The 230,686-nt window shown below is 73.5% G+C and carries 196 protein-coding genes and 4 pseudogenes (2 of these 200 cut by a window edge); 103 read left to right on the forward strand and 97 right to left on the reverse strand.

The features are described 5' to 3' along the window. The 7 genes from AB0N63_RS00845 to AB0N63_RS00875 all read right to left on the reverse strand — a co-directional run. Nucleotides 1–135, reverse strand: partial view of a phosphoadenylyl-sulfate reductase gene (locus AB0N63_RS00845; protein ID WP_365522203.1) — the start only. 576 nt of this gene lie to the left of the window's left edge; 135 of the gene's 711 nt are visible here — the first part of the coding sequence; it begins with the start codon at nt 133–135; its stop codon lies off the left edge, out of view. Beyond that, complete coding sequence (locus AB0N63_RS00850; protein ID WP_365522206.1) at nt 132–314, reverse strand: hypothetical protein; 183 nt, start codon at nt 312–314, stop codon at nt 132–134. The genes AB0N63_RS00845 and AB0N63_RS00850 overlap by 4 nt, the downstream gene beginning before the upstream one ends. Further along, nucleotides 311–2,008 carry a nitrite/sulfite reductase gene (locus tag AB0N63_RS00855; RefSeq protein WP_365522209.1) on the reverse strand — a complete coding sequence of 566 codons (1,698 nt, stop codon included), beginning with the start codon at nt 2,006–2,008 and terminating at the stop codon, nt 311–313. Before AB0N63_RS00855 ends, AB0N63_RS00850 begins: the two co-directional genes overlap by 4 nt. A gap of 363 nt (nt 2,009–2,371) precedes the next feature. Beyond that, a complete protein-coding gene (locus AB0N63_RS00860) occupies nt 2,372–2,944 on the reverse strand; it encodes a GNAT family N-acetyltransferase (RefSeq protein ID WP_365522212.1) in 573 nt (190 codons plus the stop codon). A gap of 192 nt (nt 2,945–3,136) precedes the next feature. Then, entirely contained in the window at nt 3,137–4,540 is a 1,404-nt protein-coding gene (locus tag AB0N63_RS00865; RefSeq protein ID WP_365522214.1) for a hypothetical protein, read from the reverse strand. A 318-nt stretch (nt 4,541–4,858) separates the two neighbouring features. Continuing rightward, nucleotides 4,859–6,166, reverse strand: coding sequence for a GAF domain-containing protein (locus AB0N63_RS00870; protein WP_365522217.1), 1,308 nt, complete (start codon nt 6,164–6,166; stop codon nt 4,859–4,861). 426 nt (nt 6,167–6,592) lie between these two features. Further along, a complete protein-coding gene (locus AB0N63_RS00875; protein ID WP_365522219.1) occupies nt 6,593–8,227 on the reverse strand; it encodes an acyl-CoA dehydrogenase family protein in 1,635 nt (544 codons plus the stop codon). A gap of 192 nt (nt 8,228–8,419) precedes the next feature. Between AB0N63_RS00875 and AB0N63_RS00880 the strand changes: the two genes are divergently transcribed. The 4 genes from AB0N63_RS00880 (at nt 8,420) to AB0N63_RS00895 (ending at nt 13,265) form a co-directional block, all read left to right on the forward strand. Beyond that, the gene (locus AB0N63_RS00880; protein ID WP_365522222.1) at nt 8,420–9,595 is read left to right on the forward strand and encodes a YihY/virulence factor BrkB family protein; all 1,176 of its coding nucleotides are present in this window, start codon (nt 8,420–8,422) and stop codon (nt 9,593–9,595) included. Nucleotides 9,596–10,041: 446 nt separating this feature from the next. Beyond that, nucleotides 10,042–10,905: an isocitrate lyase/PEP mutase family protein gene (locus tag AB0N63_RS00885; RefSeq protein WP_365522225.1), complete on the forward strand. Its 864-nt coding sequence runs from the start codon at nt 10,042–10,044 to the stop codon at nt 10,903–10,905. Then, nucleotides 10,902–11,192 carry a hypothetical protein gene (locus AB0N63_RS00890; protein ID WP_365522228.1) on the forward strand — a complete coding sequence of 97 codons (291 nt, stop codon included), beginning with the start codon at nt 10,902–10,904 and terminating at the stop codon, nt 11,190–11,192. The genes AB0N63_RS00885 and AB0N63_RS00890 overlap by 4 nt, the downstream gene beginning before the upstream one ends. 471 nt (nt 11,193–11,663) lie before the next feature. Beyond that, on the forward strand, nt 11,664–13,265 hold the full coding sequence (locus AB0N63_RS00895; protein WP_365522231.1) for a carboxylesterase family protein: 1,602 nt from the start codon (nt 11,664–11,666) through the stop codon (nt 13,263–13,265). A 386-nt stretch (nt 13,266–13,651) separates the two neighbouring features. Here the strand turns inward: AB0N63_RS00895 and mmuM are convergent, their stop codons facing one another. Next, the gene (mmuM, locus tag AB0N63_RS00900; RefSeq protein WP_365522234.1) at nt 13,652–14,581 is read right to left on the reverse strand and encodes a homocysteine S-methyltransferase; all 930 of its coding nucleotides are present in this window, start codon (nt 14,579–14,581) and stop codon (nt 13,652–13,654) included. A gap of 270 nt (nt 14,582–14,851) precedes the next feature. On the opposite strand from mmuM, the gene AB0N63_RS00905 reads away from it, so the two are divergent. Next, nucleotides 14,852–15,310 (forward strand): TIGR03618 family F420-dependent PPOX class oxidoreductase, encoded by a 459-nt coding sequence (locus AB0N63_RS00905; protein WP_365522237.1) that lies wholly within the window; start codon nt 14,852–14,854, stop codon nt 15,308–15,310. Between the two features lie 307 nt (nt 15,311–15,617). After that, nucleotides 15,618–15,986, forward strand: a complete 369-nt coding sequence (locus tag AB0N63_RS00910) for a VOC family protein (RefSeq protein WP_365522239.1) — start codon at nt 15,618–15,620, stop codon at nt 15,984–15,986. Between the two features lie 82 nt (nt 15,987–16,068). Here the strand turns inward: AB0N63_RS00910 and AB0N63_RS00915 are convergent, their stop codons facing one another. From AB0N63_RS00915 to AB0N63_RS00925, 3 genes are all read right to left on the reverse strand, one after another. After that, nucleotides 16,069–16,872: an alpha/beta hydrolase gene (locus tag AB0N63_RS00915; protein WP_365522242.1), complete on the reverse strand. Its 804-nt coding sequence runs from the start codon at nt 16,870–16,872 to the stop codon at nt 16,069–16,071. Then, complete coding sequence (locus tag AB0N63_RS00920; RefSeq protein WP_365522892.1) at nt 16,869–17,507, reverse strand: TetR-like C-terminal domain-containing protein; 639 nt, start codon at nt 17,505–17,507, stop codon at nt 16,869–16,871. The genes AB0N63_RS00915 and AB0N63_RS00920 overlap by 4 nt, the downstream gene beginning before the upstream one ends. Before the next feature lie 96 nt (nt 17,508–17,603). Then, nucleotides 17,604–18,848 (reverse strand): FAD-binding protein, encoded by a 1,245-nt coding sequence (locus tag AB0N63_RS00925; protein ID WP_365522245.1) that lies wholly within the window; start codon nt 18,846–18,848, stop codon nt 17,604–17,606. 192 nt (nt 18,849–19,040) lie between these two features. On the opposite strand from AB0N63_RS00925, the gene AB0N63_RS00930 reads away from it, so the two are divergent. The 4 genes from AB0N63_RS00930 to AB0N63_RS00945 all read left to right on the forward strand — a co-directional run bounded on the left by AB0N63_RS00930 (nt 19,041) and on the right by AB0N63_RS00945 (nt 25,949). Then, the gene (locus AB0N63_RS00930) at nt 19,041–20,393 is read left to right on the forward strand and encodes a radical SAM protein (protein ID WP_365522247.1); all 1,353 of its coding nucleotides are present in this window, start codon (nt 19,041–19,043) and stop codon (nt 20,391–20,393) included. Nucleotides 20,394–20,752: 359 nt separating this feature from the next. Continuing rightward, nucleotides 20,753–22,255, forward strand: a complete 1,503-nt coding sequence (locus AB0N63_RS00935) for a cellulose-binding domain-containing protein (protein WP_365522250.1) — start codon at nt 20,753–20,755, stop codon at nt 22,253–22,255. Nucleotides 22,256–22,531: 276 nt separating this feature from the next. Beyond that, entirely contained in the window at nt 22,532–24,916 is a 2,385-nt protein-coding gene (locus tag AB0N63_RS00940; RefSeq protein WP_365522252.1) for a phosphoketolase family protein, read from the forward strand. A gap of 97 nt (nt 24,917–25,013) precedes the next feature. After that, entirely contained in the window at nt 25,014–25,949 is a 936-nt protein-coding gene (locus AB0N63_RS00945) for a pyridoxamine 5'-phosphate oxidase family protein (RefSeq protein WP_365522255.1), read from the forward strand. A 170-nt stretch (nt 25,950–26,119) separates the two neighbouring features. Here AB0N63_RS00945 and AB0N63_RS00950 read toward each other — a convergent pair whose 3' ends face one another. Continuing rightward, a complete protein-coding gene (locus AB0N63_RS00950) occupies nt 26,120–26,407 on the reverse strand; it encodes a metal-sensitive transcriptional regulator (protein WP_009191323.1) in 288 nt (95 codons plus the stop codon). Between the two features lie 395 nt (nt 26,408–26,802). Between AB0N63_RS00950 and rsgA the strand changes: the two genes are divergently transcribed. The 3 genes from rsgA (at nt 26,803) to AB0N63_RS00965 (ending at nt 30,146) form a co-directional block, all read left to right on the forward strand. Further along, on the forward strand, nt 26,803–27,924 hold the full coding sequence (rsgA, locus tag AB0N63_RS00955) for a ribosome small subunit-dependent GTPase A (protein WP_365522895.1): 1,122 nt from the start codon (nt 26,803–26,805) through the stop codon (nt 27,922–27,924). A gap of 255 nt (nt 27,925–28,179) precedes the next feature. After that, complete coding sequence (locus tag AB0N63_RS00960) at nt 28,180–29,577, forward strand: AlkA N-terminal domain-containing protein (RefSeq protein WP_365522898.1); 1,398 nt, start codon at nt 28,180–28,182, stop codon at nt 29,575–29,577. Then, nucleotides 29,574–30,146: a methylated-DNA--[protein]-cysteine S-methyltransferase gene (locus AB0N63_RS00965; protein ID WP_365522258.1), complete on the forward strand. Its 573-nt coding sequence runs from the start codon at nt 29,574–29,576 to the stop codon at nt 30,144–30,146. The genes AB0N63_RS00960 and AB0N63_RS00965 overlap by 4 nt, the downstream gene beginning before the upstream one ends. A gap of 26 nt (nt 30,147–30,172) precedes the next feature. Here AB0N63_RS00965 and AB0N63_RS00970 read toward each other — a convergent pair whose 3' ends face one another. After that, nucleotides 30,173–31,162, reverse strand: a complete 990-nt coding sequence (locus AB0N63_RS00970) for a helix-turn-helix domain-containing protein (RefSeq protein ID WP_365522260.1) — start codon at nt 31,160–31,162, stop codon at nt 30,173–30,175. A gap of 397 nt (nt 31,163–31,559) precedes the next feature. Between AB0N63_RS00970 and AB0N63_RS00975 the strand changes: the two genes are divergently transcribed. From AB0N63_RS00975 to AB0N63_RS00985, 3 genes are all read left to right on the forward strand, one after another. Continuing rightward, entirely contained in the window at nt 31,560–33,608 is a 2,049-nt protein-coding gene (locus AB0N63_RS00975) for a protein phosphatase 2C domain-containing protein (RefSeq protein WP_365522262.1), read from the forward strand. A gap of 76 nt (nt 33,609–33,684) precedes the next feature. Further along, on the forward strand, nt 33,685–35,427 hold the full coding sequence (locus AB0N63_RS00980; RefSeq protein ID WP_365522265.1) for a pyruvate dehydrogenase: 1,743 nt from the start codon (nt 33,685–33,687) through the stop codon (nt 35,425–35,427). 299 nt (nt 35,428–35,726) lie between these two features. Then, entirely contained in the window at nt 35,727–36,131 is a 405-nt protein-coding gene (locus AB0N63_RS00985; protein ID WP_365522267.1) for an ATP-binding protein, read from the forward strand. Nucleotides 36,132–36,215: 84 nt separating this feature from the next. Here the strand turns inward: AB0N63_RS00985 and AB0N63_RS00990 are convergent, their stop codons facing one another. Continuing rightward, nucleotides 36,216–37,250, reverse strand: coding sequence for a DUF2637 domain-containing protein (locus AB0N63_RS00990; protein ID WP_365522269.1), 1,035 nt, complete (start codon nt 37,248–37,250; stop codon nt 36,216–36,218). Nucleotides 37,251–37,574: 324 nt separating this feature from the next. Further along, nucleotides 37,575–38,408, reverse strand: coding sequence for a (2Fe-2S)-binding protein (locus AB0N63_RS00995; RefSeq protein ID WP_365522272.1), 834 nt, complete (start codon nt 38,406–38,408; stop codon nt 37,575–37,577). Nucleotides 38,409–38,573: 165 nt separating this feature from the next. Between AB0N63_RS00995 and AB0N63_RS01000 the strand changes: the two genes are divergently transcribed. Next, nucleotides 38,574–39,476 (forward strand): GntR family transcriptional regulator, encoded by a 903-nt coding sequence (locus AB0N63_RS01000; protein WP_365522275.1) that lies wholly within the window; start codon nt 38,574–38,576, stop codon nt 39,474–39,476. Nucleotides 39,477–39,495: 19 nt separating this feature from the next. On the opposite strand, the gene AB0N63_RS01005 is transcribed toward AB0N63_RS01000, so the two are convergent. Together AB0N63_RS01005 and AB0N63_RS01010 are read right to left on the reverse strand one after the other, a co-directional pair. Then, on the reverse strand, nt 39,496–40,263 hold the full coding sequence (locus AB0N63_RS01005; protein WP_365522277.1) for a hypothetical protein: 768 nt from the start codon (nt 40,261–40,263) through the stop codon (nt 39,496–39,498). 165 nt (nt 40,264–40,428) lie between these two features. Beyond that, complete coding sequence (locus AB0N63_RS01010; protein WP_365522280.1) at nt 40,429–42,219, reverse strand: PucR family transcriptional regulator ligand-binding domain-containing protein; 1,791 nt, start codon at nt 42,217–42,219, stop codon at nt 40,429–40,431. Nucleotides 42,220–42,554: 335 nt separating this feature from the next. On the opposite strand from AB0N63_RS01010, the gene AB0N63_RS01015 reads away from it, so the two are divergent. The 5 genes from AB0N63_RS01015 (at nt 42,555) to AB0N63_RS01035 (ending at nt 49,299) form a co-directional block, all read left to right on the forward strand. Then, complete coding sequence (locus AB0N63_RS01015; protein ID WP_365522283.1) at nt 42,555–43,445, forward strand: xanthine dehydrogenase family protein subunit M; 891 nt, start codon at nt 42,555–42,557, stop codon at nt 43,443–43,445. Further along, entirely contained in the window at nt 43,445–44,035 is a 591-nt protein-coding gene (locus AB0N63_RS01020; RefSeq protein WP_365522285.1) for a (2Fe-2S)-binding protein, read from the forward strand. The genes AB0N63_RS01015 and AB0N63_RS01020 overlap by 1 nt, the downstream gene beginning before the upstream one ends. Nucleotides 44,036–44,037: 2 nt before the next feature. Next, nucleotides 44,038–46,425: a molybdopterin cofactor-binding domain-containing protein gene (locus AB0N63_RS01025; RefSeq protein WP_365522288.1), complete on the forward strand. Its 2,388-nt coding sequence runs from the start codon at nt 44,038–44,040 to the stop codon at nt 46,423–46,425. 205 nt (nt 46,426–46,630) lie between these two features. Continuing rightward, nucleotides 46,631–48,097 carry an NCS2 family permease gene (locus tag AB0N63_RS01030; protein WP_365522290.1) on the forward strand — a complete coding sequence of 489 codons (1,467 nt, stop codon included), beginning with the start codon at nt 46,631–46,633 and terminating at the stop codon, nt 48,095–48,097. A gap of 50 nt (nt 48,098–48,147) precedes the next feature. Beyond that, the gene (locus AB0N63_RS01035; protein WP_365522292.1) at nt 48,148–49,299 is read left to right on the forward strand and encodes an XdhC/CoxI family protein; all 1,152 of its coding nucleotides are present in this window, start codon (nt 48,148–48,150) and stop codon (nt 49,297–49,299) included. Nucleotides 49,300–49,491: 192 nt separating this feature from the next. Here the strand turns inward: AB0N63_RS01035 and AB0N63_RS01040 are convergent, their stop codons facing one another. After that, a complete protein-coding gene (locus AB0N63_RS01040; protein WP_365522295.1) occupies nt 49,492–49,803 on the reverse strand; it encodes a YciI family protein in 312 nt (103 codons plus the stop codon). A 71-nt stretch (nt 49,804–49,874) separates the two neighbouring features. Here AB0N63_RS01040 and AB0N63_RS01045 point away from each other — a divergent pair, with 71 nt between their 5' ends. Continuing rightward, entirely contained in the window at nt 49,875–50,795 is a 921-nt protein-coding gene (locus AB0N63_RS01045; protein WP_365522297.1) for a LysR family transcriptional regulator, read from the forward strand. A gap of 7 nt (nt 50,796–50,802) precedes the next feature. On the opposite strand, the gene AB0N63_RS01050 is transcribed toward AB0N63_RS01045, so the two are convergent. Both AB0N63_RS01050 and AB0N63_RS01055 read right to left on the reverse strand, forming a co-directional pair. Further along, nucleotides 50,803–51,243, reverse strand: a complete 441-nt coding sequence (locus AB0N63_RS01050) for an SRPBCC family protein (RefSeq protein ID WP_365522300.1) — start codon at nt 51,241–51,243, stop codon at nt 50,803–50,805. A gap of 119 nt (nt 51,244–51,362) precedes the next feature. Then, nucleotides 51,363–52,148: a polysaccharide deacetylase family protein gene (locus AB0N63_RS01055; protein WP_365522900.1), complete on the reverse strand. Its 786-nt coding sequence runs from the start codon at nt 52,146–52,148 to the stop codon at nt 51,363–51,365. Nucleotides 52,149–52,348: 200 nt separating this feature from the next. Here AB0N63_RS01055 and AB0N63_RS01060 point away from each other — a divergent pair, with 200 nt between their 5' ends. The 12 genes from AB0N63_RS01060 to AB0N63_RS01115 all read left to right on the forward strand — a co-directional run bounded on the left by AB0N63_RS01060 (nt 52,349) and on the right by AB0N63_RS01115 (nt 65,532). Next, on the forward strand, nt 52,349–53,311 hold the full coding sequence (locus AB0N63_RS01060) for an NAD-dependent epimerase/dehydratase family protein (protein WP_365522302.1): 963 nt from the start codon (nt 52,349–52,351) through the stop codon (nt 53,309–53,311). 326 nt (nt 53,312–53,637) lie between these two features. Beyond that, complete coding sequence (locus AB0N63_RS01065) at nt 53,638–55,275, forward strand: carbamoyltransferase C-terminal domain-containing protein (protein ID WP_365522305.1); 1,638 nt, start codon at nt 53,638–53,640, stop codon at nt 55,273–55,275. After that, entirely contained in the window at nt 55,272–56,333 is a 1,062-nt protein-coding gene (locus AB0N63_RS01070; protein WP_365522308.1) for a glycosyltransferase, read from the forward strand. Before AB0N63_RS01065 ends, AB0N63_RS01070 begins: the two co-directional genes overlap by 4 nt. Next, nucleotides 56,330–57,031: an HAD family hydrolase gene (locus tag AB0N63_RS01075; RefSeq protein ID WP_365522311.1), complete on the forward strand. Its 702-nt coding sequence runs from the start codon at nt 56,330–56,332 to the stop codon at nt 57,029–57,031. Before AB0N63_RS01070 ends, AB0N63_RS01075 begins: the two co-directional genes overlap by 4 nt. Beyond that, nucleotides 57,028–58,014, forward strand: coding sequence for a glycosyltransferase family 9 protein (locus AB0N63_RS01080; RefSeq protein WP_365522314.1), 987 nt, complete (start codon nt 57,028–57,030; stop codon nt 58,012–58,014). Before AB0N63_RS01075 ends, AB0N63_RS01080 begins: the two co-directional genes overlap by 4 nt. Then, nucleotides 58,011–58,964 carry a glycosyltransferase gene (locus AB0N63_RS01085; RefSeq protein ID WP_365522317.1) on the forward strand — a complete coding sequence of 318 codons (954 nt, stop codon included), beginning with the start codon at nt 58,011–58,013 and terminating at the stop codon, nt 58,962–58,964. Before AB0N63_RS01080 ends, AB0N63_RS01085 begins: the two co-directional genes overlap by 4 nt. Then, on the forward strand, nt 58,961–60,181 hold the full coding sequence (locus tag AB0N63_RS01090) for a glycosyltransferase (protein WP_365522319.1): 1,221 nt from the start codon (nt 58,961–58,963) through the stop codon (nt 60,179–60,181). The genes AB0N63_RS01085 and AB0N63_RS01090 overlap by 4 nt, the downstream gene beginning before the upstream one ends. A 61-nt stretch (nt 60,182–60,242) precedes the next feature. Continuing rightward, the gene (locus AB0N63_RS01095; protein WP_365522321.1) at nt 60,243–60,827 is read left to right on the forward strand and encodes an SIS domain-containing protein; all 585 of its coding nucleotides are present in this window, start codon (nt 60,243–60,245) and stop codon (nt 60,825–60,827) included. A 1-nt stretch (nt 60,828) separates the two neighbouring features. Further along, on the forward strand, nt 60,829–62,232 hold the full coding sequence (rfaE2, locus tag AB0N63_RS01100; RefSeq protein ID WP_365522323.1) for a D-glycero-beta-D-manno-heptose 1-phosphate adenylyltransferase: 1,404 nt from the start codon (nt 60,829–60,831) through the stop codon (nt 62,230–62,232). A 458-nt stretch (nt 62,233–62,690) separates the two neighbouring features. Continuing rightward, nucleotides 62,691–63,665 carry a glycosyltransferase family 9 protein gene (locus AB0N63_RS01105; protein WP_365522903.1) on the forward strand — a complete coding sequence of 325 codons (975 nt, stop codon included), beginning with the start codon at nt 62,691–62,693 and terminating at the stop codon, nt 63,663–63,665. Further along, nucleotides 63,647–64,639 carry a glycosyltransferase gene (locus AB0N63_RS01110; RefSeq protein WP_365522325.1) on the forward strand — a complete coding sequence of 331 codons (993 nt, stop codon included), beginning with the start codon at nt 63,647–63,649 and terminating at the stop codon, nt 64,637–64,639. The genes AB0N63_RS01105 and AB0N63_RS01110 overlap by 19 nt, the downstream gene beginning before the upstream one ends. Further along, nucleotides 64,636–65,532 carry a glycosyltransferase family 2 protein gene (locus AB0N63_RS01115; protein WP_365522328.1) on the forward strand — a complete coding sequence of 299 codons (897 nt, stop codon included), beginning with the start codon at nt 64,636–64,638 and terminating at the stop codon, nt 65,530–65,532. Before AB0N63_RS01110 ends, AB0N63_RS01115 begins: the two co-directional genes overlap by 4 nt. Nucleotides 65,533–65,624: 92 nt before the next feature. On the opposite strand, the gene AB0N63_RS01120 is transcribed toward AB0N63_RS01115, so the two are convergent. From AB0N63_RS01120 to AB0N63_RS01130, 3 genes are all read right to left on the reverse strand, one after another. Next, nucleotides 65,625–65,939, reverse strand: coding sequence for a DUF3040 domain-containing protein (locus tag AB0N63_RS01120; protein WP_365522331.1), 315 nt, complete (start codon nt 65,937–65,939; stop codon nt 65,625–65,627). Nucleotides 65,940–66,006: 67 nt separating this feature from the next. Continuing rightward, nucleotides 66,007–66,945 (reverse strand): polysaccharide pyruvyl transferase family protein, encoded by a 939-nt coding sequence (locus AB0N63_RS01125; RefSeq protein WP_365522334.1) that lies wholly within the window; start codon nt 66,943–66,945, stop codon nt 66,007–66,009. 103 nt (nt 66,946–67,048) lie between these two features. After that, nucleotides 67,049–67,789, reverse strand: coding sequence for an MgtC/SapB family protein (locus AB0N63_RS01130; protein WP_365522336.1), 741 nt, complete (start codon nt 67,787–67,789; stop codon nt 67,049–67,051). A gap of 132 nt (nt 67,790–67,921) precedes the next feature. Here AB0N63_RS01130 and AB0N63_RS01135 point away from each other — a divergent pair, with 132 nt between their 5' ends. The 3 genes and pseudogenes from AB0N63_RS01135 to AB0N63_RS01145 all read left to right on the forward strand — a co-directional run bounded on the left by AB0N63_RS01135 (nt 67,922) and on the right by AB0N63_RS01145 (nt 69,253). Further along, nucleotides 67,922–68,410: a TIGR03668 family PPOX class F420-dependent oxidoreductase gene (locus AB0N63_RS01135; RefSeq protein WP_365522339.1), complete on the forward strand. Its 489-nt coding sequence runs from the start codon at nt 67,922–67,924 to the stop codon at nt 68,408–68,410. A gap of 81 nt (nt 68,411–68,491) precedes the next feature. Then, a pseudogene (locus tag AB0N63_RS01140) lies at nt 68,492–68,916 on the forward strand (CBS domain-containing protein). Nucleotides 68,917–68,980: 64 nt separating this feature from the next. Then, complete coding sequence (locus tag AB0N63_RS01145) at nt 68,981–69,253, forward strand: DUF6343 family protein (RefSeq protein ID WP_365522341.1); 273 nt, start codon at nt 68,981–68,983, stop codon at nt 69,251–69,253. A 456-nt stretch (nt 69,254–69,709) separates the two neighbouring features. On the opposite strand, the gene AB0N63_RS01150 is transcribed toward AB0N63_RS01145, so the two are convergent. The 3 genes from AB0N63_RS01150 to AB0N63_RS01160 all read right to left on the reverse strand — a co-directional run bounded on the left by AB0N63_RS01150 (nt 69,710) and on the right by AB0N63_RS01160 (nt 75,631). Further along, the gene (locus tag AB0N63_RS01150) at nt 69,710–70,534 is read right to left on the reverse strand and encodes a serine protease (RefSeq protein ID WP_365522343.1); all 825 of its coding nucleotides are present in this window, start codon (nt 70,532–70,534) and stop codon (nt 69,710–69,712) included. Nucleotides 70,535–71,197: 663 nt separating this feature from the next. Next, nucleotides 71,198–74,128 (reverse strand): AAA family ATPase, encoded by a 2,931-nt coding sequence (locus AB0N63_RS01155; protein ID WP_365522346.1) that lies wholly within the window; start codon nt 74,126–74,128, stop codon nt 71,198–71,200. 654 nt (nt 74,129–74,782) lie between these two features. Beyond that, the gene (locus tag AB0N63_RS01160) at nt 74,783–75,631 is read right to left on the reverse strand and encodes a helix-turn-helix transcriptional regulator (RefSeq protein ID WP_365522349.1); all 849 of its coding nucleotides are present in this window, start codon (nt 75,629–75,631) and stop codon (nt 74,783–74,785) included. A gap of 135 nt (nt 75,632–75,766) precedes the next feature. Here AB0N63_RS01160 and AB0N63_RS01165 point away from each other — a divergent pair, with 135 nt between their 5' ends. From AB0N63_RS01165 to gcl, 3 genes are all read left to right on the forward strand, one after another. Then, nucleotides 75,767–77,440, forward strand: coding sequence for an AMP-binding protein (locus AB0N63_RS01165; RefSeq protein WP_365522353.1), 1,674 nt, complete (start codon nt 75,767–75,769; stop codon nt 77,438–77,440). Further along, a complete protein-coding gene (locus tag AB0N63_RS01170; RefSeq protein WP_365522356.1) occupies nt 77,437–79,074 on the forward strand; it encodes an AMP-binding protein in 1,638 nt (545 codons plus the stop codon). Before AB0N63_RS01165 ends, AB0N63_RS01170 begins: the two co-directional genes overlap by 4 nt. A 383-nt stretch (nt 79,075–79,457) precedes the next feature. Further along, nucleotides 79,458–81,242 (forward strand): glyoxylate carboligase, encoded by a 1,785-nt coding sequence (gcl, locus tag AB0N63_RS01175; RefSeq protein WP_365522359.1) that lies wholly within the window; start codon nt 79,458–79,460, stop codon nt 81,240–81,242. Between the two features lie 437 nt (nt 81,243–81,679). Here gcl and AB0N63_RS01180 read toward each other — a convergent pair whose 3' ends face one another. The 4 genes from AB0N63_RS01180 to AB0N63_RS01195 form a co-directional block, all read right to left on the reverse strand. Continuing rightward, nucleotides 81,680–81,916, reverse strand: coding sequence for a hypothetical protein (locus AB0N63_RS01180; protein WP_365522361.1), 237 nt, complete (start codon nt 81,914–81,916; stop codon nt 81,680–81,682). A 511-nt stretch (nt 81,917–82,427) separates the two neighbouring features. Further along, nucleotides 82,428–83,891, reverse strand: coding sequence for a catalase (locus AB0N63_RS01185; protein ID WP_365522365.1), 1,464 nt, complete (start codon nt 83,889–83,891; stop codon nt 82,428–82,430). 262 nt (nt 83,892–84,153) lie between these two features. Further along, complete coding sequence (locus AB0N63_RS01190; RefSeq protein ID WP_365522367.1) at nt 84,154–85,044, reverse strand: 2-hydroxy-3-oxopropionate reductase; 891 nt, start codon at nt 85,042–85,044, stop codon at nt 84,154–84,156. A gap of 105 nt (nt 85,045–85,149) precedes the next feature. Beyond that, a complete protein-coding gene (locus AB0N63_RS01195; RefSeq protein ID WP_365522369.1) occupies nt 85,150–85,989 on the reverse strand; it encodes a TIM barrel protein in 840 nt (279 codons plus the stop codon). Between the two features lie 169 nt (nt 85,990–86,158). Here AB0N63_RS01195 and AB0N63_RS01200 point away from each other — a divergent pair, with 169 nt between their 5' ends. The 8 genes from AB0N63_RS01200 (at nt 86,159) to AB0N63_RS01235 (ending at nt 93,402) form a co-directional block, all read left to right on the forward strand. After that, nucleotides 86,159–86,410, forward strand: a complete 252-nt coding sequence (locus AB0N63_RS01200) for a hypothetical protein (protein WP_365522372.1) — start codon at nt 86,159–86,161, stop codon at nt 86,408–86,410. Next, nucleotides 86,407–86,769, forward strand: coding sequence for a helix-turn-helix domain-containing protein (locus AB0N63_RS01205; protein WP_009191361.1), 363 nt, complete (start codon nt 86,407–86,409; stop codon nt 86,767–86,769). The genes AB0N63_RS01200 and AB0N63_RS01205 overlap by 4 nt, the downstream gene beginning before the upstream one ends. 165 nt (nt 86,770–86,934) lie before the next feature. Beyond that, the gene (gene uraD / locus AB0N63_RS01210) at nt 86,935–87,444 is read left to right on the forward strand and encodes a 2-oxo-4-hydroxy-4-carboxy-5-ureidoimidazoline decarboxylase (RefSeq protein ID WP_365522375.1); all 510 of its coding nucleotides are present in this window, start codon (nt 86,935–86,937) and stop codon (nt 87,442–87,444) included. A 31-nt stretch (nt 87,445–87,475) separates the two neighbouring features. Then, nucleotides 87,476–87,877 (forward strand): hydroxyisourate hydrolase, encoded by a 402-nt coding sequence (gene uraH, locus AB0N63_RS01215; RefSeq protein WP_365522378.1) that lies wholly within the window; start codon nt 87,476–87,478, stop codon nt 87,875–87,877. Between the two features lie 7 nt (nt 87,878–87,884). Continuing rightward, nucleotides 87,885–88,820, forward strand: a complete 936-nt coding sequence (gene pucL, locus AB0N63_RS01220) for a factor-independent urate hydroxylase (RefSeq protein WP_365522380.1) — start codon at nt 87,885–87,887, stop codon at nt 88,818–88,820. A gap of 64 nt (nt 88,821–88,884) precedes the next feature. Further along, nucleotides 88,885–90,297: a nucleobase:cation symporter-2 family protein gene (locus AB0N63_RS01225; RefSeq protein ID WP_365522382.1), complete on the forward strand. Its 1,413-nt coding sequence runs from the start codon at nt 88,885–88,887 to the stop codon at nt 90,295–90,297. 66 nt (nt 90,298–90,363) lie between these two features. Then, nucleotides 90,364–91,749 (forward strand): 8-oxoguanine deaminase, encoded by a 1,386-nt coding sequence (locus AB0N63_RS01230; RefSeq protein WP_365522385.1) that lies wholly within the window; start codon nt 90,364–90,366, stop codon nt 91,747–91,749. Between the two features lie 237 nt (nt 91,750–91,986). After that, nucleotides 91,987–93,402 carry a nucleobase:cation symporter-2 family protein gene (locus tag AB0N63_RS01235; protein ID WP_365522387.1) on the forward strand — a complete coding sequence of 472 codons (1,416 nt, stop codon included), beginning with the start codon at nt 91,987–91,989 and terminating at the stop codon, nt 93,400–93,402. 78 nt (nt 93,403–93,480) lie between these two features. Here the strand turns inward: AB0N63_RS01235 and AB0N63_RS01240 are convergent, their stop codons facing one another. The 6 genes from AB0N63_RS01240 to AB0N63_RS01265 form a co-directional block, all read right to left on the reverse strand. After that, nucleotides 93,481–93,903 (reverse strand): acyl-CoA thioesterase, encoded by a 423-nt coding sequence (locus AB0N63_RS01240; RefSeq protein WP_365522390.1) that lies wholly within the window; start codon nt 93,901–93,903, stop codon nt 93,481–93,483. A gap of 70 nt (nt 93,904–93,973) precedes the next feature. Then, the gene (locus AB0N63_RS01245) at nt 93,974–94,633 is read right to left on the reverse strand and encodes a hypothetical protein (protein WP_365522393.1); all 660 of its coding nucleotides are present in this window, start codon (nt 94,631–94,633) and stop codon (nt 93,974–93,976) included. A gap of 110 nt (nt 94,634–94,743) precedes the next feature. Continuing rightward, nucleotides 94,744–95,361 carry a histidine phosphatase family protein gene (locus AB0N63_RS01250; RefSeq protein WP_365522395.1) on the reverse strand — a complete coding sequence of 206 codons (618 nt, stop codon included), beginning with the start codon at nt 95,359–95,361 and terminating at the stop codon, nt 94,744–94,746. Nucleotides 95,362–95,458: 97 nt separating this feature from the next. Next, nucleotides 95,459–95,659, reverse strand: coding sequence for a DUF397 domain-containing protein (locus tag AB0N63_RS01255; protein WP_365522397.1), 201 nt, complete (start codon nt 95,657–95,659; stop codon nt 95,459–95,461). Beyond that, nucleotides 95,656–95,868: a DUF397 domain-containing protein gene (locus AB0N63_RS01260; protein WP_365522399.1), complete on the reverse strand. Its 213-nt coding sequence runs from the start codon at nt 95,866–95,868 to the stop codon at nt 95,656–95,658. The genes AB0N63_RS01255 and AB0N63_RS01260 overlap by 4 nt, the downstream gene beginning before the upstream one ends. After that, a complete protein-coding gene (locus AB0N63_RS01265; RefSeq protein ID WP_365522402.1) occupies nt 95,868–96,728 on the reverse strand; it encodes a helix-turn-helix transcriptional regulator in 861 nt (286 codons plus the stop codon). The genes AB0N63_RS01260 and AB0N63_RS01265 overlap by 1 nt, the downstream gene beginning before the upstream one ends. Nucleotides 96,729–96,880: 152 nt before the next feature. On the opposite strand from AB0N63_RS01265, the gene AB0N63_RS01270 reads away from it, so the two are divergent. Both AB0N63_RS01270 and thrS read left to right on the forward strand, forming a co-directional pair. After that, entirely contained in the window at nt 96,881–97,345 is a 465-nt protein-coding gene (locus AB0N63_RS01270) for an ATP-binding protein (RefSeq protein WP_365522404.1), read from the forward strand. A gap of 217 nt (nt 97,346–97,562) precedes the next feature. Continuing rightward, a pseudogene (gene thrS / locus AB0N63_RS01275) lies at nt 97,563–98,790 on the forward strand (threonine--tRNA ligase). Between the two features lie 53 nt (nt 98,791–98,843). Here the strand turns inward: thrS and AB0N63_RS01280 are convergent. The 3 genes from AB0N63_RS01280 to AB0N63_RS01290 all read right to left on the reverse strand — a co-directional run bounded on the left by AB0N63_RS01280 (nt 98,844) and on the right by AB0N63_RS01290 (nt 101,321). Beyond that, the gene (locus tag AB0N63_RS01280) at nt 98,844–99,200 is read right to left on the reverse strand and encodes a hypothetical protein (protein WP_365522406.1); all 357 of its coding nucleotides are present in this window, start codon (nt 99,198–99,200) and stop codon (nt 98,844–98,846) included. 200 nt (nt 99,201–99,400) lie between these two features. After that, the gene (locus AB0N63_RS01285) at nt 99,401–100,840 is read right to left on the reverse strand and encodes a hypothetical protein (RefSeq protein WP_365522409.1); all 1,440 of its coding nucleotides are present in this window, start codon (nt 100,838–100,840) and stop codon (nt 99,401–99,403) included. Between the two features lie 16 nt (nt 100,841–100,856). Then, nucleotides 100,857–101,321: a hypothetical protein gene (locus AB0N63_RS01290; RefSeq protein WP_365522411.1), complete on the reverse strand. Its 465-nt coding sequence runs from the start codon at nt 101,319–101,321 to the stop codon at nt 100,857–100,859. Nucleotides 101,322–101,459: 138 nt separating this feature from the next. Here AB0N63_RS01290 and AB0N63_RS01295 point away from each other — a divergent pair, with 138 nt between their 5' ends. Next, nucleotides 101,460–101,729 carry a hypothetical protein gene (locus AB0N63_RS01295; protein ID WP_365522413.1) on the forward strand — a complete coding sequence of 90 codons (270 nt, stop codon included), beginning with the start codon at nt 101,460–101,462 and terminating at the stop codon, nt 101,727–101,729. A 451-nt stretch (nt 101,730–102,180) separates the two neighbouring features. On the opposite strand, the gene AB0N63_RS01300 is transcribed toward AB0N63_RS01295, so the two are convergent. The 3 genes from AB0N63_RS01300 to AB0N63_RS01310 form a co-directional block, all read right to left on the reverse strand. Next, complete coding sequence (locus tag AB0N63_RS01300) at nt 102,181–102,594, reverse strand: hypothetical protein (protein WP_365522416.1); 414 nt, start codon at nt 102,592–102,594, stop codon at nt 102,181–102,183. Between the two features lie 59 nt (nt 102,595–102,653). Next, the gene (locus AB0N63_RS01305; protein WP_365522418.1) at nt 102,654–104,267 is read right to left on the reverse strand and encodes a serine/threonine-protein kinase; all 1,614 of its coding nucleotides are present in this window, start codon (nt 104,265–104,267) and stop codon (nt 102,654–102,656) included. Between the two features lie 111 nt (nt 104,268–104,378). After that, nucleotides 104,379–105,587 carry a pyridoxal phosphate-dependent aminotransferase gene (locus AB0N63_RS01310; RefSeq protein WP_365522421.1) on the reverse strand — a complete coding sequence of 403 codons (1,209 nt, stop codon included), beginning with the start codon at nt 105,585–105,587 and terminating at the stop codon, nt 104,379–104,381. A gap of 81 nt (nt 105,588–105,668) precedes the next feature. On the opposite strand from AB0N63_RS01310, the gene AB0N63_RS01315 reads away from it, so the two are divergent. Further along, on the forward strand, nt 105,669–106,295 hold the full coding sequence (locus AB0N63_RS01315) for a helix-turn-helix domain-containing protein (RefSeq protein ID WP_365522423.1): 627 nt from the start codon (nt 105,669–105,671) through the stop codon (nt 106,293–106,295). Nucleotides 106,296–106,355: 60 nt separating this feature from the next. Here AB0N63_RS01315 and AB0N63_RS01320 read toward each other — a convergent pair whose 3' ends face one another. The 5 genes from AB0N63_RS01320 to AB0N63_RS01340 form a co-directional block, all read right to left on the reverse strand. Continuing rightward, entirely contained in the window at nt 106,356–107,171 is an 816-nt protein-coding gene (locus tag AB0N63_RS01320) for a hypothetical protein (RefSeq protein ID WP_365522425.1), read from the reverse strand. Further along, nucleotides 107,171–108,436, reverse strand: a complete 1,266-nt coding sequence (locus AB0N63_RS01325; protein ID WP_365522427.1) for a VWA domain-containing protein — start codon at nt 108,434–108,436, stop codon at nt 107,171–107,173. Before AB0N63_RS01325 ends, AB0N63_RS01320 begins: the two co-directional genes overlap by 1 nt. A 74-nt stretch (nt 108,437–108,510) precedes the next feature. Further along, nucleotides 108,511–109,251, reverse strand: coding sequence for an NUDIX hydrolase (locus tag AB0N63_RS01330; RefSeq protein WP_365522430.1), 741 nt, complete (start codon nt 109,249–109,251; stop codon nt 108,511–108,513). Nucleotides 109,252–109,287: 36 nt separating this feature from the next. After that, nucleotides 109,288–110,826 carry a hypothetical protein gene (locus tag AB0N63_RS01335; RefSeq protein ID WP_365522432.1) on the reverse strand — a complete coding sequence of 513 codons (1,539 nt, stop codon included), beginning with the start codon at nt 110,824–110,826 and terminating at the stop codon, nt 109,288–109,290. 119 nt (nt 110,827–110,945) lie between these two features. Next, a complete protein-coding gene (locus AB0N63_RS01340; protein ID WP_365522435.1) occupies nt 110,946–112,484 on the reverse strand; it encodes an IucA/IucC family protein in 1,539 nt (512 codons plus the stop codon). Between the two features lie 91 nt (nt 112,485–112,575). Here AB0N63_RS01340 and AB0N63_RS01345 point away from each other — a divergent pair, with 91 nt between their 5' ends. After that, on the forward strand, nt 112,576–114,078 hold the full coding sequence (locus AB0N63_RS01345) for an IucA/IucC family protein (RefSeq protein WP_365522905.1): 1,503 nt from the start codon (nt 112,576–112,578) through the stop codon (nt 114,076–114,078). A 355-nt stretch (nt 114,079–114,433) separates the two neighbouring features. Then, the gene (locus tag AB0N63_RS01350) at nt 114,434–115,348 is read left to right on the forward strand and encodes a HipA family kinase (protein WP_365522438.1); all 915 of its coding nucleotides are present in this window, start codon (nt 114,434–114,436) and stop codon (nt 115,346–115,348) included. A 131-nt stretch (nt 115,349–115,479) separates the two neighbouring features. Here the strand turns inward: AB0N63_RS01350 and aceB are convergent, their stop codons facing one another. Further along, nucleotides 115,480–117,105, reverse strand: a complete 1,626-nt coding sequence (gene aceB / locus AB0N63_RS01355; protein WP_365522440.1) for a malate synthase A — start codon at nt 117,103–117,105, stop codon at nt 115,480–115,482. A gap of 287 nt (nt 117,106–117,392) precedes the next feature. After that, nucleotides 117,393–118,028: a nucleotidyltransferase family protein gene (locus tag AB0N63_RS01360; protein WP_365522442.1), complete on the reverse strand. Its 636-nt coding sequence runs from the start codon at nt 118,026–118,028 to the stop codon at nt 117,393–117,395. 143 nt (nt 118,029–118,171) lie between these two features. Between AB0N63_RS01360 and AB0N63_RS01365 the strand changes: the two genes are divergently transcribed. Continuing rightward, nucleotides 118,172–118,486: a DUF5955 family protein gene (locus tag AB0N63_RS01365; RefSeq protein WP_365522445.1), complete on the forward strand. Its 315-nt coding sequence runs from the start codon at nt 118,172–118,174 to the stop codon at nt 118,484–118,486. Between the two features lie 194 nt (nt 118,487–118,680). On the opposite strand, the gene AB0N63_RS01370 is transcribed toward AB0N63_RS01365, so the two are convergent. Further along, nucleotides 118,681–119,481: an IclR family transcriptional regulator gene (locus tag AB0N63_RS01370; protein WP_365522447.1), complete on the reverse strand. Its 801-nt coding sequence runs from the start codon at nt 119,479–119,481 to the stop codon at nt 118,681–118,683. Between the two features lie 227 nt (nt 119,482–119,708). On the opposite strand from AB0N63_RS01370, the gene allB reads away from it, so the two are divergent. The 3 genes and pseudogenes from allB to AB0N63_RS01385 form a co-directional block, all read left to right on the forward strand. Further along, nucleotides 119,709–121,061, forward strand: a complete 1,353-nt coding sequence (allB, locus tag AB0N63_RS01375; protein ID WP_365522449.1) for an allantoinase AllB — start codon at nt 119,709–119,711, stop codon at nt 121,059–121,061. 93 nt (nt 121,062–121,154) lie between these two features. Further along, complete coding sequence (gene alc, locus AB0N63_RS01380) at nt 121,155–122,270, forward strand: allantoicase (protein ID WP_365522452.1); 1,116 nt, start codon at nt 121,155–121,157, stop codon at nt 122,268–122,270. A 251-nt stretch (nt 122,271–122,521) separates the two neighbouring features. Next, nucleotides 122,522–122,713: pseudogene (locus AB0N63_RS01385) on the forward strand (FAD-dependent monooxygenase); the annotation flags it as partial. Nucleotides 122,714–122,759: 46 nt separating this feature from the next. Here AB0N63_RS01385 and AB0N63_RS01390 read toward each other — a convergent pair. After that, complete coding sequence (locus AB0N63_RS01390) at nt 122,760–123,554, reverse strand: SDR family oxidoreductase (RefSeq protein ID WP_365522454.1); 795 nt, start codon at nt 123,552–123,554, stop codon at nt 122,760–122,762. A 494-nt stretch (nt 123,555–124,048) separates the two neighbouring features. Beyond that, nucleotides 124,049–125,014, reverse strand: coding sequence for an NADPH:quinone reductase (locus tag AB0N63_RS01395; protein WP_365522457.1), 966 nt, complete (start codon nt 125,012–125,014; stop codon nt 124,049–124,051). An 89-nt stretch (nt 125,015–125,103) separates the two neighbouring features. Here AB0N63_RS01395 and AB0N63_RS01400 point away from each other — a divergent pair. Continuing rightward, a pseudogene (locus AB0N63_RS01400) lies at nt 125,104–125,546 on the forward strand (response regulator transcription factor); the annotation flags it as partial. 72 nt (nt 125,547–125,618) lie between these two features. Here AB0N63_RS01400 and AB0N63_RS01405 read toward each other — a convergent pair. After that, on the reverse strand, nt 125,619–126,671 hold the full coding sequence (locus AB0N63_RS01405) for a Gfo/Idh/MocA family oxidoreductase (protein ID WP_365522459.1): 1,053 nt from the start codon (nt 126,669–126,671) through the stop codon (nt 125,619–125,621). 103 nt (nt 126,672–126,774) lie between these two features. Here AB0N63_RS01405 and AB0N63_RS01410 point away from each other — a divergent pair, with 103 nt between their 5' ends. The 8 genes from AB0N63_RS01410 to AB0N63_RS01445 all read left to right on the forward strand — a co-directional run bounded on the left by AB0N63_RS01410 (nt 126,775) and on the right by AB0N63_RS01445 (nt 138,831). Beyond that, the gene (locus AB0N63_RS01410) at nt 126,775–127,539 is read left to right on the forward strand and encodes a GntR family transcriptional regulator (protein ID WP_365522461.1); all 765 of its coding nucleotides are present in this window, start codon (nt 126,775–126,777) and stop codon (nt 127,537–127,539) included. Between the two features lie 257 nt (nt 127,540–127,796). Then, nucleotides 127,797–128,801 carry a sugar ABC transporter substrate-binding protein gene (locus AB0N63_RS01415; RefSeq protein ID WP_365522463.1) on the forward strand — a complete coding sequence of 335 codons (1,005 nt, stop codon included), beginning with the start codon at nt 127,797–127,799 and terminating at the stop codon, nt 128,799–128,801. Then, nucleotides 128,798–129,847: an ABC transporter permease gene (locus AB0N63_RS01420; protein WP_365522466.1), complete on the forward strand. Its 1,050-nt coding sequence runs from the start codon at nt 128,798–128,800 to the stop codon at nt 129,845–129,847. Before AB0N63_RS01415 ends, AB0N63_RS01420 begins: the two co-directional genes overlap by 4 nt. After that, nucleotides 129,844–130,635, forward strand: coding sequence for an ATP-binding cassette domain-containing protein (locus AB0N63_RS01425; RefSeq protein WP_365522469.1), 792 nt, complete (start codon nt 129,844–129,846; stop codon nt 130,633–130,635). The genes AB0N63_RS01420 and AB0N63_RS01425 overlap by 4 nt, the downstream gene beginning before the upstream one ends. A gap of 318 nt (nt 130,636–130,953) precedes the next feature. Then, nucleotides 130,954–132,102 (forward strand): ROK family glucokinase, encoded by a 1,149-nt coding sequence (locus AB0N63_RS01430; protein ID WP_365522471.1) that lies wholly within the window; start codon nt 130,954–130,956, stop codon nt 132,100–132,102. Beyond that, nucleotides 132,099–132,683 (forward strand): sugar kinase, encoded by a 585-nt coding sequence (locus AB0N63_RS01435; RefSeq protein ID WP_365522474.1) that lies wholly within the window; start codon nt 132,099–132,101, stop codon nt 132,681–132,683. The genes AB0N63_RS01430 and AB0N63_RS01435 overlap by 4 nt, the downstream gene beginning before the upstream one ends. A gap of 146 nt (nt 132,684–132,829) precedes the next feature. Then, the gene (locus AB0N63_RS01440) at nt 132,830–136,033 is read left to right on the forward strand and encodes an SNF2-related protein (protein ID WP_365522476.1); all 3,204 of its coding nucleotides are present in this window, start codon (nt 132,830–132,832) and stop codon (nt 136,031–136,033) included. Between the two features lie 668 nt (nt 136,034–136,701). Next, complete coding sequence (locus AB0N63_RS01445; protein WP_365522907.1) at nt 136,702–138,831, forward strand: SWIM zinc finger family protein; 2,130 nt, start codon at nt 136,702–136,704, stop codon at nt 138,829–138,831. Between the two features lie 257 nt (nt 138,832–139,088). Here the strand turns inward: AB0N63_RS01445 and AB0N63_RS01450 are convergent, their stop codons facing one another. Continuing rightward, nucleotides 139,089–139,838, reverse strand: a complete 750-nt coding sequence (locus tag AB0N63_RS01450; protein ID WP_365522479.1) for an SDR family oxidoreductase — start codon at nt 139,836–139,838, stop codon at nt 139,089–139,091. A 16-nt stretch (nt 139,839–139,854) separates the two neighbouring features. Next, the gene (locus AB0N63_RS01455) at nt 139,855–140,604 is read right to left on the reverse strand and encodes an SDR family oxidoreductase (RefSeq protein WP_365522482.1); all 750 of its coding nucleotides are present in this window, start codon (nt 140,602–140,604) and stop codon (nt 139,855–139,857) included. A 118-nt stretch (nt 140,605–140,722) separates the two neighbouring features. Between AB0N63_RS01455 and AB0N63_RS01460 the strand changes: the two genes are divergently transcribed. After that, nucleotides 140,723–141,322: a TetR/AcrR family transcriptional regulator gene (locus AB0N63_RS01460; RefSeq protein WP_365522485.1), complete on the forward strand. Its 600-nt coding sequence runs from the start codon at nt 140,723–140,725 to the stop codon at nt 141,320–141,322. On the opposite strand, the gene AB0N63_RS01465 is transcribed toward AB0N63_RS01460, so the two are convergent. Next, a complete protein-coding gene (locus tag AB0N63_RS01465) occupies nt 141,223–141,792 on the reverse strand; it encodes a hypothetical protein (protein WP_365522488.1) in 570 nt (189 codons plus the stop codon). The genes AB0N63_RS01460 and AB0N63_RS01465 overlap by 100 nt on opposite strands. Nucleotides 141,793–141,949: 157 nt before the next feature. Then, a complete protein-coding gene (locus AB0N63_RS01470) occupies nt 141,950–142,567 on the reverse strand; it encodes a TetR/AcrR family transcriptional regulator (protein ID WP_365522490.1) in 618 nt (205 codons plus the stop codon). A 251-nt stretch (nt 142,568–142,818) separates the two neighbouring features. Here AB0N63_RS01470 and AB0N63_RS01475 point away from each other — a divergent pair, with 251 nt between their 5' ends. After that, a complete protein-coding gene (locus AB0N63_RS01475; RefSeq protein WP_365522493.1) occupies nt 142,819–143,682 on the forward strand; it encodes a chlorophyllase in 864 nt (287 codons plus the stop codon). Nucleotides 143,683–143,955: 273 nt separating this feature from the next. Here the strand turns inward: AB0N63_RS01475 and AB0N63_RS01480 are convergent, their stop codons facing one another. The 9 genes from AB0N63_RS01480 to AB0N63_RS01520 all read right to left on the reverse strand — a co-directional run bounded on the left by AB0N63_RS01480 (nt 143,956) and on the right by AB0N63_RS01520 (nt 152,731). Continuing rightward, nucleotides 143,956–144,723, reverse strand: coding sequence for a class I SAM-dependent methyltransferase (locus AB0N63_RS01480; protein ID WP_365522495.1), 768 nt, complete (start codon nt 144,721–144,723; stop codon nt 143,956–143,958). 43 nt (nt 144,724–144,766) lie between these two features. Next, the gene (locus tag AB0N63_RS01485; protein ID WP_365522497.1) at nt 144,767–145,729 is read right to left on the reverse strand and encodes an LLM class flavin-dependent oxidoreductase; all 963 of its coding nucleotides are present in this window, start codon (nt 145,727–145,729) and stop codon (nt 144,767–144,769) included. Then, nucleotides 145,716–146,042 carry a phosphopantetheine-binding protein gene (locus AB0N63_RS01490; RefSeq protein ID WP_365522500.1) on the reverse strand — a complete coding sequence of 109 codons (327 nt, stop codon included), beginning with the start codon at nt 146,040–146,042 and terminating at the stop codon, nt 145,716–145,718. Before AB0N63_RS01490 ends, AB0N63_RS01485 begins: the two co-directional genes overlap by 14 nt. A gap of 40 nt (nt 146,043–146,082) precedes the next feature. Continuing rightward, a complete protein-coding gene (locus AB0N63_RS01495; RefSeq protein WP_365522503.1) occupies nt 146,083–147,447 on the reverse strand; it encodes an aldehyde dehydrogenase family protein in 1,365 nt (454 codons plus the stop codon). A 37-nt stretch (nt 147,448–147,484) separates the two neighbouring features. Next, on the reverse strand, nt 147,485–148,186 hold the full coding sequence (locus AB0N63_RS01500) for a cupin domain-containing protein (RefSeq protein ID WP_365522506.1): 702 nt from the start codon (nt 148,184–148,186) through the stop codon (nt 147,485–147,487). 93 nt (nt 148,187–148,279) lie between these two features. Beyond that, on the reverse strand, nt 148,280–149,383 hold the full coding sequence (locus AB0N63_RS01505; protein ID WP_365522509.1) for an SIS domain-containing protein: 1,104 nt from the start codon (nt 149,381–149,383) through the stop codon (nt 148,280–148,282). After that, entirely contained in the window at nt 149,380–150,189 is an 810-nt protein-coding gene (locus AB0N63_RS01510) for a BtpA/SgcQ family protein (RefSeq protein WP_365522512.1), read from the reverse strand. Before AB0N63_RS01510 ends, AB0N63_RS01505 begins: the two co-directional genes overlap by 4 nt. Further along, nucleotides 150,186–151,751, reverse strand: coding sequence for a pyridoxal phosphate-dependent aminotransferase (locus AB0N63_RS01515; RefSeq protein WP_365522515.1), 1,566 nt, complete (start codon nt 151,749–151,751; stop codon nt 150,186–150,188). Before AB0N63_RS01515 ends, AB0N63_RS01510 begins: the two co-directional genes overlap by 4 nt. A 68-nt stretch (nt 151,752–151,819) precedes the next feature. Continuing rightward, nucleotides 151,820–152,731 (reverse strand): TauD/TfdA family dioxygenase, encoded by a 912-nt coding sequence (locus tag AB0N63_RS01520; RefSeq protein ID WP_365522519.1) that lies wholly within the window; start codon nt 152,729–152,731, stop codon nt 151,820–151,822. A gap of 259 nt (nt 152,732–152,990) precedes the next feature. Here AB0N63_RS01520 and AB0N63_RS01525 point away from each other — a divergent pair, with 259 nt between their 5' ends. Continuing rightward, nucleotides 152,991–153,659 (forward strand): NUDIX domain-containing protein, encoded by a 669-nt coding sequence (locus AB0N63_RS01525; RefSeq protein ID WP_365522522.1) that lies wholly within the window; start codon nt 152,991–152,993, stop codon nt 153,657–153,659. On the opposite strand, the gene AB0N63_RS01530 is transcribed toward AB0N63_RS01525, so the two are convergent. Beyond that, nucleotides 153,614–154,036, reverse strand: a complete 423-nt coding sequence (locus tag AB0N63_RS01530) for a nuclear transport factor 2 family protein (protein WP_365522525.1) — start codon at nt 154,034–154,036, stop codon at nt 153,614–153,616. The genes AB0N63_RS01525 and AB0N63_RS01530 overlap by 46 nt on opposite strands. A 289-nt stretch (nt 154,037–154,325) precedes the next feature. Here AB0N63_RS01530 and AB0N63_RS01535 point away from each other — a divergent pair, with 289 nt between their 5' ends. Further along, complete coding sequence (locus tag AB0N63_RS01535; RefSeq protein WP_365522528.1) at nt 154,326–157,394, forward strand: BTAD domain-containing putative transcriptional regulator; 3,069 nt, start codon at nt 154,326–154,328, stop codon at nt 157,392–157,394. Between the two features lie 35 nt (nt 157,395–157,429). Here AB0N63_RS01535 and AB0N63_RS01540 read toward each other — a convergent pair whose 3' ends face one another. From AB0N63_RS01540 to gltX, 4 genes are all read right to left on the reverse strand, one after another. After that, nucleotides 157,430–159,019 (reverse strand): fatty acid--CoA ligase family protein, encoded by a 1,590-nt coding sequence (locus AB0N63_RS01540; RefSeq protein ID WP_365522531.1) that lies wholly within the window; start codon nt 159,017–159,019, stop codon nt 157,430–157,432. 64 nt (nt 159,020–159,083) lie between these two features. Then, nucleotides 159,084–160,310 (reverse strand): MFS transporter, encoded by a 1,227-nt coding sequence (locus AB0N63_RS01545; protein ID WP_365522533.1) that lies wholly within the window; start codon nt 160,308–160,310, stop codon nt 159,084–159,086. 40 nt (nt 160,311–160,350) lie between these two features. Then, complete coding sequence (gene asnB / locus AB0N63_RS01550; RefSeq protein ID WP_365522535.1) at nt 160,351–162,201, reverse strand: asparagine synthase (glutamine-hydrolyzing); 1,851 nt, start codon at nt 162,199–162,201, stop codon at nt 160,351–160,353. Between the two features lie 67 nt (nt 162,202–162,268). Then, nucleotides 162,269–163,714 (reverse strand): glutamate--tRNA ligase, encoded by a 1,446-nt coding sequence (gene gltX / locus AB0N63_RS01555; RefSeq protein WP_365522538.1) that lies wholly within the window; start codon nt 163,712–163,714, stop codon nt 162,269–162,271. Between the two features lie 279 nt (nt 163,715–163,993). Between gltX and AB0N63_RS01560 the strand changes: the two genes are divergently transcribed. Further along, nucleotides 163,994–164,497 (forward strand): hypothetical protein, encoded by a 504-nt coding sequence (locus AB0N63_RS01560; RefSeq protein ID WP_365522542.1) that lies wholly within the window; start codon nt 163,994–163,996, stop codon nt 164,495–164,497. A 4-nt stretch (nt 164,498–164,501) separates the two neighbouring features. On the opposite strand, the gene AB0N63_RS01565 is transcribed toward AB0N63_RS01560, so the two are convergent. After that, on the reverse strand, nt 164,502–165,518 hold the full coding sequence (locus tag AB0N63_RS01565) for an aldose epimerase family protein (protein ID WP_365522545.1): 1,017 nt from the start codon (nt 165,516–165,518) through the stop codon (nt 164,502–164,504). Nucleotides 165,519–165,831: 313 nt separating this feature from the next. Between AB0N63_RS01565 and AB0N63_RS01570 the strand changes: the two genes are divergently transcribed. The 5 genes from AB0N63_RS01570 to AB0N63_RS01590 all read left to right on the forward strand — a co-directional run bounded on the left by AB0N63_RS01570 (nt 165,832) and on the right by AB0N63_RS01590 (nt 170,881). Further along, a complete protein-coding gene (locus tag AB0N63_RS01570) occupies nt 165,832–166,098 on the forward strand; it encodes an acyl carrier protein (protein ID WP_365522548.1) in 267 nt (88 codons plus the stop codon). Between the two features lies 1 nt (nt 166,099). Beyond that, the gene (locus AB0N63_RS01575) at nt 166,100–167,164 is read left to right on the forward strand and encodes a hypothetical protein (protein ID WP_365522551.1); all 1,065 of its coding nucleotides are present in this window, start codon (nt 166,100–166,102) and stop codon (nt 167,162–167,164) included. Nucleotides 167,165–167,386: 222 nt separating this feature from the next. After that, nucleotides 167,387–168,973, forward strand: a complete 1,587-nt coding sequence (locus AB0N63_RS01580) for an amino acid adenylation domain-containing protein (RefSeq protein ID WP_365522554.1) — start codon at nt 167,387–167,389, stop codon at nt 168,971–168,973. 49 nt (nt 168,974–169,022) lie between these two features. After that, on the forward strand, nt 169,023–169,490 hold the full coding sequence (locus AB0N63_RS01585) for a cobalamin-dependent protein (RefSeq protein WP_365522557.1): 468 nt from the start codon (nt 169,023–169,025) through the stop codon (nt 169,488–169,490). Continuing rightward, a complete protein-coding gene (locus AB0N63_RS01590; protein ID WP_365522560.1) occupies nt 169,487–170,881 on the forward strand; it encodes a methylaspartate mutase in 1,395 nt (464 codons plus the stop codon). The genes AB0N63_RS01585 and AB0N63_RS01590 overlap by 4 nt, the downstream gene beginning before the upstream one ends. Here AB0N63_RS01590 and AB0N63_RS01595 read toward each other — a convergent pair. The 5 genes from AB0N63_RS01595 to AB0N63_RS01615 all read right to left on the reverse strand — a co-directional run bounded on the left by AB0N63_RS01595 (nt 170,841) and on the right by AB0N63_RS01615 (nt 176,648). Beyond that, a complete protein-coding gene (locus AB0N63_RS01595) occupies nt 170,841–172,346 on the reverse strand; it encodes a BTAD domain-containing putative transcriptional regulator (RefSeq protein WP_365522563.1) in 1,506 nt (501 codons plus the stop codon). The two genes, AB0N63_RS01590 and AB0N63_RS01595, sit on opposite strands and share 41 nt — an antisense overlap. A gap of 141 nt (nt 172,347–172,487) precedes the next feature. After that, nucleotides 172,488–172,667 (reverse strand): hypothetical protein, encoded by a 180-nt coding sequence (locus AB0N63_RS01600; RefSeq protein WP_365522565.1) that lies wholly within the window; start codon nt 172,665–172,667, stop codon nt 172,488–172,490. An 852-nt stretch (nt 172,668–173,519) separates the two neighbouring features. Further along, nucleotides 173,520–174,962, reverse strand: coding sequence for an aldehyde dehydrogenase (NADP(+)) (locus AB0N63_RS01605; protein WP_365522568.1), 1,443 nt, complete (start codon nt 174,960–174,962; stop codon nt 173,520–173,522). Nucleotides 174,963–174,982: 20 nt separating this feature from the next. Then, nucleotides 174,983–175,681, reverse strand: coding sequence for a GntR family transcriptional regulator (locus AB0N63_RS01610; protein ID WP_365522571.1), 699 nt, complete (start codon nt 175,679–175,681; stop codon nt 174,983–174,985). Nucleotides 175,682–175,763: 82 nt separating this feature from the next. Then, nucleotides 175,764–176,648 (reverse strand): dihydrodipicolinate synthase family protein, encoded by an 885-nt coding sequence (locus AB0N63_RS01615; RefSeq protein WP_365522574.1) that lies wholly within the window; start codon nt 176,646–176,648, stop codon nt 175,764–175,766. A 173-nt stretch (nt 176,649–176,821) separates the two neighbouring features. Here AB0N63_RS01615 and AB0N63_RS01620 point away from each other — a divergent pair, with 173 nt between their 5' ends. The 8 genes from AB0N63_RS01620 to AB0N63_RS01655 all read left to right on the forward strand — a co-directional run bounded on the left by AB0N63_RS01620 (nt 176,822) and on the right by AB0N63_RS01655 (nt 183,946). Beyond that, a complete protein-coding gene (locus AB0N63_RS01620) occupies nt 176,822–178,174 on the forward strand; it encodes an MFS transporter (protein WP_365522577.1) in 1,353 nt (450 codons plus the stop codon). Continuing rightward, nucleotides 178,171–179,178, forward strand: a complete 1,008-nt coding sequence (locus AB0N63_RS01625) for a dihydroxyacetone kinase subunit DhaK (protein ID WP_365522580.1) — start codon at nt 178,171–178,173, stop codon at nt 179,176–179,178. Before AB0N63_RS01620 ends, AB0N63_RS01625 begins: the two co-directional genes overlap by 4 nt. Beyond that, complete coding sequence (locus tag AB0N63_RS01630) at nt 179,175–179,819, forward strand: DAK2 domain-containing protein (RefSeq protein WP_365522583.1); 645 nt, start codon at nt 179,175–179,177, stop codon at nt 179,817–179,819. The genes AB0N63_RS01625 and AB0N63_RS01630 overlap by 4 nt, the downstream gene beginning before the upstream one ends. 298 nt (nt 179,820–180,117) lie before the next feature. Further along, complete coding sequence (locus tag AB0N63_RS01635; protein WP_365522584.1) at nt 180,118–180,399, forward strand: hypothetical protein; 282 nt, start codon at nt 180,118–180,120, stop codon at nt 180,397–180,399. 29 nt (nt 180,400–180,428) lie between these two features. Continuing rightward, complete coding sequence (locus AB0N63_RS01640; RefSeq protein ID WP_365522587.1) at nt 180,429–181,733, forward strand: alpha/beta fold hydrolase; 1,305 nt, start codon at nt 180,429–180,431, stop codon at nt 181,731–181,733. A 141-nt stretch (nt 181,734–181,874) separates the two neighbouring features. After that, nucleotides 181,875–182,510: an MBL fold metallo-hydrolase gene (locus tag AB0N63_RS01645; protein WP_365522590.1), complete on the forward strand. Its 636-nt coding sequence runs from the start codon at nt 181,875–181,877 to the stop codon at nt 182,508–182,510. A 151-nt stretch (nt 182,511–182,661) separates the two neighbouring features. After that, nucleotides 182,662–183,441 (forward strand): exodeoxyribonuclease III, encoded by a 780-nt coding sequence (locus AB0N63_RS01650; RefSeq protein WP_365522593.1) that lies wholly within the window; start codon nt 182,662–182,664, stop codon nt 183,439–183,441. Between the two features lie 58 nt (nt 183,442–183,499). Continuing rightward, the gene (locus AB0N63_RS01655; RefSeq protein ID WP_365522596.1) at nt 183,500–183,946 is read left to right on the forward strand and encodes a DUF6278 family protein; all 447 of its coding nucleotides are present in this window, start codon (nt 183,500–183,502) and stop codon (nt 183,944–183,946) included. Between the two features lie 179 nt (nt 183,947–184,125). Here AB0N63_RS01655 and AB0N63_RS01660 read toward each other — a convergent pair whose 3' ends face one another. Beyond that, complete coding sequence (locus AB0N63_RS01660; protein WP_365522599.1) at nt 184,126–184,905, reverse strand: hypothetical protein; 780 nt, start codon at nt 184,903–184,905, stop codon at nt 184,126–184,128. A 186-nt stretch (nt 184,906–185,091) separates the two neighbouring features. Here AB0N63_RS01660 and ggt point away from each other — a divergent pair, with 186 nt between their 5' ends. Continuing rightward, nucleotides 185,092–186,903: a gamma-glutamyltransferase gene (gene ggt / locus AB0N63_RS01665; protein WP_365522602.1), complete on the forward strand. Its 1,812-nt coding sequence runs from the start codon at nt 185,092–185,094 to the stop codon at nt 186,901–186,903. Between the two features lie 153 nt (nt 186,904–187,056). Here ggt and AB0N63_RS01670 read toward each other — a convergent pair whose 3' ends face one another. Both AB0N63_RS01670 and AB0N63_RS01675 read right to left on the reverse strand, forming a co-directional pair. Further along, nucleotides 187,057–189,627, reverse strand: coding sequence for an ATP-dependent Clp protease ATP-binding subunit (locus AB0N63_RS01670; protein WP_365522604.1), 2,571 nt, complete (start codon nt 189,625–189,627; stop codon nt 187,057–187,059). 400 nt (nt 189,628–190,027) lie between these two features. Further along, the gene (locus AB0N63_RS01675) at nt 190,028–190,855 is read right to left on the reverse strand and encodes an HAD family phosphatase (protein ID WP_365522606.1); all 828 of its coding nucleotides are present in this window, start codon (nt 190,853–190,855) and stop codon (nt 190,028–190,030) included. 820 nt (nt 190,856–191,675) lie between these two features. Here AB0N63_RS01675 and AB0N63_RS01680 point away from each other — a divergent pair. The 7 genes from AB0N63_RS01680 to AB0N63_RS01710 all read left to right on the forward strand — a co-directional run bounded on the left by AB0N63_RS01680 (nt 191,676) and on the right by AB0N63_RS01710 (nt 200,605). Further along, entirely contained in the window at nt 191,676–192,518 is an 843-nt protein-coding gene (locus AB0N63_RS01680) for a nitrilase-related carbon-nitrogen hydrolase (RefSeq protein WP_365522608.1), read from the forward strand. Next, nucleotides 192,515–193,798 (forward strand): aspartate aminotransferase family protein, encoded by a 1,284-nt coding sequence (locus tag AB0N63_RS01685; protein ID WP_365522611.1) that lies wholly within the window; start codon nt 192,515–192,517, stop codon nt 193,796–193,798. The genes AB0N63_RS01680 and AB0N63_RS01685 overlap by 4 nt, the downstream gene beginning before the upstream one ends. A 145-nt stretch (nt 193,799–193,943) precedes the next feature. After that, nucleotides 193,944–195,551 (forward strand): PucR family transcriptional regulator, encoded by a 1,608-nt coding sequence (locus AB0N63_RS01690; RefSeq protein ID WP_365522613.1) that lies wholly within the window; start codon nt 193,944–193,946, stop codon nt 195,549–195,551. Nucleotides 195,552–195,710: 159 nt separating this feature from the next. Further along, on the forward strand, nt 195,711–196,553 hold the full coding sequence (locus AB0N63_RS01695; RefSeq protein WP_365522615.1) for a nitrilase-related carbon-nitrogen hydrolase: 843 nt from the start codon (nt 195,711–195,713) through the stop codon (nt 196,551–196,553). Between the two features lie 51 nt (nt 196,554–196,604). Then, nucleotides 196,605–198,008 carry a dihydropyrimidinase gene (gene hydA, locus AB0N63_RS01700; RefSeq protein WP_365522618.1) on the forward strand — a complete coding sequence of 468 codons (1,404 nt, stop codon included), beginning with the start codon at nt 196,605–196,607 and terminating at the stop codon, nt 198,006–198,008. 11 nt (nt 198,009–198,019) lie between these two features. Further along, complete coding sequence (locus AB0N63_RS01705) at nt 198,020–199,042, forward strand: TIGR03842 family LLM class F420-dependent oxidoreductase (protein WP_365522620.1); 1,023 nt, start codon at nt 198,020–198,022, stop codon at nt 199,040–199,042. 30 nt (nt 199,043–199,072) lie between these two features. After that, the gene (locus tag AB0N63_RS01710) at nt 199,073–200,605 is read left to right on the forward strand and encodes an NCS1 family nucleobase:cation symporter-1 (protein ID WP_365522623.1); all 1,533 of its coding nucleotides are present in this window, start codon (nt 199,073–199,075) and stop codon (nt 200,603–200,605) included. 153 nt (nt 200,606–200,758) lie between these two features. On the opposite strand, the gene AB0N63_RS01715 is transcribed toward AB0N63_RS01710, so the two are convergent. Next, complete coding sequence (locus tag AB0N63_RS01715) at nt 200,759–201,448, reverse strand: hypothetical protein (protein ID WP_365522625.1); 690 nt, start codon at nt 201,446–201,448, stop codon at nt 200,759–200,761. Between the two features lie 272 nt (nt 201,449–201,720). Continuing rightward, nucleotides 201,721–202,785, reverse strand: a complete 1,065-nt coding sequence (locus AB0N63_RS01720; protein WP_365522628.1) for a biotin/lipoate A/B protein ligase family protein — start codon at nt 202,783–202,785, stop codon at nt 201,721–201,723. 168 nt (nt 202,786–202,953) lie between these two features. Between AB0N63_RS01720 and AB0N63_RS01725 the strand changes: the two genes are divergently transcribed. The 4 genes from AB0N63_RS01725 to AB0N63_RS01740 all read left to right on the forward strand — a co-directional run bounded on the left by AB0N63_RS01725 (nt 202,954) and on the right by AB0N63_RS01740 (nt 208,020). Then, on the forward strand, nt 202,954–204,783 hold the full coding sequence (locus AB0N63_RS01725) for a gamma-glutamyltransferase (RefSeq protein WP_365522630.1): 1,830 nt from the start codon (nt 202,954–202,956) through the stop codon (nt 204,781–204,783). A 210-nt stretch (nt 204,784–204,993) separates the two neighbouring features. Beyond that, nucleotides 204,994–205,866: an inositol monophosphatase family protein gene (locus AB0N63_RS01730; RefSeq protein ID WP_365522633.1), complete on the forward strand. Its 873-nt coding sequence runs from the start codon at nt 204,994–204,996 to the stop codon at nt 205,864–205,866. Nucleotides 205,867–206,101: 235 nt separating this feature from the next. Beyond that, a complete protein-coding gene (locus AB0N63_RS01735) occupies nt 206,102–207,511 on the forward strand; it encodes an NAD(P)/FAD-dependent oxidoreductase (protein WP_365522636.1) in 1,410 nt (469 codons plus the stop codon). Beyond that, on the forward strand, nt 207,508–208,020 hold the full coding sequence (locus AB0N63_RS01740; protein WP_365522638.1) for an O-acetyl-ADP-ribose deacetylase: 513 nt from the start codon (nt 207,508–207,510) through the stop codon (nt 208,018–208,020). Before AB0N63_RS01735 ends, AB0N63_RS01740 begins: the two co-directional genes overlap by 4 nt. 150 nt (nt 208,021–208,170) lie before the next feature. Here AB0N63_RS01740 and AB0N63_RS01745 read toward each other — a convergent pair whose 3' ends face one another. After that, on the reverse strand, nt 208,171–209,232 hold the full coding sequence (locus AB0N63_RS01745) for an alpha/beta hydrolase-fold protein (RefSeq protein WP_365522640.1): 1,062 nt from the start codon (nt 209,230–209,232) through the stop codon (nt 208,171–208,173). A 277-nt stretch (nt 209,233–209,509) separates the two neighbouring features. Here AB0N63_RS01745 and AB0N63_RS01750 point away from each other — a divergent pair, with 277 nt between their 5' ends. Together AB0N63_RS01750 and AB0N63_RS01755 are read left to right on the forward strand one after the other, a co-directional pair. After that, entirely contained in the window at nt 209,510–211,051 is a 1,542-nt protein-coding gene (locus AB0N63_RS01750; RefSeq protein ID WP_365522643.1) for an AlkA N-terminal domain-containing protein, read from the forward strand. Nucleotides 211,052–211,060: 9 nt separating this feature from the next. Next, on the forward strand, nt 211,061–211,546 hold the full coding sequence (locus AB0N63_RS01755; RefSeq protein ID WP_365522645.1) for a methylated-DNA--[protein]-cysteine S-methyltransferase: 486 nt from the start codon (nt 211,061–211,063) through the stop codon (nt 211,544–211,546). A gap of 27 nt (nt 211,547–211,573) precedes the next feature. Here AB0N63_RS01755 and AB0N63_RS01760 read toward each other — a convergent pair whose 3' ends face one another. Both AB0N63_RS01760 and AB0N63_RS01765 read right to left on the reverse strand, forming a co-directional pair. Continuing rightward, nucleotides 211,574–212,008: a hypothetical protein gene (locus AB0N63_RS01760; RefSeq protein ID WP_365522648.1), complete on the reverse strand. Its 435-nt coding sequence runs from the start codon at nt 212,006–212,008 to the stop codon at nt 211,574–211,576. A gap of 380 nt (nt 212,009–212,388) precedes the next feature. Then, the gene (locus AB0N63_RS01765; protein ID WP_365522650.1) at nt 212,389–212,889 is read right to left on the reverse strand and encodes an NUDIX hydrolase; all 501 of its coding nucleotides are present in this window, start codon (nt 212,887–212,889) and stop codon (nt 212,389–212,391) included. Nucleotides 212,890–213,095: 206 nt separating this feature from the next. On the opposite strand from AB0N63_RS01765, the gene AB0N63_RS01770 reads away from it, so the two are divergent. Beyond that, a complete protein-coding gene (locus tag AB0N63_RS01770; RefSeq protein WP_365522909.1) occupies nt 213,096–214,214 on the forward strand; it encodes a glycerate kinase in 1,119 nt (372 codons plus the stop codon). Nucleotides 214,215–214,555: 341 nt separating this feature from the next. Here the strand turns inward: AB0N63_RS01770 and pssA are convergent, their stop codons facing one another. The 9 genes from pssA to AB0N63_RS01815 form a co-directional block, all read right to left on the reverse strand. Next, nucleotides 214,556–215,374: a CDP-diacylglycerol--serine O-phosphatidyltransferase gene (pssA, locus tag AB0N63_RS01775; protein ID WP_365522912.1), complete on the reverse strand. Its 819-nt coding sequence runs from the start codon at nt 215,372–215,374 to the stop codon at nt 214,556–214,558. 22 nt (nt 215,375–215,396) lie between these two features. Beyond that, nucleotides 215,397–216,053, reverse strand: coding sequence for a phosphatidylserine decarboxylase (locus tag AB0N63_RS01780; RefSeq protein ID WP_365522653.1), 657 nt, complete (start codon nt 216,051–216,053; stop codon nt 215,397–215,399). 171 nt (nt 216,054–216,224) lie between these two features. After that, complete coding sequence (locus AB0N63_RS01785) at nt 216,225–217,430, reverse strand: acyl-CoA dehydrogenase family protein (RefSeq protein WP_365522655.1); 1,206 nt, start codon at nt 217,428–217,430, stop codon at nt 216,225–216,227. Nucleotides 217,431–217,432: 2 nt separating this feature from the next. Further along, entirely contained in the window at nt 217,433–217,945 is a 513-nt protein-coding gene (locus AB0N63_RS01790; RefSeq protein WP_365522658.1) for a MaoC family dehydratase, read from the reverse strand. 5 nt (nt 217,946–217,950) lie between these two features. Continuing rightward, nucleotides 217,951–218,970: a CoA ester lyase gene (locus AB0N63_RS01795; RefSeq protein ID WP_365522661.1), complete on the reverse strand. Its 1,020-nt coding sequence runs from the start codon at nt 218,968–218,970 to the stop codon at nt 217,951–217,953. Further along, nucleotides 218,967–221,015, reverse strand: a complete 2,049-nt coding sequence (locus tag AB0N63_RS01800) for a protein meaA (RefSeq protein ID WP_365522664.1) — start codon at nt 221,013–221,015, stop codon at nt 218,967–218,969. The genes AB0N63_RS01795 and AB0N63_RS01800 overlap by 4 nt, the downstream gene beginning before the upstream one ends. 16 nt (nt 221,016–221,031) lie before the next feature. Next, a complete protein-coding gene (ccrA, locus tag AB0N63_RS01805; protein WP_365522915.1) occupies nt 221,032–222,369 on the reverse strand; it encodes a crotonyl-CoA carboxylase/reductase in 1,338 nt (445 codons plus the stop codon). A gap of 555 nt (nt 222,370–222,924) precedes the next feature. After that, nucleotides 222,925–223,752, reverse strand: a complete 828-nt coding sequence (locus AB0N63_RS01810) for a TetR family transcriptional regulator (protein WP_365522666.1) — start codon at nt 223,750–223,752, stop codon at nt 222,925–222,927. A 136-nt stretch (nt 223,753–223,888) separates the two neighbouring features. Then, entirely contained in the window at nt 223,889–225,694 is a 1,806-nt protein-coding gene (locus tag AB0N63_RS01815; protein ID WP_365522669.1) for a 3-hydroxybutyryl-CoA dehydrogenase, read from the reverse strand. 459 nt (nt 225,695–226,153) lie between these two features. Here AB0N63_RS01815 and AB0N63_RS01820 point away from each other — a divergent pair, with 459 nt between their 5' ends. After that, on the forward strand, nt 226,154–226,729 hold the full coding sequence (locus tag AB0N63_RS01820) for an adenylosuccinate lyase (RefSeq protein ID WP_365522672.1): 576 nt from the start codon (nt 226,154–226,156) through the stop codon (nt 226,727–226,729). 56 nt (nt 226,730–226,785) lie between these two features. On the opposite strand, the gene AB0N63_RS01825 is transcribed toward AB0N63_RS01820, so the two are convergent. The 3 genes from AB0N63_RS01825 to AB0N63_RS01835 all read right to left on the reverse strand — a co-directional run bounded on the left by AB0N63_RS01825 (nt 226,786) and on the right by AB0N63_RS01835 (nt 230,457). Further along, nucleotides 226,786–228,393 carry an alpha/beta hydrolase gene (locus AB0N63_RS01825; RefSeq protein WP_365522675.1) on the reverse strand — a complete coding sequence of 536 codons (1,608 nt, stop codon included), beginning with the start codon at nt 228,391–228,393 and terminating at the stop codon, nt 226,786–226,788. Nucleotides 228,394–228,591: 198 nt separating this feature from the next. Further along, entirely contained in the window at nt 228,592–229,113 is a 522-nt protein-coding gene (locus tag AB0N63_RS01830; protein WP_365522677.1) for a DUF3761 domain-containing protein, read from the reverse strand. A 222-nt stretch (nt 229,114–229,335) separates the two neighbouring features. Next, nucleotides 229,336–230,457: an Rv2578c family radical SAM protein gene (locus AB0N63_RS01835; protein ID WP_365522679.1), complete on the reverse strand. Its 1,122-nt coding sequence runs from the start codon at nt 230,455–230,457 to the stop codon at nt 229,336–229,338. Nucleotides 230,458–230,658: 201 nt separating this feature from the next. On the opposite strand from AB0N63_RS01835, the gene AB0N63_RS01840 reads away from it, so the two are divergent. Beyond that, nucleotides 230,659–230,686, forward strand: the beginning of a protein-coding gene (locus AB0N63_RS01840) for an SRPBCC family protein (RefSeq protein ID WP_365522682.1). It continues 416 nt past the right edge of the window; the window shows 28 of its 444 coding nt (coding positions 1–28); its start codon is at nt 230,659–230,661; its stop codon lies beyond the right edge, outside the window.

The raw sequence follows: 230,686 nt of genomic DNA on the forward strand, positions 1-230,686 counted from the left end.
GCAGAACCGCTTGCCGAAGGCGCCGGCCGCCCACTGGAGGATCTCCAGCGCGGTGGCGTCCTCGAGGTCGCGCCCTGCCTGTTCGGCCAGCGCCTTCAACTCGTCTTCGGTGCGTTCTTCCTGAGCCGTCGTCATGATCGGTCGTCCCCTCCGTCGTCGGCCCGCTGGAATCCCCGGGCCAGCAGCCCGAGGAACTTCAGCCGGAAAACCCGGTTGCACGCCGCGCACTCCCAGGCGCCGTGCCCCTCCTCGCTCGGCCGCAGATCCTCCTCACCGCAGTACGGGCAGTAGAACGGCGCGGCGCGCTCGCTCACGACAGAGCCTCCTCGGAGGCGCGCGCGGCCCAGGTGGCGAACCGCTCGCCGTCCTCGCGCTCCGCCTCGAAGCGCTTGAGGACCCGCTCGATGTAGTCGGGCAGTTCGGCGGAGGTCACCTTGAGGCCGCGCACCTTGCGGCCGAAGGCCGGCTCCAGGCCGAGCGCGCCGCCCAGGTGGACCTGGTAGCCCTCGACCTGCTCGCCCCGCTCGTCCAGCACCAGCTGGCCCTTGAGACCGATGTCCGCGACCTGGATGCGGGCGCAGGCGTTGGGGCAGCCGTTGAGGTTGATGGTGATCGGCTCGTCGAAGTCCGGCAGGCGGCGCTCCAGTTCGTCGATGAGCGCGGCGCCGCGGGCCTTGGTCTCGACGATGGCGAGCTTGCAGAACTCGATGCCGGTGCAGGCCATGGTGCCGCGCCGGAAGGAGGACGGGCGGGCGGTGAGGTCCAGCGCCTCCAGGCCCTCCACCAGCGAGTCGACCTGGCCCTCCTCGACGTCGAGGATGATCATCTTCTGCTCGACGGTGGTGCGCACCCGGCCGGAGCCGTGCGCCTCGGCCAGCTCTGCGATCTTCGTCAGGGTGGCGCCGTCGACGCGGCCGACCCGGGGGGCGAAGCCGACGTAGTAGCGGCCGTCGTTCTGGCGGTGCACGCCGACGTGGTCGCGCCACTGCTGCACGGGCTGCTCGGGGGCGGGGCCGTCCAGCAGCTTGCGCCCGAGGTACTCGTCCTCCAGCACCTGGCGGAACTTCTCCGCGCCCCAGTCGGCGACGAGGAACTTCAGCCGGGCGCGGTTGCGCAGCCGCCGGTAGCCGTAGTCGCGGAAGATGGAGATGACGCCCTCGTAGACGTCCGGGACGTCCTCGAGCGGCACCCAGGCGCCCAGCCGCACGCCGAGCTTGGGGTTGGTGGACAGGCCGCCGCCGACCCACAGGTCGAAGCCCGCCCCGTGCTCGGGGTGGCGCACGCCGACGAAGGCCACGTCGTTGATCTCATGGACCACGTCCAGCAGGGGCGAGCCCGAGATGGCCGTCTTGAACTTCCGCGGGAGGTTCGAGTACGCCTTGTTGCCGAGGACGCGGCGCTGGATCTCCTCCAGGGCCGGGGTGCCGTCGATGATCTCGTCCTCGGCGATGCCGGCCACGGGCGAGCCGATCATCACGCGCGGGGTGTCGCCGCAGGCCGTGACCGTGGAGAGGCCGACGCCCTCCAGCCGCTCCCAGATCTCGGGCACGTCCTCGATCCGGATCCAGTGGTACTGGACGTTCTGCCGGTCGGTGATGTCGGCGGTGCCGCGCGCGAACTGCTGGGAGATCTCGCCGATCACCCGCAGCTGCTGCGTGGTGAGCCGCCCGCCGTCGATGCGCACCCGCAGCATGAAGTAGCGGTCGTCCAGCTCCTCCGGCTCCAGGATCGCGGTCTTGCCGCCGTCGATGCCGGGCTTGCGCTGGGTGTACAGGCCCCACCAACGCATCCGGCCGCGCAGGTCGCTCGGGTCGATGGAGTCGAAACCGCGCTTGGAGTAGATCGTCTCAATGCGTGTCCGCACATTGAGACCGTCGTCGTCCTTCTTGACCTGCTCGTTGCCGTTGAGCGGAGTGAAGTGACCCGCGGCCCACTGACCCTCGCCGCGGTGACGGCTCACCTTGCGGCGGGGGCTCGCGGCAGCAGCGTTCTGCGGGGTGGCGGCCATGGTTGGTACGTCCTTCGGGACAGGCGGGAAAGCGGCTCGGACCTGCGCGTTCAGGCGCGAAGGGCAGGAGTGCGCGTCCTTGCGCGGAAGGCGAGGGAAAGCGGGGGTGATCGCGGCGTGGCTGGTGGATCAGCTCGCCGGACAGATGGCGCTGGACATACGGCCGTGGTCGACGTGCCGTCGGCTCACCAAGGCGATTCCAGTTCCAGACATGACGGAAGCGTGGCACGGCGATCTGGACACAGTCCAGCTTCATCCAGAATGCGGACACCCTTGTCCCGGATCATGGGACAAGGGTGTCGTTGATCACACGCCCGCACGACGGCCGGTCCCGTGCGGGGGCAGGGGTGTGCCGGGGCCGGTTCAGGCCGGGAACGCGCCCGGCCAGGGACCCGGGGTGACAACCTCCGGCTCCTCCTCGACCTTGGTGTCGAAGAGCTTGAAGCCGCGCCGCAGGTAGTTGTCCATCGCGTGCTCGCCGTCCTTGCTGCACGTGTGCAGCCACACCCGCTTCGTCGTGGCCAGCCCCGGCCAGCGGTCCGCCAGGTCCCAGGCGCGGGCGGCCCCGTACGACAGCAGATGGCCGCCGATGCGGCGGCCGCGGAAAGCCGGGACCAGCCCGAAGTAGACGATCTCCACCGCCCCGTCGTCCTGCGCCTCCAACTCGACGTACCCGGCCGGCGTGCCCCGGTCGTACGCCACCCACGTCTCGACCCCCGGACGCTCCAGGTGCTCCCGCCACCGCGCGTACGTCCAGCCGAGCCGGTCGGTCCAGCGGATGTCGCCGCCGACCGACGCGTACAGGAACCGGCTGAACTCGGGCGAGGGCACCTCGGAGCGGACGATCCGGACGCCGCCCTCGGGCGCGGTGGCCGGGAGGAGGTCGGTCGGGGCGGTCTGCTCCAGGGACCAGGTGGTCACGGCGATGTTCGTCATGCCGGTCAGGGAATCATCCGGCTCCGCCCCCTGTCGAACGAGAGCCCCAGGTCGTGCGCCCGCGCGCCCCTCCCGCGACGCGCCCGGCGCCCCGGGGCGGACGCCCGCGCCCCTCCCGCGACGCGCCCGGCGCCCCGAGGCGGGCGACCCGCCGGCGTTGAGCCCGCGCCCTCCCGCGGCCCGGCGCCGCGCCTACCGCAGCGCCCGCTCGACCGAGGGGCGGGGGACCGCGAACAGGGTCCGCCCCGAGAGCGACCACACCTCGTCGGTCTGCGGCCAGTAGGACAGGGAGCCGGTGCCGTCGCCCCAGCAGCGGTGGGTGTCGTAGGAGGAGCCGCACTCCGTCGTCCCCGCGCCCCGCAGGTCCTGCCGCCACAGCGTGCCGTGCGCGCTGTCGGGCCCGGCGGCCCGGGACAGGTACCAGGAGGTGCGGCCGTAGGGGCCGGTGCGCCGGGACAGCACGCCCCGCACGCCGTCCACCTTCGTCTCGTACGCCTCCTGCGCGGTCACCGTGCCGGCGGAGTCGGCGGCCAGCAGCCCGGCGCGGGCGGGGTCGGTGCTGAAGGAGTAGCGCCACAGCCGGGTGGGCCGCTCGCTGCCCCGCGGCGCGGCCTCCCCGGCGACCAGACTGCCGGGGACGGAACTCCGGTCCACGGAGAGGCTGTTCGGACAGGGGGCGGTGTCCGTGTCGGCGGCGGAGGCGAAGTCGGCGGATTCGCCGGGACCTTCCGAACCGGTCGCTGCCGTCGATTCGTCCGCCGGGGCGCAACTGCCCTGAGCGGGACGGTAGGAGGCGACCGCGGGCAGCACCCAGCGGTAGCCGTGCGCCGACCAGCCGCCCGGCACCCGGCCGACTGCGTCGCCGGCCACGGTCGCGCGCTGGATACGGCGCAGGTCGTAGACGTACAGCGCGTCCCGCTCGCCGCCGGACGCGGTGACCAGCAGCTTGTCCCCGTACCAGACCATCCCCGACACGTGCGAGGCCAGGCCCCGGTAGTCGCGGCCGCCGTCGACCGGGACGGCGAGCAGCGCCCAGGTGTAGGTGAGGCGGGTGGGGTCGTCGGCATTGACGAAGGCGACCCGGGCCAGGTCACGGCCGGCGCCGTCGCCGTGCCGGCTCCAGCCGGAGAGGATCACCCGGTGGTTCCCCCACAGGCCGTCGGCGGCGGCGTCCCCGGAGGTCGTCACCGACTCCGGACGCCACTCGCGGGTCGCGGAGTCGACCGCGTTCCAGCAGTACGCGCGCGTGGCCGCCGGTTCGACCGGCAGCGCCTTCCTCTCGTCGGCGGTGCAGCCGGCCGCGTCGCGCAGCGTCCGGTCGGTGCTGCCTAGCACCGCGCCCGCGTCGACCGGGTGGCCCATCGCCGCGGCGAGCCGGTCCAGGGACCGCGCGGGCACCGGCTGTTCCGTCAGCCGCAGTCCGTCGAGACGGGCGGCGGCCGCGAGCGGCTCCAGCGCGCCGGGGTCGTCGGTGACCGTGGCCTGCGAGGTGCTGATCAGGGTCGCGGCGGCGGTCAGCGCGAGTCCGGCCCCGGCCAGCGCCGCGCGCAGCGCACGGCCCCGCGCGCGTCTGCGGTGTCTGCCGCGTTGCCTCATCCAACCCCCCTGTCCAGGGCTCGGTCCGCCGCGGGACGCCCGCCGGCCGTGACGTCAACTGCGTCGCACTGGTCGAGTGTTGACCGGGGTGCCGAGGGACGACCCGGAAGGGATGCTACGGCAGTCCGGCGCGCCACAGGACGAAGACCCCGCAAATATGCGGAAGATGCCACGGCGGGACCAGCCGGACCACTCCGTGTGCCTGCCCCGGCACGGCTCGCGCGCCGCGGGGCGGTCCTCCGCGCCCAAGCCACCGTGGGGCGCGTCCCGGCACACTCCTCACCGCGGCGCGCGCCCCTCGCGGCACGGCACGCCGGCTCACGACCCGGGAGGCGCGCCCCGCCCCCGCAGCACCGTGGGCGCCGTGGAATGCGGCAGCAGATCGCGCGGGTCGTCCGGAATCAGCACCCGCACCTCCGTGTCCTCGCCGAAGCGGTACGGCCGGTGATCGAGGAACGCGCCCAGATAGCGCCGTATCCGGGACATCTCGGCCCGTACGGTCACGGTACGCGCGGGGTCGCCGAACACCTCGCCGGCCAGTTCCGCGGCGGTGCGCCCACCGGGCGCGGCGGACAGGAGGTAGAGCAGTTCGGCGTGGCGCGGGCTCAGTTCATGGGTCCACGAGCCGGCGCTCCCCGTGACGGTGACCGTCCAGCGGCGCGGCCCGGTCAGGTCCAGCACGATCCGCGCACCGGCGTCCGGCGCCGCCATCCCGCCCGCCCGCACCAGCCAGCCGTCCGCCACCGGCTCCAGCGTGCACACACCGACCGCGGGCAGCCAACCGGGTCCCGGCGCAGGCGACTTGGGCAGCGCGATCCGCGGCGTGTACGGCATCCCGGTCACCGCGGCGGTCCAGCCGTCCCGGTCCACCACCGCCGCCCGGCCGTCCAGCCGGGCCACCATCGGCGCCGCCACCGCCCGCAGCCGCTCCAGTGAGGCCAGGTGCAGCTCCCGCAGCCGCGCCTCGGCCAGTTTGGCCACGGAGTCCACCCAGGCCAGCGTCGCCGGATGCATGGTCCGCAACGGCCCGCTCACGTCCACCACGCCGAGCAGCCTGCCGTCCCGGGGGTCGGTGACCGGGGCGCCGGTGCAGGTCCAGGTGGTGTGCGAGCGGACGAAGTGCTCGGCGGCGAAGACCTGGACGGGCCGGCGCACCACGGCGGGCGTGCCGACGCCGTTGGTGCCGACCACGTCCTCGCGCCAGTCGGCGCCGAGTTCGAAGCCGAGCCCGTCGGCCCTGCGGAGCACCGACGGATGCCCCTCGCGCCACAGCACCCGGCCGTCCGCGTCGGCGACCACCATGATGTGGTGGGCGACGTCCGCGACGGACAGCAGCCCCTCGCGCAGCACCGGCAGGACATGCCGCAGCGGGGACGCCGCCCGCCGCCGCTCCAGCTCCTCCCGGGTCAGCAGCCCGGCGCGCACGTCGTGTTCGGGATCGACGCCGCTGCGCCGCACCCGCTCCCAGGACTGCCCGATCACCGGGCGCGGGGTCAGCCGCGCGCGCCGGCCGGCGAGGGTCGCCGAGCGCACCTCGTCGAGCAGCCGCGCCGCGCGCGCCGCGTCCACGGCGGCGAGCCGCGTCACGTCCACCGGCGCCTTCACCACTGGTCCTCCCGCAGACATGGGGCCCGGCGACCGGCTCCCCGAAGTGTTCCGGCCACGCTCCGGCGCCTCGGCGACTGTCCGGTTCGCGGCTCTTGCCGTCGTGGGGTTCATAGTGCCGTCCGGCGGCGCGGCGGGAGCGCGGGTCGGCCGTGGTCGCCGCCGGTTGCAACCTGGTGCAACCCTGGTGAACAGGGGAGCGCTCGATCGACACTTGTCCGGCGCCGCCCGTGCGGCGTGTCTGGCCCGTGACGGCCGTGGCGGGGGTGGTGCCGTGTCGGCGCGGCACCACCCCCGCGTCACCTCCGGAAACGATCACCCGTACGCGCCGCTGCTTCCGGCCGTTCCCGGCGGACTCCGCGAGCCGTCGGCCGCGTCAGACCCACCAGCCCCGGCCGCGGCGGACTCCGTGCACCCCGCCCCGGTACGCTCCGCGAGCCCCGGTCCTCACGCCACCGGCCGCGCCCGTTCCACCACCGACGCCAGATCCAGCGTGTGGGGCAGCGTGCCGAAGGACGCTCCCCGGTCGCCGCCCAGCCGGGAGGCGCAGAACGCGTCCGCGACCTCGGGCGGCGCGTACCGCACCAGCAGCGACCCCTGGAGCACCAGCGCCAGCCGCTCCACCAGCCGCCGGGCGCGCGCCTCCACACCGGCCAGGTCGGCGAGTTCGGTGAGCAGGTCCTTGATCGAGGCGTCCAGCCGGTGGTCGGCGCCGCGTGCCAGGCCCACCTCGCGCAGATACGCGTCGAACGTCCCGGGCTCCCGCCGCAGCGCCCGCAGCACGTCGAGCGCCTGCACATTGCCTGCGCCCTCCCAGATCGAGTTGAGCGGCGACTCGCGCACCAGCCGGGGCAGCCCCGACTCCTCGACGTACCCGTTGCCGCCCAGACACTCGGACGCCTCCACGGCGAGCGGCGCGCACCGCTTGGTCACCCAGTACTTGGCGGTCGGCACCGCGATCCGCAGCAGGGCCCGCTCCTGCTCGCCCCCGTCGTCGTACGCCGCGGCGAGCCGCAGCGCCAGCGTGGTCGCGGCCTCCGACTCCAGCGCCAGATCGGCCAGGACGTTGCGCATCAGCGGCTTGTCGACGAGCCGGCCGCCGAACGCCTCCCGGTAGGCGCAGTGGTGCACCGCCTGCGCCACCGCCTGCCGCATCAGCCCGGCCGAGCCCAGCACGCAGTCCAACCGGGTGGCCGCCACCATCTCGATGATGGTGCGCACCCCGCGCCCCTCCTCGCCCACCCGGCGCGCCCAGGTCCCGTCGAACTCCACCTCGGCGGAGGCGTTCGACCGGTTGCCGAGCTTGTCCTTCAGCCGCTGGAGGCGGAACACGTTGCGGGCGCCGTCCGGCAGGACGCGTGGCACCAGGAAACACGTCAGCCCGGCCGGGGCCTGCGCGAGCACCAGGAACGCGTCCGACATCGGAGCCGAGCAGAACCACTTGTGCCCGGTCAGCTCGTACGCGCCGGGCTCGGCGAGCGGCCGTGCCGCGGTGGTGTTGGCCCGGACGTCGCTGCCGCCCTGCTTCTCGGTCATGCCCATCCCGAACAGCGCCCCGGGCTTCAGGTGCGCGGGCCGCAGCGCGCGGTCGTACACCGGGGAGGTCAGCCGGGGCTCCCACTCGGCGGCCAGTTCCGGGTCGGCGCGCAGCGCGGGCACCGCCGCGTGGGTCATCGACAGCGGGCAGCAGTTGCCCGCCTCGACCTGCGTCCACACCAGGAACGCCGCCGCGCGCCGCACGTGCCCGGCCGGGCGGTTCCAGGCGGCCGTCAGGCCCGCCGAGACGCCCTTGCCCAGCAGCCGGTGCCAGGCCGGATGGAAGTCCACCTCGTCGATCCGGTGGCCGTAGCGGTCGTGGGTGCGCAGCCGGGGCGGGTTCTCGTTCGCCTGCGCGCCCCACTCCTGGAGCTGCGCGGAGCCCGCCGCCCGGCCGAGGCCCGCCAGCTCGCCGCGCACCTCGTCCAGCAGCCCGGCCCCGACGTGCCGGTCCACCGCCTCGGCGAGGGCCCGGTCGGCGGTGAAGACGTCGTAGCCGGACAGCGGCGGCGGCTGGTTGGTCACGGTGTGGGTGCTGGCTGCCATGGCACGGAACCTACCCGCGCCGCGCCGACGCTCACCACCCGGCCGCGGTCCCGCCCGCAGGCGGGGACACCGGCCCGCGGGGGAGGCGCCGCGGGGGCGCCGTGCCCCGGTCGTCCACCGGCGCCATGTCCCGTCCGGGATCGGTTTCCCGCGGATGAGTGGGAGGGGCACGGACAGGGATACCTTTAGGTCGTGCAGCAAGCCAGTGAAACCCCCGACAGGCCGACCGGCCGCTTCCACCGGGCCAGAGCCCTCTACCGGAACGTCTCCAAACGCAGGACCGCCTGGCTGCTGCTCAAGGACACCGTCAACTCCTGCATGGAGTACCGCATCCTCGGCCTGGCCGCCGAGGCGGCGTTCTTCACCCTGCTGTCGGTGCCGCCGCTGCTGCTCAGCCTGATCGCGCTGCTCTTCTACGTCGACTCCTGGACCGGCGCGCACACCATCGCCAGCCTGGAGCGCAACATCCTCGACGCCTCCCGCACGGTCCTGTCCGACCAGGGCGTCAAGGAGATCACCCAGCCGATCCTGAAGGACGTGATGCAGGGCGGCAGACCCGACATCATCTCCATCGGGTTCGTGTTCGCCCTGTGGTCGGGCTCGCGCGCGGTGAACGTCTTCATCGACACCATCACCGTGATGTACGGCCTCGACGGCGTGCGCGGCATCGTCAAGACCCGGCTGATGGCGTTCGCGCTGTTCGTGGTGGGCCTGCTGATCGGCTCGGTCGCGCTGCCGCTGATGGTGGCGGGACCGGACGCGGTGGTGCGGATCGTGCCCTGGTCCACGACGGTCGTGCAGGTCCTGTACTGGCCCGTCGTGATCGTCCTGTCCATCGCCTTCCTGACCACGCTGTACCACGTGTCCGTGCCGGTGCGCTCGCCGTGGATCGAGGACGTGCCCGGCGCGCTGGTCGCGCTCGCCATGTGGGTGGTGTGCAGCTTCCTGCTCCGCATCTACCTCACCAGCACCGTCGAGGGCCCCACCATCTACGGCTCGCTGGCGGCGCCGGTCGCCGTGCTGCTGTGGATCGGCGTGTCCGCGTTCGCCGTGCTCGTCGGGGCCGCGGTCAACGCCGCCATCGACCGGGTGTGGCCGGCCGCCGCGACGGCCGCGGCCCGCGCCGCCAACGAGCGGGTGCGCGAGGCGCAGATCGCCGAGTACGTCGCCTGGGCCGCCGCCGTCCGCGAGAACGACCCCGACGACCCGGAGGACGCCGACATGCCCTCCGAGTTCCCCGAGCGCTGGTCGCGCTTCCTGCCGCCCGAGGACGTCACCGCCCGGCTGCGGACCCACGCCAGGAGCACCCAGGCGCGCGGCCCGCACAAGGAGCAGGACAACAGCAACGGCGCGGCGCCGGGCAGATGAACCGCCTGAGACACCGGACGGCCTCCGTCCCCGGCGACTGACCCGGCGTACGTGGCTGCGGAGAGGTCCGCGCGGGCGGTGGGAGGCGGGACGACCCGGCAGGCGGCGCGGTGCGGAGGTCCGGGCCCGTCGCGGCCGCCGGGTGCGCCGCCTGCGTCCGGGCCGATTCCGGCCTCTGCCACCCCCTCTCGCAGGCGTCGACCGGGCGTCGCGACACGTCGGCCAGTGACGTTTCTCCGGTGAAGGCGTTACTCCGTCGGAGTGAGTAAAGGGCGCCCCATAGTGAAGTCTGGTGTGATTCAAGCAATCCTTTTGTCTTGGCAAAGGGGGCCTTGCCGCGGACGGCCGCCACCGGCGGGTCCTCCCGGCGTCCCCCGTCCCCCGGGCGCCCCGCGGCCGAGCCGCACCCCAGCGCCCGCACCCCCCCACCTCGGAGGAGTCACGCCTTGACGTACGGAAAGAAGCTGCGCGAGCAGATCGCCGGGCCGGGCACCACCCCGCTCATCGGCGTCTACGACATGTACTCGGCCTCCATCGCCGCCACACACTACGACGGGATGTTCGTCTCCGGGTTCGGCTTCGCCGCCTCCTACTACGGCCTGCCGGACATCGGCTTCATCGCCTGGCCGGACATGGTGGCGTTCGTCCAGCGGCTGCGCGGCGCCTTCCCCGCGCACCACCTGCTGGTCGACATCGACGACGGCTACGTCGACCCGGAGGTCGCCTGCCACGTGGTGGAGCAGATGGAGCGCATCGGGGCCTCCGGGGTAATCCTGGAGGACCAGAAGCGGCCCCGCCGGTGCGGGCACGCCGACGGCAAGCAGGTGCTCCCGCTGGATGAGTACCTCGCCAAACTGGAGCAGGTCCTGGCGACCCGGCAGGACCTGGTCGTCGTGGCCCGCACCGACGCCACGGACGAGACCGACATCCTGCACCGGGCCAAGGCGCTCGCGGCCACCGCGGCCGATGTGATCCTGGTCGACGGCATCCGCAGCGTGGAGTGGATCCGCCGGGTCCGCGACGTGGTCGGCGACAAGCCGCTGCTGTTCAACCAGATCGCCGGCGGCAAGTCCCCGCGCCTGTCGCTGGGCGAGCTGTCGGAACTCGGCGTGGACGTCGCGATCTACAGCACCCCCTGCCTGTTCGCCGCGCACGAGGCGGTGGACAGCGCCCTCGCCGAACTGCGGCGCGCCGACGGGCGGTTGCCCGTGGTGGACCCCGCGCAGGGCATCGGCGTGCAGGCCTCGACCAGTCTGCTGGAGCGCAACATGGCGCACCGGCGGCCCGAGCGGGCGGGCGTGGGCGCGTGAGCGGAACCTCACCCCGGCTGCGCACGGCGGTCGTCCTGGCGGCCGCGCTGCTGGGCGGCGCGGCGCACCAGGCGGCGGCGGACGACAGCTCCGGCACCACCGTGGGGAACAGCGGCCTGATCACCGTCATCGACAACTCGCACGCGGACTCCATCCTGGAGGTCGACCGCACGGGCAACCTCCAGACCGGCAGCGGAACCGCCGGCAGTGACCATGACGGCAGTGCGGTGGACATGATGGAGGCGCTGGTGGGCGCGGCCCACGACGAGGAGGAGGACGGCGCCTGACCCACTGCGGACGGCCGGGCCGCGCCCGGCCGTCCGCCCTCTCCGCCGTCCCGCCCGGCACGGATCCTCCGGCCGTCGGACCGGCACGGAGCCTTCGGCGTTCGGCGGGCGGTGCGTCACCGTCCCCCGCGCCTACGGCTTGCGGCGGCCGGGTGCGGGGCATGATCCTCCTGGGACACCACCGTGGGGGACGACCGGCCGGGCGGCGCGTCGGGCCTCCGGCGCGAGGGCGGGTGTGAGGGGGCGTTCGAGCCACTGGGCGGTCGAGCGACCGGACGGCGGCCCTGCGAACCGTCCGGCGTAGCGGCCGTGGCCCGCGTGGGCGGCCGGCGGACCGTTCTCCGGGCCGGCGGGTACGCCGAACGGCCCCCCGCCGGACCCGCGCGACGGAATACCGGGCGCCGTTGTGGTGCTCTGGTGTCACCGGTGCGCGAGCGCGGTGGAGCGGGGCGGCGAAGGGCTGGTGGGCGTATGGCGGCAGCGGCAGACCGGACGGGCCCCGTGGTCGGAACGCCTCACGGGGCGGTGCGCGGCAGGTACGAACACGGGGTGGCCGTGTTCCGGGGCATCCCGTACGCGGCGCCCCCCTTCGGCCCCCGCCGGTTCCGGCCGCCGGTGCCGCCCGAGCCGTGGGACGGGGTGCGCGACGCGGGCGCCTACGGGCCGACCGCGCCCAAGCCGCCGTACTCGGAGGCCTTCGCGCAGTACCTGTCCGACCCGGCCGTGGCCGGCGACGACTGCCTCAACCTCAACGTCTGGACGCCCGAGCCCGGCCCCGGCGCCCGGCTGCCCGTGCTGGTCTGGCTGCACGGCGGCGCCTTCACCCGCGGCTCCTCCGCGGTCCCCGTCTACGAGGGGCACGCCTTCGCCCGCGACGGCGTCGTCCTCGTCTCCGTCAACTACCGACTGGGTGTGGAGGGTTACGGACTGTTCCCGGACGCCCCGGCCAACCCCGGGCTGCGCGACCAGCTCGCCGCGCTGGAGTGGGTCCACGAGTCGATCGCGGCCTTCGGCGGCGACCCCGACCGGATCACCCTGGCCGGCCAGTCGGCCGGTGCGATCAGCGTCGGCGCGCTGATCGCCGCCCCGCAGGCGCAGGGGCTGTTCCGGCGCGCCGTCCTGCAGAGCGGGCCGCCGGAGGCGTCCGACCGGGACAAGGTGCGGCGCATGGTGCGGCGGATGGCGACCCGGCTGAAGGTGCCCGCCACCGCCGAGGCGTTCGCCGCCGTCGACCGCGACCTGCTGCTGCGCACCCAGGCGGAGATCGGCCGGATGAGCAGCCCGGTCCTCGGCGGTCCCGCCTTCGGGATCGTCGTGGACGGCGACCTCGTGCCCCGCAACCCTCTGGAGGCGCTGCTGGCCGGGGAGGCGGCGCGCGGCGCCGACCTGCTGATGGGCTGGACGCGCGACGAGTACCGGCTGTGGCTGGTGCCCGGCGGTCTGCTGGAGCGCGTCGACCGGCTCGGCGCGGTCGCCCTGGCCGGCGCCATGGCCCGCTGCCACTGCGGTCACGAGGTCGTCCGCGGCTACCGTGCGCTGCGCCCCGGGGCCGGCGCCGCCGAGATCGTCGGCCAGCTGGTCACCGACCACCTCCTGCGCCGCCCGCTCCAGCGCCTGGCCGACGCCCGCCCCGGGAGCGCGTACCTCTACGAGTTCGCGTGGCCCTCGCGCCTGCCCGGCCTCGGCTCCTGCCACGCGCTGGAGCTGGGGTTCGTCTTCGACACCGGCGATGTGCCGGACTCCCGCCGGCTCGCGGGCGAGGGCGCCCCGCAGGAGCTGGCCGACGCGATGCACGCGGCATGGGTACGGTTCGCCGCCGACGGCGACCCGGGCTGGCCCGCCTGGGACCCGGCCCATCCGGTACGGATCTTCGGCGACGGCCCTCCGCGCACCGGGCACGGCCCCCGGGACGCGGAACTCGCCCTGTGGACGACGGCCACCGCGGCCCGCCCGGCGCCTCCCGCCCAGACTCCGCCGCCCCCGCCGGAGACCTCGCCCGCCCGGGCCGCTGAGCTCCGCGCGGTGATACGCCGCCTGCGCCGCTCCGGCTCCGGCGGAGTCCGCGGCGCCTGACCCCGCCCCGGGTCCGCCCGAGCGGCCCGGGGACCGGGCCCGGGAAGGCCGGGGACCGGACCCGAGCGCCGGGGGGGGGGGACCGCACGGGAGACCAGATCCGGGGAGGCGCGGGACCGGCCCGGGAAGGGGGCCGAGCCCGGGAGGAGCGGGTGCCGGCCGGGGCCTTTCTGTGGATCAGGCCGGATCAGGGAGCGGGGTCCGGTGAGGGGGGCGCCTCCCGCGCCGTTCAGGTGCTGGGGGAGCATCGCGAGGCGGAGGAGGGCGGCACGGCGGAGCCATGGCAAGGGCGACCGACGACAACGCGGCGTGGGGCCCCTGCTCGAAGAACTCGGGGGGGAGCGGTGCCAGGGCACGCTAGCCCGTCGTGATCCGGACGAGAAGCACTACTGGAGGTCCGACAGGGTCCGGGCGATCTCCGTGATCGTCTCCGGGCCCACGCGGCAGCAGCCGCCGATCAGACGGGCGCCACAGGCACGCCAGCGCGTCACCCGGTCCGGGTGGAAGGACGGGCGGCCGGACCAGGCCCGCGCCCCCGCGTCCCAGGCCTCGCCGCTGTTGGGGTAGACGACGACCGGCTTGCCGGTCACCCGCGCGGCCGTCGCCACGGCGGCGTCCGCGTCCTCGGGGTCGCAGCAGTTCACGCCCACCGCGATCACCTCGTCCGCCTCGGCGGCCGGTGCGAACGCCTCCTCCAGCGGCTGGCCGGCCCGGGTGCGCGGGCCGGCCACGGTGTACGACAGCCAGGCCGGCACACCCAGCCCGCGCACCGCCCGCAGCAGGGCCCGCGCCTCGTCGGCGTCCGGCACCGTCTCCAGGGCCAGCACGTCCGGCCGGGCGGCGGCCAGCACCTCCAGCCGGGGCCGGTGGAAGCGCTCCAGCTCGCCGGCCGTGAGGCCGTAGCGGCCCCGGTACTCCGAGCCGTCCGCGAGCATCGCGCCGTAGGGACCGGCCGAGGCGGCCACCCACAGCGGCCGTACGACACCCCGGGCGCGCGCCCGCCGTACCGCGTCCCGGGCGAGGTCCACGCTGGACGCGATGAGCGCGGCCGCCCGCCTCCGGCCGATCCCGCGCCGTGCGAAGCCCTCGAAGGTGGCCTGGTAGCTCGCCGTGATCAGCACGTCGGCGCCCGCGGTGACGTAGGCGAGGTGCGCCTCGGTGACGGCCTCGGGCCGTTCGGCCAGCAGCCGCGCCGACCACAGGGCGTCGCCCAGATCGTGCCCGGCCGTCTCCAGCTGGTTGGACAGGCCGCCGTCGAGCACCAGCGTTCCGGCGGTGAGCGCGGCGGCCAGGTCAGGGGTGGTCTCGCTGGTCATGCCACGACGGTAGTGCGCTGCGGCGCACGGGACCGCCCCGGCGGGCGGGGTATCCGGCGGGCCGCCGAGCCCCTGCGGGACGAGAGCCCGCCCCGGCGGACCCGGGACCGGCCGTACGGTCCCGTTCGGGGCAGGAGCGCGCCGCCCGGCCTCGCGTCGGTGCTCCTCAGGGCCATCCGGGGCCGACTTGGGGAGCCGGGGTCCGTCGTGCAGGTGGTCTTGGGCCCGCGCCCGTGAAATGGCCGAGAGGGCAAGGACGTTGAGCACGTCATGACTCAAGGACCAGCACCCCGCCCACTGTCCGACGAAGCCCTCTCCAGCCTGCTCGGCAAGGGGCGGTTCGGCACGCTCGCCACCGTCAAGCGCAGCGGCCACCCCCACCTGACCACCATGGTGTACACGTGGGACCCCGAAGCCCGCATGGTGCGGTTCTCGACGACGGCCGACCGGGTCAAGGTCGGGCATCTGCGGCGCGACCCGCGTGCTTCGCTTCATGTCCAGGGCGGCGACGTGTGGTCGTTCGCCGTCGCTGAAGGCGAGGCGGAGGTCTCCCCGAGCACGACCGTTCCCGGTGACGCCGTCGGGCGGGAACTCCTCGGGATGATCCCGCAGGCTGCGAGGCCGCAGGACGAAGGCGCGTTCCTGGAGCAGCTGGTTGCCGAGCGCCGGATGGTCATCCGGTTGAAGGTGGACCGCCTGTACGGCACGGCGCTCGACATCGACGGCTAGGGCACCTCGTTCGGATCTCGCCGGGCTCGCGGGCTCTGGTGCCGTTCCCCCAAGCTCTTCGAGCAGGGGGCTCCGCCACTGCCTGGACGGCGTGGGAGGTGCCCCCGTCGCCGGTCCCCGCTCCCTGATCCGGCCTGATCCCAACGAAGGACCCCAGGACATCTCAGGTCCGTGCCGGTCCCGGACACTCGCCGGGGACCGTGACCGGCACGGTCCTCGCCCGCGGGACGGTGACGGGGGCGCCCGGGGGCCCGGGGCCCGTCACAACGCGCATGACGCCCTCGGAAGCGCCTGTCACAATCCCCGCATGACTTCAGCGATCCACCATGTGACGATCGACAGCGCCGACGCCTACACCCTGGCCGGCTTCTGGTCGCGGGTCCTCGACCTCCCCGTCCACGAGGGCAACGCACCGGGCGACGGGGAGGTGCTGATCGAGGACGCCGGGCTCCTCTTCATCACCGTGCCGGACGCCAAGACGGTCAAGAACCGGGTGCACCTCGACCTCCAGCCGCAGGACCGCACCCGCGACGAGGAGGTCGAACGGCTCCTCGCCTTCGGCGCCACCCTGGTCGACGACCGCCGCACCCCGGACGGCAGGGGCTGGGCGGTGCTCGCCGACCCGGAGGGCAACGAGTTCTGCGTGGAGCGCAGCGCGAAGGAACGCCAGGGCTGAGCGGGCCGGCGTCCTCGGCGTCGGCGCGCGGACGCCTGCGGCCTCACCGTCCGGGCGTCTGCGCCGTGCCGCGCGCGGCAGTTCAGCGGGTCGGGGCGCCGAGCACCTCGGTCAGCCGGTCCGCGTACGCCCCGGGCTGTTCGACGGCGCCGATGTGCCCGCCGGGGAACTCGGCGAACACCCCGCCGCACCGCTCGGCCAGCACCGCGGCGGTCCGGTGCAGCAGCTGACCTGCCGAGTCCGCCCCGGCGGCCACGGTCAGCGGCGCCTCGACGGGCCGCGCGGGCGGCGCGTACGCGGTGAAGGGCCGCAGCACATGGGCCAGGAACAGGGCCATGGGGGAGGCCGACTCCTCGGCGGGGGAGAGGGGTTGCCCGTCCAGCGGGGCCTTTGCCGTCGCCGTGCCGGTCGCCTCCGTCTCCGTCAGCACGGCGCCCATCAGGGCTCCGGCCGCCTGCGGGCCCGCCGCCCGGTAGGTGTCGTACACCCGGGCGAACAGGGCGCGTTGACGTTCCCCGTCCGGCAGCACCGTCACGCACGGGGGCTCGTGCGCGACCACGTGCCGCAGCCGCCCGGGGTGCCGGACCGCCAGGTCCAGGGCCACGACGCCGCCCGCGCTGGTACCGAGGACGTACGCCGGCTCGCCCGCCGGCAGCACCGCGTCGAGCACCCGGCGCGCCCCCTCGCTCCACTCCTCGACCCGCTGGTCGGCGACGGGCTGCCCGAGCCGTCCGTGGGCGAGGCCGAGCGGGTCGTACGTGACGACCGTGAAGCGTTCGGAGAGCCGGTCGGTCAGCGGTTCGAGGCCCATGGGGTGCCCCGCCCCGCCGGGCAGGATCAGCAGCACCGGTCCGGTGCCGCACACGTCGTAATACAGGTCGGTCATGGTGCGGTCCCCTCCTCGGGAGCCCCGGAAGCCCTGGACGCCTTGTGCGCTCCGGATGCCTCGTGTGTCTCGCGCGGCCAGTGGGTGAGCGCCGTGTGCAGCGCGTCCACGGCCTTGTCCCACGACGCCTGGACGTCCCTGGCCGCGTGGAAACCGCCGGTGGCCTCCAGCGCGCAGTAGCCGTGGAAGGTGCTGCGCAAGAGGCGCACGGCGTCGGTGAGATCGGGTTCCGCCAGACCGTAGCCGCGCAGCATGCCGTAGGTGATCTCGGCGGTGCGGCGCATGGCGGGGGAGTCGGCGGCCAGGGCGGGATCGACGCGCGTCTGGGTGGCCGCGTACCGCCCCGGATGCGCCAGCGCGTAGGCGCGGTAAGCGCCCGCGAACGCCCGCAGCGCGTCCTTCCCGGCCCGCCCGGCCACGTCGGCGGCGATCCGGTCGATCATCTCCCCGCCGGCCAGCAGCGCGACCCGGGCGCGCAGTTCCTGGAGGTTGCGCACGTGCGAGTAGAGACTCGCGTCCTTCACCCCGAACCGCCGGGCCAGCGCCGACAGGCTGACATGGTCGAACCCGGCCTCGTCGGCGAGGTCGGCGGCGGCCGCGACCAGCCGCTCCACGCTCAGCCCGACACGGACCACCACGGACCACCTCCCCGAGCCCTCCCAACCTAGGGCCTCTAGGCAGGAGCCTAGCCCAGGGAGCCGGCCGGTGTCCGGGCGGTGCGCGCGCGGCGGTCAGTCGTCCAGCAGCCCCGCCACGAACGCGTTGGCGAACTTCCCCGCAGGGTCCAACTCCTTCGCCAGTGCCCGGAAGTCGGCCAGCCGCGGATACCGTCCGCGCAGCGCGGCGGTCGGTGTCGTGAACACCTTGCCCCAGTGGGGGCGCGGATCGAACGGCTCCAGGGCCGCCTCCACCCGCCGTACCGCCGGGAGTACGGCCGCCGTGTCCTCGATCCAGGTGAAGTGCAGCGCCACCGTGTCCCGGCCGTGGCTCGGGCTCAGCCACTGCGCGTCGGCGGCGACGGTGCGCACCTCGCAGATCTGGAGCACGGGCGCCACGGCCGCGCGGATCTCGTCCACCGCGTGCAGCGCGGCGAGGGCGTGGGTACGCGGCAGCAGGTACTCCGACTGGAGTTCGGCGCCGCTGCTCGGGGTGAACTCCGGCCGGAAGTGCGGCAGTCGCTCGTGCCACGGGCCGGGCACGCCGAACTGCTCGGTGCAGTTGCCGGCCGGCATCCCGGGCACCGGATGCAGGGCGACCTTCGCGGGCACCGCCCACGGGAAGGCGGGCAGCGGATCGTCCGTGCGCCGTTTGAGCCACACCTGCCGGAAGCCCGGGTCGCGCCAGTCGGTGAACAGGCTCACGCTGTACGCCGCACCCGCCACCGCCTCGAAGTCCAGCCCTACCAGGGGAAGTTCGGTGAACAGGTGCTGCTCCACCCCGAAGGCCGGCACCAGGTCGAGGGTGAGTGCGGTGACGACGCCGAGCGCGCCCAGGGAGGTGACGGCCCCGTCGAACCGGGCGTCCCCGCGGGCGATCGTCACGCTCGTCCCGTCGGCCGTGACCAGCTCCACCTCGCGCACCGCCGAGGCGAGCGGCCCGTTGGCCACGCCCGAGCCGTGGGTGCCGGTGGCGACCGAGCCGGCCACCGAGATGTGCGGCAGGGAGGCCATGTTCGGCAGCGCGAGACCGTGCGCGTGCACCCGCCGGGCCAGCTCCGCGTAACGGACCCCGCCGCCCACCCGGACCGTGCGGGCCGCCGTGTCGACGTCCGTCTCGGCGGGCAGCGCGGCCAGCGACAGCAGGACGCCGTCGGGGCCGGGGTCGGCGATCTCGTTGAAGGAGTGCCCGCTGCCCAGGACGCGCACCTTCGTGCCGCCGGCGACCAGCGCCCGCAGCGCACCGGCCGACTCCGGCCGGTGCACCTCCTCGGCGGTGTAGGCGACGTTGCCCGCCCAGTTGGTCACGGTCCCGGTCATCCTGGCGTCCTTCCCACGGCCCTGCGGCCCGCTGCGGACCCGCGTCCCCGACAGTGCCACGTCATTTGTAAAGTGACAATACTAATTAGTCCCGGGCCATGGCGCGCCCCACTGGGGGGACCCGGCACGGCCCGCCCGCGGGCGGGGGCATACCGTGAGGAGTCGTACGTACGAGCCAGGAGGAGAGACCGGATGGGCAGCCGTACCGCGCTGGTCGAGGATCTGATGGAGCGCTTCCCGCACGTACCGCGGGAAGCCGTCTTCAAGGAGGACCTGCTGCGGGGTGGGGTGGCCTTCGACCCCTCCGCGCTCAGCGACAACGAGAACGGCGAGGTGAAGCCGAAGTCGTACTTCATCTTCTCCTTCGACCACGGCACCCTGCCCGAGCTGGGCGAGGCCGCGCTGCGCCGCCCGCCGGAGGAGATCATCCTCACCGGCGGCCCGTACGACCTGCGGCGCACCGTCGTCTCCGTACGGGTCAACCCCGCCTCGCCCTACCGGGTGGCCGCCGACGAGGACGGTGTGCTCGGCCTCTACCTCGACGGCAGGCGGATCGCCGACGTGGGCGTGCCGCCGATGCCCGAGTACTACCGGCACACCCTCTCCAACGGGAAGTCCGTGATGGAGGTGGCCCCCACCATCCAGTGGGGCTACCTGATCTACCTCACCGTCTTCCGCGTCTGCCAGTACTTCGGCGCCAAGGAGGAGTGCCAGTACTGCGACATCAACCACAACTGGCGTCAGCACAAGGCGGCCGGCCGCCCCTACACGGGCGTGAAGGACGTCGAGGAGGTGCTGGAGGCCCTGGAGATCATCGACCGCTACGACACGCAGAAGGCGTCCACCGCCTACACCCTCACCGGCGGCGCCATCACCAAGACCGTCTCCGGCCGTGACGAGGCCGACTTCTACGGCCACTACGCCAAGGCCATCGAGGAGCGCTTCCCCGGCCGCTGGATCGGCAAGGTCGTCGCGCAGGCGCTGCCCAAGGCCGACGTGCAGCGCTTCAAGGACTACGGCGTGCAGATCTACCACCCCAACTTCGAGGTGTGGGACGAGTACCTGTTCAAGATGTACTGCCCCGGCAAGGAGCGGTATGTCGGCCGCGACGAGTGGCACAAGCGCATCCTGGACTCCGCCGACGTGTTCGGCGCGCGCAACGTGATCCCCAACTTCGTTGCGGGCGTGGAGATGGCCGAGCCGTTCGGCTTCAAGACCGTCGACGAGGCCATCGCGTCCACCACCGAGGGGCTGCGCTTCTTCATGTCGCACGGCATCACGCCCCGCTTCACCACCTGGTGCCCCGAGCCCACCACCCCGCTCGGCAAGGCCAACCCGCAGGGTGCGCCGCTGGAGTACCACATCCGGCTGCTCCAGGCCTACCGCCAGACCATGGAGGACTTCGGCCTCTCCTCGCCCCCCGGCTACGGTCCGCCCGGACCCGGCCGCGCGGTCTTCTCGGTCAGCTCCTTCATGGACAGCCTCCCGGCGGCCGACTCCGCCGGCGACGAGGGCGTCAGGGAGACGGCGGGCGAAGGCGCCTAGCGCAGCGGGAGACGGCGGGCGAGGGCGCTCGGAGCGCGGGTACGTGGCCGAGGAGCCCGCGGCCGGGGGGCCGCCGGGGGCGCGCGGAAAAGACGTCACGAGGGGGCGGCGTCCCGGCGGGTGGCGGTGTAGCTTTTCGGACACCGCCGGACACGCGCCGGGCGCCTCCCCCGGCACGGGCGGAGCAGGTCGGCGGTGACGGTGCGCGGTCACGCGACGCGGTGTGCGTGACGGCATCCGGATGATCGGCTTGTCAGTTGTGCAGGAGCCGTGAAAGGCTCTTGCTCCGCTGCGAGGCGAACCCAACTGCTATTCCCCGAGGGTCGGTTGACTCTCGCATCCGTGGACGCAGGAGAGCCATGCCAGACCGGCCGAGCCCCAAGGACGCGACCGAGGCCGCGCTCTTCGACGAGTGCTGGGACGCCGTCCTCTCCTACGCCGACCTGTGCACCGCCGGCTCCGCCGCCGCGCACGATCTGGCCATGGAGGCGTTCGCGCTCGGGGTGCGGGAGGTGCGCGCCGCCGACGCCGGCGCGTCCCGGGGCCGCCGCACGCCCCGGTTGCCCGCGATCCCGCTGATGCTGACCGCGGTGCGCACCACCGCCGCCGCCTGGGAGGCCGAAGGCCTCGGCCACCGGCTGGACCCCGATCTGCGGCTGTGGCTCAACTCCCCGCAGGCCGCCCGTTATCCGGGCCCGCCGCTGCACCGCCCGCTCGCCCTGCGCGCCCTTCGGGACCTCCAGGAGGCGGACGCCGCGCTGCTGTGGCTCACCGAGGTGGAGGCCCTGCCACTGGTCGTGGTGGCCCGCCGGCTCGGCCTGGACCCGGCGGCCGTGTCGGGCGAACTGGACCAGGTGCGGGCCCTGTTCCGGGACCGCTGCCGCCGCGACCACCTCGACACGCCGATGGACGCGGAGTGCCGCAGCTACGCCCGGCTGCTGGACGCGGTCACCCGCCCGGCGGCGGCCGCCGCCGAGGCCCCCGAGGACCTCTCCCGGCACCTCGCCACCTGCGTGGGCTGCGCCGAGGCCGCCGCCTGTCTGCGCCCGCACGGCGGCGCGCTGCCCGCCGCGCTGGCCGGCGGCGTCATCGGCTGGGGCGGCCTCGCCTACCTGGAGCGCCGCCGCCGCGCCGCCGAGGTACGGCTGGGACCCCGTCCCCCCGTGGCGGCGAGCGGCGAGGCCGGGGACGGCGGCGGCCGGGCCCGGGTGGTGCGCGGCAGCCTGCTCGCCGCCGCCGTCGCGCTGTCGGCGCTGGCCCTGACCGTGTCGCTGATGCCGTTCGACGGCAAGGCGAACGACGGCGCGCGCGGCGACGGCGGCCGGCAGTCGGTGGCCGACCCCGGCGTCCTCCCGCTCCCCACCGGCCCCTCGACCGGCGCGACCCCGGCCGCCCCGCCCTCCTCGCCGGCCCCCTCCGCCGGGCGGCCGACCGCGACCGGCACGGCGAGCGCACCCGCCCACGACAACCCCGACCCCGAACCCCAGGGCACCGCCTCGCCCACCGCCGGCGAGGACGCGCCCGCCCCGGCGAGCAGCGAGCCGGCCGCGGCCTGCCGGGTCCGCTACCAGGTCGTCAACGAGTGGGCCGACGGCTTCCAGGCCACCGTCACCGTCACCACCGCCCACCCCCTCGACGCCTGGCGCGTCGCCTGGACCTTCCGCGACGGCCAGCGCGTCGGCCAGATGTGGGACGCCGAGGCCGCCCAGAGCGGCCCCCGGGTCACCGCCACCGCCACCGAGTACAACCGCTCGGTCGCCGCGGGCGGCACCTTCGCCTTCGGCTTCGTCGCCGACCGCCACGGCGCGAACTCCACGCCGTACGGCTTCCGTCTCAACGGCCGGGACTGCGCGGTCGCCTGACGCGGGTACGGCGGCGTCGGCCGGGCCGCGGCACCGCCCGGCGGTGACCGCGTCGGCACCCCGCACCCGGCACGGGCCACGGCCGTACGGCACGGGCCGACCGGCCGTGATCCGTCCCCGCCCCGACGGATCCCACCGCGCCCGGACCGCCCGCCCTTCGAGTGTGACCCGAACGGCCCTGTCGGGTACCCGGGCGGCCCCGGAGGGTGGAGGGTGTGCCACGTGGCATGTCGCGCGCAGCACGCCCACCGCCGCAGTCCCCAGGAAGGAATCCCGATGTCCGTCGAGACGCAGCAGGCGCCCGCCGCACTCACGGACGAGGAGCTAGCGGAACTGGACGCCCACTGGCGTGCCGCGAACTACCTCGCCGTCGGCCAGATCTACCTGATGGCCAACCCCCTGCTGACCGAGCCGCTGCGCCCCGAGCACGTCAAGCCGCGGCTGCTCGGCCACTGGGGCACCTCGCCCGGCCTCAACCTCGTGCACACCCACCTCAACCGCCTGATCAAGAAGCGCGACCTGGACACCGTGTGCATCTGGGGGCCGGGCCACGGCGGGCCGGCCGTGCTCGCCAACTCCTGGCTGGAGGGCTCCTACACCGAGACCTACCCGGACGTGACGCGGGACGCGGCCGGCATGGCGCGGCTGTTCAAGCAGTTCTCCTTCCCCGGCGGAGTGCCGAGTCACGTCGCCCCCGAGACGCCCGGCTCCCTCCACGAGGGCGGCGAACTCGGCTACGCCCTCTCCCACGCCTACGGCGCCGCCCTCGACAACCCGGACCTGCTGGTCGCCTGCGTCATCGGCGACGGCGAGGCGGAGACCGGACCGCTGGCCGCCTCCTGGCACTCCAACAAGTTCCTCGACCCGGTGGACGACGGCGCGGTCCTGCCGATCCTGCACCTCAACGGCTACAAGATCGCCAACCCGACCGTCCTGGCCCGGCTCCCCGAGGCCGAACTGGACGAACTGCTGCGCGGCTACGGCCACGACCCGCTGCACGTCACCGGCGACGACCCGGCCACCGTGCACCGCGCCCTGGCCGCCGCCCTGGACACCGCCGCCGACCGCATCGCCGCCGTCCAGCGCGCCGCCCGTGAGGACGGCGTCACCGAGCGACCCCGCTGGCCGGTGATCGTGCTGCGCACCCCCAAGGGCTGGACCGGCCCCGCCGAGGTGGACGGCCTGCCCGTCGAGGGCACCTGGCGCGCCCACCAGGTCCCCCTCGCCGCCGTCCGCGACAACCCCGAACACCTGCGGCAACTCGAAGCCTGGCTGCGCTCCTACCGGCCCGGGGAACTCTTCGACGAACACGGCGCCCCGCGCCCGGCCGTCCTGGCCGGCATCCCGCACGGCGAGCGCCGCCTCGGTGCCACTCCGCACGCCAACGGCGGCCGCCTGCTGCGCGAACTGCCCATGCCCCCGCTGGAGAAGCACGCCGTCGCCGTCGACAAGCCCGGCGCGAGCATGCACGAACCCACACGCGTCCTCGGCGAGTTGCTGGAGGACGTCATGCGGGCGACCGCCGAACGGCGTGACTTCCGCCTGGTCGGGCCCGACGAGACCGCCTCCAACCGCCTCCAGGCCGTCTACGGGGCCAGCGGCAAGGCCTGGCAGGCCGAGACCCTCGACGTGGACGAACACCTCGACCGGCACGGCCGGGTGATGGAGATCCTCTCCGAACACACCTGCCAGGGCTGGCTGGAGGGCTACCTCCTCACCGGCCGGCACGGCCTGTTCTCCTGCTACGAGGCCTTCGTGCACATCGTGGACTCCATGGTCAACCAGCACATCAAGTGGCTGCGCACCACCCGCCGGCTGGGCTGGCGCGCCCCCATCGCCTCCCTGAACTACCTGCTCACCTCACACGTGTGGCGCCAGGACCACAACGGCTTCTCCCACCAGGACCCCGGCTTCGTCGACCACATCCTCAACAAGAGCCCCGAAGCGGTCCGCGTGTACTTCCCGCCGGACGCCAACACCCTGCTGTCCGTCGCCGACCACGCCCTGCGCAGCCGCGACTACGTCAACGTGGTCGTCGCCGGCAAGCAGCCCTCCTTCGACTGGCTCTCCATGGACCAGGCCGCCGTGCACTGCGCGCGCGGCGCGGGCGTCTGGGACTGGGCCGGCACCGAGGACGGCAGCCGCGAACCCGACGTCGTCCTCGGCTGCGCCGGCGACGTGCCCACCCTGGAGGTGCTGGCCGCCGCGCAACTGCTGCGCCGCGAACTGCCCGAACTGGCGGTGCGGGTGGTCAACGTCGTGGACATCGCCCGCTTGATGCCGAGCGGGGAGCACCCGCACGGCATGTCCGACTTCGAGTACGACGGGCTGTTCACCGCCGACAAGCCGGTGATCTTCGCCTACCACGGCTACCCGTGGCTGATCCACCGGCTGGCCTACCGGCGCCACGGCCACAGCCACCTCCATGTGCGCGGCTACAAGGAGATCGGCACCACCACCACGCCGTTCGACATGGTCGTCAGCAACGACCTCGACCGCTACCGCCTGGTCATGGACGTCATCGACCGCGTCCCCGGCCTCGCGGTGCGCGCCGCGGCCGTACGCCAGCGCATGGAGGACGCCCGGCTGCGCCACCACGCCTACATCCGCGAGCACGGGGTGGACCTGCCCGAGGTGGCGGACTGGTCCTGGGACGGCTGAGACGACGCGGGAGGACCCGCGCCCCGGAGGCCGCCCGTTGGTGCTGGACACGGCGGCGGGCGATCCTGGGAAGCGGATCCCTGAGGGAGGCATGGTCATGCACGCTCAGCTAGGCGATCGGCTCGTGGTGGAAAGTCCGGTCACCGGCGTCACCCGGCGCGACGGCGAGATCGTCGGCCTGCACCACGACGACGGCACCCCGCCGTACGACGTGCGCTGGTCGGACACGGGCGAGATCACCCTCGTCTTCCCCGGCGCGGACGCCCACGTCCACCCGGTGGGCCACGGCGAGCAGGCGGCCCGCGCCGAGCCGGTGACCCGCGGGCAGGAGCCCTCGGCGCCGGCCCCGGCACCCGAGGGGACGGCCTCCGGTGCCGGGGCGCGGGCGGGGCGGCCAGGGGACATCGGGCGGCGGCTGACGGCCGCCCGGGAGCGGCAGGGGTTCAGCGTCGCGGAGGCGGCCGCCCGGGCCCGGATGTCGCCGCAGTACCTGGCCTATCTGGAGGAACACCCGTCGGACCCCAGCCCGGCGACGCTGCTGCGGCTGGCCGACGCGCTCGGCACCACGCTCGACGCGCTGCGCGGCGGCGGCCAGGACCTGCCGCCCGGCCAGGGCCACGCGCTGCTGCGCCCGCTGCTGACGGACCTCGGCGAGGACGAGAGCAGGGAACTGCTGTCCACGCACGGGGTGGGCCGGGTCGGGCTCACCACCGCGGACGGCCCGGCCGTCGTGCCGGTCAACTACGACGTGATCGACGGCGACGTCGTCTTCCGCACCGCGACCGACGCGGCCCCGGCCGCCGCCGTGGGCACGGAGACCGCCTTCGAGGTCGATCACGTGGACGACGCGCTCAGCCGGGGCTGGAGCGTGCTCGTGGTCGGCCCCGCGGAGGCGGTCACCGACCCGGAGCAGGTGCGCCGGCTGGAGGAGCGGGCGCACTCCGCTCCGTGGGCGGGCGGCCGGCGCACGCTGTGGGTGCGCATCCGCCCCGCCCGTGTCACGGGCCGCCGCATCACACCGGCCGAACCCTAGGGGAGGAGCCGGAGGGGAGGCGCGGTCACCTGGTTCCGGGGGGAAGGCCGTTCGGCCCGGGCGGCGACAGGAGCGGGAGCGTCGTTCTCGTGGCGCCGCGCTTCCCCGCGACCAGGAGCCCGGCGTCGTCGTGCGCGCCGCGCGAGGAGACGGAGTGCGCCCGCCCCCGGTCACGCCAGGGACAGGAACAGCTTCTCCATGCGGGCCCGCATCGCGGCGGCGTCCTCGCCGTTCCTGCGGCCGGACTCGATGTCGGCCACGCACTTCTGCAGACCGGTGGCGATGATGGCGAACCCGGCCCGGTCCAGGGCGCGCGAGGCGGCGGCGAGCTGCGTGACGACCTCCTCGCAGTCCCGGCCCTCCTCGATCATCCGGATGACCCCGGAGATCTGGCCCTGCGCGCGGCGCAGCCGGTTCAGTACGGCCTTGAGGTCGGTGCCGTCCAGCTCCAGTTCCACGATCACTCCTAGTGATATACCCCTGGGGGTACTGTACGTCCCGTTTCGGGCCGCCGTCGAACACCCCACTGTCCCGGAAGGACGGTAACCGCGCGGAAAAACCCGTGGCGGCCGGATGCGTGCCCTTCTAGAGTGGGCGTCGCTTCACGCGGTGGCCGTCGGCCGCCGCCGACGAGGTCGTGCGACAGGAGGTGTGACCGATGGCTGTCTTCGCGAAGGGCGCTGCCCGCGTTCAGAGGATCGTCCACTCCACCTCCGTGGCCTCCGGCTGACCCACCACTTCTCCCGCGCCAGGCGGCGCGGGCGGCCGGGGCCGCCCTTGTGAAGGGTTTCCCTTGTCTTCCTCCGCTTCCGGTTCCCCCGAGGCCTCCTTCTCCAAGACGTCCTTCTCCGGGATCTCCCCGGCCGCGACCTCCAGCGCGGGGTCCGTCTCCGCCTCCTCGCCGCACCCGCTCTCCGGCTACGGCTGGGACGAGGGCTGGGCGGCCGCGTTCGCCCCGCACGCCGACCAGGGGCTCCTGCCCGGCCGGGTCGTCCGCGTCGACCGCGGCCGGTGCGACGTGATCACCGCGGGCGGCGTGCTGCGCGCCGACACCGCCTTCGTCACCCCGCACGATCCGCTGCGGGTCGTGTGCACCGGCGACTGGGTCGCCGTCGAACCCGGCGGCAACCCGCGCTACGTACGGTCGTACCTGCCGCGCCGCACCGCCTTCGTCCGGGCCACCTCCTCCAAGCGGTCCGAGGGGCAGGTCCTCGCCGCCAACGTCGACCGCGCGATCGTCGCCGTCTCCCTCGCCGTCGAGCTCGACCTCGCCCGCATCGAGCGGTTCCTCGCCCTGGCGTGGGAGTCCGGGGCGCAGCCGCTTGTCGTGCTGACCAAGGCCGACCTCGTGCCGGACCCGGTGGGGCTGTCGTACCTCGTCCGGGACGTGGAGACGACGGCGCCCGGGGTGCCGGTGCTGGCGGTCAGCGCGCTGACCGGGGACGGGCTCGACGTGCTCGCCGCCGCGGTCGCCGACGGGACCTCCGTCCTGCTCGGGCAGTCCGGCGCCGGCAAGTCCTCCCTGGCCAACGCGCTCCTCGGCGAGGACGTGATGGACGTCCAGCACACCCGGGACGTGGACGGCAAGGGCCGGCACACGACCACCACCCGCAACCTGCTCGTCCTGCCCGGCGGCGGCGTCCTGATCGACACGCCGGGGCTGCGCGGCGTCGGCCTGTGGGACGCCGAGAGCGGGGTCGGGCAGGTGTTCGCCGAGATCGAGGAGCTGGCCGCGCGGTGCCGGTTCCACGACTGCGCCCACGACAGCGAGCCCGGCTGTGCCGTCCTCGCCGCCGTCGACTCCGGCGCCCTGCCGGAACGCCGCCTGGACAGCTACCGCAAGCTCATCCGCGAGAACCAGTGGATCACCGCCAAGACCGACGCGCGGTTGCGCGCGGAGATCCGCCGCGACTGGAAGCGGAAGGGCGCGGAGGGCCGCGCGGCGGCGGCGGCGAAGCGGGGGCGACGGGAGTAGGTCCCGCGGCCCCCGGGCTTCGCGGCCCCCGGGCCGCGGGAGCCCGCCAGGGCCGTGGGCCGCTCTGCCCGCCCGGGCGGCCCGAGGCCCTGGCGGGCAGGGCGGCCTCCCGGCCGGCCCTCCCTCGCCTCCCCGCCCGGAGGACGGGCGCGGCGCGCCTCGCACCAGCGGGCGCCGCGCCCCGTGACGTCCCCTACCGTGATGTCCGATTCCCGCCAGTCCCGGGGGCGCCGAGGGCGGACACTGGACAGCGTGATGGATGAGGACAGCAGGTACGAGGCGGTACGCAGCCGGGACGGGCGGTTCGACGGCGAGTTCTTCTTCGCCGTCGAGACGACCGGGATCTACTGCCGTCCCAGCTGCCCGGCGGTGACGCCCAAGCGGGACAACGTGCGGTACTTCGCCACGGCCGCCGCCGCCCAGGGCGCGGGCTTCCGCGCCTGCCGGCGGTGCCGGCCGGACGCGGTGCCCGGCTCCGCCGACTGGAACGTCCGCGCCGACGTCGTCGGCCGGGCGATGCGCATGATCGGCGACGGCGTGATCGACCGGGAGGGCGTCGCCGGGCTCGCCGCCCGGCTCGGCTACAGCGCCCGGCAGGTGCAGCGTCAGCTCACCGCCGAACTCGGCGCCGGACCCGTCGCCCTCGCCCGCGCCCAGCGCGCCCACACCGCGCGCGTCCTGCTCCAGACCACCGACCTGCCGGTCACCCAGATCGCCTTCGCGGCCGGCTTCGCGAGCGTACGGCAGTTCAACGACACCATCCGCGCCGTCTACGCCACGACCCCCGGCGAACTGCGCGCCGCCGCGCCCCGCACCCGGCGCCGCACCACTGCGACGCCCACCGCCGGGATTCCGCTGCGCCTCGCGCACCGCGGCCCCTACCAGGCCGGTCCCGTCTTCGACCTGCTCCAGTGCGAGGCCGTGCCCGGCGTGGAGGAGGTGAGCGGGCGACCGGGGGCGCGGACGTACCGGCGCACCCTGCGCCTGCCCCACGGCGCCGGGATCGCCGCCGTCGCCGAACGCACCGGCACGCCCAAGGCCGCCTCCGGCGCCCGGCCGGGCGGCTGGCTGGAGGGCCGGCTGCACCTGACCGACCCGCGCGACCTGACCACGGCCGTACAGCGGCTGCGCCGGCTGTTCGACCTCGACGCCGACCCGTACGCCGTGGACGAACGGCTCGGCGCGGACCCCCGGCTGGCCCCGCTGGTCGCGGCCCGCCCCGGCCTGCGCTCGCCCGGCGCCGCCGACCCGGAGGAGGCCGCGGTCCGCGCGCTGGTGGGGCCCGCGGCCGCCGCCGAGCTGGTACTCCGGTACGGCAAGACGCTGGACGCCCCCTGCGGCAGTCTCACCCACCTGTTCCCCGAACCGTCCGTCCTCGCCGAGGCAGAACCGTACGGCCCCCTGGGCGCCCTGACCGCCGCCCTCGCCGACGGCGACGTCCGGCTGGACCCCGGCGCCGACCGTGAGGAGGCGCACCGGGCGCTGCTCGCCCTGCCCGGCCTGGACGCCGCCACGGTCGCCGCGATCCGCACCCGCGCGCTCGGCGACCCCGACGCGGCCCCGCCCGACGCGCACGCCCCCGACAGCTGGCGCCCCTGGCGCTCCTACGCCCTCAACCATCTGCGCACAGCAGGGAAGCCGGAGATCCGATGACGACCAACGGCCAGGACCCCACCCACGACGCCACGGCGATCGCCGCCTCCGCGACGGCCCCCACGGCACCGCCCGACCCGGCCACCACGTACTGGACGCGGCTCGACAGCCCCCTCGGTCCGCTGCTCCTCACCGCAGACCCGGCCGGCGCCCTGACCTCGCTGTCCGTGCCCGGCCAGAAGGGCGGGCGCACGGTCCAGCCGGACTGGCGGCACGACGCCGGGCCCTTCCACGCGGCCGACGAACAGCTGCACGCCTACTTCGCCGGCGAACTCAAGGAGTTCACACTGCCGTTGCACAGCTCCGGCACCGCCTTCCGGGAACGCGTGTGGGCCGCCCTGGACACCGTCCCGTACGGCGCGACCACCACGTACGGCGAGATCGCGGCCCGGATCGGGGCCTCCCGGGCGGCGGTTCGCGCCGTCGGCGGGGCGATCGGCGCCAACCCCCTGCTGGTGGTGCGCCCTTGCCACCGGGTGATCGGCGCGGACGGCTCCCTCACCGGGTACGCGGGCGGCCTGGAGCGCAAGACGCGGCTGCTCGCCCTGGAGGGATCCCTCGCCGCCTGAGCCCCGAGCTGCCCGAACCCCCCCGGTCAGCACTGCCGTTCCCGGGCCACCCAGCCGCGTTCGTAGGCGTGCCAGCCCAGTTGCAGCCGGGTGGTCACCCCGGCCAGCTCCATCAGCCGTTTCACCCGGCGCTGCACGGTCCTCAGGCCCAGGTCGAGCTGCTTGGCCACGCTCGCGTCGGTCAGCCCGGCCAGCAGCAGCGACAGCACCTCCAGATCGGTGGCGTCCGGGCCGTCCGGGTCCTGCTCGGTGACGCCGGACGCGCCCAGGCGCAACGGCAGCCCGGTGCGCCACACCGACTCGAACAGCCCCGACAGCAGCTCCAGCAGACCGCTGGCGTGCACGACGAGCGCGGCCGGCTCCGCCGAGCGCGCCGTCAACGGCACCATCGCCAGCGACCGGTCGGCCACCACCAGCTTGGTCGGCACCTCGTCCACCACCCGCACCTGCTCGTCCCGGCCCAGCGCGGCCGTCAGCTCCGTGACGCCCTGCGGCTGGTGGAGCACCGCGCGCTCGACCACCACCCGGTAGCGCACACCGCGCCCGGCCGCCTGCTCCTCGGCGTCGTTCTCGCTGCCGGAGACGGCGACCGGGTTGTCGGTCACCAGCGCGCACACCTCCTCGTTCGCGCCCAGCTGGAGCTGGAGGAAGCGCTGCGCGACGGCGGGCGCGCCGGTGACCACCTCCACCAGATCGTGCACCGCCGGTTCGCCCGCCGCCGCCCGGTACTCCTCCGCGAGCAGCGCGGCGGCCAGCTCCGCCTTCTCCAGCTCGTGCCGCTGCTGGGTGAGCAGCGCGCCCAGCGCCACACCGGGGGGCGCGGCGACCCAGCGGCCGGGCCGCGCGGAGGACTGCGCCGCGAGCCCGTGCCGCTCCAGGCGGCGCAGCGCGCGCTCGGTGTCCCGCTCGCCGAGCATCAGCCGCCGCGCGAGGTCGGGCACCTCGGCGGCGCCCACGGACACCAGTGCCCGGTACGCCGACTCGTGCCGCTCGTCCAGACCTATCGCTGCCAGCATCGGCTGCCGTCCCTCCCCGTTCGGGCGCTCTGCCACGGTGATCGAGGCGGGCCGCCGGTGGCGGAAAACGGCCACGGCGCAAACCCGCCTTCCAACATCATCGCGGTACCGGTGGTCCTCCTGACAAGGTGGCATCACCGAAGCATCGATGTGCCGCCCCGGAGGCCGTGGCCTGCGTGGACGCCGGCTGCGTGCGGCGGCCGTCCAGTCGTGACCCGGCGCCGGGTCGCCCAGGTGTCGCCGGGCGGTTCTCCCGTGGGGGGTGGGACCGCCCGGCGGCTTCGTTTCGTACGCGAGTTCCATCCATCACCCGAGGGGTCCGTTCGCGGGGCGGGTGCGCGCCGGATTTTCCCGTTGCCCCGTTTTCCCGAGCCCCCCGCGGTGGATTATTGAGGGCATGAGCCAGCAGGGGGGAAGGCCCACCGGTCACGAGGACGACTGGTGGAGGCAGTTGTACGACGACTCCACCGACGACACGGGTCCGACGGCCGCGGCCGATTCCCTGGACGACCGCTTCGCCTCGGCCGCCGACACGTTGGACGGGACCGAAGGCCCCGGAGCGCCGGGCACCGGCGCTGACGGTGACGGTCCCGCGGGGGACGGGCGGGGCCGGGACGAGGAGTGGTTCTCGTTCGGGGACGGTCCGCAGTCGTCGGCGCCGGGTACGGCCGTGCCCGCACCGCGCGCCACCGGCCCGGCCGCGGCGGCGCCGTCCCGGCCGGCGGGAGGCACCCCCTCCGGGGCGCCTGGTGAGACACCGTACGAGCCGGCTGGTGGGGCACCGTCCGGGTCGGCTGCGCCGCCGCCCGAGAAGCCCGGCGGGCCGCCTCCCGGCCCGACCGCCGAGCCGTCGGGCGAGTCACCGCGGGGGGTGGACCGCGCACCCGGCTTCGGCCCCGCCCCCGGCCGTCCCTGGACGACCGCGGGTGCCGGCGAGGCGCCGGAGGCCGACCGCGCTCCCGCCCATGGCGTCCCGCCGTCGGACCCCGGCCCGGACTGGTGGCGCCGCGCGCCGCAGGACACCGTGTCGACCACCGCCCGCCGCCCGGCGCCCTTCACCCCCGGCCCGCCGCCTCCGCCCGAGCCGCGCACCCCGCCCGCGCCCGGGCCCGCGTCAGCGGCTCCGCCCGTACCCCCGCCCGCGCCTCCTGCCGCGCCCGCGCCGGGCGACCCCATCGGGGGCGCGTACGCCGGTGCACGCGCCCCGGCGGACACCACTCCGCCGGACACCGGCCTTGCGGCGGACACCGCCCTGACGGCGGACAGCGCCCCTGGGCAACCGCGCGCTGCCGCGCCCGCGCGCCCCGGCTCGCCCCCACGGCCCTCCGCGCCTCCGCCCCCTTCTTCCCCACCACCGCCGGCCCCGAGGCCCTCACACCCCCGCGCCGCCCCCACGCCCGCCCCCGGAGAAGCGGCCCCCGAAGGCCCCGCCCCCGTCCCCGAACAGCAGCCCCCCACCGTCGCCCACGTAGGCTCCGGTCCGCCCACCTACGACGCCGAGCCGACGGCCCTGCCCGGGGCCGACCCCGACGAGACGGACGATCTGGTGCCGGACACGGTGCTGGACGGGGCCAGGTACGGGGCCTGCACCCTGCGCGCCGTGTCCCTGCGCGGCGACTCCCCGCGCTACCGGGGCGAACCGCGCCGGGACGCGCTCCTCACCGCCCGGTTCGGCAGCGGCGAGCAGGCGCTCGTGCTCGTCGCGATGGCGACCGGCGCCCGCACCGCCCCGCAGGCGCACCGCGCCGCGGCGGAGGCGTGCCGGTGGATCGCGCGGGCCGTGGGCCGCAGCCATGTCCGGCTGGTGCAGGACATCCGCGCCGGGCGGCGCGGCGAGCTGAAGGCGGGCCTGCACCGTCTCACCGACCGCTCCCTCGGCAGACTCCGCGCCACCGCCGTCGAACGCGGAATCGACCCGGCGGAGTACACGGCGGACCTGCGCTGTCTGCTGCTGCCCGCCGACCCCGAGTGCCGCGTGCGGGTCTTCTTCGGCGTCGGCGCGGGCGGGCTGTTCCGCCTGCGCGGCGGCGCATGGCAGGACATCGAGCCCGACGTGCCGGCACCGGCAGGACCCGGCACGAACGCACGCCCCGGCACGGATGCCGGACCGACGGCGGGAGGCGCCCCCGCCCCCGAGGGCGACCGTCTCACCCTGGACCTCGGCCTCCCGGCCCCGCCGGACCCGTACGTCCCCGCCTCCCCGCCCGAGCCGCCCCGCGCGCCCTTCCGGTTCCGGGCGTCCCTGGCCCGGTCGGGTGATGTGCTGCTGATGTGCACGGACGGTCTGGCCGACCCGCTGCGCGGCGAGCCGGAGCTGGCCGCTCGGCTGGCCGGACGGTGGTCCGACGCCGCCGTGCCGGGCCTCGCCGCGTTCCTCGCGGACGCCCAGACGCGGGTCAAGGGGTACGCGGACGACCGTACGGCCGTCGCCGTCTGGGAGGCGTGAGCGCGGCGGCTGTGAATTCATGGACCCAGAGGAATCCGCACCGGGACCGCAGGAGACCGAAGGGCGCCCAGCAGCCATGGCCAAGCAGAACGTCGCAGAGCAGTTCGTCGACACCCTCGTCCGCGCCGGGGTCAAACGCCTCTACGGCGTCGTCGGGGACAGTCTGAACCCGGTCGTCGACGCGGTGCGCCGCAACGCCGCCATCGACTGGATCCACGTCCGGCACGAGGAGACCGCCGCCTTCGCGGCCGGCGCCGAGGCGCAGATCACCGGGAGGCTGGCGGCCTGCGCCGGCTCCTGCGGCCCCGGCAACCTGCACCTCATCAACGGTCTGTACGACGCCCACCGCTCCATGGCCCCGGTGCTCGCCCTCGCCTCGCACATCCCCTCCAGCGAGATCGGCCTCGGCTACTTCCAGGAGACCCACCCGGACCGGCTGTTCCAGGAGTGCAGCCACTACAGCGAGCTGATCTCCAGCCCCAAGCAGATGCCCCGGCTGCTGGACACCGCCATCCAGAACGCGGTCGGCCGCAGCGGCGTCAGTGTGGTCACCCTGCCGGGCGACATCGCCGCCGAACCCGCCCCCGAGAAGGCCGCCGAGACCGCGATCGTCACCTCCCGGCCCACCGTGCGGCCCGGCGACGCGGAGATCGACGAGCTGGTGCGGATGATCGACAGGGCCGACAAGGTCACCCTGTTCTGCGGCAGCGGCACGGCGGGCGCGCACGCCGAGGTGATGGAGTTCGCCGGGAAGATCAAGTCACCGGTCGGACACGCCCTGCGCGGCAAGGAGTTCATCCAGTACGACAACCCCTACGACGTCGGGATGAGCGGGCTGCTCGGCTACGGCGCCGCCTACGAGGCCACCCACGAGTGCGATCTGCTGATCCTGCTCGGCACGGACTTCCCGTACAACGCGTTCCTGCCCGACGACGTGCAGATCGCGCAGATCGACGTCCGGCCCGAGCACCTCGGCCGCCGCTCCCGGCTCGACCTGGCCGTGTGGGGCGATGTGCGCGAGACGCTGCGCTGTCTGATCCCGCGGGTGAAGGAGAAGAGGAACCGGCGCTTCCTCGACCGGATGCTCAAGAAGCACGCCGACGCGCTGGAGGGGGTCGTCAAGGCGTACACCAGGAAGGTCGACCGGCACGTCCCGATCCATCCCGAGTACGTGGCCGCCGTGCTGGACGAACTGGCCGCCGACGACGCCGTGTTCACCATCGACACCGGGATGTGCAACGTCTGGGGCGCCCGCTACATCTCTCCCAACGGCCGCCGCCGGATCATCGGTTCGTTTTCGCACGGCTCGATGGCCAACGCGCTGCCCATGGCGATCGGCGCGCAGTTCACCGACCGGCGCCGGCAGGTCGTCTCCATGTCCGGGGACGGCGGCTTCGCCATGCTGATGGGCGACTTCCTCACCCTGGTGCAGTACGAACTGCCGGTGAAGGTCGTGCTGTTCAACAACTCCGCGCTCAGTATGGTCGAGTTGGAGATGCTGGTTGCCGGACTGCCCTCCTACGGTACCGCCAACAAGAACCCGGACTTCGCCGCCGTGGCCCGCGCCTGCGGCGCCCACGGCGTACGGGTGGAGAAGCCCAAGGAGCTGGCCGGGGCACTCAAGGAGGCGTTCCGGTACAAGGGGCCGGCCCTCGTGGACGTCGTGACCGACCCCAACGCCCTGTCCATCCCGCCGAAGATCAGTGCCGAGATGGTGACCGGGTTCGCCCTGTCCGCCTCGAAGATGGTGCTGGACGGCGGCGTCGGCCGGATGGTGCAGATGGCCCGCTCCAACCTCCGCAACGTACCGCGCCCTTGAACCGCCCGGCGCTCACGCCTCCGTCGGCGGGCCTGGCCTCGCGCCCTGGCGGACACGGCGCCGGGCCCCGGCGGGCGCGGAAAGCGTCGTACTCCGGCCAACCTGGCCGGCCGCTCGGTCGTTGACGATTCCACATGACTGCCGTGGGTCCGGCTGGGCATGGATCTCCGTGAACGTGTTCGAGCTGGAGGGGATCCGAGATCGGCACGCGGGCGGGGGAGATGGAGAGTCAGGCAAGAGGAGGCGGTCCCGCTGCGGCGGCGGCCTTTCCGGCGGAAGCGGCGGACGGGAACGGGGACATGCCGCGGCGGCCACCGGCGCCCCAGTTGCGGCGCCGGCTGCCGCGGGCGGATCTGCGGGCGGTCCCCGAGGCGCGCCGGGCGCTGCGCGAGCTGCTGCGCCACTGGGAACGGCCGGACGGCACCGACGTGGCCGAACTGCTCACCAGCGAACTGGTCACCAACGCACTCGTGCACACCGACGACGACGCGATCCTGACCGCCACCGTCTCGCCGCGCGGACTGCGCGTGGAGGTGCGGGACTTCGTGGCGCGGCGGCCCCGGCCGCGGGTGCCGGAGGCCGCCTCCGACACCAACGGCAGGGGACTGGTCCTGGTCGAGTCCCTGGCGGACGCCTGGGGCGTGTGCGCGCACGAGGTCGGCAAGTCGGTGTGGTTCGAACTGACGGCGGCGCGGGCGGCCTGAGCGGGAAGGGGGGCGGGGCGCGGTCCGTCCGGACCGCGCCCCGCCCCCCTCCGTGCCCCTACGGCACCGTGGTGTCCTCATGGCTCAGCCGAACTGCTGCTCCAGGTCCTTCAGCTTGCGCTCCAGCGAGTCCAGCCGCGGCAGGGCCTGTGTGTCGTCCTCCGCGGTGAGGTCGACCGTGATGGCGTCACCGCCCTTGCGGACGGGCTGGAGCGAGGGACGCGAACGCACCGGCAGCGGCTCCGAGGGCGCTATGGCAGGCTCCGCGGAGGCCTGCCCGGAGCCCCGTTCCAGGGCCTGCGCCTCGCCCTGCCGGCCGCGGCCGGCGAAGCCGCGGTGGCCCCGGCTGATCGCCTTGAGCTGGGCGCGCTCCACCCGCTCCTGCTCGCGCCTGAGCCGGCGCCGCTCCTCCTTCTGGCGCTTGTCGTCGCGCACCTCCTCGACCGCCTCGTCCAGGCTGCGCACGCCCTCCAGGAGCATCAGCGACCAGGCGCGGTACGTCTCGCGGGGAGCGCGCACCCAGCGGACGATGCGGATCTGCGGCAGCGGGCGCGGAACCAGGCCCTGTTCGCGCAGCGCGGCCCGGCGGGTCTGCTTCAGCGCGCGGTCGAAGAGGACCGCCGCCGACAGCGACATGCCGGCGAAGAACTGCGGCGCGCCCGCGTGGTCGACGCCCCGCGGCGCGTGCACCCAGTTGAACCAGGCCGCGGCGGCGGCGAACAGCCACACCAGCAGCCGGGAGCCGAGGGCCGCGTCACCGTGGCTGGCCTCGCGCACCGCGAGCACGGAGCAGAACATCGCCGCGCCGTCCAGGCCGAACGGCACCAGGTACTGCCAGCCGTCGGACAGGCCGAGGTTCTGCTCGCCGAAGCCGACCAGGCCGTGGAAGGAGAGGGCTGCGGCCACCGCCGCACAGCAGAACAGGAGCACATAGGAAGCGGTGCCGTAGACGGCCTCCTTGCGCCTGCGGCGCTCCTCGCTGCGCTCCCACGAGTCCTCGGTACTCGTGTTCCCCTTGGACCGCTTGCCGCGCGCGAGCACCGCCACCGCCGCCAGCACGCCCAGGAGCAGCACGGCGCCCGGAAGCAACCAGTTCAGCGATATGTCGGTCAGTCTCATCTAGGGTCCCTTGCATTGGGATAGGGCGTGACGCCCGCCATAGTGGCCCAATCCCGGCGGCCCTCAGGGGGTTTCGGGGCAAGAGGCCGCCAAGGAGGTGCAAGGGGATGCCCGGGGACGGCGTTCTGCTCGAACTGCCGCTTGAGGGGCGGGAGTTGAGTTCGAATAAGACTACCCGTACGGGCGGTTCCGCGGAAAGTTCCCGCGACGGGTGAGGGAGTTGTGAACTCCTCGCGCCCGTATGGGGTCCCAGTCGTGGACGATCTTACGGGACGCGCAGCGGCCCGTCGTACCTTCCGGTGGACCGTCAGGTCATCGCAGGCGTCAAGCGGCCACGGCGGCCGTGGTCCTGACGGCGCGTCCGCCCGGGCAGGTGCGCGGGCAGTTGGCGCAGGTGTCCTCGGGGCGCAGGGTGTAGAACATGCAGCAGCTGATCCGGTCGCGGGTGGACCGTGACTCGCCCTTCGGGCCGGTCAGTTCGCGGAACGCGGCCGAGCCGACGTAGGGCCGGGTCGCGCCCGGCAGCAGCAGCTCCAGCTCGCGCAGCGCGCGGTCCTCCTCGCCGAGGAGGCCGGCGATGTACCACAGGCTCTCTGCGATCTCGTCGGTCGCCATGCCCCACAGCGCGCGTCCGCGCCGCCGCATGCGCGGGCCGAAGGAGGCGAGGAGCGGTTCGAGGTGCTCGGCGACGGCGGCCCGTACCTCGGCGCGCAGCGCCTCCTCGTCGGGCACCACGCGGGCGCCGGGCAGGGCGGCCGCGGGGTCGCCGGGCAGGCAGGCGAAGGAGGCGGGGCGCACGGCCATGCGGCCGCCCTCGCGGTCGTAGGCGACGTGGGCGGCGGGCAGGCGCGGGACGCGGCGGTGCAGGAACCAGGGGACGGTGAACAGCAGGCAGGCGGGCCAGGCGTAGCGGTGCAGGGCGAAACTCGCCACCACGTCCGGGCGGGCCCGGGTGCCGTAGTCGCGCAGCACCTGCGCGTCGTCCCAGGCCAGGAAGGCCTCCAGCGCGGGGCCGCCCGCGGCCAGGGCGTCGGCGGCGACCCACCCGCCGCCCCGCGGCAGCGGCTCGCCGGGAGCCGGCTCGGTCACCGTCAGGCCGGGGAAGACCTCGGTGAGGCGCGCGTACGCGGCCGCAACTGCCGAAGGGGGCACAGGCATGCCGGAACCACCGATTCACGGGCGTCGGGGACGGTTGGAGGTAAGCCTTACCTTACTTCACTTCGGCGGAATGTGAACCCTTGGCCACATGTGTCTAAGGTGCTTGACGCAAGAGCGGCAACCGGCCGTAATGGCCCCAAGCACCCCCAAGCCCGGAGGAGAACCGTGAAGCAGGGCGCGCAGGACTCCGCCGGCCCGGCGGGGACCGCCCCGGGCGCGCCGCGGCTCCCCCGGCAGGCGGCGCGGGCGCGGCACGCCTCGGCGGCGGAGGACGCCCGCGGCGAGCACACGCACGGCGACGGCATACGGGGCCCCGCCCACGGCGAAGCTTCCCGCCCCGCGCCCGGCGCAGCCGCCTATGGTGAGGACGCGCAGGACCTTCCCGCGTCCGGCGGGCATCCCCTCGGGGAGTGGCCGGCCGGCGGGCGGCCGGCCGCACAGGCGGCCGCCCCGTCCGGACCGGTGGTGCGGCGGTCCTCCGTGCGCGGCCAGGTGCTCGCCGCGCTGCGCACCGCGCTGGCCACCGGCGAGCTGCGCCCCGGCCAGGTCTACTCGGGGCCGGTGCTGGGCGAGCGGTTCGGCGTGTCCGCGACGCCGGTCCGGGAGGCGATGCAGCAGCTGGCGCTGGAGGGCGCCGTCGAGGTCGTGCCCAACCGGGGCTTCCGGGTCGTCGAGCGCGGCGCCCGCGAGCTGGCCGAGCTGGCCGAGGTGAGGGCGCTGCTCGAGGTGCCGGTGCTGCTGCGGCTGGCCGGGACGGTGCCCGTCGAGCGGTGGGCGGCCCTGCGGCCCCTGGCCGAGGCGACCGTACGGGCCGCGTCCTCCGGCTGCCCGGCGGCCTACGCCGAGACCGACCGCGCCTTCCACCGCGCGCTGCTGTCCCTGTCGGGCAACGAGCAACTGGTCCGGATCGCCGCCGACCTGCACCGTCGCACCCAGCGCCCCCCGGCCGCCGCCCCCGCCCTCCTGGCGGACGCCACGGACCACACGGCTCTCCTGGACGCGTTGATCGCCCGGGACCTGGACACGGTCCGCGTCCTGCTCCACGGCCACGTCACGGGCTCGCGCTGAACCCCTGTCACGACCCCCGTCACGCCGTGGCCGCCCCCGGTGACGGCGGGGTCAGGTGGGCGGCCAGCCAGGTGGGGACGCCGCCCAGGAGGCGGAAGAGGCGGCGGGCCTCCTCGCGGAGGCGGGAGGCCTCCGGTTCCGTCTCCGTCTCGGCCAGGGAGACCAGCGCCGGGGCCGTGCCGACGAGGTAGCCCAGCTCCTCGCGGATCCGCAGCGACTCCGCGAAGCCGTGCCGGGCGTCGGCCAGCTCGCCCTCGCGCAGCGCCAGCCCGGCCAGGTGCCGCCAGGTGAAGGACAGCAGCAGCGGGTCCTGGTGCGCGGTGGCGCCCGCGTGGGCGCGGCGGTAGGCGGCCCGCGCGGCCTGCGGCGAGCGGGTCAGGTTCTCCGCGATCAGCCCGCGCCGGAAGTCCAGCAGCGCCCGCCCCGGCGAGCCCGGCGGGATCAGCGCCGCCGCCCGCCCCAGCGCGGAGCGCGCCTCGTCGGCCCGGTCCCGTACGCCGTGCAGCGTGGCCGAGTAGGCCAGGTACCCGCGTTCACAAGCGGCCGCGCCCCGCTCCTCGTCGGTGTGGGCCAGCGCCTCGGCGGCGCGCAGCGCGTCCTCCGCGTCCTGCCACCCGGCCTCGGTGTACAGGCACCGCTCCACCAGCAGCGCGGTGCGCTGGAGGGCCGCGGCGGGGGTGCCCGACCGCAGCAGCGCCGCCGCGTCGGCCCAGCACGCGCGCGAACGCAGCCGCCATACCGCGGTCTGGAGTGGATCGTCACCTGCGGTCGTTCCGTTACCAGACATGGCGGTATGCGCCACGTTGCCCTCCCCAGCACGTCTTCGAGCTTCGAGTGGTGGCGGAATCTCAGCACGAATCCCGGCACCCGGCCAAGGGGGTGGGTGAAGGATTTCACAAAGTCGGGGGAACCTGGCCGGTGGCGGGTGTGGGCGCCGGCCACCGGCTTCGCGTCAGCTCATCCGCAGCGCCAGGAAGAAGTCCAGCTTGTCCTCCAGGCGCGACAGGTCACGCCCCGTCAACTGCTCGATCCTCCCGACCCGGTAGCGCAGTGTGTTGACGTGCAGGTGAAGCCGGGTCGCGCACCGCGTCCAGGAGCCGTCGCAGTCGAGGAACGCCTCCAGCGTCGGGATCAGCTCGGCGCGGTGCCGGCGGTCGTAGTCCCGCAGCGGGTCCAGCAGCCGGGCGGTGAACGCGCGCCGCACGTCGTCCGGGACGAAGGGGAGCAGCAGCACGTGCGAGGCGAGTTCCTGGTGCCCGGCGGCGCAGACGCCGCCGGGCCGGGCCGCCGCGACGCGCCGGGCGTGCCGAGCCTCCTCCAGCGCCCCGCGCAGCCCCTCGGCCGAGTGCACGGCCGCGCTGACGCCGAGCGTGAGCCGCCCGTCGTCGCCAAGCCCGGCCGACAGCGGGCCGCGCACGGACGCCAGGAGCGCGTCGGCGAGGACGCCGCTCTCGGTGCCGTCGTGCTCGGCGGCGACGGCCGGCAGCGGCACCAGGGCGATGGCCTCGCCGCCGGTGTGCGCGACCGCGATCCGGTCGGACGCCTCGGGGCCGGGGTGCGGGAGGCCGGGGGAGGGCTCGGCGAGGATCTCCTCCAGCAGCGCCTGGGCGACCGGCCCGCTCTCGGCGGGCGCGCCGTCCCACTCCACGCGGGCCACCACCACCTGCCAGTGCGGGGCCGCGCCGAGCCCGGGCAGCAGCACCGGCGCGGCGACCCGCAGCCGGGCGGCGATCTCGGCGGGCGGGGCGCCGGTCTGCACCAGCTCCAGCACCTCCTGCGCGAGCCGTCTGCGCACCGTGCGCGCGGCGTCGCGCCGGTCCCGCTCGACGGCGATCAGCTGGGTGACGCCCTGGAGCAGGTCCAGGCGCTCCTCGGGCCAGTCCCCGGCGTCGGCCTCGACGGCCAGCACCCACTCCGACAGCACCGTCTCGCGCACGTCGCGGCCGCTCTGCGCGGGCCGCCCGGCGGCGACCGCGGGGCGCTGCGCGCCGGCGCGGATCGGGAAGAGGGAGTACGTCGTGCCCTCCAGCGTGACCCGGTGGGGTCCTCGGCGGCCCGACCGGGCGGCCGCCAGGTGCTCGGCGGCCAGCAAGGCGCAGGTGACGGCGGGCAGCCCCGGGCCTGCGGCGCCCGCCCGGCCCGCCGCGCCGCCCGCACCGGCTCCGGCGCCCGGTCCGGCCGACGTACCCCCAGGGCCCGGCCCGCCCGCACCCGGTCCCGCGATCAGCCGTCCGGTGGGGGACAGCAGCCAGGCCCGCAGGTCCAGGTCGGAGCCGAGCAGGTCCAGGACCACGTCGGGGCCGCCGCCCGCCGGGCCGGCGGTCATCATCCGCCGGTGCCGGTCCACCACGGCCGCCAGGTCGCCGGCCCGCTCGCCGGAGACCTGCCGTACGACGTGCTCGGTGATCGTCGCGAACGCCACCGACTCGTGCACCGCGAACAGCGGCATCCGGTGCCGGGCGCAGGCCCGCACCAGGTCTCCGGGGACGGCGCCCAGCTCGGCCTCGCCGGCGGCCAGCGCGGCCACCCCGGCCTGCGCCAGGATGCGGACGAACGGTTCGGCGTCGGCGGCGTCGCGGCGCCAGGCCAGGCCTGTCAGCACCAGCTCGCCGCCGGAGAGGTAGCGGCTGGGGTCGCGCAGGTCGGTGGTCATGACGCCCCGGACGGTGCGGTCCAGCTCCTCCTCGCCGCCGAGCAGCTTCAGGCCCAGCGCATCGGTGTCCAGCAGTGCGCGCAGCCGCATGTCGTCGCCGCCGTTCTTTGTCTCGAAAACTACGATGGATCCTGTGGTGGGGGCCCGGCCGGGCGGCCGGTCAGCAGCTCCGCCGGGAGGGCGGTGACCTCTGTTCCAGGGGAAACCGGAGATGTCACCGACGACCTCCGTTCATACGAATCTACAAGATGCCCGGCATGGCCAGCCAAACCCTTCATGGTTTCGGTGACTGACCCCGTGGGAGCAGCGGGCGGTGTACTGGCTCCACTCCGCGTGAACAGCACATGAACACGAACGAGCCTGGCCCGCCGCACACGGATTGGCTCAATCTGGACGACCTTTCGAGACGAAGAAGAGAGCCGGTCATGGACTTCCTTCGCCCCGCCAGCTGGGAGGAGGCGCTCGCCGCGAAGGCCGAGCACCCCACCGCTGTGCCGATTGCGGGTGGCACCGACGTGATGGTCGAGATCAACTTCGACCACCGCCGGCCCGAGTACCTGCTCGACCTGAACCGCGTCGGCGACCTCTACGAGTGGGAGGTCGGCGAGGACAGCGTGCGGCTGGGCGCCTCGGTGCCCTACACCAAGATCATGGAGAACCTGCGGACCGAGCTGCCGGGCCTGGCGCTCGCCTCGCACACGGTCGCCTCCCCGCAGATCCGCAACCGCGGCGGCGTCGGCGGCAACCTCGGCACCGCCTCCCCGGCCGGCGACGCCCACCCCGCCCTGCTCGCCGCGGGCGCCGAGGTCGAGGCCGAGTCGGTGCGCGGCACCCGCCGCATCCCGATCGACGAGTTCTACACGGGCGTCAAGCGAAACGCGCTCGCCCCCGACGAGCTGATCCGCGCCGTGCACATCAAGAAGGCCGACGGACCCCAGCAGTTCTCCAAGGTCGGCACCCGCAACGCCATGGTCATCGCCGTGTGCGCCTTCGGGCTGGCCCTGCACCCCGAGACCCGCACGGTGCGCACCGGAATCGGCTCGGCCGCGCCCACCCCCGTCCGCGCCAAGGCCGCCGAGGAGTTCCTCGGCGCCGTCCTGGAGGAGGACGGCTTCTGGGACAACGGCAAGATCATCACCCCGTCGGTCGCCAAGCAGTTCGCCGAGCTGTGCTCGGCCGCCTGCAACCCGATCGACGACGTCCGGGGCACCGCGAGCTACCGCCGCCACGCGGTCGGCGTGATGGCCCGCCGGACACTCACCTGGACCTGGGAGTCGTACCGCGGCACCCGCAACGCCTCGGAGGGAGCTGCGTAATGCGCGTCAACTTCACCGTCAACGGACGTCCGCAGGAAGCCGACGACGTCTGGGAGGGCGAGTCCCTGCTGTACGTCCTGCGCGAGCGCATGGGCCTGCCGGGTTCCAAGAACGCCTGTGAGCAGGGCGAGTGCGGCTCCTGCACGGTACGCCTGGACGGCGTGCCGGTCTGCTCCTGTCTGGTCGCCGCCGGGCAGGTCCAGGGCCGCGAGGTCGTCACCGTCGAGGGCCTGGCCGAGTACGCCAGGGAGCGCGCCGGGGGCGGCTGCGCGAGCGGCGCCTGCGGCACCGCCGGCACCACGCTGGACGAGGCCGAGCGCTGGCAGGCCAAGGGCGCCGACTCGCAGACCGGCGAGGGCGTGGAACTCGCCCCGATCCAGCAGGCGTTCATCGACGCCGGCGCCGTCCAGTGCGGCTTCTGCACCCCGGGACTGCTGGTCGCCGCCGACGAGATGCTGGAGCGCAACCCGAACCCGACCGACGCGGACATCCGCGAGGCGCTGTCGGGCAACCTGTGCCGCTGCACGGGCTACGAGAAGATCATGGATGCGGTCCGCCTCGCGGCCGCCCGGCAGTCCGAGGGGGTCTGAGCATGACGACGGCCAACGGTGCTCCCACCAAGATCACGCAGGGTTCGCAGACCAAGGGCGGCATCGGCGAGTCCACGCTCCGCCCGGACGGCACCCTCAAGGTGACCGGCGAGTTCGCGTACTCGTCCGACATGTGGCACGAGGACATGCTGTGGGGCCAGATCCTGCGCTCCACGGTCGCCCACGCCGAGATCGTCTCCATCGACACCTCCGAGGCGCTCGCCACGGCCGGCGTCTACGCCGTCATGACCTACGACGACCTGCCGGCCGAGGTGAAGCACTACGGTCTGGAGATCCAGGACACCCCCGTCCTCGCCCACGGCAAGGTGCGCCACCACGGCGAGCCGGTCGCCATCGTCGCCGCCGACCACCCCGAGACCGCACGCCGCGCCGCCGCCAAGATCAAGGTGGAGTACAGGGAGCTGCCCGTCATCACCGACGAGGCCTCCGCCACCGCGCCGGACGCGATCCTCGTCCACGAGAACCGCGACGACCACCACATCGGTCACGTCCCGCACCCCAACATCGTCCACCGCCAGCCGATCGTCCGCGGCGACGCCGACGAGGCCGCGAAGAAGGCCGACTTCATCGTCCGGGGCGAGTACTACTTCGGCATGCAGGACCAGGCCTTCCTCGGCCCCGAGTCCGGCCTCGCCGTGCCCGAGGAGGACGGCGGCGTCCACCTCTACATCGCCACCCAGTGGCTGCACAGCGACCTGCGCCAGATCGCGCCCGTGCTCGGCCTGCCCGAGGACAAGGTCCGTATGACCCTGGCCGGCGTCGGCGGCGCGTTCGGCGGCCGCGAGGACCTGTCCATGCAGATCCACGCCTGCCTGCTGGCGCTGCGCACCGGCAAGCCCGTCAAGATCGTCTACAACCGGTTCGAGTCCTTCTTCGGGCACGTCCACCGCCACCCGGCCCGCCTCTTCTACGAGCACGGCGCCACCAAGGACGGCAAGCTCACCCACATGAAGTGCCGGATCGTCCTGGACGGCGGCGCCTACGCCTCCGCCTCCCCGGCGGTCGTCGGCAACGCCTCCTCGCTGTCGGCCGGGCCGTACGTCATCGACGACGTCGACATCGAGGCCATCGCCCTCTACACCAACAACCCGCCGTGCGGCGCGATGCGCGGCTTCGGCGCGGTCCAGGCGTGCTTCGCCTACGAGGCGCAGATGGACAAGCTCGCCGACGAGGTGGGCATGGACCGCGTGGAGTTCCGCCGCCTCAACGCCATGGAGCAGGGCACGATCATGCCCACCGGGCAGCCGGTCGACTCGCCGGCCCCGGTCGCCGAACTCCTGCGCCGGGTCAAGGCGATGCCGCTGCCGCCCGAGCGCCAGTGGGAGTCCAGCGAGGGCGCCGACGTGCGCCAGCTGCCCGGCGGACTGTCCAACACCACCCACGGCGAGGGCGTCGTGCGCGGCGTCGGCTACGCCGTCGGCATCAAGAACGTCGGCTTCTCCGAGGGCTTCGACGACTACTCCACCGCCAAGGTGCGCATGGAGGTCATCGCCGGCGAGCCGGTCGCCACCGTGCACACCGCGATGGCGGAGGTCGGCCAGGGCGGCGTCACCGTGCACGCGCAGATCGCCCGCACCGAGCTGGGCGTCGCGCAGGTCACCATCCACCCCGCCGACACCCAGGTGGGCAGCGCCGGTTCGACCTCCGCCTCCCGGCAGACGTACGTCACCGGCGGCGCCGTCAAGAACTCCTGCGAACTGGTGCGCGAGCGGGTGCTGGAGATCGGCCGGCGCAAGTTCGGCTCCTACCACCCCGCCTGGGCCACCGCCGAACTCCTGCTGGAGGGCGGCAAGGTCGTCACCGACGGCGGTGAGGTCCTCGCCGATCTGGTGGACGTGCTGGAGGACGAGGCCGTCGAGGTCGAGGCGGAGTGGCGCCACCGGCCCACCGAGCCCTTCGATCTGCGCACCGGCCAGGGCAACGGCCATGTGCAGTACTCCTTCGCCGCGCACCGCGCCGTCGTCGAGGTCGACACCGAACTCGGCCTGGTCAAGGTCGTGGAGCTGGCCTGCGCGCAGGACGTCGGCAAGGCGCTCAACCCGCTCTCCGTCATCGGGCAGATCCAGGGCGGCACCACCCAGGGCCTGGGCATCGCCATCATGGAGGAGATCATCGTCGACCCGAAGACGGCGAAGGTCAGGAACCCCTCCTTCACGGACTACCTGCTCCCCACCATCCTCGACACGCCGACCATCCCGGTCGACGTGCTCGAACTCGCCGACGACCACGCCCCCTACGGGCTGCGCGGCATCGGCGAGGCCCCCACCCTGTCGTCCACCCCGGCCGTCCTCGCGGCGATCCGGAACGCGACCGGACTGGAACTGCCCCGCACGCCCGTACGGCCGGAGCACCTCACCGGCAAGGTGTGAGCAGACCCTCCGGGCGGCGCACGGAACGTCACGTCCACGCGCCGCCCGGAGCACTCCCCGTCCTTCTTGCTCCGCTCCGCTCGCGGTCTCGAAGTACCCGCAACGAGGTTCGTCCTGGGCCGTCCCCCCGGGTCGTCCATTCCCAAATCCCGTGCCCCTGAAGGGCTTTGCACGGGTGCCCCTGTGAACCTTGGGAGATGGCCCCATGACCCAGCAGTCACTGGAGCCCAGGACCGCCGCCGAAGAGGCGGGCGCGGGCAGCCGCGTCCCGGCGGGACGGTCCTGGCTCGACCGGTACTTCCACATATCCCAGCGGGGATCCACGGTCGCGCGCGAAGTGCGCGGCGGCGTCACCACCTTCATGGCGATGGCGTACATCCTGCTGCTCAACCCGATCATCCTGTCCGGCAAGGACGTGGCCGGGGACACCCTCGGCCAGAAGGCCCTGATCACCGCGACGGCGCTCGGCGCGGCGTTCACCACCCTGCTCATGGGCTTCGTCGGCAAGGTGCCGCTCGCCCTCGCCGCCGGACTGTCCGTCTCCGGTGTCGTCGCCACCCAGGTCGTACCCCAGATGACCTGGCCGCAGGCGATGGGCATGTGCGTCGCCTACGGCGTCGTGATCATGCTGCTGGTCGTCACCGGCCTGCGCGAGATGATCATGAACGCGATCCCGCTGCCGCTCAAGCACGGCATCACCATGGGCATCGGCCTGTTCATCGCCTTCATCGGCCTGGTCAAGGCCGGCTTCATCGGCCGCAACCCGGCGCCCGGCGGCGGCCCGGTCGTCCTCGGCCCCGGCGGCGAACTGTCCGGCTGGCCGGTGCTCCTGTTCGCCGCCACCCTCCTGGTGGTCTTCGCGCTCCAGGCCCGCAACGTCCCCGGCGCCATCCTCATCGGCATCGTGGCCGGCACCGTCGTCGCCACGGTCCTGAACGCGGCCGGCGTCATCGACGCCAAGCAGTGGGTCAACGGGGCGCCCGAACTGCACGGCAGCCCCGTGTCGATGCCCGACTTCTCGCTCTTCGGGCACGTGTCCTTCGGCGGCTGGGGCGACGTGGGCGTCATGACCATCACGGTCATCGTCTTCACCCTGGTCCTGGCCGGCTTCTTCGACGCCATGGCCACGATCATCGGCGTCGGCACCGAGGCGAACCTCGCCGACGACAAGGGCCGGATGCCCGGCCTGTCCAAGGCGCTGTTCATCGACGGCGCCGGCGGCGTGGTCGGCGGCGTGGCGGGTGGCTCCGGCCAGTCCGTGTTCATCGAGTCGGCCACCGGCGTCGGAGAGGGCGCCCGCACCGGCTTCTCCTCGGTGATCACCGGCCTGTTCTTCGCGGCCTGCCTCTTCTTCACCCCGATCACCGCGATCGTCCCGCAGGAGGTCGCCTCCGCGGCGCTCGTCGTCATCGGCGCCATGATGATGATGAACGCCCGGCACGTCGACTGGTCCGACCGGGCCACCGCGATCCCGGTCTTCCTGACCGTGGTGATCATGCCGTTCACGTACTCCATCACCCCGGGCGTCGCCGCCGGCGTGATCTCGTACACCGTCATCAAGGTCGCCCAGGGCAAGGCGCGTGAGATCGGCGCCTTCATGTGGGGTTTGACGTCCGTCTTCCTCGTCTACTTCGCACTGCATCCCATCGAGGCCTGGCTCGGCGTCCACTAGCCGTACCGCGAAGAGCCCTCCCCACGAACCTTCCGAAGGAGAACCGACAGATGCTGGACATCGCCGAGGAGCTGAACCGGTGGGTCGAGCAGGGCCGTGACTTCGCCGTCGCCACCGTGGTGGCCGTCGGCGGCAGCGCACCCCGCCAGCCGGGCGCGGCCCTCGCCGTCGACAGCGGGGGAACGGCCGTCGGGTCGGTCTCCGGCGGCTGTGTGGAGGGCGCGGTCTACGAGCTGTGCCGGCAGGCGCTGGAGGACGGCGAGACCGTGCTCGAACGCTTCGGCTACAGCGACGAGGACGCCTTCGCGGTCGGCCTGACCTGCGGCGGCGTCATCGACGTCCTGGTCACACCGGTACGGGCCGACTCTCCGGCCCGTCCGGTGCTCGCGACCGCGCTGGCCGCCGCAGCCCGAGGGGAGGCGGCGGCGGTCGCACGGATCGTGACCGGCCCCCGCGAACTGCGCGGCCGCGCCCTGCTGGTGGGCGCCGACGGCGCCTGGGAGGGCGGGTTCGCCGCCCACCCGGAGCTGGACCGCACCGTGGCCGGCGAGGCCGCCGCCTTCCTGGACGCGGGCCGCACCGGCACCCTGGAGATCGGCGAGCAGGGCTCGCGCTGCGGCGCCCCCCTCACCGTCCTCGTGGAGTCCTCGGTGCCCGCGCCCCGGATGATCGTCTTCGGTGCGATCGACTTCGCCTCCGCGCTGGTGCGCACCGGCAAGTTCCTCGGCTACCACGTCACCGTGTGCGACGCCCGCCCCGTCTTCGCCACCCGCACCCGCTTCCCGGACGCCGACGAGATCGTCGTCGAGTGGCCGCACAGGTACCTGGAGAGCACGGAGGTGGACGGCCGTACCGTCCTGTGCGTGCTCACCCACGACGCCCGGTTCGACGTGCCGCTGCTGAAGCTGGCGCTGCGGCTGCCGGTGGCGTACGTCGGCGCGATGGGCTCGCGCCGCACCCATCTGGAGCGCAACGAACGGCTGCGCGAGGTCGGCGTCACCGATCTCGAACTGGCCCGGCTGCGCTCCCCGATCGGCCTCGACCTCGGCGCCCGCACACCGCAGGAGACGGCCCTGTCCATCGCCGCGGAGATCGTCGCCGCCCGGCGCGGCGGCAGCGGTGTCTCCCTGACCGGCGCCCACACCCCGATCCACCACGACCCGGCGTCCCTCCCGCCCCGCCGGATCGGCTCAGTGGCCTGAGCCGCACGACGGCGCCCCCGGGGACGTGAGGCACGTCCCCGGGGGCGCCGGCCGGGGGAGGCACGCGGGGCGGCGCGCGCCCCTCACACGGAACGCCCCCCTCCTGCGGAGCACGCCTCCGGGCACGGGGACCTTCACCGGCCGCCACCCCCGTCACCGGCCGCACCGCCCGCCATCGGCCGCGGTGCCCCCTCACCGGCCGCCCCGCCCCGCCCCGGCCTGTGCGCCCTCCGCGTCGTCCGCCGCGGCGGTGAACACCGGGCGGAAGGCCAGGATCTCCGCCGTCGCCGCGCCGCTGGTGACGAAGGGGTCCGAGGCGACGGCCGCCTCGATCTCCGCCCGCGTCCCCTCCGCCACGACGACCCCGCCCGTACGCGGCTCCAGCGGTCCCGCGACCCTGGCCAGCCCCCGGGCGAACACCCCGTCCGGATTCGCGTAGTGGGCCTCCTTCAGGGAATCGACGGTCTCCAGCGGCGCCTGGTATCTGAACACGATGACGAACATGGCCCCAGCCAACGGCACCTCACCGCCCCACCGCCAGGACCTGTCCCCCGCAGGCCTATAGGCTGGCGCCTATGACCGCTGGTGAGAGGGGACCCGAGGGCGTGGGCACCGCGCCGGACCTGGAGCTGCGGCAGTTGCGCTACTTCGCCGCCGTCGCCGAGGCCGGTACCGTCACCGAGGCCGCCCGCCGCCTGCGGATCGCCCAGCCGAGCCTGAGCCAGCAGATCAGGAAGCTCGAACGGCGCGTCGGCGCGCCCCTGTTCCGGCGACTGCCGCACGGCATGGAACCCACCGAGTCCGGACGGCTGCTGCTGGCCGGCGTCCAGCAGGCGCTGGCGGTGCTCGGCTCGGCGCTCGACGCGGCCCGCGCCGTCCCCGTCACCGCGGCCGTCGGTGTCTGCCGGGGCGTGCCGGGGGACGTACTGGAGCGCGCCGAGCGCCTCCTGACGGCCCCCGGACCCCTGCGCCCGGTCTACGAGCAGGCCGACTCGGCGCACCAGCCCGAGCTGCTGCGCACCGGAGCGCTCGCCTACGGCGTCCTGCGCGCCCCCCTGGCCGACACCGCCGGCCTCGAACTGCGCGTCCTAGGCGACGAACCCCTCGGCGTCGTCCTGCCCGGCCGCCACCCGCTCGCCGGGCGCACGGAACTGACCTGGTCCGACCTGACCGGCCGGCGCCTGCTGTGGTTCCCCGAACGGCGCGCCCCCGGCTACGCGTCCGCCGTCCTCACCCGGCTCGCCGAGCACGGCTGGCGTCCGGCCGCCGTCGTGGAGGACAGCGGCAGCCACACCCTGTTCCGGCACGCCCTCCTCGGCCACGACGACCTCGTGGCGCTGCGGACCCGGTCCGCCGTCGGCGCGGACGCCGGCCTCGTGTGGCGTCCGGTCGGCCCCCGGCCGCCCCGCGAGCGGCTGCTGCTGGCGGCCGCCGCACGCACCCCCTGGTCCCGTCGGCTCGCCGGCGTCCCGGACGGCGGCCCGGGACCGCGCTGAGACCGCGTCACGCCTGCCGCAGCAGCTTGTTGACCGCGCGCCCGAACATCGCGCGCGCCGTGCGCTCCAGCAGCGGATCGAACACGCCCGGCAGGAGCCGCACCCCCAGTTCCTCGCGCCACCGCACCCGGCTGCGTCCGCCGGGCCCGGGTCCGACCTCGATCTCCGCCCACCCGAGCACCACCCGGCCCCGCTTCTCCAGCCGGCACAGCCCCGGCTCACCGTCCGCCGGGGGGCGCCACACGACGACCTCCATACGGTCGTCGAAGCGGAGCGGTCCCAGCGCCGTACGGGCCACGAAGGCCGTTCCCACGCGGGTCGGCCCGTCCGTGGTCACGGTGATCCGGGTCAGCGGGACCACGCCGGCGTGCCGGGGCCACCGCGTGAGCCGCCGCCAGGCCTCCTCGGGCGGGAGGGGCGGCGTGCGTTCGAGGGAGAAGAAGACCACGGGCCGATCGTAGGCAATCCACCCCGTTCCACGGCCCGTTCGCCCCCCGCGTCACCCGCCTGGCCCTGTGTCTCCCCTCGCCCGGAGCGGCCCCGCGACGCCCCCCGGGGCTCGTGTGCCTACGGCCGGTACACCTTCCCCGGGACCGGCTTGCCCGGCGCCAGCAGCTGGGGGACCGTCACGAAGACGTAGCCGCGCTCCTTGAGCGCGTCGATGATGCCGGGGACGGCCGGGACGGTGCCCTTGTAGATGTCGTGCAGCAGGATGATGCCGTCGCGGGACGCCTGGTCGAGGACGCGCCGGGTGATCAGCGCGGAGTCGGTCGTCGTGTAGTCCTTGGCCGTGACGCTCCACAGCACCTCGGACATGCCCATCTCCTTGGAGACGCGCTGCACGGTGTCGTTGGTGCGGCCCTGCGGCGGGCGCATCAGCGTGGGCCGGTGGCCGGTCAGGCGCTCGATCGCGTCGTTGGGGCGCTTCAGTTCCTCGCGTATCTCGTCCTCGGATATCTTCGTGAGGATCTTGTGGTCCCAGGTGTGGCTGGCCACCTCGTGTCCCTCGGCCGCCATCCGCTTGACCAGCTCCGGGTACGTGTCGATGTGCCGCGCGCCCAGCAGGAAGAAGGTCGCCGGGACCTGCTTCTCCTTCAGGACGTCCAGCAGCCGTGCGGAGTTCTCGCTCGGCCCGGCGTCGAAGGTGAGCGCGATGCACTTGGCCTTGCGGCAGTCCACGGTGCCGAACCGGCCCGGCGCGCCCGCGGCGGCCTGGGCGCGGGCGTCGCTGGGCGAGGTCGCGTGGATCTTGGTGCAGCCGCTGAGCGCCACCGTCAGCCCGGCGGCGGCCAGCAGCGCGACGGCCCCCCGGAATCCGGCGATGTCACGGAACCGCTTCCCCGTCTTCTTCATCTTCTTGGTCGCAGAAGGCATGCGCGGACTATATACACCGGGTATAGACGCGGTGTATAGCGGGGCCGAATAAGTGATCGACGGACGTCCGATCGACCTCACCGTCCCGCGTTCGTGCGCGAATTGTCCCGATGTGTGCCCTCTCGTCACCGGGTTACTCGCGCCGACACGCGAGTGAAGGCGAGAGGGAGGAGAGTCCCGTGAGCGGACGCACCTGGCGCCGGGCCCTGGTGACCGGCGGAGCCGGCTTCGTGGGGTCCCATCTGTGCGCCCGGCTGCTCGACGCCGGAACCGGCGTCGTGTGCCTGGACAACCTGTCCACCGGCGCGCACGCCAACGTCGCCGAGCTGGAACGGCGGCGCGGCTTCCGCTTCGTCCACGCCGACGCCACCGACCCCGGCGCCGTGCGCGGCCTGCCCGGCGGCTTCGACCTCGTCCTGCACTTCGCCTGCCCGGCCTCGCCCGCCGACTACCTCCGCCTGCCGCTGGAGACCCTGGAGGTCGGCAGCGCCGGCACCCGCAACGCCCTGGAACGCGCCCGCGCCGACGGCGCCCGCTTCCTGCTCGCCTCCACCTCCGAGGTCTACGGCGACCCCCTGGAGCACCCGCAGCGCGAGAGCTACTGGGGCAACGTCAACCCGGTCGGCCCACGCAGCGTCTACGACGAGTCCAAGCGCTTCGCCGAGGCCCTGGTCACCGCGCACCGTCACGTCCACGGCACCGACACCGCCATCGTGCGCATCTTCAACACCTACGGCCCCCGGATGCGCCTCGGCGACGGCCGTGCCGTCCCCACCTTCATCGCCCAGGCCCTGGACGGCGCCCCGCTCACCGTGGCCGGCGACGGCGGCCAGACCCGGTCGCTGTGCTACGTGGACGACACCGTCGACGGCGTCCTCGCCCTGGCGGCCTCCGGTGAGAGCGGGCCGGTGAACATCGGCGGCGGCGACGAGATCACCGTGCTGGAACTGGCCCGCCGGATCGTCGAGCTCACCGGTTCCCGCTCCCGCATCCGCTTCGTGGACCGCCCGGTCGACGACCCCGGCCGGCGCCGCCCCGACACCCGGCTCGCCCGGGAGGCGCTGGGGTGGCAGCCGCGCGTGGACTGGACCGAGGGCCTGGCCCGCACGATCGGCTGGTTCACCCGAGCGGCGGCGGCCTGACCGCGGCCACGACCCGACGCCGGTCACCGGAGCTGCGGTGACCGGCGCTTTCGCGCCGCCTCCGCCCTCCGCGCGACGGCAACTCGAAGGGCCGTCCCGCACATCCGCCGGACAGTAGACCGCAGTGTCCTGAACCGTACTGCACGCCTCTGACCAGCGCGGGTGACTTTGAGTCACTGAATCACGACATATCCGGGCGAAAACGTCCTCGGCCCAGCCAGTTGGCTTCACGTGTTTGAGACAGCCGCAGCGCGGCACCCAGAAGCCCGAAGTGCCGACGGTCCCCCTACGCCGAACCATCGCCGAACGGGACGGAGTCACCCCCCATGCGCATCCTTGGTATCAACGCCCTGTTCCACGACCCGGCCGCCGCGCTGGTGGTGGACGGCAGGACGGTCGCGGCCGGTGAGGAGGAGCGCTTCAGCCGCCGCAAGCACGGCAAGCGCCCGGTGCCGTTCTCCGCCTGGGAGCTGCCGGAACTCTCCGCCCGCTGGTGCCTGGAACACGCGGGCCTGCGCCCCGAGGACCTGGACGCCGTCACCTACTCCTTCGACCCCGCCCTGGCCCGGCCCGCCGCCGACCTGGGTCTGTTCGACCCCTGGGACCCGCTGCGCCTGGAGTACGCCCGCCGCGCCCCCGAGTTCCTGGCCGAGTCGCTGCCCGGACTCGACCCGGCGAAGGTCGTCTTCGTCCCGCACCACATCGCGCACGCCGCCTCCGCCGGCCCGGCCTCCCCGCACCCCGACAGCGCCGTCCTCGTCCTGGACGGCCGCGGCGAGGCCGCCTCCCACCTCGCGGGCCGCTTCCACGACGGCAAGCTCGACACGCTCGCCGCGCAGGCGCTGCCCGACTCCCTCGGCCTGGTCTACGAGGAACTGACCGAGCACCTGGGCTTCCTGCGCAGCAGCGACGAGTACAAGGTCATGGCGCTCGCCTCCTACGGCACGCCCCGCTTCCTGGACCGGCTGCGCGAGCACGTCCATGCCACCGGCGACGGCGGCTTCCGCGCCCACGGCGTCGACTGGACCTCCCTCACGCCGCCGCGCGGCAAGGACGAGCCCTGGACCCGCGACCACGCCGACCTGGCGGCGAGCTGCCAGGCCGTGCTGGAGGAGGTCCTGCTCGAACTCGCCCACTGGCTGCACCGCGAGGCGGGCGGCGACGCCCTCGCGATGGCCGGCGGCGTCGCCCTCAACTGCGTCGCCAACTCGAAGATCGCCGCGAAGGGACCGTACCGGCACGTGTGGGTGCAGCCCGCCGCGGGCGACGCCGGCACCGCGCTCGGCGGCGCCCTCTACCTGGCGGCCAGCGAGGGAGCCGTCCCCGAGCCGATGACCGGCGCCGACCTCGGGCGCGGCTGGAGCGACGAAGAGCTGCGGCACTGGCTGGAGGAAGCCGCCGTACCGTACGAGCGGCCCGACGACATCGCCGAGGCGGTCGCCGAGGAACTCGCCCGCGACGGCGTCGTCGCCTGGTTCCAGGGCCGCAGCGAGTACGGCCCGCGCGCCCTCGGCCACCGTTCCCTGCTCGCCCACCCCGGCCGCGCCGAGAACCTCGAACGGCTCAACCGGGTCAAGGGCCGCGAGGAGTTCCGGCCGGTGGCGCCCATGGTGCTCGCCGAGCGCGCCCAAGAACTCTTCCACGGGCCGATACCCAGCCCGTACATGCTCTTCGTGCACGACGTCCACCCCGACTGGCGCGAGCGCGTCCCGGCCGTGGTGCACGTGGACGGCACCGCCCGCATCCAGACCGTGGACGAGCACCAGGAACCCCTGGTCGCCCGGATGCTGCGCGGCTTCGAGCGGCGCACCGGGCTGCCCGTCGTCGTCAACACCAGCCTGAACACCGCCGGCCGGCCCATGGTGGACGACCCGCGCGACGCGCTGGAGTGCTTCGGCTCCGCGCCCGTGGACCTGCTCGCCATCGGCCCGTACGCGGTGCGCCGGGGGAGGGCGTGCGTATGAACCGCACCGACGAGGGCCGCCCGGCCGGGACCGGCCATGCCGGCCGCACGCGGCCCGGCGCGCCCCCCTACGCCGTGGTGATCCCCACGCTCGCCCGGGACACGCTGGCCGACTGCCTGGCCGCGCTGGCCGCCGCGCACGGGCCCGGACCGGAGGAGATCGTCCTCGTGGACGACCGGCCCGACCCCGAACCGGGCGCGCTGGAGCACCCGTTGACCGTGCTGGGCGATCTGCGCGCCCGGACCGCCGTCCTCACCAGCGGCGGCCGGGGACCCGCCGCCGCCCGCAACACCGGACTGCGCGCCGTCACCACGCCCTGGGTGGCCTTCCTGGACGACGACGTGCAGGTCGGCCCGCACTGGTGCGACCAGCTCGCACAGGACCTGGCCGAGGCGAGCCCCGACACCGGGGCCGTCCAGGGCGTCATCGCCGTGCCGCTGCCGGGCGAACGCCGCCCCACCGACTGGGAGCGCGGCACCGCCGGGCTCGCGCAGGCGCGCTGGATCACCGCCGACATGGCCTACCGCACCGACGCCCTCGAACAGGTCGCCGGGTTCGACGAGCGCTTCACCCGCGCCTTCCGCGAGGACGCCGACCTGGCGCTGCGCGTCCTGGACGCCGGCTGGCGCATCCGTCAGGGCCGTCGCACCACCCGGCACCCGGTCCGGCCCGCCGACCGCTGGGTGTCGCTGCGCGCGCAGCGCGGCAACGCCGACGACGCGCTGATGCTGCGCCTGCACGGCCCCGACTGGTGGCACAAGGCCGTCGCCCCGCGCGGCCGGATCCGCTCCCACCTCGCCGTCACCGCGGCCGGCGTCGCCGCCTCGGCCCTCGCCGCGGCCGGCCGCCGCCGGGCCGCCGCCGTCGCCGCGCTGGGCTGGGCCGCCGGCACCGCCGAGTTCGCCTGGACGCGGATCGCGCCCGGGCCGCGCACCCGCGACGAGGTCACCACCATGGCCGTCACCAGCGTCCTCATCCCGCCCGCCGCCACCTGGCACTGGCTGAGCGGACTGTGGCGCCACCGGGCGGCCCCCGCCTGGCAGGAGGTGGCCCCGTGACCGCGCCCACCGGCCGGGTGAGGGCCGTGCTGTTCGACCGCGACGGCACGCTCGTCGAGGACGTCCCCTACAACGGCGACCCCGAGCGGGTCCGCCCCGTCGACGGCGCCCGCCAGGCCGTGGCGCTGCTGCGCGCGCACGGGATCGGCGTCGGCGTGATCACCAACCAGTCGGGCGTGGCGCGCGGGCTGCTCTCCACCGCCGATGTGCGCCGCGTCAACGAACGCGTCGAGGTGCTGCTCGGCCCGTTCGACGTGTGGGCGGTGTGCCCGCACGGCCCCGGCGACGGCTGCGCGTGCCGCAAGCCCCGGCCCGGCCTGGTGCTGTCGGCGGCGTCCCGGCTGCGGGTGCGGCCCGAGGAGGTCGTCGTGATCGGCGACATCGGCTCCGACATGTCGGCCGCCCGCGCCGCCGGCGCGCACGGCGTCCTCGTGCCCACCCCGGTCACCCGCACCGAGGAGATCACCGCCGCCGCCCATGTCGCCCCGAATCTGCTGACGGCAGTCCGCGCGGTCCTGACCGGCCCGCCCTGGGGCCGGATCCTGGCCGACGAACTCCCCGTCGAGGCCGCCCGCACGGACGGCCCCCGGTGGCAGGCCACCGCCGAGGCCCCGCGGGACGGCGCGGTCCGGACCGCGCCCCGCACCTACCGCCCGGTGGAGCCGTCGATCCCCGACGATCGCCGGAGGCCCCGATGAAGGCCCTGGTCAGCCGCCTCGACAGCTTCGGTGACGTGCTTCTCGCCGGGCCCGCCGTCCGTGCCGTCGCCGCCCGTGCCGACCACGTCACCCTGCTGTGCGGGCCGCGCGGCGAACCGGCCGCGCGGCTGCTGCCCGGCGTGGACGAGATCGTCGTCTGGGACGCGCCCTGGGCCGGGTTCGAGCCGCCGCCCGTCGACCGCGCCGACATCGAACGCCTCCTCGACCGCGTCGACGCCGACACCGCGCTCGTCCTCACCTCCTTCCACCAGTCCCCGCTGCCCACCGCCCTGCTGCTGCGCCTGGCCGGCGTCCGGCGCATCGCCGCGGACAGCGTCGACTACCCCGGCTCCCTGCTCGACGTACGCCACCGGCGGGCCCCGCACGCCCACGAGGCCGAGGCCGCCCTCGACCTCGCCGGGGCCGCGGGCTTCCCCCGCCCCGACGACGGCCGCCTCGCCGTGCTGCCGCCGCCCGACACCACCGCGCTGACCGGCCCCGGCCCCTACGTCGTGCTGCACCCGGGCGCCAGCGTCCCCGCCCGCGCCTGGAGCGCCGAACGCTGCGCGCAGACCGTCCGCGAACTCACCGCGGCCGGCCACCGGGTCGTCGTCACCGGCGGCCGCGGCGAGAAGGACCTCACCGCCCACGTCGCCGGCGACACGGCCCTCGACCTCGGCGGGCGCACCGGGGCCCCCGAACTGTCCGGCGTGCTCGCCGCCGCCCGCGCGGTCGTCACCGGCAACACCGGCCCCGCGCACCTGGCCGCCGCCGTCGGCACCCCCGTCGTCTCGCTGTTCGCGCCGGTCGTCCCGGCGGAGCGCTGGCGTCCCTGGGGCGTCCCGTACCTGCTGCTCGGCGACCAGGACGCGCCGTGCGCCGGCAGCCGCGCCCGCACCTGCCCGGTGCCCGGCCACCCCTGTCTGGAGTCGGTGACCGCGCACGACGTGCTCGCCGCAGTGGAGAAGGTGATGCAGGCGTGAGGATCCTCATCTGGCACGTGCACGGCTCATGGACGACCGCGTTCGTCCAGGGCCCGCACACCTACGTCGTCCCCGTCACCCCCGACCGCGGGCCCGACGGCCTCGGCCGCGCCCGCACCTTCGACTGGCCCGACTCGGTGGTCGAACTCGCGCCGGAGCGGCTGCGCGAGGCGGACATCGACCTCGTCGTGCTGCAACGCCCGCACGAGTACCACCTCGTACGGCGGTGGCTGGGCCGCACCCCGCCCATGGTGTACCTGGAGCACAACGCCCCCGACGGCGACGTGCCCGACACCCGCCACCCGGTGGCCGACCTGCCCGCCGGCACGCCGCTCGTGCACGTCACCCACTTCAACCGCCTGATGTGGGACGCCGGGAGCGTGGACACCGCCGTGATCGAGCACGGCATCGTGGACCCCGGTGCACACTGGACCGGCGAGCTGCCGCACGCCGCCGTCGTCGTCAACGAGCCGGTCCGGCGCGGCCGTACGACCGGCACCGACCTGCTGCCGGCGTTCGCCGAGGCCGCCCCGCTGGACGTGTTCGGCATGCGGACCGAGGGCCTGGCCGAGCACGTCGGACTGCCGCCCGAGCGCTGCCGCACCCACGAACTGGCCCAGCGGGATCTGCACGTCGAGATGGCCCGGCGCCGCCTCTACCTCCACCCGGTCCGCTGGACCTCCCTCGGCCTGTCCCTGCTGGAGGCGATGCACCTCGGCATGCCCGTGGTCGCCCTCGCCACCACCGAGGTCACCGAGGCGGTACCGCCGGGCGCCGGGGTGGTCTCCAACCGCATCGACGTACTCGCCGACGCCGTACGGGACTTCGTCGCCGACCCGCTGTACGCCCGAACCGTCGGCGAGGCGGCGCGCGCCGCCGCGCTCGCCCGCTACGGGCTGACCCGCTTCCTGGACGACTGGGAGCGGCTGCTGAAGGAGGTCACCCGATGAGGATCGCCATGGTGTCCGAGCACGCGAGCCCGCTGGCCGCGCTCGGCGGGGTCGACGCCGGTGGCCAGAACGTCTACGTCGCCCGCCTCACCGAGGAGTTGGCGCGGCGCGGGCACGACGTCACCGTCTACACCCGCCGGGACTCGGCCGAGTTGCCCGACCGGGTGCCGCTGCCCGGCGGCGCCGTCGTCGAGCACGTTCCGGCAGGACCGCCCGACGTCATCCCCAAGGACGAGATGTTCGCGCACATGCCCGCCTTCGGCGCGCACCTCGCCCGGGTCTGGGGACACGAGCGGCCCGACGTCGTGCACGCCCACTTCTGGATGTCCGGCATGGCCTCCCTGCTCGGCGCGGGACCGCACGGTCTGCCCGTCGTGCAGACGTACCACGCCCTCGGCACCGTCAAGCGCCGCCACCAGGGCCGCGAGGACACCAGCCCGCGCGAACGCGTCGGCATCGAGCGGCAGATCGGCCGCAGCTGCGAACGGGTCCTGGCCACCTGCACCGACGAGGTCCACGAACTCGCCGACATGGGCATCTCGCCCAGCCGCGTCTCCGTGGTGCCCTGCGGTGTGGACGCCGCCCACTTCCACCCCGGCGCCGACCCCGCCACCGCACCCGCGCCCGCCCGCGAACAGCGCCACCGGCTGCTGTCCTGCGGCCGGCTGGTCCGCCGCAAGGGCTACGACCAGGCGATCCGCGCCCTGGCCCGAGTCCCGCACACCGAACTCCTCGTCGCCGGCGGCCCGCCCGCCGCCGACCTGCACGACGAACCCGAGGCGGAGCGGCTGCTGAAGCTGGCCGCCGCTCAGGGCGTCGGCGACCGGGTACGGCTCCTCGGCGCGGTCGGTCCGGCCCGCATGCCCGCCCTGATGCGCAGCGCCGACCTGGTGCTGTGCACCCCCGCCTACGAGCCGTTCGGCATCGTGCCGCTGGAGGCGATGGCGTGCGGGGTGCCGGTGGTCGCCACCGACGTGGGCGGGCACCGCGACTCGGTCGCCGACGGCCGGACCGGACGGCTCGTGCCCGGCGACCCCGCCGCGGTCGCCGCCGCCGTGCGCGATCTGCTCGGCAGCGAACGCGCCCGCCGCCGCTACGGGAGCGCCGGCCGCGAACGCGTCCTGGCCCGCTTCACCTGGCGGCGCGTCGCCGACGGCGTCGAACAGGTCTACCGGCGGGTCACCGCCGGCCGCGAGATCGGCTCGGAGGTGGCGTGATGCGCATCGACCGACCGGACGCGAACACCCCCGACACCACCGGCACTTCGGAGGTGACGCCATGAGCGTCCAGACTCCGGCCGTCGCCGGCCACTGCGACGAACTCCTCGCCGCCCTCGGCCGGTTCCGCGCCTCCGCCCACATCACCCAGCGGTGGGGCGAACGGCTCGCCGCCGTCCTCGGCGGCGGCGGCCGGCTGCTCGCCGCGGGCAACGGCGGCAGTGCCGCCCAGGCCCAGCACCTCACCGCCGAACTCGTCGGCCGCTACCGCGACGACCGGCCGCCGTTCTCCGCGATCGCCCTGCACGCCGACACCTCCAGCACCACCGCCATCGCCAACGACTACGGCGTGGACGAGGTGTTCGCCCGCCAGGTGCGCGCTCACGGCCGCGCCGGGGACGTGCTGATGCTGCTGTCCACCAGCGGCGCCAGCGCCAACCTGCTCTCCGCCGCCGACGCGGGCCGGGCCGCCGGGATGCGCGTGTGGGCGCTGACCGGGCCCGCGCCCAACCCGCTGAGCGCGGGCAGCGACGAGACGCTGAGCGTGGCCGGGGCGTCCACCGCCACCGTGCAGGAACTCCACCTGGTGGCCGTGCACATGGTGTGCGCCGCATTCGACGCGGCCGTCGAGCGGGCCGGGAGGTGACATGACGGGCAAGGCACCCCTGGTCGTGGTCGGCGACGCCCTGCTGGACCGCGACCTGACCGGACACGCGGACCGGCTCGCGCCCGACGCGCCCGTACCGGTCGTCGCCGACTGCGACGAACGCGTGCGGCCGGGCGGCGCCGCGCTCGCCGCGTACCTCGCCGCCCGCGACGGCCGCGAGGTCACCCTGATCACCGGCCTGGACGACGGGCCCGCCGGACACGAGCTGCGCCGGCTCCTGGAACCCTGGCTGACCCTCGTCCCGCTGCCGATGGCGGGCGAACTGCCGGAGAAGACCCGGGTCCTCGCCCAGGGCCGCCCCGTCGTCCGCCTCGACCGCGGCGACGGACGGGCCCGCGAGGCCACCGCCGAGGCCCGCGCCGTGCTCGCCGCCGCCCCCGCCGTCCTGGTCTCCGACTACGGCCGGGGCACGGCGGACGCGCTGCGCCCCGAACTGGCGCGACGGCCCCCGGTGGTGTGGGACCCGCACCCGCGCGGCGGCCCGCCCGTGCCCGGCACCCGCCTGGCCACCCCGGCCCGCGCCGAGGCCCGCGCCTTCGCGGCCGCCCGCACCGGCGCGGACGCCACCGAGGCCGAACCGCCGGGCGGCGACGCGCCCGGCGGCGAACTGCGCGCCGCCGCCCGCGAGGCCGCCGCCCTCGTACGGCACTGGCGGGTCGCCGCCGTCACGGTCACCCTCGGCGCGCGCGGCGCCCTGCTCTCGTACGGCGAACACCCGCTGCTCGTGCCGGTGACGGCCCCACATCACGGCGACCCGTGCGGCGCGGGCGACCGCTTCGCCGCAACGGCGGCCGGGCTGCTCGCCGACGGCGCGCTGGTGGGGGAAGCCGTGGAGGGCGCCGTCACCGCGGCGACCGCGTTCGTCGGCGCGGGCGGCGCCGGCGCCGTGCTCGGCACCGCTCCCGCCCCGGACGCCCCGCACCCGGGCGGGGACCCGGCCGCGCTGATCGCCCGGGTCCGGGCGGCCGGCGGCACGGTCGTCGCCGCGGGCGGCTGCTTCGACCTGCTGCACGCCGGCCACGTCGGCCTCCTCCAGGCCGCCCGCCGCATCGGCGACTGCCTGGTCGTCTGCGTCAACTCCGACGCCTCGGTACGCCGTCGCAAGGGCGACGGCCGTCCCGTCAACCCGCTCGCCGACCGGACGCGCGTCCTGCGGGCGCTGGCCTGCGTGGACGCGGTCGCCGTCTTCGACGAGGACACCCCCGAGCGCCTGCTGTCCGAACTCCGCCCCGACGTCTGGGTCAAGGGCGGCGACTACGCGGGCGCCGACCTCCCGGAGGCCACCCTCCTCGACGAATGGGGCGGTCAGGCGGTCCTCCTCCCGTACCTGGACGGCCACTCCTCGACGGCTCTCATGGCGAGGGCGGCGGAGGGGGCCCGGTGAGCGGGGGCGCGGGGCGGGCGGCGGCCCGGGCGACCTCGCCGGGCGGCACCGGCCGCCGACCCGACCGGCCGTCCTGGCCGGGTGCGCGCCCGGCGTCCGTGGCGGGCCCGCGCCCGGTGGCCGCCGCCGAGGGCCGCGCGGCTTCCGGCACGGCGCCTGCGGGCCTTCGGGGAGCGCCGAGTGGCGCCGGCCTGCGGGGCGAGCGACTGTCGTGCGGCGCGGGGGCCGCGTCCGCGCGGCCGAGCGCGGCGCCCGCCGGTGGACGTGTGCCCGCCCGGGCCGCGCTCACGGGCCGCGACCGGCGGCCCGCCGGGGTCGTTCTACGGGCTGGGCGCGTCGCCCCCGTGAGCCGCGGCGCGGGAGGCGCGACGGGTTCCGGTGTGCCGGGCGGGGACGGGCGGGCGGTCCGGGCGGTCGCCTCCCCGGGCGGAGCCGGGACCGCCGGGGCGGCGCCCAGGCTGCTCGTGCTGCGGGCCCTCGGGCTCGGGGACCTGCTCGCCGGAGTGCCCGCGCTGCGCGCGCTGCGGCGCGGGTTCCCGGGGTACGAGATCGTGCTCGCCGCGCCCGGCGTCCTCGCGCCGCTGGCGCTCGCCACCGGGGCCGTGGACCGGGTGCTGCCCGCCGCCGCGCCCGGCCGCGCCGTACCCGCCGCGCTGGACTGGACCGGGCCGCCCCCGGACGTCGCCGTCGACCTGCACGGCAACGGGCCGCCCAGCCATCTGCTCCTCGCCGGTCTGCGTCCCGGACGCCTGTTCGCCTTCGCGCACCCCGACACCCCCGGCATCGACGGCCCGCCCTGGTACGCCGACGAGCACGAGCGCGACCGCTGGTGCCGGCTGCTGCGCTGGTACGGCCTCGACGCCGACCCCGCCGACCTGTGCCTGCCCCCGCCCACCCCGCCGTCGCCCGCCCCCGGCGCGATCGTCCTGCACCCCGGCGCCGGTTCCCCCGCCCGCTGCTGGCCCGTCGACCGGTTCGCCGCCGTCGCCGGGGCGCTGCGCGCCCGCGGCCGGCACGTGGTCGTCACCGGGGGAGCGGACGAGGGGGACCTCGTCGCCGGTCTCGCCAAGGAGGCGGGACTGCCCGACGCCGACGTGTTCGGCGGCGGCCTGCCCCCGGACCGGCTCTCCGCCCTGGTGGCCGGTGCCCGTGCCGTCGTCAGCGGCGACACCGGGATCGCCCACCTCGCCGTCGCCCACGCCACCCCGTCGGTGACCCTGTGCGGACCCGTCCCGCCGGACCGCTGGGGCCCGCCGCCGGGCGACCCGCGCCACCGCGCCCTGTGGCACGGACCCGAGGGCGACCCGCACGGCCGCCGCCCCGACGCCGCCCTGCTGAAGATCACCGCCGACGAGGTCCTGGACGCCCTCGACGCGCTTCCCGAGCCGTCGAACCGACCCGAGGGGACCAGCCCATGGAACGCTCACCGATAGGCGTGGTCATCGCCACCCGCGACCGCTCCGCCTCCCTCGCCGTCACCCTCCACCACCTGCTCGCCCTCCCCGAACGCCCCGAGATCGTCGTCGTGGACAACGCCTCGACCGACGACACCCGCGCCCTCGTCGCCCGCGAGTTCCCGCAGGTCCGCGTGATCGCGCTGCCGTTCAACCGGGGGGCCCTCGCCCGCACCCACGGCGTGCGCGCCCTGCGCACCCCCTATGTCGCCTTCAGCGACGACGACTCCTGGTGGGCGCCCGGCGCCCTCGCCGAGGCCGCCCGCCTCTTCGACGCCCACCCCCGGCTCGGCCTGGTCGCCGCGCGCACCCTCGTCGGCCCCCGGAACGACCCCGACCCCCTCAACGAGGTCCTGGCCGCGTCACCGCTCGGTCCCGCCGTCGACCTCCCCGGCACCCAGGTCCTCGGCTTCCTCGCCTGCGCGAGCGTCACCCGCCGCACCTCCTACCTCGACGCCGGCGGCTTCCACCCGCTGCTGTTCTTCGGCGCCGAGGAGACCCTGCTCGCCTACGACCTGGCCGCCCGCGGCTGGGGTGTCACCCACTGCCCCGAGATCGTGGCCCACCACCACCCGTCCCCCAAGCCCCGCCCCGGCCGCCCGGCCGCCCAGCGCCGCAACGAGGTCCTCACCGCCTGGCTGCGCCGCCCCCTGCCGCACGCCCTCGCCCGCACCCGCGACCTGGCGGCCGACGCCCGCCGCGACCCGCAGGCCCGGCGTGCGCTGCACGAGACGCTGACCCATCTGCTCGGCGCCCTGCGCGCCCGCCGCCGGCTCCCGCCGCACGTGGAACGCGCCGCTCGCCTGCTGGACACGGAGGCGGCCGCCACCCGCGCGCACACCGGCACCGGCGGCACACCCCCCGCCGACGCCGAGCGCACCGGGGACACCGCCGCCACGGCGGACGCCGCCGCGGGCCGCCGGGCGCGCGCCCACCTCGGAGGCACCTCATGACCGACCCCCGCACCACCGTCGTGGTCATCACCCACAACCGGCGCCCCGAACTCCTGCGCACCCTCGACCGCTTGGCCGAACTCCCCGAACGCCCCGAGATCGTCGTCACCGACAACGGCTCCACCGACGGCACCGCCGCCGCCGTGGCGACCCGCCACCCCGGCGTACGGCTGCTCACCCCCGGCCGCAACCTCGGGGCGGTCGGCCGCAACCTCGCCGTACGGCATGTCCGCACCCCCTACGTGGCCTTCTGCGACGACGACTCCTGGTGGGCGCCGGGCGCGCTGTCCGGCGCCGCCGATCTGCTCGACCGGCACGCCGCGCTCGCCGCCGTCACCGCCCGCATCGTCGTCGAACCGGAGGGCACCGAGGACCCGATCGTCGAGGAACTGCGCAACTCGCCTGTTCCCGGCCCGCGTTGGCTGCCCGGACCGGCGCTCGGCTCCTTCCTGGCCGCGGCGACCGTGCTGCGCACCGACGCGTTCCGCCGGGCCGGCGGCTTCCATCCGCGTCTGTGGCTCGGCGGCGAGGAGGAACTGCTCGCCGCCGACCTCGCCGCGGCCGGCTGGTGGCTGACGTACGCCGAGCATCTGACGATCCATCACCATCCTTCGCCGGTACGGGACGCGACACGCCGCCGCCGGGACGGTATCCGCAACACCCTGTGGTTCACCTGGCTGCGCCGCCCGGTACGTCCCGCCCTGCGCCGCACCCTGCACCTGGCCCGCACGGTCCCGCGCGACACCGCCTCCCTGCGCGCCTTCGCCGAGGCCGCCGCCGCCCTGCCCTGGGTGCTGCGCGAACGCCGTGTGCTGCCGCCGGAGGTGGAGGGCCGGTTCCGGCTCCTGGAGGACAGCCAGCGCCGCTCGAAGGCCCGCTGCTACACCGGGTGACGCACACGTACGCACACGGACCCGAGCCCCGCCGTCCGATATGACGGCGAGGCTCACACACCCCCCGACCCCGTGGGAAAGGACGCCCGTGTTCAGCCCGCCCGCGACCACCGGCGGCACAGCAGCCGGAAGCCGGCGAACAGCGCCACCGGCCACACCGCCGCGAACGCCCAGACCACCCCCACCTGTGAGGTCACGATGCCCGCGGTCAGCAGACCGAGGGCGACCGCGAGCAGCACCACCACCGTCATCGGATGCGGGGCGTAACCCGCCACTCTCGACAGGTCGGGACGACGCCGCGGCCGGACCGTGCGCAGTCGCCGGGCCAGCCGGCGGTCACGGTTCAGGGCGCGCTCTATCTCGTCCAGGATCTTCTGCTCGTGCTCGGGGAGTCGGCTTGTCGACACTGTTGCTCCTACGGGGGACCGACCGGCCTGACGCGTCCTTCCCCGTGTGCCCCGCGGGCCGTGCGGACTAACCGCCGCCCACCGCCCGCAGCGCATCCACCAGCTCCTCGGCCCCGTCGCGCCGCGCGCCCGCCGCGGACTCCCCGCCGCCGCGCCGCGCGGCCTCCCGCCCGCAGGTCAGGCACCACTTCCACCAGCGGTCCAGCTCGGCGGCGCCGTCCTCGGCCAGCCGTTCGGCGGCCACCAGCGCGGGCCAGCCGCAGGCCCGCGCCTGCGCGGTCACCTTCGCGCCGCCCTCGACCGGGTCCACCGCCAGCGCGGGCGTCCCGGCGCGCAGCGCGAGCACCATCCCGTGCAGCCGGTCGGTGACGACCAGGTCCAGCCGCCGCAGCACGGCCTCCAGCTGCGCGGGCGTCGCGCACAGCCGCCAGTCGCGGGTGTCCAGCCGGGTCTCCAGCTCGAGGCGCGCGCAGTCCTTGCCGTGCAGCCAGCCGGTCAGCCGCCGGGCCACCGCCTCGTGCCGCCGCGCCGCCCCGTACTCGTGCTGCCCGTGCGTGAGGATCACCCCGACGACCGGCCGGGCGGGCAGCTCGGCGGCGGCGGCCGCCAGGTCCGGGACGGGCTCGGCGCCCGGCGCGTCGCGGGCCAGCACCCGGTGGAAGCCGGTGACCGCCGGGCCGTGCGGGTCGATCACCGAGGTGCCGACCGCGATCCGCCGGCAGTGCGCGAAGCGGCGGTGCAGCTCCTCGATCTGCGGACCGTGCAGCGGACCGCACACGAAGACCAGCCGCCCGTACCGCTCGGGCGCCACGTCCGCCAGATGCAGGGCGTCCGGCCGGAAGCCCGGGCTCCAGGCGACGTCGTGGACCAGTCCCGCCCGCCGCAGCGCCTCCTCCACCCGCCGCAGCGCGAGCACGTCCCCGGCGGTCGCCTCGCCGTCGGGGAAGCTGAACCAGCCGGTGAGCAGAATCCGTGACGTGTGTGGTTCCCGTGGTTCCTGGTGCACAGTGCGCCCGGGTGCCCGCACCGCCGCACGCCATGCACCGCCCTCGCCCGACCGGGTGACGGCGTGCGGAGGCGGACGCGCCCGGAAGCGGCGGCGTGCCGCGTCAGGCGTCCTGTTCCTCCTCCTCCGAGGCGAGACTCAGCTCCACGTCCACCACCCCGTCGTTTTGGAACAGCTCGGACGCAAGCCGCCCGGCGTCCGCCCTGCCCTCCAGCCGCAGCAGCACCCGTGCGGCGGCGTCCGTACGGCCGGGCAGCCGGTCGGCCTTCACCTCCACGATGCGGAACCCCCGCTGCGTGCACGCCTCCATCAGCCGCGGCAGCAGCGCACGGCCGGTCAGATACGTCAGCCGCACCTCGACCGTCGCGGGCACGGCGCCGATGGTGCGCCCGGCCAGGTACGGGTAGCCGCGCACCACGAGGAAGTGCAGCGCGGTCGTCGTCAGCGCCAGGATCGGCAGCCCGCCGCCGCACGCCATGCCGACCGCGCAGGTCAGCCAGATCGTGGCGGCGGTCGTCAGCCCGCGCACCGCGTCCCGCCGTACGAAGATCAGACCACCGCCGATGAAGCCGATGCCGGAGACGATCTGCGCCGCCACCCGGGACGGGTCGAAGGAGACGTGGTCCAGGCCCAGCACGTTGGTGAACCCGTGCTGCGACACCTCCATCATCAGGGCACTGGCGACCCCGACCAGGGTGTGGGTGCGCAGCCCGGCGCTCTTCTGGTGGGCCTCCCGCTCCCAGCCGATCAGGCTCGACAGCAGCAGGGCGAGCCCCAGTTCGGCCAGCTGGCGCAGTCCCTGTCCATTGGCCACGTCCCACAGCGGAACGGCGAGCCCCGGCATGCGTCTCCCTTCGTCGGCCCCGTCGCCGCGACGGCGTCCCTGCGGCCCCGCCGCCCATTGTGTGGCCGCCGGGGTGCGGCCGGGGTACCCGGCGCGGGAGATCGGAAGCGAAATCGGACAGGAGGCACGCCGGTGCCACGGATGGACGCGGAGCAGGCGCGGCGGCGGTTCACGGCCGCCCGGGTGGCCCGCCTGGCCACGGTGGGCCCGGCCGGACGCCCCCGGCTGGTCCCGGTGGTCTTCGCCGCGTACGGCGCCGGCGACTCCCACGGCCTGGTGACGGCCGTCGATCACAAGCCCAAGAGCACGACGCGTCTGGCCCGGCTGGCCGACATCGAGGCCACCCCGGCCGTCTGCCTGCTGGTGGACTCCTACGACGAGGACTGGGACCGGCTGTGGTGGGCCAGGGCCGACGGCACCGCCCGGATCGTCCCGCCCGACGCCCCCGACCCCGCCGTGCGCGCACGGCACGCGGCGGCCCTCGCCCGGCTGCGCGACAAGTACCCGCAGTACCGCGCCGCCCCGCCCGGCGGCCCGGTGGTGGAGATCGCCGTCCACCGCTGGAGCGGCTGGCGGGCGGCGCCCCCGCCCGCCGCCCCGGCGGCCGGACCGCCCGGCTGACGGCCCGCGCTGTTTGGGCCCGCCGGATACGGTTACGCGGCGCGCGACCGGTCGTCCACGGTTCCGACCCGGGAGGTGCCCATGACCCGGCTGGTACGCGACGTGATGTCACCCGGCGCGGTGGCCGTCGAACCGATGACCACCCTGACCACGCGGCCCGCGTGATGCGCGAGCAGAACGTCGGCGATGTGCTGGTCGCCTACGACTGCGATCTCTTCGGTGTGCTCACCGACCGCGACATCGTCGTACGGGCCGTGGCCGCCGGCGACGACCCGCACACCACCACCGCCGGTTCGGTCTGCACCCGGCCGCCGGTGGTCACCCTCACCCCCGACGACACCACGGACCGGGCGGCCGAGCTGATGGGCCAGTACGCCGTACGCCGGCTGCCCGTCGTCGAACACGGCGGCTGTCCGGTCGGCATGGTGAGCCTGGGAGATCTGGCCACCACGGAGGGACCGCGCTCGGCCCTGGAGGACATCAGCCGGGCCGACCCGAACCGCTGACGGCCGAACGGAAACCGGAGGAGGGACCGCCCGCCGAAGCCGAGCCAGGTGAAGGGAAGCGACCGTGCACGACGCCCCACGTTCCGGCACCGAGCCGCGCCACGCGCGCAGTCCGCTGCGGCTGCGCCGCCTGCTGTCCGGAGTCTTCCTGCCCGTCTTCGCCGTCGCCGCCGCCCTGTTCGCCTACTGGGCCACCCGGTCCGGCCCCGGCGACAGCCCCGGAAGCACGGCCCTGGCCACCCTGGCCGGCATCTGCGCGGCCCTCGCCCTGATCGCCGCCGTGGACCTGCTGGTCGTCGGCCGCCGACTGCACTCCGGACGGGGCCGGGCCGTCTGACCCGGGCAGCGGGCACCGCGGACCGATCCCGTCCGCCGGACACCGCGGACCGCGTCCCGCTCCTCTCCCACGCCGACCGCACCCGGGCCGTGCCGCCGGAGCACAAGGACCGGGCCCGGCTGGGCGAGGCCTGCCGCACCCTTCTGATCGGCGGGTTCCAGGCCGGTCTGTGGACGCTGACGGACGAGGCGTCGGTCGTCGAACGTTCGGCGAGACGGGCGCCGCCCGGTGGGCGGAGACCGCCGCGGAGGCCGAGCGCATGCCGACCGCCCTGCCCCGGGCCGGGCCCGCGACATCCGGGTCGGCGCCGTGGCCGGGCGGTGAGGGAGGTCGGCCGAGATCGGCCGATGACGGGACCGGGCGGCTTCGCCGACGTTGGAGAGGGGGCGTTGCGGGCCGCTCGTGGTGGCTCGCAACGCCCCCTGGTATCGCACCCGGGGGGTTCCCCCGGAACCTTCAGGGGCCGACCTGCGCCGTGACCGCGCCGGAGAAGGTGGTCAGCCGGGTGTAGACACCCGGGTAACCGGCCTCCGCGCAGCCGTTGCCCCAGGAAGTGATCCCTGCCAGGACGCCCCCGACTAGCAGGGGACCGCCGCTGTCGCCCTGGCAGGTGTCTGTGCCGCCGGACTGGTATCCGGCGCAAACCATGTCGCTCGCGACGAAGTCGGAGCCGTAGGCGCTCTCACAGTCGGCGTCGGACGCGACCGGGACGGTCGCGGTGCGCAACTGGTCGGAGGAGCCGCCGCTTTCGGAGGTGGTGCCCCAGCCGAGGATGCGGGCGGTGGTGCCGGCCGCGTACACGCCCGTGTCGGTGGGGGAGACGTACTTCGCCGGGGTGTACGGCATCGCCGTCGCCAGCGTCAGCACGGCCACGTCGTCGCCGCTGGCCGCGTCGGTGTACTCGGGGGCGACCCAGATCGACTCGACCTCGCTGACCGTGCCGTCGGTCCCGTCCAGATACGTACGGCCGCCCACCACACGGACGTTGCCGGTGCTCTCGCCCGCCACGCAGTGCGCCGCGGTGACCACCTTGCGGGCCGCCACCAGCGTGCCGCCGCAGTACTGGTTGCCGGCCGTGTCCGTGAGCTGCATGACGAACGGGTACGCGTCCGTCGTGGTCGTGGTGCCGCCGACGATGGGCTGCGGGGCGTCCACGGGGCGGGGGCCGGCGGTGGCGGTGGGAGCGGTGAGCAGGGCGGTCGCGGTGGTGGCGGCGCCGGTGGCGAGCGCGGCGGCGGTCCGTCCGCCGCGCGTCCGAGTGGCGCGGGTGAGGCCGAGCATGCGTCTCCTCGTGGGGCCGGCCGATGGGGGGTCGCGCGGGTGGGGTGGAGCACGGAAGTCCTGGGGTCCGGGGCGGACTCCCGTGTGCCCGGGCGATCGGCACGCCCCTTACGCTAGGGCCGGGCGGGGCCGCGTCCAATGAGGGAACCCCCTAGGCCCCCCGGTCAGGGAAAACCCTCGGTCTCCCAACCGGCACTGCGGGCAGGGCGGTTCGGACCGGTCCGGGCAGGCTACGGCCCGCACCCGGCCGACCGTGACCACACCGTCCGATTCCGGCCGCACCCGACCGGACGCGACGTCACGGCCCGCTTCCGGCCGAGCCGGGACCGTTCCCCGGCCGGGGCCAGGCCCGTCCCGACCACGCCCGGCCGGGCCTGGCCCGCGGCCGGATCCCGGCCGCGCGGCCGAGTTCGGGCCTGTACCCGCCCAGAGCCAGGCCGGAATCGGCCGGAAGCCGGTCCGGACCCGGCCGGAAGTCGGCCGAGCACCGACCGGGAATCGACCCGGAGCCAGCCCGGACCCGGCCGGGGGCAAGACCGGACGCGACCCGGAGCCAGGCCGGAACCGGCCGTTCGGCGGCGACCGGCCGTTCGGCCGTAGCCGCCCGGCAGGGCTTCCTCACTGGTTCCGTGGTTCCACGCGCCCAGTCAACCCGCACCGCGCTCACTTCGCGCGTCGGCCCGCCGCCAAACGGACGATGTCCACCCGCGAACGGATGCCCAGTTTGCGGTAGACCCGGGTGAGGGTCGCCTCGACCGTCTTGACGCTGACGAACAGCCGTGCGGCGATCTCCCGGTTGGTCGCACCCTCCATGACCAGCGAGGCCACCTGACGTTCCATCGCCGCCAGCCCCTCCAGGACCGCGAGCCCGTCCAGCACGGCGGTTCCCTCCAGGGCCGCGGACGGCACCTCCGGCGCGGCCGCCGCGGCCGGCGGCCGGACCGGGCGGGCGCGGGCGGCGGCCTCCGCGACCCGCAGCCAGGGCTGCGCCCGGCAGCGCCGGAACAGCCGTACCGCCTCGTCGTAGGTGGTCGGTCCCGGCGCCGTACCGCTCCCGCGCCGGCCGGCGCCCGGCGCGGCGGGGCGCGTGCGCAGCCGGGCCAGCGCGAACGCGGCCCGCGCCTCCTCCAGGGAGTTCCCCAGCTTCGCCAGCCGGTCCTGCGCCGACGTCAGCTGCGCGAGCGCCGCCTCGTTCTCGCCGCGCGCCGCCCGGACCAGGGCCTCGGCCCGGTCCAGGACGGCCAGCACGCTCTCCCGGCCCAGCCGCAGCGCGTGCTCCCGGGCCACGTCCACCACCTGCTGCGCCTCGTCCACCTCGCCGACCAGCACCAGCGCCTCGGCCAGGTCGCCGTGCCAGCGCCCGCGCGCCGGGTCGGTGATGCCGAGCCCCAGCTCCAGCTCCCGCACCCGGCGCAGCGCCTCCACCGCGGCCTGCGCGTCCCCGGCGACGAACTGCGCGTAGCCGAGGGCGGCCAGGGCGCGCGAGAGGTACATCAGGTCGCCGTCCTCCTCGGCGTGCCCCACCGCCTCCCGGGCCAGCGTCAGCGCCCGCCCGGTGTCGCCGCCGGAGGCCTCGGCCAGCGAGGCCAGCATCGCGGAGGCGCCCTCGCCGATGCCGGTGTCGCGGGCCAGCCGCAGACTCTCCCGGGCCAGGTCGAGCGCGCGCCCGCAGTGCCCGGCCAGCAGTTCGGTCTCGGCGTGCGAGCGCAGGAAGTGCACCTCGCTCTCGACCATCCCGCGTCGCCGCACCTCGCGCAGCAGCGCGGTGATGGTGGCCCGCGCCTCGGTCAGCCGGCCGTTCATCAGCAGCCAGCGGAACCGGGCCGAGCCGACCCCGTTGTGGTGGCAGGCGACGTAGTCGTCCTGCGGTTCCGCCAGCGCCCGCTGGGTCGTCGCGGCGGCGTCGGGGTGGCCCATCAGGGTCTCGGTGGAGGCCTGGTGGGCCAGCGACATCAGCTCGGTGCGCCGGTCCCCGGCCCGGGCGGCCAGCTCGGCGGCGTGCGCGGCCTCCTGCCGGGCCTCGGCGAAGTCGCCCGCCACGATCAGCGCCCGCCAGGCCAGCATGTAGTGCACCAGGGCCAGCAGCCGCGGGTCGTCCCCGGCGTCGGCGAGGGCCTGCGGGAAGACGGCGTCCACGTCGCCGAGGGCCTGCCCGGCCGCCTCGATCACCACCATCCACGCCCGCACCCGGTCCGCCGGCACGGCGGCCCGGGTCAGCACCTCGCGGGCGATGTCGCGGGCGAGGTCGGTCTCGCCGGCTGTGATGGCGTCCTCCGCGGCCTGCAACCGCCGCTCGTCCGGCGCGGGTTCGCCGTCGGCCGGGGTGTGCCGGGCGGCGAGCAGCCCGAGCGAGGCGGCCGTCGAGGGCGCCCCGCGGTCCCGGGCCAGGGCGGCGGCCTCGGCGAGCCGGGCGGCCACCTCCGGGTCGGTGCCGGTGCTCGCCAGGGCCAGGTGCCGGGCGCGTTCGATGGGGTCGGAGGCGGCGGTGGAGAGCGCGGCGTGCGCGGCCCGCCGCTCCTGCGCGGGGGCCTCCGCGTACAGCGCGGCCGAGATCAGCGGGTGCGCGAACCGTACGGCCGGACCCTCCGGCTCGGTGGCCAGCAGGCCGAGCTCGGCGGCCTGCGCGCACTCGGCCTCGGCGTTCTCCCGGCCGGCCGCGTGCAGCAGGACGGGGGTGGGGCGGGCGCCGGCGCTGGCCACGAGCAGGGTGCGGCGGGCCTCGTCGGACAGCATGTCCAGGCGGCTGAGCACCAGGGCGCGCAGCGAGGTCGGCACCGGCAGCGGCTCGCCCGGCCGGGGCGAGGCGGGCGTCTCGGCCAGTGCCCGGCCGAGTTCCAGCGCGAACAGGGGGTTGCCGCCGCTGGTGCGGTGGATCTCACGGACCGTGGAGCGGGGCAGCCCGGTGTAGCCGCGCTGGTCGAGCAGCGCGGAGACCTGGGTACGGCTGAGCGGGCCGAGTCGCACGGAGAGGGTGTCGGGCGGGCACGGGGGTCCTCCGGCCCGGGCGAAGTCGAGGGCGGAGGAGCGCAGTTGGCGGTCGTACTCCTCGTCCTCGGTGCGCACCGCGCACAGCATCTGCACCGGGGTGCCGCCGAGCCGGCGGGCGGCGAAGCCGAGCAGTTCGGCGCTGGCCGGGTCCAGCCACTGGAGGTCGTCGGCGACCAGCAGGACGGGGCCCTGGGCGGCCAGCGCGCGCAGCGCGGAGAGCACCGCCAGGCGCAGGGCGAGGCCGTCGCGCTGGAGGGTGGACTCGCCGCGGCCGGTGAGCGCGGACTCCAGCGCGGTACGCTGCGCGGCGGGCAGCGCACCGGAGATCTCCTCCAGGACCAGACCGAAGAGGTCGGCGAGGGCCAGGAACGGCAGGTGCGATTCGGACTCGGTGGCCGAGCAGCGCAAGACCGTGCGGGCGGTGGGCGCGTATTCCTCGGCCAATGCCCGCAGCACGGTGGACTTTCCTATTCCGGCCGGGCCGTGCAGCAGCACACTGCCGCCGCGGGCGAGCTGCTCGCGGGCCGCCGCCGACGGCTCCGCCTGGCCGATGACGAGGTCGGAGCGGCAGCTCGCAGGGCCCTTGAAGTCCCGTCGCACGGTCACCGCTCCCCTCGAATGTCGCGTTCGGGCCAAATTCTAGGCAACCTGCCCTTGAATTTCGGGTGGTCGGGGTGGTGAGGGAAATAACAGCGGTCGGCGCACCGCCTAATGAAAACCCCGGCGAATGAATACGAACCCCACACGGACAGCCCTTCGAAGGTACCCCCACGACCCACCCGACGGTACTCCGCCCGCACCGCCCGCCGAGGCCGCTCACCGGCCCCGCCCCGTCTGAGCCGTACGGGCGCCGCCCCTCGCCGCGCGCCACCGGACCCGCGCCCCACGGCCCCGCGGGCCGCGCTCCACGACACCGGACCGGCCGTACGCCGGCGCCCCGCCGCCCCGCGAACGCGCCCGCCCCCGCGATCGCCTGCCCCGTACGCTCCCGGGCCCGCCGTACGCCGATGCCCCGCCCCCACGGGAGCGCACCCCGGCGCTACGACGACACCCCCGCCCGCACGGCACGCCCGCGCCCCCACGGCCCGGCGCCGCACCCCGGCGCCGCGTCCGCCCGCAGCGCAGGGGCGACCCCGCTGCCGGGCGCCGCGCCCCTCCTAACGGCAGGACCGTCGGTCGCCGCACCCCCGCGGCGGCGCTCGACCACCCCGCCGAGCGGTCCGTCGGCGGCCCACGCCCCGGAGGCGGAGCCCCCGCCCCTCACGGCAGCATCCCCGCCCGCCGTGCGGCGGTCACCGCCTCGCCCCTGGTGTGGGCGCCGAGCTTGCGCATGGCCGAGCGGAGGTAGGCCTTGACCGTCTCGGCGCTGAGCCCGAGTCGGGCGGCGGCGCCCGCGTTCGTCGCACCGGCGGCCACGCAGGCCAGCACGTCCACCTCGCGCGGCGCCAGCCGTACCGCCGCGACCGGCTCCGGTGCCGCGGCCGTCAGCAGACCGCACGCGGACAGCAGCTCCGCCCGCAGCGCGGGGTCCGCGATCCGCGGCGCCAGCGCCCGCAGCGCCGCGTGCGCCTCCCGCACCTGCTCCCAGGCCGCCCCGGCGGCCGCCTCCCCGGCCGGGGCCCGGGCTCCGGGCCGGGCGGCGGCGAGCAGCGCCCGCGCCTCCTCCCGCACCACCAGCGCCTGCTCCACGTCGCGCGCCGCCGCCGCGGCCGCGCTCAGCGCGCGGTCGCCGAGCGGCTGCGCGGTGCGCAGCGCGCCGTACAGCACCCCGCGCACCCGGCGGCGTACCACCACCGGCACCGCCAGCACCGACCGCAGGCCCTCCGCGGCGACCGCCGCGTCGTACTCGTGGCTGATCTGCCGGGACATCGAGTAGTCGGTCACCGCGCACGGCCGGGCCAGCGCCACCGCCTTGCCGCCGAGCCCGTTGCCCGAGACCACCGCGAGGGCGCTCAGCGCGAGCGTCGCCGTACCCGTCAGTTCGCTGATCCGCACTCGGGGGCGGCCCGGTTCGACCAGGCCGCCGAAGGCGACCGGCAGCCCCGTCGCACGCCGCAGCCGCACCAGCGCACCCCGGATCTCCGCCGCCCCGGACGCGTCCGCCGTCACCCGCTCGTCCCTTCGTCACGGACCCGTTGCCCACCACACCCCCGTTCGGGGGTAGTGAGACCTGCATCACGGATTACACGATGGAGCCGAGCCGCACGGCAATGGTCCGGATTCTGGACCGCACATGGAGGACAGATGACGACGGCGACGGAGATCTTCCGCGGGGCGCGGGACTTCCTGCTGGAACACCGTGAGGACTACGCCACGGCGTACGCCGGCTTTCAGTGGCCCCGCCCGGAGCACTTCAACTGGGCGCTGGACTGGTTCGACGCCGTCGCCGAGGGCAACGACCGCACCGCCCTGCACATCGTCGAGGAGGACGGCGGCGAGGTCCGCCTGTCCTTCGCCGAGATGTCCGAGCGCTCCGACCGGGTGGCGAACTGGCTGCGCGACCGGGGTGTGCGCCCCGAGGACCGCATCCTCGTCATGCTCGGCAACCAGGCCGAGCTGTGGGAGACCGCGCTCGCCGCGATGAAGCTGCGCGCGGTCGTCATCCCCGCCACCCCGCTGCTCGGCCCCGCCGACCTGTGCGACCGCGTCGAACGCGGCCGGGTCAGGCACGTGATCGCGCGCGCCGAGGACACCGCGAAGTTCGAGCACGTACCCGGCGCCTACACCCGGATCTCGGTCGGCGGCCTGCCCGAGGAGGGCTGGGAGCCGTACGAGGACGTGTACGCCGCGCCCGCCGGGTTCGTGCCCGACGGCCCCACCCTGGCCGACGACCCGCTGATGCTCTACTTCACCTCGGGCACCACCGCCCGCCCCAAGCTGGTCGAGCACACCCACACCTCGTACCCGATCGGGCACCTGGCCACCATGTACTGGATCGGCCTCAAGCCCGGCGACGTCCACCTGAACATCTCCTCGCCCGGCTGGGCCAAGCACGCCTGGTCGAACCTGTTCGCGCCGTGGAACGCCGAGGCGACCGTCTTCATCCACAACTACACCCGCTTCGACGCGGCCCGGCTGATGGCCGAGATGGACCGCGCCGGCGTCACCACGTTCTGCGCGCCGCCCACCGTGTGGCGCATGCTCATCCAGGCCGACCTGAGCCAGCTGGCCACCCCGCCGCGCGAGGTCGTCGCCGCCGGCGAGCCGCTGAACCCCGAGGTCATCGAGCAGGTCCGGCGGGCCTGGGGCGTGAGTGTCCGGGACGGTTTCGGGCAGACCGAGACGGCCGTGCAGGTCTCCAACAGTCCAGGCCAGGCGCTGAAGGCCGGCTCCATGGGCCGGCCGAGCCCGGGCTTCCGCGTCGAACTGCTCGACCCGGTCTCCGGCGCGCCCGGCGCGCGCGAGGGCGAGATCGCGCTCGACCTGTCCGCCCGTCCGGTCGGCCTGATGACTGGTTACCACGGCGACGCCGACCGCACCGCCGAGGCGATGGCCGGCGGCTACTACCGCACGGGTGACGTCGCTTCCCGGGACGAGGACGGGTATCTGACGTACATCGGACGCAGCGACGACGTGTTCAAGGCCTCCGACTACAAGATCAGCCCGTTCGAGCTGGAGAGCGCGCTGCTGGAACACGAGGCGGTGGCCGAGGCGGCCGTGGTGCCCGCCCCGGACGAGCTGCGGCTGGCCGTCCCGAAGGCGTACGTGGTGCTCGCGGCGGGCTGGGAGCCGGGCCCCGACACCGCCAAGGTCCTCTTCGAGCACTCCCGGCAGGTCCTCGCCCCCTACAAGCGCATCCGCCGCCTGGAGTTCGGGGTGCTGCCGAAGACCGTCTCGGGCAAGATCCGCCGGATCGAGCTGCGCGAGGCCACGGCCGGCGGCTCGGACGCCGAGTACCGCGAGGAGGACTGCCGGTGAGCGCTCCGCTGTCGTACGCCCACGGGACGAGCGGGACGACCCTGCTCGGCGACACCATCGGCGCCAACCTGGACCGGGCCGTCGCCGCCTGGCCCGAGCGCGAGGCGCTGGTCGACGTGCCCTCCGGCCGGCGCTGGACGTACGCCGAGTTCGCCGCCGACGTGGACCGGCTGGCCCGCGCGCTGCTGGCGAGCGGCGTCGCCAAGGGCGACCGGGTGGGCATCTGGGCCGTCAACTGCGCCGAGTGGGTGCTGGTCCAGTACGCCACCGCCCGGATCGGCGCGATCATGGTGAACATCAATCCGGCCTACCGCACGCACGAGGTCGAGTACGTCCTCAAACAGGCCGGCATATCCCTGCTGTTCGCCTCGCTGCGGCACAAGGGCAGCGACTACCGGGGGATGGTCGGGCAGGTGCGGGGGGCGTGCCCGGACTTGCGCGAGGTCGTCTACATCGACGACCCGAGCTGGACGGAGTTCGTCGCCCGCGACACCCCCGGCCGTGCCGGGGAACTGCATCTGCGCGCCGCCGAGTTGTCCTGCGACGACCCGATCAACATCCAGTACACCTCGGGCACCACCGGCTTCCCGAAGGGCGCCACGCTCTCCCACCACAACATCCTCAACAACGGTTACTTCGTGGGGGAGTCGATCGCCTACAGCGAGCAGGACCGGGTCTGTGTGCCGGTGCCGTTCTACCACTGCTTCGGCATGGTGATGGGCAACCTGGCGGCCACCTCGCACGGCGCGTGCCTGGTCGTCCCCGCCGCCTCCTTCGACCCGGCGGCCACGCTGGAGGCCGTCCAGCGGGAGCGCTGCACCTCGCTGTACGGCGTGCCGACCATGTTCATCGCCGAACTGAACCTGCCCGGCTTCGCGGAGTACGACCTGAGCACCCTGCGCACCGGCATCATGGCGGGCTCGCCCTGTCCGGTGGAGGTGATGAAGCGGGTGGTGGCCGAGATGCACATGGCCGAGGTCGCCATCTGCTACGGCATGACCGAGACCTCGCCGGTGTCGTTGCAGACCCGGACGGACGACGACCTCGAACACCGCACCGGCACGGTCGGCCGGGTGCTGCCGCACCTGGAGGTGAAGGTCGTCGATCCGGCCACCGGGGTCACCCAGCCGCGCGGCAGGGCGGGTGAGTTGTGCACCCGGGGCTACAGCGTGATGCTCGGTTACTGGGAGGATCCGGAGAAGACCGCCGAGGTGATCGACGCCGGCCGCTGGATGCACACCGGGGACCTCGCGGTGATGCGCGAGGACGGGTACGTCGAGATCGTCGGCCGGATCAAGGACATGATCATCCGGGGCGGCGAGAACGTCTACCCGCGCGAGATCGAGGAGTTCCTCTACGCCCACCCCAAGATCCGCGACGTGCAGGTGGTCGGCGTACCGCACGAGAAGTACGGCGAGGAGGTCCTCGCCTGCGTCATCCCGCTGGACGCGGCCGACCCGCTGACGCTGGAGGAGCTGCGCACGTTCTGCGCGGACCGGCTGGCGCACTACAAGATCCCGAGCCGGCTGAGCGTTCTGGACGCCTTCCCGATGACGGTCTCCGGGAAGGTGCGCAAGATCGAGCTGAGGCAGCGCTACGGCGCCGGAGAAGGCGCGGCGCCCGAGGAGGGGTGAACGGGTGAACCGCCGGACGGGGAGCATCCCGCAGGGGTGACCGGGGGACCCCGGCCCGGAGAACCGAGTGCGCGGTCGGCGGCGCACATGGTGACGGGCCGGGGTCCTTCGCGTTCCGGGGCCCGCGGGTCCGAGGGCCGCGGGAGTCTGCGAGTTCCAGGGGGCCTGCGGGCCCCCTTCGTCGTTCCCGGACGCGGCTCGCGCCCCCGTCCCGGTGCCCGAGACACCCTTGACGCCCTTTCCGCACCCCCCTACATTGCTTCCAGATCGTAGAAACTACTTTCCGCTATACGGAAGTACGGAGAAAGCTCACCGCGGGGCGCGACGGGCGTGCGAATCCGGCAGCCGAAGACAGCAGAAGACAGCCGAAGCAGGAGTACTCGATGGCTCGTATGACCGCTGCCCGCGCGGCAGTTGAGATCCTCAAGCGCGAGGGCGTCACCGACGCGTTCGGTGTGCCGGGCGCGGCGATCAACCCCTTCTACGCGGCGCTCAAGGCCTCCGGCGGCATCACGCACACCCTGGCCCGCCATGTCGAGGGCGCCTCCCACATGGCCGAGGGCTACACCCGCACCCACGCCGGCAACATCGGCGTCTGCATCGGCACCTCAGGCCCGGCCGGCACCGACATGATCACCGGTCTGTACTCGGCCATCGGCGACTCCATCCCGATCCTGTGCATCACGGGCCAGGCCCCCACCGCAGTGATCCACAAGGAGGACTTCCAGGCCGTCGACATCGCCTCCATCGCCAAGCCGGTGACCAAGATGGCCGTCACCGTCCTGGAGGCCGCACAGGTCCCCGGCGTCTTCCAGCAGGCCTTCCACCTGATGCGCTCCGGCCGCCCCGGACCGGTCCTGATCGACCTGCCGATCGACGTGCAGCTGACCGAGATCGAGTTCGACCCGGACACCTACGAGCCGCTGCCCGTCTACAAGCCCGCCGCGACCCGCCCGCAGATCGAGAAGGCGCTCGCGATGCTGACCGCCGCCGAGCGGCCGCTGATCGTCGCGGGCGGCGGTGTCATCAACGCGGACGCGGCCGACCTGCTGGTGGAGTTCGCCGAGCTGACCGGCACCCCGGTCGTGCCGACCCTGATGGGCTGGGGCATCCTGCCCGACGACCACGAGCTGAACGCCGGCATGGTCGGCCTGCAGACCTCGCACCGCTACGGCAACGCGACCTTCCTGGAGTCCGACTTCGTCCTCGGCATCGGCAACCGCTGGGCCAACCGCCACACCGGCAAGCTGGACGTCTACACGGCCGGCCGGAAGTTCGTCCACGTCGACGTCGAACCCACCCAGATCGGCAAGATCTTCGCGCCGGACTACGGCATCGCCTCCGACGCCAAGGCCGCGCTGGAGCTGTTCGTGACGGTCGCGGGGGAGCTGAAGGCGGCCGGGAAACTGCCCGACCGCTCCGCGTGGGCCGCCTCCGCGCAGGAGCGGAAGGCCACACTCCAGCGCCGTACGCACTTCGACGACATCCCGATCAAGCCGCAGCGCGTCTACGAGGAGATGAACAAGGCCTTCGGCCCGGAGACCCGGTACGTCTCCACCATCGGCCTCTCCCAGATCGCCGGCGCGCAGATGCTGCACGTCTTCCGGCCGCGGCACTGGATCAACTGCGGCCAGGCGGGCCCGCTCGGCTGGACGATCCCGGCCGCGCTCGGCGTGGCCAAGGCCGACCCGGACGCCCCGGTCGTGGCCCTCTCCGGCGACTACGACTTCCAGTTCATGCTGGAGGAGCTGGCCGTCGGCGCCCAGCACAAGATCCCGTACGTGCACGTCCTGGTCAACAACTCCTACCTGGGCCTGATCCGCCAGGCGCAGCGGGCGTTCGACATCGACTTCCAGGTCAAGCTGGAGTTCGAGAACGTCAACTCTCCCGAGCTGGGCGTCTACGGCGTGGACCACGTCAAGGTCGCCGAGGGCCTGGGCTGCAAGGCGATCCGGGTGACCGACCCGGCCGAGCTGGGCGCCGCCTTCGAGCAGGCCAAGAAGCTCGCCGCGGAGTTCCGGGTGCCGGTGGTGGTCGAGGCGATCCTGGAGCGCGTCACCAACATCTCCATGTCGGGCACCAACGACATCGGCAACGTCGTGGAGTTCGAGGAGCTGGCCACCGAGCCGGGCCACGCGCCGACCGCGCTCAAGCCGCTGAAGGTCTGACGCACGCCGGCGCACCAGTGCGTCAGCGCACCTGTTCACCCGCACAACGCGAAGGGGTGGACCGTCCTCGGACGGTCCACCCCTTCGTCGTGCGCACAGCGGGCCCCGCGCCCCCGTACCGGCGGGTCCCGCTTCCCCCGTGCTCCCGCGCACCACGGGCCTCGCTTCCCCCGTACCCCCGTGCCCGTGGTCCGCGGGCCCCGTCGCCCCCGTGCCGACGGGCCCCGCGTGAGGGAAGTCTGCCCGCTCCCCGCCCCGTCCGAAGCCCCCGTGCCCGGGTTCAGAGCTTGATTTGAGCATGACGTATCCGTGCTGGGCCCGATGCAGTACGCGCGCCGCTCCGCGACGTGGTCGTCCCCGTGGCCCTCGGACACTGCCCAGGAGCCGGCAGCGCTGCGGAGCGCTCACGGAGACGCCCGTCCCGGCCGTCCCGGGCCTCAGACGTCCTCGTGTTCCGACAGCCCCGGCCAGTCGTCCGGGCCGCCGCCCTGCCACTCGATGAGGTCGCTCTCCTCGACCTCGACACGGTCCAGGTCGGCCAGGCGGAGGATCTCGACCACGTCGTCCAGGTGGGAGGCGAGCCCGAGCGTCACGTCGCCCTCGGTGACCCGCCGGGAGCCGTCCAGGGCCGGCGGATGCACCACGATGTGCGGATGCTGCGTGAGGTGGTCCATGCCCTCAGCCTCCCGCCCGCACGCCCGCCCCGCACCCGGAGCGGGCGCCGGACGCGCAAGCCCGCGCACACCGCGGAGCGCCGGGCACACCGAAGAGCGCCGGATGCGGGACCGTCCGCATCCGGCGCTCTTCGGCCCGGTGAGGTGGAGGGGGACAGAGGGGGTCGCCGGGGCCTTGGGTGGTGCCCGTCCGACGGCACGAGACTGGGCGCGACAGGACATTCGCGCCGCCGGACGGAGTCTGGTGGGGGAGGTGCCCCGCCGGGGCGGGGCGGGGTTCCGGGCTGGGACCGCGGTGGGTGCGACGGCCGCGCGAGGCCTTCCCTCTGGTCGAGAAGGCGCTGCGTGCGAGCCTTCACCACCGCACTGGCTCGCACTCCACCGCGGTCCTCGCCCTGACCGCGCAGGTGCCGGAGCGACCACCCCTCATCCGGGTCGACCGGCGCCCGCGCGGGGCGTTGCGCGTCCGGGTCCCGACCTCCCCGTCAGGACACCGGACGCGGTGTGCGGCTCAGTCCTCGCGCAGGGCGCGGACCGCCGCCTCCACGCGCTTGCCGTACTCGGGGTCGGCGGCGTGGAAGTGTGCGAGGTTCTTCTCGACGACGTCGTTGCGGGAGACCTGCGAGAGGCCGCCGGCGATGGTCGCCACCAGACGCTCCTTGGCGTCCTCGGCGAGGAGCCGGTACAGCTCGCCCGCCTGGAAGAAGTCGTCGTCCTTGGTGTGCTGCGGGGCCTCGTGGGTGCCGGTGTGGCCGGACACGGGCAGCGGGGCCGACAGCGGGCGGCCGGTCTCCGCCGGGCCGTCGTAGGAGTTCGGCTCGTAGTTCTTGGCGTACCGGCCCTGGGAGTTGGCGGCCATCAGGCCGTCGCGGCCGTAGTTGGCGGCGCCGCCGGGGACGGCCCTGGGGGCGTTCACCGCGAGCTGGGTGTGGTTGACGCCCAGGCGGTAGCGGTGGGCGTCGGCGTAGGCGAACAGCCGGCCCTGGAGCATCTTGTCCGGCGAGGGGCCGATGCCGGGCACGAAGTTGTTCGGGGAGAACGCGGCCTGCTCGACCTCGGCGAACACGTTGTCCGGGTTGCGGTCCAGCACCAGGCGGCCCACGCGCCGCAACGGGTAGTCCGCGTGCGGCCACACCTTGGTCAGATCGAACGGGTTGAAGCGGTAGTTGGCCGCCTCGGCCGCCGGCATGATCTGCACGTACAGGGTCCAGGACGGGTGCACCCCGCGCTCGATGGCCTGGAGCAGGTCGGTCTGGTGCGAGTTGGGGTCCTTGCCCGCCAGCTCGGCGGCCTGCTCGCCGGTCAGGCAGCGGATGCCCTGGTCGGTCTTGAAGTGGTACTTCACGAAGAAGGCCTCGCCGGCCTCGTTCGTCCACTGGTAGGTGTGCGAGCCGAAGCCGTCCATGTGGCGGTACGACGCCGGGATGCCGCGGTCGCCCATCAGCCAGGTCACCTGGTGCGTGGCCTCGGGGGAGTGCGCCCAGAAGTCCCAGACGTTGTCCGGCTCCTGGCGGCCGGTGAACGGGTCGCGCTTCTGGGAGTGGATGAAGTCGGGGAACTTGATCGGGTCCTTGATGAAGAACACCGGGGTGTTGTTGCCGACGAGGTCGTAGTTGCCCTCCTCGGTGTAGAACTTCACCGCGAAGCCGCGCGGGTCGCGCACCGCGTCGGCGCCGCCGAGCGAGTCGGCCACGGTGGAGAAGCGGACGAACACCTCGGTGCGCTTGCCGATCTCGCTGAGGAAGTCGGCGTGGGTGTAACCGGTGACGTCGTCGGTCACCTCGAAGCGGCCGTAGGCGCCGGAGCCGCGGGCGTGCACGACGCGCTCCGGGATGCGCTCGCGGTTGAAGCGCGCCAGCTTCTCCAGGAGGTGCTGGTCCTGGAGGAGGAGCGGGCCGCCGATGCCGGCGGAAGCGGAGTTCTGGTTGTCGGCGACCGGGGCGCCGGACTCTGTCGTGAGCACGCGCTTCGACATCGAAGACCTTCCGTACGAGGGGCAGCGGAAACTTGTTTCCGCTTTGTGGAGCCTAGGTTCGGCGCGATCAGAACGTCAACAGTTTGTTGAAGTGCATCGCGATCGGCTGCCGGGAGTGGGCGGCAAGCGGCGGGCCGTCCGGGGCGGCGGGCCGTTCCGGGCAGCGGGTGGTTCCGGGCGACGCCGCCGCCTGGGCGCGACAGGACAGGTGTCGGCGGCGGCGTCGCCCGGAGTTCTCGGACGGGACCCGTGGCGGGTCCCGTCAGACCTGGGCGCCCGACAGGCGCTCCACGGCCCGCAGCAGGGCCGAGTGGTCCAGGCCGCCGTCGCCCTGGGCGCGCAGCGAGGCGACCAGTTGGGCGACCACGGCGCCCACCGGCAGCGCGGCGCCGACGTTGCGGGCGGCGTCGGTGACGATGCCCATGTCCTTGTGGTGCAGGTCGATGCGGAAGCCCGGCTTGAAGTCCCGGTTCAGGAAGTTGTCCTTCTTGCGGGTCAGCACGGTCGAGCCGGCCAGGCCGCCGTTGAGGACGTCCAGGGCCGCGGCGAGGTCCACGCCGGACTTCTCCAGGAAGACCACGGCCTCGGCGCACGCCTGGATGTTCACGGCGACGATCAGCTGGTTGGCGGCCTTCACGGTCTGCCCGGAGCCGTGCGGACCGCACAGGACGATGGTCTTGCCGAGCGCCTCGAAGATGGGCTTGGCCTCGTCGAAGTCGGCCCGCTCGCCGCCGACCATGATGGACAGCACCGCCTCGACGGCGCCGGCCTCGCCACCGGAGACCGGGGCGTCCAGCACGCGGATGCCCTTGTCCCGGCCGGCCTTGGCCAGGTCGACGGAGGTCTGCGGGGTGATCGAGGACATGTCGATCAGCAGCGCGCCGGACTTCGCGTTCTCCAGGATGCCGTCCGGGCCGTAGGCGATGGCCTCGACCTGGGGGGAGGCGGGCACCATCGTGATGACCACGTCGGCGTCCTTGACGGCCTCGGCGATCGATCCGGCCGCGGTGCCGCCGGCGGCGGCCAGCCGGTCCAGCTTCTCCTGTTCCAGCGTGTAGCCGGTGACCTGGTAACCCGCCTTGACCAGGTTCTCGGACATGGGGGAGCCCATGATGCCGAGGCCGACCCAGGCGATCTTCGGAAGGGTGCTCATAACGGGGGTGCCTCTCTCAAAAACTCTGCTACGTCTGCGACTTCCGCGGGCCTGTGCGCACCCGGTGCGCTCGTCGGCCGGGGCGTGCCCGGTGGCCCGGTGTGCTCAGCGGGCCGCGCGGGCCTCGGCCGGCAGCCAGTCGAAGGCCTCGGCGCTCGGCCGGTCGCCCGGCTTGTACTCCAGGCCGACCCAGCCGTCGTAACCGGCCTTGCGCAGCTGGTCCAGCAGCTCCTCCAGGGGGAGGGATCCGGTGCCGGGGGCGCCGCGGCCGGGGTTGTCGGCGATCTGCACATGACCGGTCTTCGCCGCGTACCGCTCGATCACCGCGGGCAGGTCCTCGCCGTTCATCGACAGGTGGTACAGGTCCATCAGGAACCTGGCGTTGCCGAGGCCGGTGGCCGCGTTCACCTTGTCCACGACCTCGATCGCGGCGGGGGCGCTGACCAGCGGGCACAGCGGCGACTCGGGCTTGTTCAGCGCCTCGATCAGCAGGGTGCCGCCGATCCGGTCGACCGCGCCGGCCGCGAGGACCAGGTTCTCCAGGGCGAGCGCGTCCTGCTCGGCGGGGTCCACGCCCTCGACGCGGTTGCCGTACAGCGCGTTGAACGCCGTGCAGCCGAGCGAGTCGGCGAAGCCGATCGCCACGTCGATGTTGGCGCGGAACCTCTCCGACTCCTCGCCCGGGACCGACAGCGCGCCCCGGTCGGGGCCGGGCAGCTGCCCGGCGTAGAAGTTCAGCCCGGTCAGCCGGACGCCCGCGCCTTCGATCGCCTTCCTCAGCGCGTCGAGTGCGGACTGCTCGGGCGTGGGGGCGTCGACCCAGGGCCACCACAGCTCGACCGCGGTGAAGCCGGCCGCGGCGGCCGCCGCGGGGCGCTCCAGGAGCGGGAGTTCCGTGAAGAGGATCGACAGGTTGACGTTGAAGCGCTGGTCTGCGAATCCCATCGGGGCCGCGCTCCCTTCCGTATCGTTATTCCGTATTGCGGAAGTTCGTTTCTGCTTAATGGAAGACTGCCGGTGGCGGGCGCGGCTTGTCAAGAGGGGGACCGCCGTCTGTGCCTCCCGGGCCGTCCGGGAAGGTCCCTGATCACCCCGCCCGCGTTAGGTTGAGCGGGTGCGATTGAGAGTTGAGTTCACGACCGAACCCTTCGACCTGGACGAGGTGCCGCCCCACGCGGTGGTGGCCCGCGAGGTGGTCGAGGCGGCGGAGCTGGACGCCGTGGACGTCGGGCCGTTCGGCAACACCGCGGAAGGGGGCGCCGACGCGGTCCTCACCGCCGTGGACGCCCTGCTGCGCAAGAGCCTGAAGGCCGGCGCCACCCGTATCTCGCTCCAGGTCAATGTGATCGGGGAGGGTGATAGGTGACCGGGCAGGAGCCGTTCATCGCGGCCGTGAAGCCGCTGGTCGACGCGATCGGCGGCGAACTGCTGCCGCCGGACGAGGCGGGCCTGGACGACGTGGTGCTCGCCTGGGAGGGCGTGGACGCCGTCGCCGTGCGCCTGCCTCAGCTCGCCGACTCCCTCGACCACATCCTGGCCGCCATGGAGCGCCGCAAGGGCGTGCCGCTCGCGGAGCTGGACCGCAAGGCCAAACAGGAGGTCGTCCGGGTGCTGGAGGCGCGCGGCGCCTTCGCGGTGCGGCACGGCGTGGAGACCGTCGCGAGCGCGCTCGGCGTCAGCCGGTTCACCGTCTACAACTACCTCAACCGGGAAAAAGAAGCCTGAGCGGCCCCATCGGGAGGAGCGCGACGAAGCCGCGGCCGGGCGTTACCGGCCCGACTCCGGGGTTTACCCGGAATTTTCAACAAAGTGTTGACGTGATGTTTCGGAGAGCGTTAGCTATCCGCAGCCCGTTCAGCACGAAGGCCGTTCGCGGCCACGGAGGCTCCCGTGACTACGACTTCCACGCCGTCGGGCCTCGCCCGCTTCAACGCCCTCCCGGACGCCGCGGCCCGCGCCGCGCTCCTGGAGGCGTGCGCCGCCACGGCGTGGGCGGAGCGGCTCCTGGCCGCCCGTCCCTACGCCGGCGCCGACGATCTGTACGCCGCCAGCGACGCCGCCATGGCCGGGCTGACGGAGGCGGACCTGGCCGAGGCGATGGCCGGCCATCCGCCGATCGGCCGCCCCAAGCCAGGCGACCCGACTTCCGCCCGCGAACAGAGCGGCATGGCCGGGGCGTCCGAGGACCTGAAGGCCGAGATGCTCGAACTCAACCTGGCCTACCAGGACAGGTTCGGTCATGTCTTCCTCATCTGCGCCACCGGCCGGACCGGCGAGCAGATGCGGGACGCGGTCAAGGAGCGGATCGGCAACTCGCCCGAGCAGGAGAGGGAGATCGTCCGCACCGAACTGGGGAAGATCAACCGTATCCGGCTTAGGCGGCTGCTCGAAGACGCCTGAGCCCCGCTCGACGACGCCCGAAGAGGAAACCATGAGCACCGAGACCACCGCCTCAGTGTCCACGCACATCCTGGACACCAGCGTCGGCCGTCCCGCCGAGGCCGTCGCCGTCCACCTCTCCGCCCGCTCCGGGCGGGACGCGGACTGGCAGGCGCTCGGCGGGTCCGCCACCGACGCGGACGGGCGGTGCAAGGACCTTCCGGCCCTGCCGGAGGGCACCACCCACGTACGGCTCGACTTCGAGACCGAGCCGTACTTCGCCAAGAAACAAGCCGCGGCCCAGCAGGACGCCCCCGCGCTCCGGGACAGCGAGAACGGCCGGCCGGTGTTCTTCCCCGAGGTCACCATCACCTTCGCGGTGGTGCCCGGAGAGCACTACCACGTTCCGCTGCTGCTCAACCCGTTCGGCTACTCCGTTTACCGAGGGAGCTGACCGACACATGACCCGTTTCGTCCTGGGACAGAACCAGTACGGCAAGGCAGAGAACCGCGTAGTCAAGATCACGCGTGACGGCGACACGCACCACATCAAGGACCTGAACGTCTCCGTCGCCCTCTCCGGCGACATGGAGGAGGTCCACCGCAGCGGCTCCAACGCCAACGTCCTGCCGACCGACACCACCAAGAACACGGTGTTCGCCTTCGCCAAGGAGCACGGGATCCAGAGCGCCGAGGACTTCGGCGTCAAGCTCGCCCGCCACTTCGTGGACAACAACGAGCCCATCCACCGGGCCCGCATCCGCGTCGAGGAGTACGGCTGGGAGCGGATCGAGACCTCCAAGGGCGGCGCCCGCTTCGTCGGCGCCGAGGAGATCGCCCACTCCTTCGTCCGCACGGGCCAGGAGACCCGCGTCGCGCAGATCACCTACGACGGCCACGGCATCCAGGTGCTCTCCGGCTTCAAGGACCTCACCGTCCTGAACTCGACCAACTCCGAGTTCTTCGGCTTCCTCAAGGACAAGTACACCACCCTCCAGGAGGACCACGACCGCATCCTCGCCACCACCGTCTCCACCTGGTGGCGCCACAACTGGGACGGCATCGACTCGCACGCCCCCGACTGGGAGCGCTCCTACCACGGGGTGCGCAAGCACGCGCTCCAGGCGTTCGCCGAGACCTACTCGTACTCGCTCCAGCAGACCCTGTTCGAGATGGGCGTCCGGGTGCTCAACTCCCGTGACGAGGTGGACGAGATCCGCTTCTCGATGCCCAACAAGCACCACTTCCGCTCGGACCTGTCGCCCTTCGGGATCGACAACCAGGCCAAGGACGGCGCCGTGTACTACGCCGCCGACCGCCCCTACGGCCTGATCGAGGCCACCATCCTGCGCGACGGCGCCGAACAACTCATCCCGGTCGACATGACCAACCTCTGACGCGGGACGCGCGCCACCGGCCCGGCCGCCCGGGCCGGTGGCGCGCCACACCGGAGGGAACACCATGGCACAGCCTGCAACGGAGCCGGCGAAAGGCTCCTGTTCCACCCCGCCGGTGCACACCGAGGACGCCGTCACGTCCGTGCACCCGGTGGACGAGAAGCTCCACCCCTCGCGGCTCGTCCCCGCCGCGCTCCAGCACATCGCCGCCATGTACGCGGGCGTCGTCACTCCTCCGCTCATCATCGGCCAGGCCTGCGGCCTCGACATCGCGGCCCGCACCCGGCTGATCGCCGCCTCGCTGCTCATCGCGGGCGTGGCCACCATCCTGCAGACCATCGGCGTCAAGGGACTGGTCGGCAACCGCCTGCCCTTCGTGAACGCGGCCTCCTCGGCCGGCATCGCACCCATCCTCGCCATCGCCGAGACCAACTCCAAGGGGCACCAACTCCCCGCCGTCTACGGCGCGGTGATGGTCGCCGGCGTCTTCTGCCTCGCCATCGGACCGTTCTTCGGACGGCTCCTCAGATTCTTCCCGCCGCTGGTCACCGGCGTGGTCATCACGCTCATCGGCGTCACCCTGATGCCCGTGCCCGTCGGCTGGGCGCAGGGCGGCGACAAGACCGCCGCCGACTTCGGCTCGATGCGCAACCTCGCGCTCGCCGCCTTCACCCTCGCCGTCGTCCTGCTGATCCAGCGCTTCGGGAAAGGGTTCGTCAAGCAAGTCGCCCTGCTCTTCGGCATGTTGGTCGGCACGCTGGCCGCGATCCCGTTCGGCATGGCCGACTTCAGCGGCATTCAGTCCGCGCCCGTGGCCGCGCTGCCCACCCCGTTCGCCTTCGGCGCCCCCGAGTTCCAGCCCGCGGCCATCCTGTCGCTGTGCATCGTGATGCTGGTGCTGATGACCGAGTCCAGCGCCGGGATGCTCGCCCTCGGTGAGATCTGCGACCGCCGCGCCGACGCACGCACCATCACCCGAGGTCTGCGCACCGACGGCATCGCCACCCTGCTCGGCCCCGTCTTCGGCGGCTTCCCCACCTCCGCCTTCGCCCAGAACGTCGGCGTCGTCTCGCTCACCCGGGTGCGCAGCCGCTACGTCGTCGCCGTCGCCGGCGGCGCCCTCCTATTCCTCGGCGGGTTCCCGGTGCTCGGCGCGGTCGTCTCCCTCGTGCCCATGCCGGTCCTGGGCGGCGCGGGCATCGTGCTGTTCGGCTCGATCGCCGTCAGCGGCATCCGCACCCTGTCCGAGGCGGGTCTCGACGACAGCTCCAACATCATCCTGGTGGCCGTCGCCCTCGGCGCGGGCATCATCCCGCTGGCCGCACCGACCTTCTACGCCGAGTTCCCGGCGTGGGCGCAGACCGTCCTCGGCTCCGGGATCAGCGCCGGCGCGATCGTCGCGGTCCTGCTCAACCTGTTCTTCCACCATCTCGGCACCCGGAGCCGCACCGCGGCCCCGGCACTCAAATCCTCCTAGGGTCCTGCCGTGCCCTCCCCGTGGTCCCTCCGGCCACGGGCCGCCACTGAAAGACAAGGAAGCGCAATGGCACCATCGGCAGCCCAGCGCATCGTCATCGAGAACTGTTCGATCGCGACCGTGGACGCGAACGACACCGAGTACGCCTCCGGCCACCTCGTCATCGCGGGCAACAGGATCGAGTCCGTCGGCGCCGGCCGGGCCCCCGAGAACCTGGCGGACGTGGAACGCCGGATCGACGCGCGCGGCCATCTGGTCACGCCCGGTCTGATCAACACCCACCACCACTTCTACCAGTGGATCACCCGCGGCCTGGCCACCGACCACAACCTGTTCAACTGGCTCGTCGCGCTGTACCCCACGTGGGCGCGCATCGACGAGGAGATGGTGTACGCCGCGGCCCAGGGCTCGCTGGCGATGATGGCCCGCGGCGGCGTCACCACCGCCATGGACCACCACTACGTCTTCCCGCAGGGCTCCGGCGACCTGTCCGGGGCCGTGATCCGCGCCGCCCGCGAGATGGGAGTCCGCTTCACCCTGGCCCGCGGGTCGATGGACCGCAGCGAGAAGGACGGCGGCCTGCCCCCGGACTTCGCCGTCGAGACGCTGGAGGGCGCGCTCGCCGCCACCGAGGAGACCGTCAGGAAGCACCACGACGCCTCCTTCGACGCGATGACCCAGGTGGCCGTCGCCCCGTGCTCCCCGTTCTCCGTCTCCACCGAACTGATGCGCGAGGGAGCGGAGTTGGCCCGCCGCCTCGGCGTACGGCTGCACACCCACGGCTCGGAGACGGTCGAGGAGGAGAAGTTCTGCCACGAGTTGTTCGGCATGGGCCCCACCGACTACTTCGAGTCCACGGGCTGGCTGGGCGAGGACGTGTGGATGGCGCACTGCGTCCACATGAACGACAGCGACATCGCCGCCTTCGCCCGCACGAAGACCGGTGTCGCCCACTGCCCGTCCTCCAACGCCCGCCTGGCGGCCGGCATCGCGCGGGTCCCCGACATGCTGGCGGCCGGCGTCCCGGTCGGCCTCGGCGTGGACGGCACCGCCTCCAACGAGTCCGGCGAACTCCACACCGAACTGCGCAACGCCCTGCTGATCAACCGCCTCGGCGCGCACCGCGAGGCGGCCCTGAACGCCCGTCAGGCCCTGCGCCTGGGCACCTACGGCGGCGCGCGGGTCCTCGGCCGGGCCGAGCAGACCGGCTCGCTGGAGCCCGGCAAGCTCGCCGACCTGGTGCTGTGGAAGATGGACACCCTCGCCCACGCGTCGATCGCCGACCCGGTGACCGCGCTCGTCTTCGGCGCGGCGGCCCCGGTCACCGCGTCCTTCGTCGACGGCCGCCAGATCGTCGCCGAAGGCCGACTGCTGCACGCCGACGAGGACGCCATCGCCCACGCCACCCGCACCGAGGCCCAGCGCCTGGCCCGGATCGCCGCCCAGCGCTGACCCGCTCCGAGAACTCCGGTCGGGGGGGACGGCCCCCGACCGGTAGCCGCGGACCCGAGCGGGGTCCACGGCGGCCGGCTCCGGGGCGCGCGCGGACGCGCGCGCCCCGGGACGGTGTCCGTTCGCCACCCCCCAGGGTCCCTTCCGAGGGCCCGCCCCCGGTCCCGCACGACCACACACGCACCACCTCCCTGACACCCACGTCAGCAGACGTGTTAACCGACCGGAGGAGCAGCCGTGGCCACTCACCCCGCGTCCCGCGATGAGGCACGACAGCCAGCCGAGTCCACCCACCCCGTCGACGAGAAACTCCCCGCGCTCAAAATGGCGACCAGCGGCCTCCAGCACGTGGCCGCCATGTACGCGGGTGTGGTCGCCCCGCCCCTGATCGTCGGCGCGGCCGTCGGCCTGTCCGGCACCGAACTGACCTTCCTCACCGGAGCCTGCCTGTTCACGGCCGGTCTCGCCACGTTCCTCCAGACGCTCGGCATCTGGAAGATCGGCGCCCGGCTGCCCTTCGTCAACGGCGTCACCTTCGCCGGCGTCGCCCCCATGACCGCGATCGTCGCCTCCACCAAGGACAAGTCCGACGCGCTGCCGATCATCTTCGGCGCGGTCATCGTCGCCGGCCTCCTCGGCTTCCTGGCCGCACCCGTCTTCTGCAAGGCGGTCCGCTTCTTCCCGCCCGTGGTCACCGGCACCGTCATCACCCTGATCGGCGTCTCCCTGCTGCCCGTCGCCTTCGGCTGGGCACAAGGCCCGAACCCGGCCGCACACGACTACGGCTCCGCCGAATACCTCACCCTGGCCGGCATCACCCTGGTCATCGTGCTGCTGCTGCGCCGCTTCACCCGCGGCTTCGTCAAGCAGATCGCCGTCCTGCTCGGCCTGATCGCCGGCACGATCATCGCGATACCCTTCGGCGTCACCGACTTCGGTCCGGTCGCCGACGCCGACGTGGTCGGATTCCCGACCCCGTTCCACTTCGGTGCGCCGCAGTTCCACGTCGCGGCGATCGTGTCGATGTGCGTGGTGATGGTGGTCTCCATGACCGAGTCCACCGCCGACATGCTCGCCCTCGGCGAGGTCGTCGAACGCCCCGCGAACGAGGAGACCATCAAGGCGGGCCTGCGCGCCGACACCCTCGGCTCCGCCCTCAGCCCGCTGTTCAACGGTTTCATGTGCAGCGCCTTCGCGCAGAACATCGGCCTGGTGGCGATGACCCGCATCCGCAGCCGCTTCGTCGTCGCCTTCGGCGGTGGCTTCCTGGTGCTGATGGGTCTGTGCCCGATGGCGGCCTCGCTGATCGCCGTCGTCCCGCGCCCGGTGCTGGGCGGCGCGGGCGTGGTGCTGTTCGGGTCGGTCGCCGCCAGCGGCATCCAGACCCTGGCCCGGGCCGGCCTCGACAAGGACAACAACGTCCTGATCGTGGCCGTCTCCCTGGCCGTCGGCGTCATCCCGATCACCGTCCCGGAGTTCTACCACGCCTTCCCGGAGACGGCCCGGATCGTCCTGGACTCCGGCATCTCCACCGGCTGCGTGGCCGCCGTCGTCCTGAACCTGGTCTTCAACCACCTCGGCAAGTCCCGTAAGGAGGAACGGGACGTCACCCACCCCATGGAGGCGGGCGAGGAGATCGCCGTCGTGCACTGAGGGCACCCGCGGAAGTCTTGAGGGGTACGGCCCGGCGACCACCGGGCCGTACCCCTTTTCCGCGTCCCGTACGCCGCTCTACAGGCCGAACAGGGCCGGGTCGGCGGCGAGTTCCTTGAAGTGCTCCTGGGGAGCGGCGACCAGCTTGCGCGTCTTCAGGTCGAGCAGGCCGCCGACGGCGGTGATCTCGGCGGCCACCGTGCCGTCGGTCTTGCGGACCGTCTGCTCGATGCGGAACGTCTTGCCGCCCGCCCACGAGAACGCGCAGGTGATGTCGATCTCGTCGCCCGCCAGCAGCTCCCTGCGGTAGCGGATCGTGGTCTCCAGGGCCACCGGACCCACGCCCCGCGCGACCAGCCCGGTCTGGGTGATCCCGGCCGCCCGGAGCAGCGACCAGCGGGCGTGCTCCGCGTAGTTGAGGTACACGGCCTGGTTGACGTGGCCCTGTGTGTCGGTCTCGTACCCCCGGACGGTCACCCGGACGGAAAACGGCTCGCTCACGGCATCCCCTTCGCAGCGTCTCGCATGTCGGTCCCCCCGATGTCGGTCGCCCCCGATCTTGGCACGCCGGTCACACCCGGCGCGGGGACGCCAGCAGATACCTCGCCCGGGTCCGCGGCTCGGTGTACTCCCCGGCCTGCCACCCGGCCCGCTCCAGCGCGGCCGCGCACGCCCGCAGCGTCTCACCGTCCGGGCCGTACACCGCGACGGCCTCCGGCTGCGCGGTGGCCCGCACCCGGTACCCGTCGTCCCCGTCCGGCCCGGCGGGACGGCACCCGGCCGCCTCCAGGGCCAGCGCGGCGGCCCGCACCAGATGCGTGCGCTCCCACCCGCACGGACGGTCCGGGCTGCCGTCCGGATTGGTCATCCGGCGCAACTCCAGCAGGCCCTGCCAGGCGCTGTGCACCTCGCGGACGCGGGCCGGGTCGCCGGGCCCGGCCGGCGGGTGGTCCTCGCCCCCGACGCGGGCGGCGAAGACACCGCCGGGAGCGTCCTGCGGGGCGGTGGCCGTGTCCGTGATGGCGGCGGAGCCGTCCGGTTCGGGCTCCGCCTCCCGTATACGGTGTCCGGCCGGGGTGAGGAAGTGGTCGTGCGGCGGGCGCGGGTGCCGGAAGGCGAGCCCCCGCCTGACCAGCGCGTCGAGCTGCGCCGGGGTGCCGCGCAGCCGCCCCGTCACCGGGTCGGCCGCGTCGATCACACGGCGCTGCGCCGCCGTCGGCGGTCGTGTCACGGCGTCCTCCCTCCCCGGTCCCGCGGCATGGACGAGTGGGCCGGGAGAGGTTCACCCGACCCACTCGGAAGGCTACGGCCCGGGTCTGACAACGAGCCGTCGGCCGGCCGTCAGTCGGACGAGTCGACCGGCGCGGGCGGCCGGATGTTCCAGCCCGCGATCACCGGCCGGTCGTGCTCGGTGCCCAACCGGCACACCGTCCCCGTGGCCAGCTGGAACAGCGCGCCCGCCGACGGCGGCAGACCGAGCCGCCGCGCGGTGAGCACCCGCAGGAAGTGGCCGTGGGCGACCAGCAGCACGACGCCCTCCGTGTTCGCGAACGCGGCGTCCACCTTCGCCAGCATCCGGTCGGCCCGCTCGCCGACCTGCTCCACGGACTCCCCGGGATGCTCCGGCGGCCCCGGCGCCACCCCGTCCGTGAACAGGAACCAGCCGGGCCGTGTGCGCTGGATCTCGGGCGTGGTGACGCCCTCGTAGCCGCCGTAGTCCCACTCGTGCAGGTCCGCGTCGACCCGCGCGTCGTGCACGCCGATCAGTTCGGCCGTCTCCCGAGCCCGCTGCAAGGGGCTGACGAAGGCCGCGCCGATGCGGTGCGAGCGGATCAGCGGCGCCAGCCGCCGCGCTTCCTCCCGGCCGTGCTCGGTGAGCGGCACGTCCGTGCAGCCGGTGTGCCGCCCGGAGCGCGACCACTCGGTCTCCCCGTGCCGGACGAGAAAGAGGTCACCCACGTCCGCTGTTCCTTCCCTGTCGTTGCCGACGACACCTTTTCACGTGGCCGGGTACCCCCGCAGCCGGGACTGCGCCGTACGGCCGGTGGGGCGTCGTTCAGCACTCGGCGGCGGCGTAGGGAAGGAACGCGGCCCACCCCGCCGGGGCGAAGGCCAGGTGGGGACGGTGCGTGTCCTTCGAGTCGCGGACGTGGACGGTCCGGGGGGTGTGGGCGACTTCTACGCACTCGGGGCCGTCGTTGGTGCTGTAGCTGCTCTTGAACCAGTTCAGGGTGGGGTCGGAGGAGGTGTTCGTCATTTGTTCTCTCCTTCTTCGACGGTGTTGATGAAGGTGGTCCATTGGTGGGGGTGGAAGGCGATGCTAGAGCCATGGAGGCTTTTGGAGTCACGGACGTGGATGTTGGCCGAGGTGAGAGCGATCTCGACGCAGGCTGCGCCGTCGGGGGCGCTGTGGCTGCTTCTGAACCAGTTCAGCGCGGAATCAGTCCCACCTGAGAGAGTGGTCATCAGGCTTCTGCCAGTACTTTTTTGATGACGGTCAGAGACTTTGCGGGCGTCAGGGCCTGCGATCTGATGATGCCGCAGCGGGCATCAAGAATTTGGACCTGTTTCGGATGGGACATGAGGTGACTGGTGAGCTGGGCCTCTGTGTGCGCCACCGTGTTCCCTTCCCTGAGCCGCATCAGCTGGATCGAGCCGGAGAGACCCGCGTGGTCATCGGTGTCCGTGGGCATCACCTGAATGTCCACGTTCCGCTGTTGGCCGACCTCCAACAGGTATTCAAGCTGGTTCCGCATCACGATCCTGCCCCCGAGTGGGCGGCGCAAGGCAGCCTCTTCCAGCACGAAGCTGAGAACGGGCATCGGCCGGCGGTCGAAGATGTCCTGACGAGCCAGCCGCGCCGTGACGAGGCGTTCCACTTCCTCTTCGGTGAAGGCGGGGCGACGCGAGCTGTACAGAGCTCTAGCGTAGTCCGGGGTCTGCAGCAGACCGTGGATGACGGAGTTGACGTAGCAGCAGATCTCGACCGCCTGCGCCTCCAGGTTCCGCAAGTCCCGGATTTTCTTGGGATACCGGACGTCGTCCACGTCCTCCTGCAACCCGATGATCACGCCACCGGCGTCCAGTACTCGCTCAGCTGCCTCAAGGAACTGCAGCTTCGGTGCGCGTCGTCCCCGTTCCACAGCGGAGACCTGTTCCTCGCTGTAGCCGATGGCAGTGCCCAGCTCGGCCTGCGTCATTGCTCTGCGCTCGCGGCACCTTTTGATGACCCTCCCTACTGTCCTAAGGACCGCCGCCGTCTCCTCGTCTCCCCATACCGCTTGCATCGGGTCGTAGAACAGCGGCTCATGCTGCGTCGAATTCATGCTGGGACACCTCCCGTATGTTGGCCAACTCCCCGCCGCCTCGCGGCGTAACGCGGCGCCGCCCGTACAGACCCCGACGTCACCCGGACAGTGACGCTGCGTACCGTCGTCGTCGCTGTGCAGCGTAGTGACGAGCCGCCACGCTGGGTGACATGAACGCCGAGATCTCCACCCCCGGGTGGACCGCAGAATCCCTCGCGCCCACGGGGCACTTCACGATCCGTCTGTCGGCGACGCCGAGGGGCGCCCGGCTGGCCCGCCGCCTGGCGACCCAGCAACTGGCGGACTGGGGCTGGGGGTACGCGACGGAGGCGAGCGGCACGGTCGCCCTGCTGGTCGCGGAGCTGACCGCGAACGCGGTACGGCACGGCCGGGTGCGCGGCCGGGACTTCCGCATGTCACTGACCCTGCACGCGGCGGACCCGGCGCTGCGGATCGAGGTCACGGACGCGAGGCCGGACCGCTGCCCGCCGACGCCGGGCACCCTCCCGCAGTCGCCGCCGGAGGCGGAGTCGGGCCGGGGCCTGCTGCTGGTGGAGGCCCTCTCGACTCACTGGGGAGTGACGAACGGGGACCCGTACACGAAGACGGTGTGGTGCGAGGTCCTGCTGAACTGACCGCGCCGCCGCAGGCCTGGCCCGCGGCGGCGCCGCGAAACGAGAGTGCGGGCGCCGTCGGCCGCTGCTAACGTCCGACGCGTGAAGCGCGCTGCGATGACGACGACGCCGGAGAGTGTCCCGGCGCGCTGACCGATGTCTCAGTCCGAAGCCCCGGGGCGAGTGCCCCGGGGCTTCGGCTTGCGGTCGCTCGCCCGATGTCCGCGAGGAGACCCCTGTGCACGACCACCACAAGCTCGGCCGTGAACTGGACCTGTTCGACACCGACCCGCTGCTGGGCGCGGGCCTGCCGTACTGGCTGCCCGACGGCGCGACCGTCCGGCACACCCTGGAGGGGAGTACATCCGTGACGCCGAGCGGCGGGCGGGGTACCGGCACGTGTACTCGCCGGTCCTCGGCAAACGCGAGCTGTACGAGATCTCCGGGCACTGGGCGCACTACAGCGACGACATGTTCCCGCCCATGGAACTCGGTGGGGAGCAGGTCGTGCTGCGGCCGAGCCTGTGCCCGCACCACGCGGTGATCTACCGCTCCCGCGCGCACAGTTACCGCGAGCTGCCGCTGCGCATGGCCGAGCTGGGCGGGATGTACCGCTCCGAACCGTCGGGCGTCCTCGGCGGATTGACCCGGGTACGGGCGATCCAGCTGAACGACGCGCACATCTTCTGCACCCTGGACCAGGTCGCCGAGGAGGCGGGGCCGCGCTGGAGATGATCCGCCGGGCGTACGAGGCGCTGGGCATCGTCCCCGCCCGCTACCGCCTCTCCCTCCCCGGTCCCGGCGGCAAGTACGTGGCCGCACCGGAGAAGTGGCGGCGCTCCACCGCCCTGCTGACCGAGGTCCTCGACCGCTCCGGGCTGCCCTACGAGGCGGCCGAGGGCGAGGCGGCGTTCTACGGCCCGAAGATCGACGTGCAGGTCGCCGACAGAGCCGGCCGCGAGTCGACCCTGTCCACCGTGCAGGTCGACTTCCACCAACCCGAGCGGTTCGACCTGCACTACGTCGGCGCGGACGGGGCCAGGCACCGCCCGGTGATGGTGCACCGCAGCGTCATCGGCAGCGTGGAACGGGCCGTAGCCCACCTCATCGAGGTGCACGGCGGAGCGTTCCCGGCCTGGCTGGCCCCGGTCCAACTGGTCGTCGTGCCGGTCTCCGCCGCCGAACTGCCCCACGCCGAGGCCCTGGCCCGGCGCTGCGCCGACCTCGGCCTGCGCGCCGAGATCGCGGCCCCGGAACGCGGAACCCTCGGCGCCCGCATCCGCGAGGCCCGTCTGATCCCGTACCAGGCCGTCGTCGGCGCCAGGGAGGCCGCCGACGACCACATGTCCCTCCGCCTGCGCGACGGCCGCCGCCTGCCCCCACAGCCGACCACCGACGCCCTCGCCCGCATCAACGCCCTGATCGCCTCGCACAACCCCGAGTTGTGGCCCGCCGTCGACGCGTAACGAGTACAGCGACCGCATACGCGTGAGCCGTCGTCCTGCCTGCGGCCCGGGCCTCAGTCCACGCCTCGGAGGTACACCCGGCTGTGCTGGGCGTCGAGCGGGTGCACAGCGGCGCTGAGCGAGTTCAAGTCACCCTGGCAGGGGGTGCACACCGGCCCTTCGGTGACGTCGGCGAGCGCCTCGGGCTCAGGCAGTCCGAGATGGGCGAAGGGAGTGGTCGGTTCGCCGTCACCGGCGGAAGAGAGGGGACGCGCGCGGTGCGACAGAGGGTTGTCGGGCCGCAGCTTCCGGACGAACGCCTCGGTGTCCCCCTTGGGCAGCGTGAACACGAGCAGCAGCCCGTCGTCCTGGAAGCCCTTCTGGTAGGCGGCCCGCACATCGGTGGCCCCCTCCGGGATCGTCGTACGCATACGTCGAGCCACCACCGCCGGCGTCGTTCCCTCGACCCAGTACGGCACCCGTCGCCCCGCGTTCGATTCCGCGCGCCCGGAGCCGTGTGGTGCGGACCCCGACGAGCAGGCCCCCAGCGCGCCCACCAACACGACGCCCAGCACCGCACCAACCGTACGGCTCAGTCCCCTGGGTTCCGCCGCGCGCGAGAACTGGTCCCTCATCGTGCGTCCCCGTTTCGCCCGATGTCCGTACGCGTTCCGTCCCGACCAGGAGCGGCCGGAGGGGGCAGCGGTGCCGAATCGCCACTGCCGGTGCCCAGGTCGTAGTGCCGCACTGTTCCAGTGCCTCGCATGTCGTACTCCTTCGCCAGGCCGGTCGTGTGCAGATGAGCCATGTCCGCGTCGGTCACGGTCGTCGGCCCGATCTTGGTGGCCTTGCCGGGGTCCCAGTTGTACCGGTCCCAGACATTGACCCGGTAGTCGAGACTGACCTTCGGTCTGCCGTCCGGTCCCGGCACCACGGTGACAGCACCGGTGGTGTTGGTGTTGGCGCTGCCGACCGCCAGGTACCAGTTGCGGTCGCTGTGCGTGTATCCGGCGCCGGCGGTCTCGACCGGGATCGTCACCGGCTTGCCGCCGGACTTCTCGAAGGCGTCCAGTGCCGTGCGACGCCATTCGTCCTGGTGGTCCCGGATGGACTTCTCGGCTGCGGTACGAAGCGCGACGTTGTCACGCATCATCCTGTCCACATCAAGATCGAGAGTCGTCCCGGTGCCACGCAGATAGTGGTCCATGTTGTGGGCGGCGTCGGTGTTGCCGATGAAGTCGCCGCCGTTCGACATGGCCTTCGCTTGGGCGAGGACCCAGAAGTCGTGTGCGCCGGGGTCGGCCACGTCGTACGGACCCGCGCCGTCGTCAGGTGCCACCTGCTTGACCTGAGGGCTGAGGATGCCGGCCGAGAGCAAGTCGTCCTTGTGTCGAGTCCACAGTTCGGCGCGAGCCTGCGGGCTGAGTGACTCCCACAGCCGTCGTAGTTCCGCCTTCTGCCGCGCGTTGGCATCGCCGCCGAGTTCGGCGAGTTCCCGGGCGCGCGGCAGCATGTCCTCATCAAGCGAGGTATAGGTGGCATGGCCCGCGTTGTAAGGATCGTTGCCGTGGCTGCGGCTCAGTGCACGAACGGCGGCGGCGTCGATCTCCGCGGCGTGACGCACGACGTCGGCGAGGCTGTCCGCGTACCACTGCATCAGATCCTTGGCCTTCTGCCCCTCCTCCTTGCCGTCGACCGTGCACATACCGGGCATGACCTTCACCGAACCGTTCTCGCCGGCGACGACGAGGTAACCGTCCTCGCGGGCGTCCGCCTCCAGGCTCTTCGCCCTGTGCTGCAGGCCGACCAGCTCTTGATGGGCGTCGTCCAGGACGCTCCAGATGCTTTTGGCCTCACTGTGCAGGTCGGCGCACTCCTTGGCCGTCTTGTCCACGAACTCGCGGGTCACAGTGGCGTTGACTCCGGCCCAGCGCGCCTTGTCCGCCTTCGCCCTCAGCCCGTCCTGGGCGTCCTTGGCCAAGGCCTCCAGGTGTTTGACCGCCTGCGCCCACGTGCCCACCGCCGACCCGAGTTTGCTCAGGTCCACGTTCAGCAGATCGTGGTAATCCATGCTTCGAACCCCCCGATCACTTGAAGTAGCTGCTCAGGACGGACACGGGCACGGCGGTGCCGTTCCGGCTGCGGACCTCGGCGGCGATCGTGTCGTCGTCGTGCGCGTGCCGCTTCTTGGAATAGTCCAGGTGGTTCGATATGTGGGCGAACGCATGCAGGACCGCTTCGACCTGCGAGGTCCACACCGAAACGGTCGTCTCCAGCCCCGCCCCCATGCCGAAGTGGTGACTCTTCAGCGCGGCGGCGGCCTGCATCGTCGTACCGGCGCCGTGGGCATCGGCCCCCGCGCCCGCGATGTCGACCTGATCGTGCAGGCGGGTGTGAAGCTGGAAGGCCTCGTGCCCGACGGCGCCCAGGTCGTCCTGATGGACGACGAGATCCCCGTCACCGCCCCCGCTCGGCGCGTGGTCGAGGTGCAGACCTGTCGCCCTCCCCTCGGCGACATGTCTCCTCGACTGCTCCCATTCATCCCAAGTCATGTGGAACGGACCCCCGTTGCGACGGCTTGACGGCCCCGTCATGTATACACGTGATCGCAGCTTACGTAGGTATGACCGCGTCGATGTGGGCGTTGGTTCCCAGCCCCTACCGCGATCGGACCGCACTGGGTCGTCCCGGTGCGTCGTTGTCTGGAGAAGCTGGAGGAGGCGGTCGGAGCCTGGGAGCCGGCAGCCTCGGCCGAACCCGACTGGCTGACCAAGGTGACTCCGGACGGCGAGACGCGCAAGTGTGAGTGCTGGTTCACCGACCTGGACGGGACGAAGCACTGCTACCACCTGCATGCTCGCTTCACTCCGGGACCGGGCCGCATTCACTTCCGTCTGCTCCCGACGAAGCGGGCGATCCAGGTCGCACACATCGGCAGCAAGATCCGCCCGGACCTCTGAACCACCCCACCGTCTGGCGACACAGCAGCCGGCGGACTGGGGCTGGGGGTACGCGACGGAGGCGAGCGGCACGGTCGCCCTGCTGGTCGCGGAGCTGACCGCGAACGCGGTGCGGCACGGCCGGGTGCGCGGCCGGGGCTTCCGCATGTCACTGACTCTGCACGCGGCGGACGGACCCGGCGCTGCGGATCGAGGCAACGGACGCGAGGCCGGACGACCGGCCGCCCACGCCGGGCACCCTTGCGCAGTCGCCGCCGGACGCGGAGTCGGGCCGGGGCCTGCTGCTGGTGGAGGTCCTGTCGACCCACGGGGGAGTGACGAACGGGTACCATCGCGGCACGCGGCGGCGGACTACGCCTAGACGCGCCCGCATTCGATGGTGTTCCCAAACTGCAGGACACATTGGCGATGACGAGTAAGTGTGGGCCCGCGCCGCACACCCTCCGGTCGGTCAGACCCCGCCATGCGGCGGCCGAGACCTGAGGAGACCGCCGGTGAGCCGCCAGTAGTGGTGGTGATCGGTGAGCCGCCAGGTCTCGTCGGCGGTGATCGCCTGCTCGATCCATTCCCGCAGTTGCGGGAGGGCCTGCTCCCGGAGGACCGCACGGGTGGCGGCGCGGCCCGCGGCGGCCACCGGATGCACGTCGACGAAGCAGCCGACCGAGTCCGGATGGACGCCGCGGCCGTAGGCGCGGGACAGCGGAGCGACCCAGGCCGCTCCGAGGACGATGTCCCCGCTGTCGTCCCCGGTGAGGAAACGCAGCTCCCTGACGTGGTCCAGGTGCGGGCCGAGACACTGGGCGACGTCGGTTCTCGTCAGGGGCCAGGCACGGTGCCGGGGCAGCCGTCGATCGCGTGCGGACATGCCGGACAGGATCGCAGACGGGGGCGAGGCGGGGCAGCCGCCCCGCAGGCGGGCGCCGGTCAGCCCCAGACGGGTTTCTCGCGGTTCTCCGGCTCCTCGGTCAGGAACCCGTCGAGGAAACGGGCGATCTGGACCGCTCTGCTCGTGCAGAACTCCTGACGGCCCGTCTCGTCCGCCGGGATCTCGGACTCCCTGTACGACACCGTGACGAGGAGATTGTCCTGCCGGAAGTGAACGGAAGTCGCGTCCTTCTTGCCGGACCTGTCGCTCGACTCGTCCTGCACGGACTGAAGCGCCTCTTCCGCCGGCAGGTCGGACTCCGGCACCTTGCTGGTGTTGATGGTGCGGTCGAAGGGGTTGGGGCCGGGCGTGATCGAGGCCATCTCCTTGTGCGCGTCCGCTTCGCTGTCGAGCAGCCGTGCCTCGATGGTCAGTCTGAAGGGGAAGTTGCCGTTCGCCTTCCATCCGCAGGTCGCGTTCTTGCTGTCGTTGTCGGTCCGGGGAAGCTCCCAGCCCGCCAGTTGGGTGAAGCCGCGCAGCTCGTTGCGATCCAGGTAGCCGCATACGTCCGGCATCCGTCGGAACTGGGCCGTCGCCGTCGGGCTTGGGCTCGGGGCCGATACGGCGCCGTCGGCACGGTGGCCGGCCGTGGCGTAGTAGGTGCCGGCGGCCACCAGGAGGAGGACCGTCGAGAGGGACGCCAGAAGCACGGGACCCCTGCCGCCGGTCCAAGGGCGGTCGCGCTCCGCGGCCTTGGGCGGCTCGGCGTCCTCGCTGTCGCCTCCCGCGTCGGGAAGGACGCGTGTGAGCGTGGCCGGTGGCAGCGGCACGGTGTGGTCGGTGTCCGCGCGCAGCCGCGCGAGGCGCTCGCGCACCGCCGCCGCCGTGCGGGGACGGTCGTCCGGATGGCGCTGGAGGAGGTCCGTCAGCAAGCGCGTCACCGCCGCGGGGACGTCGGGACGCGACGCGGTCACCGGCCGGGGCTCTTCGTCGAGTTTGCGGCGGACCACCGCCAGCGGGGTGCCGTCGCCGAACGGCGGCTCCCCGGCGAGCAGGGCGAACAGGACGCTGCCGAGGGCGTAGAGGTCGGAGCGTTCGTCACCGCGCTGGTCCAGGAACTGCTCCGGCGCCCCGTACTGGGCGGTGCCCACCGGCGAGAGCACGCTGGTCGGCGCGACCGTGAACGTATGGGCGTGGGTGAAGCCCGCGATGCCGAAGTCCACGACCTTGACCGAGCCGTCGGCGGTGAGCATGACGTTGGACGGCTTGATGTCGTAGTGCACGACGTTGACGGTGTGCGCGGCCACGAGGGCGGCGCAGATCTCCTCGGCGATCTCCAGGGCGCGCGCGAGGGGCAGGGGGCCGTGACGGTGCAGATGCTCGGCGAGGCTGGTCCCTTCGATGTGCTCCATGACCAGGAAGTGCACGTCCTCATGGACTCCGCTGTCGTGGAGGGCCACGACGTTCGGGTGGTTGATCTGGGCCGCGGCGACGGCCTCGCGTGCGAAGCGCCGGACCAGCTCGGGCGATGCGCTGTCGTCGTGACGCAGGAGCTTGACGGCGACATCGCGGTGCAGGCGCCGGTCACGGGCGGCCCACACCTGGCCCATGCCGCCCCGGCCGAGCAGCCGCGTCAGTTCGTACCTGTCCGCGATGAGAGCGCCCCGCTCCACCCCGCCACCTCCCGTGATCGGTACCGGCGCCAGCATGACGGACCACGCCGGGATGCGGCAGCCGGTTCCGATGTTCAGCGACCTCGGGCCGGGCAAGGGATGCAGGGGCCCCTACTGCCGGTACCCCCCGAGGAACCGCCCGATCCTGCTGATCGCCGTGTCCAGGACGTCCGCGTGCGGCAGGGTGAGGATCCGGAAGTGGTCGGGGGAGGGCCAGTTGAAGCCGGTGCCCTGGACGACCTGGATCTTCTCGCGCAGCAGGAGGTCCAGGACGAACTTCTCGTCGTCGTGGATCTTGTGGACCTCCGGGTCGAGGCGCGCGAACGCGTACAGCGCGCCCTTCGGCTTCACGCACGAGACGCCGGGGATCTCGTTCAGCTTCTCCCAGGCCACGGTGCGCTGCTCGTACAGCCTGCCGCCCGGCGAGGTCAGCTCCTTGATGGACTGGCGGCCGCCCAGCGCGGCCTGGATGGCGTACTGCGCGGGCGCGTTGGCGCACAGCCGCATGGAGGCCAGCATGGTCAGGCCCTCCAGGTAGTCGCGCGCGTGCTGCTTCGGGCCGGTCACCACCAGCCAGCCCGAGCGGAACCCCGCCACCCGGTACGTCTTGGACAGGCCGCAGAAGGTGAGGACGACGAGGTCCGGGGCGAGCGCGGCGGTCGAGTGGTGCACGGCGTCGTCGTAGAGGATCTGGTCGTAGATCTCGTCGGCGAACACCATCAGGCCGTGCCGCCGGGCGAGATCGAGGATGCCCTCCAGGATCTCCTTGGGGTACACCGCGCCGGTGGGGTTGTTCGGGTTGATGATCACCACCGCCTTGGTGCGGTCGGTGATCTTCGCCGCCATGTCGTCCAGGTCCGGGTACCACTCGGCCTGCTCGTCGCACAGGTAGTGCACCGCCTTGCCACCGGCCAGCGTCGTCACGGCCGTCCACAGCGGGAAGTCCGGCGCGGGGATGAGGATCTCGTCGCCGTCCTCCACCAGCGCCTGTACGGCCATGGAGACCAGCTCCGAGACGCCGTTGCCGAGGAAGACGTCGTCCACGCCGACCTCCAGCCCCCGCTCCTGGTAGCGCTGGGCCACCGCGCGCCGCGCCGAGAGCACGCCGCGCGAGTCGGTGTAGCCGTGCGCCTGGGGCAGCATCCGGATCATGTCCTGGAGGATCTCCTGCGGGGCCTCGAAGCCGAACAGCGCCGGATTGCCCGTGTTCAGCCTGAGGACGCTGTGGCCCGCCTCCTCCAGGGCGTTGGCGTGCTCGATCACCGGGCCGCGGATCTCGTAGCAGACCTCGCTGAGCTTGTTCGACTGCCGGAACTCCATGCGCCCCTCCGGGAACTCGTGTTGCTTGGTTTTACCAAGTAGGAGCTTGGAAAGTCCAACGACATGTCTAGACTGCGTCGCATGCCACCTCGCCGAAGCTACGACCAGTACTGCTCCGCCGCCCGCGCGCTCGACCTCGTCGGCGACCGCTGGACGCTGCTGATCGTCCGTGAACTGCTGGCCGGTCCGCGCCGTTACACCGACCTGCACGCGGACCTGCCCGGAGTCAGCACGGACGTGCTGGCCTCACGGCTGAAGGACATGGAGCGCGACGGACTCACCGCCCGCCGCCGGCTGCCCCCGCCCGGTGCCGCCTACGTCTACGAACTCACCGACCGCGGCGCCGCGCTGCTGCCCGTGCTCCAGGCGCTGGGGGAGTGGGGGCAGCCCGAACTCGGCGCACCCCGGCCCACCGACGCCGTACGCGCCCACTGGTTCGCGCTGCCCCTGCTGCGCGCTCTCGACGGCGAGGGCCTGGTCGAAGTGCGGCTGGAGGAAGGCGTGTTCCACCTCCACCTCGGTGCGGTAAGCGGTCCCGTGTACGGCGACGGTCCGGCGCCCGGCGAGCCCGACGCCCGGCTCGTGCTCGACTCCGCCGTCTGCACGGCCGTGGCCCGGGGTGAGGTCACCCTCGTGGACGCGGTGCGCGACGGGCGGGTGGACGTGAACGGCGAGGGCGCGCTGGCCAAGGCGCTGCGGGAGGGATGACGGAAGGCCCGCCCTCCCGGAGGAGAACGGGCCTGCGGCCGAACAGGGGGTGACGGCGTGTCAGACGTTCGGCGGCACCCGGGACGGCCGTCCCGAACCCCGCGTCAGCGCGTAGCCGCCGATGCCCGCGAGCGCGGCCAGCACGGCGCCGATCCCGCTCCACACCCAGCGGTCGGACCACCAGGAGGAGGACCAGCCGCCGTCCGGCTCGATGCCCGACAGGACGGGGTGCTTCCTCGAGCCGTCCGCCGCGTCGCCGTCGTCCTTGGCGGAGGTGACCGCGATGCCCGGGACCAGCGGCTGCGCCAGCGAGCCGTCCACGGCCGCCGGGCCGCCGATGTGCTTGGAGTCCGCCCGCACCTCGGCGCTCACCGGCTGCCCGAGATCGGACGCTTGGAGGCCGACCACCGTGAGCCGCACGTAGTACGTTCCGGGCAGCGGGTCGTTCGCCCACGGCTCCGACCAGGCGCGCACCGTGCGCAGGACGCAGGCCAGCTCCACGGTGGCGGTGCCCGCCGCCGCGGTGCGGGTCTGCGCGCCGTACTGGCACGCCTGGCGGCGGCGCAGCCCGTCGTACACGTCGAGCTGCCAGGACTGCGTGGCGTGCTTCTCCGACAGCTTCACCGTCGCCTTGACGGTGGGCCGTTCGCCCGCGTCCGCCGGGAACGACCAGTACATGTAGTCGCCCGTGGAGCCGGAGGCGGTCGCCCGCTGTCCCTGCTCGATCTCCGTCGCCGTACGGAACGACGTACCCGCCAGGGTCGGGGCGTCCTTGCCGCCGGACGGGCTCGGGGAGGGCGAGGAGTCGGCGGCCGCCGGACCCGCGGCCAGTCCCACGGCCAGCAGCGCCGCGCTCAGCACACGTGTGAAACGCATCAGTTCGTCCTCCAGATCGCGACCCGCCAGCGCGAGAGCCAGCCCCATACGAGGCCCGCCAGGAAGCCGACCACCACCAGCAGACCGAGCAGCCACCAGCCGCGGCCCAGACCGAACGCCGCCACGTCGTGCGCCGCGCTCGGACCGTCCACCACGTCCACGGTCAGCTCCAGCGGCAGACCCGGCGTGGTCTTCACCCCCGGCGCCGCCGAGAAGGAGTTGGTGACCTGGAGGCACACCGTCTCGGCCGGCGCGGCGTCATCGTCGCTGTCGGCCTTCGGGTAGCGCAGACCGGTCGAGATCACGTCCGTACGGCCGGTGCCCGCGGCCTCGCCGCGCACGATCTCCCGCCCGTGCAGCGTCACCGCCCGCAGCAGCACCCCGTAGTCGGGGCTCACCGTGCGGTCGTCGGCGACGCTCACCGAAGCACGCAGCTCCTGACCGGGAGCGACGTCCACCCGGTACCAGCGCTGCTGACCGAACTCCTCGCGGTCGGTGTACAGCCCGGACTTCACCTCGGGCGCCTTGGCGCAGTCGGCGGCGCCCTGCACGGCCACCGGGGTCACCACCGGATCGGCGGCCCTGTCCACCAACTGGCCGACCCGGTCGCTCAGTTCGTCCTTGTGCCGGACGTCTGTGTAGGTGCCTCCGGTGGCGTCCGCGATGCAGCTGAGCTGGTCGCGGGTCTTGGCGTCGGGCACCAGTCCGAGGGTGTCGATGGTCAGGCCGATGCCCTTGGCGGCTATCTCGCGGGCCACCTCGCACGGGTCGAGCGGCTGGCAGGTGTCCTCGCCGTCGCTGATCAGGACGATACGGCGGGTGCCGTCACCGCCTTGGAGGTCGGTGGCCGCCTTCAGCAGCGCGGGGCCGATCGGCGTCCACCCGGTCGGGGACAGCGTCGCCACGGCCGTCTTGGCCTCGGTGCGGTTCAGCGGGCCGACCGGGTAGAGCTGTGCGGTGTCCTTGCAGCCCTCCTTGCGGTCGTCGCCGCGGTAGTTGGCGCCCAGCGTGCGGATACCGAGCTGGACCTCCTCGGGGGTCGCGTCGAGCACTTCGTTGAACGCCTGTTTCGCCGCGGCCATCCGCGTGCCGCCGTCGATGTCCCGGGTGCGCATGGAACCGCTGACGTCCAGGACGAGTTCGACCTTCGGCGCGGCCTGGCCGTCCGTCTCGTCGGCGACCGCGCCGGCGGGGAACGCGATCCCGGCCGTCAGGGCGGCGAGCAGAGCACAGACCCCTGCCGCCAGCCGTTGTCTTGTGATCATCGGCGGATCCTATTGACCAAACCCGTCCCGCTTCAAAACGACGGGTGCCCGTGGAGGCCGTCCCCGTCGCGCCGTCAGGTCGCACCGCCCTCCCGGTCCGTGGCCAGGAGACCCGCGAGACGGGCCCGGTACAGCGCCGCGACGGTGAACCCGTCGGTGATCCGCCCGTCGGCCACCATGGCCTCCGCCTCGCCCGCAGTCACCGTGACGACCCTCCCGATCGCCTCGCCCTGCTCCGGATCGCCGTAGCCGTCCACCCGCGCCGCGTACAGCCGGACCTGATGGGCCAGCAGGCCGGTGTCGGGGTGGACGTCGCCGAGGGCGATCACCTCCGTCGGGGTCGCGGCGATCTCCTCGCCCAGTTCCCGTGCGACGTTCTCCTCGCCGGTCGCGCCGGGGTCCCCGAAGCCCCGGACCACCTCCCAGTGCCGCCGGCGGGTGGCGTGCCGGTAGTGCTCGATCAGCACGACCTTGCGCTCGGGTCCGAGCAGGGGCAGCACCACCACGCCGGGGGAGGCGTCGGGAGGCGGCAGAAGCCGGTCGTACAGGCCCAGCCGGCCGTCGGGGAAGCGCACGGGGTCGCGCAGGTACCAGAGATAGCGGTTGGCCGAGACCACACCGGTCCGGACCGGCCGGACCACCGCCCTCAGCCGCGCCCACAGGGCCCCGGCCCGGCCCCGCGGGCCCCGTCCGGCCGCGGCGGCCGCGCGCCGGGCCCGGCGCACCGAGGCCGGTTCCGTCAGGATCTCGATCTCTCCGGGGTCGTTGCGGAACCACTCGGGGACGGCCCGGCGCAGGGCCTCGTACCGGCTCATCGGACCTTTCGGGCTGTGCAAGGGCGTACTCCGGGGTCAGTACTCGGGCAGGTCTTCGTTGTCCTGGGTGGTCGTGGACGCCGTGCCGGTGGCGCCGGGCCCGGTCGCGTCCCGGTAGCCGGGCAGCCGTCGTACGAGATCGTGGAACTGCGCCCACTCCCGTTCACTGGCCAGCCGCACGGCGGCTATCTCGCGGGCGAACCGCTGCTCCTGCCGCCCGGCGATCCGGTTGCGCAGCACCAGCTGCACCGATCCGGTGAGCGACCCGCTCACCGTCAGCGGCAGCACCGAACCCGCCACCTCCCACAGGTCGTTGCCGCTGACGGCGGTGAACACGGCCGCGCCCACGGTGACCACCACCTCGACCACCGGACGCCACGGGGCCGGGCGGGCCCGCCGGCGATGCCGGGCCAGCTTCAGGATCTCCGAGTTGAGCCGCACGTACCGGTCGAAGACCCGGCCCACCGAGTCGTGGAACGCCTCCGGAGCGGCGGTCAGCGCGCCGAACGCCCGGACGTACTCGTTCCACGCGGAGGTCTGTCGCAGCTGCCAGATGTCGTGCAGGGTCAGCGCGTTCACGGCGGCCGGGGTCAGATGGTCCTGGACCGTGGCGAAACTCTGCCGCCGCAGCAGGGTGAGCAGTTGCTCCGGGTCCTCGATGAAACCCGCCGTGCTCCTGGCCTCCCGGGCCTCCTGGAGCACCACCCGGCGCAGGCTGCCCACGGGGGTGAGGGGGTAACCTCCCAGCGCGTCGGCCAGGTTGACGTTGTAGATCAGGTCGAGGAGCTGCTTGATCTCCGCCGCGAAGGGCTTGCCCCCGTCGTATCTGCCCTCAGCGATGTTCGTCCCGGGCACGGACACGAACTCCTCGTACAGCGTGTTGCGCACGACCGGCTGCCTGCGGACGCTGAGGTCGTTGCTGAACGCGACGACCTCGCCGAGCCGGCGCGCGAACCGGTCCGCGTCCCGCCGGTCCACACCGACCTGGGCGGCGAGGACGTCGATGTCCTTGGCCGTCAGGCCCTGCACCCGCTCGGCGAACGGCTGGAACAGGCGGATCCGGGTCTGCTCCCGGTTCTCCTGGTCGCCCGAGGTGTCGTCCCAGGACATGCGCACACAGCGCACCCGGTCCGTGGCCGCGATCCCCGCCAGCGTCTCCTGCCAGGCGGTCAACCCGTCCGGCCGGGCGTGGAGATGGGCCGGCGGCTCCTCGGCCGGGTGCCGTTCGTTGAGCAGGAAGGGCACGATGGCCCCCGACGCGAGGAGCTTCTGGTGCGCCGTGCGCGCCTCGCCCTCCTCCGCGAAGTCGCGGCTGATCGCGTCGTTGTTGTAGAAGTAGGCGCGGTTGATCACCACCTGGCTCGCGTTGATCAGGCTGCGGAAGTACTCCGCCCGCACCTCCTGGAGCCGCTGCGGGGCGATCTGGTCGAGGGACCGCCCGCGCGCGATCATGTCCTTGGCGAGAGGCGCCGGAACCCACTGGTTGTCCAGCGATTGCGCGATCACCGCTCCGGGCTCCAACTGCTCCGGGCGGATCGGCGTCATCAGGCCGTCACTGCTGTTGCCGTCAGTCATCTGCTGCTCTCGGGACTCTCGTGCCGTGTGGACTCCACAGAGCTACCTCCCGGGCGGTGTCGCAGGGGCCGATGTGTCCTTTTCGGTACACACGATGACCGATATCCAGCCGCCCGGCGTCATGCGACCCCGATGACGCCGAGAGGGTTGGGCAGTCGGGTCCAGATATCCCCCGATCGCCCCGGCGACAACCGCATCAGCGTCAACGCCTTGGCAGGTAGCGGATCTTCGCGCAGTGCCCGGGTGTCGGGTGTGTCCGGCAGGTCCTCGACGGCCGTCTCCAAGGCCGCCCGCAGCGCCGGGGCCGAGCCGGCCGTGCCCGCCAGCGCGCCCGCCACCAGGGAGCCGAACAGCTTGCGGCGCAGGGCCACGGGGTCGTCGGTGAGATTGCGGGCGGGCAACTCGGGCGGCCTCATGCCGTGCTGGGCGAGGCGCGCCGGGCTCACCCGGATGTCCGCCAGATCGCGGTAGACCAGCCGCAGTGGCGCGCCCGAGGCGGAGAGCACCACCAGGAGGTTCTGGCCGTGCGCCTCCAGGGCCACGCCGAGCTCCAGCAGCCGCAGGCCGGCCGTGAGAGCGAGCCGGGTGAAGTCCGACGTCCAGGAGGGTGATGCGGGCAGGGCCGTGGTGGCGAGGGCCGCCACCGGCAGGACGTGCTCGCCCGGTGCCGTGTACGCGCGCGGGGACTCGCGCCACAGCGCCGCCAGGTCCGCCGTGCCGGCGGTGGCCGCGCCGAGGGTGCGAGTGACGTGCAGCAGCCCGTCCGTGCGGCCGGCCAGCTCCTGCGCGAAGGCCGACAGCACCGCCGAGGCCGCCACCGAGCCCACCGAGATGTCCCGCACCGACGAGGTGAGCCGTGCCGACAGCGCCGTCTTGACGTGCGGACCGTCCGGCAGGGCGAGGGTGCGCAGGGACATCAGCGGATGCGCCACGAGCCCGCCGCTCCCGCCTGTGCCGCCCGCGTCCGCGCGCTTGAGCACATGCCGTGCCTGCCACGGATGCACCGGCATCAACAGCCGCCCGCCCTCCCGCAGCTCGCTCGGCCACTCGCCGCTCACCAGGCACTCCGCCACGGGAACCGGCAGCAGGCCCAGCTCCACCACCGGCCGGTGCTCCGGGCCGTACGCCAGCTGCTCGGCCACCGAGAAGCCGGGCCGGGAACGGCAGTTGGGATGGAAGGGGTGCCCGTCCACCACCCGCTGCTCCCACTCCCAGTCCGTCGCGGGCCACTCGTTCGGGTGAGTGCCGGGAGACGGCGGCCGGTCGGCTCTGGCCAGCGCCAACGAGGCGACACTGTGCGCCAGTTCGGCGGCGAACGCCTCGCCGTGCGGCACGGCCAGCTCTGTCACCAGGCGCGCCGGATCGTCGTAGGACGTGCCGTCGAGACGGACGGCCGAGACGTACGCGGCGGTGGCGTACGGGTCCGACGGCGGGCCGTCGAGCGTACGGCCGTCGCGAAGCCGCAGCACCAGGCCGTCCCGCACCCGCTCCCGGCCCGCGATCCACGGCAGCGGCTCGTGAGCCAGGGCCCGCCACAGGCGGGTCAGCACGGCCGCCCGCGCGCCGGGCAGCTCCCGGTCGTACCCTGTGACCAGGCCGGGCCGCTCGACGGCCAACTCCTCGCCGATCTCGGTATCGGCGGTCGGGGAACGGTGCACGATCGGCCTTTCGGTTGCGGGTCGGGCGTCACGGTAGCGCGCGCCGGGCAGACATACTGATCACATCGCACCGTGTGGACGTATGGAACGAATGGAACGCGTGGAGCCCATGCCCCTCAGCGCCGACGCCGGAGCGCGCGCCGACGCGTACGCCGCCGCGCCCCTGCTGAACTGCCTGATCCGCGAACTGGCGCAGCCCTGCCCGGACCCCGCGGGACGGCAGGCGTACCGGCTGCCCGGCGGCGGACGGCTGCTGAGGGTGCGCACCGGTCGGCGGCCCGCCGAACCCGAGGTCCGCACGGACGGCGGCTGGCAGCGCGTCGGCCACACCGAACTGGTCAAACTCGTCTCCGAGGAACTGCGCCGGCACACCGGCCTGACCAACGACGAACTGCCCGCCGAGATGATCGACAGCCGGGAGGCGGTGGCGGCGCTGCTCGCCGCCCGCGAGCGGGCGGCGGCGCCCGCCGATCCGTATCTGCGCTCCGAGCAGTCCCTCGTCACCGGCCACCCCTACCACCCGGCGCCCAAGGCGCGGGGCGGCGGCCCGGTCGGCTCCTGGCTGCCGTACGCACCCGAGGCGTACGCGCGCTTCCCGCTGACGCTGCTCGCCGTGCGCGAGGACCTGGCCGTCGAGGAGGGCGACGTCTCGGCGCTCGACGTGCTCGGCCAGGCCCCGTCCGGCTACCGGCTGCTGCCCGCGCACCCCTGGCAGCTGGAGCTGATCGGCGGCGACCTCGCCGCCGCGTTCGCGGACGGCCGGCTGCTGCGGCTCGGGCACACGCCGTTCGAGACGTGCCCGACGGCGGCCGTCCGCACCGTCCACGCCGCCGGCCCCGATCTCTTCCTGAAGTTCAGTCTGGACGTGCGGATCACCAACGACGTACGCCGGCTGTGGCGGCACGACCTGCTGAGGCTGCGCCGCACGGACGCGGCCGCCGTGGCCGCCTTCGCCAACCTGGACGGACCGGCGGCCTGGCTGAGCGACCGCGGCTACCGCACCGCCTCCTTCGCCTTCGAGGAACTGGCCGTCGTCGTCCGCGACGGGCTCGGCCGGCACGCGCTGCCCGGCACGACGGTGCTGCTCGCCGCCGCCCTCGCCGAAGGCTTCGACGGCAACCCGCTGGACGGCCCGACGGACCCGGCGGTCTGGTGGGCGGCGTATCTGCGCCAGGTCGTGCCGCCCGCCCTCGCGGCCTTCGCCGACCACGGCGTCGTCCTGGAGGCGCATCTGCAGAACTCGCTGATCGCCGTGGACGCGGCCGGGCTGCCCGTGCAGGCGCTGTTCCGGGACGCGGAGGGCGTGAAGCTGCTGCCGGAGACCAGCCGGGCGGCCGGCTGGGAACGGCTGGTGTACTGCCTGGTCGTCAACCACCTCACCGAGATCGCCGCGGCCCTCGCCGAACGCCACCCCGGCTTCGACCCCTGGCCCGCCGTCCGCGGCGAACTCTTGCGCCACCCCCTCCCCGAGATCCCCGCCCTGCTCACCACCCCCACGCTCCCCGCCAAGACCAACCTCCTCCTGCGCTGGACCGGCGCCGACGGCGCGGCCGCCCGCTACCGCCCGCTGCGCAACCCGCTGGCGGGGGCGTAGGAGACGTCAGATCGGGGCACGAGGGAGCAGCCGCTACGTCACTGCTGACGCCTCACGAAAGGCAGACCCGTGACGGGACGCGACCTGCCCAAGGGGGGGGGGCGACGGCCTACCGCTGGACCACCGACCCGGCGTACGCCCCGAACTCGACGGGCGGCCCCGCCGCGGACACGGAGCGTGAGCGACCCGGCGCGCGGCTCGATGCGGCACGGAGGCGAGACGGGGCGGCACAAGGCGTGACGGGAAGGGCGCGCCGGTCGGGGGCGCCCGCGAGCCCGCATCCCCGCCGGTCCGGCACGTGTGATCACTATGCTGGCGTCGTGCAGGGTGGCGACCGGTGGGGATGGACGGGAAGATGCTGAGAGAAGTCACTGCGACCCGTTACGTCGAACCCCTGCACTCCGGCGGCTCGGTCCCCGGCGTCGTGGAGGCGGACGACCTCGGAACCTACGTCGTGAAGTTCACCGGCTCCGCCCAGGGCCGCAAGGCGCTCGTCGCCGAGGTGGTCGTGGGCGAGCTGGCGCGCGCCCTCGGGCTGCGGTTCCCCGAGCTGGTGCTGGTGCACTTCGACCCGGGGCTGGCCGCGCACGAACCCCACCAGGAGGTGCGCGACCTGCTCGACGCCAGTCCCGGCGTCAACCTCGGCATGGACTACCTGCCGGGCGCCCGCGACTTCACCCCGGAGGCCGCCGAGGGCTTCGCGGTGGACCCGCTGGAGGCCGGGCGGATCGTGTGGCTGGACGCGCTGACGGCCAACGTGGACCGCACCGTCCACAGTTCCAACCTGATGATCTGGCCGACGCTCGGCACCGCGCCGCCGCGCCTGTGGCTGATCGACCACGGCGCCGCCCTGGTCTTCCACCACCGCTGGGACACCTCGGCGCCCGACAAGGCGTACGACTTCCGGCACCACGCCCTCGGGCGTTACGGCCCCGACGTCCGGGCCGCCGACGCCGAGCTCGCCCCCCGGGTCACCCGCGAGCTGCTGCGGTCGGTCCTCGCCGAGGTGCCGGACGCGTGGCTCGCCGACGAGCCGGGCTTCGTCGGCCCCGGGGAGCTGCGCGCCGCCTACGTCGACTACCTCGCCGCCCGGGTGGCCGCCTCCGCGGCCTGGCTGCCCACGGACTTCCCCGGCCGCGCCGAACTGGCCGCCGAGGAGGCCCGGCGCGCGGCGAGGACCCAGGCGGGACGCCCCGACTGGCTCAAGCGGGTCCCCGACCTTCACGGCAAGCCGGCCGCGGAGAAGGACTGGTCGGCCCACCTGGAGTAGCTCCGCCCCGGGGAAGCGCCGTACGAGCACGTGTGCGGGAACGCGTGCGGCGGCCCGTGCGCGAACCCGTGCGGACACACGTGTGAGCGGCCCCCGGGACGTGTCTCCCAGGGGCCGCTCACACCCGGGACTCAGCCCCGCAGCCGCTCGTACGCCGGCAGCGTCAGGAAGTCGGCGTAGTCCTCGTCCAGGGAGACCTGCAGGAGCAGGTCGTGGGCCTGCTGCCAGTTGCCCGCGGCGAACGCCTCCTCGCCGATCTCCTCGCGGATGGCGGCCAGTTCCTCGGCGGCGACCCTGCGGGCCAGCTCCGGCGTGGCCTTCTCGCCGTTCTCGAACTGGACGCCCGCGTTGATCCACTGCCAGATCTGCGAGCGGGAGATCTCGGCGGTGGCCGCGTCCTCCATCAGGTTGAAGATGGCGACGGCGCCCAGGCCCCGCAGCCACGCCTCGATGTAGCGGATGCCCACCTGAACGGCGTTGACCAGGCCCGCGTAGGTCGGCTTGGCGTCGAGGGAGTCGATCGCGATCAGATCGGCCGCCTTCACGTCCACGTCCTCGCGCAGCCGGTCCTTCTGGTTCGGCCTCTCGCCGAGGACCTTGTCGAAGGACTCCATGGCGATCGGCACCAGGTCGGGGTGGGCGACCCAGGAGCCGTCGAAGCCGTCGCCGGCCTCGCGGTCCTTGTCGGCGCGGACCTTCTCGAAGGCCACCTTGTTGACCTCGGCGTCCTTGCGGGAGGGGATGAACGCCGCCATGCCGCCGATCGCGTGCGCGCCGCGCTTGTGGCACGTGCGCACGAGGAGCTCGGTGTAGGCGCGCATGAACGGGGCCGTCATCGTGACCGCGTTGCGGTCCGGCAGGACGAACTTCTCGCCGCCGTCACGGAAGTTCTTCACGATGGAGAACAGGTAGTCCCAGCGGCCGGCGTTCAACCCGGCGGCGTGGTCGCGCAGTTCGTAGAGGATCTCCTCCATCTCGTACGCGGCCGTGATCGTCTCGATCAGGACGGTGGCGCGGACGGTGCCCTGCGGGATGCCGACGTAGTCCTGGGCGAAGACGAAGATCTCGTTCCAGAGGCGGGCTTCCAGGTGCGACTCCGTCTTCGGCAGGTAGAAGTACGGGCCCTTGCCGAGGTCCAGCAGCCGCTGGGCGTTGTGGAAGAAGTACAGGCCGAAGTCGACCAGGGCGCCCGGGACCTGGCGGCCGCCGGCGTCCACGAGGTGCCGCTCGTTCAGGTGCCAGCCGCGCGGGCGCATCACGACCGTGGCCAGTTCCCCGGCCGGGCGCAGGGCGTACGACTTGCCGGACCCGGGGTCGGTGAAGTCGATGCGGCGGGTGTAGGCGTCGATCAGGTTGAGCTGGCCGAGGACGACGTTCTCCCAGGTGGGCGCGGAGGCGTCCTCGAAGTCGGCGAGCCAGACCCTCGCGCCCGAGTTGAGCGCGTTGATGGTCATCTTGCGGTCGGTGGGACCGGTGATCTCGACCCGGCGGTCGTTCAGGGCCGCGGGGGCCGGGGCGACCTTCCAGGAGTCGTCCGCGCGGATCGCGGCCGTCTCCGGGAGGAAGTCGAGGGTGGAGGTGCGGGCGATCTCGGCGCGGCGCTCCGCCCGGCGGGCGAGGAGTTCGTCGCGGCGCGGCGTGAACCGCCGGTGCAGCTCCGCCAGGAAGGCGAGCGCCGCGTCGGAGAGGACCTCCTCCTGCCGGGGCAGGGGCTCGGCGTCGACGATGGCCAGCGGGGACGGCGCTGGTGCGGACATGAGCTGTCACTTCCTTCGGGGGAGCTTCTTCAGCGAACCACGTTCACCGCCACCGCGCCGCGGCACTGGATGCCAAGAGGCACGAATGGGGTATATGGCGCCCATGGATCGGCCAGGCGCTTCTGATCAGTGGATACTAGTTTCCTCATGGTGGAAGTTCAATGGTTTGTTGATGTCGAGATTCTCTGGGTCGAGGGACTGTGGCGTTCAGTGCCACGCCGTTCACTCCAGGTCGCCGTCGACTCCCGGCGCGCCGGACCGGCTCCCTCCGGACGCGCCGGACCGGCTCACTCCAGGCGCGCGAGATCGGCCTCGGTGTCGATGTCGTACGGCTGCGCCACGTCGCCGCACTCCACCAGCGTGATCTCGGCCGCGTGCTCCTTCAGATAGGCGCGTGCCCCCCGGTCGCCGGTCGCGCTCGCCGCGATGCCCGCCCAGTGCGCCGCCCCGAACAGCACCGGATGCCCGCGCACCCCCTCGTACGCCGCCGCGGCCAGCGACGTCTCGTCCCGGAAGGCGGCCCGCACCCGGCCCGCCGCCCGCGCGCCGACGCCCGGCTGGTCCACCAGGCACACCAGTGCCGCCCGCGCCCCCGAACCGGTCAGCGAGTCCAGTCCCGCCCGCAGCGAGGACCCCATGCCCTCCTCCCAGGCCGGATTGTCCACCAGCACGCAGTCCGCGAGCCGCGCCCGCTCCCGCACGTCGCCGGAGCGCGCCCCCAGCACCACGTGCACCCGGGTGCAGCCGGCCGCCCGCAGCACCGCGACCGCGTGCTCCACCAGCGGTCGGCCCCGGTGCGTCAGCAGCGCCTTGGGTCGCCCGCCGAGCCGCCGTCCGCCCCCGGCCGCCAGTACCAGCCCGGCCACCTCGCCGGACCCCGCCGCCCCGTCCGGCCCGCTCACCTCGTCGTCTGTGCGTGTCATGCGTCCTGCATACCCGACCGCCCGACGGCCGCGCGGGTTCCGTGGGGCTGAATTTCGGTCCCCGTGCTGGCGCGGCCCGCCCCCGGTGTCGTTTACTACCCGCGTCCGGGGACTGCGCACGACGAAGTGCGAGGGGGAGGGCTGTGTTGCGGAGCTTGGACCAGCGGCCGGTGGCGGGCAGCGAAGAGGACCCGAGGGTGGCGGGGCTGCGCACCGCCGTGTCCCGGTTACGCCGTGAACTGGCTGCTCATCCCGTGGAGTTCGCCGACCGCTCGATAGCCGAGGACGAACTCGCCGCCCTCGCCGCGATGGCCGCCCACGGCGTCCCCGAGATACCGCGGCTGCGCCGCTCCCTGCTGCTGATCGCCGGATCGGTAGGTTCGGTGAGCGCCCTGCGCCCCGCCCTGTCCGAGGTGCGGGCCGCGGTGGACCTGTTCGGGCAGCCGCCACGCGGCTGAGCGGCGGGAGCCGGTACGGGCGCCGGCGTCACCTGCTCGCCCGCCTCACCCGCGACCGGGGCGCCGCGACCGTCTTCGGCACGCACGGCCGCGGCCGGCTGGACCTGGCGGACGCGGTGCACGGGATGCGCGACGGGCGGCTCACCGCGCCGTTGCCGTAGCGCGCCGGGTCCCGGCCGGCCGTCGGAGCGGACTCAGGCGGCCGGGCCCGGGTTGGTCAGGGCCTGCGACAGCTCCGCCGCCACCTGCTGGAGGACCGGGACGATGCGCTCGGTCACCGTCTCGGTGACCCGGCCCGCCGGACCGGAGATGGAGATCGCGGCGGCGGTGGGGGAGTCGGGGACGGAGACCGCGACGCAGCGGACCCCTATCTCCTGCTCGTTGTCGTCCATCGCGTAGCCGAGCTTGCGCACGTCCGCCAGGGCCGCCAGGAAGCCCTCCGGAGTGGTGATCGTCTTGTCCGTGGCGGCCGGCATGCCGGTCCGGGCGAGCAGGGCGCGCACCTCGTCCTCCGGGGTGTGCGCGAGCAGCGCCTTGCCGACGCCCGTGGAGTGCGGCAGCACCCGCCGGCCGACCTCGGTGAACATCCGCATCGAGTGCCGGGAAGGCACCTGCGCCACGTAGACGATCTCGTCGCCGTCCAGCAGCGCCATGTTCGCCGTCTCGCCGGTCTCGTCCACCAGCCGGGCCAGGTAGGGGCGCGCCCAGGTGCCCAGCAGCCGGGAGGCGGACTCGCCGAGCCGGATCAGCCGGGGGCCGAGGGCATAGCGCCGGTTGGGCTGCTGGCGGACGTAGCCGCAGGCGACCAGCGTGCGCATCAGGCGGTGGATGGTGGGCAGGGGCAGTCCGCTGGTCGCGGACAGCTCGCTCAGCCCGACTTCGCCGCCCGCGTCCGCCATCCGCTCGAGCAGGTCGAAGGCGCGCTCGAGGGACTGGACCCCACCGCTGGCGGAGGGCTTGGCGGAGTCGGTGGTGCTGGCGCTGGACGTCGGCACGGCGCGTTCCTTTCGGGGCGGGCAGGAAGGGCCAAAGCCTACCCGGGGGGCGGTTGACTCCCTGCCTGTACGGAACTACGTTCTGTCTGTTGGAATTCTAATTCCGCTTTGTGGAAACGTCCAGAGTGTGGCCGTCGTGACGTCCACAGAGCAGTGTGCCTCTTGACGGGGTCCGGGCGGGAGTGAAGACTCCTTCAACAGAATGTTGAAACAAGAGAGGGGTCCGGGTGTCCGACGCTGAACTGGTCCTGCGCTCGACGCGTGTCGTCACGCCCGAGGGGACGCGCCCCGCCTCCGTGGCGGTCGCCGGCGGCACGATCACCGCCGTCCTGCCCCACGACGCCGACGTCCCCGCCGGAGCCCGGCTGGAAGACCTCGGCGACGACGTCCTGCTGCCCGGCCTGGTCGACACCCACGTGCACGTCAACGACCCCGGCCGCACCGAGTGGGAGGGCTTCTGGACCGCCACGCGCGCGGCGGCGGCCGGCGGCATCACCACCCTGGTCGACATGCCGCTCAACTCCCTGCCGCCCACCACCACCGTGGACAACCTGCGGATCAAGCAGGACGTGGCCCGCGACAAGGCGCACATCGACGTCGGCTTCTGGGGCGGCGCCCTGCCCGGCAACGTCAAGGACCTGCGCCCGCTGCACGACGCCGGCGTGTTCGGCTTCAAGGCGTTCCTCTCGCCGTCCGGCGTGGACGAGTTCCCGCACCTGACGCAGGATCAGCTCGCCGTCTCCCTCGCCGAGATAGCCGGTTTCGGCGGCCTGCTCATCGTGCACGCCGAGGACCCGCACCACCTCGCCGCCGCCCCGCAGCACGGCGGCCCCAAGTACACCGACTTCCTCGCCTCCCGGCCGCGCGACGCCGAGGACACCGCCATCGCCGCGCTCATCGCCCAGGCCAAGCGGCTCGACGCGCGCGTGCACGTGCTGCACCTGTCCTCCAGTGACGCGCTGCCGCTGATCGCCGAGGCCCGGGCGGAGGGCGTACGGATCACCGTCGAGACCTGCCCGCACTACCTCACCCTGACCGCCGAGGAAGTCCCGGACGGTGCCAGCGAGTTCAAGTGCTGCCCGCCCATCCGCGAGGCCGCCAACCAGGACCTGCTCTGGCAGGCGCTGGCCGACGGCACCATCGACTGCGTGGTGACCGACCACTCGCCCTCCACCGCCGACCTGAAGACCGACGACTTCGCCACCGCCTGGGGCGGCATCTCCGGCCTCCAGTTGAGCCTGTCCGCCGTGTGGACCGAGGCGCGCAGGCGCGGCCACACCCTGGAGGACGTGGTCCGCTGGATGTCCGCGCGCACCGCCGCCCTCGTCGGCCTCGACCGCAAGGGCGCCATCGAGACCGGCCGGGACGCCGACTTCGCCGTCCTCGCGCCCGAGGAGACCTTCACCGTCGACCCGGCCGCCCTCCAGCACCGCAACCGCGTCACCGCGTACGCCGGCCGCACCCTGCACGGCGTGGTGAAGTCCACCTGGCTGCGCGGCGAACGCATCGTCGCCGACGGCCGGTTCACCGCGCCCAAGGGCCGCCTGCTGACCCGGCCCGAGGTGACCGAGCGGCCCTGAGCCACCTCCCGCGCGTGCCACCGCGTCCGCACCGTGAGCGCACCGCATCCGCACCGGCCGAGCGCCGGCTCCCGAAAGGAAGAACTGATCACCGTGACGGCGACACCCCGTTTCACCGGCGACGCGAACCCCTACGGAGGCGGTGACCCGTACGCGGACTACCGCACCGCCGACTTCCCCTTCACCCAGTACGCCAATCTCGCCGACCGCCACCTCGGCGCCGGTGTGATCGCCGCCAACGACGAGTTCTTCGCCCAGCGCGAGAACCTGCTGGTGCCCGAGCGCGCCGAGTTCGACCCCGAGCACTTCGGGCACAAGGGCAAGGTCATGGACGGCTGGGAGACCCGGCGCCGCCGCGGCGCCTTGGCCGGCCACCCCTGGCCCACCGCCGACGACCACGACTGGGCGCTGATCCGGCTCGGCGCGCCGGGCGTCGTCCGCGGCATCGTCGTCGACACCGCCCACTTCCGCGGCAACTACCCGCAGGCCGTGTCCGTCGAGGCCGCCTGCGTACCGGGCTCGCCCTCGCCCGAGGAACTCCTCGCCGACGACGTCAAGTGGACGACCCTCGTCGCGCGCACCCCGGTCGGCGGCCACGCGGCCAACGGCTTCGAGGTCGCCGCGGAGCAGCGCTTCACCCACCTGCGCCTCAACCAGCACCCGGACGGCGGCATCGCACGGCTGCGCGTGTACGGCGAGGTCGTGCCCGACCCGAAGTGGCTCGCCGTGCTCGGCACGTTCGACGTGGTCGCCCTGGAGAACGGCGGCCGGGTCGAGGACGCCTCCAACCTCTTCTACTCGCCGGCCACCAACACCATCCAGCCGGGCCGCTCCCGCAAGATGGACGACGGCTGGGAGACCCGCCGCCGCCGCGACCAGGGCAACGACTGGATCCGCTACCAGCTGGTCGCCCAGTCACAGATCCGCGCCCTGGAGATCGACACCGCCTACCTCAAGGGCAACAGCGCCGGCTGGGCGTCGGTGTCGGTCAAGGACGGCGAGGACGGCGCGTGGACGGAGATCCTGCCGCGCACCCGCCTCCAGCCCGACACCAACCACCGCTTCGTGCTGCCCGCGCCCGCCGTCGGCACGCACGCGCGCGTGGACATCTTCCCGGACGGAGGCATCTCCCGGCTGCGCCTGTTCGGCTCCCCGACCGAGGAGGGCGCCGCCCGCCTGTCGGCCCGCCACCAGGAACTCGGCGGCTGACCCGACCGACCCGCGAGGCGCCCCGGCCCGACAGCACCGGGGCGCCCCGCGTCACTCGCCGCACGGGGACGCCTCGCCGACGGCGGGTTCGATCCCGCGGCGTGCGCCCTGCGGGGCTGCTCAGCGTGGCCTCGGTCACGGCGAGGCCGTTCGGGCCCAGGGCCGGGCGGCAGCCGAGCAGGTCGGCCAGCCGCTCATGGCGCAGAGCGGCCTGCCGGGTGCCGTTGGGCGAGGCCGCGCAGCGCCTCCCACTGGACGGCGCCGAACTCGCCGAGTCCCTCGCCACCGGCACGGGAGATCCGGACGACGCCGTCCGTGCCTTCGAGGAACGGATGTGGGAGCGGGCCGGCAAGGGGGCGAAGATCACGACGGCCGGTCTGGGACGCCTGGTGAGCCCGGACCCCGCCGAAGCCCTCGCCCTCTTCGGCCAGGTCCGGCCGGCCCGACGGGACGGCGGGACCCGGCCGGAGTGCCGCGTGGGCGGCGCGCTCACGCCGCGTGGCCGCCGTCCACCGCGAACTCGGCGCCGGTGACGTACGCGGCGTCCGCGCTCGCGAGGTAGGCGACCGCCGCCGCCACCTCGTCGGCGGTGCCGAACCGGCCGAGGGCCGTCAGCGCCGCCTGACCGGCCGCGAACGGCCCGTCCGCCGGGTTCATGTCCGTGTCGATCGGGCCCGGGTGGACGATGTTCGCGGTGATCCCGCGCGGGCCCACCTCGCGGGCGAGCGCCTTGGTCAGGCCGATCAGGGCGGACTTGCTCATCGTGTACAGGGTGCCGCCCGGTCCCGGCACCCGCTGCGCCATGCAGCTGCCCACGGTGATGATCCGGCCGCCGTCGCCCATCCGCCGCGCGGCCGCCCGGCAGGCCAGGAAGACGGCCCGGACGTTCACCGCCAGGACCCGGTCGGCGTCCTCGGGCGACAGTGTCTCCACGGGGCCCAGCACGCCCACCCCGGCGTTGTTCACCAGCACGTCGAGCCGCCCCAGCTCGGCCACCGCGCGGTCCACGGCCCCCTCGGCCTCCCGCGGGTCCGCCGCGTCCGCGCGCAGGGCCACCGCCCATCGCCCGAGCCGTCGTACGGCCCCCACGACCTCGTCGGCCGCCTCCTTGCCGTTGACGTAGGTGATCGCCACGTCGTGCCCCGCGCGGGCCAGCCGCACCGCCGTCGCGGCGCCGATCCCGCGACTGCCGCCGGTCACCAGGGCCACCCGGGCTCCGGCGCCCTCCGCGGATGCGGCGCTCTTCTCGTTCGTGTCGGTGTTCGTGTTCGTCTCCGATGTCATGCCCACCATCTCAGCGGCCGGGCCGCGCGGATGCTGGCGGCGAACGGACACCGAGGTCGCGGGCCGTCCCACTCCGGCTTCACATCGTCGGCGACGACGAACGGCACCGGGGCCGGCACGAGCAGACCGGCGCCCGCCCGGACCTCGTGGCCGTGGCGGAACACAACCCGCCCCGCCAGGACAGGCCTGGTCGCCCTCGCCGAACGGGCCGCCCTCACCGGCGGCGCGCCGCACCCGGCCCGACACCGGACGGGGGCTTCGGGGTCCGGGCCCGACTGCCGTGGGGATGACCGCGTCCGGGCCCGGGCCCGGACGGGCCGGGTCGGCCACCGGCGGGCACCGGCCGCGCCACCGCGCGGCGGCGGCGCCGTAGCACTGCGCGGCGGCCCAGCGTCGTAGCAGTGCGCAGCGGCCCGTGCCCGTGTCGCCGCGCGGCGGCGCCCGGCCGTGCCGCCGCGCAGGGTGACCCGCGCACGTCCCACCCCCCCAGCGGCTCAGGGCCGAAGCACCGCGCGGCGGCCGTGCAGCTCGCCCCGTTCCATGCGGGCGTGCAGTCGTGCCACCTCGCTCATCGGGTGCGGTTCCACCGCGCGTGGCCGCAGTCCGCCCGCCGCCAGGCGCACGTTGATCGCCTGCGCCGCCCCGGCCAGTTCGGCGACCGTCGCGTGGGAGATGACGAAGCCGCGTACCGAGCCGTCCTTCATGTACAGCGGGCCCACCGGCAGGACCGGCTCGTCGCGGGCGCCGGACATCAGGACGATCCGGCCGCGCCGGGCCAACAGGGCGACCGCGGTGCGCAGATCGTTGCGGCCGGAGGTGTCCACGTGCACGTCCACCCCGCCGGGCGCGAGTGCCGACAGCCGTTCGGGAAGGTCCGGCGCACGGTAGTCCACGACCTCCGCCGCGCCCAGGGACCGTACGTACGCGTGGTCGCGCGGCGCGGCCGTGGCCAGCACCCGCGCCCCGGCCCGCACCGCGAACTCCACCAGCGCGCCGCCCACGTTCCCACCCGCACCGGCGACGAACACCGTCTCGCCCGGCCGCAGCCCGCCGTGCGCGAAGAGGGCCAGATGGGCGGTGGCCGCGGGATGCAGCACGGCCACGGCGTCCTCCGGGCGCACCCCGGACGGCAGCCGGTACAGACGGTCGGCCGGCACCGCGGCCCGCTCGGCGGTCGGCCCCTGCCGCCCGCCGTGGCCGAGGCTGTCGCACCACACCGCCTCGCCCGCCGCGAAGCCGCACGCGGGGGAGGCCACCACCCCCACGAGATCGCGCCCGATGACGAACGGGAAGGTCAGCGGCGTACGGAACACCCCGGACCGGACGAACGTGTCCACCGGATCCACCGTGGTCGCGAGCACGTCCACCAGCACCTCGCCGGGACCGGGCACGGGCTCGGGCAGCTCGCCCCAGCGGATGACGCCGGGCGGGCCCAGTCGCTCGATGTACGCGGCACGCATCGCGGTCAGTCTTCCACGCGGACGGGCCCGCCACCACGGCGGCGAGCCCGTGTGGCACCGGGCCGTCGCCCTTTGGTCGGCTGAGGCTTATGACGCCCTTCCGACTTCTCCTCGTAAACGACGACCCCCTGGTACGCGCCGGGCTGTCCCGCATGCGGGCGGCGCGGACGACATCGAGACCGTCGGCCAGGCGGCCGACTGCGCCGACGCCGGGGACCGGGGCGGCCGCGTACGGCCCGACGTCGTCCTGACGGACGTCCGCATGCCCGGCGTGGTCGGGGTGACGGCGGCCCAGCGGCTGCGCGCCCGCCCCGAGCCGGCCGCAGATCGCGGTCCTCACCACCTTCCACGCCGACGATCAGGTGCTGCGGGCGCTCCCCGCCGGGGCTTGCGGTTTCCTGCTCGATGCCACCCCCCCACGCAGATCGTGGAGGCGGTACGCCGGGTCGCGGCCGGCGACCCCGTGCTCTCGCCCGCCGGCACCCGCCGCCCGATGCGGCACGCGGCGGCCGGCGCGGCCGGGGACCGGCGCCCCTGCGACGGGGACGCGTACCGACCCTCTCCGGCGGGGACGCGTACCGCGCGCTCTCGACGGGGACGCGTCCTACCCCGGAGCGGAGTCCGCCCGGCCCGGCTCCGTCTCCGGCCGGACCGGGGCGTCCGGGATCTCCGCCAGGGACACCGGCCGGTGCTCGCGTCGGGACAGCTCGCAGGCCTCCGCGATCCGCAGGGCCCGCAGCGCCTCGCGGCCGTCGCACGGGTTGGCCCGCTCGCCGCGCACCACGTCCACGAACGCGCACAGCTCCGCCTCGTACGCCGGGCCGAACCGCTCCAGGAACCCGGTCCACGGCTTGTCGGCGGCCGGCGGCCCGGTCGGTTCGGTGGACGCGATCGGCGTGCGGTCGTCCAGGCCGACGACGATCTGGTCAAGCTCCCCGGCCAGCTCCATGCGCACGTCGTAGCCCGCGCCGTTCAGCCGGGTCGCCGTGGCCGTGACCAGGGCGCCGTCCGCGAGGGTGAGCATCGCGGCGGCCGTGTCCAGGTCACCGGCGTCGCGGAACATCGCCGGACCGGCGTCCGACCCGGCGGCGTACACGTCGACCACCTCGCGCCCGGTCACCCAGCGCACCATGTCGAAGTCGTGGATCAGGGTGTCCCGGAACAGCCCGCCGGACAGCGGCAGCCAGCCGGCCGGCGGCGGCTCCCGGTCGGAGGTGAGCGCGCGGACGGTGTGCAGCCGGCCCAGCCGCCCCGTGAGCACGGCCTCCCGCGCACCCGCGTACCCCCTGTCGAAGCGGCGCTGGAAGCCCATCTGGAGGACCGTGCCCGCTCGGTCCACCTCGGCGAGCGCCTGGAGCGTGCCGGGCAGGTCCAGTGCGATCGGCTTCTCGCAGAACACCGGCAGTCCCGAGCGCGCCGCCCGGCCGATCAGTTCGGCGTGCGCCGAGGTCGCCGTGGTGATCACCACCGCGTCCACGCCCCAGGCGAAGATCTCGTCCACTCCCGGCGCAGCCGTCTCGCCGAGCCGCAGCGCCAGTTCCTGCGCCCGCGCCGGGTCGGCGTCCGTGAGGATCAGGGAGCCGACCTCGCGATGACGGCTGAGCGTCCTCGCATGGAAAGTGCCGATACGGCCCGTGCCGATGACCCCGATGCGCATGGCAACAAGGTGGGGTCGGAGACCGGACGCTGTCAATCCTTATGTCAGGACAATCGGACTACACGACTTTCCGTCAACCTGCCACCGGACTACCCTCGGGGCCGTGCCGAAACCACAAGCGGACCCGACCGCCTCCCTCGGGCTCCGGGTCGACCGGGGCTCCCCGGTGCCGCTGTACTTCCAGCTGGCACAGCAACTGGAAGCGGCGATCGAGCGGGGCGCCCTGAGCCCCGGCAGCCTGCTCGGCAACGAGATCGAGCTGGCCGCCCGGCTCGGCCTGTCCCGGCCCACCGTCCGCCAGGCCATCCAGTCGCTGGTGGACAAGGGGCTGTTGGTGCGCCGCCGCGGGGTCGGCACCCAGGTGGTGCACAGCCAGGTCAGGCGCCCCCTGGAACTGAGCAGCCTCTACGACGACCTGGAGGCCGCCGGGCAGCGGCCCACCAGCCTGGTCCTGGTGAACACCCTCGTGCCGGCCGACACGGAGCTGGCCGCCGTGCTCGGGGTGGCCGAGGGCGACGACGTGCACCGCGTCGAACGGCTCCGGCTCGCGCACGGCGAACCGATGGCGTACCTGGTCAACCATCTGCCGACGGGTCTGCTCGACCTGGACACGGGCGGGCTGGAGGCCACCGGGCTGTACCGGCTGCTGCGCTCGGCCGGGATCACCCTGCACAGCGCCCGCCAGTCGATCGGCGCCCGCGCCGCCACCCCCGCCGAGGCCGAGCGGCTCGACGAGCCGGAGGGCGCCCCGCTGCTCACCATGGAACGCGTCACCTACGACGACACCGGCCGCGCGGTCGAGTCCGGTGTCCACACCTACCGGCCGTCACGTTATTCCTTCGATTTCCAGCTCCTCGCGCGCTCCTGACCGAGGCCCGCCCGGTCCTCCGCGGAGGCTGAACCGGTCCACAACTCCCGGCGTGTTCAAGGCCGTTGCGTTCGCCGGGCCGCCCGCCGCCCGTCGCGCCCCCGTGTCCGCCGACGTCACGATGTCCGGACAGGCAAGTCGCCGCAGCTCCCCGCCCGCGCCCTCTTCCGTGTTCGTGTTCGATAATGGGAGGTTGGGGCCTGATGGATTTCCATCGGCCCCGCACGTACGTTCGAAGACGAGAAGGGCACGGCCTCGTGGCACGGTTTCCAACCTGGGCAGTCATCGCGCTCGCAGGGGCACTGTCGGTGTCCCTGGCGGGGTGCAGCAGCACCGGCGGCAAACGGGCGGAGGACGCCCGCAAGGCCGCGGCCGCCCAGGGCAGGTCGGCGGTGAACACCCCCCGCTGGACCTTCGCGATGATCACCCACTCCGGTGACGGCGACACCTTCTGGGACATCGTGCAGAGCGGCGCCAAGCAGGCCGCGATCAAGGACAACATCAACTTCCTGTACTCGCACGACGACGAGGCCCAGCAGCAGGCGCAGCTCGTGGACGCGGCGGTGGACAAGAAGGTCGACGCCATCATCGTCACCCTCGCCAAGCCCGACGCGATGAAGGCCGCCGTCGCCCGCGCCGAGAAGGCCGGCATCCCGGTGATCACGGTGAACTCCGGCTCCGCCGAGTCCAAGGCCTTCGGCGCCCTCACCCACGTCGGCCAGGACGAGACCGTCGCCGGCGAGGCCGTCGGCGACGAGCTGACCAAGCGGGGCAGGAAGAAGGCCCTGTGCGTCCTGCACGAGCAGGGCAACGTCGGCCACGAGCAGCGCTGCGCCGGCGTCGCCAAGACCTTCGACGGGAAGGTGGAGAACCTGTACGTCAACGGCACCAACATGCCCGACGTGCAGTCCGCCGTCGAGGCCAAGCTCCAGGCCGACAAGTCCGTCGACGCGGTCGTCACGCTCGGCGCCCCCTACGCCGACACCGCCGTGAAGGCGAAGACGGACGCGGGCAGCAAGGCCGAGGTCGACACCTTCGACCTCAACGCCAAGGTCGCCGGCGAACTGAAGGACGGCACCCTCGGCTTCGCCGTCGACCAGCAGCCCTACCTCCAGGGCTACGAGGCCGTCGACCTGCTGTGGCTCTACAAGTACAACGGCGACGTCCTCGGCGGCGGCCGGCCGGTGCTCACCGGCCCGCAGATCGTCACCAAGGACCAGGCGGCCGCCCTCCAGGAGTACGCGGAGCGGGGCACCCGATGACCACCACCACCAGCGGCGCCGAGACCCGCGCCGACGAGCGCGCCCCGCACGGCTCGCCGCTGCACAAACTGCTGTCCAGACCCGAACTCGGCTCGGTCGTCGGCGCCGTCGCCGTCCTGGTCTTCTTCGCCTTCGCCGCCGACGGTTTCCTGCGCGCCTCCAGCCTGAGCACCGTCCTGTACGCGTCCTCGACCATCGGCATCATGGCCGTGCCGGTCGCGCTGCTGATGATCGGCGGCGAGTTCGACCTGTCCGCGGGCGTCATGGTGACGTCCTCCGCGCTGATCTCCTCCATGTTCAGCTACCAGATGACGGCCGACGTCTGGGTCGGCGTCGGCGTCTCCCTGCTGGTCACGCTGGCCATCGGCGCCTTCAACGGCTTCGTGCTCACCCGCACCAGGCTCCCCAGCTTCATCGTCACGCTGGGCACCTTCCTGATGCTGACCGGCATGAACCTCGGCTTCACCAAGCTGATCGACGGCACCGTCTCCACCAAGACGATCGGCGACATGGAGGGCTTCCCGGCCGCCCACGCCGTCTTCGCCTCCACCTTCGCCATCGGCGGCGTCGACTTCAAGGTCACCATCCTGTGGTGGCTGGGCCTGGTCGCCCTCGCCTCCTGGGTGCTGCTGCGCACCCGCACCGGCAACTGGATCTTCGCCGTCGGCGGCAACCAGGAGGCGGCCCGCGCGGTGGGCGTCCCGGTCGTCCGGACCAAGATCGGCCTCTACATGGGCGTGGCCTTCGGCGCCTGGATCTCCGGCCAGCACCTGCTGTTCTCCTTCGACGCCGTGCAGTCCGGCGAGGGCGTCGGCAACGAGCTGATCTACATCATCGCGGCCGTCATCGGCGGCTGCCTGATCACCGGCGGCTACGGCAGCGCCGTCGGCTCGGCCGTCGGCGCGCTCCTGTTCGGCATGGTCAGCAAGGGCATCGTCTTCGCCGAGTGGAACCCCGACTGGTTCAAGTTCTTCCTCGGAGCGATGCTGCTCCTCGCGACCCTGCTCAACGCCTGGGTCCGCAAGCGGGCGGAGGCCGCCAAGTGACGCAGACCGAAGCACGTACGGCGCTCGTGGAGCTGTCCGACGTCAGCAAGAGCTACGGCACCGTCCGCGCCCTGGAGGGCGTCTCCCTGGAGGTGCACGCCGGGGAGATCACCTGTGTCCTGGGCGACAACGGCGCCGGCAAGTCCACCCTGATCAAGATCATCGCGGGCCTGCACCGGCACGACGGGGGCACCCTGCGCGTCGAGGGCGAGGAGACCCGGCTCTCCTCCCCGCGCGAGGCGCTGGACCGGGGCATCGCCACCGTCTACCAGGACCTGGCCGTCGTGGGCCTGATGCCGGTGTGGCGCAACTTCTTCCTCGGCTCCGAGCCCACCAAGGGCGCCGGCCCCTTCAAGCGCATGGACGTCGACCTCATGCGCCGCACCACGCACGAGGCGCTGCTGCGCATGGGCATCGAGCTCAGGGACGTCGACCAGCCGATCGGCACCCTGTCCGGCGGCGAACGCCAGTGCGTGGCCATCGCCCGTGCCGTCCACTTCGGCGCCAAGGTCCTCGTCCTGGACGAGCCCACCGCCGCGCTCGGCGTCAAACAGTCCGGCGTGGTCCTGAAGTACGTGGCCGCGGCCCGCGACCAGGGCCTCGGTGTCGTCCTCATCACCCACAACCCGCACCACGCGTACCTGGTGGGCGACCGCTTCGTCCTGCTGCGGCGCGGCGCGATGGTGGGCAACCACACCCGTGACGGCATCACCCTGGACGAGCTGACCAAGCAGATGGCGGGCGGCGCGGACCTGGACGCGCTGGTCCACGAACTGAAGCGCGGCTGAGCGGCCCGGGCCGCCGGACGGCGGCCCACGCGCCGGCCCACTCGGCAGCCCCGCGCCCGGGCGGGCGTCGCACGGCACGCGCGTGTGTGGTGTACCGGCGTGCGGCACGCGCCCACGCGGTGCCCGGCGTACGGGGGCAGTGCGGCTTCCGGCACGCGCGCGTGCGGTGCCGGGCACCCGGCGTGTGCCCGCCCGGCGCCCGGAGTGTGGCGTTCGGCACGCGGCGTGCCGTATTCCCCGCCGCACCCGGCAACGATCGCGTCCCCTTTCCCGTCCCCTGCAACACCCCTACCGCCGGTGAGGCAGAATCGACCAACGATGAGCACCTACCGCGACCTCACCGCCCCCATCGGCTCCCGCAGAGCCACGGTCCTGCGCACCGTGGGCACCCGGGAGCGCCGTTCGCACCTCACGGCGCCCCGCGTGCCCACGGTCGGCATCGACATCGGCGGCACCAAGGTGATGGCGGGCGTCGTGGACGCCGACGGCAACATCCTGGAGCGGCTGCGCACGGAGACCCCGGACAAGTCCAAGAGCCCCAAGGTCGTCGAGGACACCATCGTCGAACTGGTCCTGGACCTCTCCGACCGGCACGACGTGCACGCGGTCGGCATCGGCGCGGCCGGCTGGGTCGACGCCGACCGCAACCGCGTCCTGTTCGCCCCCCACCTGTCCTGGCGCAACGAGCCGCTGCGCGACCGCCTCGCCGGCCGCCTGTCCGTGCCGGTCCTCGTGGACAACGACGCCAACACCGCCGCCTGGGCCGAGTGGCGCTTCGGCGCCGGGCGCGGCGAGGACCACCTGGTCATGATCACGCTGGGGACGGGCATCGGCGGCGCGATCCTGGAGGACGGCCAGGTCAAGCGCGGCAAGTACGGCGTCGCCGGTGAGTTCGGCCATATGCAGGTGGTGCCCGGCGGCCACCGCTGCCCGTGCGGCAACCGCGGCTGCTGGGAGCAGTACAGCTCCGGCAACGCCCTGGTCCGCGAGGCCCGCGAGCTGGCCGCGGCCGACTCCCCGGTCGCCTACGGCATCATCGAGCACGTCAAGGGCAGCATCGGCGACATCACCGGCCCGATGATCACGGAGCTGGCCCGCGAGGGCGACGCCATGTGCGTCGAACTGCTCCAGGACATCGGCCAGTGGCTCGGCGTCGGCATCGCCAACCTCGCCGCCGCCCTCGACCCGTCCTGCTTCGTCATCGGCGGCGGCGTCTCCGCCGCCGACGACCTCCTGATCGGCCCCGCGCGGGACGCCTTCAAACGCCACCTCACCGGCCGCGGCTACCGCCCCGAGGCCCGTATCGTCCGCGCCCAGCTCGGCCCCGAGGCCGGCATGGTCGGCGCCGCCGACCTGGCCCGGCTGGTCGCCCGCCGCTTCCGGCGCGCCAAGCGCCGCCGGGTGGAGCGCCACGAGCGCTACGAGCGGTACGCGGACGCCCGGCGCGCCGCCGGGGAGGCGCGATGACGATGTCGCTGCCGCGGCAGACGGCGCCCCCGCACCGGCCGGCGCCCCGGCGGGTCGAGACCCGCCGGCAGCGCAACCGGCGCCGGGCCATCACGCTGATCACCATCGTGCTGCTCATCGGCGTACCGGCCGGCTATCTGCTGTGGTGCGCCCACCAGAGCCGCAGCAGCGGCCGGGACAAGGCCGCCAAGTACGCGGCGACCGGACTCACCCCGACCTACCCGGCCAAGGTGCAGCGCCGCCTCTACCAGGTGCCGGTGCCGCACCCGGCCGACCGGCTCGCCTCCTACGAGACGAACAACTGGCGCACCAGCCGCCTCTACGTCCAGTTCCGCACCACCCAGGCCGGCCTCGACACCTTCCTGGACGCCATGGGCGTCGAGCGGAGCGACCTCAACAAGGGCGTCGTCACCTTCAGCGCCCGCGACCGCCAGGTCACCGGCTGGAACTTCCAGGGCCCCGGTTCGTGGTGGGGCCTCAGCCACAGCCAGAAGAACCCCGCCCCCAGCCAGGACGTGATGGTCAACTTCGCCAACCCGGTCCTGCCGATGGTCTACGTCGTCTCCCGCACCGTGCCGTAGCCGGCGGCCCGCCCGCGCGAGCCGTACGGCCGCCCGTGGACCGCCGCCGGAGCCGGTTGTCAGACCCCGCCCGTAGAGTCGAAGACGACTGACCCGACCAGCGAGCGAGCGGAAGACGGCAGGAGGTGACAGGAGTGACGGGACGTATGAGCGGGACGGCTTCGGGAGCGACCACGACCGGTGCGGGGGCGTACGCGGGGGCGGGCGGTGCGGTGCGTGCCGCCGGCGCCGCAGCGGCCGGTGCGGGGGCTGCCGGCGGGCCGGACGCGGTGTCCGTGCGGCTCGCCGCCGTCTTCCTGCCCGCCCCGCTGCCGCGCGACAGCCGCATCGCCTTCTGGGACCCGGACGGCGAGACGCTGCCCCACCCGGCGGGCACCGGGATCGACGAGGACGGCGCCCTGCCGTGGGACGGTCCGGACGGCGAACCGCCCGGGGGGTCGGACCTCGCCGACGACGGCCGACCCGTGGCGGGCGGCCCCGCAGCGGTCGGCTCCCCGCACGCCGACCGGTCCGTGGCGGACGGCCGGTCCGTCACGGGTGACCTTGTGACGGACGGCTGGCCCGCGCCGGAGGACCCCGCCGCCAGCGGTGTGCCCGCGGAGGTCGGATCGCTGCCGGACACCGGCCGGCCCGTGCGCACCCGGCTCACCGTCGTCCGCCCGCGCGGGACGGGGGTGCGCCGCAGGACCGCCCCGGCCCTCACCCTGTCGGTCGGCGACGCCCTGCCCCACCTCGTGCGCGCCCGGCGCGATCCGGCGGCCCACCCCGCCACCGCCTGCTGGGGCGCCGCCGCCCTGCACGCGTTGCGGCTCACCGCCCGCGGCCGCCTCCTGCCCGGCCTGACCGCCACCGGGCACGACGCCTGGCGCGCCGGGCCCCTCGACCCGGACGACATCGCCCACCTGCGCGCCATCGCCGCCGCGCTGCCCCACGAGGGCCACGCGGTCCCGCTGCCCGGCCCCGGCCCCCTCAGACTGCCCGAGCCCGAAGCGCTGCTGCGGGCCTTCCTCGACGCCGTCGCCGACACCCTGCCCCGCACCCCGGCCGCGTCGCACACCGCCGGGAAGCCCTTCGCGGACCGCCGCCCGCAGCACCTCCCGGGCGCCCGCGACTGGGCGGCCGAGGTCGCCGCCGGGATGGACGCGGGCGTACGGATCTCGCTGCGCCTGGACCTGTCCGCGTACGACCTGTTCGACGGCGAGGACGGTCGGGCCCCGGGGGACGGCACGCACCGCAGGGCGGCCGCGGCCGTCGTCCAGGTGCACAGCCTCGCCGACCCCACCCTCGTCGCCGACGCGGCGGCCCTGTGGGCGGGCGAGGCGGACGCCGCGTTCGGCCCCCGCGCGCGCGTGGACGCCGCCCTGGCCGTACGGCGCGCCGCCCGCGTCTGGCCGCCGCTGGACCGGCTCGCCGAACAGGAGACGCCGGACGTCCTCGCCCTGTCCGAGGACGAGGTGAGCGAACTGCTCGGCGTGGCCGCGACCCGGCTCGCGGCGGCCGGCGTCGCCGTGCACTGGCCGCGCGACCTGGCGCAGGACCTCACCGCCACCGCGGTGGTCCGGCCCGCGCCCGGCTCCGCCACCGACGGCACCGGCTTCTTCGAGAGCGAGGACCTGCTCCGGTTCCGCTGGCAGCTCGCGCTCGGCGGGGATCCGCTCACCGACGCCGAGATGGACGCCCTCGCCGAGGCCCACCGCCCGGTCGTCCGCCTGCGGGACAGCTGGGTGCTCGTCGATCCCGCCCTGGTCCGCAAGGCCCGCAAGCGGGACCTCGGGCTGCTCGACCCGGTCGACGCGCTCTCCGTGGCCCTCACCGGCACGGCCGAGGTGGACGGCGAGACCGTCGAAGCGGTGCCGACCGGCGCGCTGGCCGCGCTGCGGGACCGCGTCACGGCCGGAGTGCGGCCCGCCGAACCCCCGCCGGGCCTCGCCGCCACCCTGCGCGACTACCAGCTGCGCGGCCTGGCCTGGCTCGACCTCATGACCTCCCTCGGCCTCGGCGGCTGCCTCGCCGACGACATGGGCCTCGGCAAGACCGTCACGCTCATCGCCCTGCACCTGAAGCGGGCGCACGACGACCCCACTCTCGTCGTCTGCCCCGCCTCCCTGCTCGGCAACTGGCAGCGGGAGATCACCCGGTTCGCGCCCGGCGTCCCCGTCCGCCGCTACCACGGCCCCGACCGCACGCTCGACGGCCTGGCCGGGGGCTTCGTGCTCACCACGTACGGCACCATGCGCTCGGCCGCGGCCACCCTGGCCGAACAACGCTGGGGGATGGTCGTCGCGGACGAGGCGCAGCACGTCAAGAACCCGTACTCGGCGACCGCCAGGGCCCTGCGCACGATCCCGTCCCCCGCGCGCGTGGCCCTCACCGGCACCCCCGTGGAGAACAACCTCTCCGAACTGTGGGCCCTCCTCGACTGGACCACCCCCGGACTCCTCGGCCCCCTGAAGTCCTTCCGCGCCCGGCACGCGCGCGCCGTGGAGAACGGCGAGGACACCGAGGCGGTGGAGCGGCTGGCCCGGCTGGTGCGCCCGTTCCTGCTGCGCCGCCGCAAGTCCGACCCGGGCATCGTTCCCGAGCTGCCGCCGAAGACCGAGACCGACCACCCGGTCCCGCTCACCCGCGAACAGGCCGCGCTCTACGAGGCGGTGGTGCGCGAGTCGATGCACGTCATCGAGACGGCCCAGGGGATGGCCCGGCGCGGTCTGGTCCTCAAACTGCTGACCTCGCTCAAGCAGATCTGCGACCACCCGGCCCTGTACCTCAAGGACGGGCCGCGTCCGCAGGGCGGTGGCGTGCCGGGCGGCGACCTGGCACGCCGCTCGGGCAAACTCGCCCTGCTGGACGAACTGCTGGACACCGTCCTCGCCGAGGACGGCTCCGCCCTGGTCTTCACCCAGTACGTCGGCATGGCCCGCCTCATCACCGCACACCTCGCCGACCGCGCGGTCCCCGTCGACCTGCTGCACGGCGGGACGCCCGTCCCGGAGCGCGAACGCATGGTGGACCGCTTCCAGGCCGGCGAGACGCCCGTGCTCGTGCTGTCCCTGAAGGCGGCGGGCACCGGCCTGAACCTCACCCGCGCGGGCCACGTCGTCCACTTCGACCGCTGGTGGAACCCGGCGGTGGAGGAACAGGCCACCGACCGCGCCTACCGCATCGGCCAGACCCAGCCCGTACAGGTGCACCGCCTCATCACCGAGGGAACCGTGGAGGACCGCATCGCCGAGATGCTCGCCGCGAAGCGGGCGCTGGCCGACGCGATCCTCGGCACCGGCGAGTCGGCTCTCACCGAGCTGACCGACCACGAACTGTCCGACCTGGTCTCGTTGCGGAGGGGAGCCTGATGGGGACGCGGGCGCCCTTCGAGCGGCCGGGACCGGGCGAGCGGTCGGCGCCCGCCGAGCCACCCGTGGCGGGATCCGCCGACACGGCTGCCGGACCGTCGGGGCCGGACGGCGAGGGCCGAGGGGAGCCGGGGGAGGTCACGGAGAACGCAGAGACCGTGGAGGACACGGAAACCGTGGAGGACACCGGGGCCGCGGAGGCTGCGGAGGATCGGGTCCCGACGGACAGGGCGCCCGCCCGCGCCTCGGCGGACGCGGACGGGTCGCTCGGGCCTGCCCGGGCGGAGTCCGATGAGACGGCGGGCTCTGCGCCGACCGGGGCCCACGACGCGACCGGTTCCGCCTCGTCGGAGACGGAGCGGACACCTGGTCGCGTCCCGGCGGCGCGGCCCGGTGATGTGGCGCGTGAGGCCCTGCGGGCCGCCCGGGAGCAGCAGGCGCCGGCCGGTGCGGCCTGGGAGCGCGGATCGGCGGCGGGGACCGCCGCCGCGCGCGAGGCCCGGCCCGGCGACGCCGCTCGCGCCGCCCTGCGCCGGGCGGTCTCGGCCCGCCGGGACGAGGCCGTAGGCAGCGGCGACCCGGCGGTACCGGACGAGCAGGCCGCACCCGCCCCCGCTGAACCGGCGGCAGCCGCCCGGTCCCGTGGCCGGACCGCCCGCCCGGCCGACGTGGCCCGCGAGGCCCTGCGCGCGGCCCGCGCCCGGAACGAGGCCCAGAACGAGGCCCAGACCGAGCGCCCGGCCGAGGAACGGACCGAGGAACCGGCCCCGACCCGTGGCCCGACGGCGCAGGCTCCCCTAGCGGCCACCGGCGACGCCGGCCGTCCGCGCCGCTCCACGCCCCGCGTCGGCCGCCCCCGAGGCGACGCCCCGGACACCACCGCTGCCGGCGCCCGCCGCCCGGGCACCGTGGGCGAACTGCTCGCGGGCGCCCTCCGCGTGCCGTCCACGTCGGGCGGAACGGCCGAGCGGGGGAGGAGCGAGCGCCGGGACCAGGAAGGAAGCGCGTCCTCCGGCCCACGGCGGTCATCGGCCGGTACGGCCGACACCACCCCGTCCGTCGGACGCACCACGGACACGGACCGCGCCACGGACACGGCCGCTGCACCCGGCCGGGCTGCGGCGGCGGACTCGGCCGGGGGAGCCGCCGACCTGGGCGACGACTCGGATGCCATGCGGCACCGGGGCACAGCGGCAGGCTCGGCCGGGGAGGTGCCCGTCCCCGGCGACGGCTCCGGTGCCGTAACCCGCCGGGCCACGGCGACAGGCTCGGCGCGGGCAGCGTCCGTCCCGGGCGACGACTCCGGTGCCGTGCACGGCCCGGCCGCAACGGCAGAGCCGGCCGGGGGAGCCTCCGGCCTTGGCGACTGCACCGCTGCCGCCCACCGCCCGAGCACTCACCCGACCGCGTCCCGCACCGCCCCCGTCCCCGCCCTCGGCGCGCGCCCCGCCCCCGACTTGGACACCCCCGACCCGGACACCCCCGCCGCGCACCCCGCCCAGGCACCCCAGACGCCGCCGGTCCCTCGAACCATGGCCTCACCGCGCCGGGACGGCGAGCTGCGCCGTACCTTCCCGGCGCTTCCCGCCCGGCCCACCGGCGGGGGAGCGGGCTTCGCCGAGACCTGGTGGGGCGAGGCGTGGCTCACCGCGCTGGAGGAGGGCGCGCTGGACGCGGCGCGGCTGGCCCGCGGGCGCGGTTACGCCCAGCGGGGCCGCGTGGACGCCATCACCGTGACGCCGGGCCTGGTCCTGGCGTACGTACAGGGCAGCCGCCCGCGCCCGTACCGGGTCCAGGTGCGGGTGCGGACGCTGGCCGACGCGGACTGGACCCGGTTCCTGGACGCGGCGGCCGACCGCCCCGGACACATCGCCGCCCTCCTCGACAAGGAGATGCCGCAGACCCTCGCGGACTGCGGGGTCCCGCTGCTGCCCGGCCCCGGCGACCTGGAACCGCTCTGCAGTTGCCCCGACCGAGGCCACCCCTGCAAGCACGCGGCGGCCCTCTGCTATCAGACGGCGCGGCTGCTGGACGCCGACCCGTTCGTCCTGCTGCTGCTCCGGGGCCGGGGCGAACGGGAACTGCTGGACGCCCTGTCCCGGCTGAGCGCGGCCCGTGCGGCCCGCGCGGCGCGGGACCGGAGCCCGGAGGACCTGCCGGGCGTACGGGCCACCGAGGCTCTCGCGCCCCGCACGCTCCCCCCGCTGCCCGCCCCCTCGCCGCCCCCGCCGCACCCCGGGCAGCCGCCGGCGTATCCGGCGGCGCCGGGCGGGCCGGACCCGTTCGCGTTGGACCAGCTGGCCACCGACGCGGCCGCCCGCGCGCACGCCCTGCTCACCACCGGCCGCGACCCCGTGGGCGGGCTGACGCTGTGGCAGGACGCGGTACGCCTCGCCGCCGCCCGCCCCGGTTCCGGCCTGACCGCGGCGACCCGTGCCCTGTACGCCTCGCTCGCCGCGGCCACCGGACGCACGCCGAACGAACTGGCGCGTGCCGTGGCCGCCTGGCGGCAGGGCGGGCTTGCGGGACTCGCCGTCCTCGAAGAACCGTGGGACCCGCCGGCCGGCCGCTTCGACCGGGCCCGCCCGCTGCTCCTCGCCGCCGACCTGCCCGCCTTCCGCCCGCACCGCAACCGGCTCACCCACCCCGGGGGCCACCTCCAGCTCCGGCTGGGCCGGGACGGCCTGTGGTACGCGTACGAGTCCGAGCCCGGCCGCGAGGACTGGTGGCCGCGCGGCACCCCCGACCTGGACCCGGTCGGCGCCCTGACCGCCCTGGCCACGTCCGCCGCCCTCTGACGCCTCAGCGGAACGAGGGCGCACACCAGGGTGACCGGCTGGACACGAAAGGCGGCCCCCCAGGTGCGGACGGGAGCGGCGCCACAGGGCGGAGGGTGAGCGTGCCGGGAGCCGGGTGTTCCGCACGTGCGCGACGGTCACGGCCTGGTCGGTGAGCAGCCGGGCGGTCAAGACCATCGCGACGAGGAGCAGCAGCGGGCACACGCGGCACGCGACCTTGACGAGGCCGTCCCATAGGTCGACGCGGGCGAAAGACCCTAGTACGCGAGCTGCCCGATGCCTCCGTCGACGCGCAGCACGGTCCCCGCGGTGTACGCGGATTCGTCCGAGGCGAGATAGACCGCCGCCTTCGCCAGTTCGGTGGCGGTCCCCAGGCGGTGGAGAGGCACGGTCTGCCGGAGCTCCTCGTAGAGGGCGGCCTGGCGCTCGGGTCCGAGGGACGCGAACACGTTGGTGATCGTCGGGCCCGGGCTCAGTCCGTTGACACGGATACCCCGGTCCTTCAGCTCATGGGTCAGCCCACGCGTGTAGGAGAGCAGGCCCGCCTTGGCCGCGCCGTAGACCGTCGCGTTCTCGTGTCCGATGTAGGCGGAGACCGAGCCGACGAGGATGACCGAAGACTGCGGGGAGAAGAGCGGCAGCAGGTCCCTGATCAGGAAGAACGGCGACTTGAGATTGGTCGCGACGAGCGCGTCGAACGCGTCCTCGGTCCATGCCTCGATCGGGAGGTGGGTGACGTCGGCGGCGTTGCACATCAGGATGTCGAGCTTGGGCCATTCCTCCCGCAGGCGCGCCGCGAGCGCCGCCTGGCCGGGTACGTCGCCGGCGTCACTGGCGATGGTCAGCAACGGGCCGTCCAATTGCCGGGCGGCCGCGTCGAGCTTCTCCCGCGAGCGGCCGGTGATGGCGACGGTCGCTCCCTCGGCGAGGAACTCGCGGGCTGTCTCCAGGCCGATGCCGCTCGTCCCCCCGGTGATCAGTGCGTGCTTTCCCGCAAGACGGTTCACTGTCCTGTCCCTCTCGTCAGATGGCGGTGCGGCCACCGTCGGCGGCCACGATCGCCCCGGTCATGTAACTGGCCCGGTCGCCGGCGAGAAAGGCGATCACGTGGGCCACCTCGGCCGGGTCCGAGGTGCGCCTCAGCGCGGTGGTCAGGCCCATGCCGCCCATGTCCGGGCCCATCGCCGCGACCACCTTGGAGGTGCGTACCGGGCCCGGGGCGACGGCGTTGACCCGCACGTTCGACGCGGCGAACTCCGCCGCCCAGGTGCGGGTCAGCGATTCGAGCGCCGCCTTGGTGGCCCCGTAGACGGCCATGCCCGGCGTGCCGAGGCCGGCCGCGGTGGAGCTGACGTTGACGATGCTGCCGCCGCCGCCCGCGGCCATCTTCTCCGCGAGCAGGGCGGTGAGCAGGAACGGGGCACGCACGTTGACCGCGAAGGCCGCGTCGTAGCCCGCGAGGTCCTGCCCGGTGGTCGGGGAGAACGTCATGACGCTCGCGTTGTTGATCAGGATGTCGACGGCCCCCGCGTCTTCGGCCAACTGCCGTACCTCCGCCGGGTCGGACAGATCGGCGGCGACGAAACGCACCGCTCCGGCGGACTCGACACCGGTCGCGCGGAGGTCTTCCACGACCTGGGCACCGCGCCGCGGGTCGGTCCCCGTCAGGATCAGGTCGGCTCCGCCCGCGGCCAGCACCCTGGCCGTCGCGTGCCCGAGTCCGCCGATCGCGCCGGATCCGGTGACGAGTGCCGTCTTCCCTGCGAATTCCATGGCTTCGCCCTTCGTGCCGGCCGACGAGCGACCGACTTCTGTGCGTCCGTTCAAGAAGTGACGCAAGGGAAGCTACGACTTCTTGAACGACTAGTCAAGAAGTCGTAGTATCCAGGCCGTGGCACGAACCGGACGCCCCCGCGAGTTCGACAAGGACCGAACGCTGGAGCGCGCACTCGAACTGTTCTGGTCCCGTGGATACGGGACGACGTCGATCCAGGACCTGGTCGACGCGCTGGGCGTCGAGCGCGGCAGCCTCTACGGCGCGTTCGGTGACAAGCGCCGCTTCTACCTCGAAGCCGTCCGGCTCTACTGGGAGGTGTACGAGCGGCATCTGATCACCGCGCTCGACACCAGCCCGCTGCTGCCCGCCCTGCGCGAGATCCTCACCCACCCCGTACGGCTGGACGAACTGGTGTCCGACCTGGGTGTGCCGCAGGGCTGCCTGGTCGGCAACACGACCGCCGAACTCGTCCCCCAGGACAGTGAAGCCACGCGGATCGTGACACGCTCGTACCAGCGGTTCACCGGCATCGTCGCCGATGCGCTCCGCCGCGCACAGGCCGCCGGCGAGGTCACGGACGCCTCCTCCCCCGAAGCCCAAGCGCAACTCCTGCTCTACCTCGTGCAGGGCCTCTCGCTCGTTTCGAGGGCAGAGCTCGACAGGACGGCGGCCCTGGGGGCGGTCGACACGGCACTGGACGGATTGCGGGCGTGACCGGACCTTCCGTGGGCGACCGGAGAACTCGCCCGCAGCGTGCGGGGGTCCGCGGTGATCGCGTCGACGTGGACGTCCACGGCGTGCGCGGGGATGGCGGTCCGTGTGGCGGCCTTGGTGGCGAACTGCCGGCCGAAGAAGACCAGTTCCTCGTCGAGGTCGGTGAGCCGGTCGAAGCCGGACTGCCAGAGTTCCAGGTTGAGTTCGGCCGGGCCGAAGAACGGCGGGGACGGCGTGAGGCCGGGGATCACCGCTTCGGCGACGGCAGGCCGGCCCACCCGCTCGGGGTGGCCGGCGGCCGGGGCGTATCCGGTCCACGTACCGAGGTCGTGGCCGACCACGTCGAACCGGTCGTGCCCGGGCGCGGCCGTCCCCGCGACCAGACCGGCGGCCGGCGTGCCGGCGTCGTACCCGCCGTCGGGCTTGTCGTCCTGACCCGCGCGAGCCGGCGGCGACGACGGTGTGCTCACGGGCGAGCGGGGACATCACCCCGCGCCAGGCATACGTGTCCGGGGCCGCCCACGCGCACGAGAGCTGACAGACCCACTCGTCGGTTACGTGCACTGCGTGCACCGAGATGTCCGGCCGCGGACGGGCGGCGATCCTCTGCGGTGATCGGCGAGTCGTTCAGCCGGGCGACGGCCTCGTCCGGCAGCTGGCCGGGTCCGGCAGGGGTTCTGTGCGCGGTCCTGCTGGTTCCGTCCGGTTCGGCTGGGGCTGCCTCAGACCGCTGATCAGCAGGGTCACCACTTCTCGCACGTCGTAGTCCGGGTCGTGGGGGCTCCAGGCGACGAGGTCGCCGACGGCTCGCAGGAGCCGGTAGGCCGAGATGGGTGCGACCACCTCACCTGCCGCGCGGGCCGCGTCGAGCAGGTCGGCCAGGACCGGCACGAGGCGGTCGAGGAACAGGACGTGCAGGGCGGAGAACTCGTCTGCGTCCCCCTCCCAGACGCGCGCCAGTCCATGTTTCGTTCCGAGGAAGTCGACGAACAGGTGCACCCAGCGCAGGGTCGCTTCGAAGGGGCTCGGCGCCGATGCCAGGAGCTGCGGTCCGGCCTGTGCGCACTCCTCGATCTGATGGCGATACACCGCGACCACCAGATCCGAGCGGGTCGGGAAGTGCCGGTAGAGCGTCGCCACGCCTACTCCGGCGGCCGCGGCGACCTCGCGGACCGGCGCGCCGACCCCCGATGAGGCGAACACCACGGCGGCGGCCTCGAGCAGCGACTGCTGATTGCGCTGCACGTCCCGTCGTCGGCGAGGCGCGTCGGTCGCGCGAGTTACGTGTTCGTGGGAGCTCACCGCCTCATCATCGCACACCCCCTCGCCCATCCGGAACATCGATCCGGTTCGACTTGAAGAGCGGATCCGTGTTCCGTATCGTTGCGGAGCGGCGATCCGTTTCGGGTCGCCCTTACCCCGTCCTCGGAAGGACCCCCGTGTCCCTAGGTGAAGCAGCTCCCCGCCCCGCCGCTCAGGTCCTGAGCGTGCGGCCCGTGATTCTCCCCGCCCCGGCTCGTGGCGACGACCTGCAGGTACGCATCACGGCACCGGCCGTGGGCACCGATCTGCCCGTCATCGTCTTCGCCCATGGCTTCGGTCAGTCGATGACCGCGGCCGACCCGTTGGTGGACTACTGGACCGCCAACGGATTCGTCGTGGTGCAGCCGACCTTCCTTGACTCCACCACCCTCGGGCTGACGCCCGCCGACCCGCGCTATCCGACGATCTGGCAGACCCGGGTCGACGACCTCGTGCAGGTCATCGACGAACTGGACACCGTCATCGCCGCGGTCCCCGGGCTGACCGGTCGTGTCGACACCCGCCTCCTCGCGGCCGCCGGACACTCCTGGGGCGGGCAGTCGGTCGGGATGCTGCTCGGCGCGCGCGTCATCGGCGCGGACGGCCGGCCCGGCGAGGACCGCACCGACGCCCGCGTGAAGGCCGGGGTCCTCCTGTCCACGGCCGGGGTCTCACGCGGCGACCTCACGCCCTTCGCGCAGGAACACTTCGCTTTCATGAGCCCGGACTTCACCCACCTCGCGACGCCCTCGATCGTCGTCGCCGGCGACCAGGACCAGTCACTGCTCTCCACCCGCGGTCCCGACTGGTTCACCGACGTCTACCACCAGAGCCCCGGTGCTCGACACCTCGTCACCCTCCACGGCGGCGAGCACGCGCTCGGCGGCATCCAGGACTACAACTCGGCCGACACCACAGACGAAAGCCCCGAGCGGGTCGACTTGGTACGGCGCACCACCACGGCGTTCCTGCGAACAGCACTCGGCATCGACGAGACCGCCTGGTCCGACCTGGCCGCTACGTCGGCCGAGCCCATCGGCCACATCGACTCCAAGTAGACCCGACCGCCCCCGGGCGCCGGCCGGGGCCGGGAAGCTGTGACGAGCACGAGGACGCCGAGGCCGTTGAGGGAGGCCCGGCCGGCGCCCAAGGCGTCGACATCGGCCAGGGCGTACGGGTACTCGCACCGGCGCCGAAGCGCAGCCCCCCGGCGCTCGGCGCGACACGCGATCCGTCCGGACGGGGACCACCGGGTACCCGGACGCCCTGCGTGACCTGCGGCTGTCTCCTCCCACGGATCCGCTCGAGGCCGGTGCCCCGGGACCCGTGGGTCAGGACTTGCGGGCGCGGTAGACCGTGCGGCAGGGGACCTCGGTCCGTGAGCAGGAGCCGGAGTCGCACTTGAGGTCGGCGCCGCCGAAACCGTGCGGCAGCGGCTCCAGGCCCGCCGCCCGCAGCGCCCCGGTGACGTCGGTGGGGTCGAAGTACCAACTGGTGAGGGTCTGGTCGACCCGCTGGACCCTCTGCCCGGTGCCGTGGGCCCCGGAGACACGCAGCATGCCGCGGCGGGTCTCGGTGTCCCAGACACCGCGCTTGACCACGATCGACTCGGGGGTGTCGGTGAGCGTGACGTGGTTCCAGTGCAGGAAGTGCGACTGCTCGTACAGGTCGAAGACGAACTCGCCGCCCGGCTTCAGTGCGGCCGCCACCGAGGCGAAGCACTGCCGCAGGTCGTCGGTGGAGGGGAGATGGTTGAGAGCGCCGTCGAGGCTGACGCAGGCGGAGACCTTGGCGGGCAGCTCGAAGGCGCGGGCGTCGGACTCGATCAGGGTCAGTCCGCCGTCCTCGATGCGCGCGGCGTGCCGGGTGCGTGCGAGGTCGAGCATCGCCTTGGAGCCGTCCACCCCGTACAGCGTCCAGCCGCCGTCGAGGAAGTACCCGGCGGTCACGCCGGTGCCGCAGCAGATGTCCGCGGCGGTGCGGTCACCCCCGGACACCTCCGCCAGGTGCGCCACCAGCTTCGGCGAGAAGCGGTTGACCCAGCCGGTGTAACTGGTGTCGAAGAAGGCGGCGAATCCCTTGGAGTAGTAGTTGGCCATGGGTTCTCCTCACGTGGTTCGTGGGGCGGGCGGAGTGGTCGGTTCACGCGGGGACGGCGGCGGGACGCAGCCGTGGGACGACGTGTTCGGCGAAGAGTGTGAGCGTGTCCCAGTCCACCGGTGGGCGCAGGCCCAGCGCGAAGTCGGTGACGCCCAGGTCGCGGTAGGGCAGCAAGGCCTCGACGCACTGCTCGGGCGTGCCGAACACCAGGTACTCGGGCCACACCGGGGAATCGGGCGGGTAGACCTCACGCAGCCTGTCGAGCCTGCCCGGCAGCTCCGCCGGGTCCTCGACGAGCAGGGCGCGGAAGGTCATCGAGCGGCGGACCTCCGCGGGGTCGCGGCCCGCCCGCTCACACGCGTACGCCAGCAGCTCGGTGCGTCGGCGGTACCGGTCCGGGTCCGTGAGCAGGCTGTTCCACACGTCACCGTGTCTGGCGACCACGTCGACGACGGGGGCGCTAGCACCGCCCACGACGAGCGGCAGCCGGGACTGCACCGGTGCGGGCCGGCAGTATCCGTCGGTGATGCGGACGTGTTCTCCGGTGTAGGAGAACCGCTCACCCGACCACAGGCCCCGCAGGACGGCGGCGGTCTCCTCCAGCAGCTTCAGCCGCTCGGTGCGGGGCAGCCGCGGGAAGCCGTACTGGTCGTGCGCCAGGTCGGCGCCGCCGACGCCTATGCCCAGTTCCACCCGTCCACCGCTGACGTGGTCGATGGTCGCGGCCACCGCGGCCAGCATCGCCGGGTGACGCCACGCGACCGGCGCGACCATGAGGGCGCCGCGGATCCGCCGGGTCCGGGCGGTCAGCGCGGTGAGCAGGGTGGTGCCCTCGAAGCACGGACCGTCCGGGCCGCCCATGGGCGGACGCAGGTGGTCGAAGACCGAGCACCAGTCGTAGCCCAGCTCCTCGGCCCGCTGCCACAGCGCCAGGATGTCGCCGTACGTCTCGTACTGCTGTCCGGAGTGGACCCCGAACCTGACGGCCGGCTCAGATGACGGCATCATCGGCCCCCGCACTGGTCCCCGGGGCGTCCGCCGCGGCCTTCCGGGCCGCGAGCATCGACGCGACCGCGCTGGTCAGGCTGGTCAGGTCGTGGAAGGTCGCCGGGTTGACCAGCTCCTCGGGGAAGGTGACACCGAACTCTGCCTCGATGGCCACCATCGTCGCGACGGTGCCCAGGGAGGTCAGTCCGGCCTCGTGCAGCGGGAGGGCCGGCGTGAGAGGGCCGGCGTCGGGGGGCAACTGGCGGGTGACGAGGTCACGGACGCTCGCGTACACCTCGTCGTCGGTCCGTTCGGCCCGCGGAAGGCCCATGTTCCTCTTCTCCTTCGTCGACGCGCTCGGCGCGTCGGTCTCAGTGCCGGTCGAGGCTCACGGTGACGGTCTTGGGACGCTGGTACTCGCTCAGGGCGAGGACGCTCATGTCCGTGCCGTGGCCCGAACTGCCGCGTCCGCCGTGCGGCAGTTCGGCGGTCTGGTCCAGGTGGCAGTTGACCCAGACCTCTCCGGCGTCCACCTCGTCGGCGACGGCGAGCACCGTGGAGGTGTCCGAGCCCCAGACGCTCGCGGCGAGCGCCTGCCGCACGGAGTTGGCCAGGGCCACCGCCTCGTCGATGTCCCGTGCCGCCTGCACGGTCAGCACCGGGCCGAACACCTCCTGGGCGACGGCCGGGTCGTCGGGGGCCAGATCGGCGAGTATCCGGCCGGGCCGCCAGAAGCCGTGCTCCTCGCCCGGCCGCGGTGCGACGTCCGCGACGTGGTCGACGCCCGCCCCGCTGCTGTCGAGGATGCGGTCGTACCGTGCCGCCTGGTCGGCGTTGTTGAGCGGTCCGAAGTCCGCGCCGGCGCGCCGGTCGCCCATCGCCTTGGCCAGCCCCTCGACGACCCGGTCGTAGTTCTCCCGCAGGGTGATGACCCGCGCCGGCGCGGCACAGCTCTGACCGGCGTTGTAGGTGACGGCCCGCACCAGTGCCGCACAGGTGTCCCCGGGCGCGTCCGGCAGCACCAGCGCGGGACAGTTGCCGCCCAGTTCCAGGCTGACCCGGCGCAGTGCCGCGCGGACCACCACGTCCTGGCCGCCCGCCTCGCTGCCGGTGAACGCCACGGCGTCGACGTCCTCGCCGACCAGCAGCCGCCCGGTCTCACGGTCGCCCGGCAGGGTCACGAGCACGTCCGGACCCAGCGTCGCGGCGGCGTCCCGGGCGAGCAGCAGGGCGGTGTCCGGTGTGGTCAGCGCGGGTTTGAGCACCACGGTGTTGCCGGCGGCGAGCGCCGGGGCGATCCGCCAGGCGGCCATCATGAGCGGGTAGTTCCACGGCACGATCGCGGCGACCACTCCGATGGGTTCCCACCGCACCCAGCTCTCCCGGCCCCGCATGCGCCGCCCGGCCGCGGGCGCGGTGTCGGCGCGCTGGGCGCCGGCGAAGAACCGCAGCAGGTCCGCGCAGTTCTCCACCTCGCCCCGCGCTTCCTCGGCGGGCTTGCCCGTGCCGGCCTGCTCGGCCTGTGCGTAGGCGGCGAGGTTCTCCTCCACGAGGTCAGCGAACCGCAGCAGGCGCCGGGCCCGCTCACGGGGGGTCAGCCGGGCCCAGGCGGGCTGGGCGCCGCGCGCGGCGGTCACCGCTGCGCGGGTGTCGGCGGCGCGGCCGACGGGGACGGCGAGCCGTTCCCGTCCGGTGCGCGGGTCGCTCACCGGTACGGTGAGTTGGTCGTGCGGCATGGCGTGCCTCCTGTCCGGGATCGTGCGGGGCCCTCGTTCAGCCGAAACGGTGAGGGGAGTGCGGGCAGCCCTTCGCCGCCAGTTCCTCACCGCTGGAGGCCTCGATGTCGCAGAGGCGGCAGGTGATCCGGCCGAGGTCGCCGAGGAGCGCGGCGTACTCGGTGAGTTCCTGCCGCTCGGGGCTGTCCAGGTGGCGGTGCGGGGCGCCCACGGACAGGATCATGTGGTCCGTGACCGCGCCCACCGCGTGGGTGATGGCTCCCTCGACCATGTACACCTGTCCGGGGCGTGTCTCGATGATCTCCCCGGCGACGGCGATGGTCCCGGTGCCCGCCAGTACGAACAGCAGGTGGTCGCCGGGGTGGGTGTGCGGGGCGAAGCCGCTGCCTGCCGGTACGTGCAGGATGTCGGCGCCGACGTGGCCGCTGGAGAGCAGCGAGCGTCCGGTGGCGTCGGCGGTCTTGGACACCCGGGTGGGGCCGGGGGCCATGGGGATGCCGAGCTGCTGGGTGGTTCCGTCGAGGCCGAGGTCGGTGGCCCAGTCGCAGATCAGCAGGGGCGTACGCCCGGTCGTGCCACCGGGCGTCGGCGCGGTGGCCTCGGCCGCCTTGCTCCGGCCGAGGACCGTCAGCAGTTCCACCGCCTTGGCCTCCCGTTCGGCCGGCGCGAGGCTGTGCAGCTCCTCGCTGAGCACTTCGAGGGCCTGCTCGACGGGTACGCGGTGGGTCGTCTCGGTCATGTTCTCTTTCCTTTCGGTCTGTCGACGGTGGTCGTCGCCCCGGGCGGCGGTCGTCCTGACGGCGCCGGACAGGGGGCGGTGGGGGCGGACCGGTCAGGGACGCCCGGCTGCGAACGGGGTGCGGTTCAGGGTCCGGGCGAGGTGGCAGGCGAGGGGGGCGGCGAAAAGTCCGTGCAGCAGCGGGGAGAACTCCTCGCGCGCCCGGCCGTGGACCGGAAGCACCTCCGGGGCGTCGAAGGCGCCGAGGTCGTCCCGGGCGGCGACGGTGATGACCCGCCGGCCCAGTTCGATGGCGCGCCGCACGACCCGCCGGGCGTCCGCGAGGCTGCGGCCGGGCGGAGCCACGACGAGTACCGGCAGGTCACGGGGGCCGGCGAAGCGCTCGACGTGGCACCACTCCTCCAGGTCCTGGCCGACGGCGAAGACGCCGGACGTCTCGATCACCTTCGCCGCCGCGTACAGGGCGGTGCCGTGGGAGGGCCCGCTGCCGAGCACGGTCAGCACGGGTGCGTCGGCGATGCGCCCGGCGAGCGGCCGGGTCCGTTCGACGGCCTCGCCCACGGTGGCCTCCACCGGGCCGGCCAGCGCACGCAGTTCGCCGCGCAGCAGGTCGGCGTCAGCGCCGGTCAGGTGTCGGCGTGCCGTGCCCAGCGCCGTCGCCAGCAGCAGGGCGCCGAGCACACTGGCCTGGTAGGTGCGGATGCCCGGGGAGGGCTCCTGGTCCGGCAGGGCGAGGTGGAGCGTGCCGTGCGCGGCGCGGGCCAGCGGACTCGCGGCGTCCCCGGTGAGGGCGACGACCGTGGCGCCGTCCGCCCGTGCCCGCTCCGCCGCCCGGACGACGGGCGGGGTGCGGCCCGAGGCGGAGACGGCGACGGTGAGCACCCGGGCGGCGGACCCGGCGGCCGGCCGCCAGTAGTGGACGAAGGGCAGTGCGCTCATCGGCCGGCAGTCCACCCCGGCGAAGGAACGGTACGCCATCTCCACGGCCCGCGCGGCGTGGTCGCTGTCCCCGTCGCCGACGAGGACCACCGACTCGACGTCCGTGAGGCGCGCGGTGTCGGCCAGCGCCCTCGCCTGCTCGTCGAAGGCACCGGCGTGCACACGTATGTCGTCCGCCAGCCGTTCGGCCTGGCGCAGTGTCACCTCCGCTTCGACGGGTGCGGGGGTGGAGGCCGGGTAGGTGTGCGGGGGTGTCATCGTCCGGACTCCCGGACGGCGTCGACATAGCGGCGCACCCGGTCGGCGTCGATCCTGCCGCCCCACCCCCCGCTCTCCAGGCACGTCCCCACGAACGCGCCGTCGGCGGCGGCGAGGAGTCGTGCCGCGTTGCCGTGGTCGGTGTGCCCGGCCAGGATCACCGGCAGCTGCGGAACGGCCTCCCGGACGGACTCGATCATGCGCAGGGCCGTGCGCTCGTCGGGGTGGGACAGTGCCACCGCGTCGGCGCCGACGGTACGGGCCGCGCGCGCCACCTCCGCACAGGTCTTGTCCTCACCGAACCACTTGAAGTGCATGGAGTCGATGTCCGCCACGATGCCGACGCCCTCCGCGTCGATGGAGCGGCGGTAGGCCATCACCGTCAGCGGATCGGGCCGCACCATGCCGTGGGCGGTGAGGGTCTGGCCCACCAGCGCGCCGGCCCGCACGAAGTCACCGCCGGCCACCCGCGCCACGGCGAGGGAGGCCCGGGTGGCGTTGCGCATCATCTGGACGCCGACGCGGAAGTCCGCGCCGGTCGCCTCGGTGACCGCGCGCACGATCAGGCCCATCGCCGCGGTACGCGCCGGGTCGGACTCGTCGGCGACATCGTAGACACGGTCGACCGTCTGCACGAGGCAGCCGTCGGCGCCGCCTTCGTACAGGGCCCGAGCGGACGCCACCGCCGTGTCCAGGATCTCGGGGAAGGTGTCGGGGCGGTGGAAGGGGGTGCCGGGCAGCGGCGCCAGGTGCACCATGCCGAGGACCAGCGCCTGTTTGCCACCGGGGGAGTACCAGGTGCTCATGCGGCGCCCCGCAGGTACGCGTCGAGCCGGTCCAGGGCCGGCGCCAGGTCCTGCCAGGGCCGGGCGGTGGTGATCCGCATGACGGCCCCGGAGAAGCAGAAGGTGAGCAGGCCGGGGAAGAGCGACACGCCCGTCTCCCGCAGCACGTCGCGGAAACAGTGGTAGGAGTCGTCCCAACCGGGCAGCTCCACCGCCGTGTTGATGGAGAAGTGCGGTCGGAGCACCCGTGCCGGGGTGTCCGCGAGACGCACGGTCGCCGCGTCGCGCAGCGCGGTCAGGTCCGACACCCGCCGCAGCCGCTCCGTCCGGTAGGTGCGGAAGGCATGGCGCAGGGTCTCCAGGTCGAGCCCGTAGGACGCCTCGAACTCCTTGAGTTCGCCGGTGCCGGGCTCGGTCAGTCCGGTGATCAGCCAGCGCTCCATGCGGGCCAGCACTTCCACGATCGTGTAGAAGAACGAGGGCGGCCCGCCGAAGGAAGACGAGGCGTACTCGTAGTACTCGGCGATGAACGCCGGGTCGGCGAGGAACCAGCCCGCCTTGAGACCGGGTGCCGACCAGGTCTTGGACAGGCTGGAGACCCGGACCACGTTGGGTGCGGCGCGCTCGGCGCAGCGCTCCTCGTACTCGCCCAGCCACTCGTGACACTCGTCCAGGACGATGACGGTGGAGGGGGAGGCCGCGCGGACGAGGCGGCGCAGACCCTCCTCGGTGACGGCCGCCCCGGTGGGGTTGCCCACGGTCTGGAGCAGCACCAGGGGTGTGTCGGGGGTGAGGGCCGCGATGAGCGGTTCGATGTCGGTGCGGCCGTGCGCGCTGTCCAGCGGCACCAGTTGCACGCCGTGCCGGCGGGCGATCGTCTCCACCAGCGGCGGGTAGTTGGGGACGGCGCACAGTGCCGGTGCGGTGGCCGGGGAGACGCCGTGCAGCACGAAGTCGGCGATCGTGCTGACGGCGAAGGTCCCGCCCATGGTCATCGCCACGTGTTCCGGCAGGTAGCGCACGCCGGCGAGCCGGGCGCTCTCGTAGGCGGCGATCGCCTCACGCGCCGGGTAGCGTCCCCGCGAGTCGGAGTAGCCGTACCAGTCGCGGTCCAGGGCGAAGCGGATGCACTCCTTGAGACTGTGCGGCAGACCCCACCGCTCCTCGTCGACGGCGCCGCCGGAGAGGATGTACTGCGCCTGGTTGCGCAGCCCGCCGTACAGGTCGTCGCGGAAGTACCAGTTGAACAGCTCCTTGACGAACCGGACGGTGGCCCGGGAGGACAGCACCTGCTCCGGTTCGACCGTGCGCAGGGGGCGGCTGCCGCGCCAGGTCTCGGCGAGAGCGGTGTGGTAGGACTGCTGTCCCAGCTCGTGCTCCACCCGGCCCAGCCACAGGTCGCGCAGTTCCAGCGGGTCGTCGGGACGGCGGGCGCGGGCGAACACGTCGAGCACACGCTCGTCGACGCGGGTGGTGAAGGCGTCGGACAGACCGGTGGCCCGCGGTGTGCGCCGGGATGTCGCCAGGGCCTCCGGCGACGCGTGGGAGGGACGCGGGACGGCAAGGGAGTCGAACAGTGTCATCAACTTCTGCGCCTTCGTTCGGTGGGGGGGTGACGGCCTGCGGGTGACGACGGCGGCCTGGCCGGGTCCTAACGGATACGGAGGCGCTGGAGGTGCCGTTGCCGCCGCGGCGGCGCGGTGGCGCCGGCGGTCCGGCCGTGGAAGTAGTAGGTGTTGTCGATCACCACGAGCAGTCCCCGCCGCCAGTGCACACCGACCGCCTCGTCCGGCGCGTACATGGCGGCGAGCAGTTCGCGCAGCGCCGCGTTCACCGTCCCGGGGTCGGTCTCCGGATCGCTCTGCGTCCAGCGCAGCTCCTGGTCGAGGAAGTCCCGGTAGGAGAACACCCACCGGCCGTCCAGGTGGCGCGCGATGGCCGGCGCCTTCGGGCTGTCGCGGTAGCGGGTGCGGGACAGCACCTGGAGCGTGCCGGGCGACAGCCGGCGCGCCACCGCTCGCATCGGTGTCAGCACGGTCCGGGCGAAACTGCTCTGGTCACCGGGCTCGACACACAGCAGCACGATGTACCGGGGCTGGTCGGCGACCGCGGCACCGCTGCTCTCGGAGTGCAGGCTCAGCGAGTTGCGGGCGAAGGGCTGCAAGGACACCTCTGCCGTGGGCGCGTGCTCGCTGCGCAGGTTGAGGACGACACCACCCTGGACGAACGGCTGCACCGCGGGGTCGGACTCCGGTATCGCGGTGCCCAGGAAGCGGCCCAGCTCGGTATAGCGGTCGTGCGGAAGTGGTTCGTCGAGCTGGACGGCGGCCAGGCCCCGGCCCCACAACTGCTCGGTGATCTCCTGATGCAGGCCGTCGGCGTCGTCGGTCCGGTGGCCCGGCAGCGCCCGTACCGTCGGACCGGGCAAGGGCGTCGCGTTGCTCAGCAGCCGCTCCCGCAGCGCGACGTGGGGGTCGGACGGCGACGCCCGGAAGCTCCCCAGCGTGGGACCGGGATGCGTCGTGGACAGGACGCCTGAGGGCGCGGAGACAGATCGTTCCATAGCTGTTTCCTCTGCTCGGACGTACGACACGGATGCCGAAGGCCACTCGGACTCCGGCGGCCGGCGAAGCGGAGGCCGAAGCCGGTGGTCCACGCCGCCGGAGCGACTGTAGGGACAGCGCCGGAACCGCCGGGCAACTGAGCGGCGCCCCCACCGGACCGGCAGCGATAGCCGGCCGGTTAACAGCGCATTCTCCCGAGCGCCTAACGTGGCGGCCGCTTAGAGCCGTAGCCGGCGTCCGGCGGGAAGTGAGGCGTTCATGGGTTTCACACACGGGCGCCGTTTCGCGCACTGCCCGTACTGCGGCACCGCGTACGCGGACGGCACCGACTGGCCGCGCGACTGCCGTGCCTGCGGGGAGACGCAGTGGCGCAATCCGCTGCCGGTCGCGATCGCGCTGCAACCCGTGACGGGGCAGGACGGTTCGCGCGGGCTCGTGGTGATCCGCCGCGCCCTCCCCCCGGGAGTCGGCCGGTGGGCGCTGCCCGGCGGGTACGTGGAGACCGGCGAGGACTGGCGGGACGCGGCCGTGCGGGAACTGTACGAGGAGACGGGCTTCGAGGCGTCGGCGCGCGGCGCGCGGCTCTTCGGGGCGTACAGCACCCGGGACACCCTGGAACTGTTCGTGCTGCTGCCGGAACGTCGGGCGGCGGAGTTGCCCGAACCGGCGCGGACCAGCGAGACCCAGGCGTGTCGTGTGCTCGGCGAGGTCGCGCCACTCGCCTTCGAGGGACACACCCGTGCGCTGGCCGCCGTTCTGGCCGGGCACGCGGAGATGGACGACCGGGACGCGACGGAAGCCGCCGTGGGGGGTGTGGACCGCACGGCCGGCCGGAGCGGGGGCCTGCCGTCACGGTGCGGGCGGGGGCCCGCCGGCAGCCCCTACCTTCCCGGCGACACCGGTACCGCACCCGGCGACGGGGTGTAGTAGTACCGGCGGCAGGCGTTGACGAGGGTCTGCTCGGACAGCGTGAACACGTCGGCGAAGTCCACGCCGTCCGCGCCCTCCTGGCCGCACCCCACCACACGTCCCAGCACCACGACCGTGTCCTCGGCCGCGATGACGGTCTCCAGTTCGTGCCGTCGTAATGAAGTGGCTTGCTCGGCCTGGGCGTTGAGCACCGCCTCGCGGCCGCTGCGCAGCGGGCTGCCGGGGTGGCTGAGGGTCACGTCCTTCTCTGTGAGGGAGGCGTATCCGTCGATGTCCCCGATGTCCAGGTAGTGGTAGGTGAGCAGCACGTGTTTCACACCGGCCGCCGCCACCGCCGGACCGGCATACGACATCCGCAAGAGGTCACCGTTCATGACTGGAAAGCCCTTTCGGAAGCGGTACGGGCAGGCGACGCCCCTGGAGTCGCCCCGGGTGATGATCTGACATCGGATTAACTCGGCGCTATCGCCCCGGCATCCCAGACCGCTGACCAGCCGCTGTCCGTATCGCGGTCACCGTCGGGCATGGCGCCCGTCAGTGCCCTGCCCGCCCCGGTGCGCGTTGTTCAGCTCGTCGTCAGGTTCGGTTACGCAGGCCGGTGACACTTACACTCACTCACGTGTGTTGAGTTGTGGTGCGTGTTGTGCGTGTCGAGGAGGGTACATGGGCGCTGCGCAGGTCCAGCATCGCGATCGGGCCGCGGGCTTCGCCTTCCAGGTGCTGGGCGAGCTGGTGGTGAGCAACAGCCGGGGCGTCGTGCGCATCACGCCGGGCCGGCAGCAGGTCCTCCTCGCCGCCCTGCTGCTGGAGAGCGGGCGGTTGCAGAACGTCGACCACCTCATCCGGCTGCTCTGGGTGGGGGAGCCGCCGGAGACGGCCCGGACCCAGGTGCAGATCTGTGTGTCGCGGGTGCGCAAGGCCCTCGCGGACGCCGGTGCCGAGGCCACCATCGTGACGCATGCGCCGGGTTACGTCCTCCACATCGACGACTCCGCCCTCGACCTCAACGTCTTCCGGCGCGCCGTCGCCGAGGCCGATGCGCTGGTTGGGCAGCACCGGATCGCCGAGGCGGCCACCACCCTGCGCGCGGCGGTCGCGCTGTGGCGCGGCCCGTGCCTGAACGGTACGCCCAGCGACGCCCTCGCCCGGGTCGCCCGGCACATCGACGAGGAGCGGCTGACCGCCACCGAGTCCTACCTCGAACTCGAACTGGGGCTCGGCCGCCACCACCAGCTCACCGCCGAGATAGCCGCCCTGGTGCGCGAGGAGCCGCTGCGCGAGCGGCTGCGCGGCCAGCTGATGCTCGCCCTGTACCGCTCCGGCCGGCAGGCGGAGGCGTTGGAGACCTACCGGGAGGGACGCGCTCTGCTCAGGGAGGAACTGGGCCTGGAACCCGGCGAGGACCTGCGCAGGCTGGAGCGGGCGATCCTCACCGAGGACGCTTCCCTGCGACTGGAGCAGCCCGCGGTCGCCACGGCCGCCGCCCACTCCCGGCCCGCCATGGTCCGGCCGGCCGGGGAAGCGCCCGCGGAGACAACGTTATCGGACGGCCGTACGCCGGCCAGGCATGACCACATACCACGTCAACTGCCCATCGACACCGCCGACTTCGTCGGTCACCAGGACCTGATCGCCGAGGTGGAGTCCGTACTCACCAGCACCTCCCCGGACCGGACCACAGGCGTCGTCGTCATCGCCGGACGGTCGGGCATCGGCAAGAGCACCTTCGCCACCCGGGTCGCGCACAAGCTGGCCGAGACCCACTTCACCGACGGCCAGCTCTACTGCCGGCTGCGCGGCGGCCGCGCGGACCCGCTCGCGCCCCGGGAGGTCCTCGGGCGCTTCCTGCGGGCACTCGGCCTGCCCGGACCGGCGATACCGGACTCCCTGGAGGAGCGGGGCGAGACCTACCGCAGCATGCTGGCGGACCGGCGGATCCTGGTGGTCCTGGACGACGCGGTGAGCGAGGAGCAGATCTTCCCGCTGCTGCCGGGCAGCCGCTCCTGCGGCGTCCTCGTCACCAGCAAGGCACGGCTGACCGCGCTCCCCGGCGCCCACCGCGTCACCCTGGACATTCTCGACCAGCGGGAGTCGCTGCACCTGATCGAGAAGGTCGTCGGCGAGGACCGGGTGCGCGGGGAACAGGAGGCGGCCGAGGCACTGGCCGGCACCGTGGGAGGACTGCCGCTGGCGCTGCGCATCGTGGCCGCCCGCCTCGCGGCCCGCCCGCACTGGCCGCTGGCGTCCATGGCGCAGCGCCTCGTCGACGAGAACCGCCGCCTCGACGAGCTGACCCACGGCCAGATGACCGTACGGGCCAGCCTGTCCGTCACCTACGAGAACCTCGCCGACGCCGACCGCAGGCTGCTGAGGCTGCTCAGCCTCACCAAGGGCTCGACGTTCCCCGGCTGGATCGGCAGCGCCCTCCTCGACGCCCCCGACGCCAGCCCCTACCCGTCGGACCTGATGGAGCCGCTGGTCGACGTGCAGATGCTGGACGTCGTCGGCGCCGACGCCACGGGGGAGCCGCGCTACGGGTTCCACGACATCATCCGCCTGTTCGCCCGCGACCGGCTGCTCGCGGAGTCCGACGAGAGCGAACGCAGGGCGGCCATCCGCCGGATGAGCGGCGCCTGGCTCCTGCTGGTCACCAAGGCGCAGGAACGCATCTTCGGGACGAGCATGATCAACGGACCCGCGCCGCGCTGGCACCCGCCCGAGGCCCATGTCCGCAGCGTCCTGTCCGCACCGCTGGAGTGGCTGCACACCGAACTGGAGAACCTCAGCCTGACGGTGGAGAGCCTGGTGCAGGAGGGCGAGGACGACTACGCGTGGGAACTCGCCGTCAATCTCGCCCCCTTCTTCGAGGCCCGCGGCTACCTGGACCACTGGGCGCGCACCCACCGCAAGGCGCTGACGGCGGTGCGCCGCAGCGGCAACCGCCTGGGCCAGGCGGCCCTGCTGGCCTCCCTCGGCACGCTGCACCTCAACCGTCACCACCTGCCCGAGGCGCGCAAGGCGCTGACGGCCGCGCTGGAGCTGTACGAGACGCTGGGACACCACTACGGCCTGGGCATGTGCCGCAGGGACCTGGGCATCCTGGAACGGCTCTCCGGCCGCGACGCCTCCGCGATGCGGTTCTTCCAGGAGGCGGAGGCGGACTTCGAACGATGTCCCAAACCCTGGGCACGGGCCTCCGTGATCGTCCAGCGCGCGGTCGTCCTGCTGCGGCAGGGTGACGTCCAGCGGGTCGAGGCGGAACTCGGTGAAGCGCTGGAGATCTGGCGCGACCTGAACTATCTGGGCGGACAGGCCCGCGTGCTCCAGCGCATCGGCCAGCTCCACCTCCACCGGGGGCAACTGGAGGACGCCAACAAGGCCCTCACCGGGGGCCTGAACATCGTCCGGGACGACGGAGACGTGATCGGCGAGGGCTACATGCTGCTCGACCTCGGCCGGGTGCACGCCCGGCAGGGCGACCTGGCGCAGGCCGCCGCCCTGTTCGACCGGGCGCTCGACCTGCGGGCCGGCATCATGGACCGGGCGGGCGTGGCCTCCGTCCGCGTGGACCTGGCCGACCTGGCGCTGCGGGCCGGCGACCCGGCCGGGGCGCGCGCCCTGCTCGCCGAGTCCATGGCGGTGTTCGCGACCACGGGCATGATCGAGGAACACAACCGGGCTGCGGACCTGCTGGCCGGGCTGCCCGGCGCGGACCCGGCAGCGGAGCAGTGAGCCGGGCACCGGCCCGGCCGCCGGTGCGTCGGCGGTCAGTGCGCCGGCCCCAGTTCCTCGGTGAGCGACGACGCCAGCTGCGGGCGCAACACCTTCCCGGTCGCGGTGCGCGGGATGCGCGGCACCGGCACGATGTGCGAGGGCAGGAGCGCCTGCGGGAAGCGCGAGCGCACCGCGTCCCACGCGTCGGCGGTGTCCCCGGTCCCGTCCAGCGCCACCGCCGCGATGATGCGCTCACCGGTGAACCGGTCCGGGACCGTGACACAGGCCGCGTCGCGGACCTGGGGGAGGGCGCGCAGAACCCGGTCCATCTCCTCCAGGGAGACGGTCTCCCCGGACACCTTGGCGATGTTCTTCAGCCGGCCGGTCAGCACGACGAAGTCACGGCCCTCGTCCGTCACCCGGTAGCCGAGGTCCTGGGAGTGGAACCACCCGTCGCGGAAGGCGTCGGCGGTGGCCCCTGCGTTCCCGGCGTAGCCGGACATCACGTTGAAGCCGCGCATGCACACCTCACCCACCTGACCGGGTCGCGCCGGACGGCCGTCCTCGCCGAGCACCACCACCTCGTTGCCGTACACCGGTACGCCCACCGACGGGATGTCCGGCTCCAGCACCAACCGCCGGTAGGCCGCCTCCGAGAGGTCCGTCGGCATCGTGGTGGAGAAGTTCGTGGTCTCGGAGAGACCGTAGCCCTGGAGCACCCGAGCCCCGAGCCGGTCGGCGACCGACCGTGCCGTGCGCGCGGTCAACGGCGCCGCCGCCGAGACGAAGTAGTCGAAGTCCGCGGGCACCTCCGCGCCCCGCCACGCCTCCACGATCGCTTCCAGCACCCCCGGAACCACACTCGCGATACGCGGACGGTACTGCCGCAGCGTCCTCGCGTACGTCAGCGGCGAGAACGACTCGGCGAGCACGGTGTGCGCCCCGGCCGCCATGGTGCCCAGCACCGTGAAGTGCGCGCCGTTGACGTGGTGGACGGGCAGACAGGCCAGCACCCGGTCACCGGGGACCAGACCGTGGTGGCGGCGCACCGCCTCGGCGTTGGCGACGGCGTTCACGTGCGACTGGGCCACCAGCTTCGACGCCGCGGTCGAACCGGACGTCGCGAAGTACAGGGCGTCGGCCGCCGGATCGAGCACCGGCAGGGGCCGGTCCCGTTCCGCCACGTCCTGCCAGCGGGGCAGCACCGTGCAGCCGGGACCGGGCGCGTCGGTGTCCGGCGGGCACAGCACGGCCAGCGCGCCCACGGCCTCGATCTGCTGCGCGCGGCGCTCCGGCGGATCGGCCGGCCCGAGCACGAGCAGCCCGAACCCGGCGCGCAACACGCTCAGCAGTGCCAGCACCGACGGCACGTCGTTGGCCGGGGCGAGTGCGAGCACGGCCGGCCGGCCGGTGCCGAACTCGGCGCACAGCCAGCCCGCGAGGGCACGGGTGGCGGCCTCGGCGGTGCGGTAGTCGAGGACGGTCTCGGCGCCGGCATGGGACACGGCGGTGATCAGCGGCGCATCGCCCTGGCGGCGGGCGAAGAAGCGCAGCGCGTCGAACGGTGTGCGCCACACCGAACAGGGGAAACCGGGGCCGGCCCCCAGGTAGGTGTGCGCGCGCAGGTGGTCGGTGGACGTCATGGTGGTGGCAACTCCTCGTGAAGCACGGCGGTCCGGCCGAGTGGGACGGTCCCCGCCGGACGGCTCAGGCTCGGGAACGGGTGGGGACGCGCAGGGCGCCGGGACGGCCGGACCGTTCCGCCCAGGCCACCACCGCGCCGGTCGGCAGTGCCGCGAGGAGGAACGCCCCGCCCAACACGAACCAGCCGGGCGTCCCCCAGTCGAGCAGCAAGACGGTCAGCACGGTGGGCGCCAGCATCATCGCCGTCCCGTAGCCGGTCATCGCGAACCCCTGGTACTGCCCCTGCTTGCCGGCGGGTGCGAGGGTGAAGGTGATGTGCCACGACGCCGCCGACACCAGCAGTTCGGCCCACACGTGCAGGACGCCGGCCGCCAGCAGCAGCACGGTCGAGGCGAGGGCGGAACCGCCCGCCGAGAGCGCGAACAGCGAACAAGCGGCGAACAGCACCAGCCCTGAGGTCCGGCACGCCCGGACCGCGCCGGGCATCGTGCTCACCCGGGAACCGACGCGCACCTGGAACAGCACGACGCTGACCGTGTTCAGCACGAACAACACGGTCACCAGCGCCGTCGAGGCACGGGTGTGGGCGGTGATCCACAGCGGCAGCACGACCTCCAGGAGCATCGAGTGCAGAGCGAGCACCGCCCCGAGCGCCGTGAACAGCGCGAACGGCCCGTCGCGCAGCACCGCCCACTTCGGCTCGCCCGGCGGCGGCACGGGTGACGGCGCCACCGCCGGCAGGGTCGCGAGCAGCGCCGCGGAGGCCAGGAACCCCAGCGCGTTCCCGCCGATGACGACGGCGAACGCCGTGGGCGTGCCGCTGCGCAGCGCGAGGCTCGCCAGCGCGGCGCCGACCGCCATCCCGGCGTTGTTCGCCGAACGGATCATCCCTTGCGTCCGCACCACCCCAGGGCCGTCCGCCAACCCCGCGACGAGCGCCTGCTGCGCCGCCCGGGCCCCGCGCTGGAACGCGGTGAAAGCGCACGCCACCACCACGAACGCCAGGAACGAACGGACCAGCAGGTATCCGGCAGCGGCGAGCCCGTCGAGCGCCATGAACAGCACGGCGACGCGCCGGGGCCCCCGGCTGTCGGCGAGGTGCCCCAGCGGCACGCCGGCCAGCAGGCCGACCGCACCCGCGATGGTCAGGCCCAGCCCCATCGCGGTGGGCGTCAGCCCGGCGACCCGGGTGAAGTACAGCGCCGAACAGGTCAGGAACGCGCCGTTGCCCGCGGTCATCAGGACCCCGGCGGCGATCAGCCGGCGCGCGGGGCCGGAGGTCGGCGACATCGGTGTGCAGGTGCCCTTCTCAAGTGATCGAGCGGCCGGTTCAGGACAGCAGCAACCGGGGCCGGTGGACGTCGAGCCAGGCCGCGAGGTTCAGACAGCGCTCCAGCCCGCCGCGCACGGCCGGGGCCTTCTCGTCGTTCACGGCGTTCTCCAGCCACGCTCTGCTGACCAGGTCGAACACCGGGTGGTCCGCCGCGGCGAGGAGCTCCTTCGCCTGCCGGCGCAGCACGGCCGTGTAGCCCGGGTCCTGGATGGAGGGATACGCGCTCTTCACCCGGTCGACGACGGACGCGGGCAGCAGGTCCCGAACGGCCGCTCGCAACAGGCTCTTCTCCCGGCCGTCGAAGCTCTTCACGGCCCACGGCGCGTTGTGCACGTACTCGACCAGGCGGTGGTCGCAGTACGGCACCCGCACCTCCAGGCCGACCGCCATGCTCAGCCGGTCCTTGCGGTCCAGCAGCATGCGCATGAACCGGGTGATGCCGAGGTGGGAGGTGACCCGCCGCACACGGGTGTCCTCGTCGTCCCCCGGCAGGTGCTCGACCTCGGCCACCGCGTCGGCGTACCGGTCCGCGATGTAGGCGGGCAGTTCGAGGGCCGCGAGCAGTTCGGGCCGCAGCACGCCGCCGTCCCGGCCCTGGCTGCCCGCGGCCACCCCGTTGGCGGGTGACATCCACGGGAAGGTGCCCGCACGTTGCGCCGCCGCCGACCGGTGCCAGTGGTAGCCGCCGAACACCTCGTCGGCGCTCTCCCCGGACAGCGCCACCGCCGAGTGCCGGCGGACCGCGTGGAAGAGCCGGTAGAGGGAGACGTCCGTGTCACCGGTGCCGACCGGCATGTCCCGGGCGGTGATCACCGCCCGGCGCACGGCCGGATCGGCGAGGGAGCCGCTGTCCAGCAAGACGTCCGTGTGCGCGGTGCCCACGTGCGCGACCATGTCACGCACGTAGGGCGCGTCCGGGGTGGGCCGCGCCGCGTCCGGCACGTAGTTGTCGCTCTGCCCGGCGAAGTCGACGCTGAAGCTGTGCACCTTGCCGCCCCGGGCGCCCAGTTCCCGCGCGGCCAGTGCGGTCACCGCGCTGGAGTCCAGTCCGCCGGAGAGCAGCAGGCACAGCGGCACGTCGGCGACCAGCTGGCGGGAGACGATGTCCTCCAGCAGCCCCCGCACCCGGGCGACGGAGGTGTCCAGGTCGTCGGTGTGCTCCGTGGTGGACAGCGCCCAGTAGACGTGTTCGCGCACGCCCCGGTGGTCGACGGTGGTCACCGTGCCCGGCCGGACCTCGCGCATCCCGGCCCACACCGCGTGCCCCGGTGTCTTGACGAAGCCGAACAGCTCCCGCAGCCCGTCCAGGTCGACGCTCCGGGTGGCCAGCGGGTTGGCGAGCAGCGCCTTGGGCTCGGAGCCGAACAGCACACCGTCCGCCGTCGGCTGGAAGTACAGGGGTTTGACACCCAGCCGGTCGCGGACCAGCACCAGCTTCGCCGCGCGGGCGTCCCACACGGCGAAGGCGTACATGCCGTTCAGCCGGTCGGCGACCCCCTCGCCCCACTCCAGGTAGCCGCGCAGCACCACCTCGGTGTCGCCGGCCGTCCGGAACGTGTGTCCGCGGCTGCGCAACTCCTCGCGCAACTCACGGAAGTTGTAGACCTCACCGCTGTAGACCAGGGCCAGACTGCCCGCGGGGGAGTCCAGGGCCATCGGCTGGGTGCTGCCGTCGAGGTCGATGACCGCGAGCCGCCGGTGGCCAAGCGCGGCGTGTCCGCGGGGGTCGGTCCAGGTGCCGGCCGCGTCCGGGCCGCGGCAGGCCATGGTCTCGGTCATCGACGTCAGGGTCGGCTGCTCCCGGTTCAGGTCGCGCTCGAACGCGACCCATCCGGCGATACCGCACATGTCACTTGTCTCCCTGGGGAAGTGGGGGCGGGGCGGGCGTGAGCAGGGTGACGGGCCCGGCGGGCGGCTAGCGGGGAGCGCGGCGCCCGGCGTCGAGCGCACGCCGGACACGGCGCAGGCTGCTGTCGCGGCCCAGCAGCGCCAGCGTCTCGTACAGCGGGGGCGTGACCGGGCGCCCGGTCAGGGCGATCCGCAGCGCGGCGAACGCCCGGCGCGCACCGGTGCCCAGCCCCTCCTTCAGCCGGAGCCGTACCGTGTCCGCCGTCCACTCCTCCAGGCCGCCCAGGAGGTCCGCGGCCTCGCCCAGCGCGACGGTGTCCGTGTCGCCGGGGTGCGCGGGCACCCCGTCGTCGGGCAGGAACAGGAACATCAGGGACTCGGCCGCCTCGACCAGCGTCTTCGCGGCGTCCCGCACCAGCGGGACGGCACGCTCCAGGAGCTCCCGCTGGTCCGGGGAGGGGTTCGGCGGCAGCGCTCCGGTGCGCACCACGAAGGGCAGCAGCGCCGCCGTGTAGTCGGCCGTGTCCATTCGTTGCAGGTGCGCGGCGTTCAGGTCGGTGATGACGGCCGTGTCCAGCCGGACCGGACGCGTGCGGATGCGGCTGACGTCGTAGTCCTCGATCAGCTCCTGCCGGGTGAAGACGGCACCCGCAAAGGAGTGCGACCAGCCGACCGAGGCGAGGTAGTTGACGATGGCCTCCGGAAGGTACCCCCGCTCCCGGTAACCGAGCACCTCCGCCTCCGGAACGGCCCGGGTGAGCTTCTTGCCCCGGGAGTCTAGGACTGCGGCGATGTGCCCGAACCGGGGGGTGAAGGTGCTGACCCCGATGCGTTGCAGCGCCGCGTACACGGCCAGCTGCCGGGGCACGGAAGGCAGCAGGTCGTCGCCGCGCAGACTGTGCGTGATGCCCATCATCGCGTCGTCCACCGGATTGGCGAGGGCGAAGAGCGGGTCGCCGTTGGCCCGCACCATCACCGGGTCGGGGGTGCTGCCCGGCGGGAAGACGATCCTGCCGCGCACCAGGTCGTCGTAGACGATCTCCTCGTCCGGCATCCGCATCCGCAGCACCGGGGTGCGCCCCTCGGCGCGGTAGGCGGCCTTGCGCCGCTCGGACAGCTCCCGGTCGCCGTTGTCGTACCCGGCCGTCGCGGCCCGGCCGGCCGCCGCGTTGCGCGCCTCGATCTCCTGCCGTGAGGAGAACGACTCGTACAGCTCGCCCGCCGCCAACAGCTTGCGGGCGACCTCCAGGTGGATCTCCCGGCGTTCGCTCTGGAGGTAGGGCCCGTGATCGCCTCCCACGCCGGGACCCTCGTCCCAGTCCAGCCCCAGCCAGTGCAGCACCTCCGTCAACGGTTCGTAGTACTCGGCCATGCCGGTCGCCGCGTCCGTGTCCTCGATGCGGAGCACGAACCGGCCACCGTGGTGGCGGGCCAGCGCCCAGTTGACGACGGCCGCACGGATCAGACCGATGCTGGGCGGCCCGATCGGCGAGGGGTTGAAGGTGGTGCGCACGCCAGCGGCCGCCCCCGTGGACGTGGGCTGCGGAACGGGCATCACGGTCTCGCTTTCTGTCTGCCTGACTGGCCTTTCTACCGGCCGCGCGGCCGTCGCCGGTAACGGCGGGGCCACCGGCGGGTAATGCCGGGGCTCGGGGGCGGCGCGGTGGCGGGAGCGGTCCGCGAGGGGCCCGGTTACCGGGGCGTGCGCGCGGATTACCGGACCCGTTCGGCGGTGGCCGACACAATGGCGGCCCCATCCGGACGTGAGGAGATCAGGATGCCGGGAAGCGCCTTGACGACACACACCTGGGAAGTCGCCGCGGACGCCGACGAGGTCCACGAACTGCTGTGCCTGAGCGACCGGTACCAGGGGGAGCGGTTCCGCTCGCCCGTGCCCCGGCGCAACATCGCCACCACCGAGTCACTGGTCCGCGACGGCCTGGTGCACCTGATGCGCAGCGACGGCCGGACCGCCGCCATGTTCACCCTCACCCGGGTACCGGCCTTCGAGGAACCGCCGGGCGTCTTCCCGCGGGCCCAGGCGCCCGCCTACCTCAGCAGGCTCGCCGTCCGGCCCGACCTCGTCGCCGCCGCCTCGCTCGCCGGACCGCTGTGCGTGCGGCGGGCCGTGAGGCTCGCCGCCGACAGCGGTGCGGACGTGCTGCGGGCCGAGGCCAACCCCGATCTCGCGGCCACCGTGGACTGCCTGGAACTGCTGGGCTTCCGCCGCTGCGGCACGGTGTTCAGCGACACCACGGGACGGCGGCGGACCCACCTGTACCGCCCGCTGCCGTGACCCGTCAGTCGGTGTCGCAGCCGAAGCGGTAGACGGTGCGGTGCCGGTGGACCTCGCCCGGGTCGAGCCGCGCGGAGGGGTAGTCCGGACGGTTCGGCGCGTCCGGCAGCGCCCCCGTCTCCAGGCAGATCCCGCAGCGCGGCCGCTCGGCGAACCAGTCCCCGGTGTAGACGCCGACGGCCGGCTGGTCCGTGGACACCCGCAGCACCCGGCCGCTGACCGGGTCCGACAGCTCCGCGAGGACCGGACCGCCCCCGGCGAAGAAGCAGTTGTCGACGGCGACACCGTCGAGCGGGCGTTCCACGGTGAAGTCCCGCGCGGTGCCGCGCACGTCCTCCGGGGGGCCGGGCAGCGGGATCAGGTCCGGGTCGAAGCGCACCGCGTGCGTCGCGTCCAGCCGCAGGCGGTGTCCGTCTACGGTGCCCCCGCCCGCGAGATTCCAGAAGGCGTGGTTGGTCAGGCCCACCACGGTGGGCGCCGTGGTGGTCGCGGTGTACTCGACCACCAGCGTGCCGTCGGAACCGACGCGGTAGCGCGCGCCCGCCGTCAGCTCGCCGGGATAGCCCTGGTCGCCGTCCGGGCTGCAGACCGACAGCCGCACCTCCAGGGCGTCACCGTCCCGCGACGCCTCCGCCGACCACACGCGCCGGTCGAGCCCCTCGGAACCGCCGTGCACGTGGTGCGCGCCCTGGTTGCGGTCCAGGGTGTGGCGCTTGCCGCCGAGGTCGAACTCACCGCCCGCCACACAGCGGCAGTAGCGGCCCACGGTGGCACCGACGTAGGGATTGCGCGAGCGGTCGAGGTAGGCGCCGAGGTCGGGCAACCGCACGCAGACGTTGGCGTACCGGTCCTCCCGGTCCCGGGCACGGACGTCGACGAGGGTGGCGCCGTAGCTCCACACCGTCACCGCCGGCCCGGCGCCGGTGTCCAGCGTGTACGACTCCACCTCCGCCGCGGGACGTCCGGCGCGGACAGGCGCGACACCGACGGTGGTGCGCTCGATGCGGGGACCTACGGCCACGAGGACTCCTTCCGGCACCGGCGGCGCGGTGCGTGTCTGCCCAGGGGGGTGACGGGCGCGCGGGCCGTGCCCGGCACGCCCGGCCGTTCGACGGTAGCCACGGACACCCCGCACCCTGCCCACTGCGCGGTAACCGCGGCGCCGCGGTCCGCACCGTGCCGGTAACCAAGGGGCCGCCGCACGCCGGGCACGGCAGTTCCCACGAGGATGGCGCCGCAGTTACCCGGCTGGTTTTCCGGCCGCGTTAGCTTGCGGAGCACGGCGACGGTCCGATCCCCGGTGGCACGTCCGATCGAGACAGGTGAGACGAGACATGAAAGACGGCCTTGCGCCCACCGAGAGCGCGGTGTTCGACCGCCTGCACACCCTCCTGTGCGACCTGTTGTTGGTGGAGTCGGTCCCGGCCGACTACGACCTCCAGGACAGCGGCGTCTTCAACTCGGCCAAGTTCCTGGAGCTGTTCGTCGCGCTGGAGACGGAGTTCGACATCCCCATCACCGGTGCCGACGTCAAGCAGGACACCTTCCGCACCCTGAACTCGATCACCCGGTTCGTGTGCGCCAAGCGGGCGGTGGCCTGACGTGGCCGCCGGCATCGCCCTCACCGGGTGCACCCCCGCCGACCACGCCGAGGTCTGCGCCCTCCAGGAAGGACTGTGGGCGGGAGGGCCCACGGGCAACCAGGCGTACCTGGAGTGGAAGTACAACGCCAGCCCCTTCCTCGACGACCGCTACACCGTGCTGGCCCGCACCGGGCCGGCCGACGGCTCAGCACTGGTCGGCGTGGTCGGCGTGTTCGGCTCCCCCTGGGAGTACCGGGGACGCCGCTTCACCCTGCCCTGTCTGACCGACACGATCCTCGCGGACGGCCACCGCAACAGCCCGCTCTTCCACGAGATGGTCGACGAGGTGCTCACGCGGCTGCGCCGCGACGGCATCCCGTGGCTGCTCGACTTCGGCGACCAGGGCACCGTACCGGCGCTGCTCATCCGCGGCTGGCAGCAGGTCGGCGTCTGGGGACAGTCCGTGCTGACGCGGACCACCGGCGCCGGCCCCCACGGCCCCTGGGACGACCTGCCCGTCCTGCGCGGGGCGCGCTCCGGGCTGCGCATCACCGCCGCACGCACCCCGGACCTCGACGCCATGACCGAGGTCGCCCGCGACGTGCCCGACGACGGCCGGGTCCGTGTGGCGCGCGACGCCTCCTACTTCGCATGGCGCGCCGCCAACCCCCTGGCCCGCTACTTCTACCTCGTCGCCCGGTCGGAGGAGGGACGCGCGCAGGGCTACCTCGTCGCCCACCGCTCCGGCGTGGACAGCGACGACGGCCCCACCCCGACCACGGTCGTGGAGTGCGAGGCCCGCACCGGGGAGGTCTACGCCGACCTGGTGCGCACCGCCCACGAGACCCTGCCCGGCACCCGCGTGCTGATGTGGACCCGGGACACACCGGAGGCGGCCGCCAAGGTCCTGGCCGACCTGGGCGCCGGGTTCGTCGAACCGACCGGCCGCCCCACCCGGGACCGGCCGCTTCCCAGCCTCCTGATCCGCGAGACCGGCGCCGCACCGGCCCCGGCCGGACTGCCGGACCTCACCCGGCTCGACGCCTGGGACTTCCGCGGTGTCTCCGGCCGGGGCTGGCGGTAGGGCCCTTGTGACGGATGTCCGCGGCGTCGCGAGGCCCGGCGCCCCTCCCATGCCCGAACGGCACCAGGGGGATCCCATCCCCACCGCACGCCGAGGGCGCGCACCGGACGCCGTCCATTCCTCCACGAGGATCCCTCAGAAGGGCCCCGGGACGATCCGGAAGAAGCGGCACCGGTCCGCAGCAGACCCGGGCCGTTCCACGAGACGAAGAAGGGCGATGACGTGACCGGTCACCGAGCAGGCGTGTTCCCGGGTGCCACCCTCGTCGGCGAACGCCGGCGGTTGGCGGCGTCCTCCGTGGTGGAGCTGATCGGCCGGTGCGCCGCTGTCACACCCGACGCGGTGGCACTGGAGTGCGGCGCGACCACGGTCACCTACCGGCAACTGTGGCGACGCAGCATGTCCATCGCCGCCGGACTGCGCGAGAGCGGCGTGGAGGCCGGCGACATCATCGGTGTCATCGCCCGCCGCGACGCGGAGACGGTGGCGGCGATGATCGCGGTGATGGCCAACCGTGCGGCCTACGCGCCGATCGACCCGACCAACCCCCTCGGACGCGTGCGGCTCATCCTGGACCAGGTCCAGCCCCGCTGCGTCCTGTGGGACGGCACCGGCTCCGTGGAGTACGCCTCCGGCTCCCCGACGGTGGACACCACACACCTGCCCGATCTGCCGGCGGACGCCGCCGCCCCGGTACCGGACGGCGGCCCCCGCCACGACGACCTGGCCTACGTCGTCTTCACCTCCGGCTCCACCGGAGTGCCCAAGGGCGTGCTGGTGGAGCACCGCTCCCTGGTCAACTACATCGGCTGGGCGGCGACCCACGTCCTGCCGGACGCCGGCGGCGCCGCCTGCCCGCTGTTCGCCAGCATGAGCTACGACCTTGCGCTCACCACCCTCTGGGTGCCGCTGGCGCACGGCCGCACCATCGTCATGATGGACGGCTCCTGGGACTACGCGCGCCTGTACGCCCAGCGGCCCCGCCCCTACGACTTCATCAAGGCCACCCCCAGCCACTTCCGCCTGTTCGAGCGGATGCTGAGGCCGCAGTACCGGTCGGCCGCCAAACGCCTGATGATCGGCGGGGAGCCCCTGGAACCCGCCATGCTGCGGCAGATGGGCGACCGGCTCGACGGGGTGGAGGTCGTCAACCACTACGGACCCACCGAGACCACCATAGGCTGCTGCGCCCACCGTTCCACGGTGTCCGACCTGCCCGACCTGCCCACCGTGCCCATCGGCTCCCCGGCCTGGAACACCGGCGCCTACGTGGTGGACGACCGCGGCGCCCCGGTCGGCGTCGGCGGCCACGGCGAGCTGATCATCAGCGGCTTCGGCATCGCCCGCGGCTACCTCGGGGGAGGCGGTGGCGACCGCTTCTTCGACGACCCCGAATTCGGCGGCAGGTCCTACCGCACCGGCGACATCGTCGAGGTGCTGCCCGACAGGGTGCTGCTCCACCTCGGCCGCAAGGACGGCCAGCTGAAGGTGAGCGGCCACCGCTTCGAACCGGCCGAGCTGCGCCGCCACGCACTGTCCCTGCCGCGCATCGCCGACGCCGCGTTCGACGTCATCCGCGGCGGCGTCCTGGACGCGGTGGAAGCCTTCGTGGTCCTCGACGAGGAGGGCACGCGGAACCCGCCCACGGAACGCGAGATCCGCACCCAGCTCGCCTCCCTGCTGCCCGGCGAACTGGTGCCGCGGCGGGTGCACGTGGTGCCCGGGATCGAGGTCAACGCCAACGGCAAACGGGACATCCAGGCCACCAGGGCGCTCGTCGAGGCGAGGACGGCCGTCCCCGGGGCGTGACGCCGGTACGGGCGCGACGTCCCGGCCCGGACCATGAGAGGAGAAACCCATGCGGAACGTTCCCGCGCAAGCCGACCCGCGACCACCCGCGCACGACGTCGTCGTGCTGGGGGTGACGGCCAGCGACGCGCACGCGGTGGCCAACCAGCTCATCGCGCACCACCTGCGCGCCGAGGGCTACACCGTGATCAACCTCGGCGTCTGCACCCCCGTGTCGGAGTTCGCCCGGACCGTGCGGGAGAACCCCGGCGTTCTCGCCGTGGTGATCGGCAGCCTCAACGGGCACGCCCACCACGACCTGCGCGACCTGCCCGCCGCCCGCGCCGCCGGCGACCTGCCCTGCCCCGTCGTACTGGGCGGCAACCTCTCGGTGGGCAGCCACAAGGACCCGAACGCGCTGGACAAGCTCCGGCAGCTCGGCGTCGACCACATTCTGACCGACCTGGACGAACTGCTGCCGTTGCTGCGCGAACTGGCCCGGCGGGCCGCGCGGCCCCAACTCCCCGAAGCCGTATGATCCGCGACGCGCACCGCCCCGCAGCCGCACCCCTCGCGGCCGACATCGCCGACGCGGACCTCCCCTCGCTCGCGGACACCGTCCGGCACGCCCGCACCCGGGGCACGCCGACCGTCCGCGATGTCCTGGCCCGGTCGGTGGGGGACCGGGTGGTGGCCATCCAGCCACGGTGCGGGGTGGGCGGGCACACCGAGATGCTGGAGCTGCTGCGCGCCCTGGACACCGGCGCGCAGCCGGACATCCTCACCGTCACCATCGACTCCCACACCCGCTTGGGCCGCTTCGAGGAGGCCACCCGGCTGGCCGCCACCGACCCGGCCGCGCTCAACGGCTACCCGCTGGTCGCCCACGGCTGGCGGCGCGGCCGGGAACTCGTGGAGTCGGTGTCCGTGCCGGTGGAGATCCGGCACGGCTCCCCGGACGCCCGGCGGCTGTTCCGCGTCGCGATGGCCGCGGGGGCCACCTCCTTCGAGGGCGGCGGCATCTCCTACAACCTCCCCTACTGCAAGGACGTGCCGCTCGCCGAGTCCCTCGCCCACTGGCGCGAGGTCGACGCCATGACGGGCGATCTGGAACGCGCCGGGCTCACCGTGGACCGCGAGTTCTTCGGCACCCTCACCGGGGTGCTGACCCCGCCGTCGCTCAGCCTGGCCATCGGCGTCATCGAAGCCGCCCTCGCCGCCGCCGAGGGCGTCACCTGCCTGTCGGTGTCCTACCCGCAGGGAGGCAACGTCGCCCAGGACGTGGCCGCGCTGCGCGCCGTCCCCGAGCTGGCGCGGCGCTACCTGCCGGCGGGCGTCGAGGTCTACCCGGTGCTGCACGAGTTCATGGGCGTCTTCCCGGCGCGGCGGGCCCACGCCGAGCAGCTGATCTTCCACGGGGCGCTCACCGCCAGGCTGGGAGGCGCGGCCAAACTCGTCACCAAGACCCACCAGGAGGCGCTGGGCATCCCCGACGCACAGGCCAACATCGACGGCATGCGCCTGGCCGCGGTCGCGAACTCACCGCTGCTGGACTTCGTCACCGTCGACGCCGAACGGGTCGAGGAGGAACTGGCCTGGCTGCTCGACGAGGTCGACGACCTGGTCGCCCCGGTGGTCGGCGCCGCCGACCCGGCACGCGCCGTCGTCGCCGCCTTCGCCGACGGCACGCTCGACGTCCCCTTCAGCGCGAGCCGGTACGCCCGCGGTGACGTGCTGCCCTGCCGGGACGCCTCCGGCGCCGTCCGTTACGCCGTGACCGGTGCGCTGCCTCTGTCCCGCGCCGCGCTGAAGCGGCACCGCGACGGCCTCGGGCTCGCCGACGGTGCGCACTCCCTGCGCACCCTGGTCGAGCGGGTCACGCGCGACATCAACCACTTTCCGCGCCTCTTCGGAGAGAGCGGGCCGTAGAAGCCCCCAGCACGTCCGGGCCGTCCGGCACCGCCGCGGGGGCCGCCAGCCGCATCTCGTGCAGGTCGTGCACCGCGGCGGGCCGGACGTGGACCGCCTCCCAGCCCTCGGGGGGCTCGGGACCCACGTGGTAGGTGATGCACGCCTCGGTCGCCCGGCGTGTCTCCTCGCACACCCGGACCTGCCCCCGGGGGGCCATCGTGAGCAGCCGGAAACCCCGGTCGAGAGCGCCGCCCGTGACGGTCGGGGCACCGCCCGGCGCCGCCGGGGGCGACAGCAGGGCCTCCCCGGTGGCCACGGCGACGTTCACCTCCGCGGCCGGGGCGCCGGCCGCGGGACGGCCGCCGTCGAGCCGTTCCAACAGGGCGAAGGCGGCGCGCACGGCCCGGGTGGCGTCGTCCCGGCGGGAGTGGTCGGCGCCGAACACGGCACAGAACAGCGGCGCCGCCGCCGATGTCACGACGCCCCCGTAGCGGGTGCTCTCCTGCCGCAGCACCGCCTCGGCCTCCGCGAGGGTCCGCTGGACGCCGTCCGCGCCGTGCTCGTCGGCCAGGTCGTGGCGGATCCACAGCAGGACGACGCTGACGCGTCTGCGTCCGGGCTCCGCGCTGTGCCGCCGGTGGTCGGGATCCATCCGCGACACTGTGCGGCTCGCGGGCGCGTCGCCGGGGGCGTCGGACGGGTGCGGCCGGCACACCGGCTGCGGTGTCACGAGCGACGCGACCCTCAGGCGCTCCGGCGTCCTTCGACGCTCGACCGCCGGGGAGGCGGGCCCGTCCAGACTGTCGGCGTGCTCCAGGATGGCACGTTCCAGTCGCTGGAGTTCACGCGACGGTTCGAGGCCGTACTCCTCCACGAGCTCGTGTCGGATGCGCCGGAACACCGACAGCGCCTCGGTCTGCCGGCCGCACCGGTAGAGCGCCAGCATGAGCTGGGCGCTCAGCCGTTCCCGTAACGGGTTCTCGGCGACCGCCAGTTGCAGGGGTCCCAGGATTTCGTGGTGGTCGCCCACCGCCAGTCCGGCTGCGGCGTACTCCTCCAAGGCGCTCAGCCGCTCGCTCTCCAGACCGGCCAGTTCGGGCCAGTTCAACCCGTCCTCGGCCATGTCCGCCAGCGCCGCCCCCCGCCACAGCCCGAGGGCTCCGCGCAGTGTGCGGGCCGCCGCCGTGTGCCGGCCGGCGCCCGCCTCGGCCCGCCCCTGCTCGACGGCTTCCCGGAACCGGAACAGGTCCACGGACCGGGGGGCGACGCGGAGCTGGTATCCCGGAGCACGTGTGAGCAGGTGCGCCCGGATGTCCGGATCCCCCTGGGCGAGGTCGAGCCGCAGGCCGCGGACGGCGTTGCCGATCATCTTGCGCGCGGTACGGGGCGTCTCGTCCGGCCACAGCACGTCGAGCAGCTTGTGCGTGGCCACGACCCGGTTGGCGTTCAGCAGCAGACAGGCGAGCAGTCGACGTTTGATCACACCGCCGAGTGGAACGGCCGTTCCGTCCACGCTCGCCTGGAGAGAGCCCAGTATTCGGAATTCCACTTCCACTCCACCTCCGCTGGGAGAACCCCGTCGGCCGCGGCACCCGGGGCCGGGGGCGCGGGTGCGACCACTGCTTCAGGACCAGGGGTTGGTGGTGGAGCCCGAGAGGCTGTCGTCGGCCTGGGTGGTGGAGGCGTGCTGCGGCTTGGCGGCGGTCTCGACGGCCGTCACCGCTCCCAGCAGTGCGACGGCGGTGGCGATGACGGCGGCGGCGACCCTGACGGACGCGCACATGCCCGTGACGTTCGGCTTCATGGCTGTTCCCTCACTTACTCCCCCGCAGTCGGCTGGCTCAGAGGGAAGGTAGGAGATGCTGCAATCCCGCTCCTTTGACGCCGCTATCTCCGCCGAATACCGCTGCTGTCCGTCACGAGGGAGGGACGCCCCGATGTCGTCGCGCACGGCGACGGCCGGTTCGCCGGACGCCGTGGCGACAGTGTGACCTGCGTCGTCTCCTGCTCTCACGACGGCGTCCCCCGAGACGGGATCGAGCGTCTTCCGCGGGCCCGGGCGAGGGGCGGTGACGCCGAGGAGAACGGGCGGGTGCGTCCTGCGGCGGGGGGCGACTCCTGGGACGGGACGGCCGGGACGCTCCGACCGGACGCTGGATGTCGAACCTGCCGTCACTGCGCCGGTCACCGACCTGGTGCGGCGGGTCAAGACGCGCCGGTGCACGGAGCACGACGACCGCGAGCCAGAGCACGGCCTGGGACCGCACCACTTCGAGGGCCGCCCCTGGCGCCACCACGTCGTCCTCGTCACCGCCGCCCGGGCATTCCGCACCCTGAGGCGGCTCGGCCCCGAATCCGCATGCCGGCCCGACCCTCTACCAGGTCCTCGGCCTCCTCCGGCTTCTGAGGTGCTGGGCCGGTGCGTGCACCGCCTGCGGACGACCTCTGCCCGACCCGCGAAGCCGCCGCGGACAGCCCAGAACCTGGCGAAGCACTACCGGGGCGTGTCAGGGAAGTCCCGTCCGGCCCGCGACGCCTGGCAGGGCGCCTCGCCGCGTTGTCGGGGCCGTCCGCGTACGCCCGGTACGCGGACGGCCCTCCGCCTTGCGTTGCACTGCACCGGACGCCGCGGGCCCCGCCCTTCGGGCGGACGACGCTACGTTCGAAACACGTCCTGGCGGTCCCGGACGGCGGGCGGGAGAGCTTGCTCGGGGACGTTCTGGAAGGCGACCGGGCGGCGGAAGCGGTGCACGGCCGCCGTGCCGACGGAGGTGGTGGTGGGCGCGGTCGAGGCGGGCCAGGGGCCGCCGTGCTGCTGCGCGTCGCTGACGGTGACCCCGGTGGGCCACTCGTTCCAGATGACGCGCCCGGAGTGCCGGGTGAGGGCGTCGAGCATGCGCAGTCCGTCCTCGTCCAGGGCGTGGCCCCCCTGGACGGTGCCGGTCAGGGTGCCCCCGAAATCCCCGAGGGCGTCCTCGACCTCGTCCAGGGCGCCGTACTCGACGAGGAGTGAGGCCGGGCCGAAGACCTCCGTGGAGATGAGCGACGGGGTGGCGCGCACGGCCTCGGTGGTGGTCCGCAGCAGCGCGACGTCGGGGAGCCCGTCGCCGCCCGAGGTGCGCAAGGCGACGCTCACACCGTCCTGGGCGGCGAGGTCGTCGAGCGCGGTCGCGTAGCCGGTGGCGATGCGCGCGTCGAGCATCGGACCGGCGGCGAGCGGCGGCAGGGCCGCGAGGAAGGCGTCGGCGTCGGGGACGAACACCACACCGGGCTGGGTGCAGAACTGCCCGGAGCCGAGGGTGAAGGACGCGGCGAACCCGCGGGCGATGTCCGCGCCGCGCTCCGCCCACCCGGCGGGGGTGACCACGACCGGGTTGGTGGAGCCGAGTTCGCCGTAGAACGGGATGGGGTCGGGACGGCCGGCGGCCAGCTGGAAGAGGTAGTGGCCGCCGCGCGTGGACCCGGTGAAGCCGACGGCCTTGATCCGGTGGTCGCGTACGGCGTCGGCGCCGTCCCGTTCCCCCTCGATGAGCTGGAGGAGGTCGGGGGCGGCGCCCGCGTCGGCCAGGGCCGCCGTCGCGACGGACGCGGTGAGCCGGGACAGCGCGGGATGCCCGGGGTGGGCCTTGACGACGACGGGGCAGCCCGCGGCGAGCGCGCTGACGGTGTCGCCGCCCAGCACGCTGAACGCGAAGGGGAAGTTGCCCGCGGCGAAGACCAGGACGGGGCCGAGCGGCACGGTGGTGCGGCGGATGTCGGGGCGGGCGCCCATCGGCCAGTCGGGGTCGGCGTGGTCGATGCGGGCGTCGTCCAGGGCACCGGAGGCGAGGCGGTCGGCGAACAGCCGGCACTGGAAGGTGGTGCGGGCGAGTTCGCCGGTGAGCCGGGCCTCGGGCAGGTGCGTCTCGCGGTGGGCGAGGGGGATCAGCCGGCCGGCGGCGGCGTCGAGCGCGTCGGCGAGCACGGTCAGCAACCGGGCGCGGTCGGCGGGCGAGGAGGTGCGGATCCGTTCGGCCGCGGCCGTCGCCCTGGCCAGTACGGTGTCGAGCGGCGGCGCGGCGGGGGCGGACGTGGGGGCGGCGGATGGTGCGGAGTTCACGTGGGGGACCTCGTAAGGGGTCAGGTGACGATGTCGTGGGAGGCCATGTCGGCCAGCGTCCACTCCTCGACCTCGGTCAGATGGAGCGCGGCGGCCTCCTGGGCGGCGGCGATGTCGCGCGCGGCCATGGCGTCCAGGATCTCCAGGTGGCGCCGGGTGGAACCGGCGAGGCGGTGCGGGCCGGTGGCGCCGAGGACCCGCAGCCAGTAGACGAACGGCTCGACGGACTCGCGGGCGGCGATCAGCCGGCTGTTGCCGGTATGGGCGATGATCTCGTGGTGGATGCGGGTGTCGCTCGCGAAAAACGGTTCGTAGTCGCCCTGTTCGGCGGCGCGCAGCGCGGCGACGGCCTCCTCGCGCAGATCGGCGATCTGCTCCAGGGGCATCGCCTCGGCGGCGACGCCGGTGGCGAGCCACTCCAGGCCCTTGCGCAGCTGGCACACCTCGTGGACGTCCTGGCGGGAGGGCCGGGTGACGAAGGTGCCCGAGCGGGGCCGGGTCTCCACGAGCCGGTCGTGCTCCAGGCGCACCAGCGTGTCGCGGACCGGGGTGCGCGACACGCCGAACTCGGTGGCGATGGCCTGGGGGTCGATCCGGGAGCCGGGCGCGTAGACACCGGTGGTGATCCGGTCGCACAGGATCGAGTAGAGCTGTCCGGAGATCGACTCCACGACGAGCGGGGTGGCGCCGCCGCGGCTACGAACGGAGGGGGTGGCCATGATCGCCCTTCTTGTCCGGCTTCCAGGGGCCCGCCGGCACCGGTCGACGCGGTACCGGCGCCGGTCGACAGCATCTGATGGATCAGATCAGGTTAGCGGCTTCGAGAGCGGCGCGGATGCGATCCCGCTCGGCGTCCGTGGCGGGCTTGAACGGGCGGCGCGGGAGACCGGGCGAGCGGCCCTGGAGCTCCAGGGCGGCCTTGAGGGTGGCGGGCAGGTTGGGGGCGTCGATGGCCCGCCAGACGGTGAGGATGCGCTCGTGCAGTGCGAGGGCCTTGGTGTGGTCGCCGGCCTGGACCGCGTCCCACAGTTCGACGCTGAGGCGTGGCGTGACGGTGGGGATGGCGGCGAGCGCCCCGTGGGCGCCCATGACGAAGGCCGGGTAGTGCAGGTCGTCGAGGGCGGCGAGGACGGTGAACCGGTCGCGCATGCGGTGCAGCAGGTCGGCGAGGAGGTGGATGTCGCCGCCGGACTGCTTGACGGCGACGACCTGCGGGACGTCGCGCAGCAGCTCGATGGTGTCGACCGGGACCAGCGCCCAGGGCACCACGTTGTAGAGCACGATCGGCAGGTCGGTGGCCTCGCCGATCTCGCGGTAGTGGGCGACGGTCTCCTCGGGTGAGGGTGCGAAGACGTAGTGGACCGGGGTGACCTGGAGTGCGTCGACGCCGGCTTCCCTGAGCGCGAGCGAGTACCGCTTGGCCTGGGCGGTGGAGTTCTGGATGACGCCGCCGATGACCGGAACCCGACCACCCACCTCGTCGACCACGGCGGCGCAGATCGCCGCGCTCTCCTCCAGGGAGAGGGTCTGGCCCTCGCCGGTGCTGCCGCAGGCGCAGATGGCGGTCACGCCCTGTCCGAGGAGGTACTTGACCTCGCCGCGCAGCAGATCCAGGTCGACCTGGTCGTTCTCGTCGAACGGTGTGACAACGGTGGAAATCATGCCGCCGAGCTGGATGTCCTTCACGCGTGTCTCCCGGGTATTGCCGCGACCTTAGTGCGGATGTAATGTCTGATGCATCAGATGCTAGCACGCGCTTCCAGACATAAGAACCGTCGATTTCCGGACACGGTCCTCCCTCCTCCACTCTGGAGAAGTGCCCACCGCGTCATCCGAGCCGCCATCGCAATGGAGCGAGCATGCCCCAACCGGCCGCCACCCCCGTTTCCCGGGAGTCCTCCCTGCGCAAGGTCGTCACCGCCAGCGCCCTGGGAACCACCGTCGAGTACTACGACTTCACCCTGTACGCCACCACCGCGGCGCTCGTCTTCGACAAGGTGTTCTTCCCCGACGCCTCTCCTCTGGTGGGCACCCTCGCCGCCTTCGCCACCTACTTCGTCGGCTACGCCGCCCGGCCGCTGGGCGGCATCCTCTTCGGACACTTCGGCGACCGCCTCGGGCGCAAGAACGTCCTGATCATCACGATGCTGATGATGGGTCTCGGCACGTTCGCGATCGGCCTGCTGCCCTCCTACGGCAGCATCGGTGTCGCGGCCCCCGTCCTGCTCGTCGTCATCCGGCTGGTCCAGGGCCTGGGCATGGGCGGCGAGTACGGCGGCGGCGTCCTGATGGCCCTGGAGTACAGCCCCCGCACCCGCCAGGGATTCTTCACCTCACTGGTGCACATCGGCACCCCGGCCGGTGTGCTGATCCCCGTCGGCCTGGTCACCGTCCTCGACGCCACCCTGCCCTCGGGGTCCTACGACTCCTGGGCCTGGCGCATGCCGTTCCTCGCCAGCATCCTGCTGGTCGGCGTCGGTATCTGGATGCGGCTGCACGTCACCGAGAGCCCCGAGTTCGTCAGGATGCGCGAGGACCGCGAGGTGCAGAGCCTGCCCGTCAAGCAGGTCTTCACCCGGCAGCCCGCCACGATCGTCCTCTCCGTCCTGGCCAAGATCGCCGAGAGCGGTCTGTTCAACATCTACTACGTGGTGGCCATCACCTACGTCACCACCGAACTCGACCTGGCCAAGGGGCCCGTCCTCCTCGCCGTCCTCATCGCCTGTGCCGTCGAGTGCGTCACCCTGCCCTACTTCGGCGCCCTCTCCGACCGCATCGGCCGGCGCAAGGTGTACGTCTTCGGCGCCGCCTTCCAGGCCGTGCTCGCGCTGCCGTTCTTCCTGCTGATGGAGACCGGCCAGTTCTGGGGCTACACCGTCGGCATGACCCTCGGGCTCGGCGTCGGACACGCCGCGATGTACGGCGCGCAGGGCGCCCTGTTCTCCAACCTCTACCCGGTCAACGTCCGCTACACCGGACTGTCCGTCACCCAGCAGATCGGCGCCACCCTCGGCGGCGGGCTCTCCCCGCTCATCGGCACCGCGCTGCTCTCCGCGGCCGGCGGCCACTGGTCCTGGCTGATCGCCTACTGCGTCGGCGTCGCCGTCCTGTCCGGACTGGCCGCCACCCGGCTGCGCGCCGGCGAGGCCCCCGGGCACGCCGTGCCGGCGACGGACGCCGCACCCCACCGTGAAAGGACCCAGGTCTCGTGAACCGCCTGTTCCTACCCGCCGAAGCCCCCGTCGAGCACGCCCTGCACGGCCTGGCCGCGGCCTACCCCGGGCTGCTGGACCTGCACGAGGACCCGCTCTACGTCACCGCCCGCGAGCGCCACCCCACCCGGCGCGTCGGCCTCGTCTCCGGCGGCGGCTCCGGCCACGAGCCGCTGCACACCGGCTTCGTCGGCGCCGGGATGCTGGACGCCGCCGTCCCCGGCCGGATCTTCGCCTCCCCGCACAACCGGCAGGTCTACGAGGCGTCCAAGGCCGTCGCCGGGCCCGAGGGCGTCCTGCACGTCGTGAAGAACTACACCGGCGACCGCATCAACTTCGGCATCGCCGCCGAACGCCTGCGGGCCGACGGCATCCCCGTCCGGCGCGTCCTCGTCGACGACGACCTCGCCACCGAGAGCGACGAGACCGCGACCGGGCGGCGCGGCACCGGAGCCACCGTACTGGTGGAGAAGCTCCTCGGCGGCGCCGCCGACGCCGGCGCCGGGCTCGACGAACTGGCCGCTCTCGGCGCCGAGTTCGCCGCCGCTTCGCGCAGCGTCGCGGTCGCCGCCCGCGCCCAGACCGCACCGTCGCGCGGCGGGGAGGCGTTCGCGCTGCCGGACGGCACCCTGGAGTACGGCGTCGGCATCCACGGCGAACGCGCCGCCACCACCGTGGAGCACCCCGGCTTCGAGCAGCTCGTCGACCGCATGACCGAGCAGGTCGCCGACGCGCTGCCCGCGACGACCGGCTCCGTCCTCCTGCTCGTCAACGGCCTGGGCGCGACCACCCTCCTGGAGCTGTACGCGATCCACGCCCGGGTGTCCGAGACGCTCGGGAACCGGGGCCTCGAGGTGGCCGGCCGGCTGGTCGGCACGTTCGTCCCCGCCCTCGACATGAGCGGCTTCTCCCTCACCCTCACCGCACTGCGCGAGGACTGGGCCGCCCACTGGCACGCCCCCGCCCGCACCCCCGCCTTCCCCGCCCCGGAGGCCTTCCGATGACCACCGACCAGAGCCTGGTGCTGCGCACCTACGCCGACGCCGCGCGCACCGCCCACGCCACCCTCACCGCCCTCGACCAGCTCTCCGGCGACGGCGACTTCGGCGACAACCTCCGCGAGGGCCTCGACCGCGTCACCGCCGCCCTGGACGCCCACCCGGACCGGCCGCCCTACGCCGTCGCCGCCTCCGTCTTCCTCGACGAGGTCGGCGGCACGAGCGGCCCGCTCATCGGGCTGTTCTTCCAGGAACTGGCCCGTGCGCACGAGGCCCATTCCGACGAGCGGGACGCCTGGCGTGCCGGGACCAGCGAGGGGCTGGCGGCGATCCAGCGGGTCGGCGAGGCCGAGCCCGGGGACCGCACCATGGTCGACACCCTCGTTCCCGCCCGGGACGCCCTCGAAGCGGGGTCCGGTCCCCGGGAGGTGGCCGTCGCCGCCCTCGACGGCGCCCACGCCACCGCCGCCCTGCGCGCCCGCCGCGGCCGCGCCTCCTACGTCGGAGAACGCGCCATCGGGTCCCCCGACCCCGGCGCCCTCGGCGTCGCCCTGCTGTTCTGGTCCCGCGCACGGGCAGGGGAGGAGGCGCCGGGTGAACTCACGGAGTACCTGCCGGCCGTGCCCGGGGCGGAGTCACCGGCCTGACGCTCCCGGACGCGGCGGCCGCTTCGGGCCGCGGCCCGGCGCACCGGCCCGGCAGGGGGGCGGGCCGGTGCGGCGCGGGTCGTGACAGCGGCTGCCGGCAGCGGTCTGCCGAGGGTGTGGGTGACAGCGGCCGAACCGGCGGTCCGGGAAGGAGGAACGGAGGACGAAGGCGGTCGTCCGGCCACGGAGCCCTCGGAGGCGGGTGTCTTCGTGGCTGCGACGAGGAGGGGCCGCCTGCCTGCGCCAGTGCTGCTGCCTCTGATGGGGCTCCGTCCGGCAGAGGTCTGCGGCCTGCGGTGTGGACATCGACCTGGAGGCCACGCTCGGTGTCGCCGACACCCGGACCATGAGGGGCAGCCGCACGGTGGCGGACGCGAACGGCCTTCGTCGGGTCCGTCTGTACGATGCTCGGGCGTCTTGCCTCACGTACCTCGCCGGCAACGGTGTGCCGGATCACCTGCTCGCCAGGTGGGCCGGGCACACGAACGTGAAGACGACGAAGAAGTGGTACGTGAAGCCAGACGTAGCGGACCTGCTTCCAGCGGCGGAGGCGTGGGGAGGTCTCGCGGGGGGCGTGTGACAGACCGTGACAGACGAAGGTGTGAACCCGTGACCGAAGGCAAGACCGAGACGCTGCAATACCGCTTTGACGGGCCAGAACACCTACCAGTCCTGATCTTGGGGCCGTCCCTCGGTACCACATGGCACATGTGGGACCGGCAGGTCCCGGAGCTGACGCAGCAGTGGCGCGTCTTCCGGTTCGACCTGCCGGGCCACGGCGGCGCTCCCGCGCACGCGGCCGGCTCGGTGACCGAGCTGACCGCGCGGCTGCTGGCCACCCTGGACGCGCTCGGCGTGCAGCGCTTCGGGTACGCGGGCTGCGCGCTCGGCGGCGCGGTCGGCGTGGAGCTGGCCCTGCGCCATCCCGAGCGGCTGGCCTCGCTGGCGCTGATCGCCGCCTCGCCCCGGTTCGGGACCGCGGACGAGTTCCGCCAGCGCGGCGTGATCGTCCGCACCAACGGCCTCGACCCCATCGCCCGTACCTCCCCGGACCGCTGGTTCACCAGCGGCTACGCCGCCGCGCAACCCGCGATCACCGACTGGGCCGTGCAGATGGTGCGCACCACCGACCCCGGTTGCTACATCGCCGCCTGCGAGGCGCTGGCCTCCTTCGACGTGCGCGCCGAACTCGGGCGGATCGGCGTGCCGACGCTCGTCCTGGTCGGCTCCGAGGACCAGGTGACCGGACCGGCGGAGGCGCGCACGCTGGTGGCCGGCATCCCCGACGCCCGCCTCGCGGTGGTGCCCGGCGCCTCGCACCTGGTCCCGGTGGAGCAGCCCGCCGCCGTCACCGACCTGCTGGTGCGGCACTTCTCGACCGCCTGGCAGCCCGCGTTCGGGTCGAGCACGGGGCAGCTCGCCGTCGTGGCGCCCCCGTCCCGGCCCGTCCCCGTCGCTCCGCCGCAGGCCCCGCAGACGGCGCCCATCGCCGAGATCGCCCCGGTCGCGGCGCCGCCCCAGCCCATGGCCGCGGCGGACCCGTACGAGACCGGGCTCAAGATCCGCCGGGAGGTGCTCGGCGACGCGCACGTGGACCGGGAACTGGCCCGGGCCGACGAGTTCTCCGGCGACTACCAGGAACTGCTCACCCGCTCCGCCTGGGGCGGGATCTGGGACCGGCCCGGCCTCGACCGCCGCACCCGCAGCTGTGTGGCCCTCGCCGCCCTGGTCGCCGGCGGCCATGCCGAGGAGCTGGCCGCCCACACCCGGGCCGCTCTGCGCACCGGGCTCACCCCGGACGAGATCAAGGAGGTACTGCTCCAGACGGCCGTCTACTGCGGGATGCCCGCCGCCGGTACCGCCTTCCGGGTGGCGCAGCAGGTCATCCAGGAGGAGACCACCCCCACGGAGTGATCCCCACGGAGCGTCTCTGCGCGGCCCGCGCCCGTGCCCCGTCCAGCGCCGCCTTCCGCCTTCCGCCTCCCGCAACCGGGCACCCGGACCACCGGGTCGACGTGCCCGCGCCGCGGGGAGCGCGGGGGGAGGATGGGAAGCATGAAGCTCACGAAGAAGTCGCACTCCTGCGTGGTCCTCGACAAGGACGGGCGCCGGCTCGTCATCGACCCCGGAGGGTTCAGCGAGCAGGACGCCGCGGCCGGCGCGGACGTCGTCCTGATCACGCACGAGCACCCGGACCACTTCGACGAGGGCCGGGTGCGCGCGGCCCTGGAGGCCCGGCCGGGCGCCGAGGTGTGGACCCTGAAGTCCGTCGCGGACCAGCTCGCCCCGGCCTTCCCGGGCCGCGTCCACACCGTCGGCCACGGCGACGCCTTCACCGCCGCGGGCTTCGACGTGCAGGTCCACGGCGAGCTCCACGCGGTGATCCACCCGGACATCCCGCGCATCACCAACGTCGGCTATCTGATCGACGGCGGTGACGTCTTCCACCCCGGCGACGCGCTCACGGTGCCCGACCGACCGGTCGACACGCTGATGCTCCCGGTGATGGCCCCGTGGAACAAGATCTCCGAGGTGATCGACTACGTCCGCGAGGTCAGGCCGCGGCGCGCCTACGACATCCACGACGCCCTTCTCACCGACCTCGCCCGCCCGGTCTACGACCGTCAGATCGGCGGCCTGGGCGGCGCGGAGCACCTGCGGCTGGCCCCGGGGGGCTCGGCGGAGCTGTGAGGGCGGCGGGCGCGCTCGGCGGCCGGCCTGCCGGGCGCGCCGGCGTACCGGCCGGGGCGGCGTACCGGCCGGGGCGCCGCCCTGGGGCGGGCTGACCGGGTCGGACGGCGTACCGGCGGCGTTGTCGGTGCCGCCCGGTAGGTTGGTGGGCATGCGCATCGCCACCTGGAACGTGAACTCGATCACCGCCCGTCTCCCGAGGCTGCTCGCCTGGCTGGAGAGCAGCGGCACCGACGTGCTGTGCCTCCAGGAGGCCAAGGTCGCCGCGGACCAGTTCCCGGTCGAACAGCTGCGCGAGCTGGGCTACGAGTCGGCGGTCCACGCCACCGGGAGGTGGAACGGCGTGGCGGTGCTTTCCCGGGTGGGCCTCGCCGACGTGGTCAAGGGCCTGCCCGGCGACCCCGGTTACGACGGCGTCCAGGAGCCCCGCGCCGTCTCCGCGACCTGCGGCCCGGTCCGCGTCTGGTCCGTCTACGTGCCCAACGGCCGGGAGGTGGACCACCCGCACTACGCCTACAAGCTCGAGTGGTTCGAGGCGCTGAAGGCGGCCGTCGCGGGCGACGCGGCCGGCAGCCGCCCGTTCGCCGTCCTCGGCGACTACAACGTCGCGCCGACCGACGACGACGTCTACGACCGGGCCGCCTTCGAGGGCGCCACCCATGTCACCCCCGCCGAGCGCGCCGCGCTGGCCTCCCTGCGCGAGGCGGGCCTCGCGGACGTGGTGCCGCGGCCGCTGAAGTACGAACACCCGTTCACCTACTGGGACTACCGCCAGCTCTGCTTCCCCAAGAACCGCGGCATGCGCATCGACCTGGTGTACGGCAACGAGCCCTTCGCCAAGTCGGTCACCGACGCCTACGTCGACCGTGAGGAGCGCAAGGGCAAGGGCGCCTCGGACCACGCGCCCGTGGTCGTGGATCTCGACGTCTGAGGCGACACCGGCCTCCGGCCTGTGGTGTCCGCGGCCGCGCCGGTGTCAGGCTGGATCCATGAACATCCCGTTTATGGGTAGCTGGCGCAAAAAAGGCGGTCCGTCCCTCGGCGTCGCGGTGGCCGTCGCGGGTGAGGAGCCCCCCGGCCCCGGGGACCTGGCCGACCTCCTGGGCGCCTGCGAACTGCTGCGCGCGCAGGCCGCCGAGGCGGACGTGCGGCTGGACGAGTCGGCGGCCTCGCTGGAGGCGCTCGACCAGATCATGCCGGGCTGGCGCGACGACGCCGAGAAGGTCTCGCAGCTCGGCAACGACGCGGGGCTGTACCTCGGAACGGTGATCGTGCGCACCGTCCCTGGCGCGGTCTGGGTGCTGTGGCCGGGCGGCCATCCCGTCGTACGGCTCGTCTCCGGACGGGAGTTCGACGTGGTCGCGGCCGGTCTGGCCTGGGCGGACAGCGGGGTCCCCGAACTCTCCCAGCTCTACGCGGAGGTGGCCGAAAGCTGATCCCGGGACCCGAATCGCCGACCGGCGGGTCCGACTGACGCATCCTCGACTACGATATGCCGTTCACGGCCGTCGCAGGGGGAGCGGTCCACAAGAGCCATACCCGGCCGGCGGCAGCCGGAGATCACTGCTCGGGCGGCGGAGGCACGGTCCAGTGCCGTCCGTCCACGGGGAGAAGGTCAGCTGCGCGCCGGGCGGGATGTGCTCGTCGTCGTGCCGGCCGAGGGTTCCTGTTCCGGCAGGGGAGTCCGGGCCGCCCGGGTCACGTCCGCCACCAGCTCGACCACGTCCGGGCCGTACGCCTGGGAGTTGACCACCTTCAGCAGCAGCACGAACGATCCGCCGCCGTACCTGCGCGCCAGCCGTTCGTGATGGCGGGCGAGATAGCGGGTGGCGGCCTGGTTGTCGATGGCGCGCTGGCCGCAGAACAGGAAGACGGGGCGGTTGCCGAAACGGCGTTGCCCGGCGACGAGCCGGGCCAGGATGACGTACTCGCTGCGGCCCGCCTCCACCCGGTACCGCTCCCCGCCGATGACGAACGCGCCCCGGTCCGGAACCGCTTCGGCCTCCACGTTCACCCGCACCCCGGGCAGCAGGGAGGACAGGTGGGCGGCCATGCGGCGGTTGGAGGCCGGGCCGCCCACGCAGAACTCGGTACGCTCGCCGAACCCCTGCTGGGCCGCGTCGTGCGCGACGACCTGCACGCCGGCGTTGCACTCCTTGACCAGCGCCGACAACTCCAGGAGCGCGAAGACGTCGTGGCGCGTCACCGTCAGTTCGGTGCCGCCCGCGTCACGGTTGACCACCAGCAGCGACTCGGAGTTGTCGGGCAGCCCGAAGAAGGCCTGCTTGCGGCGGAGTCTGCGCCGCCACAGGAACGCGCGGGCCAGCCAGCCGAGCGAGGCGCTCACACCGGCGGCGATCACACCCAGGACGATGTTGCGCACGTCGTCGTTCATGGGCGCGCATGCTAGCGCCTCACCCAGGAGGCGTGCCGTACCGGTGTTCGAGCCGAGCGGCGTACCGGTGTTCCATCCGACTCACCCGATCGGACGCGTCCCTGATGCACCTGACGGGACCATGGCAATGAATTAAGCTGCGCGTACGGTCAGGCCAGCGAGCTGCGAACCAGCGTGGAGGTGCGGATGCGTCGCCCTGTCGCACGGAAACTGACGGTCCTGGCGGTCTCGGCCGCCGTGGTGTCGGTGGGGGCGGCGGCGCCGCCCGCCGCGCACCCGGGCGGTGGACCGGCGCCGGTCCCCAAGGCGCCGGTGGCCGCCGGGTACGGCGGCGCCGTCGCGAGCGTCGACGCGGACGCCACCGCGGCCGGCATCGAGGTGCTGAGGAACGGCGGCAACGCCGTCGACGCGGCCGTCGCCACCGCCGCGGCCCTCGGCGTCACCGAGCCCTACTCCGCCGGCATCGGGGGCGGCGGCTACTTCGTCTACTACGACGCCCGCACCCGCACCGTCCACACCGTCGACGGCCGCGAGCGGGCCCCGCTGAGTGCCGACTCCGGCCTCTTCCTGGAGAACGGCAAGCCGCTGCCCTTCGACACCGCCGTCACCAGCGGTCTCAGCGTCGGCACGCCCGGCACCGCCGCCACCTGGCAGACCGCCCTCGACCAGTGGGGCACCCGGCGACTCGGCACGGTCCTCGAACCCGCCGAACGGCTCGCCCGCGACGGCTTCACCGTGGACGACACCTTCCGCTCGCAGACCGCCGCCAACGAGGCCCGCTTCCGCTACTTCCCCGACACCGCCGAGCTGTTCCTGCCCGGCGGCCGACTCCCCGCGGTCGGTTCGACGTTCAAGAACCCCGATCTCGCCCGCACCTACGACGAGCTGGCCCGCAAGGGCGTCGGGGCCCTCTACCGCGGTGACCTCGGCGACGACATCGTCGAGACCGTCAACCACCCGCCCGTCGCGCCGGGTTCCGGCTGGGACGCGCGCCCCGGCCAGCTCAGCCGGAAGGACCTCGCCGCCTACCGCGCCGAACTCCAGGCGCCCACCCGGGTCTCCTACCGCGGCCTGAACGTGTACTCCATAGCGCCCTCCTCCTCCGGCGGCACCACCGTCGGCGAGGCGCTCAACATCCTGGAGCGCACGGACCTCTCGAGGGCGAGCGAGGTCCAGTACCTGCACCACTACCTGGAGGCCAGCCGGGTCGCCTTCGCCGACCGCGGCCGCTGGGTCGGCGACCCCGCCTTCGAGAACGTCCCCACCAAGCAGCTGCTCTCCCAGAAGTACGCCGACTCGCGCGCCTGCCTCATCCAGGACGACGCCGTCCTCACCAGCCCCCTCGCCCCCGGCGACCCGCGCCGTCCGAAGGCCTGCGGCACCGGCGGCAAGGCGGCCCCGACGACGTACGAGGGCGACGACACGACACATCTGACGGTCGCCGACCGGTGGGGCAACGTCGTCTCCTACACCCTCACCATCGAGCAGACCGGCGGCAGCGGCATCACCGTCCCCGGCCGCGGCTTCCTGCTCAACAACGAGCTGACGGACTTCTCCTTCAGCCCCGCCGACCCGGCCGTGCACGACCCCAACCTGCCCGGCCCGGGCAAGCGGCCGCGCTCCTCCATCTCGCCGACGATCGTCCTGGACAGGCACAACAAGCCGGTGGTGGCGCTGGGTTCGCCCGGCGGCGCGACCATCATCACCACGGTGCTGCAGACCCTGACCAACTTCCTCGACCGGCGCATGCCGCTGGTCGACGCCATCGCCGCACCCCGCGCCAGCCAGCGCAACGCCGCGCAGACCGAACTCGAACCCGCTCTGTACGACAGCGCGTTGCGGGGCAAGCTGGAGGCGATCGGCCACTCCTTCAAGCTCAACCCCGAGATCGGCGCGGCCACCGGCGTCCAGCGCCTGCCGGACGGCCGCTGGCTCGCGGCGGCCGAGAAGGTCCGCCGTGGCGGCGGCTCGGCGATGGTGGTCCGCCCGGCTCCGTGACGCCCCTGGTGCGTGTTTCGAAAGCGGCGTCGTCCGCCTGAAGGGCGGGGTCCGGTGCCGTACGGCCGCGCGGCGCCCCGGCGGACATGAACGGCGCCCGGACACGAACGTGCCCGCCTTCCCACAAGGGGAGGCGGGCACGTCGTCCGTCCGTCACCCACCGGGCACGGGCGCGGGGGCCGCTGAGGGCGCCGGTTCCGGCGGCTCGTCCTGGGCGAGGAAGACGAGCTGCCCGTCCTCCACGTCCACTGTGACCCGGCTGCCCTCGCCGAGCCGCCCGTCCAGCAGCAGCCGGGACATCCGGTTGTCCACCTCGCGCTGGATGGTGCGGCGCAGCGGACGCGCGCCGTACTCGGGCTGGTAGCCGCGCTGCGCCAGCCAGTCCACGGCCGCATCGGTGAACTCCACGGTGACGCCCTGCGCGTGCAGCAGCCGCCGTGTCCTGTCCAGCAAGAGGTTCGTGATCTGCCGCAACTGCTCGGTGGTGAGCTGGCGGAAGACGACGATCTCGTCGATGCGGTTGAGGAACTCGGGCCGGAAGTGCTCGCGCAGCGGCCTGAGGATCTGCTCGCGCCGCGCCTCCTCGTCCGCGTCCGCCCCGCCCGCGCCGAACCCGATGCCGGCGCCGCGCCGGGTGATCGCCTCCGAGCCGAGGTTGCTGGTCATCACGATCACGGTGTTGGTGAAGTCCACCGTGCGGCCCTGCGAGTCGGTGAGGCGGCCGTCGTCCAGCACCTGGAGCAGGATGTTGAAGACGTCCGGGTGGGCCTTCTCCACCTCGTCCAGCAGGAGCAGCGAGTACGGGTGCCGGCGCACCACCTCGGTGAGCTGACCGGCCTCCTCGTGGCCGACGTACCCAGGCGGGGCGCCCACCAGGCGGCTGACGGTGTGCCGCTCCTGGTACTCGCTCATGTCCAGGCGGACCATCCGCTCCTCGCTGCCGAACAGCGCCTCGGCCAGTGCCCGGGCCAGCTCGGTCTTGCCGACGCCTGTCGGGCCGAGGAACAGGAAGCTGCCGATCGGCCGGTCCGGGCTGGCCAGTCCGGCGCGGGAGCGCAGCACCGCATCGGCGACCACGCTCACCGCCTCGTCCTGGCCCACCACCCGCTCGTGCAGGTGTTCCTCCAGACCGAGCAGCCGCTCCTTCTCCTCCTGGGTGAGGCTGCTGACCGGGATGCCGGTCTGCCGGGACACCACCTCGGCGATGGCCTCCGCGGTGACCACCAGGTTCATGCCCTCGTCCGCCTCGCCGTCGCCGCCGGCCTCCGCGATCCGCTGCTTCAGCTCCACGATGCGGTCCCGAAGCTGCGTGGCCTGCTCGTACTGTTCGTCCGCGACCGCCTGGTCCTTGTCCAGGGCGAGCTGCTCGACCTCGCGTTCCATGGCCCGTACGTCCGTGCCCTTGGTCCGCGCCCGCAGCCGTACCCGCGCGCCGGCCTGGTCGATCAGGTCGATCGCCTTGTCCGGCAGCCGCCGGTCGGTGAGATACCGGTCGGACAGCTCCACGGCCGCCACCAGCGCCTCGTCGGTGTAACGGACCTGGTGGTGGGCCTCGTAGCGGTCGCGCAGCCCGCGCAGGATCTCCAGGGCGTCCGCGACGGTCGGCTCGGGAACCAGGATCGGCTGGAACCGGCGGGCCAGCGCCGCGTCCTTCTCGATCCGCCGGTATTCCTCCAGCGTGGTCGCGCCCACGATGTGCAGCTCGCCGCGGGCCAGGGCCGGCTTGAGGATGTTGCCGGCGTCCATGGAGCCGCCCTCGCCGCCGCCTCCGGCGCCGACCACCGTGTGCAGTTCGTCGATGAAGACGATCAGCCGTTCGGAGTTGGTGCGGATCTCGGTGACGATGTTGTTCAGCCGCTCCTCGAAGTCGCCCCGGTAACGGGTGCCGGCGACCACGGCGGTCAGGTCCAGGGCGACCACCCGGCGGCCGAGCAGTATGTCGGGCACGTCGCCGTCGGCGATGCGCTGGGCCAGACCCTCCACGATGGCGGTCTTGCCCACGCCCGCGTCGCCGATCAGCACCGGGTTGTTCTTCCCGCGCCGGGACAGCACCTCGATCGTCTGCTCGATCTCCTGGTCGCGCCCGATCACCGGGTCGATACGGCCCTGCCCGGCCAGGTCGGTCAGATCGCGGCCGTACTTGTCCAGGGTGGGCGTGGCGCTGGTGCGCTGCCGTTCGGCGCCCGGCGGAGCGGCGGTCTCCGTCGTCTCCGGCGGCAGCCCCGAAGCGGCGAACCGGGCCGCGTTCAGAATGTGCCCGGCCGCCGAGTCGGGGTTCGCGGCGAGCGCGCTGAGCACGTGCTCGGGGCCGATGTAGCCCGCTCCGCTGGCGCGCGCCATGTCGTGCGCGTCCAGCAGGGCGCGCTTGACGGCCGGGGTCAGGGACAGGGTCGAGGGCGGTGGGGGGTCGCCCGGCTGCTGCTGGACGGGGCCGGACCTCTCGTCGATCTGGTCCGCCATCGAGTCGGGGTCCGCCCCGGCCCGGCTGAGCAGGCTGCGGGTGGGCTCGGTGGCGAGCGCCGCCCGCAGCAGATGCTCGGTGTCCAGGTCCCGGCTTCCGTGGTCGGCGGCGTACTGGGCCGCGCCCTTGACGAGTTCCCGGGCGGGCTGACTGAGCAGCCTGCCGATGTCGACGTGCCGGGGACCCGGGCGGGGTCCGCCGAAGAACCGGGCGAAGAATTCGCCGAAGGGGTCGCCCTCCGGGCCGACGTAGCCGCTGGTCATCGCTTTCCGTTCCTTCGCTGACGGGTGGCTCCCGACGGGTAACCGGGTCCGGGGTCGGTCATGCAACGCTGACACGTTCCGTTTCGGTCGGCATGTCGAGGGGCCGCCGGGGCGGAGGGTCGGGTGCGGTGCCGGCGGCCGGCGCCCGCTCCGCGGTCTCGATCAGCCTCAGGTCGGCGGCGCGGGGGCGGCCCACGACGAAGCGCGGGACCGAGACGGGGCCCGCCCCGATCCCGGCGTTCACGATCGCCGCGGTGGCCGGCGCGCTGGGACCGTCGATGGACGAGCCGGCGGGGCGGTGCGTCCCGGCCGGGGCGCCCGGCCGGGGTTGGACGGGCGCCCCGGGTGCCCAGGGCACGCCGTCGAGGCCCCGCACCCGCTCCGGCCGGGCGCGGCCGTCTCAGGAAGCGCCCGCGGGGTCCTGGCTCGCGGGGCCGCCCGGCCTGGGGACCTTCGCGTCGGTCGTATCCGGTGTGGCGGCTGCATCGGTCGTGCGGGCCCTGTCGGCCGGTGAGGCGTCGCCGCGTCCGGGCTCCGGCCGCGCCGCCGTGGGGCGGCTCTCGGCCCAGGCCATCAGGGCCGGGTCGTCGAGGGAGGCCACCCACAGGTCGGCGAGGGCGGCGTCCTCCGGGGCGGGGCGCGGACCCACGCCCACGACCCGCAGGCCCGCGGCGACCGCGGCCTTCATCCCGTTGACCGAGTCCTCGACCGCCAGGGCCCTGTCGCCGGGAACGCCGAGGCGGCGCGCGGCCTCCGCGTAGGTGTCGGGGTGCGGTTTGGGGCGGATGCGGTCGTCCGGTACGACGATGTGCCGGAAGTGCCGGCGTAAGTTCACCGACTCCAGGGAGAACCGGACCACGTCCTCGGGGCAGTTGCTGGCGACGGCCAGCGGCGCCACCCGCTCCAGCGTGCGCACCAGCTCCTGGGCGCCACGCGTGCTCACCGGCTCGCGGGCGACCAGGGCGCGGAAGGTGTTGAGCAGTTGCTGGGTCATGTCCTCGGCGTGGTCCGGCGCGCCCACGAGTTCGGCCATCAGGACTCCGCAGTCCCGGTAGTGCAGGCCCTTCGCGCGTTCCGCGAACTCCTCGTCGGGGGCGTGGCCGAAGGCGCGCAGCACGATCGCGCGGGCGCGCTGCCAGTGCTGCTCGGAGTCGATCAGGGTGCCGTCGCAGTCGAAGACGACGGCTTCGGGGGTCCAGTCGGGGTCCAGCGTGGGGGGTCGGGTCATGTGCTCGCCGTTCTGACGCGGGGCGGAACCGCCGGGCAGGCCGACGGGATCCACCGGTCATGGATGAGGACACGCCTGCTGAAGGGCCCTTCACTTCGGGGAAGTGGGAATCCGCAGGCGAAGAGGTCCGGTTGCCGGACACGGTGGCCACACGCGGTCGACCGCGGTGTTCCTGCACGCATTCGGAACCGTAAACACCATGAACGGTACGCTCCGCTTAGCCCGCGATGTCCGTTTGCCAGCGCAATACGCACGTGTGGGTGACCCCCACGCGGCGCCGCCCCGGGCCGACGGCCCGGGCAGGGCGTCTGCCCTGCCCGGCCGCGCGCGGGCATGCCTCCGGCGCACGGGCGGACGTGAGCGGCACGGGGCTCGGACGGGGGCACTTTGCGCGGAGGGCGTGACGGTGTACCACCCGGGGGTCGTCCCGCGCGGGAGCGTGACGCGCCGACGTCGCGGTGCGCGGAGCGCGCGGCCGACCGGCGGCGTGCACGGCGTGCACGGCCCGGTCCGCCTCGCGCGCGGCGGCCGCGGAAGGCGCGGAGACGCGGCGTCAGCAGCCCGGGCACCGGACAGGGCGCCGGACGCAGGGCAGCGTGCCCGGCGCCCGCGACCGTGCCCCCTGCTCGACGCGCGGCTCCCGTCCCCCCCGCCTCCGACCCGTGAGGGCCACCCCACTAACCCACCGGAGTGTGAAACACGATCGACTTCGCGGGTTCACGGCGTTGGTCTTGGCAAGGCCGCCCGGGAGGCTTACGTTCGTGCCTCTAGGCCTGTTCTACGGGCGTAGAGGCTCTGACGTACGCCGAAGGAGCAGCTCATGGCCAACGTCGTCCGCGCGGCCCTGGTCCAGGCCACCTGGACCGGCGACACCGAGTCCATGGTCGCCAAGCACGAGCGGCACGCCCGCGAGGCCGCCCGGCAAGGCGCGCGGATCATCGGGTTCCAGGAGGTCTTCAACGCGCCGTACTTCTGCCAGGTCCAGGAGCCCGGCCACTACCGGTGGGCCGAGCCCGTGCCGGACGGGCCGACCGTCCGCCGGATGCGGGACCTCGCCCGGGAGACCGGCATGGTGATCGTCGTCCCGGTCTTCGAGGTGGAGCGGCCCGGCTTCTACTACAACACCGCGGCCGTGATCGACGCCGACGGCGGCTTCCTCGGCAAGTACCGCAAGCACCACATCCCGCAGCTCGAGGGCTTCTGGGAGAAGTACTACTTCAGGCCGGGCAACCTGGGCTGGCCCGTCTTCGACACCGCCGTCGGGAAGGTCGGCGTCTACATCTGCTACGACCGGCACTTCCCCGAGGGCTGGCGGCAACTCGGGCTGAACGGCGCCCAGCTCGTGTACAACCCGTCCGCCACCCACCGCGGCCTGTCCTCCCACCTGTGGCGGCTGGAGCAGCCGGCCGCGGCCGTCGCCAACGCCTACTTCGTCGCCGCGATCAACCGGGTCGGCCAGGAGGAGTACGGCGACGACGACTTCTACGGGACGAGCTACTTCGCCGACCCCCGCGGCCGGTTCGTCGGCGGCACCGCGAGCGACACCGCCGAGGAACTCCTCGTCCGCGACCTCGACTTCGACCTCATCGAGGCGGTGCGGCAGCAGTGGGCCTTCTACCGCGACCGCCGTCCCGACGCCTACGAAGGGCTGGTGCAGCCGTGAACGACCTCTACGACCGCCACCGGGCCGTCCTGCCCGACTGGCTCGCGCTCTACTACGAGGACCCGATCGAGATCACGCACGGCGAGGGCCGCCACGTCTGGGACAGCACGGGCCGGCGCTACCTCGACTTCTTCGGCGGCATCCTCACCACCATGACCGCCCACGCGCTGCCCGAGGTCACCAAGGCGGTCAGCGAGCAGGCCGGCCGCATCCTCCACTCCTCCACCCTCTACCTCAACCGGCCGATGGTGGAACTCGCCGAGCGAATCGCGCAGTTGAGCGGCATCCCGGACGCCCGGGTGTTCTTCACCACCTCCGGCACCGAGGCCAACGACACCGCCCTGCTGCTGGCGACGACGTACCGGCGCAGCAACACCGTGCTGGCCATGCGCAACAGCTACCACGGCCGTTCCTTCAGCACGGTCGGCGTCACCGGCAACCGCTCCTGGTCCCCGAGTTCGCTCTCCCCGCTCCAGACCCTCTACGTCCACGGCGGCGTCCGCACCCGTGGCCCGTTCGCCCACCTCGACGACGAGGCCTTCATCGCCGCCTGCGTCGAGGACCTGAAGGACCTCCTCGGCCACACCCGTCCGCCCGCCGCGCTCATCGCCGAACCCGTCCAGGGCGTCGGCGGGTTCACCTCCCCGCCCGACGGCCTGTACGCCGCCTTCCGCGAGGTGCTGCGCGAGCACGGCATCCTGTGGATCGCCGACGAGGTGCAGACCGGCTGGGGCCGCACCGGAGAGCACTTCTGGGGCTGGCAGGCGCACGGCCGCAGTGGCCCGCCCGACATCCTCACCTTCGCCAAGGGCATCGGCAACGGCATGTCCATCGGCGGCGTCGTCGCCCGCGGCGAGATCATGAACTGCCTGGACGCCAACAGCATCTCCACCTTCGGCGGCACCCAGATCACCATGGCGGCCGGCCTCGCCAACCTCAACCACCTCCTGGAGCACGACCTCCAGGGCAACGCCCGTCGGGTCGGCGGCCTGCTCATCGAACGCCTCCGCGCCGTCGCCGCCGGCCTGCCCGGCGTCCGCGAGGTGCGCGGGCGCGGACTGATGATCGGCGTGGAACTCGCCCGGCCGGGCACGGACGAGGCCGATCCGCGGGCGGCCGCCGCCGTGCTTGAGGCGGCTCGCGAAGGCGGCCTGCTCATCGGCAAGGGCGGCGGCCACGACACCAGCGCCCTGCGCATCGCCCCGCCGCTCTCCCTGACCGTGGCGGAGGCCGAGGAGGGCGCCGCGATCCTGGAGAGCGCGCTGCGCGCCGCGTACTGAGGCGCCCCGCGCCGAGAACCGGAAGCACCGGGCCACGCGTACCGGCAGCACCTGACGAAGGAGTACCGCGTACCGGCAGTACCGAAGGCACCGAGAGCACCGAGTACCGAGCAGAACGAGTACCGAGCAAAAGGGGAACGTCGCCATGACCATCTCCTCGGACCGCCCCCTGACCGCCCCGCAATCGCCCGCCGCCGTCCCCGGCCTGCCCGAACCCGCCCTGTCCGTACGGCAGGTGCTCGCCCTGGAACGGGTGCTCGCCGGCGAACCCGAGGTGGTGGCCGGCGCCGGCCGGCTCGACCAGCCGGTGCGCTGGGTGCACGTCGCCGAGGCGGCCGACGTCGGCGTGATGCTCAGCGGCGGCGAGATGGTGCTCACCACCGGGGTGCTGCTCGCCGGCGACGAGGAGAAGCAGGCCGAGTACATCCGCTCCCTGCACCGGGCGGAGGCCGCCGCAGTCGTCCTCGGCCTCGGCCGGGCCTTCCCCACCCCGCCGGAGGTGATGCGCCGGGCCGCCGAACGCTGCGGACTGCCCCTGGTGGTGCTGCACCGGCCGTTCCCCTTCGCGGAGTTGACCGAGGAGGTGCAGTCCCGGCTGGTGCGCCGCAAGTACGCCGCCGTCAGCCTGTCGGAGGCCGTGCGCACCGCGCTCACCGCCCTCATCACCGCGGGCGCCCCGCTGCAGGCGCTGCTGGACGAGGTCACCCAGCACACCGCCTGTCCCGTCGTCGTCACCAACCTCGCCCACCGCGTCCTCGCCACGGCGGGGGAGCGGTCGGCGGTGGAGGACGTGCTGCGCGACTGGGAGCGCATCGCCCGGCAGGCCGGGGGCAGCGAGGGCGACGGCTGGATCCGAGCCGAACTCGGCGGACGCGGCGAGCGGTGGGGCCGGCTCGTGCTGTGCGGCCACCGCGGCGACACCGCCACCGGACGGCTGCTCGCCGACCGCGCCGCCGAGGCCCTCGTCCTGCACCGCATGCTCGGCGGCGTCGCCGGCCGCACCTGGGAGGAGCAGTCGGCGCAGAGCCTGCTCACCGACCTCGCCGGCGGCGCCGTACCGGCCCGGCAGCTGCTGCCCAGGGCGCGGGCCGCCGGACTCCCGGTCAACCGGCGGGCGTTCGTGCCGCTGGTCGTCCACGACGCGGACCCGGCCGCAGTGGACCGGCTGTTGCGCCTGCTGGGACTGACCGGACTGGTCGCCGAACTCGCCGAGGGCGTCACCGCCGTCCTGCTCAGCCTCGCCCGCGACCAGGACGCCGACGCCCTCGCCGAGCACTTCGCCGTCCGGCTGCGCGAGGCGCCCGGAGCGGCCGGGACGGTCGTCGCCGCCGCGGACGCCCGCACCTGCTGGGACGACGTGCCCGCCGGGCTGCGCGAGGCGAGGCACGTCGCCGACGCCGTCGCCGGCTCCGCCGCCGCCCTCGACCTGCCGCCCGTGGTCCGCCTCAGGGACGTCCATCTGCGCGGGCTGATCCGGCTGCTGCGGGAGAACCCGCATGTGCAGTCCTTCGCCGAGCGGGAGCTGGACGGGCTGCTGTGCGACGCCGGACAGGACCTGCTGGACGTCCTGCGCACGTATCTCGCCACCGGCCGCAACAAGTCCCGCACCGCCCAGCTCCACCATGTCTCCCGGCCCGCGCTCTACCGCCGCCTGGAGGCCATACAGGGCCGCCTCAACGTGGACCTCGACGACTTCGAACAGGCCGCCTCCGTGCACATAGCCCTCCTCGCGCACGACGCGCAACAGCAGTGAAACCCGCGACCACCTGGCGAAACACCGGTGACACAGGGGACGGGGCCGCAGTGACACGGTGACACGCCGCACCCCGGCGGACGTGACACCGTGCACCTCGAAGCGGCCCGCACGCCTTCCCTACGCTCACCGCACACCGATCGAGCAGCGGAGGTCCCGATGAGCCGAGTGATCCGAGCCGCCGTCTTCCAGACCGCCTGGACCGGCGACAAGGAGTCCATGATCCGCCGCCATGAGCAGGCGGTCCGCGACGCAGCCGCCCAGGGCGCCCAAGTCCTCTGCTTCCAGGAGCTGTTCTACGGCCCCTACTTCTGCCAGGTGCAGGACCCCGCCTTCTACGAGTACGCCGAGCAGATCCCCGAGGGCCCGGTCACCCGGCGCTTCCAGGCCCTCGCCCGCGAACTGGGGATCGTCCTCGTGCTGCCGATGTACGAGGAGGAGCAGCCCGGCGTCCTCTACAACACCGCCGCCGTCATCGACGCCGACGGCAGCTACCTCGGCAAGTACCGCAAGACCCACATCCCCCAAGTGCGGGGTTTCTGGGAGAAGTTCTACTTCCGTCCCGGCAACAGCGGCTGGCCCGTCTTCGACACCGCGGTCGGCAGGGTCGGCGTCTACATCTGCTACGACCGCCACTTCCCCGAGGGCTGGCGGGCGCTGGGCCTGGCCGGCGCCGAGATCGTCTTCAACCCGTCGGCCACCAGCCGGGGCCTGTCCGGCTACCTGTGGCAGCTGGAGCAGCCGGCCGCGGCCGCCGCCAACGAGTACTTCGTCGGCGCGATCAACCGTGTCGGCGTCGAGGACCTCGGCGACAACGACTTCTACGGCACGTCGTACTTCGTGGACCCGGAGGCCCAGTTCGTCGGCGAGGTCGCCAGCGACAAGGAGAGCGAACTGGTCGTCCGCGACCTGGACCTCGCCAAGCTCCGCGAGGTCCGCGACCGCTGGCAGTTCTACCGCGACCGGGCCCCGGGCACCTACGGCCCGCTGACCGCGCCGTAACGGAACCCCGGCCACCGACATCCCGCAGCCGACGACGAACGAGAGGTCCCCATGAGCCGCCGTACAGCCATCCGCGGCGGTCTCGTCATCACCGCATCCGACGAGATCCACGCCGACGTCCTCATCGAGGACGGCCGCATCGCCGCCCTCGCCGCCACCGGCACCCCCGCCGCCGATGCCTTCACCGCCGAGCACACCATCGACGCCACCGGGAAATACGTGATCCCGGGCGGCGTGGACGGACACACCCACATGGAGATGCCGTTCGGCGGCACCTACGCCTCCGACACCTTCGAGACCGGCACCCGCGCCGCCGCCTGGGGCGGCACGACCACCATCGTGGACTTCGCCATCCAGTCCAGGGGCGGGGCCCTGCGCGAGGGCCTGGACGCCTGGCACGCCAAGGCCGAGGGCAACTGCGCCGTCGACTACGGCTTCCACATGATCGTCTCCGATGTCACCGAGGAGACGCTGAAGGAGATGGACCTCCTGGTGGAGGAGGGGGTGACCTCCTTCAAGCAGTTCATGGCGTACCCGGGTGTGTTCTACTCCGACGACGGGCAGATCCTGCGCGCCATGCAGCAGGCCGCCGGCAACGGCGGGCTGATCATGATGCACGCCGAGAACGGCATCGCCATCGACGTCCTGGTCGAGCAGGCCCTCGCCCGGGGCGAGACCGATCCGCGCTACCACGGCGAGGTCCGCAAGGCCCTGCTGGAGGCCGAGGCCACCCACCGGGCGATCCGGCTCGCGCAGGTGGCGGGCGCGCCGCTGTACGTGGTGCACGTCTCGGCCCGCGAGGCGGTCGCCGAACTGGCCCGGGCACGCGACGACGGGCTGCCCGTCTTCGGCGAGACCTGTCCGCAGTACCTCTTCCTGTCCACCGACAACCTCGCCGAGCCCGGCTTCGAGGGCGCGAAATACGTGTGCAGCACCCCCCTGCGCCCACAGGACCACCAGGCGGCCCTGTGGCAGGGCCTGAGGACCAATGACCTCCAGGTGGTCTCCACCGACCACTGCCCCTTCTGCTTCAGCGGCCAGAAGGAGCTGGGCCGCGGCGACTTCTCCAAGATCCCCAACGGGCTGCCGGGGGTGGAGAACCGTATGGACCTGCTGCACCAGGCCGTCGTGGACGGCCACATCTCGCGCCGACGCTGGATCGAGATCGCCTGCGCCACCCCGGCCCGGATGTTCGGCCTCTACCCGAAGAAGGGCACCATCGCCCCCGGCGCCGACGCCGACGTGGTGATCTACGACCCGCACGCCGAGCAGGTCCTCTCTGCCGAGACCCACCACATGAACGTCGACTACTCGGCGTACGAGGGCCGGCGCATCACCGGCCGGGTGGAGACCGTGCTCTCGCGCGGCGAGGCCGTCATCACCGAGCGGGAGTACACCGGACGCGCCGGCCACGGCGTCTACACCCCCCGCGCCACCTGCCAGTACCTCGACTAGGAGCGCCGCCCATGGACTTCGGACTCGTCCTCCAGACCGACCCGCCGGCCTCGCGCGTCGTCGAGCTGATGCAGCGCGCCGAACGCAACGGCTTCCGCTACGGCTGGACCTTCGACTCCGCCGTGCTGTGGCAGGAACCGTTCGTCATCCACAGCCAGATCCTCGCGCGGACCGAGCACCTGACGGTCGGGCCGATGGTCACCAATCCGGGCACCCGCACCTGGGAGGTCACCGCCTCCACCTTCGCCACCCTGAACGACATGTTCGGCAACCGCACCGTGTGCGGCATCGGCCGCGGCGACTCCGCCATGCGCGTGGCCGGCCGCAAACCCAACACGCTCGCCCGGATCAGCGAGGCCATGAAAGTCATCCGGGCCCTCGGCCGGGGCGAGGAGGCCGACCTCGGCGGCGGCACCGTGGTGAAGTTCCCCTGGGTGCGGCCGGGTGCCGAACTCCCCGTCTGGATGGCCGCGTACGGGCCCAAGGCGCTGAAGATGACCGGCGAGGAGGCCGACGGGTTCATCCTCCAGCTCGCCGACCTCTACCTCACCGAGTACATGGTCAAGGCGGTCAAGGACGCCGCCGCGCAGGCCGGACGGGACCCGGCCGAGGTGACGGTCTGCGTCGCCGCGCCCGCCTACGTCACCGCCGACGACTCGCCCGAGGCGCTCGCCCACGCCCGCGAGCAGTGCCGCTGGTTCGGCGGGATGGTCGGCAATCACGTCGCCGACCTGGTCGCCCGCTACGGCGAGCACTCGGCCGCCGTGCCCGACGAGCTGACCGAGTACATCAAGGCCCGCCAGGGCTACGACTACGCCCATCACGGGCGCAGCGGCAACCCGGACACCCAGTTCGTGCCCGACGAGATCGTCGACCGGTTCTGCCTGATCGGACCGGTCGAGGCGCACATCGAGAAGCTGACCGCGCTGCGCGAGCTGGGTGTGGACCAGTTCGCCGTGTACGCCATGCACGACGCGCGCGAAGCAGTGATCGACGCGTACGGCCGCGAGGTCATTCCCGTCGTCAACCCCTGAACCACCGGTCCCGATCCGATTGGGCTGCCCATGACCGACACCGCACCCCCGGGCATACCGCCGTCCGCCCAGGTCACCCTTGCCGACGGGCGGGTGGAGATCGCCCCGGGCACCGAGCCGCCCAGCGGCCCCTACGCCAACGGGGACCTGCTACCGGTCCCCGTCGCCGGCCGCACCTGGACGACGTACAACTTCTCCGCGCTGTGGGTCGGCATGGCCCACAACACGGCCTCCTGGACCCTGGCCTCCGGGCTGATCGCCGTCGGCATGGACTGGAAGCAGGCGGTGTTCACCATCGCCCTGGCCAATCTGATCGTGCTCGTCCCGATGCTGCTCACCGGGCACGCCGGGCCGAAGTACGGCATCCCCTTCCCCGTCTTCGCCCGCGCCTCCTTCGGGGTGCGCGGGGCCAACCTCCCCGCCGTCGTGCGGGCGTTGGTGGCATGCGGCTGGTTCGGCATCCAGACCTGGATCGGCGGCGAGGCGATCTACTTCCTGGCCGGGAAGCTGATCGGCGACAGCTGGTCGAAGGCCGGCGAGGTGGGTGGGTACGCCTGGACGATGTGGCTGTCGTTCGCGGTCTTCTGGGTGATCCAGGTGGCCGTCATCTACCGGGGCATGGAGACCATCCGCCGGTTCGAGAACTGGGCGGCGCCGTTCGTGATCGTCGGCGCGATCGTGATGCTGGGCTGGATGAGCCACAAGGCCGGCGGCCTCGGCCCGCTCTTCGACCAGCCGTCCAGGCTGGGCTGGGGAACGGACTTCTGGAAGCTGTTCGCGCCCTCCCTGATGGGCATGATCGGCTTCTGGTCCACCCTCTCGCTGAACATCCCCGACTTCACCCGCTACGGCCGCAGCCAGCGCGCGCAGACCCGGGGCCAGGCGCTCGGCCTGCCCACCACGATGACCCTGTTCGCGTTCCTGTCGGTGCTGGTCACCTCCGGCTCCCAGGCCGTGTACGGCCAACCCGTGTGGGACCCGGTGCAGTTGGCGGCGAAGACGGACAACGTCGCCGGGCTGCTGTACGCGCTGGTGACCGTGCTGGTGGCGACCCTGTCGGTGAACATCGCCGCCAACCTGGTCTCCCCGGCGTTCGACTTCTCCAACATCGCCCCGCGCAAGGTGAGTTTCCGCTCCGGCGCGCTGATCACCGCCGTGCTCGCCGTGGTGATCTGCCCGTGGAAGCTCTACTCCGACCCGCAGGGCTACATCTTCACCTGGCTCGGCCTGGTCGGCGGGCTGCTCGGCACGGTGGCCGGCATCCTCGTCGCGGACTACTGGATCGTGCGGCGCACCCGGCTCGACCTGGCCGACCTGTACCGGGCCGGCGGGCGTTACTGGTACGCGGGCGGCTGGAACTGGCGGGCGGTCGTGGCGTTCGCGGTGGGCGGTGTCCTCGCCATCGGCGGCGCGGACTTCCATCCGCTGATCGCCGGCCGCCCGATCCCCGCCCTCAAGCCGCTCGCGGACTACGGCTGGGCGGTGGGGCTCGGTACCTCGCTGGTGCTGTATCTGGTGCTCACGCTCGCCGCCGGGCGGGAGCGCGGCCAGGCAACGGTCTGACCGGCGGACTCGGCACAGCGCGGCCGGAGGAGGTGGTGGCCCGCAGGACGACGGGCCACCACCTCCCCGCGCGTCCCGCCCGGGGACGGGACGGGGCGGCGCGGCCGAGCCCCGGGCAGGGCCGCACGGCCGACGCGGGTCCCGTACCGGACCTCAGCCCTGGGCCTGCCCCAGCGCGGCCACGGCCTCCTTGGCGGCCTTGATGGCGCCCTTGTTGATCTCGTCGGTGTCCGGCGCCTTCTTCGTCTCGAAGTCGCTGCCGTTGTACGTGACCACCACCAGCGCGTTGGCGACGCGCGCCAGCACCACGCCCTCCCGGGTCTGCTGCTTGTCCTCGGTGGTCAGGTTCACCACCGAGTACGCCTCGTCGCCGAGCCCGGGGACCGCCCCGCCGCCGCTTTTCTCGGCGGTGCGCTGCCGGTAGGAGGTGCGCGCCGCGTCCGTGGTCCGCATGATCTCGAAGGACACGTCGAGCCAGCGGTAGTCGTAGCCCTTGAGCGCGTTCCACGAGCAGGTGCGGCGCACCCGCTCGTCGGTCGACGGGATCTCCTTGCCCGCCGACTTCGCCCCCGGCACCAGGGAGGAGAGGGTCCTGGCGGCGACGGCCGCGCACGGCTGCGGCGCGGACGTGTAGACCGGGGCCGCCGCGCTCGCCGACGGCGCGCCGCCGGGGCCGGCCGGCGCCGAGGCGTCGGCCGTCGGGGTCTTCTGCGCGGCGGCCCGCCCGTCGTCGGCCGGCGACGCCGCGAACGGCCCGGACGTCAGCGCCCACCCCGTGCAGGCGAGGACGAGGACCGGGCTGAGCCGCGCGGTGAGCGCGAGCGGCAGGGGGAATTCACGCACGGCGCACTTCTCGTGTGGGGACGGACGAAGCGGAGGGCGTCCACACTGTGGACGGTGGACGCCAGTGTCACACGAGTACCTGTGGGGCGGAAGTGCCAACTCGCTCCGTACCCGGACGATCACGCGGCCCCGCCGCCGAAGCGAAGTTCGTCCCCCTGTGTCCGGCCGGCGGACCCGGTCCGCGCGCCGCCCGGGGCCTCACGCCATCCGCCCACCGGACCGCCCAGGCCCGGCACCACCACGACCCCGGCACCGCTGCCGCACAAGGCCCGCTACGGCACCCGCGCCGTCCACTCGGCTGAGGCGAACTTCGTCCGGGCCAGCTCGTGGGCACGCACCAGCTCCCCGTCGGTGACCTTGCCGTCCGACAGGCCGTAGCGCCCCCGGAAGGAGTCGATCATCCGCTCGATGACGGCCTCCCGGGGCAGCCCGGTCTGCCGGCGCAACGGGTCCACCCGCTTCTTGGCGCTCCCGGTGCCCTTGTCGGACAGCTTCTCCCGCCCGATCCGCAGCACCTCGACCATCTTGTCCGCGTCGATGTCGTACGACATGGTCACGTGGTGCAGCACCGCGCCGGGCCGCCCCGCCGGGCCCACGATCCGCTTCTGCGCGGCCCCCGCGATCTTGCCCTGGTCGGTGGCGATGTCGTTGAGCGGCTGGTACCAGGCCCGGATGCCCATGTCGCCGAGCGCGCCGAGCACCCAGTCGTCGAGGTAGGCGTAACTGTCCTGGAAGGACAGGCCCTGCACCAGTGACTCGGGCACCGACAGCGAGTACGTGATCGTGTTGCCCGGCTCGACGAACATCGCGCCGCCGCCGGAGATCCGGCGCACCACCTCCACGCCGTGCCGGGCGGCGCCCTCGGCGTCCACCTCGTTGCGCAGCGACTGGAAGCTTCCGATGATCACCGCGGGGGAGGCCCACTCCCACACCCGCAGGGTCGGCGGCCGCAGACCCGCGGCCACCTCCGCCGTCAGCACCTCGTCCAGCGCCATGTGCAGGGCGGGGGACTGGGGGTCGTCGTGGATCAGCTGCCAGTCGTAGTCGGTCCAGTCGGTGGCGTGCGCCAGCGCGCGGCGCACCGCGATCGCCACGCCCTCGCAGGTCAGCCCGTACATCACCGTGCCGACGGGCAGCGCCGCGTCGATCCGGGCGGCGAGAGCGGCGGCGTCCGTGTCCGCCGGGGCGCCTTCCAGCGCGGCGTTCACCGCCTCCAGCGCCTCGTCCGGCTCCAGGAAGAAGTCTCCCGCCACGCGCACGTGCCGCAGCACGCCGTCCTCGACCGCCACGTCCACGACGACGAGCTTGCCGCCGGGCACCTTGTACTCACCGTGCACTGCCAGAGCCTCCGTTTCCACCGCAGCGCACAACGCCCGGGGCGGCCCGGGTGTTCCCGCCGCCCGGCGCGCCGCGTTCCCGCACCGCACCTGGGTAGGTAGGTGCGCACCGGGACGGACACGCGGACACCCGGCCGCGGCCACGACACGCGAACCCCGAGGTGACAGATGCAGTTCACCACCCGCCCCACCCTCCAAGGCGCCTTCGGCATGGTGTCCTCCACCCACTGGCTCGCCTCCCAGTCGGCGATGGCCGTACTGGAGGACGGCGGCAACGCCTACGACGCCGCCGTGGCCGGCGCCTTCGTGCTGCACGTGGTCGAGCCGCACCTCAACGGGCCGGCGGGCGAGGCGCCGATCCTGCTCGCCCCGGCCGGCGGCGAGGTGCGGGTGCTGTGCGGACAGGGCGTGGCGCCCGCCGGGGCGACCGTCGCCCACTACCAGGGGCTCGGCCTGGACCTCGTGCCCGGCACCGGACCGCTGGCCGCCGCCGTCCCCGGCGCCTTCGACGCCTGGCTCCTCCTCCTGCGCGACCACGGCACCAAGCCCCTGGACGAGGTCCTGAAGTACGCCGTCGGCTACGCCGAACACGGTCACCCGCCCGTCGAAGGCGTGGGCGCGGCCGTCGAGACCGTACGGGAACTGTTCGAGACCGAGTGGACCTCGTCCGCCGAGGTCTACCTGCCCGGCGGGCGCGCCCCCGAGCCCGGCCGGCTGCTGCGCAACCCCGCGCTCGCCGCCACCTGGAGACGGCTGCTCGCGGAGACCGCCGGCGCGGGCGGCCGGGAGGCGCGGATCGACGCCGCGCGCGAGGTGTGGCGCACCGGCTTCGTCGCCGAGGCCCTGATCCGCCAGGCGGGGCGGCCCACCCTGGACACCAGCGGCCGGCATCACACCGGCACCCTCACCGCCGCTGACCTCGCCGCCTGGTCCGCGGGTTACGAGACGCCCGCGACGTACGACTGGAACGGCTGGACCGTGTGCAAGCCGCGCCCCTGGAGCCAGGGCCCCGTCCTGCTCCAGCAACTCGCCTTGCTGCCCGAGGAGTTGCCCGAGTACGGATCGGCCGACTGCCTCCATCTGCTGATCGAGGGATGCAAACTGGCCATGGCCGACCGGGAGGCCTGGTACGGCGACGCCGCCGAAGTGCCGCTGGCCGACCTGCTGTCGGCCGAGTACAACGCCGGCCGCCGCCGACTCGTCGGCGAACAGGCCTCGTCGGAGCTGCGGCCGGGCAGCCCCGGCGGACGCGTCCCACGGCTCGGCGCGCACGCCCGCCGGGCCGCCACGCGCGCGGCGGAGCACGGGCTCCCGGGCGCGGGCGAGCCCACCGTCGCCAAGCCGCCCACCTCCCCGGTGCCGGGTGAGCCCGTCGTCACCGGTGACGGTCACACCCGCGGCGACACCTGCCACCTCGACGTGGTCGACCGCTGGGGCAACCTGGTCGCCGCCACACCCAGCGGGGGCTGGCTCCAGTCCAATCCCGTCGTGCCCGAACTCGGCTTCCCGCTCGGCACCCGGCTGCAGATGACCTGGCTGGAGGAGGGCCTGCCCAACTCGCTGACGCCCGGCCGCCGTCCGCGCACCACTCTCAGCCCGTCGATCGCCCTGCGCGGCGGTGAGCCCGTCCTCGCGTTCGGCACCCCCGGCGGCGACCAGCAGGACCAGTGGCAACTGCACTTCTTCCTGGCGCTCGCCCTGCGTCCCGCCGTCCGCGGCGGCCTCGACCTCCAGGGCGCCGTGGACGCCCCGAACTGGCACCAGGACGGCCTGGTCGGGTCGTTCTTCCCGCGCGGGATGCGGCCCGGCAGCGTCACCGTCGAGTCCCGCACAGCACCGGCGACCGTCGCCGGACTGCGCCGCCGCGGCCATGACGTGACCGTCGGCGGCCCGTGGTCCGAGGGCCGGCTGTGCGCGGTCGCCCGGGACCCGGAGACCGGCGTCCTGTCGGCGGCGGCGAACCCGCGCGGCATGCAGGGGTACGCGGTCGGCCGCTGAGGCGGGGACCGGGCCGCGCGCCCCGTTCTGCGCTGCGCCGCCGGGGGGAGAGGCGCCGCAGCGCGTCGAGGAGGCGCCCGCGGCGTTCCGGGGAGCCGGGGCGTGCGCCCGCCCGCGCCCGTCCCCGGCGACGCCGGGTGTTCACGCCGATTCCATCGGGCGTGCACCCAGGAGGCGGGCGTTGTCACAAGCCCGTGCTCTCATGGAGGCATGATCGAAGAGACGGAAACCATCGAAGAGTTTCTCGTGCGCCACTCGGCCGACGTGGAGGAGGCGGTCCGCACGGCCGCCGCGGCCGAGATCATGCCCCGCTTCCGCCGCCTGGCCGAGCACGAGATCGACCAGAAGTCCGGCCCGCACGACCTGGTGACGGACGCCGACCGGCTCGCCGAGCGGTACCTCACCGACAGGCTCGGCGCGCTGCTGCCCGGCTCCGTCGTGGTCGGCGAGGAGGCGGTGCACGCCGACCCGGCGGTCTACGACGCGCTGCGCGGCGACGCCCCGGTCTGGATCGTGGACCCCGTGGACGGCACCCGGCAGTTCGTGCACGGCGACCCCGGCTTCTGCACGCTGGTCGCCCTCGCCCGCGGCGGGGTCCTGCTGGGCTCGTGGACCTACGCCCCCGCGCTCGACCTGATCGCCACCGCCGTACGCGGCCGGGGCGCCCTCCTCGGCGGGCAGCCGCTGCGCTCGGGCACGCCGGACGCCGACCGGGCCCTGCGCGTGGCCCACTCGCACCCGGACTACACCACCGACGAACAGAAGCGCAGCCTGCTCGGCCTGTACCGGGACGGCGTCGCACCCCGCGCCTGCGGCTCGGCCGGCCTGGAGTACCTGGCGGTCGCCCGGGGCGAGCTGGACGCCACCGCCTTCAGCTGGGAGGCGGCCTGGGACCACGCGGCGGGTCTGCTGCTGGTCGAGGAGGCGGGCGGCGCCCACCTGACCCGCACCGGTGCACCGTTCCGCATCACCGGGGGCAACGCCCTCCCGTTCACAGCGGCCCGCGACGAGCGGACGGCCCGCCGCGTCGCCGCCCTCCTGACGGAACCGGCGGGGGAGCCGCGGGTCCCGGCGGCGGGGTGAGGACCCCCCACGGCGCGGGGTGAGGACCCCCCCACGGCGCGGCCGCCGCGCGCCGCGGGGAGGCGGCGGCCCCCGCCAGGCCGCTGCCCGGCACCGGATCTGCCCGCCCACCCGGCGGCCGGTCGGCCCCGACCGCCCTCCACCGCCCCGGGACCGGGTCCTCCCGTGTCAGTCCGGCGGCATATCCTGAGCGGCAGTGGCCATCGGCTGACGAAGGGGTCCCAAGGTGGCGTCGATGCTCGATGCGGTCGTGGTGGGTGCGGGGCCGAACGGGCTGACCGCGGCCGTGGAGCTGGCCCGGCGCGGCTTCTCCGTGGCCGTTTTCGAGGCCCGTGCCACCGTCGGCGGCGGCGCCCGCACCGAGGAACTCACCCTGCCCGGCTTCCGCCACGACCCGTGCTCCGCCGCCCACCCCCTCGGCGTCAACTCGCCCGCCTTCCGCGCCCTGCCCCTGGAGCGCCACGGCCTGCGCTGGCTCCACCCCGAGCTGCCCATGGCGCACCCCTTCCCGGACGGCACCGCGGCCGTCCTGGCCCGCTCCGTCGCCGAGACGGCGGCCTCCTTCGGACCGCGCGACGCGGGCGCGTACCGCAGGCTGGTCGAGCCGTTCCTGCCCCGCTGGGACACCCTGGCCCGCGACTTCATGTCGCTGCCGCTCACCGCGCTGCCGCGCGACCCCGTCACCCTCGCCCGCTTCGGCCTCGTCGGCCTCCCGCCCGCCACCTGGCTGATGCGCCGCTTCCACGACGAGCGGGCCAAGACCCTCCTAGCCGGTCTGGTCGCCCACGTCATGTCCCCGCTGAACGGCGTCGCCACCGGCGCCATCGGTCTGGTCTTCGCGCTGGCCGCGCACGCCCGCGGCTGGCCGCTGGCCCGCGGCGGTTCCCAGGCGATCTCCGACGCCCTCGCCGGGTACCTGACCGAACTGGGCGGCGCGATCCACACCGACTACGAGGTCAAGCGACTGGACGACCTGCCGCCCGCCCGCGCGTACGTCTTCGACACCTCGCCCACCGCCCTGGCCCGCATCGCCGGACTCGGCCGGTACTACGAGGGCTACCGCTACGGACCCGGCGTCTTCAAGATCGACTACGCGCTGGACGGCCCCGTCCCGTGGACCGCCGAGGCGCCCCGCGTCGCCGGCACCGTGCAGATCGGCGCGGACAGCGCGGAGATCGGCGCCGCGCTCAACGCCGCCGCCCGCGAGGGCCGCGCACCCGAGAGGCCCTTCCTCATCACGGTCCAGCCCAGCGTCGTGGACCCCAGCCGCGCCCCGGCCGGCCGGCACGTCTTCTGGGTGTACGGCCACGTGCCCAACGGCTGGACCGGCGACCTCACCGACGCCATCGAACGCCAACTGGAGCGCTACGCCCCCGGCTTCCGCGACCGCGTCCTCGCCCGCGCGACCGCGGGCCCGCCCGAACTCGCCGCCCGCGACGCCAACTACGTCGGCGGCGACATCGCCACCGGCTCGGTCGCCGGACTGCGTCTCCTGCTGCGCCCCAGGCCGACCCTGTTCCCGTACCACACCCGGCACCCGGCCGTGTTCATCTGCTCCTCGGCCACCCCGCCGGGCCCGGGCGTGCACGGCATGTCGGGGCACAACGCGGCCAAGGCCGTCTGGCGGAGACTGAGGCAGACATGAGCACCACGATCACCCTCGTCCAGGGCGACATCACCCGCCAGCGGGCCGACGCCCTCGTCAACGCCGCCAACTCCTCCCTGCTCGGCGGGGGAGGAGTGGACGGCGCGATCCACCGCCGGGGCGGCCCCGCCGTCCTGGAGGAGTGTCGCGCCCTGCGGGCCTCGCGCTACGGCAAGGGCCTGCCCACGGGCCAGGCGGTCGCCACGACGGCCGGCGAACTGGACGCCCGCTGGGTGATCCACACGGTAGGCCCGGTCTGGTCGGCGAGCGAGGACCGCTCGGTGCTGCTGGCCTCCTGCTACCGCGAGTCGCTGCGGGTCGCCGACGAACTCGGCGCCCGCACGGTCGCCTTCCCGGCGATCTCCACCGGTGCGTACAGATGGCCCGTCGACGACGCGGCCCGCATCGCCGTCGAGACGGTGCGGAAGACGCCGACGGCCGTCGAGGAGGTCGGATTCGTGCTCTTCGACGACCGGGCGTACGACGTGTTCGCCCGGCGACTCGGCTGACGCGGATCACCGGCTCGCTGCCCGGCGCGCCGGGCGCGGCGATCCGCGCCCCGGGCACCAGCAGCCGGCGCGGTACCGGACCGGCGTTGCCCCCGCCCCCCTCGGACCGGTGCGCCAGGTGCGTCACGGCCCCGCATCGACCACGCGCGGCTACTTCGGTGCCGACAGCCAGGCGCCGAGCCAGTGGAAGGCCATCGGGTACGAGGCCGCGAAGGTCTGGTAGTTGTGGCCGCCGCTGGGCAGCAACTGGGTGCGCACCTGGACGGAGGACGTCGCCGAGGCCGCGAGGAACTTCTCGATGGACGCGGGCGGACTGACCCGGTCCTGACGGGAGGTGGCGAGGAACAGGCTCACCCGCGCCTTGGATCCGGCGACGAGCTTGGTCGGGGTGTTGGCCGCGCGCAGCTCGGGGTCGGGCAGGACGGAGGTGTCACCCGTCAGCGGGTCGGGGTCGATGGCGGCGCCCGCGCCGAAGATCTTCGGATACTGCAGGGGCAGTTTGGCCGCGCAGTAGCCGCCGGTCGAGTACCCCATCACACCCCAGCCGGAGTGCCCGCTCAGTGTGCGGAACTTGTGCTTGAGCAGATCAGGCACGTCGTACGCCAGCCAGGTGGCGACCTTGCGGTCGGGCAGGTCGCTGCAGTCGGTGTCCACGCTGCCCGGGTCGATCACCGGCATCGCCAGGATGAAGGGGTGGACTTTGCGCTGCTTCATCAGCTGCTCGAAGTCCCCGGGCATCCCCCCGTGCTCCACCCAGGACTGCGGCGAGCCGGGGACGCCGTGCATCAGGATCAGCACCGGGAACCGCTTCTTGCGGTAGGCGGGCTCGTCGTACTGGGGCGGCGTCCACACCAGCACCTGCCCCGACAGCGCGGAGCGGCCGCCGCGGAAGTACGTGTCCAGCACACCCTCGCGCGTGCTGTGGTTGAACTGCGCGCGACTCGCCGGCGGCCCGGGCATCGCGTCCGCGTTGGCCGAACTCGTCGTGCCCAGCAGGTCGGCCCAGGAGGCGTACAGCCCGTAGCTGTTGTTGATCCACGTCGCCACCACGGAGATGGCGGTGACCTGGCACACCGCGATCATCACCCCGTGCGTCAGCCAGCGCAGGCCTCTGGGACCGCCCACCTTGGGCCACAACGCCACCGTGCCCACCATCGCGAGGAACGTCGCGACGACGAGGACGAAGAAGAACGTCGTACCGGTCAGCGCCACACAGACACCCTCTCCTAGCGGCGACCGTCTCCGGTGGCGCCGTCCGAAATACCGAGAAGCCGGTGATCAGGCGGCGGCAGCCGCGAATCCCGGCACGTTGCAGGATGCGAAAACGAGGGCCTCGGTTGCCGCCCGGGCGGCCGGACCCGTTGTGATCCTGACGACGCCGCGCCCGCCCGATCGCGACGGCGTGGCGATTCGCGGCACTCCAGGGCACACCACGTCCATGTCGGATTCCCGCCAGCCCGAGGCCCCGCCGGTGCCCGATGCTGGACGCATGCAGAACGGGATGCACACCGACCGGGACCGCTGCGTACGCGCCGTCCGGTCCAAGGACGCCCGCTTCGACGGCTGGTTCTTCACCGCCGTCCTGACCACCGGCATCTACTGTCGGCCGAGCTGCCCCGCGGTGCCGCCCAAGCCGGAGAACATGGTCTTCCACCCCAGCGCCGCCGCCTGCCAGCAGGCCGGGTTCCGGGCCTGCAAGCGCTGCCGACCCGACACCAGCCCCGGCTCCCCGGAGTGGAACCACCGCGCCGACCTCGTGGCCCGCGCCATGCGCCTGATCGCCGACGGCCTCGTGGACCGCGCCGGCGTCCCCGGCCTCGCCGCGCGCCTCGGCTACAGCACCCGCCAGATCGAACGCCAGCTCCTCGCCGAACTCGGCGCCGGGCCCCTCGCGCTCGCCCGCGCGCAGCGCGCCCAGACCGCCCGGTTGCTGATCGAGACCACCGCCCTGCCGATGGCGGAGATCGCCTTCGCCGCCGGCTTCTCCTCCATCCGCTCCTTCAACGACACGGTGCGCGAGGTCTTCGCCCTGTCACCCAGCGAACTGCGCACCCGCGCACCCCGGCCCACGGGCACCGACCGGCCCGCCACCTCAGACCCCCGACGCCGAGCCGCCGCTCCCGGCTCGCCCCGAGCCGCCGCCCCCGGCACCATCTCCCTGCGTCTCCCCTTCCGCGCTCCCCTCAACCCAGACAACCTCTTCGGCCACCTCGCGGCCACCGCCGTCCCCGGCGTCGAGGAATGGCGCGACGGGGCGTACCGGCGGACCCTGCGCCTGCCCCACGGACCCGGCGTCGCCGCGCTTACCCCGAGGCCGGACCACGTGGCCTGCCGGCTCACCCTCGCCGACCTGCGCGACCTGCCCGTGGCCATCAGCCGCTGCCGCCGCCTGCTCGACCTGGACGCCGACCCGGTCGCCATCGACGACCAGCTGCGCACCGACCCCGTCCTCGCCCCACTGGTCGACAAGGCCCCCGGCAGACGCGTACCGCGCACGGTGGACGAGGCCGAGTTCGCCGTACGGGCCGTACTCGGCCAGCAGGTCTCCACGGCCGCCGCCCGCACCCACGCGGCCCGCCTGGTCACCGCCCACGGCGAACCGGTGGACGACCCCGAGGGCGGCCTCACGCACCTCTTCCCCGCCCCGGAGGCGCTGGCCGCGCTCGACCCCGAGGCGCTGGCGATGCCCCGCACCCGGCGCACCACGTTCACCACCCTCGTCCGCGAACTGGCCGACGGCGGCATCCACCTGGGCGTGGAGAGCGACTGGCAGGAGACCCGCGCCCGGCTGCTGGCGCTGCCCGGCTTCGGCCCTTGGACGGTCGACGTCATCGCCATGCGCGCTCTCGGCGACCCCGACGCCTTCCTCCCCACCGACCTCGGCGTCCGGCGCGCGGCGGCCGGACTCGGCCTGCCCGCGACGCCCGCCGCCCTCACCGCGCGCGCGGCGGTCTGGCAGCCCTGGCGCGCCTACGCCGTGCAGTACCTGTGGGCCACCGACAGCCATCCGATCAACTTCCTGCCCGTCTGAGGACGCACCATGAAGCAGCACACCGTCATCGACAGCCCCTACGGCCCGCTCACCCTCGTCGCCGACGACGGGGTCCTGTGCGGCCTCTACATGACCGACCAGCGCCACCGGCCCCCGCAGGAGACCTTCGGCCGCCCTGTCGGCACGGCCGCCTTCCACGCGGCCGAGGAACAGCTGAAGGCCTACTTCGCGGGCGAGCTGAGGGAGTTCACCCTCGAACTCCGCCTGACCGGCACCCCGTTCCAGCGCCGGGTCTGGGAGCAGCTGCGCCGCATCCCCTACGGCGAGACCCGCTCGTACGGCGAACTGGCCACCGCCCTCGGCGCGCCGGGCGCCTCACGTGCCGTCGGCCTCGCCAACGGCCGCAACCCCATCGGCATCATCGTCCCCTGCCACCGCGTGCTCGGCGCCGACGGCGGCCTCACCGGCTACGGCGGCGGGCTGCCCCGCAAGCAGCGCCTGCTGGACCTGGAGACGGGGTCTGCCCTCTTCTAGCAGGCCGCCCCGTCCGGGCGGCGCCGCTCACCGGCCCCCGGCCGCCCCGGGGGCGGAACCCCTGGCCAGGGCCCACACGATCACCAGGTCCAGGACCATCACGACGATGGACCACACCGGGTAGTACGGGATGAACATGAACTGGGTGATCAGGCTGACCCCCGCCACCGCGATCCCGGCCCCCCGGCCCCAGCTCCGGCCGGCCAGGATGCCCATGCCGGCGACGACCAGCGCCAGCCCGATCGCGAGATGGAGCCAGCCCCAGGAGGTCAGGTCGAACCGGTACACGTAACCGGGCGGGGAGAACAGGGTGTCCCGCGCGATGCCGGTGACACCCAGGAGGATGCTGAGCGGGCCGCTCAGCATGAGCGCCGCCCCGGCGAACAGGGCCGCGCTGTCGATCGTCTCGCCGCTGCCGGGTCCGCCCCGCTCCGGGCGCGTCCTGCCGGAAGTCGTTGCCATGGTCTTCGCCCTCCTGTCCTGCGCGCCCGCCGTGGCACACGGCTCTGCGCGAGGCGAACCACGCTCATCTGCCAGCCTGACCGCGATTCCCCGCGGCCGCGACCGGGCGGGGCGGCCAGGTGCGCGGAACCGGGCTCGGGACGGCTTGTCCGGTGCCGGCGTCCCGGGCACGGCCGGGGTCCTTGTCTCGCTCGACGCCGATCTCGCCGTCGAGGCCATGGCGCTCGCCGGTGCGGGCAGCTCCGGGACGCTGTCGAGCCGGCCGTCCGCGATGCCCCCGCGCGCGGGGGCATCGTACGGAGGCCGGGACCGCCGCGCGGGACGAGGCGTTGCGCGAGGTGGAGCCCCGCCAGCGGGCGGCCCGACGCCGCGCCGGTCGGTCAGCCGGCGCGGTGGCCGTTCTCCAGTTCCGCCGCGCCGCAGCCCTCGGTGAGAACCTCCAGGGCGGCCAGGACGCGACGGCCGGTGGCGCCCGGCAGGTGGGCGGCGAGGTCGTCGCGGCCGACCAGGCGCCAGGACAGCAGCTCCTCCTCCTGGAGCCGGATCGCCTTCAGTTCCTCCTCGGACAGCACGCCGCCGTCGAAGAGGTACGCCACCAGCGGCGGCCGACCGGTGCCGGGCACCCAGTCCACGGCGAGCAGGCGGCCCAGCTCGCGGTCGAGGCCGATCTCCTCCAGGGTCTCGCGGCGCGCGCCCTGGCGCGGGGTCTCGTCCGTGTCGGACTCGATCGTGCCGCCCGGCAGCGCCCATCCCTCCCGGTAGTTCGGTTCCACCAGCAGCACCCGCCCCCGCTCGTCGCGGAAGAGGGCGGCGGCAGCGGAGAGGACACGGGGCAGGCCCGCGATGTACGTGGCGTAGTCCGGGATGTCTGGAGTGCTCATCCTGGAAGGGTAACCAGCCGCACCCCCTGTCCCACCCGCTCCTGCCGGCCCGCGCGCTGTCCGTGCTTCTCAGGGGGCGGGCGGGGCATGACGGCGGGGGCGGTCGCCGGTTATGGTCGCAGCGGCGCGACTGGCCCCCGTGTGCGGGGCCCGGAGAGCAAGGGGAACGCAAGGTGGCGGACGCTGCAGTGCACGGCACCCGTGGGGTGCTGATTGCCGCGGACAAGTTCAAGGGCTCGCTGACGGCCGTGCAGGTCGCCGAGCGGGTGACGGCCGGGCTGCGCCGGGTCGTGCCGGACCTGGAGGTGGAGGCCCTGCCGGTCGCCGACGGCGGCGACGGCACGGTGGACGCGGCGGTCGCCGCCGGGTTCGAGCGCCGGGAGGTACGGGTCGCCGGTCCCCTCGGTGACGAGGTGACGGCCGCGTTCGCGCTGCGCGGCGACACGGCGGTGGTGGAGATGGCCGAGGCCAGCGGGTTGCAGCGGCTGCCCGCCGGGGTCTTCGCGCCGCTCACCGCCTCGACGTACGGCTCCGGACAGCTGCTGCGGGCCGCGCTGGACGCGGGCGCGCGGACGATCGTGTTCGGTGTCGGCGGCAGCGCGACCACGGACGGCGGCGCGGGCATGCTGGCGGCGCTCGGGGCGCGGTTGCGCACCGCGTCCGGAGAGCCCGTCCCGCCGGGCGGCGGAGGACTGGCACAGCTCGCGAGCGCCGATCTGTCCGGACTGGACGAGCGGCTCGCCTCGGTCGAGTTCGTGCTCGCCAGCGACGTGGACAATCCGCTGACCGGGCCGAAGGGCGCGCCCGCGGTGTACGGGCCGCAGAAGGGGGCCTCGCCGGATGACGTGGCGGCGCTGGACGCCGCGCTCGCGCACTACGCGAAGGTGCTGGAGGAGGAGATCGGGCCGAAGGCCGCCGAGTACGCCGCCTCGGCCGGGGCCGGCGCGGCGGGCGGCATCGGGTACGGCGCGCTGATCGTCGGGGCGCGGTTCCGCGCCGGGATCGACGTGATGCTGGACGTGCTCGGTTTCGCGCCGGCGCTGGAGCGGGCCTCGCTGGTGATCACCGGGGAGGGGTCGCTGGACGAGCAGACCCTGCACGGCAAGGCACCGGCCGGGGTGGCCGCTGCCGCGCGGGCGGCGGGCAAGGAGGTCGTCGCGGTGTGCGGGCGGCTGGCGCTGCCGGCGGAGGCGGTGGGGCGGGCCGGGATCCGACGGGCGTATCCGCTCACGGCCGTCGAGCCGGACGTGGCGAAGTGCATCGCGGACGCGGGCCCCATCCTGGAACGCGTCGCGGAACAGATCGCCCGGGACTTCCTGGGCTGAGGAGGTGACGGCGGGGGAGTTCGCCTCGTCGCCCCCGCCCGTCCCGTCCCCTGGGGGCCGTCGCCCCCAGCTCCCTGCTGTCGGTCTGAACGGCCTCGTCCTCGGACGCCGGACGGGCTGGATGGCCGGCCTGAGCCGTCCGGTCACCGAGTCGGGTGGTGGGTGCGCACAGGCCGGGGGTCCGGGGACGGCCACCCGGCCTGTGCCGTACACCGACCCCGTACGCCGCCCCCGTGCCTGCCTCACCTCCGCCCCGCACACCCCGTACAGACAGAAGGGCCCCGGACCGAACCGGTCCGGGGCCCTTCTGTCTGTACGGGGTGTGCGTCACGAGCGGAGCGTCACGGCAGCTGCGCCGCCCGCGCCTCGCGACGGTTGTCGCGGAAGTTGTTCACCCGGCGTGCCGTGGCGAACAACGGAATCACCGCACCCATGACCAGCTGGAGCGCACAGCCGGTCTGCAGGAGCAGCTGCCCGCTGGGGGCGTCGAACGCCCACGCGGCCAGCAGCCCCATCGACAGCACGATCCAGGACAGCATCGCCACGGCGAGCCGGCCCCGCGGCTTGGGGTACTCCACGCGGCTCACCATCAGCCACGCCGTGCCGAGGATCGCCAGCAGCGTCGCGACGAAGGGCAGCTCCAGCAGCACGATGGAGACCACCGTCAGCGCCCCGAAGGGCGAGGGCATCCCCTGGAACATGCCGTCCTTCAGCGTCACGCAGGAGAATCTCGCGAGCCGCAGCACCACCGCCAGCAGCACCACGATCGCCCCGAGAGCGGCCACCCTCTGGTGCGCGTCGTCGGCGACCATGCCGTAGACGAGGACGAAGTACGCCGGGGCCAGACCGAAGCTGATCAGGTCGGAGAGGTTGTCCAGCTCCGCGCCCATGGGGGAGGAGCGCAGCTTGCGGGCCACCAGTCCGTCGAACAGGTCGAAGACGGCCGCGCACAGCATCAGGATGACCGCCGTGGCGGCGCTGTGGCGGGCCATGCCGTTCTCCTGGCTCCCGGTGAGGTGCGGGATCAGGATGCCGGTGGTGGTGAAGTACACGGCCATGAAGCCGCAGGTCGCGTTGCCCAGCGTGAGGGTGTCCGCTATCGACAGCCGGAGCGAGAGAGGCATCTCCTCCTCGTCGTCCAGCTCGTCGGCCTCGGGCACCCAGCCGGCCTGGGTGTCTGGATCAATCACGGTCAATGCGAGTCACCCCAGCCACGGTCTTCTGACCGACCTCGACGGCGACCTCCACGCCCTCGGGCAGATAGAGGTCCACCCGCGAGCCGAAACGGATCAGGCCGACCCGCTCGCCCTGCTCGACCTTGGTGCCCGACGGGATGTACGGGACGATGCGGCGGGCCACGGCGCCGGCGATCTGGATCATCTCGATGTCACCGAGCTCGGTGTCGAAGTGCCAGACCACCCGCTCGTTGTTCTCGCTCTCCTTGTTGAACGCCGGAACGAACCCACCGGGGATGTGCTCGACCGAGGCGACCGTGCCGGCGAGCGGGGCGCGGTTCACGTGGACGTTCAGCGGGCTCATGAAGATGGCGACGCGGGTGCGGCCGTCCTTCCACGGCATGATGCTCTGCACCACTCCGTCGGCGGGCGAGACGACCCGGCCCTGGGTGATCTCGCGCTCGGGGTCGCGGAAGAACCACAGCATCCCCGCCGCGAGCGCGGTGGCGGGGACGGCGACGGCCTTGGCCACACCCGAGCGGCGGGCGCGGACGAGGCTGACGGCTGCGGTGGCGACGGTCGGCAGAAGCCACGGCGATGCTCCGCGCGCGAGGCGTACGCCGGCGAGGCTGTCGCGAGGTGCAGAGGTTTGGCTGTGGGGCATGGATGACCTTCGTAGCGGATGATGCCGCGCTGTTCGACGGGGGACGGCGGCTTTCCGCGATCGTAGCGGTTAAGGGCCACAACTGGGTAAGCCGGGAAGCCGAGTCGGCGGCTGGTAACCGCTGACGGGGTGTGATCTTCTTCTCGGCGAAAACACCCCGTACGCGGACAATCAGCCTTGGAACCGATACTCTTCGAGCAGCCTGCGGCCGATGATCATTTTCTGGATCTCGGCGGTACCTTCACCGATGAGCAGCATCGGCGCCTCGCGGTAGAGGCGCTCGATCTCGTACTCCTTGGAGAAGCCGTATCCGCCGTGGATACGGAAGGCGTCCTCCACGACCTCCTTGCAGTACTCCGAGGCCAGGTACTTGGCCATACCGGCCTCGAGGTCGTTGCGCTGCCCGGAGTCCTTCTTGCGGGCCGCGTTCACCATCATGGCATGCGCGGCCTCGACCTTGGTGGCCATTTCGGCCAGTTTGAACTGAATGGCCTGATGCTGGGCGATCGGCTTGCCGAAGGTGCTGCGCTGCTGGGCGTACTGCACGCCCAGCTCGAAGGCACGCTGCGCGACACCGCAGCCACGGGCCGCCACGTTCACCCGGCCGACCTCGACGCCGTCCATCATCTGGTAGAAGCCCCGGCCGGTGACCCCGCCGAGCACCCGGTCCGCGGGAACGCGCAGGCCGTCCATGATGAGCTCGGTGGTGTCGACGCCCTTGTAGCCCATCTTGTCGATCTTCCCGGGGATGGTGAGGCCGGGCCGGACCTCGCCGAAGCCGGGCTCCTTCTCCACCAGGAAGGTCGTCATGGACTTGTGCGGCGCGGTGCCCTCCGGGTGACCTTCGTCACTCCGGACCAGGACCGCGACGAGCGACGAGGTGCCGCCGTTGGTCAGCCACATCTTCTGGCCGGTCAGGACGTACTCGTCGCCGTCCTTGACCGCCTTGGAGGAGATGGCCGACACGTCCGAGCCGAGCGCCGGCTCCGACATGGAGAAGGCGCCCCGGATGTCGCCGGCCGCCATCCTCGGCAGGAAGTGGTCCTTCTGCTCCTGTGTGCCGTGCTGCTTGAGCATGTACGCGACGATGAAGTGGGTGTTGATGATCCCGGACACCGACATCCAGCCGCGGGCGATCTCCTCCACGCACAGCGCGTACGTCAGCAGCGACTCGCCCAGGCCCCCGTACTCCTCGGGGATCATCAGGCCGAAGAGGCCGAGCTCCTTCAGGCCGTCCACGATCGCTTGCGGGTACTCGTCGCGGTGCTCCAGCTCGGTCGCGACCGGGATGATCTCCTTGTCCACGAAGTCGCGGACGGTGGAGAGGATCTCCTGCTGGACGTCCGTGAGGCCGTGGGTCTGGGCGAGACGGCTCATCTCTACTTCCCCTGTTCCTTCAGCTCGGGCCGGCCGGGCTGCTCGCCGCCGCGCTCCTTGATGTACGTCTCGGTCGGCACCATCACCTTGCGGCGGAAGACGCACACGAGAGTGCCGTCCTGCTTGTAGCCCTTGGTCTCGACGTGCACGATGCCGCGGTCGCTCTTCGACTTGGACGGCCACTTGTCCAGCACGGTCGTCTCGCCGTAAACCGTGTCGCCGTGGAAGGTCGGCGCCACGTGCCTGAGCGACTCGATCTCCAGGTTGGCGATCGCCTTGCCGGAGACGTCCGGGACGGACATGCCGAGCAGCAGGGAGTAGATGTAGTTGCCCACGACGACGTTCTTGCCGAAGTCGGTCGTCGACTCGGCGTAGTTCACGTCCATGTGGAGCGGGTGGTGGTTCATGGTGAGCAGACAGAAGAGGTGGTCGTCGTACTCCGTGACCGTCTTCCCGGGCCAGTGCTTGTAGACGGCCCCGACCTCGAACTCCTCGTAGGTGCGTCCGAACTGCATCGCGCTCAGGCCTCCGGGATCTCGAACTTCGACGTGCGGCGCATGCCGGCCGCCCGCCCCTTGCCCGCGATGACCAGCGCCATCTTGCGGCTGGCCTCGTCGATCATCTCGTCGCCGAGCATCGCCGAGCCCTTCTTGCCACCCGCCTCGGACGTGCAGTACTCGTACGCGTCCAGGATCAGCTCGGCGTGGTCGTAGTCCTCCTGGGAGGGCGAGAACACCTCGTTGGCCGCGTCCACCTGGCCGGGGTGCAGCACCCACTTGCCGTCGAAGCCGAGCGCGGCGGCACGGCCGGCCACCTCGCGGAAGCCGTCGACGTTGCGGATCTGGAGGTACGGGCCGTCGATCGCCTGGAGGTCGTTGGCGCGGGCGGCCATGAGGATCTTCATCAGGATGTAGTGGTAGGCGTCCGCCGGGTAGCCGGGCGGCTGCTCGCCCACGACCAGCGACTTCATGTTGATCGACGCCATGAAGTCGGCCGGGCCGAAGATGATCGTCTCGATGCGCGGGGAGGCCTGCGCGATCTCGTTGACGTTGTTGAGGCCCTGGGCGTTCTCGATCTGCGCCTCGATGCCGATCCGGCCGACCTCGAAGCCCATGGTCTTCTCGATCTGGGTGAGCAGAAGGTCCAGCGCGACGACCTGCTGGGCGTTCTGCACCTTCGGCAGCATGATGCAGTCGAGGTTCGGGCCGGCCCCCTCGACCACCGTGACGACGTCCCGGTAGGTCCACTCGGTCGTCCAGTCGTTGACGCGCACGACCCTGGTCTTGCCCGTCCAGTCGCCCTCGTTGAGGAACTTGACGATGGTGTGCCGCGCCTCGGGCTTGGCCAGCGGCGCGCAGGCGTCCTCGAGGTCCAGGAAGACCTGGTCGGCGGGCAGGCCCTGCGCCTTCTCCAGGAAGCGCGGGTTGCTGCCGGGGACCGCCAGACACGAGCGCCGCGGGCGCAGGCGGTTCACGGGAGGAAGGTGCGCGGCGGAGCCGCTCGCCGAAGCGGCGGTGGCGGGAGACGGGCGGGCGGTCATGCGGGGACCTCCAGGGGGTCGAGCTTGTTCGCTTTCCGGATCTCGTCGACGATCGCGCCGATGATGCCGGTGATGTCGAAGTCCTTCGGGGTGAAGACGGCGGCCACGCCGGCGGCCCGCAGGTCTTCGGCGTCACCGTTCGGGATGATGCCACCGGCGATCACCGGAATATCTGTGGCACCGGCCACACGCAGCCGCTCCAGCACGTCCGGCACCAGCTGCGCGTGCGAGCCGGACAGGATGGACAGGCCCACCGCGTGCACGTCCTCGGCCAGGGCGGCGTCCACGATCTGCTCCGGGGTGAGCCGGATGCCCTGGTAGACCACCTCGAAGCCGGCGTCGCGGGCCCGCACGGCGATCTGCTCGGCGCCGTTGGAGTGGCCGTCCAGTCCCGGCTTGCCGACCAGGAAGCGCAGCTTGCCCACGCCCAGGTCCTGAGCCGTCAGTTCCACCTTGCGGCGCACCTCCGACAGGGCCGAGCCCGCCTCGGCGGTGATCGCCACCGGAGCCGAGGACACCCCGGTCGGCGCCCGGAACTCGCCGAACACCTCGCGCAGTGCCCCGGCCCACTCGCCGGTCGTGACACCCGCGCGGGCGCACTCCAGGGTGGCCTCCATCAGGTTCTCGGTGCCCTTGGCGGCCTCCTTCAGCCGCTCCAGCGCCTTGCAGGGGCGCGGGTGGTTGAAGGGCGGCTGGTAGCGGGTGTCGCGCCAGTTCTGGAGCTCGGCGATCACCCGTGCCTCGACCGCCGGGTCGACCGTCTGGATCGCGGTGTCCAGGTCGGCCGTGAGCGGGTTGGGCTCGGTGCCCTCGAAGATGTTGACGCCGACGATCTTCTCCTGGCCCGACTCGATCCGGGCCCGGCGCTCGGCGTGCGAGGCGACCAGCTGGGACTTGAGGTAGCCGGACTCCACGGCGGCCATCGCGCCGCCCAGCTCCTGGATGTGGTCGATCTCGGCGAGCACCTCCTCGACCAGGCCGGCCACCTTCGCCTCGATCACCTTCGAGCCCTCGAAGATGTCGTCGTACTCCAGCAGGTCGCTCTCGTAGGCGAGCACCTGCTGGATGCGCAGGGACCACTGCTGGTCCCAGGGGCGGGGCAGGCCGAGGGCCTCGTTCCAGGCGGGCAGCTGCACGGCCCGCGCGCGGGCGTCCTTGGAGAGGGTGACGGCCAGCATCTCCAGCACGATCCGCTGGACGTTGTTCTCCGGCTGCGCCTCGGTCAGGCCGAGGGAGTTGACCTGGACGCCGTAGCGGAAGCGGCGGTGCTTGGGGTTCTCGATGCCGTACCGCTCGCGGGTGATCTCGTCCCAGATGCGGCCGAACGCCCGCATCTTGCACATCTCCTCGACGAAGCGGACGCCCGCGTTCACGAAGAAGGAGATCCGCGCGACCACGTCGCCCATGCGCTCCTCGGGCACCTGGCCCGAGTCGCGCACGGCGTCCAGGACGGCGATCGCGGTGGACATCGCGTACGCGATCTCCTGCACCGGCGTGGCCCCGGCCTCCTGCAGGTGGTAGCTGCAGATGTTGATCGGGTTCCACTTCGGGATGTGGGAGACCGTGTACGCGATCATGTCCGTCGTCAGCCGGAGCGACGGCCCGGGTGGGAACACGTGTGTCCCGCGCGAGAGGTACTCCTTGACGATGTCGTTCTGGGTCGTGCCCTGGAGCCTGGTGATGTCCGCGCCCTGCTCCTCGGCGACGACCTGGTAGAGCGCCAGCAGCCACATGGCGGTGGCGTTGATCGTCATCGAGGTGTTCATCTGCTCCAGGGGGATGTCCTGGAACAGCCGGCGCATGTCGCCCAGGTGCCCGATCGGCACGCCGACCCGGCCGACCTCGCCGCGGGCGAGGACGTGGTCGGAGTCGTAGCCGGTCTGCGTCGGCAGGTCGAACGCCACCGACAGACCCGTCTGGCCCTTGGCGAGGTTGCGCCGGTACAGCTCGTTGGACGCCTCGGCCGTGGAGTGACCGGCGTACGTGCGCATGAGCCACGGCCGGTCCTTCTCCCGCCGGTCCCCGGCAGGCTGACGCTCAGTCATGGATGACCTCGGTGTCTCAGATGTTCCGGAAGCGGTTGATGGCGTCGATGTGCTCGGCGCGCATCTCCTCGTCGCGCACGCCCAGCCCCTCCTCGGGCGCCAGGCACAGCACGCCGACCTTGCCCTGGTGGACGTTGCGGTGCACGTCGTGGGCGGCCTGGCCGGTGTCCTCCAGGGAGTACACCTTGGACAGGGTGGGGTGGATCTTGCCCTTGGCGATGAGGCGGTTGGCCTCCCAGGCCTCGCGGTAGTTCGCGAAGTGCGAGCCGATGATCCGCTTCAGCGACATCCACAGGTAGCGGTTGTCGTACTCGTGCATGTAGCCCGAGGTGGAGGCGCAGGTGGTGATGGTGCCGCCCTTACGGGTGACGTAGACGGAGGCGCCGAAGGTCTCGCGGCCGGGGTGCTCGAAGACGATGTCGATGTCCTCGCCGCCGGTCAGCTCGCGGATGCGCTTGCCGAAGCGCTTCCACTCCTTGGGGTCCTGGGTCTTCTCGTCCTTCCAGAACCGGTAGCCCTCGGCGTTGCGGTCGATGATCGCCTCGGCGCCCATCGACCGGCAGATCTCCGCCTTCTGCGGGCTGCTGACCACGCAGATCGGGTTGGCGCCGCCGGCCAGCGCGAACTGGGTGGCGTAGGAGCCGAGGCCGCCGCTGGCGCCCCAGATCAGGACGTTGTCGCCCTGCTTCATGCCGGCGCCGTTGCGCGAGACGAGCTGGCGGTAGGCGGTGGAGTTGACCAGGCCCGGCGCCGCGGCCTCCTCCCAGCTGAGGTGGTCCGGCTTCGGCATCAGCTGGTTGGACTTGACGAGCGCGATCTCGGCGAGGCCGCCGAAGTTCGTCTCGAAGCCCCAGATGCGCTGCTCGGGGTCGAGCATGGTGTCGTTGTGGCCGTCGGACGACTCCAGCTCGACGGACAGACAGTGGGCGACGACCTCGTCGCCGGGCTTCCAGGCGTTGACGCCCGGGCCGGTGCGCAGGACGACGCCCGCGAGGTCGGAGCCGATGATGTGGTACGGCAGGTCGTGCCGCTTGGCCAGCTCGTTGGTGCGGCCGTAGCGCTCCAGGAAGCCGAACGTGGACAGCGGCTCGAAGATCGAGGTCCACACGGAGTTGTAGTTGACCGAGGAGGCCATGACGGCCACCAGGGCCTCGCCCGGGCCGAGTTCGGGCAGCGGCACCTCGTCCAGGTGCAGCGACTTGCGCGGGTCCTTGTCGCGGGTGTCCAGGCCCGCGAACATCTCCGTCTCGTCCTTGTGCACGGTGATCGCGCGGTACGACTCGGGGAGCGGCAGAGCGGCGAAGTCGGCGGACGTGGCGTCCTTCGACTGGATCGCGTCCAGGATGTCCTTCACGGTCACGGTGTTGCCTCCGGCGATGAGCGCCCTGAGGGAGGGGCGCTGAGGGGTACGTCGGTGCTGCTGGGTGTTTCGGGAGGGGCGCCGTCGGTTCGGCTCGGTGGTGCGTGGCAGCGCTTTGTGGCGCGGGAGGGTGCCTGTGACGCAGGCGTCCGGGCGGGCAGGCCATCGGTCTGCCGGGACAGCCGGCGTGCGTGCGGTTCACCGCACTCCGGCCGCTCGGACCTCTTCAACGTATGACACCGCGTGTCAGCTGGCAAGGCACTGAGTGCCAGGAATTCCGCTCAGGCGAAATCTTTACGTGACAAATGAGCGATGATCGATCGAACGTCACTTCGGAGCCCGCCGAAAAGGGCCCCTGACATGCCAAAACGGCCACCCCGAAGGGTGGCCGTCATCACAGCGCCAGGGCACTCGGGCGGGGGAGGGCCGAGGCCGCGGGCCGTCGCCAGGAGCGCGGGGAACCGCGCGCCCCGCCACGACGCACCCGCACCCGCGCCCGCCCACGGGACCGCGACCCACCGCCCCCGGGCACACCGGGGAAGCGGAGTCTCAGCGGGCCTTCAGGGCCTCCTCGATCGTCCGCATGACCTCGTCCAGCGGAGCATCTGTACGAGCCACCGTGACCAGCACCTCGCCCTGGTGGGACACCGTCGCCCCGGAGGGCCCCGCGGGGGCCGCCGACGTCGGCGGAGTGCTGCGCCCCGCCCCGATCCCCGTACCGAACGTCTTGCGGACGATCGCGAAGGCGTGGTCCAGCTGCGCCTCCACGTCGCCCTGCCCGTCCGCCCTGAGCCAGCGCCGCAGCACGTGGTTGTGCGCGGTGACCACCGCGGAGGCGGCGACCTCGGCCAGCAGCGGGTCGTCGTTGGCGTCGTCGGCGTGCGCGCGCTCGTCGAAGTGGCCCAGCAGATAGCGCGTGAACAGCCGCTCGTAACGGGCCACCGAGGCGATCTCCGCCTCGCGCAGCGTCGGGACCTCGCGGGTCAGCTTGTAGCGGGCCACCGAGATCTCCGGCCGCGCCGCGTACATCTTCATGACCTCCTTGATCCCCCGGCACACCGTGTCGAGCGGGTGCTCGTGCGCGGGCGCGGCGTTCAGGACCGCCTCGGCGCGGATCAGGGTGTCGTCGTGGTCCGGGAAGATCGCCTCTTCCTTGGAACGGAAGTGGCGGAAGAAGGTGCGGCGGGCGACCCCGGCCGCCGCGGCGATCTCGTCGACCGTGGTCGCCTCGTACCCCTTCGTCGCGAACAGCTCCATCGCGGCGGCGGCCAGCTCCCGGCGCATCTTGAGCCGTTGGGCGGCGGCGCGGGAGCCGGCGGCGCTCTCCGGCGCGTCGGACGTGGCGGGGGTGCGTGAGGACTTGGCGGGCTGGGGCATGACCCGAACGTACTGCATGTGCGCGGCCCGGTGCGCGGGTCCCCGGCCTCCGCCGCCCCGGGGCGCCGCGGGCGGGGCGGCCGGCTCCAGCAGACCGCCCCACTCCCGGCCGCCCGGCGACCGGTCGCCGGACGGCTCAGCGGCGGGCATATTCGCGGAAGCCGCGGCCCGTCTTGCGGCCGAGGCAGCCCGCGGCGACCAAGTGCTCCAGCAGCGGCGCCGGCGCCAGGCCCGGGTCGCGGAACTCGCGGTGCAGCACCTTCTCGATGGCCAGCGAGACGTCCAGGCCGACCACGTCCAGCAGTTCGAAGGGCCCCATCGGGTAGCCGCCGCCGAGCTTCATCGCCGCGTCGATGTCGTCCAGCGTCGCGTAGTGCTCCTGCACCATCTTGATCGCGTTGTTCAGGTACGGGAACAGCAGCGCGTTCACGATGAAACCGGCCCGGTCACCGCAGTCCACGGGGTGCTTCCTGATCCGCCCGCACACCTCGCGGACCGTGGCGTGCACGTCCTCGGCGGTCAGCACCGTGCGCACGACCTCGACCAGCTTCATGGCCGGGGCCGGGTTGAAGAAGTGCATGCCGATCACGTCCTGGGGACGCGAGGTGGCGCGGGCGCAGGCGACCACCGGCAGCGAGGAGGTGGTGGTGGCGAGGACCGCGCCCGGCTTGCAGACCTTGTCCAGCGTCGCGAACAGCCGCTGCTTGACGGCCAGGTCCTCGGCGACGGCCTCCACGGCCAGGTCCACGTCGGCGAAGTCGTCGTAGGAGCCCGTCGCGGTGATCCGGTCCAGGGTCTGCGCGGCGGCCTCGGCGGTCAGCCGGCCCTTGTCGACAGAGCGCGAAAGCGACTTGCCGATACGGGCCCTGGCGGCCTGGGCTTTCTCCGTGCTGCGCGCGGCCAGCACCACCTCGTACCCGGCCTTGGCGAAGACCTCGGCGATGCCGGAGGCCATGGTGCCCGAACCGGCCACGCCCACGGAGCGCACCGGGCGGCCGGCGGCGAGCGCGCCCCCCTCCAGCGGGGTCAGCGCGTCCCGCACGACGGTGGCGCTGCCCGGGGCCTCGTAGGTGTAGAAGCCGCGGCCCGCCTTGCGGCCGGTCAGCCCGGCCTCGCTGAGCTGCTTGAGGATCGGCGCGGGGGCGTGCAGCCGGTCGCGCGACGCGGCGTACATGGCCTCCAGGACCGTACGCGCGGTGTCCACGCCGATCAGGTCCAGCAGGGCGAGGGGGCCCATCGGCAGACCGCAGCCGAGACGCATCGCGGCGTCGATGTCCTCGCGGGAGGCGTACTTCGCCTCGTACATGGCGGCGGCCTGGTTGAGGTAGCCGAACAGCAGCCCGTCGGCGACGAACCCGGGCCGGTCGCCCACCGCGACGGGCTCCTTGCCCAGCTCCAGGGCGAGGTCGGTGACGGCGGCGACGGCCTGCGGCGCGGTGAGCACCGAGGAGACCACCTCGACCAGCTTCATCGCCTGCGCCGGGTTGAAGAAGTGCAGGCCGAGCACGCGCTCGGGGTGCGCGGAGTCGGCGGCCAGGCGGGTCACCGACAGGGCGTTGGTGCCGGTGGCGAGGATCGCGCCGGGCCGCACGACGGTGTCCAGCTCGCGGAAGATCTGCTGCTTGATCTCGTACGACTCCGGGGCCACCTCGATGACCAGGTCGGCGTCGGCGGCGGCGGACAGTTCGGTGGCGGTGCGCACACGGGCGAGGACGTCCGCGCGCTCCTGCCCGGTCAGCCGCCCGCGCTCCACGGCGCGGGCGGTGGACGCCTCCAGGGCGGCGACGCACGTGGCGGTCGCGGCCTCGCTGATGTCGATGCCGACGACCTCGCGGCCGGCCCGGGCGAGGACTTCGGTGATGCCGGCGCCCATGGTGCCGAGGCCGACCACGGCGATCGTCTTCAACGGGGACAGAGGGCTGTCGGAGAGGGGAGCGGCCATCGCGGGACTCCAGGAATGAGGGGTGACGACTGGGAACGCGACCGGGTGCGCCGAGGGGGCGCACCGGGTGCGTGAGGGAATGTCGGAGTGCGGGTGTTCCGGGCTACGAGCGCACACGCCCGGTGCCGGTCGCCGCGGGCGCGCACACGCCCGGGCAGCGGCGGAGGACCGACCGGCTCTGTCCCGAAGCCGGGTCGTACTGCGGTACAGCGGCAGCCGTCGTACGAGTCCTGCGGAGTCGTACGAGGTACGTGGTGCACCGAACCGACAGCACTCGCGGCGGCTGCGTCACCAGGCCGCTGCGAGGCGGTGCGAGTGGGTAACTCGCTCGTCTGAGCTTAACCGGTGGGTAACGAGCGCGCCACCCCCTCGAATTCATGATTCTGGTCTGCCGACTTCGTGGCCCGGGTCTTCGTGATCCGGGTCCCGTACCCCCGCCGCGCCCCTACGCTGGCTCTCGTGGACGAAGAGTTGCGATCACTCACGGAGCGCTTACGGCAGGAGTCGGGCGACACTGCCGCCTTCCGGCATCTGGCGGCCGCCGAGGACCCGGACGAGCTGGCGGAGGTCCTCACCGCGCCCGGACAGCCGCTGTGGGCGCGCGAACTGGCCGCCGTCCGGCTGGGGACCGCGGGCGACCGGCGGTCCTTCGAGGCCCTCGTCCTGCTGCTGAACCACCGCGACCCGCAGCGCTGCGCCGCCGCCGCGTACGCCCTGGCCCGCCTCGGCGACCCGCGCACGGCCCGGGCGGCGGCGGCCCTGGCCACCAACGAACTGCGCGTCGCCTACGCCCTGCACCCGGTGCGCCTGCTGACGCGCCTGCGCGCGCCCGAGTCCGTGCCCGCGCTGGTCACCACCCTCCAGCGCCGGCTGCGGCCCCACGACCCCTACCGCCGGGTCGCCCTCGCCTGCGTGGAGGGCCTGGGCGCCCTGGGCGACCCCCGGGCCCGCCCCGTCCTCACCGAGGCCCTGGCCCACCCCGCCCTCGCCGAAGCGGCGGTACGCGCCCTGGCCGTCCTCCCGGCACAGGGCTGAGGGTTCAGCGGCGCGGGTCCGTCACGTACCGCACCTCGTGAGGGCCGGTGCGGCCCTCAGCCGTGGAAGCGGACGAGAGCGTGGAGGCGGGCGCCCGGCGTCCCGCCCTGGCCGCCGGAGGCCGTCTTGGTGGCCGTCGTCTTCGCCGCCTCGGGCTTGGGGTCGGGGAGCTTCTGGCAGACCGCGTCGGCCGTCGCGCGGGCCTGTCCGCGCGGCACCGTGCCGTCGGTCAGATAAGCCGTCAGGTACCTGTCCAGGCAGGTGTTCCCGCTCAGCGTGATGCCGTGGTTGCCGCCGCCCTGCTCGACGACCAGGCTGGAGCGGGCCAGCAGACGGTGCGCCGTCACGCCGCCCTGGTAGGGGGTGGCCGCGTCGTTCGTCGCCTGGAACAGCAGCACCGGCGGCAGATCGGCGTTGGCGACGTCCACGGGGCGCTCGGGGGCGGTCGGCCAGAAGGCGCAGGGCGCGTTGTACCAGGCGTTGCTCCAGACCATGAAGGGCGCCTTGGCGTACACGGCCGCGTTGTCCTTGTGCCACTGCCGCCAGTCCCGCGGCCAGGACACGTCACGGCACTGCACGGAGGTGTAGACGCTGTAGCCGTTGTCGCCCGAGGCGTCCACGGCGCCGTAGGTGTCGTACGCGTCGACCAGTGGGCCGGTCTGCTTGTCGTTCACGTACGCCGCGAACGCCTTCGCGAGGTCGGGCCAGTAGCCGTTGTAGTAGCCGCCCGGCATGAAGGTGTCCTCCAGCTCCGAGGCGCCGACCTTGCCACCGGCCGGCGTCTTGGCGAGGGCCGCGCGCATGGCGTACCACTTGGCCTCGACCCGGGCCGGGTCCGTGCCGAGGTGGTACGTCGAGTCGTACTCGGCGATCCAGGCCATGAGGGCGCGGTGGCGGGCGTCGAAGGCGTAGTCCTGCTGGATGTTGTCGTCGTACCAGACGCCGGTCGGGTCGACCACGGAGTCCAGGACCAGCCGGCGCACGCGCTGGGGGAAGAGCTTGGCGTACACCGCGCCGAGATAGGTGCCGTAGGAGTAGCCGAAGTAGTTGATCTTCTCGGCGCCGAGGGCGCGGCGGACGGAGTCCATGTCGGTCGCCGCGTTGACCGTGTTGATGTACGGCAGCAGGTCCGCGTGCTTCCTGCCGCAGGCCGCCGCGAAGGACTTCACACGGTCGAGGTTGGCCTGTTCGAGGGCGGGCGTGCTCGGCACCGAGTCCGGGCGCACCGGGTTGAAGTAGCCGGGCGCGCAGTCCAGCGCGGGCTTGCTCGCGCCCACGCCACGCGGGTCGAAGCCGATGACGTCGTACTGGGCGGCGACGGACGGGGGAAGCGAGGAGGCCACGAAGGCGGCGAGCGAGAGCCCGCTGCCGCCGGGCCCGCCGGGGTTGACCAGCAGGGGCCCCTGGTACGTCCTCGCGGTGTGCGGCACGCGCGACAGCGCCAGGGTGATCTTCTGACCGGACGGGTGCGCGTAGTCCAGCGGCACCCGGAGGGCCGCGCACTCCAGGGTCGGGTGGTCGGCGGTGCCGCACTTCTTCCAGCCGCCCTTGAGGGCGGGCACGGCGACCGCGGCGTGCGACGGGCCGGCCTCGGCGGGGGCGGCCGTGACGGAACCGGCCAGGACGACGGCGGCACCGCACAGCACGGCAGCGCGTTTTCTCATGGGTCCTCCGGAGACGGAGCGGCTGCGGACCGCGGGGCTCGCGATCCTCGCCGCATCGTCCCGGAAACGACCCCCGGAAGAACGCGTTCCGACCATTCTTGACCCGATCGCTCCGAGCGATGCGCTCGAACGATCTCAGCTGACCGCGTGTCGAAACAGTTCGGACGAGTGGTAGGCCCACTCGCCAGACGAGGGGGCCTACTTGTAGAAGACGTCCACGCCGCCGTGGTGCGAGCAGGCGCCCTGGTGGTGGGCGGCGTACGAGTAGGTGCCGTCGTTGCACTTGGCGGTGGCCCCGTTCCCGCCGCCGGACCCGCCCGACGAACCGGAGCCGCCCCCGGACCCTCCGGACGACCCCGAGCCACCGCTCCCGGACGACCCGCCGTCGCTGCCCGGGGCCGCGGCGGCCGCGTGCGCGGTGACGGTCACCTTCACCTCGACCGTCTTCGTCGCGGTCACCGTCGTAACGGCCGTCGGCGAGGCGGTCACCGTCTCGGTGGCGGTGGGAGCGGCGGTCGCGGTGGCCGTGGTGGTGACCGTGGCCGCCGACTGCACCTTGGCGGCGGCGGGCTTCGCGTCGTTCCCGTTGTCCTGCCCGCCGGCGCCGATGCCCGCGCCGACGGCGAGGGCGAGTCCGAGCGCGGGCAACGCGTACCGCTTCCGCGCCCACTTGGGCGCGGGCCGGACCGGCCGCGGCGGCGTGGCGTACGGATTGGTCATGTGTCCCCCCAGGGAAGGTGACCGGCGCCGACGGGGCCGGTGGGTGGGGCGCGCCGCGTGGGTACAGCGGTCACCCGTGCACGGCGTCCGGGCACCTCGGCGCCCCGGCGGCACCGGCGAGCGTTCATATTAACCACACTATCTCCACATTGCCTGCACAACACCGGTTCCCGATCGCACCTCTGAGCCGGCGTCACGGGCGACCGGAGCCGCTCCCCGCCCTCAGATCAGCGAGAGCTGTACCGGCTCCGGGGAAGCGGGTGCCGGGGGCGAAGGGGGGATGCGGCGGTGGGAGGTGCGGTGGGTGGGGCCTATGCCGTATTCCTGGGCCAGGTCGTGGACCTGGCGGGTGATGCGGCGCTGGTACCACTTCGGGGCGTAGGCGCCGTCGGCGTAGAGGCGTTCGTAGCGGCGGACCAGGTGGGGGTGGTGGTGGGTGAGCCAGGCCATGAACCACTCGCGGGCGCCCGGGCGCAGGTGCAGGGTCAGCGGGGTGACGGAGGTGGCGCCGGCCGCCGCGATCGCCCGTACCGTCGCCCGCAGCTGGTCCGGGTGGTCGCCCAGGAAGGGGATCACCGGGGCCATCAGCACACCGCAGCCGATGCCGTGCTCGCCGAGGGTGCGCACCACGTCCAGGCGGCGTTCCGGGGCCGGGGTGCCCGGCTCCACGGTGCGCCACAGCTCGGGGTCGGTGAAGCCGACCGAGACCGAGACGCCGACGTCGGTGACCTCGGCCGCCTGGACGAGCAGGTCCAGGTCGCGCAGGATCAGGGTGCCCTTGGTCAGGATCGAGAAGGGGTTCGCGTAGTCGCGCAGCGCGGACAGGATGCCGGGCATCAGGCGGTAGCGGCCCTCGGCGCGCTGGTAGCAGTCGACGTTCGTGCCCATCGCGATGTGCTCGCCCTGCCAGCGGCGTGAGGCGAGCTGGCGGCGCAGCAGCTCGGGCGCGTTGACCTTCACCACGATCTGGCTGTCGAAGCCGAGGCCCGTGTCCAGGTCCAGATAGCTGTGCGTCTTGCGGGCGAAGCAGTAGACGCAGGCGTGGGTGCAGCCTCGGTACGGGTTGACCGTCCATTCGAACGGCATCCGGGAGGCGCCCGGCACCCGGTTGATGATCGAACGGGCCCGGATCTCGTGGAAGGTGATGCCGGCGAATTCGGGTGTGTCGAACGTGCGGGTCGTGACCGCGTCCGCGCCGAACAGCGCGGCGTCGGCCGGGCGGCCGGTCCCTGGCCCTTCGCCGGGGTCACCGGGGGTTGCGGGGGCGGCCCGGTCCCGGGGGCCCGCGTGGTCGGCGGGGCGGTCGGAGTCCGCGGGGTTCGCTGTGAGGTTGTCCCAGCGCATGACGCCTCCTCGGTTGCACTGGCCTCAGAATAGAACACTTGTTCCCTTGATCGTGCGGACGACCGTCCTGGCGCTGTTCGGCGGCCGTTCGCGACCGTCCCCGAGACACCGCGATCACTTGCCGCACCCCGATTTGGGCCGCCGGGGAGCGGGGTGGTTGGCTTGCCCCAACCCTGAGAACGGATGTCCTGGAGGAACCCCATGGCGCAGGTCGAGGCCACTACGGAGC

Origin of the sequence: Streptomyces sp. NPDC093260 (assembly GCF_040683715.1) — a bacterium.
GTDB classification, from domain to species: Bacteria; Actinomycetota; Actinomycetes; order Streptomycetales; family Streptomycetaceae; genus Streptomyces; species Streptomyces sennicomposti.

Coding starts and splice junctions, on each gene's coding strand:
- ggt (WP_365522602.1), top strand. CDS start 185,092: ATGCGTCGCCCTGTCGCACGGAAACTGACGGTCCTGGCGGTCTCGGCC.
- AB0N63_RS01010 (WP_365522280.1), bottom strand. CDS start 42,219: ATGCGGCTGCGCGCACTGCTGGACACCGATGCGCTGGGCCTGAAGCTG.
- AB0N63_RS01180 (WP_365522361.1), bottom strand. CDS start 81,916: ATGGACCACCTCACGCAGCATCCGCACATCGTGGTGCATCCGCCGGCC.
- AB0N63_RS01440 (WP_365522476.1), top strand. CDS start 132,830: ATGAGCGGGACGGCTTCGGGAGCGACCACGACCGGTGCGGGGGCGTAC.
- AB0N63_RS00895 (WP_365522231.1), top strand. CDS start 11,664: ATGGCGGCAGCGGCAGACCGGACGGGCCCCGTGGTCGGAACGCCTCAC.
- AB0N63_RS01750 (WP_365522643.1), top strand. CDS start 209,510: ATGCAGAACGGGATGCACACCGACCGGGACCGCTGCGTACGCGCCGTC.
- AB0N63_RS01150 (WP_365522343.1), bottom strand. CDS start 70,534: ATGCTCGGCCTCACCCGCGCCACTCGGACGCGCGGCGGACGGACCGCC.
- AB0N63_RS01045 (WP_365522297.1), top strand. CDS start 49,875: ATGACCGCTGGTGAGAGGGGACCCGAGGGCGTGGGCACCGCGCCGGAC.
- AB0N63_RS01095 (WP_365522321.1), top strand. CDS start 60,243: ATGAGCGTCCAGACTCCGGCCGTCGCCGGCCACTGCGACGAACTCCTC.
- AB0N63_RS01810 (WP_365522666.1), bottom strand. CDS start 223,752: ATGCCCCAGCCCGCCAAGTCCTCACGCACCCCCGCCACGTCCGACGCG.
- AB0N63_RS01320 (WP_365522425.1), bottom strand. CDS start 107,171: ATGCGTTTCACACGTGTGCTGAGCGCGGCGCTGCTGGCCGTGGGACTG.
- AB0N63_RS01395 (WP_365522457.1), bottom strand. CDS start 125,014: ATGCGTGCCGCGTACATCGAGCGACTGGGCCCGCCCGGCGTCATCCGC.
- AB0N63_RS01005 (WP_365522277.1), bottom strand. CDS start 40,263: ATGTCTGGTAACGGAACGACCGCAGGTGACGATCCACTCCAGACCGCG.
- AB0N63_RS01535 (WP_365522528.1), top strand. CDS start 154,326: ATGGGCGCTGCGCAGGTCCAGCATCGCGATCGGGCCGCGGGCTTCGCC.
- AB0N63_RS01335 (WP_365522432.1), bottom strand. CDS start 110,826: ATGACTGACGGCAACAGCAGTGACGGCCTGATGACGCCGATCCGCCCG.
- AB0N63_RS01620 (WP_365522577.1), top strand. CDS start 176,822: ATGCCCCAACCGGCCGCCACCCCCGTTTCCCGGGAGTCCTCCCTGCGC.
- AB0N63_RS01360 (WP_365522442.1), bottom strand. CDS start 118,028: ATGACACGCACAGACGACGAGGTGAGCGGGCCGGACGGGGCGGCGGGG.
- AB0N63_RS01260 (WP_365522399.1), bottom strand. CDS start 95,868: ATGACCACTCTCTCAGGTGGGACTGATTCCGCGCTGAACTGGTTCAGA.
- AB0N63_RS01540 (WP_365522531.1), bottom strand. CDS start 159,019: ATGACGTCCACCGACCACCTGCGCGCGCACACCTACCTGGGGGCCGGC.
- AB0N63_RS01585 (WP_365522557.1), top strand. CDS start 169,023: ATGCGGAACGTTCCCGCGCAAGCCGACCCGCGACCACCCGCGCACGAC.
- AB0N63_RS01780 (WP_365522653.1), bottom strand. CDS start 216,053: ATGCCCCACAGCCAAACCTCTGCACCTCGCGACAGCCTCGCCGGCGTA.
- AB0N63_RS01570 (WP_365522548.1), top strand. CDS start 165,832: ATGAAAGACGGCCTTGCGCCCACCGAGAGCGCGGTGTTCGACCGCCTG.
- AB0N63_RS01090 (WP_365522319.1), top strand. CDS start 58,961: ATGAGGATCGCCATGGTGTCCGAGCACGCGAGCCCGCTGGCCGCGCTC.
- AB0N63_RS01490 (WP_365522500.1), bottom strand. CDS start 146,042: ATGGGCCTTCCGCGGGCCGAACGGACCGACGACGAGGTGTACGCGAGC.
- AB0N63_RS00870 (WP_365522217.1), bottom strand. CDS start 6,166: ATGTCTGCGGGAGGACCAGTGGTGAAGGCGCCGGTGGACGTGACGCGG.
- AB0N63_RS01280 (WP_365522406.1), bottom strand. CDS start 99,200: ATGCGTACGACGATCCCGGAGGGGGCCACCGATGTGCGGGCCGCCTAC.
- AB0N63_RS01080 (WP_365522314.1), top strand. CDS start 57,028: ATGAAGGCCCTGGTCAGCCGCCTCGACAGCTTCGGTGACGTGCTTCTC.
- AB0N63_RS01130 (WP_365522336.1), bottom strand. CDS start 67,789: ATGCCGGGGCTCGCCGTTCCGCTGTGGGACGTGGCCAATGGACAGGGA.
- AB0N63_RS01115 (WP_365522328.1), top strand. CDS start 64,636: ATGACCGACCCCCGCACCACCGTCGTGGTCATCACCCACAACCGGCGC.
- AB0N63_RS01655 (WP_365522596.1), top strand. CDS start 183,500: ATGAACATCCCGTTTATGGGTAGCTGGCGCAAAAAAGGCGGTCCGTCC.
- AB0N63_RS01230 (WP_365522385.1), top strand. CDS start 90,364: ATGGCACCATCGGCAGCCCAGCGCATCGTCATCGAGAACTGTTCGATC.
- AB0N63_RS00935 (WP_365522250.1), top strand. CDS start 20,753: ATGCCAGACCGGCCGAGCCCCAAGGACGCGACCGAGGCCGCGCTCTTC.
- AB0N63_RS01195 (WP_365522369.1), bottom strand. CDS start 85,989: ATGGGATTCGCAGACCAGCGCTTCAACGTCAACCTGTCGATCCTCTTC.
- AB0N63_RS01020 (WP_365522285.1), top strand. CDS start 43,445: ATGCGCGTCAACTTCACCGTCAACGGACGTCCGCAGGAAGCCGACGAC.
- AB0N63_RS01680 (WP_365522608.1), top strand. CDS start 191,676: ATGGCCAACGTCGTCCGCGCGGCCCTGGTCCAGGCCACCTGGACCGGC.
- AB0N63_RS01530 (WP_365522525.1), bottom strand. CDS start 154,036: ATGAACGGTGACCTCTTGCGGATGTCGTATGCCGGTCCGGCGGTGGCG.
- AB0N63_RS01435 (WP_365522474.1), top strand. CDS start 132,099: ATGACGATGTCGCTGCCGCGGCAGACGGCGCCCCCGCACCGGCCGGCG.
- AB0N63_RS01430 (WP_365522471.1), top strand. CDS start 130,954: ATGAGCACCTACCGCGACCTCACCGCCCCCATCGGCTCCCGCAGAGCC.
- AB0N63_RS01035 (WP_365522292.1), top strand. CDS start 48,148: ATGCTGGACATCGCCGAGGAGCTGAACCGGTGGGTCGAGCAGGGCCGT.
- AB0N63_RS00925 (WP_365522245.1), bottom strand. CDS start 18,848: ATGACCGGGACCGTGACCAACTGGGCGGGCAACGTCGCCTACACCGCC.
- AB0N63_RS01165 (WP_365522353.1), top strand. CDS start 75,767: ATGACGACGGCGACGGAGATCTTCCGCGGGGCGCGGGACTTCCTGCTG.
- AB0N63_RS01525 (WP_365522522.1), top strand. CDS start 152,991: ATGGGTTTCACACACGGGCGCCGTTTCGCGCACTGCCCGTACTGCGGC.
- AB0N63_RS00940 (WP_365522252.1), top strand. CDS start 22,532: ATGTCCGTCGAGACGCAGCAGGCGCCCGCCGCACTCACGGACGAGGAG.
- uraH (WP_365522378.1), top strand. CDS start 87,476: ATGAGCACCGAGACCACCGCCTCAGTGTCCACGCACATCCTGGACACC.
- pucL (WP_365522380.1), top strand. CDS start 87,885: ATGACCCGTTTCGTCCTGGGACAGAACCAGTACGGCAAGGCAGAGAAC.
- AB0N63_RS00930 (WP_365522247.1), top strand. CDS start 19,041: ATGGGCAGCCGTACCGCGCTGGTCGAGGATCTGATGGAGCGCTTCCCG.
- AB0N63_RS01070 (WP_365522308.1), top strand. CDS start 55,272: ATGAACCGCACCGACGAGGGCCGCCCGGCCGGGACCGGCCATGCCGGC.
- AB0N63_RS01760 (WP_365522648.1), bottom strand. CDS start 212,008: ATGGCAACGACTTCCGGCAGGACGCGCCCGGAGCGGGGCGGACCCGGC.
- AB0N63_RS01520 (WP_365522519.1), bottom strand. CDS start 152,731: ATGGAACGATCTGTCTCCGCGCCCTCAGGCGTCCTGTCCACGACGCAT.
- AB0N63_RS01630 (WP_365522583.1), top strand. CDS start 179,175: ATGACCACCGACCAGAGCCTGGTGCTGCGCACCTACGCCGACGCCGCG.
- AB0N63_RS01500 (WP_365522506.1), bottom strand. CDS start 148,186: ATGACCGAGACGACCCACCGCGTACCCGTCGAGCAGGCCCTCGAAGTG.
- AB0N63_RS01485 (WP_365522497.1), bottom strand. CDS start 145,729: ATGCCGTCATCTGAGCCGGCCGTCAGGTTCGGGGTCCACTCCGGACAG.
- AB0N63_RS01255 (WP_365522397.1), bottom strand. CDS start 95,659: ATGACGAACACCTCCTCCGACCCCACCCTGAACTGGTTCAAGAGCAGC.
- AB0N63_RS00860 (WP_365522212.1), bottom strand. CDS start 2,944: ATGACGAACATCGCCGTGACCACCTGGTCCCTGGAGCAGACCGCCCCG.
- AB0N63_RS01325 (WP_365522427.1), bottom strand. CDS start 108,436: ATGATCACAAGACAACGGCTGGCGGCAGGGGTCTGTGCTCTGCTCGCC.
- AB0N63_RS01420 (WP_365522466.1), top strand. CDS start 128,798: ATGACCACCACCACCAGCGGCGCCGAGACCCGCGCCGACGAGCGCGCC.
- gcl (WP_365522359.1), top strand. CDS start 79,458: ATGGCTCGTATGACCGCTGCCCGCGCGGCAGTTGAGATCCTCAAGCGC.
- AB0N63_RS01025 (WP_365522288.1), top strand. CDS start 44,038: ATGACGACGGCCAACGGTGCTCCCACCAAGATCACGCAGGGTTCGCAG.
- AB0N63_RS01300 (WP_365522416.1), bottom strand. CDS start 102,594: ATGTCCGCACGCGATCGACGGCTGCCCCGGCACCGTGCCTGGCCCCTG.
- AB0N63_RS01725 (WP_365522630.1), top strand. CDS start 202,954: ATGCAGTTCACCACCCGCCCCACCCTCCAAGGCGCCTTCGGCATGGTG.
- AB0N63_RS00985 (WP_365522267.1), top strand. CDS start 35,727: ATGCCGCGGCGGCCACCGGCGCCCCAGTTGCGGCGCCGGCTGCCGCGG.
- AB0N63_RS01825 (WP_365522675.1), bottom strand. CDS start 228,393: ATGAGAAAACGCGCTGCCGTGCTGTGCGGTGCCGCCGTCGTCCTGGCC.
- AB0N63_RS01610 (WP_365522571.1), bottom strand. CDS start 175,681: ATGGCCACCCCCTCCGTTCGTAGCCGCGGCGGCGCCACCCCGCTCGTC.
- AB0N63_RS01310 (WP_365522421.1), bottom strand. CDS start 105,587: ATGGAGTTCCGGCAGTCGAACAAGCTCAGCGAGGTCTGCTACGAGATC.
- AB0N63_RS01830 (WP_365522677.1), bottom strand. CDS start 229,113: ATGACCAATCCGTACGCCACGCCGCCGCGGCCGGTCCGGCCCGCGCCC.
- rfaE2 (WP_365522323.1), top strand. CDS start 60,829: ATGACGGGCAAGGCACCCCTGGTCGTGGTCGGCGACGCCCTGCTGGAC.
- AB0N63_RS01330 (WP_365522430.1), bottom strand. CDS start 109,251: ATGAGCCGGTACGAGGCCCTGCGCCGGGCCGTCCCCGAGTGGTTCCGC.
- AB0N63_RS01690 (WP_365522613.1), top strand. CDS start 193,944: ATGACCATCTCCTCGGACCGCCCCCTGACCGCCCCGCAATCGCCCGCC.
- AB0N63_RS01265 (WP_365522402.1), bottom strand. CDS start 96,728: ATGAATTCGACGCAGCATGAGCCGCTGTTCTACGACCCGATGCAAGCG.
- asnB (WP_365522535.1), bottom strand. CDS start 162,201: ATGTGCGGTATCGCCGGATGGGTCGCGTTCGAGCGCGACCTGAACCGG.
- AB0N63_RS00990 (WP_365522269.1), bottom strand. CDS start 37,250: ATGAGACTGACCGACATATCGCTGAACTGGTTGCTTCCGGGCGCCGTG.
- mmuM (WP_365522234.1), bottom strand. CDS start 14,581: ATGACCAGCGAGACCACCCCTGACCTGGCCGCCGCGCTCACCGCCGGA.
- AB0N63_RS01795 (WP_365522661.1), bottom strand. CDS start 218,970: ATGACCGCCCGCCCGTCTCCCGCCACCGCCGCTTCGGCGAGCGGCTCC.
- AB0N63_RS01190 (WP_365522367.1), bottom strand. CDS start 85,044: ATGAGCACCCTTCCGAAGATCGCCTGGGTCGGCCTCGGCATCATGGGC.
- aceB (WP_365522440.1), bottom strand. CDS start 117,105: ATGTCCGCACCAGCGCCGTCCCCGCTGGCCATCGTCGACGCCGAGCCC.
- AB0N63_RS01030 (WP_365522290.1), top strand. CDS start 46,631: ATGACCCAGCAGTCACTGGAGCCCAGGACCGCCGCCGAAGAGGCGGGC.
- AB0N63_RS00910 (WP_365522239.1), top strand. CDS start 15,618: ATGACTTCAGCGATCCACCATGTGACGATCGACAGCGCCGACGCCTAC.
- AB0N63_RS01270 (WP_365522404.1), top strand. CDS start 96,881: ATGAACGCCGAGATCTCCACCCCCGGGTGGACCGCAGAATCCCTCGCG.
- AB0N63_RS01730 (WP_365522633.1), top strand. CDS start 204,994: ATGATCGAAGAGACGGAAACCATCGAAGAGTTTCTCGTGCGCCACTCG.
- AB0N63_RS01755 (WP_365522645.1), top strand. CDS start 211,061: ATGAAGCAGCACACCGTCATCGACAGCCCCTACGGCCCGCTCACCCTC.
- AB0N63_RS01040 (WP_365522295.1), bottom strand. CDS start 49,803: ATGTTCGTCATCGTGTTCAGATACCAGGCGCCGCTGGAGACCGTCGAT.
- AB0N63_RS01015 (WP_365522283.1), top strand. CDS start 42,555: ATGGACTTCCTTCGCCCCGCCAGCTGGGAGGAGGCGCTCGCCGCGAAG.
- AB0N63_RS01315 (WP_365522423.1), top strand. CDS start 105,669: ATGCCACCTCGCCGAAGCTACGACCAGTACTGCTCCGCCGCCCGCGCG.
- AB0N63_RS01455 (WP_365522482.1), bottom strand. CDS start 140,604: ATGGAATTCGCAGGGAAGACGGCACTCGTCACCGGATCCGGCGCGATC.
- AB0N63_RS01785 (WP_365522655.1), bottom strand. CDS start 217,430: ATGAGCCGTCTCGCCCAGACCCACGGCCTCACGGACGTCCAGCAGGAG.
- AB0N63_RS01225 (WP_365522382.1), top strand. CDS start 88,885: ATGGCACAGCCTGCAACGGAGCCGGCGAAAGGCTCCTGTTCCACCCCG.
- AB0N63_RS01670 (WP_365522604.1), bottom strand. CDS start 189,627: ATGACCAGCGGCTACGTCGGCCCGGAGGGCGACCCCTTCGGCGAATTC.
- AB0N63_RS00960 (WP_365522898.1), top strand. CDS start 28,180: ATGGATGAGGACAGCAGGTACGAGGCGGTACGCAGCCGGGACGGGCGG.
- AB0N63_RS01480 (WP_365522495.1), bottom strand. CDS start 144,723: ATGGCCAACTACTACTCCAAGGGATTCGCCGCCTTCTTCGACACCAGT.
- AB0N63_RS01675 (WP_365522606.1), bottom strand. CDS start 190,855: ATGACCCGACCCCCCACGCTGGACCCCGACTGGACCCCCGAAGCCGTC.
- AB0N63_RS01285 (WP_365522409.1), bottom strand. CDS start 100,840: ATGGATTACCACGATCTGCTGAACGTGGACCTGAGCAAACTCGGGTCG.
- AB0N63_RS01765 (WP_365522650.1), bottom strand. CDS start 212,889: ATGAGCACTCCAGACATCCCGGACTACGCCACGTACATCGCGGGCCTG.
- AB0N63_RS01790 (WP_365522658.1), bottom strand. CDS start 217,945: ATGCAGTTCGGACGCACCTACGAGGAGTTCGAGGTCGGGGCCGTCTAC.
- AB0N63_RS00975 (WP_365522262.1), top strand. CDS start 31,560: ATGAGCCAGCAGGGGGGAAGGCCCACCGGTCACGAGGACGACTGGTGG.
- AB0N63_RS01495 (WP_365522503.1), bottom strand. CDS start 147,447: ATGCCGCACGACCAACTCACCGTACCGGTGAGCGACCCGCGCACCGGA.
- AB0N63_RS00980 (WP_365522265.1), top strand. CDS start 33,685: ATGGCCAAGCAGAACGTCGCAGAGCAGTTCGTCGACACCCTCGTCCGC.
- AB0N63_RS01600 (WP_365522565.1), bottom strand. CDS start 172,667: ATGAAGCCGAACGTCACGGGCATGTGCGCGTCCGTCAGGGTCGCCGCC.
- AB0N63_RS01345 (WP_365522905.1), top strand. CDS start 112,576: ATGGAACGCGTGGAGCCCATGCCCCTCAGCGCCGACGCCGGAGCGCGC.
- AB0N63_RS01185 (WP_365522365.1), bottom strand. CDS start 83,891: ATGTCGAAGCGCGTGCTCACGACAGAGTCCGGCGCCCCGGTCGCCGAC.
- AB0N63_RS00995 (WP_365522272.1), bottom strand. CDS start 38,408: ATGCCTGTGCCCCCTTCGGCAGTTGCGGCCGCGTACGCGCGCCTCACC.
- AB0N63_RS01545 (WP_365522533.1), bottom strand. CDS start 160,310: ATGTCGCCGACCTCCGGCCCCGCGCGCCGGCTGATCGCCGCCGGGGTC.
- AB0N63_RS01735 (WP_365522636.1), top strand. CDS start 206,102: ATGCTCGATGCGGTCGTGGTGGGTGCGGGGCCGAACGGGCTGACCGCG.
- AB0N63_RS01350 (WP_365522438.1), top strand. CDS start 114,434: ATGCTGAGAGAAGTCACTGCGACCCGTTACGTCGAACCCCTGCACTCC.
- AB0N63_RS01290 (WP_365522411.1), bottom strand. CDS start 101,321: ATGACTTGGGATGAATGGGAGCAGTCGAGGAGACATGTCGCCGAGGGG.
- AB0N63_RS01740 (WP_365522638.1), top strand. CDS start 207,508: ATGAGCACCACGATCACCCTCGTCCAGGGCGACATCACCCGCCAGCGG.
- AB0N63_RS01815 (WP_365522669.1), bottom strand. CDS start 225,694: ATGGCCGCTCCCCTCTCCGACAGCCCTCTGTCCCCGTTGAAGACGATC.
- AB0N63_RS01835 (WP_365522679.1), bottom strand. CDS start 230,457: ATGCGCTGGGACAACCTCACAGCGAACCCCGCGGACTCCGACCGCCCC.
- AB0N63_RS01705 (WP_365522620.1), top strand. CDS start 198,020: ATGGACTTCGGACTCGTCCTCCAGACCGACCCGCCGGCCTCGCGCGTC.
- AB0N63_RS01650 (WP_365522593.1), top strand. CDS start 182,662: ATGCGCATCGCCACCTGGAACGTGAACTCGATCACCGCCCGTCTCCCG.
- AB0N63_RS01405 (WP_365522459.1), bottom strand. CDS start 126,671: ATGCGCATCGGGGTCATCGGCACGGGCCGTATCGGCACTTTCCATGCG.
- AB0N63_RS01590 (WP_365522560.1), top strand. CDS start 169,487: ATGATCCGCGACGCGCACCGCCCCGCAGCCGCACCCCTCGCGGCCGAC.
- hydA (WP_365522618.1), top strand. CDS start 196,605: ATGAGCCGCCGTACAGCCATCCGCGGCGGTCTCGTCATCACCGCATCC.
- AB0N63_RS00965 (WP_365522258.1), top strand. CDS start 29,574: ATGACGACCAACGGCCAGGACCCCACCCACGACGCCACGGCGATCGCC.
- AB0N63_RS01695 (WP_365522615.1), top strand. CDS start 195,711: ATGAGCCGAGTGATCCGAGCCGCCGTCTTCCAGACCGCCTGGACCGGC.
- AB0N63_RS01515 (WP_365522515.1), bottom strand. CDS start 151,751: ATGACACTGTTCGACTCCCTTGCCGTCCCGCGTCCCTCCCACGCGTCG.
- AB0N63_RS01800 (WP_365522664.1), bottom strand. CDS start 221,015: ATGACTGAGCGTCAGCCTGCCGGGGACCGGCGGGAGAAGGACCGGCCG.
- AB0N63_RS00905 (WP_365522237.1), top strand. CDS start 14,852: ATGACTCAAGGACCAGCACCCCGCCCACTGTCCGACGAAGCCCTCTCC.
- AB0N63_RS01065 (WP_365522305.1), top strand. CDS start 53,638: ATGCGCATCCTTGGTATCAACGCCCTGTTCCACGACCCGGCCGCCGCG.
- AB0N63_RS00915 (WP_365522242.1), bottom strand. CDS start 16,872: ATGACCGACCTGTATTACGACGTGTGCGGCACCGGACCGGTGCTGCTG.
- AB0N63_RS00865 (WP_365522214.1), bottom strand. CDS start 4,540: ATGAGGCAACGCGGCAGACACCGCAGACGCGCGCGGGGCCGTGCGCTG.
- AB0N63_RS00970 (WP_365522260.1), bottom strand. CDS start 31,162: ATGCTGGCAGCGATAGGTCTGGACGAGCGGCACGAGTCGGCGTACCGG.
- AB0N63_RS00855 (WP_365522209.1), bottom strand. CDS start 2,008: ATGGCCGCCACCCCGCAGAACGCTGCTGCCGCGAGCCCCCGCCGCAAG.
- AB0N63_RS01505 (WP_365522509.1), bottom strand. CDS start 149,383: ATGACACCCCCGCACACCTACCCGGCCTCCACCCCCGCACCCGTCGAA.
- AB0N63_RS01660 (WP_365522599.1), bottom strand. CDS start 184,905: ATGAACGACGACGTGCGCAACATCGTCCTGGGTGTGATCGCCGCCGGT.
- AB0N63_RS00875 (WP_365522219.1), bottom strand. CDS start 8,227: ATGGCAGCCAGCACCCACACCGTGACCAACCAGCCGCCGCCGCTGTCC.
- AB0N63_RS01645 (WP_365522590.1), top strand. CDS start 181,875: ATGAAGCTCACGAAGAAGTCGCACTCCTGCGTGGTCCTCGACAAGGAC.
- AB0N63_RS01510 (WP_365522512.1), bottom strand. CDS start 150,189: ATGAGCACCTGGTACTCCCCCGGTGGCAAACAGGCGCTGGTCCTCGGC.
- AB0N63_RS01110 (WP_365522325.1), top strand. CDS start 63,647: ATGGAACGCTCACCGATAGGCGTGGTCATCGCCACCCGCGACCGCTCC.
- AB0N63_RS00945 (WP_365522255.1), top strand. CDS start 25,014: ATGCACGCTCAGCTAGGCGATCGGCTCGTGGTGGAAAGTCCGGTCACC.
- AB0N63_RS01055 (WP_365522900.1), bottom strand. CDS start 52,148: ATGAAGAAGACGGGGAAGCGGTTCCGTGACATCGCCGGATTCCGGGGG.
- AB0N63_RS01710 (WP_365522623.1), top strand. CDS start 199,073: ATGACCGACACCGCACCCCCGGGCATACCGCCGTCCGCCCAGGTCACC.
- AB0N63_RS01390 (WP_365522454.1), bottom strand. CDS start 123,554: ATGACATCGGAGACGAACACGAACACCGACACGAACGAGAAGAGCGCC.